Here is a 222,356-nt window from a genome sequence, read left to right on the forward strand (position 1 = left end):
CAATCAGCTTGACCGTGATCGACACGTTGTCGCCCGGCATCACCATTTCCTTGTCCTTCGGCAGTTCCACCGCACCCGTCACGTCCGTCGTGCGGAAGTAGAACTGCGGGCGGTAGTTGTTGAAGAACGGGGTGTGGCGGCCGCCTTCGTCCTTGCTCAGCACGTACACCTCGGCGGTGAAGTGCGTGTGCGGCTTGATCGAACCCGGCTTGCACAGCACTTGGCCGCGCTCGACGTCTTCGCGCTTGGTGCCGCGCAGCAGGATGCCGACGTTGTCGCCCGCCTGGCCCTGGTCCAGCAGCTTGCGGAACATTTCCACGCCGGTGCAGGTGGTCTTCTGCGTGGCCTTGATGCCGACGATCTCGATTTCCTCGCCGACCTTGACGATGCCGCGCTCGACGCGACCGGTCACCACGGTGCCGCGACCCGAGATCGAGAACACGTCCTCGACCGGCATCAGGAAGGCGCCGTCCACCGCGCGCTCGGGCGTCGGGATGTAGCTATCGAGCGCGTCGGCCAGCTTGAGGATGGCTTGCTCGCCCAGCGGGCCCTTGTCGCCTTCGATGGCGAGCTTGGCGCTGCCGTGGACGATGGGGGTGTCGTCACCCGGGAAGTCGTACTTGCTGAGCAGTTCGCGCACTTCCATCTCGACGAGCTCGAGCAGCTCGGCGTCGTCGACCATGTCGCACTTGTTCAGGAAGACGATGATGTAGGGCACGCCCACCTGGCGGGCCAGCAGGATGTGCTCACGGGTCTGGGGCATCGGGCCGTCCGCGGCCGAGCACACCAGGATGGCGCCGTCCATCTGGGCGGCACCCGTGATCATGTTCTTCACGTAGTCGGCGTGCCCGGGGCAGTCGACGTGCGCGTAGTGGCGGTTGGCGGTCTCGTACTCAACGTGCGCGGTGTTGATCGTGATGCCGCGCGCCTTTTCTTCCGGCGCCGCATCGATCTGGTCGTAGGCCTTGGCCTCGCCCCCGAACTTCTGCGCCAGGATGGTGGTGATCGCCGCCGTCAGCGTCGTCTTGCCATGGTCCACGTGACCAATGGTGCCCACGTTCACGTGCGGCTTGGTGCGCTCAAACTTGCCTTTTGCCATTTCAATCTCCGATAAAGAGCACTGCCAGTGCCCAGGGTTTTAGGTTTCCGCCTCACCGAACACCCTCTCGCCACTGGCTGCGGGAGGTCGGACGGGACGAAGACCGGGAAAAGTGGAGCGACCGGTGCGAGCCCGCACCGGCCCTGTCCTTCGCTTACTTGGCGCGCGCGGTGATGATCGCGTCGGCGACGTTCTTCGGCGCTTCGCTGTAGTGTTTGAACTCCATCGTGTAGGTCGCGCGACCTTGCGACATGGAGCGCAGCGTGGTCGAGTAGCCGAACATTTCCGACAGCGGAACCTCGGCCTTGATGACCTTGCCGCCACCGGGCATGTCGTCCATGCCCTGGACCATGCCGCGACGGGACGACAGGTCGCCCATCACGTTGCCGGCGTAGTCTTCCGGGGTCTCGACTTCCACGGCCATCATCGGCTCGAGGATGACGGGGCTGGCCTTGCGACAGGCTTCCTTGAAGCCCATCGAGGCGGCCATCTTGAACGCGTTTTCGTTCGAGTCCACGTCGTGGTACGAACCGAAGGTCAGGGTGACCTTCACGTCAACCACCGGGAAGCCGGCCAGCACGCCGTTCGGCAGGGTGTCGATGACGCCCTTCTCCACCGCGGGAATGAATTCGCGCGGCACGACGCCACCCTTGATCGCGTCGACGAAGGTGAAGCCCTTGCCCGGCTCCTGCGGCTCGACCGTGAACACCACGTGGCCGTACTGGCCCTTGCCGCCCGACTGGCGGACGAACTTGCCCTCGACGTCGGTCGCGGTCTTGCGGATGGTCTCGCGGTAGGCCACCTGCGGCTTGCCGACGTTGGCTTCCACGCCGAACTCGCGCTTCATGCGGTCGACGATGATTTCCAGGTGGAGCTCGCCCATGCCGGAAATGATGGTCTGGCCGGACTCTTCGTCGGTGCGCACGCGGAAGGACGGATCCTCGGCCGCCAGGCGCGACAGGGCGATGCCCATCTTTTCCTGGTCGGCCTTGGTCTTGGGCTCGACGGCCTGCGAGATGACCGGCTCCGGGAAGACCATCTTCTCCAGCGTGATGATGCTTTCCGGATCGCACAGGGTCTCGCCCGTGGTCACATCCTTCAGGCCCACGCAGGCGGCGATGTCGCCGGCCAGGATTTCCTTGATTTCCTCACGCTGGTTCGCGTGCATCTGCAGGATCCGGCCGATGCGCTCCTTCTTGCCCTTGATCGGGTTGTAGACGGTGGCGCCCGAAAGCAGCACGCCCGAGTACACGCGCACGAAGGTCAGCTGGCCGACGTAGGGGTCGGTCATCAGCTTGAAGGCCAGGGCAGCAAACTTCTCGCTGTCGTCGGCACGGCGCACGACCGGCTGCTCGTCCTCGTCGGTGCCCGGCACCGGCGGAATGTCGATCGGCGAGGGCATGAAGTCGATCACGCCGTCCAGCATGCGCTGCACGCCCTTGTTCTTGAAGGCGGTGCCGCAGAACATCGGCTGGATCTCGGCCGCGATGGTGCGGGTGCGGATGGCCGTCTTGATCTCGTCCTCGCTCAGGTCGCCCGTCTCGAGGTACTTGTTCATCAGCTCTTCGTTGGCCTCGGCCGCGGCCTCGACCATCTTCTCGCGCCATTCCTGGGCGACTTCGACCAGATCCGCCGGGATCTCTTCGTAGCTGAACTTCATGCCCTGCGAAGCCTCATCCCACAGGATGGCCTTCATCTTGAGCAGGTCGACGACACCCTTGAAGTTTTCCTCGGCGCCAATCGGAATGACGATGGGCACGGGGTTGGCCTTGAGGCGGGCCTTCATCTGGTCGACGACCTTGAAGAAGTTGGCGCCGGTGCGGTCCATCTTGTTGACGAAGGCCAGGCGCGGCACCTTGTACTTGTTGGCCTGACGCCAGACGGTTTCCGACTGCGGCTGCACGCCCCCCACGGCGCAGTACACCATGCAGGCGCCGTCGAGCACGCGCATCGAGCGCTCGACTTCGATGGTGAAGTCCACGTGCCCCGGGGTGTCGATGATGTTGATCCGGTGCTCGGGCAGGGACAGGTCCATGCCCTTCCAGAAGCAGGTCGTCGCCGCCGAGGTGATGGTGATGCCCCGCTCCTGCTCCTGCTCCATCCAGTCCATCGTCGCAGCGCCATCGTGCACTTCGCCGATCTTGTGGTTCACGCCGGTGTAGAACAGGATGCGCTCGGTCGTGGTGGTCTTGCCGGCATCGATGTGCGCAGAGATACCGATGTTGCGGTAGCGCTCGATGGGGGTTTTGCGGGACATGGTGGGCTCCAAATACGAAAGCCGCCCCGCCGATCCACAGGATCGGCCAGGGCAGCCGGGGACATCAGGGGGTCGGTCGGCTTAGAAGCGGAAGTGCGAGAAGGCCTTGTTGGCCTCGGCCATGCGGTGCACTTCGTCGCGCTTCTTCATCGCGCCGCCGCGGCCTTCCGAGGCCTCCAGCAGTTCGTTGGCCAGACGCTGGGCCATCGACTTCTCGCTGCGCTTGCGGGCCGAATCCTTGAGCCAGCGCATGGCCAGCGCGACGCGGCGGACGGGGCGAACTTCCACGGGAACCTGGTAGTTCGCACCGCCGACGCGGCGGGACTTCACTTCGACCATCGGCTTCACGTTGTTCAGCGCGGTCAGGAACACTTCGAGCGGATCACGCTGGGCCTTCTTCTCGACTTGCTCGAGGGCGCCGTAGATGATCCGTTCGGCCACGGCCTTCTTGCCGGACTCCATGACCACGTTCATGAACTTCGAGAGATCCACATTGCCGAACTTCGGATCGGGCAGGATCTCGCGCTTGGGGACTTCGCGACGACGAGGCATGACTCTTCCTTTATTGCTTCAGTCGGCCCGGACTTCCGGACCACGGACGCCCATCCGGGGCATCCACTTACTCGGCGGCGCGCAGCTTGCGCTCCAACCGACAACCCTGGGCGCGCAGCATGCGCACCCGCGATGACACCGCGTTGAACGCGGCGCCCGACCTGGATCAGGCCTTCTTCGGGCGCTTCGCGCCGTACTTCGAACGCGACTGCTTCCGGTCCTTGACGCCCTGCAGGTCGAGGGAACCACGGACGATGTGATAGCGCACACCCGGCAGGTCCTTGACCCGGCCACCACGAACCAGCACGACGCTGTGTTCCTGGAGGTTGTGGCCTTCGCCGCCGATGTAGGAGATCACCTCGAAGCCATTGGTCAGGCGCACCTTGGCGACCTTCCGCAGCGCCGAGTTCGGCTTCTTCGGGGTGGTGGTGTAGACGCGGGTGCAGACGCCACGACGTTGCGGGCAGGCCTGCATGGCCGGCGACTTGGATTTCGTGACTTCGGTCTCGCGACCGTGGCGCACGAGCTGGTTGATGGTCGGCATGGGGTAACTTGTTCCCGTGTGAAGTTACATGAACCTTCCCGACGGTCCCTGCGCGCGAAACGCGTGGCGGAGTCGAAGACTCCCGCCCCACACCCATCTCGCGGCTGAACGCGGCGCCTGCGGTCTTGGGCGGGTCCGGTCCCGCCCAACACGCAAGGCCTGTCAGCTCGACGCCCAGCAAAGAGCGAAGCAGAAACTGCCGAAAAGCTTTCCATTGTAGGCTGCGTCAAGCATTGCTGCAAGAAGCTCCTGGCACCGTGAACCCACCCCTCGACGATCCCCCGCCCTCGGACGCGTCAAAGGCCGGCGCTCCGGCGCCGCTGCGGGCCGTGATCGACACCCAACTGCTGCTGGATTGGCTGGTCTTTGACGAGCCTGCGTCCGCAGCCTGGGTCCAGGCCCTGAGCGCCAGCCGCCTGCGCTGGCTCGCCAGCCCCTGGATGCAGCAGGAATGTGAGCGCACGCTGCGGCGCAGCATGCTGCAGCGCTGGTCACCCGACCCGCAGCGGGTGGCGCAAGCCTGGTCCCGCTGGGCCGAGATGCTGCCCGAGCCCTCCCCCCAGCCACGCCTGCGTTGCCGGGATCCGGACGACCAGGCCTTCATCGACCTGGCCCTGGCCTGCCGCGCCGACGTGCTGCTCACGCGCGACCGCGACCTGCTGGTGCTGCGCAAGCGCGCCGCCGCCCTCGGCCTGTGGATCGGGCGGCCCGACCAGCACCCTACCCTGCAGCCCGGCACACCGCCATGAAAAAAGGCGGCCGAAGCCGCCTCAATCGTTCGGGACCGGCCCCTTGCGGGGCCGGTGTCCGGATCAGCTCGCGTCGTCGGCGCCCGGCAGCGGAGGCTGCTCCTCGGCACCGTCGAACTCGGCGCCGGCCAGGGCAGCCTGCTCCTCGGCTTCCTGCATCGCGATCGCGCGGCGCTCGCTCTCGTCCATCTCTTCCTTGACCTTGCGGGCCTGGTGGAAGGCGAGACCGGTGCCGGCGGGGATCAGTCGGCCGACGATCACGTTCTCCTTCAGGCCACGGAGCTCGTCGCGCTTGCCCATGATGGCTGCCTCGGTCAGCACCCGGGTGGTCTCCTGGAAGGAGGCCGCCGAGATGAAGGAGTCGGTCGACAGCGAAGCCTTGGTGATGCCCAGCAACACGTCGGCATGCGTGGCGATCAGCTTGCCCTCGGCCCGCAGGCGCTCGTTGGTGTTGAGCAGCTCCGAGCGCTCGACCTGTTCACCGGCGATGTAGGAGGAGTCGCCCGGGTTGACGATCTGCACGCGGCGCAGCATCTGGCGAACGATCACCTCGATGTGCTTGTCGTTGATCTTCACGCCCTGCAGACGGTAGACGTCCTGCACCTCGTCGACGATGTAGGTGGCCAGGGCCTCGATGCCGAGCAGTCGCAGGATGTCCTGCGGGTCCGCCGGGCCGTCGACGATGGACTCGCCCTTGTTCACCACCTGGCCTTCGTGCACCAGGATGTTCTTTTCCTTGGGCACCAGCTCCTCGAAGACGCGGCCTTCCGGATCGGTGATCTGCAGGCGCACCTTGCCCTTGGTCTCCTTGCCGAAAGAGACCGTGCCGGTCATCTCGGCCAGCGTGCCCTTGTCCTTGGGCGTGCGGGCCTCGAACAGCTCGGCCACCCGCGGCAGACCGCCGGTGATGTCGCGGGTCTTCTGGCCTTCGACCGGGATGCGGGCGAGCACCTCGCCCGGGGCGAGCTGCTGGCCGTCGCGGATCTGGATCAGCGAGCCGACTTGGAAGCCGATGGTCACCGAGTGGTCGGTGCCCGGGATCTTGACTTCCTTGCCGTCGGCATCGAGCAGCTTGACCTGCGGACGCACGACCTTGGCCGCGCCACGGCGCTTCGGGTCGATCACGACCAGGGTCGACAGGCCGGTCACCTCGTCCACCTGCTTGGCGACGGTCACGCCCTCCTCGACGTTCTCGAACTTCGCCAGACCGGCGAACTCCGTGATGATCGGGCGGGTCAGCGGGTCCCAGGTCGCGAGGATGGTGCCCGCCTTGATGGCCTGCTCCGCCTGGATGTTGAGCGTCGCGCCGTAGGGCACCTTGTGGCGCTCGCGCTCGCGGCCATGCGGGTCGCTGATCACGATCTCGCCGGAACGCGAGATGACGACCAGTTCGCCCTTGCCGTTGGCCACCGAACGCATGGTGGCGTTGAAGCTGATCAGGCCGTCGCTCTTGGCTTCGACACTGGAGGCCACCGCGGCGCGCGAGGCCGCGCCACCGATGTGGAAGGTCCGCATCGTCAGCTGGGTGCCGGGCTCGCCGATCGACTGCGCGGCAATCACGCCCACCGCTTCGCCGGTGTTGACCAGGCCACCGCGACCCAGGTCGCGGCCATAGCACTTGGCGCACAGGCCGTAGCGGGTGTCGCAGGTCAGCGGGGTGCGGACCTTGACCTCGTCGATGCCTTCCTTCTCCAGCAGGTCGAGGGTGTCCTCGTCCAGCATGTGGCCGGAGGGCACCAGCACGGCCTGGGTCTCGGGATGGATGACCTCATTGGCGGTCACACGGCCCAGGATGCGGTCGCGCAGCGATTCGATGACCTCGCCGCCTTCGACCAGCGCACGCATGTTGATGCCGTGGTCGGTGCCGCAGTCGTCTTCGGTCACGACCAGATCCTGCGTCACGTCCACCAGGCGGCGCGTGAGGTAGCCGGAGTTCGCGGTCTTCAGCGCCGTGTCCGCCAGGCCCTTTCGGGCGCCGTGGGTGGAGATGAAGTACTGCAGAACGTTCAGGCCTTCGCGGAAGTTCGCGGTGATCGGCGTCTCGATGATCGAGCCGTCCGGCTTGGCCATCAGGCCGCGCATGCCCGCGAGCTGGCGGATCTGGGCCGCGGAACCCCGCGCACCCGAGTCGGCCATCATGTAGATGGAGTTGAAGGACTCCTGGTCCACTTCCTTGCCGTGGCGGTCGACGACCTTCTGCTTGGCGAGCTGGGCCATCATGACCTTGCCCACTTCGTCACCGGTCTTGCCCCAGATGTCGACGACCTTGTTGTAGCGCTCGCCGGCGGTCACGAGACCCGAGACGTACTGCTGCTCGATCTCCTTGACTTCCTTCTCGGCGCGCTCGATCAGGCCCTGCTTCTCCTTGGGCACGAGCATGTCGTCGATGCCGATGGAGATGCCCGCGCGGGTGGCCAGACGGAAGCCGCTCTGCAGCAGCTTGTCGGCCAGCACCACGGTCTCCTTCAGGCCGCACTTGCGGAAGGAGGCATTGATCAGCTTGCTGATCTCCTTCTTCTTCAGCGCCTTGTTGATGTTCGCGAAGGGCAGGCCCTTGGGCAGGATCTCGCTGAGCAGCGCACGACCGACGGTGGTCTCGACCAGCTTGGTCTCCGGCTGGAAAACGCCGTCGGCGTCCTTGGTCCATTCCGTCAGACGCACATTGATCTTGGCGGTGATCTCGACCACGCCGTTGTCCAGCGCACGCTGCACCTCGTTGGTGTCGGCGAAGACCATGCCTTCGCCCTTGCCGTTGGTGCGCTCGCGGGTCGCGTAGTACAGACCCAGCACCACGTCCTGCGACGGCACGATCGACGGTTCACCGTTGGCCGGGAACAGCACATTGTTGGAGGCCAGCATCAGCGCGCGGGCTTCCATCTGCGCTTCGATCGACAGCGGCACGTGGACGGCCATCTGGTCGCCGTCGAAGTCGGCGTTGAAGGCCGCGCAGACCAGCGGATGCAGCTGGATCGCCTTGCCCTCGATGAGCACCGGCTCGAAGGCCTGGATGCCCAGGCGGTGCAGGGTCGGCGCCCGGTTCAGCATGACCGGGTGCTCCTTGATGACTTCTTCAAGGATGTCCCAGACCACCGGCGTGCCCGATTCCACTTCCTTCTTCGCCGCCTTGATGGTGGTGGCGATGCCCATGGCTTCGAGGCGCGAGAAGATGAAGGGCTTGAACAGCTCCAGCGCCATCAGCTTGGGCAGGCCGCACTGATGCAGCTTGAGCGTCGGGCCGACCACGATGACCGAACGGCCGGAGTAGTCGACGCGCTTGCCCAGCAGGTTCTGCCGGAAGCGGCCGCTCTTGCCCTTGATCATGTCGGCCAGCGACTTCAGCGCGCGCTTGTTCGCGCCCGTCATCGCCTTGCCGCGACGGCCGTTGTCGAGCAGCGAGTCCACGGCCTCCTGCAGCATGCGCTTCTCGTTGCGCACGATGATCTCCGGCGCCTTCAGCTCCAGCAGCCGCGCGAGGCGGTTGTTGCGGTTGATGACGCGGCGATAGAGGTCGTTCAGGTCCGAGGTCGCGAAGCGGCCGCCGTCCAGCGGCACCAGCGGACGCAGGTCCGGCGGCAGCACGGGCAGCACGTCCAGCACCATCCAGTTCGGCTTGATGCCGGACTTCTTGAAGGCCTCCATGACCTTCAGGCGCTTGCTGTTCTTCTTGACCTTCAGCTCGCTGCCGGTCATGTCGTTGCGGAGCTTGTCGATCTCGACGTCGAGATCCATCTCCTCCAGCAGCTTCTTGATGCCCTCGGCACCCATCTGCGCGACGAACTCGTCACCGAACTCGCGCTTCTTGGTGTCGTACTCGTCCTCCGACATGATCCCGAACTTCTTCAGCGGGGTCATGCCGGGGTCGGTCACCACATAGGCTTCGAAGTACAGCACGCGCTCGATGTCGCGCAGCGTCATGTCCAGCACCAGGCCGAGACGCGAGGGCAGCGACTTCAGGAACCAGATGTGGGCGCAGGGCGCGGCCAGGTCGATGTGACCCATGCGATCGCGGCGCACCTTGGTCTGGGTGACTTCGACGCCGCACTTCTCGCAGATCACGCCGCGGTGCTTCAGGCGCTTGTACTTGCCGCACAGGCACTCGTAGTCCTTGATCGGACCGAAGATCTTGGCGCAGAACAGGCCATCCCGCTCCGGCTTGAAGGTGCGGTAGTTGATCGTCTCGGGCTTCTTCACTTCACCGAAGGACCACGAGCGGATCTTCTCGGGCGAGGCCAGCCCGATCTTGATCGCGTCGAAGTGCTCGTCGGGCGTGAACTGCTTGAAGAGGTCCAGCAAACCTTTCATGGGGTGCTCCTTGTCCGTTCTCAGTTGCGCTCGAGCTCGATGTCGATACCGAGCGAACGGATTTCCTTGACCAGCACGTTGAACGACTCCGGCATGCCGGCGTCGATGGCGTGCTCGCCCTTGACGATGTTCTCGTAGACCTTGGTGCGGCCGTTCACGTCATCGGACTTCACGGTCAGCATCTCCTGCAGCACGTAGGACGCGCCGTAGGCTTCCAGGGCCCAGACTTCCATTTCACCGAAGCGCTGGCCACCGAACTGCGCCTTGCCGCCCAGCGGCTGCTGGGTGACGAGCGAGTACGGACCGGTCGAGCGGGCGTGCATCTTGTCGTCGACCAGGTGGTGCAGCTTCAGCACGTGCATGTAGCCGACGGTGACCGGACGCTCGAACTGCTCGCCGGTGCGGCCGTCGCACAGCCAGGCCTGGGTGCGGGTCGCGTTGAGGCCCTTCTTCTGCGCGATGTCCTCGGGGTAGGCGAGGTGGAGCATCGCGCGGATCTCCTCTTCGGCCGCGCCGTCGAAGACCGGGGTCGCGAAGGGCACGCCGTTCTTCAGGTTGCCCGCCATCTCGACAAGCTCGGCATCGCTGAGCTGGCCCAGGTCCTCGGTCTTGCCGCCACTCTGGTTGTAGAGCTCGTCGAAGAACTTGCGCAGCTCGGCCACCTTGGCCTCCTGCTGCAGCATGTCACCGATGCGCTGGCCCAGGCCCTTGGCGGCCCAGCCCAGATGCACTTCCAGCACCTGGCCGACGTTCATCCGCGAGGGCACGCCCAGCGGGTTCAGCACGATGTCGGCCGGGGTGCCGTCGGCCATGTAGGGCATGTCCTCGATCGGGGTGATCTTGGACACGACGCCCTTGTTGCCGTGGCGGCCGGCCATCTTGTCGCCGGGCTGCAGGCGGCGCTTGACGGCCAGGTAGACCTTGACCATCTTGAGCACGCCCGCGGGCAGCTCGTCGCCCTGGGTGAGCTTCTTGCGCTTTTCCTCGAAGGCCAGGTCGAAGCTGTGGCGGGTCTGCTCCAGCGCGTTCTTGATGCTTTCGAGCTGGTTGGCCACCTCGTCCTCGGCGGGACGGATGTCGAACCAGTGGTACTTCTCGACGCTCGACAGATAGTCCTTGCCCAGGGTCGTGCCCTTGGCCAGCTTCTGCGGGCCGCCGTTGGCCACCTTGCCGACCAGCAGCTTCTCGATCCGGTCGAAGGCGTCGGCCTCGACGATGCGCAGCTGGTCGTTCAGGTCCAGGCGGAAGCGCTTGAGCTCGTCGTCGATGATCTGCTGGGCACGCTTGTCGCGCTGGATGCCCTCGCGGGTGAAGACCTGCACGTCGATGACGGTGCCCGAGGTGCCCTGGTCGACGCGCAGCGAGGTGTCCTTCACGTCGCTGGCCTTCTCGCCGAAGATCGCGCGCAGCAGCTTCTCTTCCGGCGTCAGCGTGGTCTCGCCCTTGGGCGTGACCTTGCCGACCAGCACATCGCCCGGGCCGACCTCGGCGCCGATGAAGACGATGCCGGACTCGTCGAGCCGGCCGAGCTGGTTCTCCGACAGGTTCGGGATGTCGCGGGTGATTTCCTCGCTGCCCAGCTTGGTGTCGCGGGCCATCACCACCAGCTCCTCGATGTGGATCGAGGTGTAGCGGTCTTCGGCCACCACGCGTTCGGAGATCAGGATCGAGTCTTCGAAGTTGTAGCCGTTCCAGGGCATGAAGGCGACCAGCATGTTCTGGCCCAGGGCGAGTTCGCCCAGGTCCGTCGACGCGCCGTCGGCCACCACATCACCCGCCCCCACCTTGTCGCCGCGCTTGACGATCGGGCGCTGGTGGATGTTGGTGTTCTGGTTGGAGCGCTGGTACTTGATCAGGTTGTAGATGTCGACACCGACTTCACCGGCCACCGTTTCCGCGTCGTTCACGCGGATCACGATGCGGTTGGTGTCGACATAGTCGACCACGCCCCCGCGGCGGGCGGTGACGACGGTGCCGGAGTCGACCGCGGCGACGCGCTCGACCCCGGTGCCGACCACGGCCTTCTCGGGACGCAGCGTCGGCACGGCCTGACGCTGCATGTTGGCGCCCATCAGCGCGCGGTTCGCATCGTCGTGCTCCAGGAAGGGCACCAGGGAGGCGGCGACCGAGACGATCTGCGTCGGGGCCACGTCCATGTACTGGATGCGACCCGGCGAGGTCAGCACCGACTCGCCCTTCTCACGCGCCGAGACCAGCTCGTCGCTGAGGCGGCCCTGCGCGTCCAGCGTGGCATTCGCCTGGGCGATGATGTACTTGCCTTCCTCGATGGCCGACAGGTAGTCGATCTGGTCGGTCACCTGACCATCGACCACGCGACGGTAGGGCGTTTCCAGGAAGCCGTACTCGTTGAGCTGCGCATACAGGGCCAGCGAGTTGATCAGGCCGATGTTCGGGCCTTCCGGCGTCTCGATCGGGCAGACCCGGCCGTAGTGGGTCGGGTGCACGTCGCGGACTTCGAAGCCGGCGCGCTCGCGGGTCAGACCGCCCGGGCCCAGGGCCGAGACGCGACGCTTGTGCGTGATCTCCGACAGCGGGTTGGTCTGGTCCATGAACTGCGAGAGCTGGCTCGCCCCGAAGAACTCCTTGAGCGCCGCGCTGATCGGCTTGGAGTTGATCAGGTCGTGCGGCATCAGGGCCTCGGTCTCGGCCTGGCCCAGACGCTCCTTCACGGCCTTCTCGATGCGGGCCAGGCCGGAGCGGTACTGGTTCTCGGCCAGTTCGCCCACGCAGCGCACGCGGCGGTTGCCGAGGTGGTCGATGTCGTCGACCTCGCCCTTGCCGTTGCGCAGGTCGACCAGGATCTTGACGACCGCGAGGATGTCCTCGTTGCTCAGCGTCATCGGGCCGACCGACTCGTTGCGGCCGACGCGGGCGTTGAACTTCATGCGGCCCACGCGCGAGAGGTCGTAGGTCGCCGCGTCGTAGAAGAGGCGGTTGAACAGGGCCTGCACCGCGTCCTCGGTCGGCGGTTCGCCGGGACGCATCATGCGGTAGATGGCCACGCGGGCGGCCAGCTCGTCGGCGGTCTCGTCCGAGGCCAGGGTCTGCGAGATGTAGGCGCCCTGGTCCAGTTCATTGGTGAACAGGCACTGCAGGTCCTTGATGCCGGCGCTGCGCAGCTTCTTGAGCAGCGACTCGGTCAGCTCGTCGTTGGCCTTGGCCAGGATCTCGCCGGTGTCCGGGTCGACCATGTTCTTGGCCACCACGCGCCCCACCAGGAAGTCCTCGGGCACCGAGATGAAGGTGGTGCCGGAGGTTTCGAGCTGCTTCACGTGGCGCGCGGTGATGCGCTTGTCCTTCTCGACGACCACCGCACCCGACTTGTCGGTGATGTCGAAGCGCGCGACCTCGCCCTTCAGGCGCGCCGGCACGAACTCCATCTGCGCCCCCGCGTCCATCAGGCGGAAGTTGTCGAAGACGAAGAAGTTCGCCAGGATCTGCTCGGGGTTCAGGCCGATGGCCTTGAGCAGGATGGTGACCGGCATCTTGCGACGGCGGTCGACACGGAAGTAGAGGATGTCCTTCGGATCGAACTCGAAGTCCAGCCAGGAGCCGCGGTAGGGAATGATCCGCGCGCTGAACAGCAGCTTGCCCGAGCTGTGGGTCTTGCCCTTGTCGTGCTCGAAGAAGACGCCCGGCGAACGGTGCAGCTGCGAGACGATGACGCGCTCGGTGCCGTTGACGATGAAGGAGCCGTAGTCGGTCATCAGGGGCACCTCGCCCATGTAGACCTCTTGTTCCTTGATCTCCTTGACCACCTTGGACTGCGAGGTCGAGGCCTCCCGGTCATAGATGATCATCTGCAGCTTGGCGCGCACGGCGGCGGCGTAGGTCAGGCCGCGCTGCTGGCATTCCCGCGTGTCGAAGGCGGGCTTGGCCATGTTGAATTCGATGAACTTCATCTCCACGAACCCGTTGTGCGAAACGATCGGGAAGGCGGAAAGGAAGGCGGCTTGCAGGCCCTCGGGCTTGCGCTTCTGCGGCGGCACGTCCTTCTGAAGGAAGGCGACGTACGAATCCTTCTGCATCGAGAGCAGGTAGGGCACGCCGAGCACGTTCTCGCGCTTGCCGAAGCTCTTGCGGATGCGCTTGCGCTCGGTGTAGCTGTAGGGGGATGCTTGCGCCATGAATCACTCCGTGTCGAAGGGACACCGCCCGGCCCAGGCAGCACCCGTTCGGCGACTGGCGGCGCAGACTTTGCGTCTGCTGCTTGGTGGCAGGCCACTACCTGCCGCTGGCGGACAACCGGAGCCTTGCACCCCAGTCCGACCAAACCGGTTCTCTGCAGTCGGTTCAGAGAACACTTGCAAGGCCCGCCCCGCATGCGATGCGGACCTTGCAGCTGCTCTCCGGGGCCGGTGGATGCCGCTTGGCGTCCTCCGACCCTGGAAGCACAAAAGGCTGGGGGCCGAAACCGGCACCCAGCCCCCTGTGCGGGTCGAGATTACTTGATCTCGGCCTTGGCGCCGGCTTCCACCAGCTTCTTGACGGCGGCTTCGGCGTCGGCCTTGGCGATCGCTTCCTTGACGTTCTTGGGCGCGCCGTCGACCAGGTCCTTGGCTTCCTTGAGGCCCAGGCCGGTCAGTTCGCGCACGGCCTTGATGACCGAGACCTTGTTGGCGCCGGCTTCGAGCAGCACGACGTTGAACTCGGTCTTCTCTTCGGCGGCCGGGGCGGCGGCGCCACCGGCGGCACCGCCACCGGCGACGGCGACGGCCGCGGCGGACACGCCGAACTTCTCTTCAACGGCCTTGACCAGGTCGTTGAGTTCCAGGACGGTCATGGTGTCCAGGGCAGCCAGGAAGGCGTCTTTGTCGAAAGCCATTTGGGGTTCCTAAATCGGTTGTCGTACGGTCTTCGTACGGTTGAATCAGAAGAGACGATCTCAGGCAGCGGCCGCTTCGGCAGCAGGCGCTTCGGCGCCGCCACCTTGCTTCTTGGCCACCTCGGCCAGCACGCGGGCCAGGCCGGAGATCGGGGTCTGCAGCAGACCGAGCAGCTGGGCCAGCAGAACTTCCTTGCTGGGCACATTGGCCAGGGCCTTGACGCCTTCGACGTCCAGCACCTTGCCGCCAAAGGCACCGCCCTTGATGACCAGCTTGTCGTTCGTCTTGGCAAAGTCGGCGATGACTTTGGCTGCGGCGACGGCATCTTCGGAGAAGCCGTAGATCAGCGGGCCGACGAACTGGGCCTCGGCCACCTCAAAGGACGTACCGGCAACAGCGCGACGGGCCAGGGTGTTCTTCAGCACGTGAAGATAGACACCCTTTTCCCGCGCGGTCTTGCGCAGTGCGTCCAGATGAGCGACGGTGAGGCCACGGTACTCGGCCACGGCCAAGGTCTGTGCCTTGGCCGCCTGGGCCGACACTTCCTCGACAACGGCTGCTTTCTCGTTGCGATTGAGACTCAAGGTCCACTCCTTAAAACGTGGAAAGGTCCGGGACGAAGCCCGCACACCCTCCACACCGGGTTGCAGCGACCTTGCCGTTCAGGAACCCCGGGACCTCTTGCGACACCCCGAGACCAACCTTTGCGGCGGGACCGCCATCTGCGCTGGCTGCCCGGCCCGAGGGCCAGACGATTAAGCGGGACCGGAATCCCGCACCAGCGGTCTTGGATGGCCCGGCGGCTTGCGCCACCGGCCCACCAATCCTTGAGGCACCGCGCCAGACCCGCGCGGCACCGGATGTTTCAGCCGATCAGGCGCCCGCTTGGGCGTTGATCGAGGCGACGTCGACGCGCACGCCGACGCCCATGGTCGAGGACACGGCCACCTTGCGCAGGTAGACGCCCTTGCTCGACGCCGGCTTGGCCTTGTTCAGGGCTTCCAGCAGGGCCTGCAGATTGCCCTTGAGCTTGTCGCCGTCGAAGGAGCGGCGGCCGATCGTGCCGTGGATGATGCCGGCCTTGTCGACGCGGAACTGGACCTGGCCAGCCTTCGCGTTCTTGACGGCCGTGGCAACGTCCGGGGTCACGGTGCCGACCTTCGGGTTCGGCATCAGGCCGCGCGGGCCCAGGATCTGACCCAGGGTCCCGACGACGCGCATGGTGTCCGGCGAGGCGATGACCACGTCGAAGGGCATGTCGCCCGCCTTGACGCGCTCGGCCAGGTCTTCCATGCCGACGATGTCGGCGCCGGCAGCCTTGGCTTCCTCTGCCTTGGCGCCCTGGGCGAAGACGGCGACACGCTTGGTCTTGCCGGTGCCGTTGGGCATCACGACCGCGCCGCGGACGACCTGGTCGGACTTCTTCGCATCGACGCCGAGCTGCACCGAGACGTCGATCGACTCGTCGAACTTGGCGGTCGCGAAGGACTGCACCAGGGCCAGCGCCTCGTCGATCGGATACAGCTTCGTGGTCTCAACCTTGCCCTGCAGGGCCTTGGCTTTCTTGGTCAGCTTGGCCATGTCAGACGCCCTCCACCATGATGCCCATCGAACGGGCCGAGCCCGCGATCGTGCGAACCGCCGCATCCAGGTCGGCAGCGGTCAGGTCCGGCTGCTTGGTCTTGGCGATTTCCTCGACCTGCGCGCGGGTCAGCTTGGCGACCTTGTCCGTGTGCGGACGGGCCGAGCCACGCTCGATCTTGGCGGCCTTCTTCAGCAGCACGGTGGCCGGCGGCGTCTTGAGGACGAAAGTGAAGCTCTTGTCGGCGAAGGCGGTGATCACCACCGGCAACACCAGACCGGGCTCCATGCCCTGGGTCTTGGCGTTGAACGCCTTGCAGAACTCCATGATGTTCAGACCGCGCTGACCCAGCGCCGGACCGATCGGGGGCGACGGATTCGCCTTCCCTGCGGGGATTTGCAGCTTGATGAAGCCGACAATCTTCTTGGCCATGCTTGCTCCGATGACCCCGTCCGCGGCCTGCGGCGGGGCTTGAGTGCAAACGCCTGGGGCAGGGCCCCGGGCTCCTCGTGCCGGCGTCTCGTGCCGGCTGGGACGGGTGGCGTGACCTCATCTTGCGAAGGGCGCCCCGCCACCGGGGCTGTTCGTTCAGGCGCGGGCCGAAGGCCCGACGCCTCAAATCTTCTCGATCTGGTGGAAGTCCAGCTCGACCGGCGTGGCGCGACCGAAGATGGTGACCGACACGCGGATCTTGGACTTGTCGTAGTTGACTTCCTCGATCGCGCCGTTGAAGTCGGTGAAGGGACCTTCCTTGACGCGCACCACCTCGCCGACTTCCCACTCGACCTTGGGCCGCGGCTTCTCGATGCCTTCCTGCATCTGGTTGACGATCTTCATGACCTCGTCTTCCGAGATCGGCGTCGGACGGTTCTTGGCCCCGCCGACGAAGCCCGTCACCTTGGAGGTGTGCTTGACCAGGTGCCAGGAGTCGTCGTCCATCAGCATCTCGACCAGCACATAGCCCGGGAAGAAGCGGCGCTCGGTCACGGCCTTCTTGCCGTTCTTCATCTCGACGACTTCTTCGGTCGGGACGAGGATGCGGCCGAACTTGTCCTGCATGCCGGCGCGATCGATGCGCTCGCGCAGGTTGCGCTCCACGGCCTTCTCCATGCCGGAGTAGGCGTGCACGACATACCAACGCAGGGGGGCGGCGGCGGGGATCTGCGGGGTCTCGCTCATCGGGGGTCCTTCAGGATCGCGCGGGGTCGGGGGCGATCAGCGGCGCCAGCCGAGGATCAGGTCGTAGAAGACCCATTCCAGCGTCTTGTCGGTCAGCCACAGGAACAGCGCCATGACCACGACGAAGGCGAAGACGTAGAGCGTCATCTGCGTCGCCTCCTTGCGGCTCGGCCAGACGACCTTGCGCAGCTCGCGGGCAGCATCCCGGCCGAAGCCGACGAGGCGCTTGCCCGGCTCGGCCCGGAAGAACAGGGCGACGGCCCCGGCCAGCAGCAGCAGCAGCGCGATCACGCGCTGCCACAGGGGCTGGCTGGCCAGAAGGTAGAAGGCCGCGATGGCTGCCACGACCAGCACGCCGACCGCCGCCAGCTTGGCCTTGTCGGCGGCAGGCGTCACGGTTTCGACGGAGGGAGATGCACTCATGGTGTTCGCTTCGGCGGCACCCGACCGGAACAGTTCCGGACCCGGGCACCAGGCCGCTCATTCAGCAGCAAAGCCCGCCGGGCCGTGAGGCCTGTTGCGGGCTGCTGCGCGGAGCATCTTTCAGACGCGCTTCGTGGCGAAGACCTCGAAGCAGCCCTTGAAGACGCTGCGGTGGTTCGATCGGTTCGGCGTGGCAGGGGCAGAGGGTCTCGAACCCCCAACCTTCGGTTTTGGAGACCGACGCTCTGCCAATTGAGCTATGCCCCTACGCCTGAACCTGGCTTGTCTTACTCGATGATCTTGGCCACGACGCCGGCGCCGACGGTGCGGCCGCCTTCACGGATGGCGAAGCGCAGGCCTTCTTCCATCGCGATCGGGGCGATCAGCTTGACCGTGATCGACACGTTGTCGCCCGGCATCACCATTTCCTTGTCCTTCGGCAGTTCCACCGCACCCGTCACGTCCGTCGTGCGGAAGTAGAACTGCGGGCGGTAGTTGTTGAAGAACGGGGTGTGGCGGCCGCCTTCGTCCTTGCTCAGCACGTACACCTCGGCGGTGAAGTGCGTGTGCGGCTTGATCGAACCCGGCTTGCACAGCACTTGGCCGCGCTCGACGTCTTCGCGCTTGGTGCCGCGCAGCAGGATGCCGACGTTGTCGCCCGCCTGGCCCTGGTCCAGCAGCTTGCGGAACATTTCCACGCCGGTGCAGGTGGTCTTCTGCGTGGCCTTGATGCCGACGATCTCGATTTCCTCGCCGACCTTGACGATGCCGCGCTCGACGCGACCGGTCACCACGGTGCCGCGACCCGAGATCGAGAACACGTCCTCGACCGGCATCAGGAAGGCGCCGTCCACCGCGCGCTCGGGCGTCGGGATGTAGCTATCGAGCGCGTCGGCCAGCTTGAGGATGGCTTGCTCGCCCAGCGGGCCCTTGTCGCCTTCGATGGCGAGCTTGGCGCTGCCGTGGACGATGGGGGTGTCGTCACCCGGGAAGTCGTACTTGCTGAGCAGTTCGCGCACTTCCATCTCGACGAGCTCGAGCAGCTCGGCGTCGTCGACCATGTCGCACTTGTTCAGGAAGACGATGATGTAGGGCACGCCCACCTGGCGGGCCAGCAGGATGTGCTCACGGGTCTGGGGCATCGGGCCGTCCGCGGCCGAGCACACCAGGATGGCGCCGTCCATCTGGGCGGCACCCGTGATCATGTTCTTCACGTAGTCGGCGTGCCCGGGGCAGTCGACGTGCGCGTAGTGGCGGTTGGCGGTCTCGTACTCAACGTGCGCGGTGTTGATCGTGATGCCGCGCGCCTTTTCTTCCGGCGCCGCATCGATCTGGTCGTAGGCCTTGGCCTCGCCCCCGAACTTCTGCGCCAGGATGGTGGTGATCGCCGCCGTCAGCGTCGTCTTGCCATGGTCCACGTGACCAATGGTGCCCACGTTCACGTGCGGCTTGGTGCGCTCAAACTTGCCTTTTGCCATCGCGATCTCCTGACGAGCTGTGCTGACGCTGAGGGATGAAGGTGGTGCCCATGGCGCGGATCGAACGCGCGACCTCTCCCTTACCAAGGGAGTGCTCTACCACTGAGCCACATGGGCATCGACACAGGTCTGCGCTGACTCGCAACGCACATCGGTATCGACCTTGCAGACCTCGAAGCCTGGAGCGGGAGACGGGAATCGAACCCGCGCCATCAGCTTGGAAGGCTGAGGTTCTGCCATTGAACTACTCCCGCATCGCCGGAAGCGGTCCGGCAGGACCTGCCGGAAGTTCGCTTGGTGGAGGAGGCTGGATTCGAACCAGCGTAGGCGTAAGCCAACAGATTTACAGTCTGCCCCCTTTAGCCACTCGGGCACCCCTCCACGGCGAGCCCGCGACTATAGCACGGGGTTCTTGTTTTTCCGCAAGCTTTTCTCGCGACACCCGGGGAAGCGCTCAGGCGGCATCCGCCGGCAGGGTCCAGCCGCCGTCCAGGGGGCGCCCGCGGGCCTGGAGCCAGGCCTGGGCCAGGCCGAAGTGCCCGCAGCCCAGGAAAGGCCGCGGCGGACGGCGGGCCGACAGCGGCGAAGGATGGTTGGCCTCCAGCCGCAGGTGGGCCGGGCCGGCCTGGGCGATGCGCTCGCCCAGGCGCTGCGCGTGCGCACCCCAGAGCAGAAAGACCTTGGGCGCAGGATCGGCGGCGACCTGGTCGAGCAAGGCCGCGCTGAGCGCCTCCCAGCCCCGGCCGGCGTGGCTGGCGGGCTCGCCGTCGCGCACGGTCAGGGTGGTGTTGAGCAGCAGCACGCCGCGGCCGGCCCAGGCGAGCAGGCTGCCGCTGCGCGGCGGCGGCAGGCCGAGGTCCCGTGCACGCTCGGCCAGCAGATTGCGCAGGCTGGGCGGGTGCGGCCGACCAGGCGCGACGGAGAAGGCCAGGCCCTCGGCCTGACCAGGACCGTGGTAGGGGTCCTGGCCGAGGATGACGACGCGGACCGCTTCCGGCGCGGTCAGGCGCAGCGCGCGGAAGGGGTCGGGTGGATAGACCCGCGCACCGGCGACCCGCTCGGCCGCCAGGAAGGCCTCCAGCGCCTGCCCGGCCGGCGTGGCAAGAAAGGCGCGAACCGTCGGCTGCCAGCCCGGAGGCAAGTCCGCCACCTGTACCCCCAGGGCGGGCTGCGGATCGGACGGTGTGGCGGATGCCGGAACTGCGGCAGCCGGCCCAGGCTCGCCCCAGGGCAGGGGCTGCGTGGTGTCGTCCACCCGGCGTGGCGCGCGCGCGCTCACGGCCGAGCGGCTCAGGCCAGCAGCTCGGCCAGGGCGGCGCCCGGGTCGGGCGCGCGCATGAAGGCCTCGCCGATCAGGAAGGCATGGACCTGGGCCTCGCGCATGCGACGCATATCGGCCGGCGCCAGGATGCCGCTCTCGGTGACCAGCAGGCGATCGGCGGGCACGCGCGGCAGCAGGCCCAGGGTGGTGTCGAGCGTGACCTCGAAGGTCCGCAGGTTGCGGTTGTTGATGCCGACCAGCGGCGTCTTGAGACGCAGGGCCCGGTCCAGCTCTTCGCCGTCATGCACCTCGACCAGCACGTCCATGCCGAGCGCGTGGGCGCAGGCCTCCAGCTCGGCCATCTGGCCGTCACCCAGGCAGGCGGCGATCAGCAGGATGCAGTCGGCCCCCATCACGCGGGCCTCGTGCACCTGGTATTCGTCGACCATGAAGTCTTTGCGCAGCACCGGCAGGGCGCAGGCGGCGCGGGCTTCGCGCAGGTAGGCCTCGCTCCCCTGGAAGTAGCGCGCGTCGGTCAGCACGCTCAGGCAGGCGGCGCCGTGGCGGGCGTAGCTGACGGCGATCTCGGCCGGGTGGAAGGGCTCGCGCAGCACGCCCTTGCTGGGACTGGCCTTCTTGACCTCGGCGATCACGCCGGCGCGGCCGGCCGCGATCGGCGCCCGCAGGGCAGCCAGGAAGTCGCGCCGGTCGGCCCGGCGCTCGGCGCCCTCGGCGGCCTCGCGCAGCGAGGCCAGCGAACGGCGCTGGCGCCGCTCGGCCAGCTCCTCGTGCTTGGTGGCCACGATCTTCTGCAGGATGTCGCTCATCGGGAACTCGTCGGGCGCGGAAAAGACAGGGAAGCGCTCAGGCCGCCGGGGCCAGGCGCTGGGTGCAGGCGACGAAGTCGGCCAGTTTGCGGCGCGCCGCGCCGGAGGCCACGGCCTCGCGGGCGCGGGCCACGCCCTCGACCAGGTCGGCCGCCACGCCGGCGGCGTGCAGGGCCGCTCCGGCGTTGAGCAGCACGATGTCGCGCGGCGCGCCGGCCTCGTCGTCGAGCACGCGGCGGATCATGGCCACCGAGGCCTCGCGGTCCGGCACCTTCAGCACCGCGTCGTCGCAGGGCGTGAGGCCCAGCCCGGCGGGGTGGACGGTGTACTCGTGGATGACGCCGTCCTTCAGCTCGGCCACCAGGGTCTCGCCCGAGAGCGAGATCTCGTCCATGCCATTGCGGCCGTGCACGACCAGCACATGCTCCGAGCCCAGGCGCTGCAGCACGCGCGCCAGGATGCCGACCAGGTCCGGGTGAAAGACGCCCAGCAGCTGCCGGGTGGCGCCGGCCGGGTTGGTCAGCGGGCCGAGGATGTTGAAGAGCGTGCGCACGCCCAGCTCCTTGCGCACCGGGGCGGCGTGCTTCATGGCCGCATGGTGGTGGGGCGCGAACATGAAGCCGATGCCGGTCTCGGCGATGCAGTCGGCCACGCGGTCCGGCGGCAGCATGCGCGCGCCCAGGGCCTCCATCGCGTCGGCGCTGCCGCTGGTCGAGGACACGCTGCGCCCGCCGTGCTTGGCCACCCGCGCGCCGGCCGCGGCCGCCACGAAGACCGAGGCCGTCGAGATGTTGAAGGTGTGCGAACCATCACCCCCGGTGCCGACGATGTCGACCAGGTGGCGGCGGTCGGCCACCTCGACCTTCGTGGCGAATTCGCGCATCACCTGGGCGGCGGCGCTGATCTCGCCGACCGTCTCCTTCTTCACCCGCAGGCCGGCGATGAGCGCGGCCATCATCACCGGCGACATCTCGCCGCCCATGATGCGGCGCATCAGGTGCAGCATCTCGTCGTGGAAGATCTCGCGGTGCTCGATCACGCGCTGCAGCGCGGCGGTGTCGCTGATCGTCATGGCGGCAGCTCCTCGTTCGGCAGGGCCCGGGCTCAACGGCGGTCGAGCAGGAAGTTCTTCAGCATCGCGTGACCGTGCTCGGTCAGGATGGATTCGGGGTGGAACTGCACGCCCTCAATGGGCAGGGTGCGGTGGCGCACGCCCATGATCTCGCCGTCCTCGGTGGTGGCGCTGATCTCCAGCTCGGCCGGCAGCGTGGCCGGCGCGATGGCCAGCGAGTGGTAGCGGATCACGGTGAACTTCTCGGGCAGCTCGCTGAAGACGCCGCGCCGGTCGGTGTGGATGGTGCTGGTCTTGCCGTGCATCTGCACCCGGGCGCGGACGATGTCACCGCCCAGCGCGGCGCCGATGCTCTGGTGCCCGAGGCACACGCCCAGGATGGGCAGCTTGCCGGCGAAGTGCCGGATCGCCGGCACGCAGATGCCCGCCTCGTTCGGCGAGCACGGCCCCGGCGAAAGCACCAGGCGGTCGGGCCGCAGGGCTTCGATCTCGTCGAGCGTGATCTCGTCGTTGCGGTGCACCCGCACCTCCTCGCCCAGCTCGGCGAAGTACTGCACGAGGTTGTAGGTGAAGGAGTCGTAGTTGTCGATCATCAGCAGCATGGCGCGCCCCTTCCCTCAGAAACCCTGTTCCACCAGCTCGGCCGCGCGCAGCAGGGCGCGGGCCTTGGCCTCGGTCTCGGCCCATTCCAGCGCGGGCTGGGAATCGGCGACCACGCCGGCCGCGGCCTGCACGTAGAGCATGCCGTCCTGGACGATGCCGGTGCGGATGGCGATGGCCACGTCCATGTCGCCGGCGAAGCTGAGGTAGCCGCAGGCGCCGCCGTAGACCCCGCGCGGCACGGGCTCCAGGTCCTCGATGATCTCCATCGCGCGGATCTTGGGCGCGCCGCTGAGCGTGCCGGCCGGGAAGGTGGCGCGCAGCACGTCGAGGTTGCTCAGGCCGGGCTTGAGCAGGCCCTCGACGTTGCTGACGATGTGCATGACGTGCGAGTAGCGCTCGACCTCGAAGGCCTCGGTCACCTTCACGCTGCCGGTGCGGGCGATGCGGCCGATGTCGTTGCGCGCCAGGTCGATCAGCATCACATGCTCGGCGCGCTCCTTGGGGTCGGCGAGCAGCTCGGCCTCGGCGGCGGCGTCGGCCTCCGGCGTGGCGCCGCGCGGACGGGTGCCAGCCAGGGGGCGGATGGTGATCTTCTCGGCGGCCTCGCCCTCGGGCGTCTGCACCTGCTCATGCCGCACCAGGATCTCCGGCGAGGCGCCCACCACCTGGAAGCCGCCCAGGTCGTAGTAGTACATGTAGGGGCTGGGGTTGAGGGAGCGCAGCGCGCGGTAGAGCGAGAGCGGGCTGGCCGCGAAGGGCTTCTGCAGGCGCTGGCCGATGACGACCTGCATGCAGTCGCCGGCCGCGATGTAGTCCTTGCAGCGCTGCACGGCCGCCTCGTAGTCGGCGCGCTCGAAGTGGCGCTGCACGGGCTGCGGGTCCACCGGCACCACGGCCGGGGCGCGGGCCGGCTGGTCCAGGCGGGCGCGCAGTTCGGCCAGGCGGGCGCGGGCGCGGGCATGGGCGCCGGGCTGGCCCGGGTCGGCCCAGACGATGAGCGAGAGCCGGCCACTGAGGTTGTCGATGACGGCCACCTCCTCAGTCTGCAGCAGCAGGATGTCGGGCGTGCCCAGGCCGCCGGGCTTGCGGCCGGCATGGGCCAGGCGCTGCTCCATGTGGCGCACCGCGTCGTAGCCGAAGTAGCCGGCCAGGCCGCCGGCAAAACGCGGCAGCCCGGGCTGCGGGGCCAGCTTGAAGCGCTGCTGGTACGCAGCGATGGCGTCCAGCGGGTTGCCGGCCAGGGTCTCGACGACCTGGCCGTCGGTGACGACTTCCAGCCCGCCCTCGACCGAGCGCAGCAGGGTGCGGGCCGGCAGGCCGATGAAGGAGTAGCGGCCGAAGCGCTCGCCCCCGACCACCGACTCCAGCAGGAAGCTCAGCGGCTGGCCGGCGGCCAGCTTGAGGTAGAGGGTGAGCGGGGTTTCGAGGTCGGCGAAAGCCTGCTCGACCAGGGCCACGCGGTTGTGGCCCTCGGCGGCCAGGCGCTCGAAATCTTCAGGGGTCAGCGTGATCACGTCGGCGGGCCCTCCATGGCCCGGCCCGCGGCACAGGCTCGGCGGGCGCGGTGCCGCCTTGCGGCACCAGGGTTCTTCAGGGGCCACCCGTGCGCGCAGTGCGGCAGGGCAGCCGGTCCGTGCGGGCCCCGCTGGGGGCGCGCGGGCGTCCGGCGCGGGACGCTGCGGGACTCAGGCCCGCCAGGGCCAGGCTCCCCGGTCGTTCGACCCCTTGGTGAACTTGCGCGACATGAACATCAACCCAGTCTAGCAAAGCGTTCCGGGGCCAGCCCGATCCGGAACGCCCCATGAAAAAGGGCAGCCCGAAGGCTGCCCGATCGAGACCGGGATGCGCGCAGGCAGCCCGGCGGTCCCCACGAGGACTTACTGGCTGGCGGCCGACGCCGGCGCAGCCGGCACCTCAGCCGCCGAGGCAGCTGCGGGCGCGGACGCCGCATGGCTGTCGCCGTGGCTCTCGACGCCATGCTTCTCACCGCCCATGTCCACATCGGCACCGGACTTGACCAGCACGAACATCGCAACCGCAGCGAAGGCCACGAAGGCCACCAGAATCTTCCACATGAGAACACCTTTCGAAGGTTGAGAGAGAAACGCTTCCAGCACAACGGGCCGCATGCTGCGGCCCGCGGGGATGAGGGGCCGGGTCAGCCCCTCACGCTGGCAAAAAACCGCTCAGTCGTCCGCAAAGATGTCCACGTCCTTGGTCTCCTTGACGAACAGGAGGCCGACGACGAAGGTCACCGAGGCGATGATGATCGGGTACCACAGGCCGTAGTAGATGTTGCCGTTCTGGGCCACCATCGCGAAGGCGATCGTGGGCATCAGGCCACCGAACCAGCCGTTGCCGACGTGGTAGGGCAGGCTCATCGAGGTGTAGCGGATGCGGGTCGGGAACATCTCGACCAGGGCAGCGGCGATCGGGCCGTAGACCATGGTCACGTACAGCACCAGGATGAACAGGATACCGACGATCAGCGGCTTGTTGACCTTGGCCGGGTCGGCCTTGGCCGGATAGCCGGCTTCCTTCATGGTGGCGGCCAGGTCGGCCTTGAAGGCCTTGATCGCGGCCGCGCTGGCGTCATCGAACTTGTGGCCACCGGCGGTCAGGGTCGCGGTCGGCGGCAGAAGTTCCTTCTCGCCGATCTTGACCGAGGCGGCGGTGCCGGGCGCGGCTTCGACGATGTCGTAGCTGGCCGAGGCCTGCGCCAGGGCACGCTTGGCGATGTCGCAGCTGCTGGTGAAGTCCACTTCGCGGGCAATCGGGCTGCCCTGGAAGGAACAGGCCTTCGGATCCACCGTCACCACGATCTTGGCGCTGGCCTGGGCCGCGGCGAGATCCGGGTTGGCCGCCTTGGTCAGCGCGCCGAACAGCGGGAAGTAGGTCAGCGCGGCGAGCAGCAGGCCGGTCAGGATCACCGGCTTGCGGCCGACCTTGTCCGACAGGATGCCGAAGACCACGAAGAACGGCGTGCCGAGCAGCAGGGACAGGGCCACCAGGATGTTGGCGGTCGCCGGCTCGACCTTCAGCACGGTCTGCAGGAAGAACAGCGCGTAGAACTGACCCGAGTACCAGACCACGGCCTGGCCCGCGACCATGCCGACCAGGGCCAGGATCACGATCTTCAGGTTCTTCCACTGGCCGAAGGATTCGGTCAGCGGGGCCTTCGAGGTCTTGCCCTCTTCCTTCATCTTCTTGAAGGCGGGCGATTCGTTCATGGCCATCCGGATCCAGACCGAGATGGCCAGCAGCAGGATCGAGACCAGGAAGGGAACGCGCCAGCCCCAGTCGGCGAAGGCTTCCTCGCCGATGGCCGAGCGGGTGCCCAGGATCACCATCAGCGACAGGAACAGGCCCAGGGTCGCCGTGGTCTGGATCCAGGCGGTGTAGGCACCGCGCTGGCCGTGAGGCGCATGCTCGGCCACGTAGGTGGCGGCACCACCGTACTCACCGCCGAGGGCCAGGCCCTGCAGCATGCGCAGCACGATCAGGATGACCGGGGCGGCCACACCAATCGACGCGTAGTTGGGCAGCACGCCGACGATGAAGGTCGACAGGCCCATGATCAGGATGGTGACCAGGAAGGTGTACTTCCGGCCGATCAGGTCACCCAGGCGACCGAAGACCAGCGCACCGAAGGGGCGGACGATGAAGCCTGCCGCGAAGGCCAGCAGCGCGAAGATGAAGGCCGCGGACGGGTCCAGGCCGGAGAAGAACTGCTTCGCAATGATCGCCGCGAGCGAACCGTAGAGATAAAAGTCGTACCACTCGAACACCGTGCCGAGCGAGGAGGCAAAGATGACCTTCCTCTCCTCTGCCGTCATCGGACGCGGCGCGGCGCCCTTCGTTGCTGCCACCATGGCTTGTCTCCTGTGTAAACCACCCAGCGCCGCGGACTGCGACGTGTGGGGCCGGAGGATGGTGGGGGGCTCTGACCTCGCTCTGACGCGAATCCAACAGGAGCTGACAAAACCCGGCAGAAGACAGCAAAACCCCTGGGTTAACCCTCTGTTTCACGGGAGATCACGGGAAAACCCCCGAATCAACCGCCTCAAGCGCCCCCTGAACGGGGGGCGCATCGCGCCTCAGGCCGTGGGCCAGAGCTGATCGAAGTGGTCCAGCACGGCATCGGCTCCGGCCGCTTGGGCCGGCTCGCCGTGGTTGTAGCCGTGGGAAAGCAGAACGACCGGGCAGCCGGCGGCGCGGGCGGCGCGGACGTCGTTGCTGGAGTCGCCGACCATCAGGGCCTCCGCCGGCGCCACCCCCAGCGCCGCACAGCTCGCCTGCAGCGGCAGGGGATCGGGCTTCTTGCGCGGGTGGGTGTCACCGCCGCAGACCAGGGCAAAGGGCGCGCGCAGGCCGCAGTGCCGCAGCAGGGCCTCGGCGAACTCGGCCGGCTTGTTGGTCACGCAGGCCAGTTGCAGGCCGGCGGCCTGGGCGCGTCCCAGCGCGGCGGCCGCCCCGGGATAGATCCGCGCGCGGCGACCGTTCAGCCGCCGGTAGTGGCCCTGGTAGGCCGCCCAGGCCGGGGCCTCCAGGGCCGCGACGGCTTCGGCCGGGCCGGTCGCAGCCAAGACGCCGCGAATCAGGTGCTCGGAGCCCTGGCCGATCAGCGTCTCGACCGTGGCCGCCGGCACCGGCGCACGGCCGAGATCCGCCAGCATGGCGTCGAGCGCCGCCACGAAATCGCCGAGGGTGTCGACCAGGGTGCCGTCGAGATCGAAGAGGGCGGCCCGCAGGGGGCGGTCAAAGGGCGGAAGGGCGGGCATCAGGGCGGGGACGGGGGAGATGGGGGCGGACCGGGATCGGCCGCGGGAAGGGCAGGCCGCGCGGCGGCCTCGCGGGCGAGCAGCTGCCGCTTGCGCGCCAGCCCCCAGCGGTAGCCGGCCAGATCGCCATCCTGGCGCACGACGCGGTGGCAGGGGATGGCGACCGCCAGCGGGTTGGCGGCGCAGGCCGCTGCCACCGCGCGGGCCGCCCGCGGGAGGCCCAGGACCTGGGCCAGCGCGGTGTAGCTGATCGTCTGCCCCGGCGGGATGGCCTGCAGGGCGGCCCAGACCCGTTGCTGGAACAGGGTGCCGCGCAGGTCCAGCGGCAGCCCCAGGCCCTGGGCAGGTGCCTCGACCAGGCCGATGACGGCTGCCACATGCTCTTCGAAGTCCGGCTCGGCCCCGCGCAGCTCGGCCCGGGGAAAGCGGTCCTGCAGGCGCGTGAGCAGCACGGCGGGGTCGTCGTCGAGTTCGATCAGGCACAGGCCGCGCGCGGTGGCCGCCACCAGCACATGACCGAGGCTGCAGGGGCCGAGTGCGAAGCGGATGGTCTCGCCCGCCCCGCCGGCGCGCCAGCGGCGGGGCGCCATGCCGAGCCGGGCCGGGGCTTCGGCATAGAAGCGTCCGGCGCTGCCATAGCCCGCGGCATGCAGGGCCGCAGTCACCGTGGCCTCGCACGGAAGGGTGTCGGCAAGCCGCTGCGCGCGCCGCGCGCGGGCGTAGGCCGACGGGCTCAGCCCGGTCTGGGCGCGGAACACGCGCTGCAGGTGGAAGGGACTGCAGCCGGCCCGGGCGGCCAGTGCGGCCAGGCCGGGCGGCGGCTCGCCCTGTGCCAGCGCCTCGTCGATGGCGGCCAGGAGCGGGGCCAGCCGCTCGGCCAGCGGGGGCGACCGGGGACTCGGGGGATCGGGACGGTCGGACATGGGCCCACTGTGCCGGGCGGCGCCGCAGGCGTCGTCTCGCGGCTTGCGGTGGCGGGCCTCAGGCCAGGGCTTGGCGCATCGCGTCGATGACGGCGCGGTAGTCGGGCTGGCCGAAGATCGCGCTGCCGGCCACGAAGGTGTCGGCACCGGCCTCGGCGGCGGCGCGGATGTTGTCGACCTTGATGCCGCCGTCCACCTCCAGGCGGATCTCGCGGCCGCCCTGGCGCACGTGATCGTCGATCAGGCGGCGGATCTTCTCGAGCTTGCGCAGGCTGCTGGGGATGAAGCTCTGGCCGCCGAAGCCCGGGTTCACGCTCATCAGCAGGATCAGGTCGAGCTTGTCGCTGCCCTCGCCCAGCGTCCACTCCAGGACGTCGAGCGAGGCCGCCGGATTGAAGACCAGGCCGGCCTGGCAGCCCGCGGCCTTGATGACCTGCAGGCTGCGGTCCACATGGGTGCTGGCGTCGGGGTGGAAGCTGATCAGGTCGGCCCCGGCCGCCGCAAAGGCCTGGGCCAGGGCATCCACCGGCTGCACCATCAGGTGCACGTCGATGGGCACGCGGGCCCCGTCCCGGGTCACCGCATGCTTGCGCAGGGCCTGGCAAACCATCGGGCCGAAGGTGAGGTTCGGCACGTAATGGTTGTCCATCACGTCGAAGTGGATCCAGTCGGCCCCGGCGTCGATGACCGTGCGGGTTTCCTCGCCGAGCCGTGCGAAATCGGCGGACAGCAGGCTGGGGGCAATGCGGAAACGGGGAAGGCTCATGGGCGGGGACGCCTGCGGGCGGCTCGGGTGGGGTGAAGCAGCCGGGATTCTAGGGACGCTCCCTAGAATCGATGGATGACGTCCGCCCGCCTGGTCTGCTCGGTGCAGACCCGCTTCCTGCCCGAGCAATCGGACCCCGCGCAGTCGCGCTACGCCTATGCCTACACGGTGAGCATCGAGAACCGCGGCACGCTGGCCGCCCAGCTGATTGCACGGCACTGGCAGATCGAGGAAGGCGGCGAGCCGACCCAGGAGGTTCATGGCCTCGGGGTCGTCGGGCAGCAGCCCCTGCTCGGCCCCGGCGAATCGCACGAGTACACGAGCTGGGTGCAGATTGGCCACCCCCAGGGCCGCATGAAGGGCCGCTTCCTGTTCGTGTCGGTCGAGGCCGAGCCCTTCGAGGTGGAGGTGCCGGCTTTCGAGCTGGCCTTCGCCAACATGCTGCACTGAGCGGCATGCGCATGCCCTGGACCGCCTGGGCGGCACGCCAAGCGCGCCGCGCCGCCTGGGACCTGAGTGCGCTCCTGAACGCGGCCGACCCACGGGCCACGCAGGCCGAGCGTCACCTCTGGCTGGTGCGGCTGCTGGAATGGCTGAGGCACCGCAGCGCCACGCCGGCCGAGGACGGCACGGCCCCGGCCGAGGCCACCCCGACGCCCCTGCTGCGCCTGCGTCACCTGTTGAACGTGCTGGACCGCCACCCAGCCCACCGCGAACAGGTGCAGGCGCTGATCCAGGCCTGCTGGGCCGAGATCGACGGCCTGGGCCTGCTGGCCGATTTCGGCTTCGCTCGCCAGCGCAGCGTGCAGGGCGAACTCGGCGAGCGCCTGCAGCTGCGCCTGCTGCCTGGCACGCCGGACACGGCCGACCTGGCCGCGCTCTTTCCGCTGCTGTTCAGCGAGCCGGACGATGCGCACTGGGTCGAGGCCATGGACGACGCGCTGCTCGCGCGGGTCGAGCGCCTGCTCGGGGGAGCGCCCCTGGCGGGCGGCCCCCCACCCGCCAGCGCATGGCAAGGCATGGCGCTCGACGCCATCGTGATCCTCTCGCTGCAAGTGGCCGCCGCCGGCCTGCTGGGCCCGGTGCGCCAGCGCATGGATCCGCAGACCCTGGTCGACCGCCCCTTCGACGCCCTGCCCCGCAGCAGCGAGCGCCTGCGCGACGCCGTGCAGGCCGGCGACGCCCCAGCCGCGCTGCTGGAGGCCCAGTACCTGCGCGGCCTGCTGGACGCTGCCCGCCGCGCGGCCGGCAGCGTGCGTCAAGGCATCGAGGACCGCGGCATCTCGGTGGACCTGCTGTTCGAGATGGACCAGCTCGCCGCGCGCGCGCGGCGCATCGATGCGCTGCTGGCCACCGTGCTGGAACCCGCCGGCTCGGCCGGCCGGCGCCGCGCCTGGGCCCTGCTGCTGCACGGGCTGATCGAAGCGGCCGGCGAGCGGCGCAGCATCCGGGCGCTGTTCTCCCGGCAGTACTCGATGCTCGCCCGGCGCATCGCCGAGCGCAGCGCGGAAACCGGCGAGCACTACATCACCCGCGATCGCGCCGAATGGCTGGCCATGCTGCGCAAGGCCCTGGGCGGCGGCGCGGTGATCGCCGGCACCACCTTCGCGAAGTTCTGGATCGTCGCCCTGGGCCTCTCGGCCTTCTGGGGCGGCTTCTGGGCCGGCATGAACTACGCGATCAGCTTCGTCATCGTGCACCTCGCGCACTGGACGGTGGCCACCAAGCAGCCGGCCATGACCGCCCCGGCCCTGGCCGCCCGCATGGGCGAGCTCGGCAGGCCCGAGGGGGCGGAGCGCGTGGTCGACGAGGTCGCGCACCTGATCCGCTCGCAAGTGGCCGGCATCGTCGGCAACCTGGTCATGGTCGCGCCCCTGGTGCTGGCCGTGCAGCTGCTGGGCAGCTGGCTGGGCGGCCACCCCCTGGTGCCCGAGCACGAAGCGCAGTACGTGCTGAAGAGCCTGACCCTGCTCGGCCCCACCCTGGCCTATGCCGCCTTCACCGGCGTGCTGCTGTTCGCCTCCAGCCTGGTCGCCGGCTGGGCCGAGAACTGGTTCGTGCTGCACCGGCTCGACAGCGCCATCCGCTGGCACCCGCGCGCCCTGCGCTGGCTGGGTGCGGGCCGCGCCAGCCGCTGGGCCGCCTGGTGGCGGGCCAACATCTCGGGCCTGGCGGCCAATGTCTCGCTGGGCCTGATGCTGGGCCTGGTGCCGGCGCTGGCGCTGTTCTTCGGCCTGCCCCTCGAGGTGCGGCATGTGACGCTGTCGACCGGGCAGATCGCCGCCGCCCTGGGCAGCTTCGGCAGTGCCGCGCTGCAGCAGCCGGCCTTCTGGTGGTGCGTGGCCGCCATCCCGCTGACCGGCCTGCTGAATGTCGGGGTCAGCTTCGCCCTGGCCTTCCGGGTGGCGCTGCGTTCACGGGGCCTGCGCGTGCGCGAGCGCGCCTCGCTGTGGGCCGCACTGCGCGCGCGGCTGCGGCGGGCACCGATGAGCTTCCTGTGGCCGCCGCGCGAGAGCCCATCGGCCGGGCCCTGAGCCCCGGACCGCCGCCTGGACTCAGGCCGGCGGCGGCGCCGGCGGATCCTCGTCGGGGCCGGATCGTTCCCCGCCGCGCCGACCGGAGAACATCGTCCACCAGACGATCAGCACCAGCACCAGCAGCGCACCCAGCGCTTCGAGCAGCAAGAGCCCCATGAACCATTCACCTCCAGTCGTTGATGCGCCGCGGCCGGAACCGTTCGCGGCGCCGCGCAGTGTCGCCGGGGCCTGCCGCGCCCGCTGGGCCAGTGGCCTGCTCGCCCTGCTGCTGGCCGCCTGCGCGGCGGTGCCGCTGGAAGGCGATCTGCCGCCCCCCCCGCCACCAGCGCGCGAGCCGCCGCCCCCGCCGCCACCCCTGCCCGCGCCCCCGCCCCCGGCGCCACCCCACGGCGGGCCGGAGCAGATCGACCGCGAGCGCTCCACCTGGCGCGCGGCGAGCTGGGATGCGCTGCCGGGCTGGTCCCAGGACCGGCTGCACGAAGCCTGGCCCGCCCTGCTGGCAAGCTGCGAACGTCCGGCACGCGGCTGGGCCCTGGCCTGCCGCAGCGCACTGGCCGAGCCCCCCGTGCGCGGTCCGGCCGACGAAGCCCGGGTCCGGGCCTGGCTGCAGGGCTGGCTGCAGCCCTACCGGGTCGAGGCGCGGGGCGTGCCCACGGGCAGCGATCCCGGCCTCGGCCTCATCACGGGCTACTTCGAACCCTTGCTGCTCGGCCAGCGCAAGCCCAGCGCCACCCACACCGTGGCCCTGCACCAGCCGCCGGCCGGCCTGGGCCAGCGCAAGCCCTGGTACAGCCGCAGCGAGATCGCCCGCGTGCCGGCGGCCCGCGCAGCACTGGCCGGCCGCGAGATCGCGTGGCTTGCCGACCCGATGGACCTGCTGCTCGTCCAGATCCAGGGCTCCGGCCGCATCCAGCTGCTCGATCAGCTCGACCCGACGACCGGCCGGCCCCTGACCGTGCGCCTGGCCTACGCCGGCCACAACGACCACCCTTACGGCTCGATCGGCAAGTGGCTGGTCGAACGCGGGGCCTTCACGATGGAGCAGGCATCCTGGCCCGCGATCCGGGCCTGGGCCCGGGCCCATCCGCAGCGGATCCCGGAGCTGCTGGCCGCCAATCCCAGGGTGGTCTTCTTTCGCGAGGAGGCGCTGGCCGATCCCGAGCGCGGCCCGCTTGGGGCCCAGGGGGTGGCCTTGACCCCGGGGCGCTCGATCGCGGTTGACAAGGGCTCGGTGCCCTACGGCACACCGGTCTGGATCGCGACGACCGAACCGCAGGCTTGGCAGCCTGTGCCTCCCCCGCCGCGGCCGTTGGAGCGGCTGGTGGTGGCCCAGGACACTGGCAGCGCCATCGTCGGCGCGGTGCGGGCGGACTATTTCTGGGGCTGGGGCCCCGGCATCGAGGAGCAGGCCGGCCGCATGAAGCAGGCGCTGCGGATGTGGGCCCTGTGGCCGCGGGACCTGCCGCTGCCGCCCTGAGCCCGGCAGAAAGCTGAGGACGGGGACCCTCCCGGGCCCCCACGCCCGTCGCTCAGCGACGGGCGGTGGCGCTGCGACGCACCAGATGCAGGCCCATCACGGCCAGGCTCAGCACCAGCAGCGTCCCGGCATTCAGCTCGAGGGGCGCCTCGGCGGCCTCGACCGACTCGGCCGGTGCATTGAGCGCCGGACGGGCGATCGCTGCCTCGGAGCGGGGCGCACGCGCCGCAGCGGGCGCACCGACCTCGGCCGCTCCTGCGGCGAAGGGCAGACCGAGCAGCATCAGCGACAGCAAAGGAGCGGCAAGGCGGGGCATGGTGTGGGTCTCAGGTCATGCGAGAGGGCTTGTCTGCAATCACCCCATCCGGATGGGCTGGGGCAATCGCTTAAGGACTTACCCTTGATTGTGAGGGCTCATCCCTCCCCGCCCACCCGAAGCGACACCCCCTTTCGAGGGGAACCCCCTGTCCCGGTGTCGTGGGCGACCGACCGGTTGCCCCCCGCGCCCGGACCTCGCTTCAGATCGGCAGCTCGGTGAAATACCGGCCGCCGTGGAAGATCAGGGGCGTCGCCCCGGCCTGAACCGCACAGCGTTCGACCTCCCCCACGAAGATGACGTGGTCCCCCTCGCGGTACTGACTGCGGTTGAAGCACTCGAAGGTGGCGACGGCGCCCTCGATGAGGGGCACGCCGGCCGGGCTGTCGCGGTGGGGCACCCCATCGAATCGCTCGCGCAGGCCGCGGCTCGCGAAACGGTCGGCCAGATCCCGCTGCCCGGCAGCCAGGATGTGGATGGCGTAGTGCGACCCCGTGGCGAAGGCGGCCATCGAGCTGGCCTTGAGGGACAGGCTCCACAGCACCAGCGGCGGATCGAGCGACACCGAGTTGAAGGAGTTCGCGGTCAGTCCGATCGGCGAGCCGTCGGCGCTTCGGGCGGTCACGATGGTCACCCCGGTGGCGAAGCGGCCCAGCGCCTGCCGGAACTCGCGCGTGTCAAAACTGGGCGCCTGCGCGCGGCGTGGAGAAGTCATCCGGGGATTGTCGGCGGGCCCGCGCACCCCCGTGCCTTATGCGTTTTTGGATGGAGCTAAGGCGCAGATATTGGTTCGCGTTCGGACATGCGGCCTCAAGAATGCTCGGCCGGGGAGCTCTTGCTCCCGAGCCCTGCACTGCCGATGAACTTCCAACAACTGCGGGCCGTCCGCGAGACCGCCCGCTCGGGCTACAACCTGACCGAGGTCGCCCAGCTGCTGCACCTGTCGCAGCCCGGCATCAGCCGTCAGATCAGAGACCTGGAAGATGAGCTGGGCTTCGAGATCTTCGTGCGTGCCGGCAAGCGCCTGACCAAACTGACGCCGCCCGGCGAAGCCCTGCTGCCGGTGGTCGAGCGCCTGCTGCTCGAAGCCGAGAACCTGAAGCGGGTGGCCGAGGACTTCACGGCCGTGACCTCCGGCCGCCTGTCCATCGCCGCCACCCACTCGCAGGCCCGCTACGCCCTGCCGACGGTCGTGCGCGACTTCCGCAACCTCTACCCGCAGGTCACCCTGAACCTGCACCAGGGGTCTCCGAAACAGGTGGCGGAGATGCTGCTTTCGGGCGAGGCCGATGTCGGCGTCGCGACGGAGGCCCTGGCCCAGTACGACCAGCTCGTCGCCCTGCCCTGCTACCGCTGGACGCACAGCCTGATCGTGCCGCCCGACCATCCCCTGCTGGCCGGTGACGAGCCGGTCACGCTGCAGCGTCTGGCACGCTTTCCGATCATCACCTACGAGCCGGGCTACACCGGCCGAGCCCACATCGACGACGCCTTCCGCACCGCCGGCATGCAGCCCGACATCGTGCTGACCGCGATGGACGCCGACGTGATCAAGACCTACGTCGAACTGGGTCTGGGGGTCGGCATCGTCGCCTCCATCGCCTTTGACGAGGACCGCGACCGCACGCTGCGCGCAATCGATGCGCGCCACCTCTTCGAGGTCAACCTGACCCGCCTGGCCGTGCGTCGCGGCAGCTGGCTGCGTGGCTTCGTCTACGACTTCATCGAATCGTTCGCGCCCACGCTGACCCGAAGCCTGGTCGAACGCGCACTCGCCGGGGAAGTCATCGAGACCTGAGGCAGGGCCTCGCGCAAGCACGGAAACCTGGGGCGAAGCACGGCCCCACGGTCGCGATGGCAGACGGCGGAACACCCCGGCCCGGCCGGCGCTGATCGGGCGATCCATCGGCGGCCTCGGCCCGCAGACTCGGAGGCAGCGATCCCCGACCGCTGCGCGCGATCGGGCCCAGGGGCCGCCCCGCGGCGGCCCGCAACGTCGTGAGGCGCCGATGCACGCGAGCTTTGAATCGATCCACAACATCCACGAGACGGCCGTCATCGAGGCCGTCCAGGCATTGCGCAGCGAGTACCCCGCCGTCGAGGCCGAACTGCTGCCCGACGTGGCCTGCGTGGCCCTGAACCGGCTGCCGCCGCGCTACATCCGCCACAGCGTGGACCTGGCCTTCTACCAGGCCGAGCGCGAACGCGAGGAGCTCGCCGCGCTGCAGGCCCAGACCGTGCGCCAGGCTTTCGAGTTCGTGCAGGCTCGCCGCGCGATGCGGGCCCGCTGCTGAGCCGCTCGGGACATGCTCACGTGAGCCGGCCGGGCGGCTGCCCGCCTGGCAACTCAGCCGGCCACGGCCGCGGCGAAGCGCGTGATGCGCCGCGGCCGCAGATGCACCTCCGAGCCCGGGGCCAGGCCCAGGCTGTCACGCAGGGTCTGGTATTCGCTGCGCGGCAGCTCGACGTCGACATAGCCGGCCTCGTCCCGGCGCCGGAACTCCAGCCGGGTGTTCGGGCCGACCGTCAGCACCTGGCCGAGCACAACCGGCAGGCTGCCCTCCTCCGGCTGGGCCAGGATCTGCAGCTCGTGCGGACGCACGTAGCTGACTTCGCCGGCCGGCGCGCCGGGCCCGTGGCCGAGGCGGCCATGGAAGAGGTTCACGTCGCCCAGGAAGTTCAGCACGAAGGGCGAAGCCGGATGGTCGTAGACCTGGTCCGGGGTGCCCTCCTGCTCGATGCGGCCCTCGTTCATCACGACCACGCGGTCGGCCACTTCCATGGCCTCCTCCTGATCGTGGGTGACGAAGACGCTGGTGACATGCACTTCGTCGTGCAGGCGGCGCAGCCAGCGGCGCAGTTCCTTGCGCACCTTCGCGTCGAGGGCACCGAAGGGCTCGTCGAGCAGCAGCACCTTGGGTTCGACGGCCAGGGCACGGGCCAGCGCGATGCGCTGGCGCTGGCCGCCGGAGAGCTGGTGCGGGTAGCGGTCGGCGATCCAGTCAAGCTGCACCAGCTTCAGCAGCTCCGTCACCTTCTTGCGGATGGCCGCCTCGCTGGGCCGGGTGGCCTTGGGCCGCACGCGCAGGCCGAAAGCCACGTTCTCGAAGATGCTCATGTGGCCGAACAGCGCATAGTGCTGGAACACGAAGCCGACCTGCCGTTCGCGCACGTCGGTGTGCGTCGTGTCCTGGCCATGGAAGCGCACGCTGCCCGCGTCCGGCACCTCCAGGCCCGCGATGATGCGCAGCAGCGTGGTCTTGCCCGAGCCCGAGGGGCCGAGCAAGGCGACCAGCTCGCCGGAAGGGATGTCCAGGTTCAGGTCGTCGCAGACGACGGTCTTGCCAAAGGCCTTGCGCAACTGGCGGATCTCGATGCTCATCTCAGACTCCGTGAACGCCGGGCACACGGGCCGGGCGGGGGGATGCGGGGGTCGATGCCGGGGACGGTGCCGCCGCGAGGGGCTCCGGGGCCAGCGCGCCGGTGCCGCGCACCTCGGCCTTCACCCGCTGCTCGACCACGTACTTCAGCACCAGCGTGACCAGGGCCAGGCCGGCCAGCAGCGAAGCCACCGCGAAAGCGGCCGCGAACTGGTATTCGTTGTAGAGGATCTCGATGTGCAGCGGCATGGTGTTGGTCTCGCCGCGGATGTGCCCCGAGACCACGCTGACGGCACCGAACTCGCCCATCGCCCGGGCGTTGCACAGGATCACGCCGTAGAGCAGCGCCCACTTCACATTGGGCAGCGTCACGCGCCAGAAGATCTGCCAGCCGTTGGCTCCCAGCACGCGGGCGGCCTCCTCCTGCTCGATGCCCTGGGCCTGCATCAGCGGGATCAGCTCGCGGGCGATGAAGGGAAAGGTCACGAAGGTGGTGGCCAGCACGATGCCGGGGAGGGCAAAGATGACCTTCAGGTCATGGTCGCGCAGCCACTCGCCGAACCAGCCCTGCAGGCCGAAGATCAGCACATAGATCAGGCCGGAGATCACCGGACTCACGCTGAAGGGCAGGTCGATCAGGGTCAGCAGCAGGTTCTTGCCGCGGAAATCGAACTTGGCGATGCACCAGGCCGCCGCCACGCCGAAGACCAGGTTCAGCGGCACGCTGATCGCCGCGGCAATCAAGGTGAGCCGGATGGCCGACAGGGCGTCGGGCTCGGTGACCGCCGCCAGATAGACCTCGACGCCTTTCTTGAAGGCCTCGAAGAAGACGATGGCCAGCGGAACGAAGAGGAAGAAGGTGAGGAAGGCCAGGGCCGCGCCGATCAGGAGCCGACGCACCCAGGGGGGCTCGTGGGTGCTCTCCCGGAAGGGGGATGGGGTCAGGGTGGGGGCCGTCATGATGAGGGTGGGAAAGGTGGCCCTCCAGCGGGCAGCGCGGGTCCGGCTCGGCCGGGCTGCAGACGTCGTCCGCTGGAGAGGAAGCGGCCGGAGCCGCTCCGGGAGGGGCCGTCAGCGACCCTGGCGGGCGCGGGTCCAGGCCTGCAGGCCGTTGATGGCCAGCAGCAGCGTGAAGGCGGTGACCAGCATCACCACCGCGATGGCCGTGGCGCCGGCGTAGTCGTACTGCTCCAGCTTGGTGATGATCAGCAGGGGCGTGATCTCGCTGACCATCGGCATGTTGCCGGCGATGAAGATCACGCTGCCGTACTCCCCCAGGGCGCGGGCGAAGGCCAGCGCGAAGCCGGTGAGGAGGGCCGGCGACAGGATGGGGAAGATCACGTGGCGGAAGGTCTGCCAGCGGCTCGCACCCAGCGTGGCGGCCGCCTCCTCCAGCTCGCGGCTCAGGTCCTCCAGCACCGGCTGCAGTGTGCGCACGACGAAGGGCAGGCCGATGAAGGTCAGGGCCACGAACACCCCCAGCGGCGTGAAGCTGACCTTGAAAGGCAGCCACTGGCCGATCCAGCCGTTCTCGGCATACAGCGCCGTCAGCGCGATGCCGGCCACCGCGGTCGGCAGCGCGAAGGGCAGGTCCACCAGCGCATCGACGATGCGCTTGAGCGGGAACTCGTAGCGCACCAGCACCCAGGCCACGATCAGGCCGAAGAAGGCATTGAGCAGCGCCCCCGCCAGCGAAGCGCCGAAGGTCAGCTTGTAGGACGCCACCACCCGCGGCGAGCTGACCGTGTCCCAGAAGGCCGGCCAGGTCATGGTCGCGGTCTTCAGGAAGGCCGCGCTCAGCGGAATCAGCACGATGAAGCTCAGGTAGAGCACGGTGAAGCCCAGCGCCAGGTCGAAGCCCGGCAGCACGGTGTGACGCTTGAGCAGGGTGCGCGAGAAGATCATCCGGGACTCACTTCTGCTTGGCGCGCAGGATCACCTGGTCGTACAGGCCCCCGTCGTCGAAGTGGTCCTTCTGCGCCTTCTTCCAGCCGCCGAAGACCTCGTCGATCGTGAAGGTGCCCACCTTGGGGAAGGCCTTGGCGTACGCGGCCAGCACCTTCGGATCGCGCGGGCGCAGCGCATGCTTCGCGGCGATCGTCTGGCCCTCGGGCGACCACAGATGGCGCAGATAGGCCTCGGCCTGCTTGCGGGTGCCACGCTTGTCGACGACCTTGTCCACCACCGACACCGGGTTCTCGGCCAGCACGGTCCACCGCGGGTAGATCACGTCGAAGTCGTCGCCAAACTCGCGCTGGATCAGCGGCACTTCGCTCTCGAAGGTCACCAGCGCATCGCCGATCTTGCGCTGCGCGAAGGTCGTCGTCGCACCCCGTCCGCCGCCGTCGAGCACCGGCACATTGCGGAAGATGCGCTCGGCCAGGGCCTGCGCCGCCGCCGGCGACACGCCGTTCTTCAGCGCCGCACCCCAGGCGGCCAGGTAGGTGTAGCGGCCGTTGCCCGAGGTCTTGGGATTCGGAATGATCACCGAGACCCCGCTGCGGCCCAGGTCCGTCCAGTCCAGGATCTTCAGCGGATTGCCCTTGCGCACCAGGATCACCGAGACCGAGGTCGTCGGCGCACTGTTGTTCGGCAGGCGCTTGGCCCAGTCCGCCGGGATCAGGCCACCGCGGTCGTGCAGGATGTCGATGTCATTGGCCTGGTTCATCGTGATGACATCGGCCTCCAGGCCCTCGGCCACGCTGCGCGCCTGCTTGCTGCTGCCACCGTGCGACTGCTTGAGCGTCAGCACCTCGCCGCTCGTCTTCTGCCAGTGGGCGGCGAAGGCGGCGTTGTAGTCCTTGTAGAACTCGCGCGAGACGTCGTAGCTGACGTTGAGCAGGGAGACCTCCTCGGCAGCCTGGGCGGCGCCCGCCAGTGCGGCCACCACGCCGAGACTCAGTTGCAGCAGCGCACGACGCGGCCGGGACACGGGATGAAGTGACATGAGGAAAGGTCCGATGGAGGCGCAGAAACAGAACGGCCACGCATGCTAGGCAGCGTGGCCGTTCGGGACTACGAAGCAAAACGCGCTTGCTTATGCGCATACCGCATCAAAGATGCCCAGGGTCAGAAAATCCTCCTCAGTTGCAGCAGCGACTGCGTACGGGTCGCCTCGCCAGCGAGGCTGCGCCGGGCTTCCAGGTCCACCGTCCACTGCGGCCCGAGCTGGACGGACTGCAGCCAGCGCAGCACCGTGGTCGAGGGGGTGGCACCCGACAGTCCCTGGTGATGGGTCAGCGTGAGCAAGGTCTTGGTCCGGAACGCCCCCCGAATCACCATGCCCAGCTCCTGCTGGGGCCGGACCGTGACCCCGCCCCGCGCCAGCAGGTCGAGGCCCAGCAGGCCGTAGACATCCAGATCCCGATGCAGGCGCGCGCTCAGGCCGATGGCGCCGCCCAGCACGCCATGCAGCCGGGGCCGGGCGACGGCGGGATCCTCGTCGTCGAGCGCCATGTGGAAGCGGCCGGACAAGCCGCCGACCAGCGGGTCCCAAGGCAGCAGGGACTCCATCGCATACAGGCCCAGCCGTCGCAGCCGGGGCCCGCCCCGGCGGCCCAGAGGCTGCCTCAGGCCAAACTCCAGCAGGGCCAGGCTGGTCTCCACGGCGGCAGCGGGCTGCCAGTCGACCCGGCGATGGGAGATCGGCAGCAGGTCGAGGCGCAGGTCCCAGCCCTGCGGCCCGCCTTCGAGGCCCAGGCCGTACTGGGTGTCGCCCGGCGAGACCCGTGGATCCTTGGCCGGGGCCAGGTCGATGCGGTAATCCGCGTAGCGCGACTGCAGGACCTCCTGGCGCTGGGCGGCACGCCCTGACCACGCCCCGCGCGCAGCGGGTCGCTGCAGTGCGAGGGCTTCGGCATAGGCCTGCTGCAGCTTGAGCCCGAGGAAGCTGGCAGCGTCTGGAACCGCGTCTGCTGCGGGCGGCATGTCGCCCAGGACCTCACGCCGCGCCCGGGCAAGGTCTGCCGCAGGCAGGGCGTCGACCAGCTCCCGAATGCGCCAGCTGGGCGGCGCAAGGGTCTCGACCTCGTCGATCAGGCCCAGCGCATCCGCATGCTTGAGCACGTCCTTGGGCGTGGTCCACGGATCGCGCCGCTTCAGGAGGTCGGGACGGCTCAGGGCCAGCACATGCTTGAGCAGCGTGGCGCAGTTGTAGCCCTGGAAGAAGTAGGTCAGGCGGGTCTGCCGAAGCTCGTGCAGGTGGAGCAGCAGCAGCTCTCGTTCGGCCGGGGACAGCCGCAGGCTGTAGATCCACAGGCTGCGCTGCTCGCGGACGAGGTATTGCTGTTCAGCCTCGACATAGGGTGAAAGGGTGAAGTAGCCCGGCTTGCCGGTGACCAGGCTCTCATAGAGCAGCCTGGGCAGATTGAGGTCGTCGGCGTCCGTGAAGAAGGAGACCGCATGGCTCACGGACGCGCCGGCCGCCGTCTGCCCCTCCAGCTTGAGAAAGAGGTGGCCCATGATGCTCGCGGGCTGCCTCACGTTCTCTGCGGCGAAGACCAGGGCGATTCGGGTGGCCGGCGCACGCGCGAGGAACTCCTGGAGCTCGGCACACCGGATTCGCGAGCCGCCAGCATCCTCGTCCGGCACCTGCAACCACCGGGCGCGGGCCGGAAAGCGGCAGCGGGCCGCAGGATCGGCGGCAAGAAGATCAAGCGTGGCGCGCAACTCGCGCAGCGGGGTCCAGCCGGGACCGGCGGCCAGCAAGAAGCCCGGGTCCTGGATCTGCGGTTGGCCCGCCTGCAAGTGCAGCAGGGCATGCCACATCGGATCGGCCGCCCGCTTCGCTTCCTCGAGCGGCACAGCCTGCCGGACCGGGTCGGCCCAGGGCAAGCCGGGCCATGCGCAGGCCTGCAGGCCGAGCAGCGACAAAAAAGCGGCCCGCAGGCCGCTCGTGGCATGGGTCACCGGCTCACTGGGCGCAGGAGACGATGACGTTGTCCGCGTACTTCCACATCTTCTCGGTGCCGTAGTCGGTGCTCGAACCGAACACGCCACCGCTGAGGATGTTGATGAAGAACTTGGGGTCGACCGTGCCTTCCACCGCGGTGACCTTCGCGCAGCCCTCGGTCTCTGCCGTCACGATGCGGCTGCCCTTGGCACGCTTGAAGGGCACGGGGCCCGGGCCCTTGAACGGCACGCCGTCAATCGTGCCCTGGATGTCGCGGCCGTTGGAGGCCGAGACATTCACGAGCTGGGTTTCGTCGTTGAGGATGGATGCGCACCCGGTGGCGCCAACCGCCGCGGCGATCAGTGCGAGGCGGCCAATGGTCTTGATCATGAGGTTCCCTGAGATTCGTCTTGTCGATACGACCCCTCAGGAACAAGACCCCGCGGACGCCTATCGCATCCCGGATGCCCGGCACGGCCCGCAAGCGTGCTGCGCCCGTCCCTGAAGAGACGGGCGCGAATATCGGGAAACTCGCTGAGCTCGTGCTGACAGAACAGCCCGAATCGACGGGCGTGTTGCGCTTGAGCCTCCGCCCGCGCGGGGGAGGCTGCTTGCCTTACTTCTTCGTGTAAACCTGATCGAAAGTCCCGCCGTCCGAGAAGTGGGTCTTCTGCGCCTTGGCCCAGCCGCCGAAGACTTCGTCGATGGTGAACAGCTTCACCGACGGGAACTGCTTCGCATACTTGGCGGCGGCCTTCGGGTCGATCGGGCGGTAGTAGTTCTGACCGGCCAGGTCCTGGCCTTCCGGCGAGTACAGGTACTCCAGATAGGCCGTGGCGACTTCGCGGGTGCCCTTCTTGTCGACGACCTTGTCAACGACGGTGACCGGCGGCTCCGCCAGGATGGACAGGCTGGGCGCCACGATGTCGAACTTCTCCGGGCCGAGTTCCTTCAGCGCCAGCAGGGCCTCGTTCTCCCAGGCCAGCAGCACATCGCCGATGCCGCGTTCGACGAAGGTGGTGGTCGAGCCGCGCGCGCCGGTGTCGAGCACCGGCACGTTGGCGAGGATCTGGCCGACGAAGGCCTGGGCCTTCTTCTCGTCGCCGCCGAACTTCTTCAGCGCGAAGCCCCAGGCCGCCAGGTAGTTCCAGCGCGCGCCGCCGGAGGTCTTGGGGTTGGGGGTGATGACGGCCACGCCGGGCTTGACCAGGTCATCCCAGTCCTTGATGCCCTTGGGGTTGCCCTTGCGCACCAGGAAGACGATGGTCGAGGTGTAGGGTGCGCTGTTGTGCTTGAGGCGCTTCTGCCAGTCCGCCGGGATCAGCTTGGCCTTGTCGTGGAGTTCGTCGACGTCGTAGGCCAGGGCCAGGGTGACCACATCGGCCTCCAGCCCGTCGATGACCGAGCGCGCCTGCTTGCCCGAACCGCCGTGCGACTGCTTGATGGTGACGGTGTCGCCGGTCTTGGCCTGCCAGTGCTTGGCGAAGGCCTTGTTGAAGTCGACATAGAGCTCGCGCGTCGGGTCGTAGGACACGTTGAGCAGGGTGATCTCCTTGGCCGGGACGGCAGCAGCCGCCAGACCGAGGGCCAGCGCGGCCAGGCCGCTGCGGAGGGTGCGAGAGAAGGTCATGGGGAAGCTCGTGGCTTTCAGTTCGGATGACGCATGCTAGGAAGCCGGGCTTGTCCTAGAAACGAATCGTTCGACGCATGCTTATGCAGATCACGCATCAAGGCCGACCTCGATGCGCGGCTTCAGACGGCAAACGACCACTCGCCGATGTCGGCGCGCTCCAGGCGATGGCTGCGCTCCAGGCGCTGGGTCATCGCGGTGACCCAGCGCCGCGCGAGCGGCAGCGGGCCGAAGCCCGACTCGGCGTTGATGTGGCCGGCATCGCCCAGATTGACCAGCGGGCTGCCCCAGCGGCCGGCCCAGGTCTGTGCGCGGGCCAGGCTCATCCAGGGGTCGGTCTCGCTGGCGACGACCAGGCTGGGCACCGGCAGGGCCTGGCGCGGCAGCAGGGCGGTGACGCCGAACTTGTCGGGATCGGCCGGTGCCACCAGCAGCGCAGCGACGATGGGCGCCTCGGGCCGCAGCGCCAGGTAGCGGGTCAGGGCGAGGCAGCCGAAGCTGTGCGCGGCCACCAGCCAGTGCACGTCGCCCGCGGCGTCCAGGGTCTCGCCGATGCGGCGGGCCCAGCGCTCCAGGTCAGGCGTGAGCCAGTCGTCCTGGCGCACGCGCAGCGCACCGCGCTGCTGCCGTTCGAGCCAGGTCTGCCAGTGCGCGCTGCCGCTGTCCCGCAGGCCGGGGACGACGAGAAGCCGGGCGGCCGGCCGATGCTGCTTGCCGGACATGGGCAGGGCCTCAGAGGGCAGCGATCGACACCTCGGTCGACTTGACCAGGGCGATGACTTCGCGGCCGACGGCCAGATCCAGGTCGCGAACCGAGCGGGTGGTGATGACCGAGGTGACGATCAGGCCCTGGGGGGTCTCGACATCGATCTCGGAGACCACCGGGCCTTCGATGATCTCCTTGATGCGGCCACGGAACTGGTTGCGGACATTGATGGCGGTGATGCTCATGACAGAGGCCTCGGAGGGCATTCGAGAGAAAGAAGCTCCACTCTAGGCAGCGCCCCGTTCGACCCCAAGCGATGAATCCGCGGCGCCTCATGCGGCCGGCGCATGAGGCGCCGCCCCGCTCACCAGGCCCAGCTGTAGGCCAGGCCGACGATGTGCTCGCGCAGCTGGACGTCGGCCTCGCCGCCGCCGAAGGCCGGAGGGATGGACCCCTGCCCCTTCACCGTGTGGCGGAAGGCCTGGGTGTAGAAGGCGCTCCATTCGCCCCCGCCGGTTTTCAGGCTGGCGCCGAAGCTCAGATGGGTCTGGACGACCGCGGGGGCCAGAATGTTGAAGAAGGTCTCGCCGCGCGGCACCGGCTGGCGGGCGTGGCTGGCCCCGGCCCGCAGGGTCAGCTGCTCGTCGACACGGTGGGCCACGCCGAGCTTGACGATGGTCTGGTCACGCCAGCCGAAGCCGGGACCATCGGCCGAGCCCAGCGGCTGGCCGGCGAACAGCGAAGCCGCCGAGTTGCCGATGGCATGCACCTCGCTGTAGAGGATGCGCTGCACGTCGAGCGCCACGGTCCAGTCGGCGCGCGGCGTCCAGGCCAAGCCCAGGCCGTAGTTCTCCGGCACATCCAGGCGGCCGCTGTCGGAGAACAGGCCGCGGTACTTCTCGAAGCGGGTGCGGATCTTCGACGACCAGGTGGCCCCGAGCACCCAGCCCGGGGCCAGCTCGGCCTGCCAGCCCAGGCGCAGGCCGGCGCCCAGATCGGTGTCGGTGCCGCGATCGCTCAGGTGCTGGGGCGATTGGGAGAAGCTGCCGAAGAGGCCGAGGCCGGTGGCCTCGAAGCGCTGGTAGGCCACGTTCAGCCCCACAGCCACCGAGGCTCGCTCGCTGAGCCGCCAGGCCACGGTGGGGGTGATGAAAAGCTGCTCGAGGTTGACGCCTGCCGTGCCGAGCACCGGACCGCCGGGGGGCACGTCGTTCTGGAAGGGGTTGCGGCGGTACTCGCTGTTGAGCCCGCCATTGCCGAAGACGGCCAGGCCGAACTGCAGCTGCTCGCTGATCGGCCGCACCAGACCGAACTCCGGCACGAAGAAGGCCCGCTTGCCGCTGCCCTCGTAGTGGCCGTTGGCGGCAGGGTTTGCACTGCCGTCGATGCGGCTGGCGTACTTGGGCAGGAAGACGGTCAGGCCGAGGTCGGTCCGCGCGCCGAGCCGGGTGATGCCGGCCGGATTCACGACGAGGGCCAGCGCATCTTCCGGGAAGGCGATGCCGGCACCGGCCAGGGCCTGGTTGCGCGCGCCGTAGCCGTGCGCAAAGTAGCCGTTGGTGGCCTGGGCGGTGCCGGGCAGCAGGGCCAGGCCGAGCAGGGCGGGCAGGGCGGGCAGGAGGGGGCGAAGGGCAGAGGAGGTCACGTTCCGTCACAGAGGGTGGGCTTGGACGGGAATCTAGGCAGCCTCATCCGGCCTGGCGACGAAGCTCTTCGCCCATGCATATGCCGTCGCGCAGCGGCACGCGGGCTTGCCGGGCCGGCCGGCTTGTGCGTGCAGGCCCAGCCGGCGAAGCCGGGGCCGGTGCGGCGGGCCGAAAGGCGGCGGGCCCGCCATCCGACCGCATGCCGCGGTGGAGGACGGGCCCGTCGACCGTGCCGGCTCCGACCGGCGCGGGGGCGTGCTCAGGCCAGCGCGTCGGCCCAGATGCTCTGCGCCCAGTCCAGTGCGTAGCGCGCTTCCAGCGCGTTGCGCGCCGAGGACAGGCCGCCCGAGCCTTCCACCACGGTCAGCGTCTTCTTCTCGGCGTCGTAGCGGTGGACCGAGGCCACGTGCACCACCTCCTGGTCGGAGACGAAGCTGTAGCAGGTGTTGGCGATGATCGGTGTCTCGGCCAGCGGCTGGCCGGTCAGCTGGGCGATCACGGCATCGGCCACGACCTTGCCGTGGTTGTTGGCCTGGAAGCCCGACTTCGGCATGCCCGGCGCGGCCGCAATCGCATCGCCGATCACATGCACGCCAGGCGCGACGGTGGACTCGAAGCCCTGGAACTCCACCCCCACCCACTGCTTGTTGACCGAGATGAAGGGCGCGGCCACCTTGCCGGCCTGCTGCGGCGGAATGATGTTGAAGAGGTCGGCCTTGACGTCCTCGACCTGGGTCCGGGCGACCCGGCCGCGGGCATCGAACTCGACCACCTCGTGGTTCGGCCGGTACTCGATCAGGCCGGGGTAGAGCTCGTTCCAGGCCTTCAGGAAGAGGCCCTTCTTCGAGACGATGTCCGGGTTGCCGTCCAGCACCAGCAGCTTGGACTTGGGCTTGTGCTGCTTGAAGTACTGGGCCACCACGCTGGCGCGCTCGTAGGGGCCGGGCGGGCAGCGATAGGGTGCCTTGGGGATGCTGATCGCGAACACGCCGCCGTCGGGCAGGGCCTCGAGCTGCTTGCGCAGGGCCACCGTCTGCGGGCCGGCCTTCCAGGCATGCTGGACCTGACCGCTCTCGACGGCCGCGGCGAGGCCGGCCACCTTGTCGAACTGGAAGTCGATGCCGGGCGAGACGATCAGCCGGTCATAGGGCAGCGGCTCGCCACGGGCCAGCCGCACCTGGCGCTTGTCCAGGTCGATGGCGGTGGCTTCGTCGCGCACGACCTTCACGCCATGGCGGGCCAGGCCGCTGTAGGGCAGGGTCAGCTCGCCGATCTGCTTGTGGCCGGACAGCACCAGGTTGCTGATCGGGCAGGAGACGAAGAACTCGTTGCGCTCGACCAGGGTCACCTCGAGGCGGGGCTCCCATTTGCGGAGGTACTTGGCTGCGGTGGCGCCGCCAAAGCCGCCACCGATGACGACCACACGGCCGATCGGGGCCTGGCCGCCGAGGGATGCGCAGCCCCCCAGCGTGGAGGCGCCGAGGCCACCGAGGCTGGCGGCCAGGAAGGAACGTCGTTGCAGGCTCATGGGGTGATCCTTCCGGCTCAGGGTTGGGCAGGCAGGGCGGCGAAGAAGGCCGCCAGGCGCTTGAGCTGCTCGTCGCTGTAGCCCTTGGCATGCTGGTGCATCACCGTGGCCTGCGGGCGCTTGCCGCCCTTGAACTCCAGCAGGGCATTCAGCAGGGTCTCGGCCTCGCGACCGGCCAGCGGCGGGATGGCGCCGGAGCCGCGACCGTCGGTGCCGTGACAGGCCGCGCAACTGGCGGCCCAGAGGCGGGCGGCCCGGTCGGGCTGGGCCTGGGCAGAGGCACTGCCGGCGATGCCGGCCAGCAGGAGCGCCACGCCGAGGGCGTGAGCGGTGAAAGGAAAGCTCATGGCGCAGGGGCGGGATCGCCCGGTTCGTCAGGACGGCGCGAACCATAGCCAGCCCGCCCTGCCCGACCAAGCGATGTCCCGGCGCTTGCATATGCGCGGCCCGCATGAGGCCCGGACCCGGCCGCGCCGCGGGCCGGGCGCACTGTCAGCGCATCAGGGCTGGGCGAGCAGCCAGGCGCCGAGGCTGCCGACCTGGGACGCCAGGCGCAGCCGGGCGTCATGCCAGGCCAGCACCGCTTCGACCTGCTCGCGCCGCGCGCGGGCCGCATCCTGCTGGGCCGACAGCCACTCGAACAGCCCCCCCGCCCCGGCGTTGAAGCGGGCGGCCAGGCCGTCGGCGGCCTCGCGGGTGTCGCGCACCAGGCGGTCGACGGCCTCGATGCGCTGGTTCTGCGCGCGGGCCTCCTGCCAGCTGCGCCACAGGCTGCGCTCGACCTCGTCACGCAGTTCGTCGGCCGAGGCCTCGGCCCGCTGCACCTCGGCCGCGCCGGCCCGGCGGCGGGCGGGGCCGGCACCGCCTTCGAAGATCGGCACCGAGAGCTGGACGCTGGCCGAGCGCACGCGGTCGACGACGAAGAGGCTGCCGTTCGGTGGCTGCTGCGTGGTCTGCTGGGCGCTGACGCTGAGCACCGGCCAGTCCTCGGCCTGGGCGGCAGCCTGGCGTCCCCGGGCCGCCTCGGCCTCGGCCCGGGCGGCGATCACGCGGGGATGTTGCTGCAGGGCCTCGTCGATCAGGGCCTGGGCATCGGCGGGCAGGGCCTGGGCGCTGGGCAGGAGCTGCAGGGCCGGCACGGTCAGCGCCGTGGGGGCCGGCAGGCCCATGCGGCGGGCCAGCTCGCCACGCGCGGCCTGGGCGCCGGCCTCGGCGTCGAGGCGGCCGAGGGTCGCGCGGCTCAGTGCAGCCTGGGCCTGCATCAACTCGGCCTTGGCCGACACGCCGCCGGCCTGGCGGCCCTTCACGCGCTCGGCGGTGCGGCGCGCGATCTGCTCGACCTCGGTCGTGGCCAGGCGCAGGGCCTCGGCGGCCTGGGCCAGGTGGTAGGCCCGCAGGGCCTCGAGGAGCTCGCTGCGGACGACCGCATCCTGGCTGGCATTGGCCGAGGCCAGCAGCGCGCGGGCCTGCTGCTGGCGGCCGCTGCGGCGGCCCCCATCGAACAGCACCCAGTTCAGCCGCAAGCTCATGCCCTCGGTCTTGTTCGAGGTGCTGACGGCCGGCTCGCGGTAGCGCTGGCGGGTCTCGTCATAGATCGCGCCCGCCTGCACCGTGGGCCAGTAGCTGGCCTCGACCACCCCGAGCTCGGCCGCGCGCTGGCGGGCCAGGGCCCAGGCCCCGCGGGCCTTGGGCGACTGGCACAGGCTGCGGGCGACGGCCTCGTGCAGGCCCAGGGGCTGGCTGACCGGGCCGGTCGGGCAGCCCGCCTGATCGCGCGGCAGGGCCGCGGGCAGGGCCTGGGCCGCGCGGTGCAGGGCCTCGGGGCCCTCCGCGCTCGGGGGCTGGGCCTGGAGCGAGGCGCCCCCCAGCAGCAGGCCGGCAAGCAGACCGGGCGCCGACATCCGACGCAGGGTGAGGCGGCTCACGCGGGGCTGCCGGGCGGGGTTCCGGCTTCAAGGCGGCGCAGCAGTTCGGGCAGCTCGTCCGGCCCGGCGACGCGGACGATGCGACCGCCCTGCATGAGGGCCACGCGATCGGCGCTGGCGATGGTCTGCGGCCGGTGCGCAATGAGGATGCGGGTGAGCTGCAGGCGCGCGACGGCCTGGCTGACCCGCTGCTCGCTGGCCAGGTCGAGGTGGCTGGTGGCTTCGTCGAGCACGAGCAGGCGCGGTCGCTTGTAGAGCGCACGGGCCAGCAGCACGCGCTGCTGCTGGCCGCCGGACAGCACGGTGCCCATGTCCCCGACGAGGGTGTGATAGGCCATCGGCAGCGCGGCGATGTCGGCATGGATGTCGGCGGCGCGGGCGCAGGCTTCCATCCAGTCGCGGTCGGGCGCGGCATCGAAGAAGGTGATGTTGTCGGCGATGGAGCCGGCGAACAGGGTGTCGGCCTGGGTGACCGCGCCGGTCAGGGCCCGCATCGCATGCCGGCCCAGGCGCTCGCCGGGCAGGCCGTCGACGAGGATCTGGCCGGCCGCCGGCTCGCGCAGGCCGAGCAGCAGCGCCGCCAGCGTGCTCTTGCCCGAGCCGGACGCCCCGACGATGGCCAGCGAGCTGCCGGCCGGCACGTCCAGGTCCAGGCCGTCGAGCACCCAGGGCAGGCCGTCGCCGTAGCGGAAGCGCAGGCCCTCCAGCCGCAGCGCCGGCGGCTGGGCCGGGGCCGGGCCGGGCGCGACGGCCGGGCCCGGGTCCTGCGGCTTGGCCAGCGCGATGTCGGCCAGGCGCTCGCCATGCAGGCGCAGCATGCGCAGCTCGAAGAGGCGGTCGATCAGCACGCTGACCCGGTGCGCGAACTGGTCCTTGTAGGCCAGGAAGGCCAGCAGCGCGCCGGCGGTGAACACGCCGTCGAGCACCAGGCTCGCGCCGAAGGCGATCACCCCGACCCGCTCCAGGCCGAACAGCAGGCCATTGGCCAGGCGGTAGCCCAGCTCCAGCTTCTGGGTGCGCAGCTCGGCATTCATCTGCTCGACGACACGCGCCAGCCAGGTGTCGCGGCGCTGGGGCTCGCGGCCGAAGAGCTGGATCGCGCGGATCCCGCGGACGGTCTCGAGAAAGTGCGACTGCTGGCGCGCCGCGTGGACGATCTGCTCCTCGGTCGCCTCGCGCAGCGGCCGGTACCAGAGCAGGCGCATCACGCCGTAGACGGCCATCGTGCCGAGCGCGACAGCGGCCAGCACCGGGCTGTAGAGGAACATCATCACCAGCACCAGCACCGACATCAGGCCGTCGAGCAGGGCCTCGACGAAGGACGAGGTCAGCGTGCGCTGGATGGTGTCGGCCGCGCCGAAGCGCGAGACCACGTCGCCCAGATGCCGCACCTCGAAGAAGCCGGCCGGCAGCCTCAGCAGGTGGCTGAACAGATTGGCCCGCCACTGCAGGGCCAGGGTGGTCGAGAGCACCAGCAGCAGCCAGCTGCGCAGCAGGGTGATCAGCTGCTGCATCAGCACCAGGGCGGCGAAGCCGACGGCGATCAGCACCAGCAGGTCGAGGTCGGCGCTGACCAGCACATGGTCCATCGTCCACTGCAGCATCAGCGGCGAGAGCAGGCCGAAGAGCTCCAGCACCAGGGCCAGGCCGATGATCTGCAGACCAGCGGGCAGCCAGCCGCTGATGCGGCCGAGCAGCTGCGTGACCGGGATGCGGCGCTCGACCTTGGCCGGCTTGAAACCTGGGTTGGGCCAGGCCTCCAGCGCCACACCGGTGAAGGACTTGCCGACCTGGGCCCAGGGCACGTGGCGCTGGCCGAGGCTGGGGTCGTGGAGGGTGATGCCGCGGCGGTCGACCGCCGTCAGGACGACGAAGTGGTTGAAGTCCCAGTGCAGCACGGCGGGCATGCGCAGGTCCTTCATGTCCTCGACCTGGAGCTTGACCGCACGGGTCGCGAGCTGCAGCGCGCCCGCCTGGGCCATCAGGCCGGCCAGGGTGGCCCCGGCCAGCGAGACCTGGAAGTGCTGGCGCAGCGTGGCCAGGTCGATGCGCAGGCCGTGGTGGCCCGCCACCATGGCCAGGCAGGCCAGGCCGCACTCGGCCGCCTCGGCCTGCAGCAGCACCGGGGTGCGGCGCCGGCCACTGAACTGCAAGCGGTCCAGCCAGCGGGTGGGCGGCGCGGCAGCGGGCTGGGGGTTCGGGGAGGGAGACGTCATGTCGGAAAGGTCCGGATCGCCGGCACCGGGCCGCAGGCGCACAGGGGAAGGGGAAGACGGCTCACCAGCGGCTGGCCACGCCCAGCAGGGGTTCGAAGACCCACTCGATCAGGCGCCGCCTCTCGGCCCGCAGGTCCGCCTCCAGCAGCATGCCGGGCCGCAGTACGGCGGGCCCCCGCGGGCCTTCGAGCGCCTGGGCCGGCAGCTCGACCGTCACGCGGAAATAGGGCTCGGCCCCCTGCTGCAGCTGCGGATGCAGGCCCAGGCCGAGGCTGAGCAGCTCTTCGCCGAAGACCGGCGCGAGCGCGACCTCGCGCACCGTGCCCCGGTGGTGGCCGAATTTCTGGTGCGGGAAGGCCTGGTAGCGCAACAGCACCGTGTCACCGGGCTTGAGCGGGCCGGCCGCACGGCTGGGCGCGTAGAGCACCGCCTGCAGGGGATCCTCGGGCGGCACCAGGCGAAACAGGGTGCGGCCGCCGTCCACCGACTGGCCCGCCTCGGCCAGCACGGCCGCGACCACGGCATCGGCCGGTGCCACCAGCTGCAGCACGTGGCGACCCTCGGCCTCCTCGCGCTCCTGACCGGCGCGGGCCAGATCGCGCTCCAGCGCGGCGCGCTGCTTGCGCTGGCGCTCGGCCAGGAGGGCCTGCTCGTCGCGACGGCTGGCCAGCTCGCGGGCCAGCGCGGCGCGCTCGCGGGCCAGCGCGCCGGCGCGGGTGCGCTGGTCCAGCGCCTCGGCACGGCGCTGCTGCCATTCCTCGCGCGAGACATGGCCGGGCCCGACCAGGGCCTCGTAGCGGGCACTCGACTCCTCCGACAGCTCGACCCGGCGCTTCTGCAGGGCCAAGGCCTCGTCGAGGCGGGCCAGCTCGCTGCGCAGGCCAGCGACGCTGCGGGCGAGGGCCTCGCGCTCCTCGGACTCGGCGGTGTCGGCACGCTCCAGGTCCTGCCGGAGGGATTCCTCGCGGCGCTGCAGCAGTTCGCCCACGCCGGTCTCGACGCTGCGGCCCTCGGCCCGACGCTCGAAGCTCAGGGTGCCGAGCAGCTCGCCGCGGCGCACCGTCTGGCCCTCGCGCACGGCCAGGGTCTGCAGCAGTCCGGGCGCGGGAGCGGCCACGCGCATCACCCCACCACTCGGCAACAACTGGCCCGCCACCGCCACCCGGCGGGTGTACTGACCCCCGAGCAGCAGGGCCAGCACCAGCAGGCCGCACAGCAGGCCGAGCGCAACCCACCAGCGGGTCGCCGGCGGCTGGGCCAGCACGATCTCGCCCAGGCCCTGGCCGACGCGCGCGCGCAGGGCCTCTTCGCGATACATCGGGGCGTCAGCGCTCATGGAAGCCGATCTCGATCGGGAAGGAAAGCGCGGGATGCACGGGGCGGGCCTTGCGGGAGGGGTGGGGAAACCGGCGCGGAAATCGGAACGATCCAGAAATGCGAAACGCCCGAGACCGGGCGCTTCGCATCCGTCAACCCGCCCTTCGAGGAAGGGCGGGTTGCAGCCAGCGGGCTCAGCCCAGCTTCAGGCCGCCCAGCAGGCTGCCCAGCAGGCCGGTGACGATCGACAGCACCGGCGACAGCAGGCCGGTGACGGTGCCGACGAGGCCGCCGACGATGCTGGTGACCGGGGTCAGCAGCGAGCCGAGGTCGAGACCGCCGGCGACTTGTTCAACTTCTTGACGGTTCAGTTCTTGGATGGCCATTTGAATTCCTTGGATCGTGGTTTTGAAACTCGAAGGGGAAATATCAATACAAAGCCTTTTGATGACCCTGTACGCCCGGGCGATTCCTTTGCGACCTATTTCTCCGCTACGGTTTCACCGGGCAGGCACACTGTAGAGGTGCAACAGAGCATGACTTGTATGAAGTTGCTAAAAATGATGAGCAGCGGTTGCACAACTCACAGGCCCATGCCCCGCTGCCTGAGAGACCGACACGTCAGCGTGTAAGCCGCAACGGCCCTGCGCACCATCCCTCGGATCCGTCATCGGGTCGGCGGCCGCCATCGGGCGAGGAGCCGGTGGGCGCAGGGCGCGGAACCGGCTCCTGCCGGTCCTCAGCCGAGCTTGAGGCCGCCAAGCAGCGTCGCAAGCACGCCATTGAGCGTGGAGAGGACGGGGGCCACCAGCGGCGCCAGCACGCCGCGGATGGTGCCGAACACGCTGCCCAGCAAACCGGTGATGCCGGCCAAGGGCACCAGCAGCGAGCCGAGGTCGAGGCCGCCGGCGACTTGTTCGATTTCGTGGTGGTTCAGTTCCTGGATGGCCCTGGTGATTCCTTGGGTTGACATGGCAGTCGGAGGGCATTCAAAACAAGGCCCAATAGGGTCCTGCCAGCCAGTAAGAAAATGTCGCGAAGCTTTCTCACGCCTTCCTCGTGGCCGCCTCAATATAGGGGAACAACCCTCGGACTAGTTACGAGAGATTACGAAAGTTCGCCGATGCGGCATCAACGAATCAGCGGTTGTGAGTCTTGGCCACAAGATCCTTCCAGGCCCGCGCCCTGACGCGGCGCCCGGAAGGAGCCGCAGACCTGCGATCAGCTGCCGAGGCCGCCGAGCAGGCCACCCAGCAGCGGCAGACCCTTGAGCAGACCGGTCAGGCCGCCGAGCAGGCTGCCCACCAGGGCGAAAACGCCGCCCGGGGTCACGTCCAGCGCGCCATTGACGATCGGGTTGTTGCCGAGCGAAACCAGCAGGCCGCCCGCGACGTGTTCGGTTTCTTGGGCCGAGAGGGTTTGAATGGACATACGATCTCCTTGCTTGGATGAATGGGGTTTCCGGCGAACCGGATCCCGGGAGCGTGGTCGAGGCCTTGGAATTTCCGGCCTCTTTTGAATCACCACGACGTCATCCTAGGGAAGGGGCTTCGCGGGCCCAAGCAAAAACGCCTCATAAAGGGGCGCCGATTCTTCATGAATCCAGCCCCCCCGGCCCCGGGCCCCGGGCACGCCGGGAGCCCCGGGGGGAGGTCAAGACCGGGCGCGGGCCAGGCGCTCGACCACGGCCACCATGCGATCGACTTCCTCGCAGGTGTTGTAGAAGGCCAGCGAAGGCCGCACGGTGGTCTCCAGGCCGAAGCGGCGCAGGATGGGCTGCGCACAGTGGTGGCCGGTCCGGACGGCGATGCCCTCCTGGTTCAGGGCCTTGCCGACAGCCTCGGTCGTGTAGCCCTCGAGCACGAAGGACAGCACGCTGGCCTTGTCTGCGGCCGTGCCGATCAGGCGCACGCCGGGAATGGGCCGCATGCGGCCGGTCGCGTAGTCCAGCAGCGCATGCTCGTACTGGCCAATGGCCTCGATGCCGAGCCGCTCGACGTACTCGAGCGCCGCCCCCAGGCCCACTGCATCGGCGATGTTGCCGGTGCCGGCCTCGAACTTGTTCGGCGGTGGCTGAAAGACGGTGCGCTCGAAGGTGACGTCGGCGATCATGTTCCCGCCGCCCTGCCAGGGCGGCGTGTCCTCCAGGATCTCGCGCTTGCCGTAGACCACGCCGATGCCGGTCGGGCCGAAGATCTTGTGACCGCTGAACACGAAGAAGTCGGTGTCCAGCGCGCGCACATCGACCTTCATGTGGCTGATGGACTGCGCGCCGTCGACCAGGGTCCGCACGCCGGCGCGATGCGCGATCTCGACGATCTTCTGCACCGGCACCACCGTGCCCAGCGCATTGCTGACCTGGGTGACGGAGACCAGCTTGGTGCGGTCGTTCAGCAGCTTCTGGAACTCGTCGAGCAGGACCTGGCCGTCGTCGTCGACCGGGATCACGCGGATCCGCGCGCCCTTCTCGGCCGCCAGCTGCTGCCAGGGCACGATGTTCGCGTGGTGCTCCAGGTGGCTGACGATGATCTCGTCGCCCGCACCGATGTGCTTGGCCCCCCAGCTCTTGGCCACCAGGTTGATCGCCTCGGTGGTGCCGCGCACGAAGATGATCTCCTCCGTCGAGCCGGCGCCGATGAAGCGGCGCACGGTCTCGCGCGCTTCCTCGTAGGCGTCGGTCGCACGCGCCGCCAGCTCGTGCGCGGCGCGGTGGATGTTGGAGTTCTCGTGCGCGTAGAAGTGGGCGATGCGGTCGATCACCGCCTGCGGCTTCTGCGTCGTGGCCGCGTTGTCGAACCAGACCAGCGGCCGGCCGTTCACGCGCTCCTGCAGGATCGGGAAATCGCGCCGCACGGCATGCACATCGAAAGGCCGCGGCCCCGTGGAGGCCAGCGGGGGCACCGCCGCAGGACCGACGTCGAGAAAGTAGAAGCCGGGCGCCGCCTCCCCGCGCGCCGGCGGGCGGGGCGCAGGAATTCCGGTCGAGGTCGGCCCGGCGGCAGGTCGCGGATCGACCAGGGCATGCGTGAGCACATCGTGCCGGCTGGGCAGCGCAAGCCCTGCGGCTGGCGAAGGCGTCAAGGCCTGCGGCCGCTCGCCGCCGGACGGGCCGGCTTCGTTCAGGAAATAGAACGGCGAAGCCCCGGCTTCCGGGGTGCGGGGGGGCGACACGCCGAGGGTGGCCGGATCCAGCGCGGCGCCCGGCGCCTCGGGGTGGCGAGCAATCCCGCCCGGCAGCGAGCGGCCGGTGGGTGGCACGCCGAGCGCGTGCCCGCCGAGCCGGCCGTCATAGGCCGGAGCCGTGGTCAGGACCCCATCGGGCACGCCATTCGGCGCTTCCGCGTGCGGGGCGCGTGCAGGCAGCGAGGCCAGCGCCTGCGCGGGCACCGCGGGCGAGCTGGGCAGCAGACCGGCGCCGGGCGGCAGCGCACCGAAGGGCAGGGCCGAAGGCGTGGAGGGTCCACTCACCCCGGGGGGCAGCGTCAGGCCGGCCGGCTGCGGCTGGGTGGGCAACGCCACCCCGCCGGCCTGCGGCAGCCTGAGACCCGCAGGCGTGTCGGGCAGCTGGCCCGGCAGCGCCGCGAAGAACTGGTTGGCCAGCCGGGCCAGGACGCCGGAGTCCGGCAGGCCCGCCGGCGGCGTGGCATCCGGCGGCTCGAGAACATCAGCGGAGGACATGGACAGGCCTCACGCTCACTTGTAGGTGTCGGGATAGTCGTGGAACTTGCCGATCTCGACCTCGTCGAGCAGAGCCAGCGCATCGTGGGTCTGCACCGCCAGCGAGCAGTACAGCGAGACCAGGTAGGAGGCGATGGCGTTGCGGTTGATGCCCATGAAGCGCACCGACAGGCCCGGGCTCTGCTCGCCCGGCAGGCCGGGCTGGTAGAGGCCGACGACGCCCTGGCGCTTCTCGCCCACGCGCAGCAGCAGGAACTTGGTCTTGCCGTCGGCCACCGGCACCTTGTCGCTGGGGATCAGGGGAATGCCGCGCCAGGTCAGGAACTGGGCGCCGAACAGGCTCACGGTCGGCGGCGGCACGCCACGGCGGGTGCACTCGCGGCCGAAGGCGGCGATGCCCAGCGGGTGGGTCAGGAAGAAGGCCGGCTCCTTCCAGACCTTGGTCAGCAGCTCGTCGAGGTCGTCCGGCGTCGGCGCGCCGCTCAGCGGCGTGATGACCTGGTCCGGGTGGACGCTGGCCAGCAGGCCGTAGTCCGGGTTGTTGATCAGCTCGGCTTCCTGCTTTTCCTTGATCGTCTCGATCGTCAGGCGCAGCTGCTCCTTGATCTGGTCGTGCGGGCTGCTGTAGAGGTCGCTGACGCGGGTGTGGACGTCGAGGATGGTCGACACCGCGTTCAGGAAGTACTCGCGCGGCTGGTCCTCGTAGTCAACGAAGGTGGTCGGCAGCTCGGACTCGTCGCGCTTCGCGCAGCGCACCTGCACGTTCTCGGGGTCCTTGACCTGGTTGAGGCGGTAGATGCCCGCCTCGACCGGGATCCACTGCAGCAGGTGCGTCAGCCAGCGCGGGCTGATCGTCGCCAGGGTCGGCGTGGTCTTGGTGGCATTGGCAAGCTGGCGGGCGGCGTTATCACCCAGCGCGCGTTGAGTCGGCGTGTCGGCCATGGAGCAATCCCTCGTGGATGAGAAAAGCGCATATCGATATGCGCAGATGGTTCAGTGTCCGGGTGGGGTCCCGGTGGCATCAACCGGCTATCGCCACCAAATGCAGCGATGCCACGGCCAGGCTCATCCGGCGAGCTGCTCGCACTGGGCGATCAGCTCGGCCAGCGGCAGGTCCAGGGCCAGGGCGAGCTTGGCGGCGGTGGCCAGCGAGGGCATCACGGCACCCCGCTCGATCTCGCCCATGTAGGACCGGTTGAGCTCGGCCCGGTTGGCCAGCTGCTCCTGCGACCAGCCGCGGTCCTCGCGGCGGCGACGCACCGCCCGGCCGAAGCGGCTGCCGAGGGCTCGCTCGTCCTCAGAGCGAAGCGGCATGCCCATCGCGTCCATCCTCGCGGGTGTTGGCCTGGGAGATGCGGCTGCCCGGCGGCACGCTGCGCGTGAGCCAGACGTTGCCGCCGATGGTGGAGCCCTGGCCGATCCGGATCCGGCCCAGCAGGGTGGCGCCGGCATAGATCACCACGCCGTCCTCGACGATGGGATGGCGCGCGCCGCCCTTGAGGATCTGGCCGTCGGCATCGGTCTCGAAGCGCTTCGCGCCGAGCGTGACAGCCTGGTAGATGCGCACGTCGCGACCGATCTCCGCCGTCTCGCCGATCACCACCCCGGTGCCATGGTCGATGAAGAAACCGGCCCCAATGCGGGCGCCCGGATGCAGGTCGATGCCGGTGCGGCCATGTGCGATCTCGGCCACCAGCCGCGCCAGCAGCGGCACCCCCAGGCGGTAGAGCTGGTGGGCGATGCGGTGGTGGATGATGGCTTCCAGCCCGGGGTAGCAGAGCAGCACCTCGTCGACGCTGCGCGCCGCCGGATCGCCCTGGAAGGCCGCCAGCACATCACTGTCCAGCAGCTCGCGCATCGCGGGCAGGCCGGCACCGAAGTCGCGGACAAGGGCCAGCGCGCGCGCCTCGATCGCCGCCGCGTCGGCCGGACCGGATCGGGCCTGGTGGCGCAGCTCCAGGCGCACCTGCGCCAGCAGGCCATGCAGGGCCAGGTCCAGCGAATGGCCGACGTAGAAATCCTCGCCCTCCTGACGCAGGTCGGGCGGACCCAGGCGCAGGGGGAAGAGCGCCCCGCGCAGGCGGCCGACGATCGCGTCGAGCGCCTCGCGCGACGGCAGCTCCCGCGCCGCCGCCTCCGTCGGCCGGTTCTGGGACTGGCGCCAGCGTTCGCGCGCCCGGCGCAGGCCGGCCACGATGCTGGGCAGGTCGAGGGCCTCGGCCGCGTGGACGGGATGCTGCGAGGGGAGGGACGTCATGGGTTCAGTCCTGCACCCAGGGCAGGCCGTGGAAGCGCCAGCCATCGGCGCGGCCGCGGTGCTGCTCGGCATCCAGCTCGCCCTCGAAGCCCTCCAGCACATTGAAGACCCGCGCAAAACCCGCCTTGCCCGCGGCTTCGGCGGCCAGCACCGAGCGCTTGCCGCTGCGGCACAGCAGCAGCAGGGTTTCGTGCTTCGGCACCTTGCCCTCCAGCTCGCGGACGAAGCGCGGGTTGCGCGTCAGCGCGGTGCCGGTGGCCCAGGCCACATGCACGCTGCCGGGCACCTGGCCGACGAACTTGCGCTCCTCGGCCGTTCGCACGTCGACCAGCACGGCCTGACCGGCCTGGACCAGGGCCCAGGCCTCGGGCGGCGTCACGCCACCGGCATAGGCCAGGCCCTCGCGCAAGGCGGCCGCTTGGGCGCGTTCCAGAACGGCGGGCAGGGGGGTGTCGGCGAGCGCAGCGGACATGGCGAGATCTCGGAAAGCCTGGGGGCTTGATGGCGATAGCCGCCAGCTTAGGGAGCCCCCCGCCGGGCGGGAACCAAGCTTTTGGCGCTTGCTTATGCGTGCGGGTTGCAAAGCAGGCCGCCCGGCGCCCGGCGGGGAGCTGGCCTTCATCGCTCGACCACGTCCGGCTGCAGCGGGGCCAGCTTGGCCAGGATCACGTTCTGCACGCGGTAGGGCACGCCATTGCGGTTCAGGGCTTCGTACAGGTTCTCGGCCAGCGCATTGAACTGCGCATTGGTGATGCCCAGGCCGGCATGACTGCTCTTCATGTCGCGACCGCTGTAGCGCTCCGGGCCGCCCAGGGCCTGGCCGAACTGCTCGCGCAGCAGCTGCTTGAGACGCGGGATGTCGGTCTTCGCGAACTGGAAGTTGATGCGGCTGTCGGCCGCGACGATGCCGACGAAGTCATCGATCACCTTGGCGATGGCCGGCGCGCCGCCAAGCTGCTGGTAGAGCGTCGGGGCCGGGGCCGCGGGCTCGGCCCGGGCCGGGAGCAGCGCCGCGGCGCCGAGGGCGAACAGGCCGAGGGCCAGGCCGCGATGGAAGCGGTTCATGGAGTTCTCCTTGAAGGGACGGCAGGAAAGAGGACGACTCAGAAGCCGGCCGTGACGGACAGGTAGTAGCCGTCCTGGGTCTTGGGATTGATCGGGCTGCCGGGGGCGCCCGTGACCAGCGGACCGATGTTGAGATAGGCCAGCACCACGGACAGGTGCTTGTTCGGCGCCCAGCCGAGGAAGACGTCGAAGGCGTCCTTCTCGCGGTCGATCGACAGGTTGCGGGGCTTGCTGCGGTACTCGGCGCCGACCACCCAGTCGCGGGCCAGCAGGTAGGCGGCCGAGGCCTCGAGCTGCGGCTTGTAGCGATCCTCGCGGTCACCGCCGAAGCCAAGCACGCCGAACTGGTTGGCCTTGGTCAGGCGCACCGTGCCGTTGAGCAGCAGGCTCTGCGCGAGGAAGAGCTTGGTGGCCGACACGTAGTAGTCGGTGCCGCGGTTCTTCTTCGCCCCGAGATCGGTCGGCTTGGTCGTGCCCCCCAGGCCGCGGATGCCCTGGTGGTCCTTGAACTGCGCGCCGACGGCAATCTGCGGCAGCCAGCTGTCCTGGTCGTAGACGGCATCGCCGAGCACCTTCAGCTTCACGCCGAAGATGTTCTGGCGCACGGTCACGCCCTGGAGGGCGCCGCCTTCGGTCTCGACCTTGTGCTCGGCATAGGACAGCTCGAAGCGGTCGGCGATGCCCAGGGCCACCCCCGGGCTCTTGACCTGGTAGTCGCCCGAGTCGAAGAAGGTGTAGTGGATGTTGCCGCCGTAGCTGTTGCGGGTGCCGTAGCCGGTGATCAGGGCCCAGGGGGTGAGCCCGCCCCCGCCGGAGCCCTCGAAGGCACTGACCCCGCCGGTCAGCAGCAGCTTGCCCAGGTCAGGCCGGGGCAGGTCCTGCGACAAGGCACCGCCGGTCGCCAGGGTGGTGAGGGAAGCCGCCAGCAGCGGCCTCAGCGAACTCTTGAAACGCATCGTGGAACTCTCGAAGAGAAGGGAGACAAGCCCGGGGCTTGCCTGACGGGCCCGGCCGCCCGCAGGCAAGGCTGCGCCCAGCCCGGGCCTGGACGGCCCGGAACCAGTCGATCCGGGGAGGGAGGAAAGGGCCGGCGCGCGAGGGCGGCCGGCCGGGATCAGTGCGCCAGCGGCTGGCCCGCGGCAGTGGCCCGCGGCACCTCGACCAAGCGACCCGAACGCACGTCGTAGAGGTAGCCGTGGATCGGGATCTCGCGCGCGATCAGCGGGTGCTGGCGGATGCGGGTGACGTCGTCGAGCACCGCCTGCTCGGCGTCGGAAATGGTCAGCCAGCGGATGTAGCGGCCGGCAGACGAGCCGGCGCTGTGCCCCACGTCGTGCCAGCCCTCCGCATCGAGGACCGCGGTGTCGAGGCTCTTCTCCAGCAAGCCGGAGATGATCTCGTCGGTGAACAGCACCATGCCGCAGTCCGTGTGGTGGACGACGAAGTAGGCCTGCGTGCCCAGCAGCTTGTGCGAGATGACCAGGGAGCGGATCGCGTCGTCGCTCGCACGGCCGCCGGCATTGCGGATCACGTGCGCATCGCCCTCGGCCAGGCCGGCGTACTTGGCCGGATCCAGCCGGGCGTCCATGCAGGTCAGCACCGCGAAGCGGCGGGCCGGCGGCAAGGGCAGCGTGGACTTGTCGCCGAAGGTCTCGGCGTACTTCGCGTTGGCGGCAAGGACTTCGTTCAGCAGGGACACGGCAGGCTCCGGAGGCGGCAGGGCGGCACGGGGGCGGAGGAAGCGGGCGAGCTTCCGGCGGAGGAAGGACGGCATGGCGCGGGCGGGGCTCAGACCGCCGCCAGGGCCTGGTCCAGGTCGGCGCGCAGGTCCTCGACATGCTCGATGCCGACCGACAGGCGCACCGCGTCCTCGCTGACGCCGGCCCGGGCCAGTTCCTCGGGCGAGAGCTGGCGGTGCGTGGTCGAGGCCGGATGGGTGGCCAGCGACTTGGCGTCGCCGATGTTCACCAGGCGGGTGAAGAGCTGCAGCGCATCGAGGAAGCGCGCACCGCGTGCGCGGCCCTCGCCGGCCGGGCCCTTCAGTCCGAAGGTCAGCAGGCCCGAGGCCTTGCCGCCGAACTGCTTGCGGACCAGGGCATGGTCGGGGTGATCCTCCAGCCCGGCGTAGTTCACCCAGGCCACCTTCGGATGCTGGCTCAGATGCCGCGCCAGGGCCCCTGCGTTGTCGCTGATGCGGTCCAGGCGCAGGCCCAGGGTCTCGATGCCCTGCAGGATCAGGAAGGCATTGAAGGGCGAGATCGCCGCGCCGATGTTGCGCAGCGGCACGACCCGCGCCCGGCCGATGTAGGCCGCCGGGCCGAGGGCCTCGGTGTAGACCACGCCGTGGTAGCTGGGGTCCGGCTCGTTCAGTCGCTTGAAGCGGGCCTTGTGCTCGGCCCAGGGGAAGGTGCCCGCGTCGACGATCGCGCCGCCCAGGGCATTGCCGTGGCCGCCGAGGTACTTGGTCAGCGAGTGCACGACGATGTCGGCGCCGAAGGCGATCGGCCGGTGCAGGTAGGGCGTCGGCACGGTGTTGTCGACGATCAGCGGCAGGCCGTGGCGGTGGGCCACCTCGGCCACGCGGGCGATGTCGGTCACGTTGCCCTGCGGGTTGCCCAGCGACTCGACGAAGATGGCCTTGGTCTTCGCATCGATCAGGGCCTCGAAGCTTTCCGGCTGGCGGTGGTCGGCGAAGCGGGTCTGGATGCCGTACTGCGGCAGGGTGTGCGCGAACAGGTTCCAGGTGCCGCCGTAGAGCGCGGTGGAAGCGACGATGTTGTCGCCGGCCTCGGCGATCGTCAGGATGGCATAGGTCACGGCCGTCTGGCCCGAAGCCAGCGCCAGCGCGGCGATGCCGCCTTCGAGCGCGGCGACGCGCTGCTCCAGCACATCCTGGGTCGGATTCATGATCCGCGTGTAGATGTTGCCCGGCACCTTCAGGTCGAACAGATCGGCGCCGTGCTGCGCGCTGTCGAAGGCATAGGCCACCGTCTGGTGGATGGGCACCGCGACCGACTTGGTGACCGGATCGGGCGTGTAGCCGGCATGCACCGCGCGGGTGTCGAAGCGCCAGCTCGGATCGTTCTTGCTTTGGGCCATGGTGTGCTCTGAAGGGGTTGACGATGACGCTCAGCGTAGGCGTGCGCCCTGGCGTCGCGAACTGATGAATCGGCATGTCCTCATGGCGGCGCGGCTGTGCCGGGTGTCGATCGCCAGCGGGATGCTGATGCGGGGACAGGCCTGCTGATGCAGCAACGCCAGCGACATCGCGGCAGGCCGGCTTGGGGCGACGGCCGTCGCCTTGGCGTCGCCCAAAGACAACGGCGTCCCGGCCGCGAAGCCGGGACGCCGTCAGGGTCCGGAAGGGGAAGGGGCCGCGCCGGGCGCGGCAGCCGATCGGATGCGGCTCAGACCGCGAAGCGCCACGGCAGGCCGGCAGGCCCCAGCCGTTCCGGCGGGGGCGCGGTGTCCACCCTTGCCGGCTGGCCGAGCACGCGCTGCAGCACGGCCTCCTCGGTCGCCGCAAAGGCCGCGTGACCGCGCGAGCGCGGTCGCGGCAGCGCCAGGGCCTGGTCCAGGCCGAAGCGGCCGTCCTCGATCAGCAGCACGCGGTCGGCCAGGGCCACCGCTTCGGCGACGTCGTGGGTGACCAGCAGGGCCGTGAAGCCATGCTGCTTCCACAGGGATTCGATCAGGCGCTGCATCTCGATCCGGGTCAGGGCATCGAGCGCACCGAGCGGCTCGTCGAGCAGCAGAAGCTTGGGCCGGTGCACCAGGGCACGCGCCAGGGCCACGCGCTGGCGCTGGCCGCCGGAAAGGGCGGCCGGCCAGTCGTGGGCGCGGTCGGCCAGGCCTACCTGGGCCAGGGCCTCGCGCGCGCGCGGGTGGGCATCGGGTCCGTCCAGGCCCAGCAGCACATTGCCGATGACACGCTTCCACGGCAGCAGGCGCGCGTCCTGGAACATCACGCGGATGTCGGGCCCGGCCCCGCCCGCGAGCTGCACGTCGCCGCCATCGGGGCGGTCGAGGCCGGCGATCAGGCGCAGCAGCGTGCTCTTGCCGCAGCCGCTGCGGCCGACGATGGCGACGAACTCGCCGGGCTGGATGGTCAGGTCCAGGCCGTCGAGCACCGGGCGCTGGCTGAACTGCCGGCGCACCCCCGTGATCCGGATGCCCAGGCCGGGGGCCTCGGGCGGCAGGCCGCCCGCCGACGCCGCGACCGGGCCGGCCTGGGGCGTGCGTTCGACGAATCCGAGGGCTGCGCCCTCCAGTTCATTCAGGATCATGGCGTGAGCCTCAGGATGTCGCGCGGTAGCCGGGATGCCAGCGCAGCCACCAGCGCTCGAGGCCCTTGGCCAGCAGGTCGGCCAGCTTGCCGAGCAGCGCGTACAGCAGGATGCCGACCAGCACGACATCGGTCTGCAGGAACTCGCGTGCATTCATCGTCAGGTAGCCGAGCCCGAATGCGCGGACAGGGTCTCGGCGACGATCAGCAGCACCCACATCAGGCCGAGCGAGAAGCGCAGGCCGACCAGCACCGAGGCCACGGCACCCGGCAGGATCACGTGGCGGTAGAGCGCCCAGCCGCGCAGGCCGTAGCTTCGCGCCATCTCGATCAGGCCCGGATCGACCGAGCGGATGCCGTGGAAGGTGTTCAGGTAGACCGGGAAGAACACGCCGATCGCGACCAGGAAGATCTTGGCCGTTTCGTCGATGCCGAACCACAGGATGACGAGCGGGATCAGCGCCAGCGGCGGGATGTTGCGCAGCATCTGCAGCGTGGTGTCGAGCAGGTTCTCGGCCTGGCGTGAACTGCCGTTGAGCAAGCCCAGCAGCAGGCCCAGGCCGCCGCCCAGGGCCAGGCCGGTCAGCGCGCGCTGCGCGCTGATGGCCACATGCTCGGCCAGTTCACCCGAACGCAGCAGGGTCCAGAAGGCCTGGGCCACGGCCAGCGGCTCGGGCAGCACGCGGCTCGACAGCAGGCCGCTGCGCGAGGCCAGGGCCCAGCCCAGCAGGATGCCCAGGGGTACGAGCCAGGGCCGCAGCAGCTTGAAGGCCTCAGATCGCCAGACGTTGGGGGTCGACATGGAGGGGCACTCGCGGCAAGGCAAGCCGCTCGATCAGTTCGAGTCGGTTACCGAAGGGGTCTTCGACGTAGAGGCGGACCTGCGCATCGAGCGCCTGCCGGTCCACCGGCCAGCCGGCGGCCTGCAGGCGTGCGTGCAGCGCGTCGAGCGCATGGACCTGCAGGGCCAGATGGGCCTGCGGTGCGACCCCGGTGTAGGCGCCCTCGCACAGGTCCAGGCGCTGGCTGCCGAGGCGGTAGCGCAGCACGCCGGGCTGGTCCAGGCGCGGATCGCGCCACTCGACCAGGCCCAGCGCCTGCTCGTAGAAGGCGCGGGCCTGGCGGGCCCCGCCCAGCGGGATCGGCAGCTGGACATGGTCCAGCGCCTGGATCTCGGCCGCCATCGCTCAGCTGGCCGCGGCGCGCGGCACGTAGCTGTTGGCCACGATCTCGCCGAACGGCCCCGTCAGCACCTGGCCCGGCAGGGCCTGGGGCCGCTCCAGCGGCAGCAGCGGGAACAGCAGCTCGGCCACGCGATGCACCTCCTCCAGATGCGGATAGCCCGACAGGATGAAGTGCTCGATGCCCAGCGCCGCATATTCCTTCAGGCGCTCGGCGACCTGCTCGGCACTGCCGACCAGGGCGGTGCCGGCCCCCCCGCGCACCAGGCCGACCCCGGCCCAGAGGTTGGGGCTGATCTCCAGGCCCTCGCGCACGTCGGCCGGATTGAAGCGGCCGCCGTGCAGCTCGGCCATGCGGCGTTGGCCGACCGAATCCATGCTGGCGAACTTGGCCTGGGCCGCCGACACCGTGGCCGGGTCGAGGTGGCTGAGCAGCTCGGCAGCGGCCCGCCAGGCCTCGTCCTCGGTCTCGCGGACGATGACATGCAGGCGGACGCCGTAGCTCAGCGTGCGGCCCAGCGCCGCCGCGCGCGCCCGCACATCGGCCAGCTTGGCGGCCACCGCAGCCGGGGGCTCGCCCCAGCTCAGGTAGGTGTCGACCTCGGCCGCGGCCAGGGCATGGCCGGCCTCGGACGAACCGCCGAAGTAGATCGGCGGCCAGGGCCGCTGCAGCGGCGGATACAGCAGCTTGCCGGACCGCACGCCGAGGTGCTCGCCCTCGAAGTCCAGCGGCTCGCCGCGGTGGCTGCGTTCGAGCAGCTCGCGCCAGATCTGGATGAACTCGCGCGACTGGGCGTAGCGCGCGCCGTGGTCGAGGAACTGCCCGTCACCGGCCAGTTCCTCGGCATCGCCCCCGGTGACCAGGTTGACCAGCAGGCGCCCGCCGGACAGGCGATCCAGCGTGGCCGCCATGCGCGCCGACTGCGCCGGGGCCACCAGGCCCGGGCGCAGCGCGACCAGGAATTTCAGGCGGCGGGTCGCATCGATGAGGCTGGCCGCGAGCACCCAGGAGTCCTCGCAGGAGCGGCCGGTCGGCAGCAGCACGCCCTCGAAGCCCAGGCTGTCGGCGGCGATCGCGACCTGCTTGAAGTAATCGAAGGTGGCCGCCCGCGCGCCCTTGGACGTGCCGAGGTAGCGCGAGTCGCCGTGGGTCGGGATGAACCAGAGCAGCTTCATGGTGGGGACGGTGCCGGGCTCAGTGGCCGGCCAGCTTCAGCGGCTGCTTCGGCAGGGCGTCGACGATGCGGATGGGCTTGGGGATCAGCTTGAGCGCGTGGAAGCTGTCGGCGATCTTCTGCTGCTCGGCGGCCACCTCGGGGCTCACCGGCTTCACGCCCAGCGGGTAGTGCGACAGGCTGCGCTCGACGATGGCCGGATCCAGGCCTTGCAGCGGCGCGATGCGCGCAGCCGCCTCCTTCAGGTTGGCCTGCAGCCAGCGGCTCTGCACCTCGATGTCCTCGAACACGGCCTGCAGCACCTGCGGGTGCTTCTCGACGTAGCCGCGCTCGGCCAGGTAGTACTGGAAGTTGTGCGCGACGCCGCGGCCGTCGGTCAGCACGCGGGCCTGCACCTGCAGCTCGGCCGCGGCGAGGAAGGGGTCCCAGATCGCCCAGGCGTCGACCGCACCGCGCTCGAAGGCGGCCCGCGCATCGGCCGGGGCCAGGAACTGCGGCTGCACGTCGCTGTACTGCAGGCCGGCCTTCTCCAGCGCCTTGACCAGCAGGTAGTGGACGTTCGAGCCCTTGTTCAGCGCGATCTTCTTGCCCTTGAGCTCGGCGACGCTCTTGATCGGCGAATCCTTCGGCACGACGATGGCCTCGGCCTGCGGGGCCGGCGGCTCATGGCCCACGTACACAAAGTTCGCGCCGGCGGCCTGGGCCACGATGGGCGGCGCCTCGCCGACGAAACCCAGGTCGATCGAGCCGACGTTCAGGCCCTCCAGCAGCTGCGGGCCGGCCGGGAACTCGACCCAGCGCACGGCCACGCCGAGCGGCTGGAGCTTCTTCTCCAGCGAACCGCTGGCCTTCTGCAGCACCAGCAGGCTGGCGGACTTCTGGAAGCCGATGCGCAGCTCCTTGGGGGCCGTTTGCGCACGGGCCGGGGCGGGGCCGCCGAGGGCGGCCGCGGCCAGCGCAAAGGCCGCGGCCAGCGCGAAGACGCCGCGGCGGCGGAAGGACAGGGGCGCGTGGGAGTCGGACATGGGCATCGTGGGTCGTGGGAGGGGAAGGGCTCAGCGCAACGGGCTCAGCACGGGCGGGGTGCGGGCCGGGGCCCGCAGCGGCTGCAGGGCCTCGTCGAGGCGGACGAGCAGGGCCGGGTCCGGCAGGTAGCCGCCGGCCGCATGCGGCGGCAGCTGGGCTTCGGTCGCGTAGACGGTGTCGAGGATGTGGCGCACCCCGAGGGCGGCCAGCACCGGCCGCAGCGACCAGTCCAGCGCCAGCAGATGGGCCAGGCTGCCGCCGGTGGCCAGGGGCAGCACGGTCTTGCCGCGCAGGCCGTCCTGCGGCAGCAGGTCGAGGAAGACCTTCAGCAGGCCGCTGGCGGACGCCTTGTAGATGGGCGTGGCGATGACGAGCAGATCGGACTCGGCGACCACGCCCAGCGCACGGCGCAGCGGCGCGTCGTCGAGATCACCGGCCAGCAGGGCGGCGGGCGGCAGCTCGCGGATCGGCACGTTGTCGATGCGCAGGGCCCGCGATTCCAGACGGGTCAGCGCCAGCTGCAGGAGCCAGGCCGAGCGTGAACGATTCGAGGGGCTGCCGGACAGGCCGACGATGCGCAGGGGCGGCAGGGAGGAAGACATGGCGCCAGCTTAGGAGCCGGCCCCGCGGCCACCAAGCAAGGCTTTGGCGCTTGCTTATGCGGTTTGCGATGCAGGCTCTCGCACTGAGCCTGCATCAGCAGACGATCAGCGCTGCAGCCCCCAGCGACGCACGGTCAGGCGCTCGATGCTCGCGAAGACCAGGGTCTCGACCGCCAGGCCGATCAGGATCACGGTGGCCAGGCCCGCGAAGACCCGGTCGGTGTAGAGCTCGTTGCGGTTCTGGAAGATGAACCAGCCGAGGCCGCCCTGGCCGGAGGTGGTGCCGAAGACCAGCTCGGCCGCGATCAGCGTGCGCCAGGCGAAGGCCCAGCCGATCTTCAGGCCGGTCAGGAGGGCCGGCAGCGCGGCCGGCACCAGGATCTGCGCGACATAGCGCGGCCCGCGCAGGCCCATGTTGCGGCCGGCCATGCGCAGCGTCTCGGGCACCGACTCGAAGCCGCTCAGCATGTTCAGCGCGAGCGGCCACAGCACCGCGTGCACCAGCACGAAGAGCAGGCTCTTGCTGCCCAGGCCGAACCACAGCAGGGCCAGAGGCAGCAGCGCGATGGCGGGCAGCGGGTTGAACAGGCCGGTCAGGGTCGACAGGACCTCGCGCCCGAAGCGGGAGGACACGGCCAGGCCCGTCAGCGCGAAGGCGGCGACGATGCCCAGCAGGTAGCCCTGCAGCAGCACGGCCAGGGAATGCCCGCCGGCCTTGGCGAGCTCGCCGCGGGCCCAGGCCTCCGCGAAGGCGCGGGCGGTGGCCAGCAGGCTGGGGAAGAGCAGCTCGTTGTCGGCCCAGCGCGCGCCGCCTTCCCACAGCAGGCCCAGCACCAGCAGCACCAGGCCGCGCCGCAGCGGGCCCTGCGCGACCAGGCGCTGCAGCAGGCTGCGCGGCCGGGCCAGCGGGGCCTCGGTGAAGGGGGCCAGCACGTGCTCGCAGTCGGGTCGGCGCGGCGGCTGCAGGGCCGGGGCGCGCAGGCCGTGCGGGTCGAGCGGGATCACGCTCATTGCACCGCCTCCCGCCGCGGTGCCGCCGAGGGTGTCGGCGTGCCGCCCACGGCCTGCAGGGGCTCGAAGAGCAGACGGTGGATGCGGTCGACTGCGGCCTGGAAGGCCGCCTGGCCGCCGCTGTGCAGGCCGAAGTCCTGCGCATCGATCTCGGCCCGTACGCGACCGGGGTGCGGCGACAGCACGACGATTCGGGTGCCGACCATGAGCGCCTCGTCGATGGAATGGGTGACGAACAGCAGCGTGAAGCGCAGCCGGTCCCAGAGGCCGAGCAGTTCCTCCTGCATGCGGCGCCGGGTCAGGGCATCCAGCGCGGCGAAGGGCTCGTCCATCAGCAGGATCTTGGGCTCCATCGCCAGCGCGCGGGCCAGCGCGACGCGCTGCTTCATGCCGCCCGACAGGGTGTGCGGGTGCGCGTCGCCGAAGTCGGTCAGGCCCACCTGCTGCAGGGCATGCTCGACCCGCGCCGCGCGCGTGGCCGCATCCAGACGCCGGCCACGGGCCTGCACGGCCAGCGGGAAGGCGACGTTCTGGCGCACGGTCTTCCAGGGCGGCAGCTGGTCGAATTCCTGGAAGACGACATAGCGGTCCGGCCCCGGGCCGCGCACCGGCTGGCCGTCGAGCACGATCTCGCCTTCGCGCGGCGGCACGAAGCCGGCCACCGCCTTGAGCAGCGAGGACTTGCCGCAACCCGAGGCGCCGAGCAGCACCAGGCGCTCGCCACGGTGCACGTCGAAGCTGATGCGGTGGGTGGCGCGGACGATGCGCTCGGGCGTGGCGTAGTCCAGCGTGACGCCGCGCAGCGCCAGCAGGGGATCGGGCAGCGCCGCCGTCATCTCAGTTGCCGGCCGCGTTGTGGGCGTCGTCGAAGAAGTAGTCGGCGACGCCGGCCGGCTTGTTCTTGATCGCGCCGACGCGGTGCATGAAGTTCGCCAGCGTCAGCGTGTTCTGCGGCGTGAGCTTGAACTGGATCTGCGGGTCGCGCAGCAGCGAGAGCAGCAGCGCACGGTCGATCTTCGCGCCGCTGACGCGCTGGTAGGCGTCGGCGGCCAGCTCGGGCTGGCCCTGCACGAGACGCACGGCGTCCTGCAGCGCGGCGACGAAGGCCTGGTAGGTCTTCGGGTTCTCGCTGCGGAACTTGCGGGTCGCGTAGAGCACGGTGGCCGAGGACGGGCCCCCGAGCACGTCGTAGGAGTTCAGCACCACATGCACCTTGGGGTTGCCGGCCAGGGCCTGCTGCTGGAAGGGCGGGGTGCTGAAGTGGGCGTTGATCTCGGTGCCGCCGCTGATCAGGGCCGCCGTCGCGTCGGGATGCGGCACGGCCACCTGCAGCTTGTCCAGCCGGTTGTAGGCGGCGTCGCCCCAGCGCTGGGCCGAGGCCAGTTGCAGGATGCGCGACTGCACCGACACGCCGACCGCCGGCAGCGCGATGCGGTCGCCGTCGCCGAAGTCCTCGATCGTCCTGACCTTGGGATTGTGGCTCAGCAGGTAGTAGGGGAAGTTGCCGAGCGAGGCCACGCCCTTGACGTCCTGCCGGCCCTTGCTGCGGTCCCACAGCGTCAGCAGCGGGCCGACGCCGGCGCCGGCGATGTCGATCGAGCCGGCCAGCAGCGCGTCGTTGACGGCGGCGCCACCGGAGAGCTGCACCCACTCGACGTCGATCTCCACCCCCAGCTTGCGGCCCTGGGCTTCGATCAGCTTCTGATCCTGGGCCACGTTCAGCAGCAGGTAGACGATGCCGAACTGCTGCGCGATCCGCAGCTTGCCTTCGGCATGGGCCGGCGCGCTGGCGAGCAGGCTGCCCAGGCCGAGGCCGAGGGCGATCAGGGCCGCAGTGCCGCGGCGACGCAGGAAGGGACGCATGGGACGGTCTCGTTCAGGGGAAGGGGCGGGGCAGGCGCGACGCAGGCTCAGAAGGGCCGGTCGCCTTCGATCGTGGTGCGGTGCAGGCGGCGGCGCTGCTCCGGCGGACAGCCGGCGGCCAGGTGCATGACCGAGCGGTTGTCCCAGAACACCATGTCGCCCGGCTGCCAGCGGTGGCGGTAGACGAACTCGGGCCGCGTGCTGTGCGCGAACAGCTCGGCCAGCAGGGCGCGGCTCTCGTCCTCGGGCAGGCCGACGATGCGGGTGGTGAAGTGCTCGCTGACGAAGAGCGCGGCGCGGCCGGTCTCCGGGTGCGTGCGGACGACGGGCTGGCGCACCGGCGGCACGGCGGCCACCTGGGCCTCGCTCAGCTTCGGCCGCCAGGGGCTGCGGGCCCGCAGGGCCTCGTACTTGCACAGGTAGCTGTGCTCGGCCTGGCGACCCGCGACCGCACGCTTGAGCGCGACGGGCAGCGCGGCCCAGGCCAGGTGCTGGTTCGCGAACAGCGTGTCGCCGCCCTCGGCGGGGAGCTCCTGGGCGAGCAGCATCGAGCCGAGGCTGGGCCGCTCCTTGTAGGACAGGTCGGAATGCCAGTAGTGGCCGGCATCGCCCAGGCCGACCGGCTGGCCCTGCTCGACGATGTTGGAGACCACCAGGATCTCCGGATGCCCGGCCAGGCCGAACTGGTGCAGCACATGGATCTGCAGCGGGCCGAAGCGGCGGCTGAAGTCGATCTGCTGCTGCGGCGTCACCGCCTGCTGGCCGCGGAAGACGAGCACATGGTGGTCGAGATGCGCACGGTGCACGGCGCGGAAGGCGTGCTCGGGCAGCGGACGGTCCAGGCGCAGGCCGAGCACCTCGGCACCCAGCGGGGCCTCGAAGGCACGGAAGACCAGGGACGCGTCGACCCCGGTCGTCGGGGGCAGCGGTTCAGCAAGCGCGGACATCGGCACGGACCGCCCCGGCGGGGAGGCAGCTCAGAAAGGAGCGCGACTGTAGGAAGCCACCCCGCGGCGGGGGAAGCGGCGGCTGCGCATGCCGATCTGCGCGCGCCGCATAAGCCCCGCGCCGCCCGCAGCCGCCCGCAGCCGCCCGCAGCCGGCCTCAGGCGTCCTCGACGGTCTGCCACCGGCCGGGCCGCAGCGCGCCGTCGAGCAGGTCCGGCCAGTGGCCCATGCGCAGCGTCTTGGTGCGCAGATAGCCCTGGTTCCCGGGGTGGCTGCCGGCCCGCAGCGGCAGGCGCTCGACCACGGTGATGCCGGCCGCCTGCAGGCCCTGGACCTTGGCCGGGTTGTGGGTCAGCAGACGCACCCGCTGCACGCCCAGCGCACGCAGCAGGTCGGCGGCGGCCGCGTAGTCGCGTGCATCGTCGGGCAGGCCCAGGCGGCGGTTGGCCTCGACGGTGTCGGCGCCCTGGTCCTGCAGCGCGTAGGCGCGAACCTTGTCGACCAGGCCGATGCCGCGGCCTTCCTGCCGCAGGTAGAGGAGCACACCCGCCCCGGCCTCGGCCAAGTGCTGCAGCGCGCGGTGGAGCTGCGGACCGCAGTCGCACTTGAGGCTGCCGAAGGCATCGCCGCTGAGGCATTCGGAATGCAGGCGGACCAGCACCGGCGTGCCGGGGTCCAGCGCGCCCAGGCTGAGCGCCGCATGCTCGCGGCCGCGGGCATCGACGACGGCGTGCAGGCGGAAGCGGCCGGCCGCGGTCGGCAGGTCGCAGCTGGCGCCGCGAACGAAACCGGCTGGCCGGTCGGGCAGGGTGGGCGGGAAGGACAAGGCTGTCGGCATGGGACGGGACACGGGAGACCGGTGCGGCAGCGTGCGCAATCGCTGTGCCGGGCCGGGAGGCGGGCCCGGCAGCTCTTGCGCCCCCGCGAGGGCGGCGGCTGCTGCATCCGCAGCACGCCCTGCGCGCAGGCTGCTGCGCCGGCAGCGGCCGGATGCCGCTTCTATGCATATGCGCGATCGGCGCTTGGCCGCGGGCCGAGCGGCCCCGAGCATGCGGGAACTTGTCATGACCAGTTCCCTCCACCCCAGCCCCCCGAGCCGCCCTGCCCCGCTGCATGCGCGGCTGGGCCAGACGCTGCGCCACCGCATCCTGGACGGCCAGTACGCGCCGGCCTCGCGGCTGCCGTCGGAGCGCGAGCTGATCGCCGACTTCGGCCTGAGCCGCATCACCGTGCGCAAGGCGCTCGACGACCTGCAGCAGGAGGGCCTGATCACCACCGTGCACGGCAAGGGCCGCTTCGTCGCGGCACCGAAGGCCTTCCAGGACCTGCGCGAGCTGCGCGGCCTGGCCGAGGCCCTGGCCCCGCAGGGCCGCCAGCTGCGCAACCGCCTGCTCGGCGCATGGATCGGGCCGGCGCCGGAAGGCATCGCCCAGCGGCTGGGTCTGGCGCCGGGCGCAGCGGTCGGCACGATCCGCCGGCTGCGCATGCTCGACGGCCTGCCGCTGTCGGTCGAGACCAGCCACTTCCCGGCCGCGATCGCCGAGGCGCTGCTGCAGCAGGACCTGGCCGGCCGCGACGTGTTCCGGCTGCTCGAGGACGCGCTCGGCCTGGCGCTCGGCCAGGCCGAGCTGGCGATCGAGGCCACGGCCGCCGACGCCGAGCTCGCCGACGCCCTGGGGCTGGCCGCCGGGGCGCCGCTGCTGCGGATCGAGCGGCTCACGCACGACGCCCAGGGCCGGCCGATCGACTTCGAGCATCTCCACTACCGCAGCGACGGCTTCCAGATCCGGCTGCAGATTCCCAGGAAGGCCCACGCGGCATGAGCATCCCCTCCTCCCCCCCGAGCGAAGCGATCCACGATGTCATCGTGGTCGGCGGCGGCACGGCCGGCCCGATGGCCGCGATCAAGGCCAAGGCGCGCGACCCGCGGCTGCGCGTGCTGCTGCTCGACAAGGCACACGTCAAGCGCAGCGGCGCGATCTCGATGGGCATGGACGGCCTGAACAACGCCGTGCTGCCCGGCCATGCCACGCCCGAGCAGTACACCCGCGAGATCACCCTGGCCAACGAGGGCATCGTCGACCAGTCCACCGTCTACGCCTACGCGGCCCACAGCGCGGCCACGATCGAGCAGCTCGACCGCTGGGGCGTGAAGTTCGAGAAGGACGGCACCGGCGACTACGCCGTGAAGAAGGTCCACCACCTCGGCAGCTACGTGCTGCCGATGCCCGAGGGGCATGACGTGAAGGCGGTGCTCTACCGCCAGCTCAAGCGGGCGCGGGTCGAGATCGGCAACCGCCTGGTCGTCACGCGGGTACTGCTCGATGCGCGGGGCGAGGCCTGCGGCGTGATCGGCTTCGACTGCCGCACGGCCGAAGTCCAGGTGCTGCGCGCGAAGGCGGTGATCCTGTGCTGCGGCGCGGCCGGCCGCCTGGGCCTGCCGGCCTCCGGCTACCTGATGGGCACCTACGAGAACCCGACCAATGCCGGCGACGGCTACGCCATGGCCTTCCACGCGGGCGCGGCGCTGGCCAACCTGGAGTGCTACCAGATCAACCCGCTGATCAAGGACTACAACGGCCCGGCCTGCGCCTACGTCACCGGTCCGCTCGGCGGCTACACCGTCAATGCGCAGGGCCAGCGCTTCATCGAATGCGACTACTGGTCGGGCCAGATGATGCTGGAGTTCTGGCGCGAGCTGCAGGGCGGCCAGGGCCCGGTCTTCCTGAAGATGGACCATCTGGCCGAGGAGACCATCCAGACCATCGAGACCATCCTGCACAGCAACGAGCGGCCGAGCCGCGGCAGCTTCCACGCCGGCCGCGGCACCGACTACCGCCAGCGCATGGTGGAGATGCACATCTCCGAGATCGGCTTCTGCAGCGGCCACAGCGCCTCGGGCGTGGCCGTCAACACGCGGGCCGAGACCACGGTGCCCGGCCTCTATGCGGCCGGCGACCTGGCCGCCGTGCCGCACAACTACATGCTCGGCGCCTTCACCTACGGCTGGTTCGCCGGCGAGGCCGCGGCCGAGCGCGCCCTGGGCCGCGACCTGGCCGTGCCCGATGCCGGGCAGATCGCCCGCGAGCAGGCCCGCATCCTCGCGCCGCTCGCGCGCAGCGAGCGCGGCGGCGGCCTGCCGCCGCTGCAGGTCGAATACAAGCTGCGCCGCTTCGTCAACGACTACCTGCAGCCGCCCAAGGTCACGCGCAAGATGGAACTGGCGCTGGACCGCTTCGCCGAGATCGGCGAGGACCTTGAACGGCTGCATGCCCGCGACCCGCACGAGCTGATGCGCGCCGCCGAGGTGAGCGTCATCCACGACTGCGCGCAGATGGCCGCGCGTGCCTCGCTGTTCCGCACCGAGAGCCGCTGGGGCCTCTACCACCTGCGCGTCGACCACCCCGAGCGCAACGACGCCGACTGGTTCTGCCACACCCACCTGAGCCGTGGCGCGAACGGCGGCTTCGTCCACCGCAAGGTCGCGGTGGAGCCCTACCGCTTCCCCATCGAGGATGCCGAGCGCGACGCCTACGGCCGCCTGCGCATCCCCCAAGCTGCCGCGCCCGCGGCCCAGCCCGCATGAACTTCACCCCCCGCACCATCGACCAGCGCAGCGCCGCGCCCGTCACCATCGACGAAGGCCTGTGCATCGCCGACAAGGGCTGCCGCGTCTGCATCGACGTCTGCCCGATGGACCTGCTGGCCATCGACCCGGCGACGGGCAAGGCCTTCATGAAGTACGACGAGTGCTGGTACTGCATGCCCTGCGCGAAGGACTGCCCGACCGGCGCCGTCCAGGTCGCGATCCCCTACCTGCTGCGCTGAGCCGCCCCTGCCGAAGCCGAGCCCGCCATGTCCCTGCCCCCGGCCCTGGATCCCCGCCTGCACGATGCCGACCCGGTCGTGCGCAGCCTCGCGCTGCGCGAACTGGCCGAGGCGGAGGACGAGGCCCACCTGCCGCAGCTCTGCGCGGCCCTGCACGACCCCGCGCCTGCCGTGCGGCTGGAAGCCGCCCGCGGCCTGACCGCCTGGGAACGGGCCGAGACCGTGCAGGCCCTGATCGGCGCCCTCGACGACCCCGAAGCGGCCGTGCGCGAGGCGGCCGGCCGCAGCCTGGGCGAGTTGCAGGACCCGGCCAGCGCCGACTGGCTGTGGCCGGCCCTGGACCACTCGCAGGCCGCCGTGCGCGCCCAGCTGCTGCAGGCGCTGCGGCCACTGCGCTGCCCCGCGGCCCTGCCGGCGGCGCGCCGTCTGCTGGACGATGCCGCGCCGGCGGTGCGGGCCGCCGCCGTCGAACTGATCGCCTGGCTCAAGCCGCCCGAGGACCTGCCCCGCCTGGCCGGCCTGGCCGGCGCGGACCCGGCCCCCGCCGTGCGGCGGGCCGCGCTGGCGGCGCTGGCCTACGCACCGGCCGAAGCCCCCGGCGTGGACGCCGTGCTGGCGCGCAGCCTGCGGGAAGCGGCCGACTGGACCCTGCGCGAGGCCGCGGCCGCCACCCTGGTGCGGCTGCGTCGGCCGGCCCTTCGGCCCGCCCTGCAGGCGGCGCTGGACGACAGCCACTGGCAGGTGCGGCTGCTGGCCGCGCGCGCCCTGGGCCGCCTGGGCCGCGCCGCCGGACCGGCCCTGCCTGCCCTGGTCGCCCAGCTCGCGCAGCCGGTGCCGAACCTGCGCAAGGAGACGGTGATCGCTCTCGGCGAAGTCGGTGACCCCGCCGCCCGGCCGGCCCTGCTCGGCGTGGCCGACGACCCGGACCCGGACGTGCGCAAGCTCGCGCGGCTGGCGCTGACGACGCTCGACCGGGCCGCTCAGGCGGCCTCGGACACGCCGAAGTAGCGCGCCGCCAGCGCCTCGCGACCGCCGAGCGCGGCCACCGGGCCGCTGCGCTCGGCGCGGCCGCGATCGATGACGGTCACCCGGTGGGCGTGGCGCAGCACGGCCCCCGCGCCCTGTTCCGCCAGCAGCAGGCTCAGGCCCTGCGTGGTGTTCAGGTGGTGCAGCACGGCGACGATCTCGTCGACGACCCGGGCGGCCAGGCCCATCGACAGCTCATCGAGCAGCAGCAGCCGCGGCCGCGCCATCAGCGCACGGCCGATCGCGGCCATCTGCTGCTCGCCGCCCGAGCCCAGGCCCGCCGGACTGCGGCGGCGTTCCCGCAGCCGGGGAAAGAGGGTGTAGACCGCCTCCAGGTCCTGCGCCAGCTCCTCGGCCGAGGCGTCGCGGCCGAGGCCGCCGCAACGCAGGTTGTCCTCGAGGCTCAGGCGCGGGAAGAGCCGCCGGCCCTCCAGCACCGGCACCAGGCCGGCCCGCACGCGCCAGGCCGGCGGCTGGCCGTCCAGGACCTGGCCGTCGAAGTGCACACGGCCTGCGCTGATCGCCCCGCCCTCGGCCGGCAGCAGGCCGGCGATGGCCTTCAGCGCGGTGGACTTGCCGGCGCCGTTCGGGCCGAGCAGCACGTGGACCTCGCCGGGCTGCACGCACAGGCTCAGCGCCTGCAGGGCCTGCACGGCGCCGCCGTAGCGGACCGCCACGGCGTCCAGGGCCAGCCGTGGCGGCGGCGCCTCAGCTCCAGGCATGGAAGGGCGGCTTCACGCCGTTCAGCAGGTGGTTGCCGACGATGGCGTACTTCCAGCGCACCGGGTCGTGCAGGGTGTGGGTGCGGGCATTGCGCCAGTGGCGGTCGAGGTTGTAGCTGCCGGCGGTGGCCCGCGCACCGGCCAGCTCGAAGAGCTTGCTGCTGGTCTCCAGCGCGATCTCGGTGGAGAGCACCTTGGCCTCGGCCACGGCCAGCTGGGCGGCGGCCACGGTCTCGGCATCGGGCGCGGCGACGGCGCGATCGATCGCCAGGCCGGCCCGTTCGAGCAGGGCCTCGCTCGCATGCAGGCGGATCTGCAGGCCGCCGAGGGCATGGACGGTGTGCGGGTCCTGGCTGGCGTGGTCGAGCTGGCTGTCGATCCACGGCCGGCTGCGGGTGCGCACGAAGTCCACCGTGTCGGCCAGCGCATTGCGGGCGATGCCGACGTCGATGGCCGCCTGGATGATCTGGAAGATCGCGCCGTCGGCCGAGGGCGCGGCATAGCCCCGGTAGGCCGGGATCAGGTGGGTGCGCGGCACGCGGACCTGGTCGATCAGCACGGTGCCGCTCAGCGTGGTGCGCTGGCCGAAGGCGCTCCAGTCGTCGATCACCGTCAGGCCTGGCGCGTCGCGGCGGGCCACGGCATACCAGGCGCGACCCTCGGCATCGTTGGCGACGATCGGCACCCAGTGCGCGAGCAGGGCCCCGGTCGAATAGAACTTGCGGCCGCTGACGCGCACATGGTCGGGGCCGTCGTCGACGAAGCGCGTCTCGAACTCGGCCGCGCGCCGCGAGCCGGACTCGGAGAAGGCATTGCCGAGGCGGGCGCCGCCCAGCACCTCGGCGAAGAAGAGGGCCTGCTGGGCCGGGTCCGACACGGTGCGGATGGCCGCCACGATGCCGAGATGGTTCTGCGTGATCTGCGCAATCGAGGGGTCGGCCGCCGCGAGGATGGCGATCACCTCGGCGATCACGGCGTAGGACAGCTCGGGCCCGCCGTGCGCGCGCGGCACGTTCAGCGACCACAGGCCGCTCTGCGAGTAGACGTCGAGCTCCTCGACCGGCCAGCGGCGCTCGCGGTCGCGCTCGGCCGCACCGGGCGCGAAGCGGGCGGCCAGGGCCTGGGCGATCTGCAGGGCCTCGGCCGCGTCGCGGACGACATGGGCCGGCTCGGGACGGCGTGGCAGGGCCGGCACGCCGACCGGCGGCTCGGGGGCCAGGGCGGAGCGGACCGGGGCGGCAGCAGTGGAAGCAGGCAGGGCAGACATGGCAAGGGACAGGGTCGGACGGGACGGGAGGGGTCGGGACAAGGCGTGGCGTGGCGGTGCGGGCGGGCGCCGCTTCAGTCCTCGGCCCGGGTGCGCAGCGGCAGGCCCTTCTCGCGGGCGTAGGCCTCGGCCGAGCGCTCGATCAGCGGCCGCAGCAGCGCCCAGTCCGGCGCGATCCAGTCGGACACCGGCTGCCAGCGCTGGCCGTCCCACTGCTGGAAGGCGACGCGGCCCTCGCCCTCGTGATTGGCCCAGCTGAGCTTGATCGAATGGAAGAGGCCTTCGGCACCGAGCGCGGCGGTGCGCGCCGGGTCGATCTGGAGCTGCTCCAGGCCCCAGCGGAACTCATCGCCGGTGAGCGTGCGGCGGCCGTAGCGGGCCTGCGCGACGCGCAGCGCCTCCACATGCAGGATGCCGTTGAGCACGCCGAGGTTGTGATAGACGCTGCCCACCCGGCGCGGGTCCGACAGATTGCCCAGGCCCTGGTCGTAGAGCGTGCGCTGGATCTCGCGCAGCACCGGGAAGTGCGCGCCGGCGCGCACGGTGCTCAGCGCCACATAGCCCTTGGCCGCGGCCCCGGCGGGGATCACGTCCTCTTCGGAGTTGGACCACACATTGCCCACGATGCGCTCGACCGGGTAGCCGGTCTTCTGCGCGGTCTTCAGCGCCACCGGGTTCATCACGCCCCAGCCGCGCAGCACCACGTGGTCGGGCTGGGCGCGGCGGATCGCCAGCCACTGGGCCTGCTGCTCGTTGCCGGGATGCGGCACCTCGATCTGCTGCAGGCTGAAGCCGTACCGGCGTGCCAGCAGCTCGTAGATCGGCACGGTCTCCTTGCCATAGGGAGAGCCGTGGTAGAGCACGACGATCTTCTTGCCCTTGAGCTTGTCGTGGCCGCCGGCCCGCTGGGCCAGGTAGTTCACGATGCCCGAGGTCTCGCTGTAGGGGTTGAGCAGCAGCGGGAAGGCGTACTTGAAGACGCGGCCGTCGGTGGTGTCGGTGCGGCCGTGGTTCAGCGTGACCAGGGGCACGCGGTCGGCGCTCACGCGGTCGAGCATGGCGTAGGCGATGCCGACCGAGAGCGGGTTCCAGGCGGCGATGCCGGGACGCTGCTTCAGGCGTTCGTAGACCTCGATGCCGCGCTCGACCTCGTACTGGGTCTCGCCTTCCGCCCAGGTCAGTCGCACGCCGCCGACGCCGCCGTCGCGGCGGTTGACCAGGTTCAGGTAGTCGATGAAGCCGCCGAAGAAGCCGCTGCCGCCGGCCGCGTAGGGCCCGACGCGGTAGCTCTGCAGGGGGAAGAACTGTTCGGCCGCCGGCGCGAGCGCAGGGACGGCAAGGGCCAGCGCCAGCGTGGCGCGACGAAGCAGGGGCAGGAGGGCCATGACAGGGTCAGGAGGCAGGAGGAAGAGGAAGGGACCGCCGGGGCGATGACGCCCGCTCAGCGGGGCAGCGGCCGGCGGCGACGCGGCCCTCGCAGGCGCAGCGCGGCCAGGCCCTGCGGCTGGCGGATCAGCACGACGAGGATCAGCAGGCCCAGCAGGACGCGCAGGGCGATGTCGAGCCGGCCGGGATCGACGGCCTCGCCCAGCACGGCCGCGCCCAGGCGCGAGAGCAGCAGCGGCAGCAGCACGAAGAAGGCGGCCCCCAGGAAGGCGCCGCGCAGCGTGGCCAGGCCGCCGATCAGCACGATGAAGAGGATCTGCAGCGAGCGGTCCAGGTTGAAGCCGGCCGGCTCGACGATGCGCAGGTAGACCAGGGCCCACAGCACACCGGCCAGGCCGATCACGAAGGACGCGATCGCGAAGACCTGCAGCTTGCGCAGGCCGACGGGCACGCCGATCACGCGGGCGGCCAGTTCGTGGTCGCGCAGGGCGATCAGCTGGCGGCCGGCCGAGGTGTGCAGCAGCCGGGCCACGCCGCCGAGCAGCAGCAGCACCAGGCCGAGCGCGAACAGGTAGCGCGCCGCGGGCGTGTCCAGCGTCCAGGGGCCGAGCTGCAGCGGCGGCGCAGGCACGACGCCGGAGGGCTGGTCCAGGCTGAACACACCGTGGCGCGTCAGCGCCCAGGGCACCGCGAACTGCAAGGCGAGCGAGGCCACCAGCAGCTCCAGGCCGCGCAGGCGCAGGCTGGGCAGGCCGGCGAGCAGGCCCAGGGCGGCGGCCGCCAGGCCGGCCCCCAGCAACACCGCCGGCAGGGGCAGGCCCGGCCAGCGCAGCAGCAGGTTCAGGGCGGCATAGGCCCCGACCGCCATCAGCGCCGCGCTGCCCAGCGAGAGCTGGCCGGCATGGCCGCTGAGCAGGTTCAGGCCCAGGCCGGCCAGGGCCAGGGCCAGGCCCGGCAGCAGCAGGGCCTCGATCAGGTAAGGCGGGGCCAGCAGCGGCAGGGCCAGCAGCGTCAGCCCGCCCAGGCCGGCCAGCAGGCTGCCGGGCCGGTCCGCGGGAAGCAGGCGGGCGGCCATCAGACGCGCTCCACCCGGGTCGAGCCGAACAGGCCCTGCGGCCGCAGCAAGAGCACGCCCAGCGCCGCGGCGTAGGCGAACCAACCCTCCAGGCCGCTGCCCAGCACGGGCCCGAGGTAGACCTCGGCCAGCTTCTCCAGCGCGCCGACCAGCAGACCGCCGACGACCGCGCCGGCCAGCGAATCGAAGCCGCCGATCACCAGCACCGGCAAGGCCTTCAGCACGACGAGCGAGAGCGAGAACTGCACGCCGAGCCGCGCCCCCCACAGCAGGCCGGCCACCAGGGCGATCGCCCCGGCCACGGCCCAGACCAGGGCCGCCAGCCGCGGCAGGCGCAGGCCGATGGCCTCGGCGGCGTAGGGATCGTCGGCCACCGCGCGGAAGGCCAGCCCGAGACGGGTGGCGTGGAAGAGCAGCAGCAGGAGCAGCACCAGGCTGCCGGCGACCGCAGCGGCCACCAGGTCCAGGCGCGAAAGGAGCAGGCCGAAGGCCTCGATCGGCCGGTCCTCGACGCCGAGGTCGAGGGCATGGACCTCGGTGCCCCAGGCCAGCTGGGCGGCACCTTCGAGCACCCAGGCCACGCCCAGGGTGGCGAGGAAGAGGGTGAGCGGAGGCTGGTGCGCGAGCGGGCGCAGCACGAGACGCTCGATCGCCAGGCCCAGCGACAGCATCAGGACCAGGGTGAGCGCAAAGGCCAGCGCGGGCGAGAGGCCGCGCTCGACCAGCGAGACATAGCTCAGCGCCGCCAGCAGCACCTGCGCTCCCTGGGCGAAGTTCAGCACGCCCGAGGCCTTGTAGATCAGCACGAAGCCCAGGGCGACGAGCGCATACATCACGCCCGACAGCAGGCCGCCCAGCAGCACCTCGGCCAGGAAGAGGAGCTCGCCGTTCATGCCGGACCTCCGCCCAGGTAGGCGGCCACCACGGCGGGGTCCTGGCGCACAGCCTCGGGGGCCCCGCTGGCGATGACGCGGCCCCGGTCCAGCACCGTCAGGCGGTCGGCCAGGGCGAGCACCCAGGCCAGGTCATGCTCGATCAGCAGCACGCCGAAGCCCTCGCGGGCGCGGGCCTCGCGGATCAGCGCGGCCAGGGCCGGCTTCTCCTCGGCCGGCACGCCGGCCAGCGGCTCGTCCAGCAGCAGCAGGCGGGGCCGCGCGATCAGGGCGCGGGCCAGTTCGACGCGCTTCTTCAGGCCGTAGGGCAGGGTCGCCACCGGCCGGTCGGCCACCTCGGCCAGGCCCAGCTGCTGGATCAGCGCCTCGGTCAGCTGCCGGGCCTCGGCGGCCTCGCGGCGCGCGCGCGCCAGGCCGAGCCACTGCGCGAAGAGGCCGGCGCGCTCGGCCGCGACACGGCCCAGCGCGATGTTGGCGCGCAGGTCCAGGCCGGGAAAGAGCGCCAGGTTCTGGAAGCTGCGCGCGACACCGAGGCGCGCCAGGCGCGCGGTGGGCACCCGCCGGAAGCGCTGGCCGCCGAGCTGCACGCGGCCTGCGCTGGGGCGGTAGAGGCCGCTGATGATGTTCAGGAGCGAACTCTTGCCGGCGCCGTTGGGGCCGATCAGGGCGTGGATCTCGCCGGGCTGCACCGCCAGGTCCACCCCTTCAAGGACCTGCAGGCCGCCGAAGCGCAGGCCGATGCCCTGCAGGGCCAGCACCGGCTCGACCGCAGCACGGCGGGCGACGGCGTCGCTGCGCTCCCCGCGCGGCACCGCGGGGGACCAGGCCAGGGGCAGGCTCATCGAAAGAGCCTCAGGCCGGCTGGGCGATGCCGACGGCGGCGGTGGCCGCCTGGGCGGCCTCCAGCTCGCGGACCAGCGGCAGCACCTTGGCCCCGAAGTACTCGACCTCCTCGATGAAATGCAGGAAGCCGGTCAGCACGAGGTCGACGCCGACCGCCTTGAGCGCCAGGATGCGCTCGGCGATCTGGCGCGGCGTGCCGATCAGATTGGTGCGGAAGCCGTCGTTGTACTGGACCAGGTCCTCGAAGGTGGAGCGGGCCCAGTTGCCCTCGCCTTCGGGCGAGGCCTTGCCAGCCTGGGTGACCGCTTCGCCGAAGGCCTTCACGGCATCCACATGGGCATGCTTGAGGATGTCGGCCAGCACCGCCTGGGCCTCTTCCTCGGTGTCGCGGGCGATCACGAAGGCGTTCACGCCGATCCGCACGCGGTGGCCGTTGGCCTGGGCCTTGGCCTGGATGTCGTCGATCTGGCGCTTGAGCTCCTCCGGCGTGTTGCCGTTGGTGAAGTACCAGTCCGAGACGGTGGCCGCGTTGTCGCGGGCGGCCCGCGAGCTGCCCCCCTGGAAGATCTCCGGATGCGGCTGCTGCAGCGGCTTGGGGCTCAGGGTGTAGTCGGTGAAGCGGTAGAAGTCGCCGCGGAAGCTGAACTTGTCCTGGGTCCAGATGCCCTTGAGGGCCTGGATGAATTCGCGCGAGCGGCGGTAGCGCTCGTCATGCTCCAGCCAGTGCTCGCCGATCGCGGTGAACTCGCCCTTGAACCAGCCGCTGACGACGTTGATGCCGATGCGGCCGCCGGAGATGTGGTCGATGGTCGCGATCTGCTTGGCGACCACGGCGGGATGCCAGGGGCCGGGCAGCAGGGCCGCCAGCACCTTGAGCCGGGTCGTCGCATGCAGCAGGGCCTGGCTGAAGGACACCGATTCATGCTGGTATTCGGCGCCATAGCCGGCGGTGAATCGGATCTGGGTGAGCGCGTACTCGAAGCCCGCACGCTCGGCGGTCTGGGCCAGCTGCTGGTTGTAGGCCAGGCCCCAGTCGGTACGCTGCGGGAGGGTGCTGACGACCAGGCCGCCGCTGACATTGGGGACCCAGTAGGCGAACTTCAGCGCATCGCGCTGCGGGGCAAGGGGCTGAACCATCGGGGAGCTCCGGCAGGGAATTCGGGACCAATCGGGAAGGCGGGCCGGGCAGGCGCCGCCCGGGTTTCAGCGCAATGCGCATGCCGCGGGCCGGACTTTCGAGAAATCAAGCACTTGCGAAGGGCCGGCGGCCAGGACTGCCCGGTCGCGCCCGGCTGGCTGCGGATGCTTTGCTGCTGGGGCAGCAACCGTTCAGTCTCCGCAGGCCCTTGCGTGCTTTTCTTGGGCGGCCGTGAAAACCATCTGCGGAAGCCCTTGCGGCTTATGCCGAAAGGGTTCTCGTGCTGCTGCATCAGCAGATCCAGCACATCGCTGGGCCGGTCTCCAGCATGTTTTCGCGGGTTTTCCGGCCCAGACCGCCGAAAACCCCATGGCACGGCATCTGCGGATTCCCGAGCGATTGCCCGGGGTTTCGCCTGCAGCGGCGACCCCGATCGATTCCATGAGCTTCCTGCCCGGCCGGCCCCGGGTCGGGGCCCGTGACCCCGCCCTGCCCGACCGCGGCCTCCGGCCCGGTCCGACCGCCTGAAAGGACGATCCATGACCCATCCTGTTTCCGACCCCCGCCCCGCCGCGGCGGCGCCAGCCGCCGTCGGCGTGCCCGGCCCGGCGCTGCCGGCCGCCCCCGCCCACGTGATCCGCAGCGAGGCCGAGGCCCTCGACGTGGCCCGCCGCCTGGCCGCCGAGTTCGCCCGCGACGCCGCGCTGCGCGACCGCGAGCGCCGCCTGCCGCGTGCCGAGCTCGACGCCTTCTCGCAGAGCGGCCTGTGGGGCATCACCGTGCCCAAGGCCTACGGGGGCGCGGGCGTGTCCTACCGCACGCTGGGCGAGGTCATCCGCATCATCTCGGCGGTCGACCCCTCGCTGGGGCAGCTGCCGCAGAACCATCTGGTCATCGTCGAGCACATCGCGCTCGACGGCAGCGAGGCGCAGAAGCGCTTCTTCTTCGACCTGGTGCTGCGCGGGGTGCGCTTCGGCAATGCCTTCTCCGAACGCAGCAGCCGCACGGTGGCCGACTTCCAGACCCGCTTCGCCGCCGACGGCGAGGGCTATGTGGTCAACGGCACCAAGTTCTTCTCGACCGGTGCGCTGCTCGCGCACTGGGTGCCGATCGTCACCGTGAACGCCGAGGGCCTGCCGCATCTGGCCCTGGTGCCGCGGGATGCGGCCGGGCTGACGGTGGTCAACGACTGGTCGAGCTTCGGCCAGCGCACGACGGCCAGCGGCACGGTGCTGATCGACAACGTGCGCCTGCCGGCCGAGCACCTGGTGCCGATCTTCCAGGCCTTCGTGCGGCCGACGGTGGCGGGCCCGGTCTCGCAGTTCATCCAGGCCGCGGTGGATGCCGGGATCGCGCGCGGCACCATCGACGAGACCCTGCAGTACGTGCGCGAGCATGCGCGGCCCTGGATCGACGACAGCGGCTCGACCTCGGCCACGCAGGATGTCTACACGCTGCAGCAGGTCGGCGACCTCAAGCTGCGCCTGCACGCGGCCGAGGCCCTGCTGGATCGCAGCGCCGAGGCCATCCAGCAGGCCGCGGAGGCGGCGGACGAGGCCCGCGTGGCCGCCGCCTCGATCGCGGTGGCCGAGGCCAAGGTGCTGACCACGGAGATCGCGCTGCAGGCGGCCAACAAGCTCTTCGAGCTGGCCGGCACGCGCGCGACGCTCGAGGAATACAACCTCGACCGCCACTGGCGCAATGCCCGCACCCACACCCTGCACGACCCGGTGCGCTGGAAGTTCCGCCACATCGGCGAGTACTACCTGAACGGCAAGAACCCGCCGCGTCATCCCTGGCTGTGAGGCCGTCGCCCCCCGCGCACGATCCCGCGCCGGGGGCTGCAAGGGGTCGGCTGCGGCGCGGTTACAGCGCTTACGCCGACCCCGTGCATCGAATATCGATGGAGCGAACGGTCGATTCCCGGCTGACAGCCGCCTGATGAGAATCGCCCGCCCGCCGCCTGAATCCTCCCGTCCGCCCCGCGCCCCACCATGACCGCCCCCCTGGCCCCTCCCTCCGCCCCCGTGGCCGATGCGGGGACCCACCGTGCCCGCCCCCTGCAGATCGCCGACGCGCTGGCCCAGCAACTTGCGCTGACGGTGGTCGAGCGCGACCAGCGCGGCGGCACGCCCAAGGCCGAGCGCGATGCGCTGCGGGCCAGCGGCCTGCTGACCCTGAGCATCCCGGTGCGCCTGGGCGGCTGGGGCGCGAGCTGGAGCGAGACGCTGGAGGTGGTCCGCCACCTGGCGCGGGTCGACAGCTCGATCGCCCACGTCTTCGGCTTCCACCACTTGATGCTGGCCACCGTGCGCCTGTTCGGCCAGCCGGCCCAGTGGGAGCCCTGGCTCGCGCAGACCGCACGCCACGCCTGGTTCTGGGGCAATGCCCTGAATCCTCTGGACGAGCGGACCGTGGCCAGCGCCCGCGGCGACTGGCTGGAGTTCAGCGGCCAGAAGAGCTTCTGCTCCGGGGCGCTGGACTCGGAGATGCTGATCGTCTCGGCCCATGCCGCGGCCGACAGCCGCCTGCTGGTGGCCGCGCTGCCGACCGGCCGGCAGGGCATCCACCTGTCGCCGGACTGGAACAACATCGGCCAGCGCCAGACCGACAGCGGCAGCGTGACCTTCGAGAAGGTCCGGGTCGAGCCGCACGAGCTGCTGAGCGACCCCGGCCCGCTCTCGACGCCCTACGCCTGCCTGCGGCCGCTGCTCGCCCAGCTGGTGCTGAGCCACATCTACCTCGGCATCGCCGAGGGTGCGTTCGCGGACGCGCGCCACTACACGCTGAACGAGGCCCGCCCCTGGCATCTGGCCGGGGTGGAGCGGGCCGCCGACGATCCCTATGTGCTCGGCCAGTACGGCAGCTTCTGGGTCGGCCTGGAAGGCGCACGCCTGCTGGGCGAGCGTGCGGCCGAACGCTTCGACGCCGCCTGGGAGCGCGGCCCCACCCTCAGCGCGGCGGACCGTGCCACCTTGGCCGTGGCCGTGGCCACGGCCAAGGTGGCGGCCAGCGAAACCGGGCTGGAGCTGTGCGGGCGCATGTTCGAGGTGGCCGGGGCGCGGGCGACCCACGGCGGCCTGCGCCTGGACCGCCATTGGCGCAACCTGCGCACCCACACCCTGCACGATCCGGTGGCCTACAAGCTGCGGGAGCTGGGCGCCTGGGCGCTGCAGGACCATCCCCCCGTGCCGAGCTTCTATTCATGAGTCCAAGTCCCGCCACGCCCCTGGTGCTCGATCCCGTGCTGGAGCAGCGGCCGCCGCTGCTCGGCGGAGCGGCGCGCCGCCTGAGCCTGCCGCCGCGCCGCGCGGGTGCCCAGGTCTTCGCCGACCCGCAATCCATCGCCCTGCTCAAGCGCGTGCAGCGGGTCGCCCCGAGCGAGGCCAATGTGCTGGTGCTCGGCGAGACCGGCACCGGCAAGGAGTGGATCGCCCGCCATGTGCACGACCTCAGCCACCGCCGCCACGGCCCCTTCGTCGCGGTGAACTGCGGGGCCTTCTCGGAAAGCCTGGTCGAGAGCGAGCTCTTCGGGCATGAGAAGGGCGCCTTCACCGGCGCCTTCGGGGCCAAGGCCGGCTGGTTCGAGGCGGCCAACGGCGGCACCCTCTTCCTCGACGAGATCGGCGACCTGCCGCTGTCCATCCAGGTCAAGCTGCTGCGCGTGCTGCAGGAGCGCGAGGTGGTGCGGCTGGGTGCGCGCAAGAGCGTGCCGATCGACGTGCGCCTGATTGCCGCCACCCATGTGCGGCTGGAGGAAGCCGTGGCCGCCGGGCGCTTCCGCGAGGACTTGTTCTACCGCCTGCACGTGGTCCACCTCGCGCTGCCGACCCTGCGCGAGCGGCCGGGCGACATCCTGCCGCTGGCCCGCCACTTCATCGAAAGCTACCGCGAGCGCCTGGGCTACGAGGCGGTGCGCCTGGAGCCTGCGGCCGAGCGGCGCCTGCTGGAGCACCCCTGGCCCGGCAACATCCGCGAGCTGGAGAACGTGATCCACCACGCGCTGCTGATCGGCCGCGGCGGCACGCTGCGCGCCGAGGACCTGCAGCTCTCCGAGCTGCAGCTCAGCCGGCGGATGGCCCGGGACCCGGGCCCCGCGCAGGCCTCGATGCAGGGGCTGGAAGACGCGCTGCGACGGCTGTTCAACGAACCGCAGGAGCGGCTGTTCGAGCGCATCGAGGACAGCGTGATGAAGACCGCCTTCGAGTTCTGCCACCGCAACCAGGTGCAGGCGGCGCGGCTGCTGGGCATCAGCCGCAACATCCTGCGCGCCCGCCTGATCCGGGGGCGGGAGATCAGCGCGGCGAAGTGAGCCCGTCGCTCGCGGCCAGCCGCGCCTGCACGGCCGCCGGCAAGCCGGCGGGCACGGCGGCCGTCGGGCCGGCCGGATCGGCACGCAGCGCGTGCAGCAGCCGGTCCAGCGCGTCCGGCTGCGGCAGCACCGGGCCGAAGAAGCGCGGTCGGTCGCCCTGCAGCACGAGCAGGCTCGGGAAGGTCTCGATGTCGAGGTCGCCGAGGTGGTCGGCCTCGTCCTCGACGTCCAGCCAGTGGAAGCTCAGGCCGGGCGCGGACCGGCGGGCGGCAAAGCCGGGCTGGTAAGCCTCGCAGACGCGGCACCAGGCCGCGCAGAGACAGATGACGCGCCAGGCCGGCGCGGAGCCCTCGGGCCGCACGACGACCCGGCCTCAGAAGGGGATGTCGTCTTCCAGGTCGTCGAAGCTGCTGGCGGCCGGCTTGGGCGCGGGGGCCGGGCGCGGCGCGGGCGCGCGGGCGGCCGGGGCGCGGGCCGGGCGGTCCTCGTCGCCGCCGCCATAGCCACTGCCGCCGCCGCGGCTGTAGCCGCTCCCGCCGCCTTCGTCGCCGCCGCCTTCACGACCCCCGAGCAGCTGCATGGTCTCGCCGACGATCTCGGTGGTGTAGCGGTCGTTGCCGTCCTTGTCCTGCCACTTGCGGGTCTTGAGGCGGCCTTCGATGTAGACCGGGCGGCCCTTCTTCAGGTACTCACCGGCGATCTCGCCGAGCCGGTCGTAGAGCACGACCGAATGCCATTCGGTTTCCTCGACGCGCTCGCCGGACTGCTTGTCCTTCCAGTTGCGCGTGGTGGCGATGCGCAGGTTGGCCACGGCGGAACCGCTGGGCGTGTAGCGCACCTCGGGGTCGCGGCCGAGGTTGCCGAGGACGATGACTTTGTTGACGGAGGCCATGGCGCAGATCCAGCGAGCTTGAAAACGAAGCACCCGCGCAGTCGACAGGGACGGGGCGCGGGCGGATGCTTGATGATAAGTCGGGCCGGTCGGCCGCCGCCCCCCGCAGGGGCGGCCCGGGCGGGGCGGCGGGCCGGCACGGTCCGCAAGGGACACTCGGGCCTTTCCCGCGTCCGCTGCCCGCCGTGCCCTCCCCTGCCGCCTCCGCCCCCTCCCTCGCTGCACCTGCCCTGGCGGCCATCCTGCACGAGGTCTTCGGCTACCCGGCCTTCCGCGGGCCGCAGGCGGAGATCGTGGCCCATGCCGCGGCCGGCGGCGACGGCCTGGTGCTCATGCCCACCGGCGGCGGCAAGAGCCTGTGCTACCAGATCCCGGCCATCGCCCGGCACCGCGCGGGCCTGGGCGTGACGATCGTGGTGAGCCCGCTGATCGCGCTGATGCACGACCAGGTGGGCGCGCTGGACGAGGCCGGCGTGCCGGCCGCCTTCCTGAACTCCACCCTGGACGGCGCCGAGGCCGCACGCATCGAGCGGGCCATGCTGGCCGGCGAGCTGGTGCTGGTCTACGTGGCGCCGGAGCGCCTCTCGACGCCGCGCATGCAGGCCCAGCTCGACGCGATGGCCGCGGCCGGGCGCCTGTCGCTGTTCGCGATCGACGAGGCGCACTGCGTGAGCCAGTGGGGCCACGACTTCCGCGAGGACTACCTGGCCCTGTCGATGCTGGCCGAGCGCCATCCCGGCGTGCCGCGGCTGGCGCTCACCGCCACGGCCGACGCCCACACCCGGGCCGACATCCTGGAACGCCTGGCGCTGCAGGACGCCCGGGTCTTCCTGAGCAGCTTCGACCGGCCGAACATCGCCTACCGCGTGGTCGAGAAGGACGAGCCGCGCCGGCAGCTGCTGGCCTGGCTGCGCGCCGAGCACGAGGGCGAGGCCGGCATCGTCTACTGCCAGAGCCGCAAGAAGGTGGAGGACACCGCGGCCTGGCTCAGCGCCGAGGGCATCCCCGCCCTGCCCTACCACGCCGGCCTGGACGCCGGCCTGCGCCAGCGCCACCAGGACCGCTTCCTGCGCGAGGAGGGCCTGGTGATGGTGGCGACCGTGGCCTTCGGCATGGGCATCGACAAGCCGGACGTGCGCTTCGTCGCCCACCTGGACCTGCCCAAGAACATCGAAGCCTATTACCAGGAGACCGGCCGCGGCGGCCGCGACGGCGAGCCGGCCGAAGCCTGGATGGCCTACGGCCTGGCCGATGTGGTGCAGCAGCGCCGCATGATCGACGAAGGCCCGGCCGACGAGACCTTCAAGCGCCTGCAGCGCGACAAGCTGGACGCCCTGCTGGCCCTGGCCGAGGCCACCGACTGCCGCCGCGTGCGCCTGCTGCGCTATTTCGACGAAGGCAGCACGCCCTGCCAGCCCGGGCTGCAGCAGCTCTGCGACAACTGCCGCCAGCCGCCCGCCACCTGGGACGGCACGGAGGCCGCGCGCAAGCTGCTCAGCACCCTGCTGCGCATCCAGCAGCATGCGCGCGACACCGGCCGCGGCGCCCGCGCCTACGGCGCCGGGCATGTGATCGACATCCTGCGCGGCAAGCGCAGCGACAAGGTCGCCCAGACCGGCCACGAGCAGCTCAGCACCTGGGCCATCGGCGCCGACCTGGCCGAGACCCAGTGGCGCAGCGTGCTGCGCCAGCTCATCGCCCTGGGCCATGTCCTGGTCGAGGGCGAGTACCAGACCCTGGCCCCCAGCGAAAGCGCCCGCGCCGTGCTGCGCGGCGAGGTGGCCCTGCACCTGCGCCAGGCCGCCGAAGCCGTGCGCGGCCGGCCCAAGGCCGGCGGCGGCGGCGCCCGCCGCACCGCCCTGCCCCCTGTCGACCTGGACGCCGCCGGCCGCGAGCGCCTGGCGGCCCTGAAGGCCTGGCGCGGCGAGGTGGCCCGCGAGCACAACCTGCCGGCCTACATCGTCTTCAACGACGCCACCCTGCTCGACATGGCCCGCCGCGCGCCGGCCACCCTGGACGAGCTGGCCGAGGTGCACGGCGTCGGCGCCAAGAAGCTGGAAGCCTACGGCCGCGAGCTGATCCGCGTGCTGGACGCGGCGGCGGGCGGCTGAGGCCGCAGCCACCGCGGGGGCTCAGCGCGCCGGCAGCCAGAGCTCGAACACCCCGGCCGTGCCACCGGGCAGGGTCACGGTGCGCAGGGCCGGCCGGCCGAGGCCTCGGGCCAGGGCGGCCCGGACCGTTTCGGCCTGCTCGATGTCGCCCCCGCTGGGCAGGATCAGGGTGGGCTCGCGCCAGGCGATGCGTGCATCCAGCACCAGGGTCTGCACGCCGGGCAGCCAAAGGGACGGCCTCTCGGCCCCGGGGGCCGCTGCCGCGTCTGCGGCCAGGGCCAGCCGCAGGGCCTCGGCCTGCCGCCGGCCAGCCTCGTCGGCCACCTGCAGGTAGACCGTGGCCTCGGGCCCGCCCGGCAGCCGGGGGCTCGGGGCCACCGGCTGCGGCTGCGCGCGACCCTGGGCATAGGCGACATTCGGCTCGCCCGCCCAGCCCCTCAGCGGCGGGCGGGTGAAGGGCCAGTCCAGGGTGCGGCACAGGGCATGGCCGCCGCCGACCTGCAGGGTGTCGCGCCAGGCCTGGCGGCAGGCGGCGACCGCCGGGTCGACGGGCGCCGCGCACAGGGCGCGGATGCGGGCCTGCAGGCGCGCAGCCTCCGGTCGCGGCAGCTCGCCGGCGGTCGCCGCATCCCAAAGCTGTACGAAGCCCTGGGCCGCTTCGGCATCCAGCTGGCAGCTCGGGGCCGCATGCAGCAGCCGGTGGTTCTCGGCCAGCCGATCGAGCAGCTGCTGCTCGGCCGCCGTGGGCCCGGCGGGCCGGGCGGCCGGGGGCGGGGCCGACGGGGTGAGCCAGCCGATCAGGCCCGTCAGCAGGCCGGCTCCGAGCACGCCGCCCGCGGCCAGCCGGGCCGAGGCCCGCCAGGGCGACGGGCCACCCGGGGTCGCGGCTTCGGGGGCAGCCGGCACCGGCGGCACCGGGAAGGCGATCGGCGTGCTGGGCGGGGCCGGGCGCTCCAGGCGCCCGTCCAGCGGCGGGGGATCGGCCAGCGGCGGGACCGGTTGCGCCCAGCCCGGCACGGCAGCCAGCCAGTCCGGGCGAAGGGCCTGTGCGAGGTCCAGACCCAGGCGCTGGTAGGCCTCCCACTGGGCTTCGGCGAAGAACTGGTCGCCGGTGGTCTCCTGGGGGAAGCTGGGGTTCTCGCTGGCATAGCCGAGCAGGGCCAGGTCCAGGCCCGGATGCAGGGCCGGCTTCAGCACGAGCAGGGTGCCGACCTTCTTCGGTCCGGCCTGGCTGCTGCCGTAGACGATGCGGGCCATCAGCAGGCCGCGCTCGGTGCCGCGGTCGGCCAGCTCACGGGGTGACAGCAGCTCCAGCGCGCTGTCGGCCGGCAGCCCGGCGAGGGCACGACGGGCCTGGGCCCGGTCGTAGAAGGCGATGTCGGCATCGAAGTCGATGCGCGCCTTGCGGACCATGTTCTGCAGGTCCTCGTAGGCATAGCGTGGATCGGCCCCGGCATCGACCAGCACGATCACGTCGAGCTGCCGCTTCAGCAGCGGGTAGACGCCGGTGTTCTCGAAGTGGCCGCCGTCGCTCAGGTACCAGCGCAAGCCCGAGGGCCCGTGGAAGCTGGCGAGGGCCTCCTGCAGGAGAAGCCGCCACTTCGGGAAACGGCCCCCGGCACGGGGCGGGGTCCCGGCGGACACGGCCCCCGGCGGCGGGCGGCGCCACACCCCGAGCCGCGCCCCCAACAGGAAGAGCAGCAGGGCCCAACCGCGGCTGGTTAGCGCGCCGGCACCGGGCGCAGCGGCGGCCCCGGAGATGGCCACCCAGTGGCCGAGGGTGTCGGCCTCGGGGCAGAGGGTTTCGCCCTGCAGCTCGCGCAGCGGCCAGGCGATGGGGGGCTCGGCGCCCAGTTCGTGATGGAGCGCACTGACGCTGAACATCAGGCCCTTGCGGTCGGCATTCCAGCGCTTGTCGTCGACGGTCTGGTTCAGGCAGGTGTTGACGAGATGGATCGGCAGCCCGGGCGGGCGGCGGCCGCTGACCAGCCAGCCGTCGTCCCCGGCCAGCACCTGATCGACCGGCGCCACCTGCTCGCCCAGCAGCGAGCCCAGGCAGGTCGAGGCCGGGGTGTGCTGCGGCTGCGCGGCAGCGTCGGCTCCGGGCGCCTGCTGCGCCTCGGCCCAGGCGGTGTCGAAGCGCCGCGGGTTGCCGACCGCCAGGAAGGCCCGCACCAGGCGGTCGCGGTAGAAGGCGTGCAGGGAGATGGCGTTCGGCGTGTCCTCATGCCCTGCGGTGATGCCCACCCACAGCCAGGCGGTCGCGGCCACCGCCAGGCAGCGCAGCACCGCGGTCTCGTCCGCGTCCAGGCCCGGCCCGGACAGCCAGGGCAGCGCAGGCCCGGCCTCGATCCAGGCCTGCAGGGCCGTCATCCACAGCAGCAGCAGCAGGGCGCCGGCCAGCAGGCCGACGACGTTGAGCAGGCGGCGGCCGAAGGCCGGGCTGGCCGGGTCCTTGTCCTGGCGCTTGGCCAGCCAGGAGGCGGCCGTGCGCAGCACCAGCAACAGGCCTCCGGCGCCGGCGCCGCTCCACAACCAGTCGGGGTCGGCACGCAGGGCCTGCATCAGCTCCCAGGCGCCACGCTCCAGTGCGCCCAGGGCCAGCAGGACCAGCGCCGTGAGCGTGGCGCGGCTCATCCAGAGGGTCAGGCGGTCGCGCATCTGCGCAAGCTGCAGGGCCGGCACGCGGCCGGTGGCCCGGGCCGCTTGCGCAAGCAACCACTGCACGCGCGCCGAGGCGAGGGTCAGCACCAGCCCGAGGTAGGCGAAGGTGGCCAAGCCCAGGCGTTCGGCCAGCGCCGGCGTGGCACTGCTCCAGCCCCGCCAGGCGAAGAAGGCCGCGGCCAGGGTGAGGCCCAGCAGCGGCGCGAACAGCAGCAGCAGGGCGATGCCGGGCTGCCTGGGGCGCCCGGGGCGCAGCTGCCAGAAGCTGGCGTAGAGGCTGATGATCACCGGCAGCACCAGCAGCGCGGCCATCAGCCAGTAGGGCGAGCCCATGCCGGCCAAGGCTGGCGGATCGGCCCGGGGACTGGCATGGCGCAGCAGCACCATGGGCATCAGCAGCAGGCTGCCGGCGGCCAGGATGAGCGCGCCGACCTCCAGCTGGATGGCCACCCAGGCCCGCAGCACATGGGCGATGACCACGGCGAAATCGTGCGAGCCACCGGGGCTCAGGTAGCGGCCGTTGGCCCGCAGCCAGGCCATCAGCACCGAATCGCCGCGCTTGAGGGCCTGCTCGGCCTGGGGCCAGCCCAGCGCCTGGATCAACCGCATCAGCATCGCACCGATGTAGCCGCCGCCGGAGACGGTGGACAGGTAGTCGAAGCGCCGCAGCAGGCCCTGGCCGGCCAGGCCGCGCAGCACGCCCAGCGCGAAGGTCGCGCTGCGGATGCCGCCGCCGGACAGGGCCAGGCCGACGCGCGGCTGCCGCTGCAGCACGGCCGCCTGCGCAGCGTCTGCGCCCTCGGCCGCGCGCCGCTGCTCGAACAAGGTCAGGGCCTCGGGGTCGACGGCACAACGCCGCCGGCACAGGGCCTCGTCCTCCCGCCTGCGCCAGTCGTCTGCGGGCTGCACTGCGCCCGGGTCGATTGCATCCATCGCACGCCTCCCTTCGCCGCCATCGGCCGGGCCAATCTAGGCCGATGGCCCGCGGCCGGCGAGACGCCCGGATGGGCGAGCCGGCTCAGCGCTCGGCGGCGCCCTCGGCCTTGAGCTCGGCCAGCAAGCGGGGCATGTTGACCCGGGCATGGCGGGCATCGACGGGCTCGATCAGGCCTTCGCGGCGCAGGGCCGAGACGAGGCGGCTGGCGGTCTCCACCGTCATGTCCAGCATGGTGCCCATGGCCTGCCGGGTCGGCATCCAGACGCGGGCCCCCGCGTCGCCGAATTCGCTGAGCTTGAGCAGCAGCCGCAGCATGCGGTGGCGGGCCGGGCCGCTGCCGAGCTCGGTCAGCCACTCGTCGGCATCGTCGAGTGCGCGTTGCCAGCGCTTCATCAGGTCGCGGGTCAGGTCGGGGTGGTGCAGCTGCAGTTCGCCGATCAGCGCCTGCGGGATGCCGCAGAGCTCGACCTCGGTGCAGGCCACCGCGTCGGCCGCATAGCGCTGACCGAGCAGCACCTCCAGGCCGATCAGGTCGCTGGGGCCGGCGAGCCGCACGATGCGGCACTCGCCGCGGTCGCTGTGGCGCTCGAAGCGCAGCACGCCACGGCGCAGGGTGTAGAGCACGTGGCCGGCCTCGTGCGCCCCGTAGAGGCGCTCGCCCGGCTGCAGGCGGCGGTCGCTGATGCGGTGATGGATGCGGACGAGATCCGCCTCGCTCAGCACGCCGAACAGCGCGGTCTGCCGCACGCCGCAGTTCAGGCAGGCCTGGGCCTGGGCGCTGTAGGGCGCAGGCTCCGGACGCAGGGGGATGACGTTGGCGGCAGACGGCATGGGAGGACGGGCGGCGGCGGAAGGCCGCCGCTGGGCGGCAAGTGTCCGGCAAAGCCGGCCCCGTGGCGCGGCCCGGCCCGGGGCGGGCCGGATCAATCGGCCCGGCGCTCGCGCAGCTGGCGCAGCGCGAAGGCACTGGGCGGCGGCAAGCCGGGCGGGCCCCAGCGCGTGCGCAGGTGGGCGATCAGGGCCAGCAGCTCGGCATCGCTGAGGACCGGATCGAAGGGCGGCATGCCGAAGGGCTGCGGATGGCCGGCCGTCGCCGGGCCGAAGCCGCCCTCCAGCACGACCCGCAGCAGATTGGCCGGCGAGGCCTGGCCGATCATCCGGCTGCCCGCCAGCGGCGGCACGGCGGGCACACCCTCCGCGCCCAGCACGCCCTCGCCCTGCGCGCCATGGCAGGCCGCACAGTGCTGGGCGTAGAGGCGCGGGCCGGTGGCCAGCGCAGCCAGGGCCTCCTCGGACGGCCGCGGGGCGGCCTGGCCGGTCGCGGCGGGATCGGCCGCCGCCGCCAGCCGCCCGGGCGGATCGGCCGGCGGGCCCGCCACCGCAGCAGCGGCGGGCGGCGCCAGGCGCTGCAGGTAGAGCGCCATCGCGCGCAGGTCCGGGGCACTCAGGTGCTGGGTGCTGCCGAGCACGACCTGCGCCATCGGCCCCTGGGCCAGGCCGCGCGGCGCATGGCCGTCGCGCAGCAGCGCAACGATCTCGTCGAGCGGCCAGTCGCCGACCCCCGCCTCGGCGTTGTCGTGCAGCGAGGGCGCAAACCAGTCGCGGGCCGGCATCGGGCCGCCCCCGCGCCGGTCGGTCGGGCCCCCCAGGGCATTGCGCTCGACATGGCAGGCCTGGCAGTGGGCCGGGCCCCGCACCAGGTAGGCCCCGCGGGCCCATTCGGCGGCCAGGGCCTCGGTCCACGGCGGATCGCCGGGGCGCGGCGGGGGCGGGGCAGCCGGGGCCTCGGGCGGGCGGCGGTAGAGCGCGCGCCAGACCGCCAGCGCCAGCGGCTGGCGCAGCAGGGTCGGCAGGCTGCCGCCGGCCCGCGGCTGGACGACCGGCGCCTGGGCCTGCAGGTGGGCGTGCAGCGCCCGGACATCGGCCGGATCGAGCAGGGCGAAGGCGTCCGTCGGGCAGACCGGGTGAATCAGGCCGCCGTCGGGCCGGCGGCCATGGCGCAGCGCACGGCCGAGATCCTCGGCCGTCCAGCCGCCGAGGCCGGTGGCCGGATCGGGCGTCAGATTGGCCGCGGGAAGGCTGCCGAAGGGCGTGGCCACGGGCTTGCCGCCGGCCAGCGGCGGCCCGCCGGGCGCGGTGTGGCAGCCGGCGCAGTGGCCGACCCGGGCCAGGTAGGCCCCGCGGGCCTGCGGCTCGGCCGGCAGGCCGGCCGCGGCGGCGGCGGGCTGGGGCGGCGCAGCATCCAGCCAGGCCAGCGGACGCAGCTCCCAGCCGATGCGGGCCAGGACGAGCAGGGCCAGGCCGGCCAGCGCGAGGGCCAGGCCGCGACGCCAGCGACGCTCGCTCCCGCCCGCGCGCAGTCCGGCGAGATCCGGGGCGCTCATCGCAGGCCCCCGCTGGCCGCGACACGGGCCGTGCCGCACTCGCGCAGCGGCTGCGGCAGCGTCTGCGCGGCGGGCTTGGGATCGGCCGGCAGCGGCTGGGCCGCCAGCCAGGCGGCGACCGCCTCGACCTCGTCGGGCGCCAGCGCACGGGCCAGCTCGGCCATGCAGTCGGGCGCGCGGGCCTGGCGCTGGCCGGTGCGCCAGGCCCCGAGCTGGGCGTTCAGGTAGTCGCGCGACAGGCCGAGCAGGCCGGGCATGGCGGGCTGGGCGCCGGTCAGGCCTTCGCCGTGGCAGGCCACGCAGGCCGGCAGGCGGCGGGCCGGATCGCCGTGGCGGACCAGGGCCTCGCCGCGGGCCCGCTGGGCGGCGGAAGCGGTCGGCCGCTCGGGTGGCGGATAGGGCAGATCGAGCGCGGCGAAATGACCGGCCAGGGTGGCCAGGTAGTCGTCGGACAGCGGGGCCAGCAGGCGCGCCATCCCGGCATGCGGCCGGCGGCCGTCGCGGAAGTGGAGCAACTGCTGCAGCAGGTAGCCGGCCGGCTTGCCGGCGAGGCGCGGAAAGTAGCCGCCCGGCGTGGCCCGCCCGGCCGCGCCATGGCAGGCAGTGCAGGCCAGTGCGCGCTGGGCCAGGGTGTCGGGCAGGGTCGGCGGGGCGGCAGGCGGCGGGACGGCGGCGGCAGGCGCAGCCGCGAGCGTCAGCATGAACAGAAGGGCAGGCAGCATGGAGGGGCCCGGCGGACGGGCAGGCAACAGGGGCATCGAGGTCGGCCGGGTCGGGCGCCAACCGACCCAGCGGATGCAAGCCTAGGCCCTGTGCTGCGGCCTGAACAGCAGCAGTGCCGGCGCGAAAGACCGGATCAGCGGGCCGCGGCGGCCGCCATCTCGGCGATCCAGCCGCCCAGCGTGGCGAGGGCCGGGCCCTCGCGGGCCGCATCGCCGTGACCGGCGTTCAGCCGGATGCAGTGCCGGAAGCCGCGCCGGGCCGAGAAGATCGGCCCGGGCGCCAGGCTGATGCCGGCCGCCAGCGCGCGGCGGTGCAGGGCCAGCGCGTCCACGCCTTCGGGCATCTCGATCCACAGGAAGTAGCCGCCTGCCGGCCGGGTGGCGCGGCAGCCCGGGGGGAAGTGGCGCGCCACCGCCTCGGCCAAGGCGGCCTGCTGTGCGGCCAGACGGCGACGCAGCAGGCGCAGGTGCCGGTCATAGCCGCCCCCTTCGAGGTAGGCCGCGATCGCGAGCTGGGCCGGCATCGAGGCGCCCAGCGTGCTGCCGAGCCTGAGCCGCGAGACCGCCTGCCGCCAGCGTCCGGCCAGCGCCCAGCCGATGCGGTAGCCCGGCGCCAGGCATTTGGAGAAGGAGCCGCAGTGCAGCACCAGGCCGTCGGTGTCGAAGGCCTTGGCGGGCCGCGGCCGGCTCGGGCCGAAGTGCAGCTCGGCGTAGACGTCGTCTTCGATCAGGGGCAGCCGGTGGCGGCGCAGGGCCTCGACCAGCGCCTGCTTCTTCGCCTCGGGCATCAGGAAGCCCAGGGGGTTCTGGAAGCTGGTCATCAGCCAGCAGGCCGCCGGGCGGTGGCGCTGGATGGCCTGCTCCAGCGCGTCGAGCTCGATGCCCTCGCGCGGATGGGTCGGCACCTCGACGGCCTCCAGACCGAGGCGCTCCAGCGCATGCAGCGCGGCGTAGAAGGTCGGCGACTCGATCAGCACCTTGTCGCCCGGCCGGGTGACGGCGGCCAGGCAGAGGTTCAGCGCCTCCAGCGCGCCGTGGGTGATCAGCACGTCCTCGGGCGCGACGGCCAGGCCCTCGGCGCAGTAGCGGCGGGCGATCTGGCGGCGCAGCGCCGGGTCGCCGGGGCCGAGGTCGTCGATCGTCGTCCAAGGGTCGAGGCGCTGCAGCGCGCCGGCGGCCAGCCGGCCCAGGCGCGGCAGCGGAAAGAGCAGCGGACTGGGGAAGGCCGAGCCGAGCGGCACCACCTCGCGGGCCAGGGTGGCCTCCAGGATCTCGAAGACCTGGGCGCTGACATCCAGCGGCCCGGCCTGCGCCTGCGGCTGGGAGGGCCGCTCGGGCTCGGGCAGCGGGGGCGGGGCGGCCTCGGTGACGTAGTAGCCCGAGCGCTCGCGGGCCCGGACCAGGCCCTCGGCCTCCAGCCGGTAATAGGCCTGGAAGACGGTGGCCGGACTGCAGCGCTGGCTGGCACAGGCTGCGCGCACGGAGGGCAGGCGGTCGCCTGGACGCAGGGCGCCGCGGCGGATGGCCCCGGCGATCTCGGCGGCCAGGGCCTCGTAGCGGGGGATGCGGGCAGCCGGCTGCGCGGGGTCGGCAGATGGCGTGGACGGCGGAGGGGGCGGGGCGCGGCGGGCAGGCATCGGGGGCGGCGTCACCCCGGCTTCGGCCCGGATGCGCCCGGTGACTATGATCGCCGGTTGCCCGCGACTTCCCCGCGGGCCCTGCCCCACGCCCCACCGCATGTCCGCCCGCCCCGACCCGCTGTCCCCGATCGACCCTGACCGAGCGCAGCGCGCCGAGCCGGCCGGCCCCATGCTGCGCGTGCGCGGGGCCCGCACGCACAACCTGAAGAATCTGGATGTCGACATCCCCAAGCAGGCCCTGGTAGTGATCACCGGCCTGTCGGGCAGCGGCAAGTCCAGCCTGGCCTTCGACACGCTCTACGCGGAAGGCCAGCGGCGCTATGTGGAGAGCCTGTCGGCCTATGCGCGGCAGTTCCTGGCGCGCATGGACAAGCCGGAAGTCGACGTGATCGAAGGCCTGTCGCCCGCCATCGCGATCGAGCAGAAGGCCACCAGCCACAACCCGCGCTCGACCGTCGGCACGGTCACCGAGATCCACGACTACCTGCGCCTGCTCTACGCCCGGGCCGGCACGCCGCATTGCCCCGACCACGGCCTGCCGCTGCAGGCTCAGAGCGTGAGCCAGATGGTCGATGCCGTGCTGGCCCTGCCGGAGGACACCAAGCTGATGATCCTGGCTCCCGTCGCCCGCGATCGCAAGGGCGAGCATGCCGAGCTGCTGGCCGACATGCAGGCCCGCGGCTACGTGCGCTTCCGCGTCGGCAGCGGCGGCCAGCCCGGCGAGGTGCTGGAGGTGGCCGATCTGCCCAAGCTCAAGAAGGCCGAGAAGCACGACCTGGACGTGGTGGTCGACCGCCTGAAGGTGAGGCCCGACGCCGGCCAGCGCCTGGCCGAGAGCTTCGAGGCCGCGCTGCGCCTGGCCGAGGGCCGCGCGATCGCGCTGGAGATGGACAGCGGCCGAGAACACCTGTTCTCCAGCCGCTTCGCCTGCCCGGTCTGCAGCTTCAGCCTGTCGGAGCTGGAGCCGCGGCTGTTCAGCTTCAACTCGCCGGTCGGCGCCTGCCCCAGCTGCGACGGCCTGGGCGAAGTCATCGTCTTCGACCCGGCCCGGGTGGTGGCCTTCCCCAGCCTCAGCCTGGCCAGCGGCGCGGTCAAGGGCTGGGACCGCCGCAATCCCTACACCTTCTCCATGCTCGAAGCCGTGGCCCGCCATGCCGGCTTCGACCTCGACACGCCCTGGGAGGCGCTGAGCCCGGCCCATCAGCAGCTGCTGCTGCGCGGCTCGGGCGAGGAGGCGATCGCCTTCACCTACAGCGCCGAGGGCGCGAACGGCAAGACCCGCACGGTCAAGCGCAGCCATCCCTTCGAAGGCATCCTGCCCAGCCTGGAGCGGCGCTTCAAGGAGACCGACTCCCAGGCCGTGCGCGAGGACCTGGCGCGCTACCAGACCCACCAGGCCTGCCCGGACTGCGGCGGCACCCGCCTGCGCCGCGAGGCCCGCCACGTGAAGCTGGTCGATGCCGCCAGCGGCGCCGGCTGGCCCATCTACGCCATCGGCCGCGCGACGCTGCGCGAGGCCCTGGCCCTGTTCGAGGGCCTGCAGCTGGCGGGCGCCAAGGCCGAGATCGCCGACAAGGTGGTGCGCGAGATCGCCTCGCGCCTGCGCTTCCTCAACGACGTCGGCCTGAACTACCTGAGCCTGGACCGCAGCGCCGACACGCTCAGCGGCGGCGAAGCCCAGCGCATCCGCCTGGCCAGCCAGATCGGCAGCGGCCTGTCGGGCGTGATGTACGTGCTGGACGAGCCCAGCATCGGCCTGCACCAGCGCGACAACGACCGGCTGATCGCCACCCTCAAGCACCTGCGCGACCTGGGCAACAGCGTGCTGGTGGTCGAGCACGACGAGGACATGATCCGTGCCGCCGACCATGTGCTGGACCTGGGCCCCGGGGCCGGCGTGCATGGCGGCCGCCTGATGGCGCAGGGCACGCCGGCCGAGGTGGCCGCCCACCCGGATTCGCCGACCGGCGCCTACCTGTCACGGCGCCTGCGCATCGCGGTGCCCAAGCGCCGCCGCGTGGCCGCCGCCGACGGGGCGGTGATCCGCATCGTCGAGGCCCGCGGCCACAACCTGAAGGGCGTGACGGTCGACATTCCGGTCGGCCTCTTCACCTGTGTGACCGGCGTGTCGGGCTCGGGCAAGAGCACCCTGGTCAACGACACCCTGCATGCGGCGGTGGCGCAGAAGCTCTACGGCAGCCACACCCAGCCCGAGGCGCACACGGCCCTCGAGGGTCTGGAGCATTTCGACAAGGTCATCGCGGTCGATCAATCGCCCATCGGCCGCACGCCGCGCAGCAACCCGGCCACCTACACCGGCCTGTTCACGCCCATCCGCGAGCTCTTCGCCGAAGTGCCGACCGCCCGCGAGCGCGGCTACGGCGCCGGCCGCTTCAGCTTCAACGTGCCCGGCGGCCGCTGCGAGGCCTGCCAGGGCGACGGCGTGATCAAGGTGGAGATGCACTTCCTGCCGGATGTCTACGTGCCCTGCGACGTCTGCCATGGCCAGCGCTACAACCGCGAGACGCTCGAGGTGCTCTACAAGGGCAAGCACATCGCCGAGGTGCTGGGCCTGACCATCGAGGCCGCGCATGCCTTCTTCAGCGCGGTGCCCACGCTTCAGCGCAAGCTGCAGACCCTGCTCGACGTGGGCCTGGGCTACATCCGCCTGGGCCAGGCCGCGACCACCCTGTCCGGCGGCGAGGCCCAGCGGGTGAAGCTGGCGCAGGAGCTGAGCAAGCGCGACACCGGCCGCACGCTCTACATCCTCGACGAACCCACCACCGGCCTGCACTTCGCCGACATCCAGCTGCTGCTGAAGGTGCTGCACCAGCTGCGCGACGCCGGCAACACCATCGTCGTGATCGAGCACAACCTCGACGTGATCAAGACCGCCGACTGGCTGATCGACATGGGCCCCGAGGGGGGGGCCGGCGGCGGCACCGTGGTGGCCGTCGGCACCCCCGAGGCCATCGCCGCCTGCCCGTCCAGCCACACCGGTCGCTACCTCAAGCCGCTGCTGGACGAAGGCTGAGGCGGTACCGCCTTCGCTAGGCGGTCGGCGGCCCTGACCGGGCCGCGTGCACGATCGCACAAGCTGCCCGGAACGCAGGCCCTGACCACCGGGAGGGCACTCAAGCGCAGGGGACGGCTGCCGATGGAAGCGGCATGGCCGCCCTGCTCGCTTCCCCTCCCGCCCGAACAGCTCAAGCCGTCCTGCGGACCTTGCTGCCCCTGCTGGTCGGCGTGAGCCTGTGCGCAGGCGCTGAGGCAGGCAAGGGCGGCCTGCGCCCCTGCGCAGACGAAGGCGTGATCCAGGCCCAGTGGCTGGCCGCCCTGAATGCCGTGCGCGCCCAGGGCGCCCACTGCAGCGCAGGCGATCCGGCCATCGCCCAGGCGCCGGAGCTGCACTGGGCCCCGGAGCTGGCCGATGGCGCACGCTATCTCGCCGAGGACCTTGCCGCGCACGACCGCGTCGCGCACACCGACAGCGCGGATCGGGACTTCGAGGAACGCGTGCGTGCCACGGGCTACCCCTTCCGGGCCGCAGGCGAGAACGTCGCGGCGGGACAGGCGGATTTCAACCGCACCCTCAGGGCCTGGCTGGCCAGCCCCTCGCACTGCCGCACGATGATGCGCAGCCGCTACACCGAGGTCGGCCTGGCGTGCTTCGAGCGCAGCGGCTCAAGCTACGGCCGCTACTGGGTGGCCCACTTCGGCCAGCCCCAGGAAGATGTGCGCCGGGGAAGTCCGCTGCAAGAGGACACCGTCCACCCCTGAGCCGAAGGTAAGACCGACCTAGCTGGACTGCCTTCGCCGACGCAGAACGTGTTGGGCAGCAGCCAGACCCAACAGCCCCAAGCCCAGCAGAACGGCTCGGCCCGGCTCGGGAATGGGCGTGACCTGTGTGGGCGGGATCAGGATCGGGGTGTAGGGTATCCCGGGACCGCCACCGGTTGGCGGCGCGAACGACACCGGAGAGATCGGATTGGCTGCTGGTCCACCCAAGGGCTCGGCCGATGGATCGGTCGAGAGGACCTGCTGCGCGGCCGGCGCGCCCGGCAGGGCGGCTGGAGGGACTTCCACCTCGTTGGACAACACCTTCTCCGGCTGACGGGTGATACGGCTAACGTTGCGGCAGACGGTCGGCACGAGGATGCAGGCGTCGGCTTCGCAGTAGACAAGCCCGCGTTCAACCATCGCGTCGGTCCAGCGATCCCGGCTGACTGAACGGCAGACCTGGCCCTCGGCAAAGTGCATGTCGCGGATGTCGGGGGCATAAAGCCGCAGGCCGGCGATGGAGTCGCGGCGGATCTCGACCATGTCGTCGTAGTCATGCTCCGCCATACGCGCCTTGAGCCGGGCTCGAACATCCCCAGGCAGGTCGGTGTAGCGGTCCACAGCCGCAGGCACCCTGCCGGAATAAGGTCGGTGACCCGGGCGGTCCCAGCTGCAACGTTCCAGCGTGGCCGGCCTCGGCAGGGCCGGCGCCGACCTGACCGGCCCGGCGCGGCGCTTCGCGGCGTCGGTCGCCTCTGTCCTCGCACGGGCCTTGGCCATCGCCTTGGCTGGCGTGGCCGTTGAAGATTCACCCATCAGACGACCCGCATCATGGGCCATCGCAGCAGTGGCGAACGTCACAGCACCACACACCGACAGCAAGAGACGCCCAAGGGTGATGAGGCTGAGAGGCTGGATCGACTTGGCCATGAAATCGACAGGAGGACCACTTGCGTGGAAGCAAAACGCTCTGCCTTCCCTCGAAGGCCCGAAACTCCCTGCGCAGGCTTTGTAACAACCTGTCTGTAGCCTGTAGTTTAAGGCTTTGCACTGTTGCCAAACAGCCCCAGCGCACTAACCAACGTGGTCAAGCCGACAAATTCCATCCAGTTCATGCAGCAGCGCACACCCCGGCTGTTCGCCGTCGAGCCGTACAAAGCAGCAGGGGCGGCCAAGCCGCCCCTGTCTCGCCGAAATGCCGCTCAGTTCACTTGAGGTGACCACTGATCAGCTTGGTCATTTCGAACATCGACACCTGGGCCTGCTTGAAGATCTCCTTCAGCTTGGCATCCGCATTGATCATGCGCTTGTTGCTCGCGTCCTGGAGCTTGTGCTTCTTGATGTACTCCCAGACCTTCTTGGTCACCTCGGTCCGCGGCATCGGCTTGGCCCCGACGATGGCGGCCAGGGCCTCGCTCGGGGTCAGCGCCTTCATGAAGGCGGCGTTCGGCGTGCGCTTGACCGCCACCTTCTTCGCCGGCGCCTTCTTGGCAGCGGGCGCCTTCGCGACCGGTGCGGCCGCCTTCTTGGCCGGGGCAGCCTTCTTGGCCGGGGCGCGCTTGATCGCAGTCTTCTTCGCAGTTGCCATGGTTCGGTACTCCATCCAGTCGTGGCTCGATGTTCCGGCCCGGCGGACCTGCTGTGAGGCGGTCGTCTTCTCGGGGCGCGGTGCGGGGCGCATGGTACTGCGCGCCCCCCCAAAAAAGAAGCCGTTTCCCTAGGAGAAATCCGAGGGTCTGATATCAATCACGCGCGGCGCCAGCCCATGCCCCTGACATCACATCAGGCAATTGAATTGCTCACAATATGATTGCCTGCAGCAGGAAAAGCGATCCCACCGATGTCCAGCGCCCGCCTGTCCCGCCCGACCAGTCGCCTCGGCAACGCCCGCGGGCCCGCCCCGGGCGAGGCGGCGGCCAGCGAGCCGGACCCGCTGGCCCTGGCCTCGCAGCTCTGCTTCGCGCTCTACGCGAGTTCGCTGGCCATCCAGCGCCGCTACCGCGAGCCGCTTGCCGCGCTCGGCCTGACCTATCCGCAGTACCTGGTGATGCTGGTGCTGTGGGCCGAGGACGGCCTGAGCGTGTCGGCCGTCGGGGCGCGACTGATGCTGGATTCCGGCACGCTGACCCCGCTGCTCAAGCGCCTCGCGGCCCAGGGGCTGCTGGAGCGGCGCCGCGGCACCGAGGACGAGCGCCGCGTCGAACTGCACCTGACCCCCGCGGGCCGCGCGCTGCGGCGCCGCGCCTTGAACCTGCCGACCCAGATGGCTGCGGCCATCGGTTGCACACCCGAGGTCCTGGAACCCATGGTCGAGGAACTGCACGAGCTGCGCCGCGCCTTGCAGGACGATCTGTCGGGCCCCGGACCGGCTGGCTAAGCGCCCCTCGACCGATCGCCGCAGGCCCTCAAGCCCCCTTTCGCGCTTCCCCCCTAGGCAGCACCGCGCAGGCGCTGCCTCCCTTCCCACCCCCAGGAGATCCTCATGGCCCTCGAACAAGTGCTCTACACCGCCCATGCCCGTGCCACCGGGGGCCGCGACGGCCGCGCGACGTCTTCGGACAGCGTGCTCGACGTCGAGCTCTCGACGCCCAAGGCGCTCGGCGGCGCCGGCGGGGCCGGCACGAATCCGGAGCAGCTCTTCGCCGCCGGCTACTCGGCCTGCTTCCTCGGTGCGATGAAGTTCGTCGCGGGCCAGAAGAAGGTCGCGCTGCCGGCCGATGTGGCGGTCAGCGGCGCAGTCGGCATCGGTCCGATCCCGAACGGCTTTGGCATCCAGGTCGAGCTGAGCATCGAACTGCCCGGCATGGATCGCGCCGCGGCACAGGCCCTGATCGATGCGGCGCACATCGTCTGCCCCTACTCGAACGCGACCCGGGGCAATGTCGACGTGACGCTGAAGCTGGCCTGAGGCCCGGGGCTCGCGGCCCGCGGGTGGGCCGCACCGGACTCACAAGGCGCCGCTGCGCTCGTCGGCCAGCTCGCGCTGGCGGCGGGCCTGCAGCTCGCGCAGGCGTGCGTCGACCACCGACGCCTCGATGAAGTCGCCGCGCACGCCGCGCTGCTGGGCGGCCTTCAGGCGGTCGATGGCCCCTTGCAGATCGGCCTGGGCCGCACGGGCCTCGGCGGCCGCGCGGAGGCTGCGCATGCCCTCGCCGAGGCGTTCCCAGACGCGCCCGAGCAGGGCCCAGGCCGGCCCGTCCTCGGGGCGCTCGGCCACCCAGGTCTGCAGCCGGTCGGCCATCGGCCGGAGCGCCTCGGGAGCGGCCCCGGGCAGCAAGGCCTGCTCGCTCGCCGCGAACAGCCAGACCCGGCCTTCGGACGGGGCGAAGCGGGCCTCCACCCCGGCCCCGGCCGAACCGCGGGAGGCGGCCAGGGCCTGCGCCAGACGGGTGGCTGCGCCGGCGGGATCGCCCCGGGCGATCTGCAGCTCGATGTCCAGCAGGTCCACCGTGCGCTGCGCGGCGGCGTCGCCGGCAGCAAGACGTCGCGCCTCGGGCAGTGCGCGCTCGGCACGCCCCCAGTCGCGCAACCTCAGCGAGGCCAGCGCGCTGGCATAGGCCTGGGCCAGCCTTTCGGCCGGCGGCGCGGCGGTCTCGCGACTCAGGGTCGCGTCCAGGGCCTGCCAGCGTTGCAGGGACAGGGCGCGCGGATCCATCAGCACGCGGGCGCGCGCCTGCATCAAGGCGTGCAGCAGGCTGCGCGGCGGCGCGCGCCGGCCGGATAGGTCGAGCCCAAGGCGGGAACGTGCCTCGCCGATGCGCTCGGTGCTCAGCGGATGGGTGCGCAGATAGGGGAAGTTCTGGCTGTCGTTGAGCCGTGAGGCCTGGAGCAGCTTCTCGAACATCGAGGCCATGCCGGCCGGGTCGAAGCCGGCACCCGTCAGCACCCCGTAGCCGATGCGGTCGGCCTCGCGCTCCATGTCACGCGAGTAGTTCAGCTGCCCCTGCATCGCGACGGCCTGGCCCCCGGCGATCAGGGCGTTGGCCGCGTCGGCGCTGCGGCTGGCCGCCAGCACCCCCAGGATCAGCGAGGCCACCGCCAGGATGGACCGGCTCTGGCTGGAGGCAACGCTGCGCGCGATGTGGCGCTGGGTCACGTGGCTCATCTCGTGCGCCAGCACGGAGGCCAGCTCGTCGGACGAAGCCGTCACCGCGATCAGGCCGAGGTGGATGCCGACATAGCCTCCCGGCAGGGCAAAGGCATTGACCGAGGGGTCCTGGACGAGGAAGGTCCGCCAGGCAAAACGCTCGCCGAGCTCGGCCCCAACCTCGCCGCGGCGACTGGCGCTGTCGTAGAGCGGCTCCCAGAGTGCGCGGAGGTAGTCGTTGAGGACGGGGTCGTCGAGATACGCCGGATCCCGCCAGATGTCCCGCATGATGCGGTCGCCCAGGCGTCGCTCCGTGCCGACCGGAATCGACTCGGCCCCCCCATCCCCCAGGGAGGGCAGGGCAGGCCGCTCGGCAGGCCCCGGCACCGGACTGGCCAGGGCCGCCAGGATGGCCAGGGTGCCGCCCGGCGAGGCGCTGTGCACATGGCCGGCATGGTCGGCCGCTCCGCCCTGCAGGGGCCCAGGCAGCGGGATCGGTTCGGCGAAGGCGGGCCGCCCCTGGGCTGGCCGGCCGGCGCCGAGGCCCAGCATCAGCAGACCCAGCAGCGCACGGCGCCGGCGATCGACGGCCACCGAAGCGCGCGGCGGGAGGGGGAGAAGGTCATGCGCGGCCACGGCCTATCATGCCAGCGCCCCGGTTTCCCCCATGTTTCCCGACCGCATGTCCGTGAGCTCCTCCGAATCGTCCGCGCCCGCCTCGCCCCTGACCCATTTCGACGCGCAGGGGCAGGCCCACATGGTCGACGTGTCGGCCAAGCCCGCCACCCACCGCAGCGCGACGGCCGAGGGCTGGATCCGCATGCTGCCGGCCACGCTCGCGCTGATTGCCGGCGGCCAGGCCAAGAAGGGCGATGTGCTGGGCATCGCGCGCATTGCCGCCATCCAGGGTGCGAAGCGCACGGCCGAACTGATCCCGCTCTGCCACCCGCTGCCCCTGACCCGCGTGGCCGCGCAGTTCGAGCTGGATTCCGCCGGCTCGCGCGTGCGCTGCGAGGTGACGGCCGAGACCGTCGGCCCGACCGGCGTGGAGATGGAGGCCCTGACCGCCGTGCAGGTCGCCCTGCTGACGATCTATGACATGTGCAAGGCGGCCGACCGCGGCATGGTGATCGAGCAGGTGCGGCTGCTGGAGAAGCTCGGCGGCAAGTCGGGTCACTACCGCGCCGACTGAGGTCCCCGCCGCCCTCCGGGCCGGGGCCGCAAGGGCGCCTCAGCGCGCCAGGGCGCGCAGCTGCATCCAGTCCAGGTCAGCCGCCGTGTCGGCTGCGCAGGCCCAGTCGCCCAGGCGCTGGGGATCCGTCTCCGCATGGCGTCCGGGACGGCAGTCGGGCAGAGCCTGGAGCACTTCGGGGCGGCGGAACTCCCGCAGGCGCCGCACGACGGCCAGCGCCTCGGCCTCGTGGCCGCGGGCATGCAGCGCACGGGCGTACGCAAGCATCAGGCGGACATCGATCAGGTGGTCCAGCGGACGACCGAAGACGGCCAGGGGCACCTGCTCGGGCGCGAGGGTGGCAGCGGCATAGTCGGCGTGATGGCCGAACAGCACGCTGGCCTGGCCACGGACGATGCGCTCGTCGAGCGGCAAGCGGCTGTCCGCCGGCATGAAGACACGCTCCACGCGACGGTGATCCATGGCCGCCATCGCCGCGCCCAGCATCAGCAGCACACCGGCCAGGCGCTGCAGCCCCTGCAGCGCACGGGCCTGCGGGGGCGGGCTGGCCGAGACCGGGGGGGCTTGTCCGGCAGCCGCCCCGGCCCCCAGCCAAAGCCCCAGCGCCCAGGCGGCGGGCAGGAGGAAGTAGGCATACCAGAGCGGGTACTCCAACTGGCTGTGCAGGGCCAGCACCGCCAGCATCAGCAGGGCCGCCCGGCCCGGGTGGCAGGGGTCCGGGTCGGCGCCGTGCCAGGCCGCGCGCCGCTGCCAGATCCGGGCCAGCAGGGCCAGCAGCAGGAGCACGGTGGCGGGCAGGCCGATCTCCACCGCCAGCTGCAGCGGCAGGTTGTGGGTGTGGTCGAAGAAGGCCACCGGCCGGTCGGGGAAGGGGCTGAAGGTCCAGGCCAGGTTGAAGCGGCCCCAGCCCACGCCGGTCCAGGGGTGCTCGGCCAGCAGGTCCAGCGCATTGCGCCAGATGGCGAAGCGCGAGCTGCTGATGTCCCCCTCGAACTGGAAGCGGTCGGCCGCGACGAAGCCGGCATGGCGCGCACGGGCCCACATCGACAGGGCCGCAGCCAGTCCGGCATACAGCAGCGGCACCAGGCCCAGCAGCAGGCGCACGGGCCCGGGCAGACGGCGGTCCAGCACGGCCCAGAGCAGCAGCAGCGCCAGGCTGATCGCGCCGGTGCGCGAGGCACTGCCGGCCAGGGCAGCCAGCAGCGCGGCCAGCGTCAGCCCCAGCACGAGCACCAGGCGACGGCGCGCGCGCCGGGCATCGGGGCCGGAGGTGGCGTGCCAGGCTTCGGCCATCCACCAGACCGTCCAGACCATCGCGCAGATCAGCGCCGTGGCCAGATGGTTGGGCTGGCGCATGTTGCCGACGGCCCGGCCCGGCGTGGTGCCTGCGCTGACCAGACCGCCGAGGCCACCCTCGGGCGAGAGCATCTGCACCCCGGCCACCAGCACGCAACCCAGTCCGGCAACCGTCCAGGCCCGGGCCATGGGCCGGGCCAGCGCGCGGGCAGCATTCGGCGCCGCCGCGGCCTGACGGGCGGTGGCCCACAGCACCAGGGCCGCCGCCAGCAGAACCGCTGCTTGGGCCGGCTGCCGGGCCTGCCAGGCGATGGCAGCCAGCAGGCCCAGCAGGACGGTCAGCGTCACGCCCGGGCTGCTGCCGACCGGCGCCGGGCCCGCGGCACTCAGCAGCAGCCACAGCCCCCAGGCGGCCACGGCGGCGAGCTGATGGCTCAGCACCGCATCGGGCACGGTGGACAGGGGCAGCAGCAGCGGCAGGGCCAGCGCAAGCAAGGCCGCCACATGCATCAGCACCGGGGCAGCGGAGGGGGTCAGGGGATGGTCAGGCGCGTTCACGGGCGCGATCTTGCCTTGTCCCCGGCCCGGGCCCATCCGTCCGGCGGCGGCTCAGGGCCGGACCGCCCAGGCCCGGGGGGCAGCAACTCGCGCCAGTCGGCCGAGGCCGGCGGCGGCCCGCACAGCGCCGGACGCAGGGGATCGCCCTGCCCCGAAGCCTCGGCGGCCGCGACCTGCCGGGGCGGGGCGTCACAGCGACGGGCCAGGGCCGCGGCGGCCGGTCCGCCCAGCCGACGCAGACGAGCGGCCAGCAGGCGAGCCCGGTCGGCGCGCCCCTGCTCGGCCTCGGCCAGGGCCCAGGCCAGCAGCAGGCGACCGTCCAGCTGGCGGCGTGCCGCGCCGGCCTCGAAGGGCTGCAGGCTGCGCTGGCCGGCGGGCGCCAGCGTGGCCGCCAGGCGCTCGCCCCACTCGGGCGAGAGGCTTCCGGCACGCGCGGCAGCAAGACGCCGCTCCAGGGGACCGGCGGCCGGGTCGAAGAGCTGGATCGTCGGCTGCTGGGCGACGCCGCCCCAGACCGCCGACAGCATCAGCAGCAGACCGACCCCGCGCAGGCCGCCAAATCGTCCCGTCGCCCTGCCCGCCCCGTGCGACGGGCCCGCGGACGGCCCGGCCAAAGCCCAGCAGGCCGCGTGCAACCACAGCAGGTGACCCTGCCAGAGCGGGAACTCCGACAGACTGTGCAGGGCCGTGCTGAGGATCAGCAGGCCGGCCGCCGTCGGCGCCGCGGCAGAGGGCCCCGGCTGCGCAGGACCGGGCGGGAGGGCCCCGGCACGCAGGCCCCGCCAGGCGGCATGGACCAGCAACAGCAGGACCACGGCAGCCAGCGGCAGGCCCAGCTCCACCGCCAGATGCAGCGGCAGATTGTGGGCATGGGTGAAGGCGTGGCCACCGGCGGGCAGACCGGGGCTCAGGGTCCACGCGAAATTGAAGTTGTTCCAGCCGACGCCCCACAGGGGCTGGGCACGGACCAGGGCCCAGGCGTCCTGCCAGAGCGTCCAGCGGGGACTGCCGAGATCGGCCCGCACCCCCGCGGCCTGGCCGGGCTCGGCCACGGCCAGGCGCAACGCCCAGAACAAACACAGGGCCAGCGGCAGCAGGACCAGGTCCAGCCTGAGCCGGCGAGGCAGCCGCCCATCGAACAGGCCCCACAGCAGCAGCAGGCCGCTGGCCAGGAGGCCCGTGCGCGAGCCGCTGGCGGCCAGGCCGGCCATCAGCAGCAGGCCGGCGGGCAACAGCCCCCGAGGAGGCAGACGGCCCATCGAGCGCAGCGCGGCCAGGGCGATCACGCCCTGGACCATCAACAGGGCCAGCACATTGGACTGCCGGACCCAGCCCACCGCCCGCGCGCCCGCAGGAGGACCGGCCAGACCCAGCGCTTGCGGCGCCGTCAGCTCCAGCAGCGCGACCGCGGCGTTGAGCAAGGCCGCCCCGGCCCAGGCGCCGTAGAACACGGTGGCCGTGGCGGCCTCGTCCTGCGCGCGCGCAGCGCGCAGGCCCAGCAGCACGGCCACGGCCGCCAGCAGCGCCACGCTGTCGGCCAGGGCCAGACCGGGCAGGCCGCCGGTGGCGAACAGGCTGGTCCAGGCCATGCCGACCAGCAGCAGGGGCACGGCGACCAGGCTGCGCCATCCGGCCGGCCACGCGCCGGCCGGCCCGGACGCTGGACCGCAGGCCAGCACCAGCCCCCAGGCCAGCAGGCCCAGCAAGTCCTTGGCGAAACCGGTCTGCGGCAGCGGGGCATGGTTCAGCAGCAGCGGTCCGGCCACCGCCAGCGCGAGGGCCAGGCGCGCCGGCCCCGCGGCACGCCAAGCAAAAAGGGACCGCATGCGCGGTCCCCGGACGAGGCGATGGGCGCGGGTCACGGCAGGACAGGCTGCCGGGCCCGGCTCAGGCTCAGTTCTTCACATAGCCCTGGGTCAGGCAGGCCCCGCTGTAGGCCCAGGTCAGGCGCTCACCGGCAACAGTCGGCGTCAGCGTGCAGGTCTCGGTGGCCAGGATGCCCTTGGCGGCGTTCGGCGTGGCGACCAGCGCAGCCGTGGTGGCGGTGATGGCCACGTTGTTCACGATGCCCGACGTCGAGGTGAAGCCCGAGGGAATGCCGGCCTCGCCGAGCACATCGCAGCTGGCGAGCGCACCCTCGGTCTGGAAGCACTCGGTCACGCCCAGCTTGTAGGGCTCCATCGCGGCGATGACTTCGCTGTAGGCGGCGCGCTTGATGTAGTTCTGGTAGGCCGGCAGGGCGACGGCCGCCAGGATGCCGATGATCGCGACGACGATCATCAGCTCGATCAGCGTGAAGCCCTTCTGGGCACGACGGGCGAGGCGGCGGCGGGTGGTGGTCATGGCAGGACTCCGGTCAGGCGTTGAAGGCAGGGGGTGGGGCGGAAGGGGTAGGCCGGAGGGCGAACCGTCCACCGGTGCCAGGGATTCCGCAGACGCCGTGCCTGACAGGAAATGTCAGTTCGCAGCCGCCGGAACGTGGCCGATGCCACGAAGCCCCCGGGCGGACCGGGCGGCGCGGGGGCAGGCGGTCGGGCCGGGCTGACACAAAACGTCAGCCCGCCGACGCGCAAGGTCAGTAATCGGTCTCGGCCTGGGGGTCCTGCGCCTCCAGCTCGTAGCTGGCGGCCAGCATGGCCAGGCGACCGATCACGCCATACATGTAGAAGCGGTTCGGTGCGCTGGCACCCGGCTTCTCGCCCGGGCGTGGCAGGTGGTGGCTCTCGGCGAAGGCCAGGGGCACGAACTGCGCACCGGGGGCGTTCAGGTTCTCGTCGATGCCGCGGTCGGCATGCACGCGGTAGAAGCCGCCGACCACATAGCGGTCCATCATGTAGACGACCGGCTCGGCCACCGCGTCGTTCATGCGCTCGTAGGTCGGCACGCCCTCCTGGATGATGACCTCGTTGACCTCCTGGCCGTCCTTGATGACGCTCATCTTGTTCTTGGTGCGGCGGTTCAGGTCGGCCAGCTCCTTGGCGTCGCGCACGGTCATGATGCCCATGCCGTAGGTGCCGTTGTCGGCCTTGACGACGACAAAGGGCTTTTCCTGAATGCCGTACTCCTTGTACTTGCGACGCACCTTGCCGATGAGGGTGTCGACATGGGTCTGCAGGCAGTCCTGGCCCTCGCCGGACTGGAAGTCCACCTTGCCGCAGCGGCCGAACATCGGGTTGATCAGCCAGGGGTCCATCCCCAGCAGCTTGGCGAACTTCTTGGCGACTTCCTCGTAGGCGTCGAAGTGCTGGCTCTTGCGCCGCACGGCCCAGCCGGCATGCAGCGGCGGCAGCAGGTACTGCTCGTGCAGGTTCTCCAGCACGGCCGGGATGCCGGCCGAAAGGTCGTTGTTCAGCAGGATGGTGCAGGGGTCGAAGTCCTTGAGCCCCAGACGGCGCTTGCCGCGGATCAGCGGCTCGACGCTCAGCTCGCTGCCGTCGGGCAGGGGGAGCGTGGTCGGGGCGGTGACATTCGGATCCAGGGAACCCAGCCGCACGTTCAGGCCGGCCTGCGTGAAGATCTGCACCAGCCGCTGGACATTGGTCAGGTAGAAGCTGTTGCGGGTGTGGTTCTCGGGGACCAGCAGCAGGTTCTTGGCCTCGGGGCAGATCTTCTCGATCGCGGCCATCGCGGCCTGCACGGCCAGCGGCAGCATCTGCGGCGTGAGGTTGTTCCAGCCGCCGGGAAAAAGATTGGTGTCGACCGGGGCCAGCTTGAAGCCCGCATTGCGCACGTCCACCGAGGTGTAGAAGGGCGGCGTGTGTTCCATCCACTCCAGGCGGAACCAGCGCTCGATCGCCGGCATGGATTCCAGGATGCGCTGTTCGAGCTCGTTGATCGGGCCGTTGAGCGCGGTGATGAGGTGCGGAACCATGGTGGGCGGGCCCGGGAGGGCGTCAGAAGAAGGGGAAATTCTAGGCAGCGCCCGCAACGGCCCTGCGCCGGGCAAGGGCAGGCCGGCCGCGCCCCGGCCGGCTGGACCCTTCGAAGGTGTGGCAGCTGCCGCCAAAGACAAGGGGCTGCCCGAAGGCAGCCCCTTGCTGAGTCCTCGTGCGGCGGGATCCGGCCCGCGGGCGCGGATCCCCCGTCGCAGCGATTACTTGTTGTAGGCCGTCTCGCCGTGCGAGCTGATGTCGAGGCCTTCGCGCTCTTCCTCTTCGCTGACCCGCAGGCCGATGATCAGGTCGACCAGCTTGAAGGCGATGAAGGAGACGACACCCGACAGCACGATGGTGTAGAGCACGCCCTCGGCCTGGATCAGCACCTGGGCACCGATGCCCGGGTAGCCGCCGCAGGTGTTGGCCACGTAGTCGCAGATGCCGGTGCCGCCGAGGTCCGGCGAGGCGAAGACGCCGGTCAGCAGCGCGCCGACGATGCCACCCACGCCGTGGACGCCGAAGACGTCCAGTGAGTCGTCCGCACCGAGCAGCTTCTTCAGGCCGCTCACGCCCCACAGGCAGATCAGGCCGGAGATCAGGCCGAGGATCAGCGCACCGCCGACACCGACGAAGCCGCAGGCCGGGGTGATGGCCACCAGACCGGCCACCGCACCCGAGGCACCGCCCAGCATCGAGGCCTTGCCCTTGAGCAGCGCTTCACCGGCGATCCAGCTCAGCGTCGCCGCAGCGGTCGCGACCACAGTGTTGATGAAGGCCAGGGCCGAGATACCGTTGGCTTCCAGGTTGGAGCCGGCGTTGAAGCCGAACCAGCCCACCCACAGCAGAGAGGCACCGACCATGGTCAGGGTCAGGCTGTGCGGGGCCATGGCTTCCTTGCCGTAGCCGATGCGCTTGCCGACCACGTAGGCACCCACCAGACCGGCAACCGCCGCGTTGATGTGCACCACGGTGCCGCCCGCGAAGTCGAGGGCGCCCTTCTGCCACAGCGCGCCAGCGGCGGCCGTGACGGTCTCCAGGGTCTCGGCGCTGGTGATCGCATCCGGACCATCCCAGTACCAGACCATGTGCGCCATCGGCAGGTAGCTGAAGGTGAACCACAGCACCGAGAAGAGCAGCACGGCCGAGAACTTGATGCGTTCGGCGAAGGCGCCAATGATCAGCGCGGTCGTGATCGCGGCGAAGGTGCCCTGGAAGGCGACGAAGGTCAGCTCGGGGATGTAGACGCCCTTGCTGAAGGTCGCACCCAGCGACTCGGGCGTCACGCCGGCCAGCAGCACCTTCGAGAGGCTGCCGAAGTACGGCGTGCCCGCAGTGAAGGCGACCGAGTAGCCGTAGACGACCCACAGCACCGAGATCAGCGCGAAGATCACGAGGACCTGCATCAGCACCGACAGCATGTTCTTGCTGCGGACCAGGCCGCCGTAGAACAGGGCCAGACCGGGCAGGGTCATGAGGATGACGAGGACGGTGGCCATCGTCATGAAGGCGGTGTCGCCCTTGTCCGGCACGGGGGCCGGCGCGGCCGCTTCGGCCGAAGCGGCTTCGGCCACCGCTTCAACGACGGCCGAAGCCGCCTCGACGACCGCCGGGGCGGACGCCGGGTCCTGGGCATGGCCCACCCCGGCAAAGCCGAGGAGCGCCATGCCCAAGGCACACAGAGCAATCAATTTGCGCATGGTTGTCTTCTTCCTGGGTTCTGGGTCACGGGCGCTCAGAGCGCATCCTTGCCGGTCTCGCCGGTACGGATGCGCACGACCTGTTCGAGGGACGACACGAAGATCTTCCCGTCGCCGATCTTGCCCGTGCGGGCCGAGGTCTCGATCGCTTCGATCACGCGGTCGACGATGGCGTCGTCCACGGCCGCCTCGATCTTGACCTTCGGCAGAAAGTCCACGACGTACTCCGCACCGCGGTACAGCTCGGTGTGGCCCTTCTGGCGGCCGAAGCCCTTGACTTCGGTCACCGTGATGCCCTGCACGCCAATGGCGCTGAGGGCTTCACGCACTTCGTCGAGCTTGAAGGGCTTGACGACGGCGGTCACCATCTTCATGTCGGTCTCCTCAAGAAGGAAAGACTCAGAACGTCTTGGCCAGCGACAGGACCGCGGTGCTGCCGCTGATCTTGGTGCCGCCCACGCCGGCGTAGTCGCGGTTGGTGTCGATGTACGACAGGCCGGCGACGAAGCCGTTCGGGAAGCTGTAGGTCACGCCGAGCTTCCAGTCCACATAGCTGGAGGTGACGGTGCCGTCGATCTCGGTCAGCTTGGCGGCGCCCTTGAGCTTCTGGTAGCCGACGTGGGCGACCAGGCCGAAGCCCATGCCCAGGTCATGCGAACCCGACAGGTCCAGGTAGTAGGAGCCAGCGGCGTTCTTGGCGCCCGGGCCGGCGAGGTCCTCAACGCTGAAGAAGTCGCTGATCGGGTAGTAGACCTTGGCGCTCAGGGTGCCGTAGCTGGCCCCGGCGTAGAGCTCGAAGTTCTTGATCTTCGGGCGGCCGGTGCGGTCGCTGTTCGGGTAGTAGTAGTAGAGGCCGCCGAAGTCCAGGCTGATGTCACCAACTGCGGTCTTGTAGCCGCCGTAGAAGTCCATCTCAAGATTGGACCCGTTGAAGAACTCGCTGTCGATGTTCGAGTTCCAGTTGCCGACGTAGAAGCCCGAGCTGTGGGCGATGTCGAAGCCACCCTGGAAGGCCGGCTTCTTGTCGGTCTGCGAGATGCCGCGGAACCGGTAGTCCGAGAACAGGCCCGCGTTGCCGGTGATCGTCCAGTCGGACTTGGCTTCCTCGGCAGCGAAGGTGCCGAAGGACGCAGCGGCCAGGACGGCGGCAAGGGCGATGGCGTTCAGTTTCATGCGAGTGGGCTCCGTTGATTGGTTCGTAGGTTCAGCAGCGAACTGCTTTGTGGCTGTCTGCATGAGGCGTGCCAACGCCCTGTTGCTGCGCGACCCGGGCGTCGACTGGGACAGGAAGGCGTCGGCACGCCCCAAGGACGGGCTGAAACGCGCTGACGGCAAGCTGTCGCACCAATATCGTGCAATCTCGTCACCCGCGAGCGGGATCGTGGCCCACGGCCGGGCCACGCACCATGTCGACCATGCGCCTCGCCACCGTTCACAGCCGCGCCCTGGATGGGCTGCAGGCCCCGGAAGTCACGGTCGAGGTGCATCTGGCCAACGGCCTGCCGGCCTTCACCCTGGTCGGTCTGGCCGACACCGAGGTCAAGGAAGCCCGCGAACGGGTCCGCGCCGCGCTGCAGACCAGCGGCCTGAACTTCCCGGCCAACCAGCGCGTCACGGTCAACCTGGCCCCGGCCGACCTGCCGAAGGAAGGCGGCCGCTTCGACCTGCCGATCGCCCTGGGCGTGCTGGCCGCCAGCGGCCAGATCGATCCGGCCGCGCTGCAGGGCTGGGCCTGCGCGGGCGAGCTTTCGCTGGCCGGCGAACTGCGGCCGGTGCGCGGTGCCCTGGCCTTGGCCCTCGCCCTGCGCCGCGAGGGCAGCGCCCAGGGCCTGATCCTGCCGCGCCGCAGCGCCGAGGAAGCTGCCCGCGTGCCGGGACTGCGGGTCTGCGCGGCCGACCACCTGCTCGACGTGGTCCGTGCCTGCCTGCCCGGCGAGGCCGCACACGCCCTGCCTCGGGCCACCGCACCGGCGCGGGCCGAAACCGGTCCCGGCCCCGAGCTGCGCGATGTGAAGGGCCAGACCGCGGCGAAGCGCGCGCTGGAGATTGCCGCAGCCGGCGGCCACAGCCTGCTGCTGGTCGGCCCACCGGGCAGCGGCAAATCCATGCTGGCCCAGCGCCTGCCGGGCCTGCTGCCGCCGCTGGACGAGGCGGCAGCGCTGGAATCGGCGGCCGTGTTGAGCCTGGCCGGCCTGTTCGTGCCCGAACGCTTCGGTGAGCGCGTGCTGCGCGCACCGCACCACGGCGCCAGCGCGGCGGCCCTGGTGGGCGGGGGCGCCCCGCCGCGGCCGGGCGAAATCTCGCTGGCCCACGAGGGCCTGCTCTTTCTCGACGAGCTGCCGGAGTTCCCCCGCCCGGCGCTGGAGGCGCTGCGCGAGCCGCTGGAGACGGGCCGGATCGCGATCGCCCGGGCCCTGCGACGCGTGCAGTTCCCGGCGCGCTTCCAGCTGATCGCGGCCATGAATCCCTGCCCCTGCGGTCTGGCCGGCGACCGCCGCGGCCGGTGCCGCTGCACCCCCGAAACGGTCGCCCGCTACCAGGGCCGGCTCAGCGGGCCGCTGCTGGACCGGCTGGACCTTCAGGTCGAGGTACCGGCCCTGCCGCCCGAGACCCTGCTGGCCACCCCGGCTGGCGAATCGAGCGCGCAAGTGGCCGCACGGGTGGCCGCCGCCCAGGCCCGGCAGAAGGCGCGGCAGGGCCTGCTCAACAGCCGGCTGGAAGCCGGGGCGCTGGAAGCCGCCTGCGCGCGCCGGCCGGCCGCGGTGGATGCCCTGCTGCAGCAGGCGGGAAGCCGGCTCGGCTGGTCGGCCCGCAGCCACCACCGCGTGCTGCGGGTGGCGCTGACGGTGGCCGACCTGGACGGCCGCGAGATCCTGCAGGCCGGCGACGTCGCGGAGGCCATCCAGCTGCGCCGCGTGCTGGGCCCGGGCGGCTGAGGGCGCGCGGGCCGGGGCCCCGGCGACCGCTCAGCGGCCGCTCGAGCGCTGGCTCAGCGGCGGACCAGGCGGCCGTCGCGGATTTCCAGGACGTCGCCAACCGCCCAATCGGGCTCGCTGGCCTGCTCGAAGCTGCGACGCCCCCCCTCGGGCAGGCGCACCTCGGTGACCCAGACGGTCTTCTTCTTCAGGTGCTTCTCCAGCTCCCGGCCGGCGAAGCCCCCGGCCACGGCACCGCCGACGGTCGCCACCGACCGGCCGCTGCCCCCGCCGACCTGGTTGCCGAGCAGACCACCGACCACGGCACCGCCGATCGCGCCCAGCGCGCTGGGGTCGCCCTTGCGCTGTTCACTGCGCACCTCGATCACCCGCGCGCAGTCGCTGCACAGCGCGGGGGCTGCCGATGGCGTGGCATCGGCCGGCACGGCCGGCGCCGCGACCTCGGGCGCGGGGTGGACCGCCACAGGCTTGGGCGCCTCGGCCTGGGCCACCTTCACCGGCGCGGGGCGCGCCTGAGCCGCCTTCTCGACGGGCGCCGGCTTGCGCGCGGCGGGCGGTGGCGTGACCGGCGACGGTTCGACGGTCTCGACCATTGCGGGCTCGGCCGGCACGGCTTCGGCGACGACGGCCGGGGCCGGCGAGGCAAGCGGCGGATCGTCCGCCGCGATGACGGCGCGCAAGCCGAGGGCGGCCGCCACGATCAGGCCGCCGCCGACCAGGCCGGTCACGAAACTGCTGCGGTGCATGCGCGGCTGGGCCGCGTCGGGAAGGGGGATCGACATGGGTTCTCCTCGGTCGGGCGACGGGGCCGATCCGGGTGGATCGGCATGCCCTTCGCCGCAGGGCGGCCTGCCTGCGACCCGGAAAGCCTCGGTCGGTTCAAGCCGCCCCGGGATGCAACGCAGCCGCCGGCACGGCGGTGCACCGGCGGCGGCCGGGGTTCAGAGCAGCGGCGACAGCGCGCGGCGGGCCGCGTCCTCGTCGAGCGCATTGCGACGCGCCCAGTCGGCGAGCTGGTCCTCGCCGACCTTGCCGACATTGAAGTAGGCCGCTTCGGGATGGGCGATGTAGAAGCCGCTGACCGCCGAGGCCGGCGTCATGGCCAGGTGCTCGGTCAGGCCCATGCCGATGTCCTGCGCGGCCAGCAGCTCGAACATCGCCCGCTTGACGGTGTGGTCCGGGCAGGCCGGGTAGCCGGGCGCGGGGCGGATGCCCTGGTACTGCTCGGCGATCAGCGCCTCGTTGCTGAGCTGCTCCGCCGCGGCGTAGCCCCAGAACTCGGTGCGCACGCGCTGGTGCAGGCGCTCGGCGAAGGCTTCGGCCAGGCGGTCGGCGATGGCCTTGATCATGATCGCGCTGTAATCGTCATGGTCGGCCTCGAAGGCGCGGGCCTTCTCGTCGGCCCCGAAGATGCCGACGGCGAACATCCCCGCATAGTCCTTGGCCGCGCCGGCCGGCGCGACGAAGTCCGACAGGCAGCGGTTGGGCCGCGCGACGCCGTCGACCACCGGCCGCTCGCTCTGCATGCGCAGGCCATGCCAGACCAGCGCCGGCTTGCGGCGTGACTCGTCGGCGTAGAAGGCGATGTCATCGTCCTCCACCTGCTGGGCCGCGTACAGGCCGACCACGCCGTGGGCCTGCAGCCAGCGGCCGTCGATCGCGCGCTTGAGCATGCGCTTGCCGTCGCTGAAGACGCGCTGCGCCTCCGCGCCGACCACCTCGTCCTTGAGGATGGCCGGGAAGGGGCCGGCCAGGTCCCAGGTCTGGAAGAAGGGGCCCCAGTCGATGCAGGCGGCCAGCTCGTTCAGGTCGACATTGCGGAACACGCGGCGGCCCAGGAAGCTCGGCACCGTCGGCTGCCAGGCCGACCAGTCGATCGGCGTCTTGTTCGCGCGGGCCTGGGCCAGCGTGACCATCGGCGTGGCCTTCTTGTTGGCATGCTGCTCGCGGACCTTGTCGTAATCGCGGTTCAGCTCGGCGATGAAGGCCTTGGCGCGCTCGTCGCTCAGCAGTTCGGCGCAGACGCCGACGCTGCGCGAGGCATCGGGCACGTAGACGACCGGGCCGGTGTACTTGGGCGCGATCTTCACCGCGGTGTGCACGCGGCTGCAGGTCGCGCCGCCGATCAGCAGCGGCGTGCCGCGCGCGCGGAACCAGTCGTCGCGCTCCATCTCGGCGGCCACATGCTGCATCTCCTCCAGGCTGGGCGTGATCAGGCCGGACAGGCCGATGATGTCCGCGCCCTCCTCCTTCGCCTTCTTCAGGATGTCCTGGCAGGGGACCATGACCCCCATGTTCACGACCTCGAAGTTGTTGCACTGCAGGACCACCGTGACGATGTTCTTGCCGATGTCGTGCACATCGCCCTTGACGGTGGCGATGACGATCTTGCCCTTGGGCTTGGCCTCGCCGCCGGCATCGATCAGGGCCTTCTTCTCGGCCTCGATGTAGGGCAGCAGATGGGCCACCGCCTGCTTCATCACCCGCGCGCTCTTGACCACCTGGGGCAGGAACATCTTGCCCTGGCCGAACAGGTCGCCGACCACGTTCATGCCGGCCATCAGCGGACCTTCGATCACGTGCAGCGGCCGGCCGCCGCGGGCGGCGATCTGCTGCCAGACCGTCTCGGTGTCCTCGACGATGAACTCGTTGATGCCGTGCACCAGGGCATGGCTCAGGCGCTCCTCGATCGGCAGTGCGCGCCAGGCGTTGCGGGCGCTGTCGTCCTTGCCGGCGCTCTTCGCGCGGTCGGCGATCTCGATCAGGCGCTCGCCGGCATCCTTGCGCCGATTGAGCACCACATCCTCCACCCGCTCGCGCAGCTCGGCATCGAGGTCGTCGTACACGCCCACCATGCCGGCGTTGACGATGCCCATGTCCATGCCGGCCTGGATCGCGTGGTACAGGAAGACGGTGTGGATGGCCTCGCGCACCGGGTCGTTGCCGCGGAAGCTGAAGCTCACGTTGGACACGCCGCCGCTCACCTTGGCCCCGGGCAGGTTCTGCTTGATCCAGCGGGTGGCCTCGATGAAGTCGACGGCGTAGTTGTCGTGCTCCTCGATGCCGGTGGCGATGGCGAAGATGTTGGGGTCGAAGACGATGTCCTCGGGCGGGAAGCCCAGCTCCTCGACCAGGATCCGGTAGGCGCGCGCGCAGATCTCGGTCTTGCGGGCGTAGGTGTCGGCCTGGCCCTGCTCGTCGAAGGCCATGACCACGGTGGCCGCGCCGTAGCGCTTGATCAGGGTGGCCTGGCGCCGGAATTCGGCCTCGCCTTCCTTGAGGCTGATCGAGTTGACGATGCCCTTGCCCTGGATGCAGCGCAGGCCGGCTTCGATCACGCTCCACTTGGAGCTGTCGATCATGATCGGCACCTTGGCGATCTCGGGCTCGCCGGCGATCAGGTTCAGGAAGCGCACCATGGCGGCCTGGCTGTCCAGCATGGCCTCGTCCATGTTGATGTCGATGACCTGGGCGCCGTTCTCGACCTGCTGGCGGGCCACGGCCAGGGCGTCCTCGTAGCGGCCTTCCAGGATCATCCGGGCGAAGGCCTTGGAGCCGGTCACGTTGGTGCGCTCGCCGATGTTGACGAAGAGCGAACCGCGGTCGATGGCCACCGGCTCCAGGCCGGACAGGCGCATCGGGGGGACGGACGGGGTGGAGGCGTGGGGGGCAGTCATGGCGCGGCTTGGTCGTTCACAAGCGAGCGCCGTTGCCGGGGCCGGGGCCGCAAGACCCCCGCCTGCCCGAGCCTGGCGACCCTCCGGACGGGGCCGTCGCAACGCTCCTCGAGCCCTTCAAGTTTAGCGGCCGGCCACCCGCCGGCCGGCCGCGCTCAGGCGAAGAGCGGCAGGGTCTCGAAGCGCCCGCGCAACACCGCCCCCGCGTCAGCGCCGAGCCAGCCTTCGATCACGCTGGCGTAGACGCGCCGGAAGTCGGTGGTGTGGATCAGGTTGTCGCCCGCATCCAGGGCCGTGAGGCTGGGCGGCTGGCCGTGGTGGCCGCCGCGCACCCCGCGGCCGATCAGGTACATCTGGTTGGCCGTGCCGTGGTCGGTGCCCAGGCTGGTGTTCTCCGGCACGCGGCGGCCGAACTCGGAGAAGACCAGCAGCATCACCTCGTCGGCGCGGCCGATGCGCTCCAGGTCGCGCTGGAAGCCGGCGATCGCGTCGGCCGTGTAGGTCAGCAGGCGCTGGTGCAGCTCGGCCTGCTGCACATGGGTGTCGAAGGCGTTGTGGCGGTAGGCGGTGTAGTACAGCCGGGTCGGCAGGCCGGCGTCGATCATCGCGGCGATCTTCGGCAGGTCCAGCGGCACGATGCCGTAGTCCACCGGCGACTTGTAGCGGGCCCAGGCTTCGCGCACGCGCTGCGAGCTGTCGCGGGCCGAGACCGCCACCTCGCGCATGAAGCGCAGGGCGGGCGGGTCCTCGGGCGCCGGCGGCACGGCGGCGTCCAGCAGCGGCCGGGTCTCGTGCAGGCCCTTGCGGACGAAGCGCCGCGGGTCGTCGAAGCCCAGGGCCAGGTGGCGGCGCGCGCGCACGGCCAGGGACTGCACCTCGTCGACATTGACCAGGAAGCCCGGCGTGGCGGCCGGGTCCATGGCATCGGCCAGGCGTCCGACCCAGCCGCTGTCCTCGCCGGCATTCGGGGCGCCGGTGTGCCAGTAGGCCATCGAGGTGAAGTGCGAGAAGGACGGCTGCGCATAGCCGCAGCCATGCACGATGGCCATCTTGCCGTCCTTGTAGAGCCGCTCGAAGCCGGCCAGGCCGGGGTTGAAGCCGAAGTGGTCGTCGATGCGCCGCAGCTTCTCGGGACGGATGCCCAGGCGGGGCCGGTGGCGGTAGTAGGCGTCGTCGCCGTAGGGCACGAGGGTGTTGAGCCCGTCGTTGCCGCCGGACAGCTCCAGCACGACGAGGATGCGCGGCCGGCCCCCGGGGGCGGCCGGCGCGGCCGCCACGGCGCGCTGCAAGGCGCCGGGCAGGCTCATCGCCAGACCCGCTTGCAGGAGGGCGCGGCGCGGCAGGCCGCAGGGGGCGTGGGAAACAGGCTTCATGGCAGGGGCGGCGTCAGCCGAGCTGGTATTCGGGCAAGGCCAGGATCAGGTGCAGGGTCTGGCGCAGCGGCTGCTCCAGGTAGCTGCGGGCGGGGGCGAGGTCCTCGGTGCCGAGCTGGCCGCGCAGGAAGTCGATCAGGCCGGCCCGCGAGGCCGGCGACACCGGCCCCACGACGAAGCGGCGCAGCAGGGCGTCGACCGCCTCGGCCGCCGTGCGCGCACCGGCCGCCTGCACCAGGCCGGCCAGGTCCAGGCGGGCGGTGGTGCGCGGGATGGGCTTGACCCGCTCGATCGCCATCTGCCAGCCGCGGTAGCTGGCCAGGCGGGTGTTGAAGTCCTCGTCGCGGTCGGCCAGCTGCATGGACTGCGAGCCCAGCTCCTGCCCGTCCAGGCGGGTGGCCTCGCTGACGTTCTGGCCCAGGGCCAGCTTCTCGCCGACTTCCTGGATCTTGTATTCCTTGGTCGGGTAGCGGTCGGGCGGCAGGAAGGTGATCTCGGGGTTCAGCAGCTCGTAGGCGAAGTTCGCCCGCGCCATCAGCAGGCCCGGCGTGATCCAGGCCCGGCCCGGTGCCCAGCCCGCCACCGTCGGCGGGTAGAAGAGCTTCTGGCCCAGGACCTCGGTGACCTGGTTGAAATCCGGCACGCCGGGCATCTGGGTGAGGCCGGCCAGGCGGTAGGTGCCGACGACCAGCTCCACCGGCGGACGGATGCGGCTGGCCCGCGAGGGCGCGCTGTAGAAGTCGCGCGAGAGGAAGAGCGTCTCCAGGAAATCGGCCAGGTCGTAGCCGCTGTCGCGCAGGCGCTGGCCCAGCGCGCGGCGCAGGGCGGGCGAAGCCTCGTCGCGCACGAAATAGGCGTGCAGCTTGCCCGCCAGGTACTCGGCGCAGGCCGGCTGGGCCAGCAGGATGTCGATCACGTCCTCGCCGCCGAAGCGGCCCTCGCGTCCGAACAGGCGCTTGACGCCGTCGTCGTGCCGGGCCGGGTCGATCGCGAAGCGCAGGCCCTGCGCGTTCCAGCCGGTGAAGGCGCGCGCCGCCTCGCGGATGTCGGCCTCGCTGTAGTGGCCGACGCCGAGGGTGAACATCTCCATGATTTCGCGCGCGAAGTTCTCGTTCGGCGCGCCCTTCACGTTCACCCCGGCGTCCAGGTAGGCCAGCATGGCCGGGTCCTGGGCGATGCCGAGCATCAGCTCGCGGAAGCGGCCGTTGCCCTTCTCGCGCAGCAGCTGGTTCTGGCGCGCCATCTTGCGCACGTCACGCACCTTCTCCTCGCTGGTCGCGAAGTGGCCATGCCAGAACAGCGCCATCTTTTCCTGCAGCGGCCGTGGCGTGACCAGCATGCGGCCAGCCCACCAGTAGGCCAGGCGATGGGTTTCCAGGCGGCTGGCGCGCAGCCAGTAGAAGAAGGTGTCGGTGACCGGCTGCAGGCGGCGGCTGCCGGCTGGCTTGACGGCCACGCCCAGGGCCTGGCCCTCGCGCTTGGCGGCCTCGGTCGCGGCGGGACGCGAGGGCGGGAAGCGGTCCAGGTCGGGCTCGGGCAGCTCGGACGCGTCGAAGGGCTGGAAGTCCTCCGGCACCGTCTGCCAGCGCACCAGGCGGCGCACGGCCTCCTGCGGGCCCAGGCGGACGGTGGCCTCGATCTCCTCGGGCCGGCCGCCGAAGCCGGCCCGCTGCAGCAGGTGGGCGGCCGCGGCGGCATCCCACTGCGCCGCAGGGAGGGGCCGAAGGTCATCCAGACCTTCGGAGGATGGGGCCGCCTGGACCAGGCTGGCCAGCAGGCCGAGCAGCAGGGCAAGCCGTCGGGGCGCGAGGAGGGCAGGCATGGGGAACAGGCGCGGGGGCGACGTCAGGGAGAAGGCCTGCATGCTGGCAGGCTCCGGCGCGGGGAGGGGTCCAGAAAATCTGGATTCCCGGCCGGGCGGGCGCGGCGCAGGCAAGTTGCCCGTCGGCTTGCAGGGCCCGGCCTCCCGGGGTGCAATGGGGCCATGCGCTTGCACCCGCACCCCCTTGTGCCCGTCGACCACCCGCGGCGCCGGGCGCTGCAAGCCGCCGCCTCGGGCCTGCTGCTGGCCGGCTGCGCGGGACTGCCAGGCTCGCCGGGCCGACCGGCTTCCGGCCTGTCACCCGCCCTGGCGGCTCAGCAGCAGCGTCTGGCCGATGCCCTGGCGGGCACCCCGGTGCAGGTGCAGGCACGCGGTCCGGTGCTGCGCGTTCGCGTGCCTTTGCGCCATGCCCATGCCCCGGGCCAGACCGCGGTGAAGCCGCCGCTGCAGGCGGTGCTCGAACAGCTGGCGATCGGCTTCAAGCCGCATGCCGCGGTCAGCGAGGTGCTGGTGCGGGCACCGGCCGACGCCGGCTTGCGCGGGACCGCGGCCGCCAGCCAGGCGGCCGAGCGGGTCGAGCGGATCCGGGAGCAGCTGCTGCGACGCGGCATCGAGTCCGGCCGGGTGCGGGCCGCCGGAGCGGCCGAGGGCGAGGCCGTCGAACTGCTGCTGCGCGACCGGCCCTGAGGCTCCCGCCCCGGGGCCGGGCCGCGATCAGACGCCGTCACCCAGGCCGCTCAGCCAGCCGCTGCGCCGGGCACGCGGCTGGTAGGCGCTCACGCGCTTGGCGATCTCGGCGATGTGCTCCGGGGTCGTGCCGCAGCAGCCGCCGGCGATGTTCAGGAAGCCCGCCTGCGCAAAGCCCTCGACCATGCGGCCCGTGACCTCCGGCGTCTCGTCGAAGCCGGTGTCGCTCATGGGATTGGGCAGGCCAGCGTTCGGGTAGCAGGACAGGTAGACATCGGGCGCGGCCTTGTGCAGCTCCTCGATGTAGGGCCGCATCAGCGCGGCACCGAGCGCGCAGTTCAGGCCGATGGCGATGGGATGCGCATGACGCACCGAATGCCAGAAGGCGGTCACCGTCTGGCCGCTGAGGATGCGGCCCGAGGCATCGGTCACCGTGCCGCTGATGATGATGGGCAGGCGTTCGCCGGTGGCTTCGAAGAGCTCGTCGATGGCGAAGATCGCGGCCTTGGCGTTCAGCGTGTCGAAGATGGTCTCGACCAGGAAGACATCCGCCCCGCCTTCCAGCAGGGCCTCGCCCTGCTCGTAATAGGCCGCGCGCAGGGTCTCGAAGTCGACGTTGCGCGCGCCCGGGTCGTTCACGTCCGGGCTGATGCTGGCGGTCTTGGGCGTGGGGCCGAAGGCGCCGGCCACGAAACGCGGCTTGTCCGGCGTGCTGAACTTGTCGCAGGCGGCGCGGGCCAGGCGGGCGCCGGCCACGTTCATCTCGCGGGCGACCGAGGCCAGGTCGTAGTCCTCCTGGGCGACGGTGGTCGCGCCGAAGGTGTTGGTCTCGATCAGGTCCGCCCCGGCGGCCAGATAGCCCTCATGGATGGCCGAGATCACGTCGGGCCGGGTGAAGACCAGCAGCTCGTTGTTGCCCTTCAGGTCCTTGGGATGGTCCTTGAAGCGCTCGCCGCGGTAGTCGGCCTCGCCCAGCTTGTAGCGCTGGATCATGGTGCCCATCGCACCGTCCAGGATGACGATGCGCTTGGCCATCTGCTCGGCCAGCGCGGCCCCGCGGGTGTAGGGGCGACGTTCGATGGGAAGGGTGGTGGGCATGTCCATGCGGTGATTGTAGAAAGCCCGCCCGGGACAACCCTGACCGCTGCCCCTTCGCGAGGCCCTCAGTGCTGCACCAGGGGCTGGCTTGGCAGGTGGGTGTAGCCGTCGAGGTAGGCCTCGATGGCTTCCTCGTCGGGCTCCGAGGCGGCCAGGGCCAGCGCGCCTTCGCGGAAGCTCTCGGCCAGCGCGCCCTCCAGGAAGAGGTCGCGGCCGGCCGTCTTGTCCAGGATCTCGAAGCTGCCGCGCTGCAGGCTGGCCGGCAGCGGGCGGCCGTCGGCATCGCGCAGCGGCGTGCCGGCCGGCGCATCGAGCGAGAGCACCACATAGCGGTCGGATTGGTAGAGCACCTGCATGGAACCTCCTGAGGCACCGGGGCGGCGCCTTGTGGACACCGGGACCAGATGCGCCCGCCCACGCAGGATTCAAGCCCGCTCCGGCCGGACCGGCCCGCGGGCCGCCGCCGGTTCAGGGGGCGGTGGCCGGCGGCTCCTCGGCCGTCTTGCGGAGCAGGTCCAGCGGATCGCCACGGCCATCGCTCAGGCGGATGCGGATCGGCAGGTGGCCATGGGCCGGGTCCAGCCAGAGCTCGGCGCGGGTGTCGTGCTCGTCCTCGGGCTCGCGCAGCAGCTTGAGGGCGCGCACGGTCTCGCCGCCGACCAGGCGCAGGTTCTCCTCGCCGAGCACGCGCAGATGCCATTCGGCCAGGTCACCACGCGCACCGACCACGTGCAGCACGAACGCGGCTTCGGGCGGCTGCGTCCAGGCGGCGGCCAGCGCGGCGATCTGCACCATCACGCTGAGCCGGTCCTGGCTGCCCGGGGGCAGGGTGTGCACCGCCGAGGGGCCGGAGAAGCTGACCTGCAGCGGCTGGCCCGGTTCGCGCCGGAAGTTGGCCGCCTGTTCCGGGCGACGCAGGCGGCGGTCGGTGAAGCGCTGCGGCGCGAGGCCGGCGGCATCGAAGCCGCCGCGGCTGACCTGGGTCAGCACCGTGCCGATCAGCGGCAGCTCGCCGCGCAGTTCCAGCGTGTAGCCCTGGGGACCGGGCGCCCAGCGCAGGCTGCCCTCGCCGACCAGGCCGCCCCGGCTGAGCCGGTAGCGCCACTGGATGGCGGGCGGGATGCGGGTCGGCGGCAGCGCCTCGGCCGCCCCGCCGGCGGCCGGGGCGGCGGCCGCGGGCCGATCCCCCCCGCCGGCCTCGGCGGAGGCCGGCGCCGCCGGACGCGGGGCCGGCTTGGGCGCGACCGGCTTGGCCGCCGCCCGTGCCGGGGCGGACGCCGCACGGGCGGCCTCGACCGGGCAGGCCGCCGAGGGCGCCGGCTCCGATGCGGCCGCCACCGGGAGGAACGCCGGCCTTTCGGGCCGCGGCGGGGCCGGTGGCGCAGCGAGCGGCGGAGCCGGCGGGGCCGGGGTCTGCAGCGCCTGCACGGCCCGCGGGGCATCGGGGGGCGGCGGGGAAACCGCCGGCGGCTCGTCCTGCGCCGCGCAAGCGCGCAGCACCAGCAGGTGCAGGACCAGCACGGCCAGGGCCAGCAGCAGCAGGCGTTGGCTCAGGGGACGCGGGGGCATGGGCCAAGTATCCGCGCCGGCCGGCCCCGCAGACGCCCGCCCGCTGGGCACAATCCCGCGCACTCTTTCCCGTTCCCGGAGCGCCACGATGGCCAGCAACGCCCCCGACTTCAGCACCATGGTCCCCGGCTTCGACTTCCTGCAGACGATGATCAAGGGCGCCAGCTCGGCGCTGCCTGGCGTCGGCCAGTGGGTCGCGCCCACGCTCGATCCGCAGGAGCTGGAGAAGCGCATCGAGGAACTGCGCACCGTGCAGTTCTGGCTTGAACAGAACGCGCGGCTGATCGGCACCACCATCCAGGCGCTGGAGGTGCAGCGCATGACGCTGTCGACCCTGAAAACGATGAATGTGCAGGTGGCCGACCTGCGCGAGGCGCTGCGGATCAAGCCGATCCCGCCGACGGCGCCGGCCGCCGCGGCAACGCCGCCAGCCGCCGAGCCCGAGGCTGCGCCGGCCAGCGAAGCCGCGCCGAAGCTGATCGACCCGACCCAGTGGTGGTCGGCCCTGACCCAGCAGTTCACCGAGATCGCGACCCAGGCCGTCAAGGATGCGGCGGTCGACCCGGCCAAGCTGATGCAGCAGGGCCTGGACGCGGCGGGCCAGACGCTGCAGGCCGGCCTGGCACCGGCCCGCGAAGCGGTCGAGGCCGTTGCCCGCAGCGCCGGGGCGCGCCGCGCCAAGGCGGGCCCGAGCAGCGCCGAGGGCGGCAGCGACGACGCGCCCGCGGCCTCCGCCCGGCCCGCGCGCAAGCCCGCCGCCAAGCGGGCCGCACCCGCCGCCGGCGACAGCCCGACGCGCCGCCGGTGAAGGCCGCCCGGCACGCCACGGCACCGGTCTTCGCGGCCGCGCACGCCAGCCACCCGGACGCTTCGATGGCCCTGGGCCTGGCCCTGGCCCAGCTGGAGGCCCAGGCCCCTGCCGCACCGACCCTGGGCTGGTGCTACCTCGCCGAAGCCCATGCCGCGCAGGCCGAGGCGGTGCTGGCCGCGCTGGCCCGGCAATGGCCGGGCGTGGCCTGGGTGGGCGCCAGCGCGGCCGGCCTGTGCGCGGGCGGCGTGGAGTATTTCGACGAGCCGGCCCTGGTCCTGATGCTCTGCGACCTGCCGCGCGCGCACTTCCGCGTCTTTTCCGGCCGCCAGCCGCTGCCGCCGGCCGAGGTCTTCCCGGCCCATGTCGCGCAGGTGCATGCCGACCCGGCAACGCCGGACCTGGACGAGCTGATCAAGGAGCTGAGCCAGCGCATGGCCAGCGGCTACCTCTTCGGCGGCCTGGCCTCGGCACGCAGCCGGGCGCTGAGCTTCGCCGACGGGGTCTGCGCCGGGGGGCTTTCGGGGGTGGCTTTCGATGCCGAGATCGCGCTGGTCTCGCGCGTCAGCCAGGGTTGCCAGCCGCTCGGCCGGATCCACCGCATCGACGAGGCCGAGCGGCAGATCGTCTACCGCCTGGACGGCGAGCCGGCCCTCGACGTGCTGCTGCGCGAGCTGGGGCTGGACGAGAACCGCCCGCGCGAGATGCTCGGCCGCCTGCGCCAGACCCTGGTCGCGCTCGGGGACGACGGCGCCCGGAGCGCACGCCGCGGCGGCCTCTTCGGCCCCGATGAGCGGGTGCGCCACCTGGTCGGCCTGGACCCGGCGCGGCGTGCGATCGCCGTGGCCGAGGCCGTCGAGCCCGGCCAGACCCTGAGCTTCTGCCGCCGCGACGCCGACGCCGCGCGGCGCGACCTGCTGCGCCTGGGGGCCGAGATCCGCAGCACGCTGGAACCCGAGGAGCTGCCGCTCGACGGGTCGCCTGCCCCGGGTGGTCGCCGCATGGTCGCTGCGCTCTACGCCAGCTGCACCGGCCGTGGCGGCGCGCATTTCGGTGCGCCCTCGGCCGAAATGGAGCTGCTGCGGCATGCGCTGGGCGGGGAGGCCGAGGCCCTGCCGCTGGCCGGCTTCTTCGCGGCCGGGGAGATCGGTCACCACCACCTCTATGGCTACACCGGGGTGCTGACGGTGTTCACGGCGCCCGCCTGAGGCCGACGCACGGCCAAGGCTTCGCACGTAAGCTCGGGGCCCCGGCCGCCCGCCCTCCAGAGCGGCCGTCTTCCTTCCGCGAGCGATCCGCATGAATGCGCCCCTCTCCGCCGCGCGGCTGCAGGCCGATCCGGCCGCCCGGCCCGACCCGGAACGGCTCCCGCCCGGTCTGGACCGCGCCGGCCGCCAGGCCCAGCTGCTGGCCCAGCTGCAGCCCCTGCTGCCGGCCCACGCCCTGCTGTGGCAGGCCGAGGACACCACGCCCTACGAGTGCGACGGCCTGACGGCCTACCGCGAGCAACCGCTGGCCGTCGCCCTGCCCGAGACCGAGGACCAGGTCGCCGCCGTGCTGCGCGCCTGCCACCTGCTGGGCGTGCCGGTGGTCGCCCGCGGCGCCGGCACCGGCCTCTCGGGCGGCGCCATGCCGCACCGCCACGGCCTGGTGCTCTCGCTGGCCAAGTTCAACCGCATCCTCAAGGTGGATCCGCAGGCCCGCACGGCCGTCGTGCAGAGCGGCGTGCGCAACCTGGCCATCAGCGAGGCCGCGGCCCCCCACGGCCTGTACTACGCGCCCGACCCGAGCAGCCAGATCGCCTGCACCATCGGCGGCAACGTGGCCGAGAACTCGGGCGGCGTGCACTGCCTGAAGTACGGCCTGACCGTGCACAACGTGCTGAAGGTGCGCGGCTACACCGTCGAGGGCGAGCCCTTCACCCTGGGGGGCGAGGCGCTGGACGCCCCCGGCCTGGACCTGCTGGCCGCCTACGTCGGCAGCGAAGGCATGCTGGGCGTGACGGTGGAGGTGACCGTCAAGCTGGTGCCCAAGCCGCAGCTGGCGCGCTGCATCATGGCCGGCTTCCCGGACGTGCAGTCGGCCGGCGCGGCGGTGGCCGCGGTGATCGGCGCCGGCATCATCCCGGCCGGCCTGGAGATGATGGACAAGCCCATGACCGCCGCGGTCGAGGACTTCGTCCACGCCGGCTACGACCTGGACGCCGCCGCCATCCTGCTGTGCGAGAGCGACGGCACGCCCGAGGAGGTCGAGGAAGAGATCGGCCGCATGAGCGAGGTGCTGCGCGGCGCCGGCGCCACGCGCATCGAGGTCAGCCAGGACGAGGCCCAGCGCCTGCGCTTCTGGAGCGGCCGCAAGAACGCCTTCCCGGCCAGCGGGCGCATCAGCCCGGACTACATGTGCATGGACTCGACCATCCCGCGCAAGCGCCTGGCCGACATCCTCACCGCCATCGCCGCGATGGAGGACAAGCACGGCCTGCGCTGCCTGAACGTCTTCCACGCCGGCGACGGCAACCTGCACCCGCTCATCCTCTTCGACGCCAACGACCCCGAGCAGCTGCACCGCGCCGAGGCCTTCGGCGCCGACATCCTGGAGACCAGCGTCGCGATGGGCGGCACCGTCACCGGCGAGCACGGCGTGGGCATCGAGAAGCTCAACTCCATGTGCGTGCAGTTCAGCCCCGAGGAGCGCGCGCAGATGCTGGCCTTCAAGGCGGCCTTCGACCCGCTGGGCCTGCTCAACCCGGGCAAGCTCATCCCCAGCCACGCCCGCTGCGCCGAGTACGGAAAGATGCACGTCAAGCGCGGCCTGCTGCCCTTCCCCGAGCTGCCGCGCTTCTGACCCGTCGCGCCGCGGCCTGCGCCCCACCCTGCCCATGCTTCCCGAGTCCACCCCCGAACTGCAGGCGCTGATCGAGCGCATCCGCGCGGCCAGCGCCGCCGGCACGCCGCTGGCGATCACCGGCCACGGCAGCAAGGCCTTCCTGGGAGGGGTGCCCGAGGGCGAACCGCTCTCCACCCTGGCCCTGCAGGGCATCAGCAGCTACGAGCCGACCGAGCTGGTCGTCACCGCCCGTGCGGGCACGCCGCTGGCCGAGCTCGAAGCCACCCTGGCCGCGCAAGGCCAGTGCCTGCCCTTCGAGCCGCCACGGCTGCCCGGGGCCGATGGCCAGGCCGCCGGCACGGTGGGCGGCATGGTCGCGGCCGGTCTGGCCGGGCCGGCACGCGCCACGGCGGGCAGCGTGCGCGACTACGTGCTGGGCGCGACCGTGGTCAACGGGCGCGGCGAGCTGCTGAGCTTCGGCGGCCAGGTGATGAAGAACGTCGCCGGCTACGACCTGGCCCGGCTGCTGGCCGGCTCGATGGGCGAGCTGGGCCTGATCGCCGAGGTCTCGCTCAAGGTCCTGCCCGAGCCGCCGGCCAGCGCCACCCTGCACTTCAGCTGTGACGAGGCCACCGCCCTGGAACGCCTGAACCGCTGGGCCGGCCGGCCGCTGCCGCTGAGCGCCAGCGCCTGGTGGGCCGGCAGCCTGCTGCTGCGCCTCTCGGGCGCCCGGGCCGCGGTGGCGGCCGCCCAGGCGGCCCTGGCGGCCGAGGCGGGCGGCGAGCCGGTCGATCCGGCGCAGGCCGGACCCTTCTGGACCGGCCTGCGCGACCAGCGCGACGAGTACTTCGAGCAGGCCGACGCGGCCCTGCGCGCAGGTCGCGCCGCGCTGTGGCGGATGAGCCTGCCCTCGACCGCCGCGCCGGTCGCCGGCCTGCGCGGCGAGCAGCTGATCGAATGGGGGGGCGCGCAACGCTGGTGGCTGAGCGAGGCCCCAGCCGCCACGGTGCGGGCCGCAGCCACCCGGCTCGGCGGCCATGCGCAGCTCTGGCGCAGTGCCGATCCGGCGGTTCGCGCCGAGGCCGGCCGGGCCCCGCTCGGCCCGGTGCTCATGCGCCTGCACCGCCAGGTCAAGGCCGCCTTCGACCCGGCCGGCGTGCTCAGCCCGGGCCGGCTGATCACCGCCTGAGGCCGCAGGCGGGCCGAGCATGCTGGCCAGCGAGCGCCATCCCGACACCGACCGCCGCCTCGGCCTGCTGCTGGCCGCGGTGGCCGGTGCGGTGAATGCCGGCGGCTTCCTGGCCGTCGGCGTCTACACCTCGCACATGACCGGCATCGTCTCTTCGGTGGCCGACGAGCTGGTGCTGGGGCGCCTGGGCACGGTGGCCGCCGGCCTGGGGGCGCTGCTGGCCTTCACCGCGGGGGCGGCCTGCACGGCCTGGATGGTCGGCCACGCCCGGCTCGATCCGCGCCTGGCCACGGGCCTGCGCGGCCGGCGTTCGCCCTACCGCGGTCCGCTGCTGCTGCAGGCCGCGCTGATGCTGGTCTTCGGCCTGCTGGGTGCGCGGATCGACGGCCTGCATCCGCTGAGCGTGCCGCTGACGGTGCTGCTCCTGGCCTTCATGATGGGGCTGCAGAACGCCCTGGTCAGCAAGGTCTCGCAGTCGCAGATCCGCACCACCCACATGACGGGCGTGATCACCGACCTGGGCATCGAACTCGGCAAGCTGCTGGTCTGGCACCGCCGCGGCACGCCGGAACAGTCCAGGGTGCGCGCGAACCGCAGGCGCCTGCGGCTCCACGCCGGCCTGCTCGGCAGCTTCTTCGGCGGCGGCGTGCTCGGGGCCTGGGGCTTCGCGCGCTTCGGCTTCAGCGCCGTGCTGCCGCTGGCCCTGGGCCTGGCCTGGCTGGCGCTGGCCGCGCGTGCACCGGGCCCGCGCGAGGCGACGGCGTGAACGCACTGCGCGGCCTGGCCCTGCTGCTGCTGTTGCAGGCGGCCGGCGAGGCGCTGGTGCAGATCGCCCGCCTGGCCCTGCCCGGTCCGGTGCTGGGCCTGCTGCTGTTGCTGGCGGCGCTGCAGATCGAGGCGCTGCGGGCGCCGGTGGCCGCCATCGCGCAGCTGCTGCTGGGCCACCTCTCGCTGCTCTTCGTGCCGGTTGGCGTCGGGGTGATCACGCACCTGGAGCTGCTGGACCGCCATGGCCTGAAGCTGCTGGCGGTGATCCTGGTCTCGACCCTGCTCGGCCTGGCCGCCACCGCCGCGCTGCTGCGCGCCCTGCTGCCGGCGGCCGAGCGCGATGCCGAGCACGCCCTGCCCGCCGAGGGCGCCGCCGGCCCGCCGCCGCGCTGAGCCCGCCATGGCCGATTTCGTCCAGCTCTGGGTCTACCTGGCCTCGACGCCGCTGTTCGGCCTGACGGCGACGCTGCTGGCCTATGTGGCGGCGCAGGCGCTCTACGAGCGCAGCGGCCAGGCGCCGTGGGCGAACCCGGTGCTGCTGTCGGTGCTGCTGATCGGCAGCGTGCTGCTGGCCACCGGCACGCCCTACCCCGGCTACTTCTCGGGCGCGCAGTTCGTCCACGTGCTGCTCGGCCCGGCGGTGGTGGCCCTGGGCTGGCCGCTGTGGCTGCGCCGCGCCGAGCTGCGCCGCCGCGGCCCCGCCCTGCTGCTGGCCGCGCTGGGTGGCGGCACGGTGGCCGCGGGCAGTGCCGTGGCGATGGGGGCGGCGCTCGGCCTGCCGGGGGAGATCCTGGCCTCGCTCGCGCCCAAGTCGGTGACCGCGCCGGTGGCCATGGGCCTGGCCAGCAGCCTGGGCGGCATTCCGGCGGTGGCGGCGCTGATCGCCGTGGTCACCGGCATGGTCGGCGCGCTGCTGGCCACCCCGCTCTTCCAGGCCATGGGCCTGCGCGCGACCCCGGGCCAGCACGGCCGCTGGGCGGTGCGCGGCTTCGCGATCGGCACCGCTGCGCACGGCCTGGGCACGGCGCGCGCGCTGCAGGTCCACCCCGAGGCCGGCGCCTATGCCGGCGTCGCCCTCGGCGTACAGGTGCTGCTGGCCGCCCTGCTGATGCCGCTGCTGCTGCCCTGGGCGCTGCCCGCGCTGCAGCGCCTGTTCGGCCCCTGAGCCGGGCCAGCGCCCCGAATCTTCGACACTCGCCCCATGCAAACGAATCTCGCCCCGGCCCACCAGGGGACGGCCGACGGCCAGGCCGCCGAAGCCATCCTGCGCAAGTGCGTGCACTGCGGCTTCTGCACCGCCACCTGCCCGACCTACCAGCTGCTCGGCGACGAGCTGGACGGCCCGCGCGGCCGCATCTACCTGATCAAGCAGGTGCTGGAGGGCCAGACGCCGACCCGCAAGACCCAGCAGCACCTGGACCGCTGCCTGACCTGCCGCAACTGCGAGACCACCTGCCCGAGCGGCGTGAAGTACGGCGAGCTGGTCGAGATCGGCCGCCGCGTGGTCGATGCCCAGGTCGAGCGGCCGGCCGGCGAACGGGCCGCGCGCTGGGCGCTGAAGGAGGGCCTGACCTCGCCGCTCTTCGGCCCCGCGATGAAGCTGGGCCAGCTGCTGCGGCCGCTGGTGCCCGCCGCCCTCAAGGACAAGGTGCCGGCCGCCGCCGGCCCCCGCGCCCGGCAATGGCCGCAGCGCACCCATGCCCGCAAGGTGCTGATGCCCCTGGGCTGCGTGCAGCCGGCGATGGCGCCCAACATCGACAGCGCGACCGCCCGGGTGCTGGATGCCTGCGGCATCCAGGCCCTGGTCAGCAACGAGGGCGGCTGCTGCGGCGCCATCCGCGCCCACCTGGGCGACCAGGCCGGGGGCCTGGCCGATGTGCGCCGCAATGTGGACGCCTGGTGGCCGCTGATCGAGCGCGGCGAGGTCGAGGCCCTCGTCGTCAACGCCTCGGGCTGCGGCGCCATGGTCAAGGACTACGGCCACCTGCTGGCCGACGACCCGGCCTATGCCGAGCGCGCCGCCCGGGTCGCGGCGCTCACGCGCGACCCCTCCGAACTGCTGCCCGAGCTGGTGCCGGCCCTGCAACCCCTGCTGAATCCGGCGCGGCCGGCCGGCAGTCCGGCGCGCGGCCCGGCGCGGCCGCGCCTGGCCTACCACCCGCCCTGCACCCTGCAGCATGCGCAGAAGCTGCGCGGCGGCGTGGAGGCCGGCCTGCGCGCCCTGGGCTTCGAGGTCGAGGTCGCGCGCACCGAGAGCCATCTGTGCTGCGGCTCGGCCGGCACCTATTCCGTGCTGCAGCCCGAGCTGTCCAAGCAGCTGCGCGACCGCAAGCTCGACGCCCTGGCGCCGATCGCCCCGCAGGCCATCGTCTCGGCCAACATCGGCTGCATCCAGCACCTGCAGAGCGGCACCGCCACGCCGGTGCGGCACTGGATCGAGCTGGTCGACGAGGCCATCGCCGGCGCGCGCTGAGCGGCGCGCCTCAGCGCGCGGCCTCCAGCAGGCGCCGCAGCAGCGGATGGTGCTGGCCACGGCGCGAGTGGATGGCGTGGATCTCCTCGACCAGGCCCTCGCAGCGGCCCAGGCGGCGCAGCGCGCGGCCGAAGGGTGGGCTCAAGCCCTCGTCGCCCAGCTGAGCGACCGGGAACACGCCCAGGCCCTGCATGCCGAAGACGGCCATCAGCGCGCTGTCCTCGAACTCGCCGACCCGCCGGGGCCGCAGGCCCTGGGCCTCGAACCAGCGGTCCAGCCGCGCGCGCAGCGGCGAATGGCCGGTCGGCAGCAGCACCGGCAGTTGCTCCAGGCACTGCGGAAAGGCGGCGCGCTCGGCCGCCTTCACCAGGGCGGGCGGCCCGACCCAGTCGACGGGCGCCGCCCACAGGCGCTGGCTGCTCAGGCGCAGGCTGGGGTTGGCCGGGGCCGGCTGGCCCGCCAGCACCACGTCCAGCTGATGCAGGGCCAGCTCGCCGAGCAGGGCCTCGAACTCGCCTTCGTGGCACAGCAGGCGCAGGGCCGGCGTGTCCAGCCCCGGCGCCAGCAGCTGGTGGGCGGCGAGCTTGGACAGGCCGTCCGACAGGCCCACGGCAAAGCGCAGGGCCGGCGCGGTGGCCGCCGCGCGCACGGCCTGCGGCAGCTCCTGCCCGAGCTGGAAGATGGCCTCGGCGCGGGCGAAGGCCTCCTGGCCGGCCTCGCTCAGCACCAGGCCGCGGCCGGCTGGCTTGAACAGCGGATGGCCGAGGTCCTGCTCCAAGGCACGGACCTGGGCGCTGACGGTCTGCACCGCCACCCCCAGCCGCGCGGCGGCCCGGCTGAGGCCGCCTTCCTTGGCGACGACCCAGAAGTAGTGCAGGTGGCGGTAGTTCAGCATCGGGCCGCTCCATAGGCGAGGTTCGGGAAAAGCTGAAGAACCTTTCCGTTGGCGCTGATTTTTCATCATGCCGGCCGCGGCCATGATCCGCCCCGTCGCGCCGCGCCCCACCGCCCATCCCGGGCGGTCCCGGGCCGGCGAGCTTCCTGAACCCACCCCATGGACTTCCTGCTGCCCCTGCTCCAGGCCGACTTCCTCGGCAAACCCGCCTGGCTCTGGCTGAGCTTCCTCGGCATCGTCACCGCGCTGCTGGCCTTCGACCTCGGCGTGCTGCACCGCGACGAGCGCGAGATCGGCGTGCGCGAAAGCCTGATGCTCTCGGCCGGCTACATCAGCGCCGGCCTGCTGTTCGGTGCCTGGATGTGGGCCGAGCTGGGCGCCACTGCCGGGATGGACTACCTGACCGGCTTCCTGATCGAGAAGTCGCTGTCGATGGACAACGTCTTCGTGATCGCGCTGATCTTCGGCTTCTTCGCCATCCCGCGCGAGCACCAGCACCGCGTGCTGTTCTGGGGCATCCTGGGCGTGATCGTGCTGCGCGCGATCATGATCGGACTGGGGGCCACCCTGGTCAGCAGCTTCAGCTGGATCCTCTACGTCTTCGGTGCCTTCCTCGTGCTGACCGGCGTGAAGATGTGGCGCATGGCCGATGCCGAACCCGACATCGCCAACAACCCGCTGCTGGCCTTCCTGCGTCGCCACCTGCGGGTGACGGATGGCCTGCGCGGCCGGAATTTCCTGGTGACCGAGCCCGACCCCAGGACCGGCCGCCCGGTGCGCTGGGCCACGCCGCTGCTGCTGGCGCTGATCCTGGTCGAGGCGGTGGACCTGGTGTTCGCGGTGGACTCGGTGCCGGCGATCTTCTCGATCACCACCGACCCCTTCATCGTCTACACCAGCAACATCTTCGCGATCCTCGGCCTGCGCGCGCTGTACTTCGCGCTGGCCGCGATGATTCACCGCTTCCACTACCTCAAGTACGCCCTGGCGGCGGTGCTGGTCTTCATCGGCGGCAAGATCTTCCTGGTCGGCTTCATCGGCAAGGTGCCGGCACCGGTCTCGCTGGGCGTGACCTTCGGCCTGATCGCAGCCGGCGTCGCTTACTCGATGTGGAAGACCCGCGGCCAGCCGGCGTCGACCTGAGGCTGTGCTTCGCGCGCCCGCACCCGGGCTTTCCCGCGTGGTGCGGGGGCGTCAGATCGAGGGCGAAGGACGCCTTAGCCTGTCTTAAAGCTGACGAACCCCGGCGAAGCACCTCGCCTGGATCGATTGGGAGTTCTTCCTGGGTGCGGACCGGTCCGGTGCGTCGCAGCATCCTGGCCCCGTGTCCGCACGGGGCCGGCCGGCGCATCGCACGCCCGCCGGTCACGCCCCCGACCCGAAGGAGACCCCGCGTGCCGTCCACGATCCACCCGCTGCAACCGCAGCCCCTGCTGCTGGCCCTCCTGGCTGCCTTCAGCCTGCAGGCACCCACCCGGGCGGCCGATGCCCCCGCGAGCGGAAGCCTGCCGCCGGTCCGCGTGATCGGCGTGACGCCGCTGCCCGGCCTGAGCGTCAGCAAGGACGAGGTGGCCGCACCGGTGCAGACGCTGAGCACCCGCGAGCTCGACGCCAGCCACGCCCCCGACCTGAGCGCCGTGCTGGCGCGCCGGCTCGGCAGCGTCCACGTCAACGAGGTGCAGAACAACCCCTTCCAGCCCGACCTGAACTACCGCGGCTTCACGGCGTCCCCGCTGCTGGGCAACGCCCAGGGCCTGTCCGTCTACCTGGACGGCGTGCGGCTGAACCAGCCCTTCGGCGACGTGGTGAGCTGGGACCTGATTCCCAAGTCGGCGCTGCGCTCGGTCACCCTGATGCCGGGCTCCAACCCGGTCTTCGGCCTGAACACCCTGGGCGGCGCCCTGGCGGTGGAGACCAAGGACGGGCTGCGCAACCCCGGCACCACGGTGCAGGTGCTGGGCGGTTCGCACGGCCGGCGCGCCTTCGAGTTTGCGACCGGCGGCTCCCAGGACGACGGCCTGCACTGGTTCGTCAGCGGCAACCTGTTCCGCGAACGCGGCTGGCGGGATGACTCGCCGTCGGACGTGCGGCAGATCCTGGCCAAGGTCGGCAAGCGCAGCGGCGCGACCGATGTCGCGCTGACGGTGGCCGCCGCGGACACGGATCTCAACGGCAACGGGCTGCAGGAACAGCGCTTCCTCGACCGCGACTACAACAGCGTCTACACGAAGCCGGACAACACGCAGAACCGCTCCTTCTTCCTGAACTTCACGGGCAGCCACACGGTCAGCGACAAGCTCTCCTTCAGCGGCAACACCTACTACCGCCGCATCCGCACCTCGACCTTCAACGGCGACCTGAACGACGACTCGCTCGACCAGTCGCTCTACCAGCCGAACGCGACCGAGCGTGCGGCCCTGACGGCCGCGGGCTACACCGGCTTCCCGACCGCGGGGGAGAACGCAAGCAACACCCCCTTCCCCAAGTGGCGCTGCATCGCCCAGGCCCTGCTGAACGACGAACCGGCCGAGAAGTGCAACGGCGTGATCAACCGCACCCGCACCGACCAGGACAACATGGGCCTGGCCCTGCAGGCCAACCTCGAGGACACGCTGCTCGGACGCCCCAGCCGCCTGGCGGTGGGCGTGGCCTATGACCTGAGCCACGTCAAGTTCAAGCAGAGCTCGGAGCTGGGCTACCTGAACCCGGACCGCAGCGTGACCGGCGTCGGCGCCTTCGGCGACGGCGGCGTGACCGGCGGCGACGTCGACGGCGCACCCTACGACACCCGGGTCGACCTGCGCGGCCGCACCGAGACCTTCAGCGTTTACGCGAGCGACACGCTGACCCTGGCGCCCAAGACCTTCCTGACCCTGGCCGGCCGCTACAACCACACCGAGGTCCGCAACCGCGACGGCATCACGCCCGGCGGCGGCCCCGGCTCGCTGGATGGCAACCACAGCTTCAGCCGCTTCAACCCGGCCGTCGGCCTGACCTTCAGCCCGCTGGACGATGTCACGGCCTACCTGGGCGCCAACCAGGGCAGCCGCACGCCTTCGGCGATCGAGCTGGGCTGCGCCGACCCGGCCAACCCCTGCAAGCTGCCGAATGCCTTCGCAGGCGATCCGCCGCTCAAGCAGGTGGTGACCACCACGCTGGAGGCCGGCTTGCGGGGCCGCAGCGGGGCGCTGAGCTGGAACGCGGGCGTGTTCCGCTCCGACAACCGCGACGACCTGCTCTTCGTCGCCGACAACACCGCCGGCTTCGGCTACTTCAAGAACTTCGGCAAGACGCGCCGGCAGGGTGTCGAGCTGGGTGCCAGCTACGCGCTGAGCCGGGATCTGGTCGTCGGCGGCCAGTACACCTTCCTCGACGCGACCTTCCGCAGCCGCGAAACGGTCAACGGCAGCTCGAACAGCAGCAATGAGGAGGCGGAAGCCGGCTTCCCGGGCGTCGACGGCACGATCGAGGTCCGCTCCGGCGACCGCATCCCGATGCTGCCGCGCCAGATCGTCAAGCTCTTCGCCGACTTCCAGGCCACGCCGAGCTGGAGCGTCGGGGCCGACCTGCAGGCCATCGGCGGCAGCACGGCCCGCGGCAACGAGAACGGCGAGCATCGGCCGGACGGCACCTACTACCTCGGCTCGGGCAAGAACGGCGGCTACGCCGTGCTGAACCTGAACACCAGCTACCAGGCCACGAAGGGCGCGCAGTTCTTCGCGAACCTGAACAACGTGTTCGACCGCAAGTACAGCACCGCCGCCCAGCTGGGCCCGACCGGCTTCAACGCCGCCGGCAACTTCCAGGCACGGCCCTTCCCGGTCAATGCCAACGGCGACCGGCCGCTGCAGCACGCGACCTTCTACGCGCCGGGTGCACCGCGCAGCCTCTACGTCGGTCTGCGTTACACCTTCGACTGAGCGTGCTTCGCGTCGGGGGGCAGGCTGTCCCCCGGCCCGGCCAACGCCCTGCAGGCGACCTCCGGGTCGCCTTGTTCATGGGCGATCCGGGACCGCACGCGGCTCAGCCCTCGGCCCAGACGGCCGCCAGCGCAGCGGCCACGGCCTCGACGTTGCCGGCGTTCAGGCCGGCCGCGCACATGCGGCCGGAGCGCACCAGGTAGACGCCATGCTGCTCGCGCAGGCGGTCCACCTGGGCCGCGCTCAGGCCGGTGTAGCTGAACATGCCGCGCTGGGTGACGAGGCAGCTCACGTCGCGCGGCACGCCGGCCGCGGCCAGGCGGGCACTCACGCCCTCGAAGAGGCGCTGGCGCATGGCGGCGATGCGGGCACGCATGCCGTCCAGCTCGGCCGCCCAGCTTGCGCGCAGGCCGGCGTCGTCCAGCACGCGGGCGACCACGGCCGCGCCGTGGGTGGGCGGGCTGGAGTAGTTCTTGCGCACCGTGGCCTTGAGCTGGCCGAGCACGCGATCAGCCTCGGCCGCGTCGGCGCAGACCAGGCTCAGTCCGCCGCAGCGCTCGCCGTAGAGCGAGAAGCTCTTGGAGAAGCTGCTGGCCACGAAGAAGCGGATCGGCTGGCCGTCTGCACCCCGGTGCGCAGCCAGGGCGCGGATCGCATACGCGTCCTCGTCCAGGCCGGCACCGAAGCCCTGGTAGGCGATGTCGACGTAGGGGATGAGCCGGCGCGCGGCGATCACCGGGATCAGCGCATCCCACTGCGCCGGGCTCAGATCCACGCCGGTCGGGTTGTGGCAGCAGGCGTGCAGCAGCACGATGGACTGCGCGGGCAGGGCCTGGAAGGCGGCGAGCATGGCCTCGAAGTCCAGGCCGCCGTCGGCCGCGCGGTAATAGGGGTAGGTCTTCACTGGGAAGCCCGCGCCTTCGAACATGGCGCGGTGGTTGTCCCAGGTCGGGTCGCTGACCCAGACGGTGGCGTCGGGGAAGTAGCGCTTGAGGAAGTCCCCACCCACCTTCAGGCCGCCCGAGCCACCCAGGGTCTGCAAGGTGGCGACGCGGCGGGCAGCCAGGGCCTCGTGGCCCTCGCCCAGCAGCAGGCGCTGCACGGCCGCGCGGTAGGCGGGGTGGCCTTCCATGGGCTGGTAGGGCTTGGCGCCGTTCGCCGCCACGGCGGCGGCCTGGCGGGCCTCGGCCTCCTTGACGGCAGCCATCACCGGCAGGCGGCCTTCGTCGTCGAAGTAGATGCCGATGGAGAGGTTGATCTTGTGCGCGCGCGGATCGCGGCCGAAGTCCTCGTTCAGGCTGAGGATGGGGTCGCCCGGGTAGGGCTCGACGTGATCGAACATGGAAGGCTCCAGGGCGCGGGGCCGGTGGCCGGCGCGGGATGGCTGCGGAAGGGGGGTCGCCGGCTCAGGCCGCCGGCCGGGGCTCGGCCAGTGCGGCGTCCAGGTCGCGGCGGATCGCGGCCGGCGTGTCGGTCGGCGCATAGCGCTTGCGCACCCGGCCGTCGCGGCCGACCAGGAACTTGGTGAAGTTCCACTTGATGCCCTCGGTGCCGAGCAGGCCCGGCGCCGCACGCTTGAGGTGGACGAAGAGCGGATGCGCCCCCGGGCCGTTGACCTCGACCTTGGCCATCATCGGGAAGCTCACGCCGTAGTTCGTCTGGCAGAAGGCACCGATCTGCTCGGCCGTGCCCGGGTCCTGCCCGCCGAACTGGTTGCAGGGGAAGCCCAGCACGGTGAGGCCCTGCGGGCCCAGCTCGCGCCACAGCGTCTCCAGGCCGGCGAACTGCGGGGTGAAGCCGCAGGCGCTGGCGGTGTTGACGATGAGCAGCACGCGGCCGCGGTGGGCGGCCAGCGGCGCGGGGGCGCCATCGAGGGCAAGGGCCTCGAAGTCGAAGACCGAGGCAGAGGCGGCGTCAGAGGCCATGGCGGGCGGCACCGGAGGCGGGGAAGCCGCCGATGCTAGCCGCCCCGCCCGGCGGCCGTGGCGGGGCGGGCTCAGGCCGGGGCGGCCTGCGTGTCCAGGCAGGCCAGCGCGCGGCCGAGCTCGCCGACGAGCAGCTCGGCATCCAGCCCGGCCTCCTGGGCCAGGCGGCCGCAGGCGCGGGCCCAATCGGCCTCGGCGGCGAAGCCCTCGGCATCGAGGGTCGGCGGTCGCAGGGGATCGAGTGCGGGCGCCAGGTCGGTCGCGGCCAGCAGGGCCAGCAGGCGGCGCAGCGGTGGCGCCTCGTGTGCCCAGTCGGCCCGCAGCGGGGCGGCGGTGGCCTCGTCCTGGGCGCGTGCCAGCGCATGGGCCAGGGGGCGCTGGCGCACCGCCTCGGCCACCGGGGCGGCCAGGCCCCAGACCTGGCACAGCGCCCCGCCCAGCGCGGCATGGCTGACGCCGAAGCAGGCGATCTCGGCCGCGGCCCGCTGCAGGGGCTCGGCGGCCTGGGCCCGCAGCTCGGCGCTGCGCAGCGGGTCGTGGCGGTGCAGGGCGGCTGCGCCGACCTCGCCGAACAGGCCGGTGGTGTGGGCCTGCCAGGGGTCGATGCCCAGGGCCGCGGCACAGGCCCCCATCGCACGGCCACGGCGGCCGGCGCGGCTCCACAGGCTTTCGAGGAAGGGGCTGGGCGGGAAGGCCCCGCGCAGGCCGATGGCATAGGTGAGCGCACAGACCTCGCGGAAGCCGAGGTGCTGCAGCGCCTCGTTGACCGTGCCGACCCGCCGCAGCAGGCCGAAGTGGGCGCCATTGACGCTGCGCACGACGGCCGCCGCCAGGGCCATGTCGGCCTCGATCAGCGCGGCCACACGGGCCAGCGACACGCCCTCGTCATCGAGCAGCAGAGCAAGTTCGACCAGGCTGCGCGGACAGGCCGGCAGTTCGATGTCGAGGCGACGCAGGGCGGGGGCGATGGGCATCGTCGGGCCGGATCGGACGGAGCGGGGAATGGCTCCGCAGCACGGCCCGCCGGCGGGGAGCGGGCGGTTCGGCCAGGGAGGAGGGTCGATCGATGCTAGGTCGCAGCCGGCCGGCCCAGGCCGGCAGCAGCGGGGCTTTCACCCATCATTTCCTGGGCCGGGCCGGCGGGCCCAGAAACGACAAAGCCCGCCGGAGGGCGGGCTTTGCAACGACGCGGGCGGGGCCGCGTCGGGGCCGGACTCAGCGGGCCGAGACGTACATCGTGATCTCGAAGCCGAAACGCAGGTCGGTGGCTTGGGGGGCGGTCCACAGCATGGCAGGTCTCCTGGAGGTTGGGGCTGCGCCGGGCTCCGGGGCATCCGGCGTCAGCGCGTGAATCGAACTGTGCGCGCCGCCGGCCGATGGAACCAGCGGCCGGCCATGAATCCGGGCTCATGAAAATCATGAGCCGGACTCGGCCGCGGCCTGAAGCGCCGGCGCCGCGCCGACGACCAGCCGCGAACGCCCGGCCCGCTTGGCCTGGTAGAGCGCGTCATCGGCCGCCTGCAGCAGCCGGGCCGCCGCATCGGGGGACGCGACGGTGGGCTGGAGGGCCGCAAGCCCCAGGCTGAGCGTGACGATCCCGGCCGGGCTGGCCGCATGCGGCAGCGCCAGGGCTTCGACCTCGGCCAGCAGCCGCTCGGCCACGCGGGTGGCGCCGGCCGCATCGGTGGCGGGCAGCAGCAGCGCGAATTCCTCGCCGCCGTAGCGGGCGGCCAGATCGCCCTCGCGCTGGATGCTGGCGCGCAGGCTGCGCGCAACGGCCTGCAGGCAGCTGTCGCCGGCGGGGTGGCCGTAGTGGTCGTTGTAGCGCTTGAAGTGGTCCAGGTCGACGAGCACCAGGGCCAAGGGCTGGTGGCTGCGCAGGGCCCGGCGCAGCTCGCGGGCGAGGGCCCGGTCGAACTCGCGGCGACTGGCCAAGCCGGTCAGGGCATCGTGGGCCACCAGGGTCTTGAGCCGGTGGTTGCTGTGCGCGAGGGCCTGCATCGTGCGCGCCAGCGCGCTCTCGGCCTCCTTGCGGGCGCTGATGTTGTAGCGGATGGCGATGAACTGCTGCGGACGGCCGTCCGGCCCGAGGAAGGGCACGATGGTGGTGTCCATCCAGTAGCTGATGCCGTCGAAGGCCCGCATCATCATCTCGCCGCTCCAGACCCGGCCCGAGGCGATGGTGCGCCAGAGCTGGCGGTAGAAGGCGGGCGGGTGGTGGCCCGAGCGCAGCACGCGATGGTCCAGGCCGATCAGCTCGGCGCGCTCGGCGCGGGTGGAATGGCAGAAGCGGTCGTTGACGTCGACGATGCGACCGCCGACATCGGTGATCAGCACCTCGGCATGCGCGTCGAGCGCGAGCTTCATGTCGCGCAGCCGCCGGTTGGCCGCCTGCAGTTCGCCGCCGATCCGGGCCTGCATGGTGATGGCGCCCAGCAGGCGCTGCCCCAGCGCAAGCAGCAGCGCAACCAGCAGGAAGACGATGCTGCCGTGGATGAGCGCACTGCGGCGCCAGGGGGCCAGCACCTCCTGCGGATCCACCCCGGCAATCACCACCAGGTGATGCGCCGGCAGCGGCACGGCGTTGTAGAGGCGGTGCACGCCATCGACCGGCGAGCGCGCCTCGAAGCTGCGCCCCTCCACCGGCAGATCGGCCAGGCCGAAGCTGCGGGAATCCATGACCATGCCCAGCACGTCCGGCCGGAAGGGCTGGCGCAGCAGCAGGCGGCCGCCCTGCTCGACCAGGCCCACGGCAGCCCCGTCGCCCAGCCGGGCACTGTCGAACACCGCGCCCAGCGCGGCCAGGTCGAGGTCCGCGATGACGAGGCCGAGAAAGCGCCCGTCCGGGGCCGACAGGCGACGGCTCAGGGGCATCACCCAGCGGCCGCTGGCGGCGCTGCGGCGCGGCGGGCTCAGGCGGGTCGCGGTGGTCTGGCTGGCACGGTGAAAGCGGAAGGCCTCGTCGGCCCGCTGGGCCGCCGCCTCCGCCTGCCGGCCGCCGAGGGTGTGGACGACGGTCGCGCCGGCCGCATCGACCAGGCGCAGCTCCAGCACCTGGGGTGCGTCGACGCTGAGGCGCAGCGCCATGTCCATCAGGGTGGCGTCGTCGCGCCAGGGGACGGCCCCGCGCTCGGCCTCCTGCGCCAGCGCAGCGGTGATGCTGTCGGCCTGGCGCAGCAGCACGCCGACATGGCGCGACGCAAGCTCGGTCCCCAGCAGCAGCATGCGCTTGGCACGCTCCAGCTCGTGCTGGCGCGAGAGGCCCAGCACCAGCGCCGTCATCATCACCAGGATGAGGGCGACGCCGATCACGTAGCCACGCGCGGCGCGCAAGGGTGCCGCGCGACGGAGGCGCAGGAGCCCTGGGGAATCGGCGGGGGGCGACATCAGGGGCTGTGCGGCAGTCAGCCGCTCATTCAACCCTGGAGCCGCGCCCATCCATCGACTGAAGAAGCGGGCAATAGGCCGGCAGTTCGGCCCGTCACGGCATGAAAAAAGCCCGCCGAAGCGGGCTTTCTCCAGCAGGCGGGGACCGTCTGCGGCCGGTCCCTGCCCTGCACCGGCTCAGCGGGCCGAGACGTACATCGTGATCTCGAAGCCGAAGCGCAGGTCGGTGGCGCGGGGGGCGGTCCATTGCATGGTGAGTCTCCTGAAAGGGTGAGGGAGGTTCAAGGCGCCAGGTCCGGAACGGCCTCGGCGTGACATGCACTGTGCCGGGGACCGGCCCGCGGCATCAGGCCCCGCGGCATGAATCGGGGCTCCAGAAAATCATGGGCTGAGCGGACCACCGGGCCGGGGCCGGCTCAGGCCGCCTGCGCCGCCAGGCCGCGTGGCACCGCCCCCAGCAGGCGGCGGGTGTAGTCCTCGCGCGGCGCGGCCATGAGCTGCTCGACCGGCGCCTGCTCGACCACCGCGCCGTCCTTCATCACCAGCACCTCGTCGGCCATGAAGCGCACCACGGCCAGGTCGTGGCTGATGAAGAGGTAGGCCAGGCCCAGTTCGTCCTGCAGGTCCTTGAGCAGGTTCAGCACCTGGGCCTGCACGCTCACGTCGAGCGCGCTGACGGCCTCGTCGAGCACGAGCAGCTCGGGCTCCAGCGTCAGGCAGCGGGCGATGGCGATGCGCTGGCGCTGGCCGCCGGAGAACTCGTGCGGGTAGCGGCCCCAGGCGCTGTCGTCCAGGCCGACGCGGGCCAGCAGCGCGCGGGCGCGGGCCTCGCGGCCGGCCTCGTCGCCGTGCAGGCGGTGGATGCGCATGGGCTCCATCAACGTCTCGCCGATGGTGAAGCGCGGGTTCAGCGAGGCATAGGGGTTCTGGAAGACGATCTGGATGCGCCGCCGCATCGGCAGCCAGTCGGCCTTGGACAGGCTCAGCAGCTCCTGGCCGTGGAAACGCGCGCTGCCGCGGACCGGGCCGCCGCTGGCCTCGTGCAGGCGCAGCAGGGCCAGGCCGGTGGTCGTCTTGCCCGAGCCGGATTCACCGACGATGCCCAGGGTGTGGCCGCGCCGCAGGGTGAAGCTCACGCCCTTGACCGCCTCGAAGAGCTTGCGGCCGAAGACGCCCTGCGGCAGCCAGAAGCCCTTGTGCAGGTCCTGCACCTCCAGCACCACGGGCGCGGCCGGGTCCTTCGCGCGATGCGCGCGGGCGGCGGCGGCGGCCTCGCCGCGGGCCCTGGCGGCCTCGGCGGCGATGTGCTCGTCGATGACCATGAGCCGGGCCGGCGGGTCGATCAACGGCGGGCGGCAGGCCAGCAGGGCCTGGGTGTAGGGATCCTGCGGGGCGCGGAAGATCGGGCCGACGGGGCCCTGCTCGCGCACGGTGCCGTGGCGCATCACGACGACCTGGTCGGCGATCTCGCCGACCACGCCGAGGTCGTGGCTGATGAAGAGCATGCTCATCTGCCGCTCGGCCTTGAGCCGGGCGAGCAGCTCCAGGATCTGGCGCTGGATGGTCACGTCGAGCGCAGTGGTCGGCTCGTCGGCGATCAGCAGCTTGGGCTCGCAGGCAATCGCCATGGCGATCATCACCCGCTGCTGCTGGCCGCCGGAGAGTTCATGCGGGTGCGCCTCGACGCGGCGCTGCGGCTCGGGCAGGCCGACCTCGGCGAGCAGCTCGACCGCACGCCCCCGCGCCGCCCGGGCCGAGAGGCCCAGGTGCAGGCGCAGCACCTCGACGATCTGCGCGCCCACCGTCATCACCGGGTTCAGCGAGGACATCGGGTCCTGGAAGACGCAGGCGATGTCCTTGCCGCGCAGGGCACGCAGCGCGGCCGGCGGGGCCTGGAGCAGGTCGCGGCCCTCGAAGCGCACGCAGCCGCGGCGCTCGGCGTTGTCGGGCAGCAGGTTCAGCAGCGACATGGCGGTGACGCTCTTGCCCGAGCCGGATTCGCCGACCAGGGCCACCGTGCAGTGCGCCGGCACGTCGAAGGAGACGCCCTGGCCGCCGCGGCCGACGGCCTCGGTCCAGCGCGCGGTGTCACCGCGGCCGAGGCGGAAGCGGACCTGCAGGTCCTGGATCTGCAGCAGAGGGGGGAGGCTCATCACTCGGCTCCGCGGAGCTTGGGGTCCAGCGCGTCGCGCAGCGCATCGGTCATCAGCGAGAAGGCGGTGACAAAGACGGCCATGAAGGCCGTGGCCGCCGCAAGCTGCCACCAGAAGCCGAGCAGCAGCTCGCTCTGCGATTCCGACAGCATCGTGCCCCAGCTCACCTGGTCCACGCCCACGCCCAGGCCCAGGTAACTCAGGATGACCTCGGCCTTGATGAAGCCCACCACGTGCACGCTGAGCTGCACCAGCACGATGTGGCCGATGTTGGGCAGGATGTGGCGGAACATGCGCGCGCCGGCCGAGGCGCCGATGGCCTCGGCCGAGCGCACGTACTCGCGCACCGCATGCTTCATGAACTCGGCCCGCACGAGGCGGTAGATGCCGGTCCAGCCGGCCAGGCCCAGGATGAGCACCACCGAGCTGACGCCCCGGCCGACGATGGCCGCGAAGGCGAAGATCAGCAGGATGCCGGGGATGGCGGTGAAGACGTTGTAGACCCACTCCAGCGCATCGTCGACGCGGCCCCGGAAGAAGCCGCCGACGGCGCCCAGCACGGTGCCGATCAGGGTGGCCAGCAGCGCGGCGGACAGGCCGACGAAGATCGAGATCTCCGCGCCCTTGATGGCCTTGGCCAGCACGTCGCGGCCCAGGCGGTCGGCGCCGAAGGGCAGGGTCTCGGCCTTGACGGTGTCGGCGGTCTGGTAGGCCTTGGCGGCCTCGGCCCATTCGGCATAGCGCGGGGCCAGGGGGTCGATGTCGCTGAGGTCGACGTTGGGGCCCTCGGGCTGCGGGATACCGCTGGCCTCGGCCCGCACGGCCGGGCCCAGGACGGTGGGCGGCGCATTCGGCACGGCGCGCTCGGCCTGCCAGTCAGCCGCCACCAGGCCGAGCAGCGAGGCAGCGATCAGCAGCAGGAAGGCCAGCACCACCGCCAGGCAGACCAGGCCGACCCGGTCCTGCCGGAAGCGCCGCCAGCCGGCCGCCCACACGCCCTCGGAGCGGGAAGCGGCCGGGGCAGGGGAAGGGGACAAGGCGGCGCTCATTTCAGAACCACTCTCGGATCGACCCACTTGTAGAGCAGGTCGGTGAAGAGGTTGACCAGCATGGTGATGAAGGCGATGTAGATCGCGAAGGCCTGGATCACCGGGTAGTCGCTGCGGTTGACGGCCAGCAGCACCTCGCGGCCCAGGCCGGGGATGGAGAAGAAGGCCTCGATCAGGAAGCTGCCGACGAAGATGCCCGGCAGGCCCACCGCCACATTGGTGAGGATGGGGATCATGGCGTTGCGCATCACATGCCGGCCCATGATCTGCGGCTCGGCCAGGCCCTTGGCGCGGGCGGTGCGCACATAGTCCTGGCCGATCTCGTCGAGGAAGAAGCTGCGGTAGAGCCGCGTCTGCGGCGCCAGGCTGACGGCCACCGCCAGCAGCACCGGCAGCGGCGCGTACTGCAGCAGATTGGTCGCCAGGCTGTCGCTCCAGCCCTGCACCGGGAACCAGCCGAGCTTGAAGGCAAACAGGTACTGGCCGACGATCACATAGACCAGGAAGCTGATCGACAGGGCCACGGTGGTGACGATGAGCACCATGCGGTCGGTCAGCGAGCCGCGCAGGTAGGCAATGCCCAGCGCAAAGGGAATGGCCAGCAGCGTCTCCAGGATCAGGATGGGCACCATCACCGTCAGCGTGGCCGGCAGGCGGCTGCTGAAGAGCTCGGCCACGGGCTCGCCGGTCGCCCAGCTCTTGCCCCAGTCGAAGGTGGCGATCTGCTTGAGGTAAAGGCCGAACTGCACCCACCAGGGCTCGTTCAGGCCCAGCTGCTGGCGGATCGCATCGACCTGCTCGGCCGTGGCGTTCAGACCGCCGAGGATTTCGGCCGGGTCGCCGCCGAAGCCCTTGAAGAGCAGGAAGACCAGCAGCACGACGCCGAACAGGGTCGGCACCATCTGCCAGAGTCGCCGGATCAGGTAGGCGGCCATTGCAAGCGCAGGGGTCGGGAGGGAGGGGGCGCCGGCGCCGCGCAAGGCGCAGGCCGGCCGGGCAAACGCCGCGCGAGTCTAGGGCGCCGGCCCATGCCCCCGCAGCGCACTTGCCCGGGGGGCCTCCTAGACTGCGCACGGCCCGATCCGGCTGCCTTCCCTGCCTGCCCTGCCCGCCCCACTGACCATGATCCCGCTGCCCGCCCTGCGCCTGCTGCCGGCCGCGGCCCCTGCCCGGGGGGCGGGGGCCTTGCGGCCGGGAGCCGGAGGGGGCGCGATGGGATGGGCGGCGGCAGGCCTGGCCGCGCTGGCGCTTGCGGCGGGGTTGGCGGGGGCAGCCACGGTCGATACCCCTGCCCAGGCGGCCCAGGCCGCCGATCCCGCCGGCCCGCCGCGCGTGCTGCGCTATGCCTTCCCGGTGGCCGAGACCGGCTTCGACCCGGCCCAGGTGGCGGACCTCTACAGCAAGACGGTGGTCGCCAACATCTTCGAGGCGCCGCTGGCCTACGACCCCCTGGCGCGGCCGGCCCGCCTGGTGCCGCAGACGGCGGCGGCCATGCCCGAGGTCTCGGCCGGGCACACGCGCTTCCTCGTCACGCTCCAGCCAGGCACCTTCTTCGCCGACGATCCGGCCTTCGGCGGCCGGCCGCGCGAGCTGCTGGCTGCCGACTATGTCTACGCGATCAAGCGGCACTACGACCCGCGCTGGAAGAGCCCCAGCCTCTTCCTGTTCGAGAACGCCGGCCTGCTGGGCCTGGACGCGCTGCGCGCCGAGGCGCTGAAGCCCGGCGGGCGCTTCGACTACGACCGGCCGGTCGAGGGCCTGCGCGTGCTCGATCGCTACCGCTTCGAAATCCGCCTGGCGCGGCCGGCGCCGCGCTTCCTCTACACCCTGGCCGACCCTTCGGTCAGCGGTGCGGTCGCGCGCGAGGTGGTCGAGCGCCATGGCGACGCGGTCATGGCCCATCCGGTCGGCACCGGGCCCTTCCGGCTGAGCGACTGGCGGCGCAGCTCGCGCATCGTGCTGACACGCAACCCCGGCTTCCGCGAGCAGCGCTGGGACGCGCAGCCAGCCGCCGACGATGCCGAGGGCCAGGCCCTGGCCGCCCGCCTGCGCGGCCGCCGCCTGCCGCTGCTGGACCGGGTGGAGATCAGCATCATCGAGGAGGCCCAGCCGCGCTGGCTGGCCTTCCTGAACGGCGAGCTCGACCTGCTGGAACGGCTGCCGCCCGAATTCGTGCCGCTGGCCCTGGCCGGCGAGCGCTTGGCCCCGCACCTGGCGCGGCAGGGCATCGGCCTGCAGCGCGCGCCGGCCGTGGACACCACCTTCGTCTACTTCAACATGGACGATCCGGTGGTCGGTGGCCTGGCCCCTGCGCAGGTGGCGCTGCGCCGCGCGATCGGCCTGGCCTACGACAGTGCGGCCGAGATCGCCCTGGTGCGCCAGGGCCAGGCCCAGCCGGCCCAGGGCCTGCTGCCGCCCGGCGTCAGCGGCCATGAGCCGGCCCTGCGCAGCGAGATGAGCCGCCACGACCCGGCCCGCGCGCAGGCCCTGCTCGACCTCTATGGCTGGCGCGACCGCGACGGCGACGGCTGGCGCGATCGGCCCGACGGCCGGCCGCTGCTGCTGCAGTTCGCGAGCCAGCCGGACAAGACCTCGCGCCTGATCCGCGAGCTGTGGAAGAAGCGGCTCGATGCCGTCGGCCTGCGGGTGGACTTCCGCATCGCGCAGTGGCCGGAGAACCTCAAGGCCTCGCGCGCCGGCAAGCTGATGATGTGGGGCGTGGCCTGGGGCGCGGCCACGCCGGATGGCGCCTACTTCCTGGACCTGCTCTACGGCCCGAATGCCGGCGAAGCCAATATGGCGCGCTTTCGCCTGCCGGCCTTCGATGCGCTGCAGGCCCGCATCGCCGTGCTGCCCGACGGCCCCGAACGCGCGGCCCTGATGCACGAGGCCCAGCGCCTGGCCGTGGCCTACCTGCCCTACAAGGCCAGCAGCCACCGCATCAACACGGCGCTGACACGGCCGGGGCTGATCGGCTACCGTCCACACCCGTTCGCCAGCGATTTCTGGCGCCATGTCGACCGCGAGCCGGACATCCCGCGATGAGCCCTGTCCTTCCCCCCGAGCCGATCCCCGTCCCCCAAGCCGCCGACCCGGGCCGGCGTGCCCTGCTGGGCCAGGCCGGCCAGGCCCTGGCGGCCCTGGCCCTGCCGGCCGGCGGCCTGGGCCTGTCGATGACGGGCTCCGCCTCGGCCCAGGCCCGGGCCGCCACCGAGAAGCTGCTGCGCCTGGCCTTCAATGCCGGGGAGACGGGCTTCGACCCGGTGCAGGTCTCGGACCTGTACTCGCACACCGTCTGCGCGCATGTGTTCGAAAGCCTCTACGGCTACGACCACCTGGCCCGGCCCTTCAAGGTCAAGCCGCGGACGGCCGAGGGCATGCCGGTGGCCGAGGACGACTTCAGGACCTGGACGGTACGCATCCGCCCCGGCATCTTCTTCGCCGAGGACGCCGCCTTCGGCGGCAAGCGCCGCGAGCTGACCGCGGCCGACTACGCCTACAGCTTCAAGCGCTACTTCGATCCGCGCTGGAAGAGCCCCGGCTATGCGAGCCTGAAGGAAGAGGGCGTGCTCGGCCTGGACGCGCTGCGCGAGCGCGCCCTGAAGGACAAGACGCCCTTCGACTACGACGCGCCGGTCGAGGGCCTGCGCGTGCTCGACCGCCATGTGCTGCAGTTCCGGCTGGCCGAGTCGCGGCCGCGCTTCCTCTACACCCTGGGCTTCTTCCCCGGCATGGCGCGCGAAGTGGTCGAGCGCTACGGCGAGGAGCTGAGCGCGCACCCGGTCGGCACCGGGCCCTTCGTGCTGGGGCGCTGGCGGCGCAGCTCGCTGATCGAGCTCAAGCGCAACCCGGGCTTCCGCGAGATGGTCTACGAGGCCGAGCCGAATGCCGACGACGCCGAGGGCCAGGCCATCCTGGCGGCGCTCAAGGGCAAGCGCCTGCCCATCGTCGACCGGGTCGAGATCAGCATCATCGAGGAGACCCAGCCGCGCTGGCTGGCCTTCCTGAACGGGCAGCTCGACCTGTCGGCCGTGCCCGGCGAGTTCATCGCCCAGGCCGTGCCCAACGGCGTGCTGGCGCCCAACCTGGCCAAGCGCGGCATGCGCATGCAGCGCAACATCGGTTCGGACGTGACGATGACCATGTTCAACATGGAGCATCCGCTGATCGGCGGCCTGGCGCCGGAGAAGGTCGCGCTGCGCCGCGCGATCGGCCTGGGCATCGACCTCAAGCGCGAGATCCAGATCGTGCGCCGCGGCCAGGCCGTGCCGGCCCAGGCCGGGCTGGCGCCCAACACCTACGGCTACGAGCAGCACCTCAAGACCGAGAACAGCGATTTCGACCCGGCCCGCGCGCAGGCCCTGCTCGACCTCTACGGCTACCGCCGCGGCAGCGACGGCTGGCGCCGCCAGCCCAATGGCCAGGCCCTGACGCTGGAGGTGGCCACCCAGAGCGACGCGATCTCGCGCCAGTTCGACGAGCTGTGGAAGAAGAACATGGACGCGCTGGGCCTGAAGACGGCCTTCCGCATCGGCCAGTGGCCCGAGCAGCTCAAGGCCGCGCGGGCCGGCAACCTGATGATCTGGGGCCTGGGCTCCAGCGCCAGCTCGCCCGACGGGCAGGACGCGCTGGAACGCGGCTTCGGCCCCGGCGCCGGCGGCAGCAACCTGGCGCGCTTCAAGCTGGACGCCTTCGACGAGGTCTTCCGCAAGATGGGTGCCCTGCCCGACGGCCCCGAGCGCCTGGCCCTGTTCCGCGAGGCCAACCGCCTGCTGCTGGCCTACATGCCCTACAAGTTCAATGTGCACCGCATCGCGACCGACCTCAGCCAGCCCTGGCTGACCGGCTACAAGCGGCCGACCTTCTGGCTGGACCAGTGGCAGCACCTGGACGTGGACATGGCGCGCCGCGGGGCGGCTGGCTGAGCCGACGGCAGGGAGCCGCCGGCCGCCTCCCTACAATCCGGCGTTTTTCCAGGTTTCGGAAGGTTTCCCATGTCGATGCACGACCGTGACGGCAAGATTTGGATGGACGGCCAGATGGTCGAGTGGCGCGACGCCAAGGTCCACGTCCTCACCCACACCTTGCACTACGGCTGCGGCGCCTTCGAGGGCGTGCGCGCCTACGACACGGTGAACGGCCCGGCGATCTTCCGCCTGCGCGAGCACACCGAGCGCCTGTTCAACAGCGCCAAGATCCTGCGCATGAAGGTGCCTTTCTCGATCGAGCAGGTCGAGCAGGCCCAGCTCGACGTGGTCAAGGCCAATGGCCTGAAGAGCGGCTACATCCGCCCGCTGGTCTGGCTGGGCTCGGAGAAGCTGGGCGTGAACCCGCGCGGCGCGCAGGTGCACCTGATGGTGGCAGCCTGGCACTGGGGCGCCTACCTGGGCGAGGAAGGCCTCAAGCGCGGCATCCGCGTCAAGACCAGCAGCTACACCCGCCACCACGTCAACATCACGATGACGCAGGCCAAGGCGGTGAGCAACTACACCAATTCCATCCTGGCCAACCTCGAGGCCACCGAGGACGGCTACGACGAGGCCCTGCTGCTCGACAGCGCCGGCTTCGTCAGCGAAGGCGCGGGCGAGAACCTCTTCGTGGTGAAGAACGGCGTGATCTACACGCCCGACCTGTCGGCCGGTGCCCTCAACGGCATCACCCGCAACACCATCTTCCACATCGCCAAGGACCTGGGCCTGGAGATCGTGCAGAAGCGCATCACGCGCGACGAGGTCTACATCGCCGACGAGGCCTTCTTCACCGGCACCGCCGCCGAAGTCACGCCGATCCGCGAGCTCGACCGCCTCGAGATCGGCATCGGCTCGCGCGGCCCCATCACCGAGAAGATCCAGTCGGCCTTCTTCGACATCGTGAACGGCCGCAACCCCAAGTACGCCGAGTGGCTGAGCCCGGTCTGAGCCCGGCCGCTTCCCTTCCCCTCCCCCCGTTCGAGACGCCCCGATGAGCACCGCCACCTCCACCGACCCGAAGGCCGTCGTCGAAGTCGGCGCGGCCGACCTGCACGGCCCCGGCGTCGTCTTCTGCCCGAACCCGAAGATGCCGCTGTGGAGCAACCATCCGCGCGTCTACCTGGACGTGGCCTCGACCGGCGAAGCGCGCTGCGCCTACTGCGGCACGGTCTACCGGTTGAAGGCCGGCGAGACGCTGCACGGCCACCACTGAGCGCGACGGCCACGCGATGGCGAGCACCGGCCAGCTGCTGAGCGTCAACGTCGCGGGCGCCGCACCGCTGCTGGCCGGCGGCCGCAGCGTGCTCAGCGGCATCCGCAAGCGCCCGATGGCGGACCGCGTGGCGGTTCAGCCCCTGGGCCTGGCGGGCGACGAGCAGGCCGATCTGTCCGTGCACGGCGGCCTGTCCAAGGCCGTCTACGCCTACCCGGCCGAGCACTACCCGCTGTGGCAGACGATGCGTGCCCAAGCCGGCGCCGCCGCTTGGGGCGAGGCCCTGCCGCACGGCGCCATGGGCGAGAATCTGACGATCACCGGCCTGCTGGAGGCCGAGGCCTGCATCGGCGACCTGCTGCGTTTCCCCGACTGCACGCTGGCGGTGAGCGAACCACGCCAGCCCTGCTTCAAGTTCGAGGCGGTGATGGGCTTCAAGCAGGCCGCCAAGATGATGGTGCAGTCCGGCACTTGCGGCTTCTACCTGGCCGTGCGCGAGCCCGGCACGATCGCCGCGGGCGAGAGCTTCGAGATCGTCCCCGGCCCGCGCCAGGTGACGATCCGCGAGCTCTTCCTCGCCGTGCGGATCAAGCACCGATGAGCCCGCTGCCGCGCCGCGCGGCCGCCCTGCTGCCGGGCCTCGCCCTGCTGCTCGGCCTGGCCGAGGCCGCCCAGGCCGGCCAGCTGCCGGCCCTGGCCGCCGACTGGCCGCGGGCCGATTGGCTGCTGCTCGGCGAGGAGCATGACGCCCTGGCGCATCAGCAGCTGTCGGCCGAGGTGGTCGATCGCCTGGCGGCGCAGGGCCGGCTGGCCGCGCTGGCGCTGGAGATGGTCGAAGCCGGCCGCAGCAGCTCCGGCCTGCCGCGCGAGGCGGACGAAGCCCGCGTGCGCGAAGCGCTGGCCTGGAACGATAAGGGCTGGCCCTGGACCCACTACGGCCGCATCGTGATGGCCGCCGTGCGCGCCGGCGTGCCGGTGCATGGCGCCAACCTGCCGCGCAGCCGCATGCGCGAGGCCATGGGCGATGCCACGCTCGACGGCCGGGTGCCCGAGGGCCTGCGCGCCCGGCTGCAGGACGATGTGCGCGCCCACCACTGCGACCTGCTGCCCTCCGCCCAGCTGCCGGGCATGACGCGCATCCAGATCGCCCGCGACCTGGCCATGGCCGACACCCTGGTCCGGCTGCGCGAGCCCGGCAAGGTCGTGCTGCTGGTGGCCGGCAACTACCACGTCGACCAGCGCCTCGGCGTGCCACTGCACCTGCCGCGCGACGGCCGGACGGAATCGGTCCGCATGGCGGCCGGCCAGCCGGCCGACGCCCTCCCCCCCGAAGGCTACGACCGGCTGTGGCCGACCCCGGCCCTCGACCGGCCGGCCGATCCCTGCGCCGAGCTGCGCGCCCCGCGCGGCTGAGGCCCGCCGCTTTCCGCCGGACCGCCCCGGTCCACCAGCGGGCGGCCCCCGCCCCCGCCTGCTTCCCTTTTTCTGGATCTCCACCATGCTGGCCTACCGACACGCCTTCCACGCCGGCAACCATGCCGATGTGCTGAAGCACCTGGTGCTCGTCCAGGTGCTCCAGTACATGAACCAGAAGCCGCGGCCCTACACCCTGATCGACACCCACGCCGGGGCCGGCGCCTACTCGCTGGGCAGTGCCGAGGCGCGCAAGAAGGGCGAGGCCGAACTCGGCATCCACCGCGTGCTGGCGCACAAGGCGCGGCACAAGCCGCCCGAGGCGGTCGAGCGCTACCTGGAGCTGCTGCAGGCCTTCAACCCCGGCGGCGGCCTGGGGCGCTACCCCGGCTCGCCGGAGATCGCGCGCATGCTGCTGCGCGAGGACGATCCGCTGATGCTCTATGAGCTGCATCCGACCGATGTCGAATCCCTGGCCCGCCACCAGATCGACCGCCGCCTGACCCGGGTGCACCGGGCCGACGGCTTCGCCGCGCCACGCGCCCACCTGCCGCCGCCCTCGCGCCGCGCGGTGCTGGTGATGGACCCGTCCTACGAGACCCGCGGTGATTACCCCAAGGTGCTGGCCGCCGTGCGCGAGACGCTGCAGCGCTTCCCGGAAACGGTGATCCTGGTCTGGTACCCGCAGGTGCAGCGGGTCGAGGCGGCCGAGCTGCCGCGGCGGCTGAAATCCGCCATCGAGGCCCTGGGCAAGGCCGGCGCGGGCGGCAAGCCCCTGGGCTGGCTGCATGCCCGGCTGACCGTGCAGGCGCCGGATGCCCAGGGCTTCGGCCTGGCCGGCAGCGGCGTCTTCCTGGTCAACCCGCCCTGGACCCTGCACGAGGCCCTGAAGACCAGCCTGCCCTGGCTGGCCGCCGCCCTGGCACAGACCGACACGCCGAGCTATGTCCTGGATCACCGGGCGGTCTGAGGCGGCTTCTGGGTCGCAACAAGGTGCTTTTTGACACATCCTGGGCGCTTTTGCCCCTGGGATCGGGGATGGTGCGAGGACGCGTGTGAAAGAAGAATGAGGGTGTCAGGCTACCTATGCCTTCATTTCTTCTCTCGCGGGGCACCTATGCTCAAACTTACGCCTCTGATTAGGCAATTGCTTGCGGGCTCAATCCTGCTGAGCTCAATGGGGCTTGCTCAGTCTGCAGTGGAGATCAGCAATGCTGCATCGGGTGGATATGGCATTGACCTTGATGCTTCGCTCAAAGGCGTTGTATTGAGCGAAACGTTGACCCTGAGCGTTGGAACGGGTGGCCCGCTCGGTGCATACAACGGTGCTGGGACCAGTCCCTACTCGGGTTCAACTGCACACAACGCGGTGACGCTGGTCGGATCGGCCACTGCATCGGGCTTGATCGCCCCGACCATCGCGTCGGTCATCAATTCGATCCTGCCTCTGAACGTATCACTTGGGGTCCCCGGCTTGACCACTTTCGTGGGCGGTGGCAATTTCCTCAGCCCGTCGCCCTTCCCGGGCTACCAGACGGTGTCGGGTTACGGCGCGATCGAGAACCTGAGCGTGAACGTGCTCGGTCTTCTCTCGCTGAATTTAGGCGTTCTGGAGTCAGAAGCCACAGTCGCCGTGAACACGACTTCGGCAACCTCACTCGGCAGCCTAACCGGCTTGGCTGATGCGAACATTGCGGGTCTGTCGCTGTCAGTGCTCGGGGTCAGCGTACCCATCAGCCTGAGCTTGGCGCCGAACACCACCCTAGCGCTTGGCCCGCTGAACCTGTCTCTGGGTGCCGGCCTCGCGGCCATTGATCTGGACGCGTATGTCAAGCTTGTACTCAACGAACAGCTGTTCTTCATTGACGACGACACCAGTGTTCTGACCAGCGGCTGTGCTGCTGCGACCTTTAGCTGCGGTGTCGCCACGAACGCCCTCCACCTCTCCGTCGATGTTGACGGCCTCGTTACGGCATTGGGCCTCACGGCGGCGGGAATAACTGGAGACATTGAGCTGATCATGGGGCACTCGTACGCCTACGCTAAGGCGGTGACGATTTCGGCACCTGTACCCGAGCCCTCGACCTACGCGTTGATGCTAGGCGGCATGGCTGTATTGATGGCGCTGTCCCGTAGGCGCAAGGTCAACGCTCGAACTTGAGTCAGTAGTGCAAGGGTGCGTTCGCGGCTGTTGATTCGCTCGCATTCCTATCGATTGATGAAAGCCCGCTGCAGCGGGCTTTTTTCTTGATGTTCGTTCGACCCCAGGAACTTGTTCGCTTGGCTCCCGTTCGCCAGTTCGCCATGCTGGGCCAGCGCCGTTTCGGGCCCTTCTTCTGGACCCAGTTCACCGGGGCGGCGAACGACAACCTGTTCAAGTTCGCCCTGACTGTGCTGCTGACCTACCGGCTGCAGCTCGACTGGCTGCCGCCGGCGATGGTCGGGCTGGTGATCGGGGCGCTCTTCATCCTGCCCTTCGTGCTGTTCTCGGCGACCAGCGGGCAGCTGGCCGACAAGTACGAGAAGGCTGCGCTGATGCGGCGGGTCAAGGATCTGGAGCTGCTGATCATGGCGCTGGCCGCCTGGGGCCTGCTGGCCCCGCAGCTCCCGCTGCTGCTGGCCTGCATCTTCCTGATGGGCCTGCATTCCACGCTGTTCGGCCCGGTCAAGTTCGCCTACCTGCCGCAGCACCTGAGTCCGCAGGAGCTGACCGGCGGCAATGGCATGGTCGAGATGGGCACCTTCGTCGCCATCCTGCTCGGCAACCTGGCCGGCGGCCTGCTGATCGACGGGCCGCAGGGGCCGTTGGCGGTGGCCGGGGCCTGCCTGGGCGTGGCGGCCCTGGGGCGCTGGAGCGCGCAGCGCGTGCCCCCGTCCCCCGCACCGGAACCCGGCCTGCGGATCCGCTGGAATCCGCTGACCGAAACCTGGCGCAATCTGCAGCAGGCGCGCAGCGACAAGGTGGTGTTCCGCTCGCTGCTCGGCATCTCCTGGATGTGGTTCTACGGTGCGGTGTTCCTGAGCCAGTTCCCCGCCTTCGCGAAGACGGTGCTGGGCGGTGACGCGGGCGTGGCCTCGCTGCTGCTGGTCGTGTTCTCGGTCGGCGTCGGCCTGGGCGCCCTGCTCTGCGAGCGCCTGAGCCGGCATCAGGTGGAGATTGGCCTGGTGCCGCTGGGGGCGGTCGGCATGAGCGCCTTCGGCATCGACCTCTACCTGGCCACCCGCGGGCTGAGCCCCGGCCCCCTGCAGGACCTGGCCGGCTTCCTGGCCCGGCCCGGCAGCGGGCGGGTGCTGGCCGACCTGGCCCTGCTGGCTGCGGCCGCCGGGCTCTACAGCGTGCCGATGTATGCCCTGATCCAGCTGCGTTCGCCACCCAGCCACCGCGCACGGATCATCGCGGCCAACAACATCCTGAACGCGCTGTTCATGATCGCCAGCAGCCTGCTCGGCGGCGCGCTGCTGGCGGCGGGGGCGAGCCTGCCGGAGGTCTTTCTCGCGACCGCGCTGCTGAATGCGCTGGTGGCCGGAGCGGTCTTCGTCTGGGTGCCGGACTACTTGCTGCGCCTGGCCGTGCTGGGGGCCGCGCGGGGGCTGCAGCGCCTGCAGGTCGACGGTGCGGAGCAGCTGCCCGCCACCGGCCCGGCCCTGCTGCGGGCCCCGGCGCTCGGCCCGCTGGGGCCGCTGCTGCTGCAGGCCCTGGGGCCGCGGCCGGTGCGCTGCCTGGTGGATGCGCGCTGGCTCGCGCGACCGCTGCTGGGTCGCCTGCTGCGCCAGGCCGGCGCCCTGGGCGGCACGGTGGTCGAGGGCCGGCTGCAGCTGGACGATGCACTGCAGGCCCGGGCGGCCCGGCTGCTGGCCGAGGGCGAGCTGCTGGCGGTGTTCGGGGCGGACGAGGCCGCCGACACCCTGCAGCGCGCGCACCAGGGCGCGCTGACATCGATGCGCCTGCTGCGGGAGACCCGGACCACCGACCGCGCCACGGGCTTGCGGCTGGGGGCGGTGCTCCGGCTGCGCCTCGAAATCCGCACGTCATCCGATCCGCGGGTCGGGCTGGCAGACTGAAGCCGACGCGTCCGACCCCCCTGCCCCCTGCCCATGGCCCTGCCCCTCTCGCCCGAAGCCCGCGCCCGCATCCTGCCCTTCGCGGCCTTCATGCTCGTGCTGGCCCTGCGCGGCCAGCTGCCCGAGGAGGGCCTGGTGGCCGGCCTGCCGGTGGCCACCGTCAGCGGCCTGCTCTACGGGGTTCAGGCCGGCCTGGCCGCGCTGCTGCTGGCCTGGGCCTGGCGCCACTACAGCGAGCTGCGCGGCCCGGCCGCCCGCATGGCGGCGCGGGACTGGGGCCTGGCCGTGGGGGTGGGCCTGGCGGTCTTCGGCCTCTGGATCGGCCTGGACGAACCCTGGATGCGACTCGGCGAGCCCAGCGCCGGCTTCCGCGCCCGCGATGCGGCCGGCGAGCTGCAATGGGGCCTGATCGCGCTGCGCTGGGCCGGCGCGGCCCTGGTGGTGCCACTGATGGAGGAACTGTTCTGGCGCGGCTACCTGATGCGCTGGATCGAGCGCGCCGACTTCCTGCAGGTCGAGGCGCGCACGGTCGGCGCGCGGGCCGTGCTGCTGTCGACCGGCGTCTTCACCCTGGCCCACACCGAATGGCTGGCCGCCGTGCTGGCCGGCCTTGCCTACGCACTGCTCTACCGCCAGACGGGCAAGCTGTGGACGGCCGTGGCCGCCCATGCGGTGACCAATGGCGTGCTCGGCCTCTGGGTGATCCGGCAGGGCGCCTGGCAGTACTGGTGAGCCGCGGCGGGCCTCAGTGCCCGTCGAAGCTGACGAGGGTGTGCAGCGCCAGGCCCTCGGCACGCAGCCGCGTGCTGCCGCCCAGCTCGGGCAGGTCGACGATGGCCGCGCCCTCGATGACCGTGGCGCCCAGGCGCTCCAGCAGCTTCTTGCCGGCGAGCATGGTGCCGCCGGTGGCGATCAGGTCGTCGACCAGCACGACGCGGTCGCCGGGCTTGACGGCATCGGTGTGCAGCTCGACGGTGGCCTCGCCGTATTCGAGCGCATAGGACTCCTCGACCGTGTCGAAGGGCAGCTTGCCCTTCTTGCGGATGGGCACGAAGCCGATGTTGAGCTCGTAGGCCAGCACCGCGCCGAGGATGAAGCCGCGCGCGTCGATGCCGGCGATCGCGTCCGGCCGCGCATCGAAGTAGCGGTGCACGAACTGGTCGATCAGCACGCGGAAGACGCGCGGGTTCTGCAGCAGCGGCGTGATGTCGCGGAACTGCACGCCCGGCTCGGGCCAGTCGGGCACGGTGCGGAGGGTCTGGCGGATCAGGTCGCGGTCGTCCATGGCGGGCTCGGGTGGGGCGGGGCCGCGCGGCGGGCGGCGGGAAACAGGGGGCGGCAGGCTCAGGCCTTGGAGAGCTTCTCCTCGGCCAGGGCCAAAGCCTCGGGCCGGCCCGACAGCACCAGGGTGTCGCCGCCGCCGAATTGCAGATCTTCCTGCGGCCGCAGCACCGCACCGCCCTGGCGGCGGAGGGAGACGATGGAGACACCCAGCACGGCCAGGCCGGCCGCCTCCAGCGGCTGGCCGGCCAGGCGGCTGGCCAGCGGCAGGCTGACGGTGGCCAGGCGGACCTGGCCCTGATCCTCGCTGCCCTCGTCGTCGGCGCCATGGAACCAGCCGCGCAGCAGGCCGTAGCGCGCCTCGCGCTGGGCCTGCACCAGGCGCAGCACGCGGCGCACCGGCACGCCGACCAGGGCGAGCACCTGCGAGGCCATCATCAGCGAGCCTTCGATGGCCTCGGGCACGACCTCGGTCGCGCCGGCAGCACGCAGCTTCTCCAGATCGGTGTCGTCGATGGTGCGAACGACCACGGGCACGCGCGGCGCATGCTCGCGCACGAGCTGCAGGATGCGCAGGGCCGAGGCGCTGTCGTGGTAGCTCACGACCACGGCCGTGGCGCGCGCAAGGCCGGCCGCCATCAGGCTCTGGAGCCGGGCGGCGTCGCCGAAGACCACGCTCTGGCCGGCCGCCGCGGCCTGGCGGACGCGGTCGGGGTCGAGGTCCAGCGCCATGTAGGGAATGGACTCGCTGTCGAGCATGCGCGCCAGGTTCTGGCCGCTGCGGCCGTAGCCGCAGATGATCACGTGGGCCTCGGTACGGATCGAGCGCTTGGCGATGGTGGTGAGCTGCACCGACTGCATCAGCCAGTCGCTGGCGGCCAGCTTCATCACGATGCGGTCGCTGCGCTGGACGATCAGCGGCGTGGCCAGCATGGACAAGACCATGGCCGCGAGCACCGGGCTTTCCAGCCGGGCCGGCATCAGGCCGGCCTGGGCCGCCAGGGCCAGCAGCACGAAGCCGAACTCGCCGGCCTGGGCCAGGTAGAGGCCGGTGCGCAGCGCGGTGCCGGGCGCCGCGCCGAAGGCCCGGGCCAGCAGGGTGACCAGGCCGAACTTGAAGAGCACCGGCAGCGTGGTCAGCAGGGCGACGATGGCCCAGTGCTCGGCCACCACCCGCCAGTCCAGCTTCATGCCGATGGTGATGAAGAAGAGGCCGAGCAGCACGTCGTGGAAGGGCCGGATGTCGGTCTCGACCTGGTGCTTGTATTCGGTCTCGGCGATCAGCATGCCGGCGACGAAGGCGCCCAGGGCCAGCGACAGGCCGGCATGCTCGGTCAGCCAGGCCAGGCCCAGGGTGACGAGCAGCAGGTTGAGGACGAACAGCTCCTCGCTGCGACGGCGGGCGACCATCGTCAGCCACCAGCGCATCACGCGCGGGCCGCCGACCAGCAGCAGACCCAGCAGCACGGCGGCCTTCAGGCCGGCCAGGCCCAGGGCGCGGACGAGGTCGTCGGCGCCCTCGGGGCCCAGCTCGCCCAGGGCCGGGATCAGCACCAGCAGCGGCACCACGGCCAGGTCCTGGAAGAGCAGCACGCCCATCACCCGCTTGCCGTGCTCGCTTTCCAGCTCAAGGCGCTCGGCCATCAGCTTGACGAGGATGGCGGTGGAGCTCATGGCCAGCGCCGCCCCCAGGGCCAGGGCATGCGACCAACCCAGGGTCCAGACCCGGCCCAGCGCGTGGGTCCAAATCCAGGCCAGGCCGGCATTGAGCAGCAGGGTGCCCAGCATGGTCAGGCCGACCTGCGACAGACCCAGGCCGAAGACCAGGGTGCGCATCGCCCGCAGCTTGGGCCGGTTGAACTCCAGCCCGATCACGAACATGAGGAAGACGACGCCGAACTCCGCCAGGTAGCGGATGCCGGCCGAATCCTTGGCCAGGGCCAGCGCATTCGGCCCGATCAGCACGCCCACCGCCAGGTAGCCCAGCATCGGCGGCAGCTTCAGCAGGCGGCAGGCCACCACGCCGAGCACGGCGGCCACCAGGTACAGCAGGGTCAGGTCGAGGGTGGAGGCCATGCAGCTCAGCAGGTCCGCGCAGCCGGCGCGGCGGGGGGCGGAGGGGCCGCGCGCTCGGCGGCCGGCGGCGGCAGCTCGCAAGAAGGGCGCCACCTAGAATGAGGCGATGCTACCGAACGATGATGCCCGCTCCGCACGCGCCGGAGATCGCGCCGCCGATGACGAGCGCGCTGTCCAGGCCGGCATGCGCGCGCTGGGCATCGAGGCCCAGGCCCTGCTGAGGCTGCAGGCTGGGCTCGGGGCACCGCCACAGGCCGGGGCTTTCGCGGCCGCCGTGGCCACCGTGCTGGCCTGCCACGGCCGGGTGGTGGTGATGGGCATGGGCAAGAGCGGCCATGTCGGCCGCAAGATCGCCGCGACCCTGGCCTCCACCGGCACGCCCGCCCTGTTCGTGCACCCGGCCGAGGCCAGCCATGGCGACCTGGGCATGGTGACGGCAGCCGATGTGGTGATTGCGATCAGCAACTCCGGCGAAAGCGACGAGCTGAACGTGATCCTGCCGGTGCTCAAGCGCCAGGGCGTGCCGCTGATCGCCATGAGCGGCCGGTCGGACTCGACGCTGGCCCGGCATGCCCGCATCGCCCTGTCGACCGCGGTCGAGCAGGAAGCCTGTCCGCTGAACCTGGCGCCGACGGCCAGCACCACCGCACAGATCGCCCTGGGCGACGCCCTGGCCGTCGCGCTGCTGGAGGCGCGCGGCTTCCGCGAGGAGGACTTCGCCCGCTCGCACCCCGGCGGCGCGCTGGGCCGCAAGCTGCTGCTGCATGTGCGCGACCTGATGCGGGCGGGCGAGGCCGTGCCGCGCGTCGCGCCGGACACGCCCTTCACCACCATGCTGCGCGAGATGAGCGCCAAGGGCCTGGGTTTCACCGCGGTGGTCGATGCGAGCGGCCAGCCGCTGGGCGTCTTCACCGACGGCGACCTGCGCCGCCTGATCGAGAGGGGCGGCGACTGGCGCGGCCACTGCGCCGAGCAGCTGATGCATGCCACGCCGCGGCGCATCCGCGACGACGCGCTGGCCGTCGAGGCGGCCGAGCTGATGGAGGCCCACCGCATCACCAGCCTGCTGGTCGTCGATGCCGGCGGCCTGCTGGTCGGTGCGATCAACACCAACGACCTGATGCGCGCCAAGGTCATCTGAGCCGCGGCGCCCACCCTGAGCTGTCCATGCCCACCGCGCCCCGCCCGCTCCGCCCCACCCTGCGCTTCGCGCCCGAACTGCTGCTGGCCGCCCAGGGCCCGACCGGCCGCCTGCGCGCGGCGATCTTCGACGTCGATGGCGTGCTGACCGACGGCAGCGTCTGGATCTCGGCCGAAGGCGAGACGATCAAGCCCTTTTCCGTCCTCGACGGCCACGGCCTGAAGCTGCTGGCGCGCGGCGGCATCGAACCGCTGATCGTGACGGGCCGCGACTCCGCCGCCGTCCGGCGCCGGGTGGCCGACCTCGGCCTGCAGCACGCCGTCTATGGCGCCGGCGACAAGCTGGCCGCCGCCGGGGCCCTGCTCGACCGCCTCGGCCTGGACTGGTCCGAGGTCGCCGCCATCGGCGACGACTGGCCCGACCTGCCGCTGCTGCTGCGGGCGGGCTTTGCCGCCTGCCCGCCCGGCGCCCATGCCGAGGTGCGTGCGGCCGTGCACCACATCACCACAGCCGAGGGCGGCCGGGGCGCAGGGCGCGAGTTCTGCGACCTGCTGCTGATGGCCGCCGGCCGCTACGCCGAGCTGCTTCAGGGCCATCTGACCACCCTGGACGGGACCCGGCCATGAAGCCGCCGCCGCGCAGCGGCGAGCCCGCTCCGGCCGACAGCGGCCTGGCCGACGAGGCCCCCTTCGCCGAACTGCGCCCGCTGGCCCCGCTGCGGCGCCGCGATGCGCGGGCTCCCGCAGCCGTCGGCCCCTGGCCGCTGCGGCTCTACGTGCGCGCCTGGGATGCCATGCTGGGCTCGCTGCCGGTGCTGCTGCTGGCCGTGCTCGCCGGACTGAGCTGGTGGCTGGTCCGGAGCACGCCCGAGCCCGAGGCCGACGCACCGGAACGCGCGCTGCGCCACGTGCCCGACTACACGATGCAGCACTTCGCGATGAGCGCCTACGGGGCCGATGGCCGACTGCAGCACCGCCTGGCCGGCGAGGCCTTGCGCCACTACCCGGACACCCAGACCCTGGAGATCGACGCGATCCGGATGGTCGGCTTCGACACCGGGGGCCAGCTGCTGCGCGGCCGGGCCGAACGCGGCTGGAGCCGGGAGGACGGCAGCGAATTGCGACTGAACGGCAAGGTGATCATCCAGCGTGAGCGCTTACTATCTTCAAACGCGCCTGCTGACGACCTGGGTGCAGGACGGCTCGAGTTTCTCGGCGAGCGCCTGGATGTCTTCCCCGAACGCAAGACCCTGCACAGCAGCCTGCCCGTGACCCTGCGCGACCGCCGCAGCGAGGTGCACGGCGGCAGCCTGGACTACGACCATGTGCAGCGGGTTGCGGTGCTTGCCGGGGGCGTGCGTGGCCGCTTCCTGCCGCCGGAGGACGCCAGCCGGCTCGCGCCGCTGGCGACGGATGCCGCCCCCCCGGCTTCGGCGGCATCCGCAGCCTTGCCATGAGCGACAGCCGACCGCTGGTCTGCATCACCGGCGCCTCGAGCGGCATCGGTCAGGCCCTGGCCCGGCGCTTCCATGCCGCCGGCTGGCGGCTGGCCCTGGTCGCGCGCCGGGCCGAAGCCCTCGAGACCTGGTGTCGCGCGGAGGGCTGGGCCCCGGCCGACTGGGCCGTGTTCGCCGCCGACGTGCGGCAGGAAGCCAGCATGATCGCCGCCGGCGAAGCCTGCCTGGCGCAGCTCGGCCTGCCGGATGTGGTGATCGCGAACGCTGGGATCAGCATCGGGGTGGACACGGCCATCGCGGCCGACCTGGCCGTCTTCCGTGCCACGCTGGAGACCAATCTGCTGGGCATGGCCGCCACCTTCCAACCCTTCCTCGGGCCGATGCGCGCACGCGGCCAGGGCTGTCTTGTCGGCATCGCCAGCGTGGCGGCGATCCGCGGCCTGCCCGGTCACGGCGCCTACTGCGCCAGCAAGGCCGGCGTGGTCGCCTACCTGGAAAGCCTGCGGGGCGAATGTCGCGGCCAGGGGCTGCAGGTGGTGACCCTGGTGCCGGGCTATGTGGCCACGCCGCTGACGGCGCGCAACCCCTACGGCATGCCCTTCCTGATGTCGGCCGAGGCCTTCGCAGGACAGGCCTTCCGGGCCATCGTCCGGGGCGACAGCTACCGGGTCATTCCCCGGCCGATGGGCGTGGTGGCCAAGCTGCTGCGCCTGTTGCCGAATCCGCTGTTCGACCGTCTGCTGGCGGGCCGCGGCCGCAAGCCACGCCAGACCGACTGAAGCGAACCGGGCGGCGACCGCGCAGACCGAAGGCGAGACGCCCATGAAAAACGGCGGCCGAGGCCGCCGTTGTCATGCGTCACGGGGCCGGGCGCTTGCCGCGCCGAACCCCGGCATCGGTGGATCAGTAACCGCCGCCACCGCCGTAGCCGCCGCGGCCACCGCCACCGTAGCCACCGCGACCGCCGCCACCTTCACCGCGGCCGCCGCCGCCGTAGCCGCCACCACCGCCGTAGCCGCCGCGGCCACCGCCGCCGCCTTCGCCCCGGCCGCCGCCGCCATAACCACCACCACCGCCGCCGCCGTAACCGCCGCCACCACCCCCACCGTAGCCGCCGCCACCGCCGCCTTCACGCGGGCCGCGGTTGAAACCGCCACCGCCGTAGGGGCCACGGAAGCCGCTGGGGCGCTCTTCACGGGGACGGGCCTCATTGACCACCAGCGGGCGACCCGACAGGGGCTGGCCGTTCATGCCTTGCACGGCCGACTGAGCTTCGGCATCGCTGCCCATCTCGACGAAACCGAAACCCTTGGAGCGACCGGTGTCGCGATCCATCATGACCTTGGCGGAGGTCACCGAACCGAACTGCGAGAACGCCTCGTGGAGTTCCTCGTCACGCACCGAGTAGGCCAGGTTGCCTACGTAAAGCTTGTTGCCCATGGAGAGCGCCTTTCAACCAACTTCAAACAATCATCTCGGTACCAGCCGGTACCCCTCGAGCCTGTGATGGAGCTATGACCTGTCGAGACCGCCACGCCGTTGTGAGAGGGGAGAAGAGAGGGCGCCCAATCCAAGCCGTCACATTATTGGAGCAAGGACGCGCTTTGGGCGAGCGATCTGCGCATGAAAGGCACACAAAGTGTTGTTTCGCGGGTGAGAAAAGCGATTCCCGGGCCGAGGTCGCGCATCTTCAGGGCTTTCCCTGGCCTTGAAAGGGGCTGGGAACTTGTCCCGGATGGGGCCGGTCTTGGGGCTGCGGCGCTTGTGGGGGCCGAGCCGGGCTCCTACGCTGGATCGGTGCGGGGCTTCAGGCTCCGGCACACCGGAGCGTCCCCCGAGGACGCCGTGCCTTCCACACCACCCGAGGAGACCTCCATGCTCAAGACGACGCTCGCCCTGCTGATGTCGATGGCTTTCGCCACCGGCGTCATGGCCCAGGCCAAGGAGACCGGCCGTGACTGGACCAAGATCGACACGAACAAGGATGGCTACATCTCGCCCGAAGAGATGGCCGCCTGGCTGAAAGCCAATCCCGGCCCGGCCAAGTGAATGCAGGCCTGATGCAATCAGGCCACGGCTGCCGCTGGCTCAGGGTTTGACCGGGTCGGCGGCTCCCATCGTCGCTCCTACATTCCCGTCACTCGCTGCGGAGGCATCCGCAAAGCGGGGGGATCGAGGAGACATGAAGGGCTGCGCCCAGCAGCCCGGTGATGACGGCCCAGACCGCACACCCCCAGACCGCTGCCAAGACGGCGGCTGACGAAAAGCACCGGAACCCCCGGTGCTTTTTTGTTTGCGGATGCCCGCGCCGGGACCTGGACGACACTCGGCCGCCCCCTGCTTCGCCCTGGTCTGCATGCTCGATGCCCTGATCCTGATGGCTGCCGCCCTGGCTGCCGGTTTCGTCGATGCCATCGTCGGCGGGGGCGGCCTGGTGCTGGTGCCGGCCCTGTTCAGCGTGTTTCCGCAGGCTGCGCCGGCGACGCTCTTCGGCACGAACAAGGGGGCGGCCATCTGGGGCACGGCCTGGGCCACCGCGCAGTACGCACGCCGGGTCACCTTGCCCTGGGGCACGCTGCTGCCGGCGGCCGCAGCCACCCTGCTCGGAAGCCTGGCGGGGGCATGGTGCGTGACCCAGCTCGACGGCGCCTGGCTGCGGAAGGCCCTGCCCCTGCTGCTGCTCGGCCTGCTGGCCTACACCCTGGCACGCAAGGATCTCGGCCGCGAGCACCGCCCACGCTGGCAGGGGCGGCGCGAGGCGGGGGTCGCCAGCCTGATCGGCGTGGCGATCGGCTTCTACGACGGCTTCTTCGGCCCGGGCACCGGCAGCTTCTTCGTCTTCCTGCTGGTTCGGCTGCTGGGCTACGACTTTCTGAATGCCTCTGCCTCGGCCAAGCTGCTGAACTGCGCGGCGAATGCCTCGGCGCTCACCCTGTTCGCCGCGACCGGCCACGTCTGGTGGGGCTGGGCGCTGCTGATGGCGGCCGCGAATGTGGCCGGCAGCCTGCTCGGCACGCGATTGGCCCTGCGGCACGGCGCAGGCTTCGTCCGCGGCATGTTCCTGGTGGTGGTGGGCGGCCTGATCCTGAAGACCGGCTGGGACGCCTGGCTGCGCTGAGCCCGTGGGGTCGGGAGACTTTCCCTGCGCGCCCGCTGGCTGATCCGGAGATCGTTCGACAGCCTACGCACCCAGAATCCGCGCGATGTCGCCGCGTCCTGTCCCTGCCCTTCGGCCGACGGCCCGCTGGCCCCGCCGTGGCAGGGCCGGACTGACGGGGCTGCTGCTGGCTGCCCTGGCGGGTGAGGCTGCGGCCGGGCTGGCCCTGACCCCCTGCCGCATCCCCGGCGTGTCGACCGAGGTGCAGTGCGGCCAGCTGCTCCGGCCGCTCGATCCGCAGCGGCCTCAGGGGCCTTCGATCACCGTGCAGCTGGCGGTGCTGCCGGCCACGGCGCGTCGCAAGCGCGCCGATCCGGTCGTCTTCTTCGCAGGGGGACCGGGCCAGAGCGCGATAGGCGCAGCGCCGCAGGTGCAGGGCCTGATGGCGCGGCTGAACACCCGTCGCGACCTGATCTTCATCGACGCACGGGGCACCGGCCGCTCGTCCCCGCTGCGCTGCCCGGACGATCCGCCTGGCCGGCCCGCACCGCCGCTGAGCACTCGCTTCGATCCAGCCGCGCAGCTGGCGCGGCTGCGGGCCTGCCTGGCCGGGTGGTCGGCGCTGCCGCATGGCGACCCGCGCTTCTTCGCCACGGCCTCGGCGACTGCGGACGTGGAGGCCGTGCGCGCCGCGCTGGGGCTGAGCCAGCTGAACCTGGTCGGCGTGTCCTACGGCAGCCGAGCCGCCCTGGATTACCTGCAGCGCCACCCGGAGCATGTTCGCCGTGTCGTGCTGGACGGGGTAGCGCCGCCTGATCTGGGGCTGCCCTACAGCCAGGCCGACGACGTCGAGGCCGCCCTGGACGCCAGCCTGCGCGCCTGCGAACAGGACGGGGCCTGCGCGCGCCGCCTTCCGGCGCTGCGCGCGCAGACCCGTGCCCTGCTGGCCGCACCGCCCCGGGCCAGGGCGGTGCGCGATCCGCTGGACGGCCGCAGCCAGGCCTGGTCACCCACGCCCGAGGCCCTGCGCAGCCTGCTGCGCGCGACGCTCTACACCCCGCTGAGCGCAGCCGGCCTGCCCCAGGCCCTGTCCGATGCGGCAGCCGGCCGCTACGAAGGCCTGCTCGGCCTGGCCTCGATGCACGGTGCGGCGCTCAGCCATCGCTTCGGCGGCCTAGCCGAAGGGCCGCACTTTGCAGTCCTGTGCTCCGAGGATTTCCTGCTGGGCCGGGCCTCCGAGGCGGCCGAGCCCTATCGCAGCCTCTGTCCGGACTGGCCCCGGGCGCCGGTCCTGCCCGAGCCGCTGCGCCCCAGCGCCGTGCCGGTGCTGATGCTCAGCGGCGGGATCGATCCGGTGACACCGCCCCGCCATGCGGCACGGGCCGCCGAGGCCCTGGGCGACAAGGTGCGGCATCTGGTGGCCCCGCAGCACGGCCATGGGGTGCTGGGCACGGGTTGCGCGCGGCCCCTGCTGCAGCGCTTCCTCGAGGCCGAGGACGAGGCGGAGGCCCTCGGGCCGGCGCTGAAGCAGGCCACGCACTGCCTGGCCGCCATGCCACGGCCACCGGTCTACCTGCCGCCCGAGCTGGAGACCCGCCCTTGATCGAGGTGGAATCGCTGGCCAAGCACTACCCTGGCGGTCCCGGCCGGGGCGGATTCGGCGGCTGGCTGCGGCGGCGCAGGAGCGCAAGCGTCGGCGTGCGCGACGTCAGCTTCCGCGCCGAGGACGGTCGCATCACCGGCTTGCTCGGCCCGAATGGCGCCGGCAAGACCACGACGATGCGGATGATGGCGGGCCTGATCCAGCCGGACGCCGGACGGGTGCGGATCGACGGGCTGGACAGCACGCGCGACGCGGGGGTCGCCCGGGGCCGGCTGGGGGTGCTCGGCGACCCGCGCGGGCTCTACCCCCGGCTCAGTGCGCGGGAGAACATCGCCTACTACGCGGCCTTGCAGGGCCTGGGACCCGACGCCACCGCCCGGCGCATCGAGGAGCTCGACGAGGCCCTGGCCCTGGGCCCCTTGCTCGATCGCCGCACCGAGGGCTTCAGCCAGGGCGAACGGATGAAGACGGCCCTGGCGCGCGCGCTGATCCACGATCCGCCCAATCTGCTGCTGGACGAACCCAGCAATGGCCTGGACGTGATGGCCACCCGCGCGCTGCGCGCCACATTGCGCCATCTGGCCAGCCCGGCCGGCGGCGGCAAGTGCATCGTGCTCTCCAGCCACGTGATGAGCGAAGTCGCCCAGCTCTGCGACGAGATCGTCATCGTCGCCCGGGGACGCACCGTGGCACGCGGCAGCGTGGCGACGCTGTGCGCGGCGGCCGGCGAAGCCGACTTCGAGGAGGCCTTCGTTCGCCTGGCCTTCGGCGATGTGCAGCAGGACGGCATGCCCGGCCCGACCCGCCCGCTTTGATGTGAGCGCACACCCTCCTGCAACATGCCGTCCCGCCGTTCCTCAGCCCCTGCCCCCTCTGCCCGCCTGCGCGGCGCCTGGGCGGTCTTCCGCAAGGAGTGGTTCGATGCGCTGCGCGACCGGCGCACCCTGATGACCGTGCTGCTCAGCGCGGTGCTGATGGGGCCGCTGGCGCTCTTCGCCCTGTCGAGCATGGTGGCTTCGCTGGAAAGCGCGGGCGAGCGGCGCGAGGTGCTGGTGCTCGGCCTGGCCCATGCGCCGGGCCTGGCCAAGCACCTGGCGCGGCAGGGCCTGGTGGCGGTGGCGGCACCGGCCGATGCCGAGCAGCGGCTGCGCGATCAGACCCTGGGCGAGCCGGTGCTCCTCATTCCCGAGGGGGCCGAAGCCCTGAGCCAGCAAGGCGGCCGGCCGGTCTTCACCGTGCTGTTCGACGGCAGCCAGCGCGGCAGCCATGCCGCCGCCGGGCGGATCGGTCGGCTGGTGGAGGGCTACACACGCGAGCGCGCGACCCTGGCCCTGGCGCTGCGGGGCCTGAGCCCCGCCCTGCTGGCCCCGGCCGAGATCGAGGAACACGATGTCTCCAGCGCCGGCAGCCGGGCCGGCCCGGTGACGGGCATCCTGCCCTTCTTCGTGATCATGGCGGTGCTGTATGGCGCGCTCGGCGCGGCGCTGGACACCACCGCCGGCGAACGCGAGCGCGGCTCGCTCGAGGCCCTGCTGGCCACGCCGGCCTCGCCCCTGGCCCTGGTGCTGGGCAAGTGGGGCGCGGTCGCGGCCGTGGCCATGCTGATCGCGCTGCTGTCGGTGCTGAGCTTCCTGCCGGCCCAGGCCCTGATCCGCAGCGACAGCCTGCGCGCTCTCTTCCAGTTCGGCGAGCGCGAGGCCGTCCTGCTGCTGATGCTTCTGCTGCCGCTGGCGGCCAGCCTGTCGGCCCTGATGATGGCCGTGGCCATCGGCTGCAAGACGGTCAAGGAGGCCCAGGCCAGCAATGCGGTGCTCATCCTGGCGGTGTCGCTGCTGCCGCTGGCTTCGCTGTTCAACGAAGGCAGCGAGGCCCGCTGGCAGCTCGCCGTGCCCGCGCTGGCCCAGCATGTCCTGATGAACCGGGTGCTGCGCGGCGAGGCGCTGGGCCCCCTGGAACTGCTGCTGCCGCTGGCCGTTTCGGCCGGCTTGACCCTGGCCGCCCTGGCCTGGCTGGCAGCGCGTCTGCGCCGGGCGGCGGTGCAGTGACGCGGCGGTCCTGCCGGGCCGCAGCGCGGCTTATCGCGGCGATCAAGCCGCCCGATTGGCTTGCGGCGGGGCGGCTCCCTACCATGCTCAACAAGAATCATTCTTGATGAGATCGGAGTCCTCCCCATGGCCAAATCCGCAAGCTTCGGCGTCATGCACCTCGGCATCGCCTTCGGCGTGAGCTACGCACTCACCGGCAGTTTCACCGTGGCCGGCGCCATCACCCTGGTCGAGCCGCTCGTCAACACCGTCGCCCACTACTTCTTCGACAAGGCCTGGGACAGCCCGCGGGCGCAGGCCTGGCGAGCGCAGCGAGCGGGGCGTCGGGCCGCCGGCCCGTCGCAGGTCGAAGCACAGGTCGCGCTCGGGGCCTGAACCGGTGTGGAGGAAGCGGAGCCCTGCCGTCCGGGCGGGCCGCGGACCCCGTCAAGGGCCCGCTCCGCGCCCTCCAGCCGATTCGCCGGGTGCCCCAGCCCTCAGCTGGGCGGCGCGCCCGGCCGGGTGACCCCTTCCAGCCAGGCCAGCCAGCTCAAGGCCTGCTCACGGCTGCTGCCACACATCTCCACCGAAGGCTGCAGCGAGGCGCAGACCGCCGGCCGCTCCGGGCGGCCGAACAGCCGGCAGGCACCCGCCGGATCGAGCTGGGTGCAGGGCACGCCGGCCGGCTTGCCCTGGGGCATGCCGGGCGCCTCCGCGCTGGCCGGGATCGGGCCGGCGATCGAGGGGGCGATGCAGCAAGCGGCGCAATGGGGACGGCAATCCATCGGGCCAGTGTGGCATGCAGGCCGCGTGCAGCGGGCCGGCGGGCACGACGCCGGCAGCGCGGGGTGACGCCCTCCGCGGGACTGCCTAAAATTGCGGCATCAAGCGCCCCGGCCCCCGCCGCGGCGCTTTTCTTGTTGCCCATGGAGTCGCCGCAATGCGCACCCCTTCCCTCTTCGACGTGATCGTGATCGGCGGTGGCCATGCCGGCACCGAGGCCGCGCTGGCCGCCGCACGCATGGGTGCGGCCACCCTGCTGCTGAGCCACAACATCGAGACCCTGGGGCAGATGAGCTGCAACCCCTCGATCGGCGGGATCGGCAAGGGCCATCTGGTCAAGGAGGTCGACGCGCTGGGCGGGGCGATGGCCGCGGCCACCGACGAGGCCGGCATCCACTTCCGCATCCTCAACGGCTCCAAGGGCCCGGCCGTGCGCGCCACCCGGGCCCAGGCCGACCGCATCCGCTACAAGGCCGCGATCCGCCACCGGCTGGAGAACCAGCCGAACCTGTGGCTCTTCCAGCAGGCGGTCGATGACCTGCTGGTGGAAAGCGACGGCCGGCAGGAGCGCGTGGTCGGCGCCGTCACCGCCATCGGCCTGGCCTTCCGCGCCAAGACCGTGGTGCTGACGGCCGGCACCTTCCTCGACGGCCGCATCCACGTGGGCCTGGAGAACCACCAGGGTGGCCGGGCCGGCGATGCCCCGGCCCTCAGCCTGGCCGCCCGCCTGCGCGAGCTGCAACTGCCGCGCGGCCGGCTGAAGACCGGCACACCGCCGCGGCTGGACGGTCGGACCATCGACTACCGCCGCCTGACCGCCCAGCCCGGCGACGGCGTGCCGGGCCCCGACGGCACACCCGCCACCACGCCGATGCCGGTGTTCAGCTTCCTGGGCCGGGCCGAGCAGCACCCGCGGCAGATTCCCTGCTGGATCACGCACACCACGGCCGAGACGCACGCCATCATCCGCAGCGGCTTCGACCGCAGCCCCATGTTCACCGGCGTCATCGAGGGCGTGGGCCCACGCTACTGCCCTTCGATCGAGGACAAGGTCAACCGCTTCGCCGACAAAGACAGCCACCAGATCTTCCTGGAGCCCGAGGGCCTGGACACCCACGAGGTCTACCCCAACGGCATCTCGACCTCCCTGCCCTACGACATCCAACTGGCCGCGGTGCATTCCATCCCGGGCCTGGAGGACGCGCACATCCTGCGGCCCGGCTACGCCATCGAGTACGACTACTTCGACCCGCGCAGCCTGAAGCCCAGCTTCGAAACGCAGCAGATCGCCGGGCTGTTCTTTGCCGGCCAGATCAATGGCACCACCGGCTACGAGGAAGCCGCGGCCCAGGGCCTGTACGCCGGGGCCAATGCTGCGCTGCAGGCCCGAGGCCAAGCGCCGCTGACACTGGGGCGCGAGCAGGCCTACCTCGGCGTGCTGGTCGACGACTTGATCACCCAGGGCGTGACCGAGCCCTACCGCATGTTCACCAGCCGCGCCGAGTTCCGCCTGCAGCTGCGCGAGGACAACGCCGACGCCCGGCTGACCGAGCTGGGCTGGCAGCTCGGCCTGGTGGACGAGGCGCGCTGGACAGCCTACGCCCGCAAGCGCGACGCGGTTTCACGTGAAACCGAACGCCTGAAGCGCAGCTGGGTGCACCCGGGCGTGCTCCCCGCTGCCGAGGCCGAGCGCCTGCTCGGCAAGGCCTTGGAGCACGAACACAGCCTGCTGGACCTGCTGCGCCGGCCCGGCATCGACTTCGACAAGGTGGCCGAAATCGAGCGCAGCGCACGGGCCCAGACGATCGTCCCCACCCCGGCGGCGGCGCCCGCCCCGGAGGTTTCACGTGAAACCCTGCGCGCCGAACTGGGCGCCGCCCTGGCCGACGCAGTGATCGAACAGGTCGAGATCGCCGTGAAGTACGCCGGCTACATCGACAAGCAGAACGCCGAGGTCGAGCGTGCCGCCCACTACGAGCACCTGCCCCTGCCGGTCGACCTGGACTACGCCCGCGTCACCGCCCTCAGCCACGAGGTGCGGCAGAAGCTGAACCGCCACCGCCCGGCCACCCTGGGCCAGGCCGCGCGCCTCGCGGGCGTCACGCCGGCCGCCATCTCGCTGTTGCTGGTGCACCTGAAGAAGGGCCGCTTCGCTGGCTTCGGACGCATCGAGACCCCCCTGACCCCTGCATGAACGCCCCTGATCTGCACCCGCTGGCCTCCGCGCTCGATGCGGGTCTGCATGCCCTTCACCTCGACGACCTGAGCCCCGGGCAACGCCGGCAGCTGCTCCAGCACCTGGACCTGATCGCCCGCTGGACCCGGGTCTACAACCTGACCGCCGTGCGCGAGCCGGCCGCGATGCTGGGCCAGCATCTGCTCGACAGCCTCGCCGCCGTGCCGGCGCTGCGCCGGCACGCCGCGGGCAAGCCCCTGCGGCTGCTGGATGTCGGCAGCGGTGCCGGCCTGCCCGGCCTCAGCTTCGCGATCGCCTGCCCCACGCTGCAGGTCAGCTGCATCGACACCGTGGGCAAGAAGGCCAGCTTCATCCGCCAGGTCGCGGCCGAGCTGGGCCTGCGACAGGCTGAAGCCTTGCACGGCCGGGTGGAAGGCCTGCCCGCTCGACCCTGGGACCTGGTGACGGCCCGCGCCTTCGCCGCCCTGCCCGACCTGGTCGATGGGACGCGCCACCTGCTGGCCCAGGACGGCTGCTGGATGGCGCTGAAGGGCAAGCGGCCCGACGAGGAGATCGCAGCGCTGCCCGCCGACATCGACGTGTTTCACGTGGAACCGCTTCAGGTGCCCGGCCTGGCCGCCGAACGCTGCCTCGTCTGGATGCGACGCCGCTGATGCCGCGGCGCGGGGCCGCTTCTTGCCTTGACCCTGCCACGAGCGCACGCGGACAATCCGCCGCTTTCGCGATCTGCTGCAATGCAGCAGTCCCCTCCCCTGACCGCGCCCCGCCCATGCCCCGCATCTTCTGCATCGCCAACCAGAAAGGCGGCGTCGGCAAGACGACGACGACCGTGAATCTGGCGGCCGGCCTGGCCCAGATCGGCCAGCGTGCGCTGGTGATCGATCTGGATCCCCAGGGCAATGCCACGATGGGCTCGGGCGTCGACAAGCGCGCCCTGACCCTGAGCGTCTACGACGTGCTGCTGGAGTCGGCCGGCATCGCCGAGGCCCGTCAGCGCAGCCCCCAGGGCGGCTACGACGTGCTGGGGGCGAACCGGGAACTGGCCGGCGCCGAAGTGGAGCTGGTGGGCCAGCCTCACCGCGAACAACGGCTGAAGCGCGCCCTCGAAGCCGTGGCCGCCGACTACGACTTCGTGCTGATCGACTGCCCACCCAGCCTGAGCCTTTTGACGCTCAACGGCCTGTGCAGCGCGCATGGCGTGATCGTGCCGATGCAGTGCGAGTACTTCGCGCTTGAGGGTCTGTCGGACCTGGTCAACACCATCAAGCAGGTGCACGCCAATCTGAACCGCGAGCTGCAGATCATCGGCCTGCTGCGGGTGATGTTCGATCCGCGGATCACGCTCCAGCAGCAGGTCAGTGAGCAGCTTCAGGCGCATTTCGGCGACAAGGTCTTCAACACCGTCATCCCCCGCAATGTGCGGCTGGCCGAAGCGCCAAGCTATGGCTTGCCGGGCGTGGTCTTCGACCCGGCCTCGCGCGGCGCGCAGGCATTCGTGAGCTTCGCGCGCGAAATGGTCGCCCGCATCGAAACCATGCGCTGAGCGTGACCGGACCGATGCCTGCCCACCCCCTTGCCCTCCCCATCCTCAGCCTGCCCGGCTGGGGCGGCTCCGGCCCCGGCCACTGGCAGAGCCGCTGGGAAGCCCTGCACGGCGACCAGCGCGTCGAGCAGGCGGACTGGCGGCAGCCGCTGCGGGGCGACTGGATGATGCGCCTCGAGGAGACGCTGCTCAGCCGGTCCCGCGAGGAGCTGCCGGTGCTCTTGGTCGCCCACAGCCTGGGCTGTCATCTGGTCGCGGCCTGGGCCAGTCACAGCCGGAACACGGGCCGGGTGGCAGGCGCCTTCCTGGTCGCGCCGCCCGACCTGGAGCGCGACCCACTCCCGCCGCAGCTGCACAGCTGGCGCCCGGTCCAGCGCCTGCGCCTGCCCTTCCCCGCCCTGCTGGTGGCCAGCAGCAACGACGAGGTCTACTGCGCGCTGCCCCAGGCCCTGGCCCTGGCCGAGGACTGGGGCGCCGAGGTCCGGGAGGCCGGCGCGCTCGGCCATGTCAATGCCGACTCCGGCCTCGGCGACTGGCCTCAGGGCCGCGCCTGGCTGAACGCCTGGGCGGCTCGCCTGCCCGCTAGCCGCTGAACCCCCTTTCCCACGCCGCATCATGGTCACCAAGAAACCCAAAGGCCTCGGCCTCGGCCTCGAAGCCCTGCTCGGCCCCAAGGTCAGCGAATCCCCCGTGGCCTCCGACGCCTCGGCTCCGTCGACCCTGAAGCTCGACCAGCTGCGCGCGGGCAAGTACCAGCCGCGCACGCGGATGGACGAGGGCGCGCTTTACGAGCTGGCGGAAAGCATCAAGGCCCAAGGCATCATGCAACCCATTCTGGTGCGCCCGCTCTCGGGCGAGAGCCAGAACGGCTGGCCGGCCTACGAGATCATTGCCGGCGAACGCCGCTCCCGGGCCGCGAAGCTGGCCGGCCTGGACGAGGTGCCGGTGCTGGTCAAGGTCGTGCCGGACGAGGCCGCCGCAGCCATGGCGCTGATCGAGAACATCCAGCGCGAGGACCTGAACCCGCTGGAAGAAGCCCAGGGTTTGCGGCGCCTCACGCAGGAGTTTGGACTCACTCACGAAGCCGCGGCGCAGGCTGTGGGGCGCTCGCGCAGCGCAGCCTCCAACCTGCTGCGGCTGCTGAACCTGGCCGAGCCGGTGCAGGGCCTGCTGATGGCGGGCGACCTGGACATGGGGCATGCACGTGCCCTGCTGGCCCTGGACAAAGCGCAGCAGATCACCCACGCGCACGAGATCGTCGCCCGCAAGCTGAGCGTGCGCGAGGCCGAGAAGCTGGTGGCCCGCAGCGGCAGCCCGGCCCGGCAGAAGACCCTGCTGCGGGCCGCGGCCACCCCCCCCAAATCACGCGATGTGGCGCGGCTCGAAGAGGAACTCGCCGATGCACTGGCGGCCCCGGTGCAAATCCGGCTGAAGGGCCGCGGCACGGCCAGCCGCGGCGAGATCACCCTGCCCTTCGGCTCGCTCGATGAGCTTGACCATCTGATCGACCGCCTGCGCGCCCTGCGCCAGGCCTGAGGTCCGCCGATCGGGCGCCACCGTCGGGCGCTCGACATCGGCTGGACGGCCCCGGGAGGGGCACCGTTCTTGCAGAAGTCCGGACCTGCGCCGGCCCGCGTCGCTCGCACAAACCCTGTTCAGCCAGGGAACAGCGAGGCATCAGGGACTCTCATAAGCCCATACCTGCCTCGCTGAGCTGCGACGCTAAAGTCAAGCGCAAGCAATGCGTGATCGTGATGTGTGGTGCGTGACCCCAGGGGTCATGCCGCCTCGGGGTCCGACCCCGGCACGGCGTGGCCTTCGTGCAGCTTCTCCGGAGGACGACGATGGACGTGATCAGCAACTTTGCCGCGCGCTACGAGCGGAGTCGCGAGGAGGAGCTCTCCCTCGAGGACTACCTGGCCGAGTGCAAGCGCAAGCCCGTGGCCTACGCCACCGCCGCCGAGCGCATGCTGATGGCCATCGGCGAACCCGAGGTGATCGACACCCGCAACGATCCTCGGCTCTCGCGCCTGTTCGCGAACAAGGTCATCAAGCGCTATCCCGCCTTCGCCGAGTTCTACGGCATGGAGGATGCGATCGAACAGGTCGTCAGCTACTTCCGCCACGCGGCCCAGGGCCTGGAGGAGAAGAAGCAGATCCTCTACCTGCTGGGCCCGGTGGGCGGCGGCAAGTCCTCCATCGCCGAGCGGCTCAAGCAGCTGATGGAGCAAGTGCCCTTCTACGCGATCAAGGGCTCGCCGGTGAACGAGTCGCCTCTCGGTCTCTTCGATCCGGCCGAGGACGGGCCCATCCTCGAGAAGGAATATGGCATCCCGCGCCGCTACCTGAACCGCGTGCTCAGCCCCTGGGCGGTCAAGCGGCTCGACGAATACGGTGGCGACATCCGCCGCTTCAAGGTCGTCAAGCGCTATCCCAGCGTGCTCAAGCAGGTCGGCATCGCCAAGACCGAGCCGGGTGACGAGAACAACCAGGACATCAGCTCGCTCGTCGGCAAGGTCGACATCCGCAAGCTCGAAAGCTATGCCCAGGACGACCCCGACGCCTACAGCTACAGCGGCGGCCTGTGCCTGAGCAACCAGGGTCTGCTGGAGTTCGTCGAGATGTTCAAGGCGCCGATCAAGGTGCTGCATCCGCTGCTGACCGCCACGCAGGAGGGCAACTACAAGGGCACCGAAGGCTTCGGGGCCATCCCCTTCGACGGCGTCGTGCTCGCGCACAGCAACGAGAGCGAGTGGAAGGCCTTCCGCAACAACAAGAACAACGAGGCCTTCCTCGACCGCATCTACATCGTCAAGGTGCCCTACTGCCTGCGCGTGAGCGACGAGGTGAAGATCTACGAGAAGCTGCTGCGCGGCTCCTCGCTGGCCGCAGCCACCTGCGCGCCGGGCACGCTGAAGATGATGAGCCAGTTCGCCATCCTCACGCGGCTCAAGGAGCCCGAGAACTCCTCGCTCTTCAGCAAGATGCTGGTCTATGACGGCGAGAACCTGAAGGACACCGATCCGCGCGCCAAGAGCTACCAGGAGTACCGCGACTACGCCGGCGTCGACGAGGGCATGAGCGGCATCTCCACGCGCTTCGCCTACAAGATCCTCAGCAAGGTCTTCAACTTCGACAGCACCGAAGTCGCCGCCAACCCGGTGCATCTGATGTACGTGCTCGAACAGCAGATCGAGCGCGAGCAGTTCCCGGCCGAGCTGGAGCAGAAGTACCTGGCCTTCATCAAGGAACACCTTTCGGTGCGCTATGCCGAGTTCATCGGCAAGGAGATCCAGACGGCCTACCTCGAAAGCTATTCCGAGTACGGCCAGAACATCTTCGACCGCTACGTGACCTATGCCGACTACTGGATCCAGGATCAGGAGTACCGCGACACCGACACCGGCGAGGTCTTCGACCGCGCCAGCCTGAACGCCGAGCTGGAGAAGATCGAGAAGCCGGCGGGCATCGCCAACCCCAAGGACTTCCGCAACGAGATCGTCAACTTCGTGCTGCGGGCCCGTGCGAACAACGCCGGCAAGAACCCGAACTGGACCAGCTACGAGAAGCTGCGCACGGTGATCGAGAAGAAGATGTTCTCGAACACCGAGGAGCTGCTGCCGGTCATCAGCTTCAACGCCAAGGCCAGCGCCGACGAATCGAAGAAGCACGAGGACTTCGTCAACCGCATGGTGCAGAAGGGCTACACGCCCAAGCAGGTCCGCCTGCTCTGCGAGTGGTACCTGCGCGTGCGCAAGAGCAGCTGAAGGCCAGCATGCTTTTCAGGCGACATCCAGCAGGCGCGACGGGTCCGGCGCAGCCGGCCCGTTCGGGCCGCCCCCCAGGGGGAGAGCGCCGCTGGCGCGACGGGGGGGAGTCATGAGCTTGATCATCGACCGGCGGCTGGCGGGCAAGAACAAGTCCATCGGCAACCGCGAGCGCTTCCTGCGGCGCCACAAGCAACAGATCCGCGAGGCCGTGCGCAAGGCCGTCAGCGGCCGCGGCATCCGCGACATCGAGCGCGGCGAGGACATCACCCTACCCAAGCGCGATGTGTCCGAGCCCGTCTTCCGCCATGGCCACGGCGGCAGCCGCGAGATGGTGCACCCCGGGAATCGCGAGTACGTGACAGGCGACCAGATCGAGCGCCCGAAGGGAGGCGGCGGCGGGAGCGGTGGCGGCAGCGGCCAGGCCAGCGACTCCGGGGAGGGCGAGGACGACTTCGTCTTCCACCTGAACAAGGAAGAGTTCATGCAGGTCTTCTTCGAGGACCTGGCCCTGCCCAACCTCGTCAAGACCGCGCTGGCCGAGGTGCCGGAATGGAAGAGCCAGCGCGCCGGCTTCTCCAGCGACGGCACGCCGAACAACCTGCACGTGGTGCGCTCGATGCGCGGCGCGCTGGGGCGTCGCATCGCGCTGGGCGGCGAGCCACGCCGCGAGCTGCGCGAGCTTGAGGCTCAGCGCATGAGCCTGATGCTCGAAGGCCCAGGCAGTGCCGGCGCAGCCCTGCATGCGCATGCCCTGCGGGATCTCGAAAGCCGCATCGAGGCGTTGCGCGCCCGCATCGGTCGCATCCCCTACCTCGACCCCATCGACCTGCGCTACCGCAGCCGCGTGCGCGTGCCGGTGCCGACGACGCGGGCGGTGATGTTCTGCCTGATGGACGTCAGCGGATCGATGGACGAGCAGCGCAAGGACCTGGCCAAGCGCTTCTTCATCCTGCTCTACCTCTTTCTGACCCGGCACTACGAGAAGATCGAACTGGTCTTCATCCGCCACCACACCCAGGCGCAGGAGGTCGACGAACACGGCTTCTTCCATGCCACCGAAACCGGCGGCACCGTGGTCAGCAGCGCCCTGGTGCTGGCCGACGAGATCGCCCGCAGCCGCTACCCCAGCAGCGAGTGGAACCTCTACATCGCCCAGGCCAGCGATGGCGACAACTGGCACCACGACAGCAGCCGCTGCCGCCAGCTCGTCGAGGAGAAGCTGCTGCCCCTGGTGCGCTACTACGCCTACCTGCAGGTGGCCGAGGCCGAGCAGAACCTGTGGGACGAATACACGCAGATCGCCGCCGCGCACAAGCACTTCGCGATGCGCAAGGTGCTGAGCCCGGGTGAGATCTACCCCGTCTTCCGCGAGCTGTTCAAGAAGGAAGGCAGCCCGACCTGAGGGAAGGGCTCGTGCCGCCGAGGAACCCACGATGCGCCAGCCCCACCCGCCCCTGTCGAGCCTGGACAGCCCTCGCCGCACGCCGCTTCGGATGGCCGCCGCCGACCTCGGCCCATTGCAGCGCGCCGAGCCCCTGCCCGTGGCCAGCGACTGGACCTTCGAGCTGATCGAGCAGTACCACGCGGCCATCCGCGCGGCGGCCGCACGCTACGGCCTGGACACCTACCCGAACCAGCTGGAGATCATCACCGCCGAGCAGATGATGGACGCCTACGCCAGCGTGGGCATGCCGGTGAACTACCGGCACTGGAGCTACGGAAAGGAGTTCATCGCCACCGAGAAAAGCTACAAGCGCGGCCACATGGGCCTGGCCTACGAGATCGTCATCAACAGCAACCCCTGCATCAGCTACCTGATGGAGGAGAACACGCTGGCCATGCAGGCCCTGGTGATCGCGCATGCGGCCTACGGCCACAACAGCTTCTTCAAGGGCAACTACCTGTTCCGGATGTGGACGGACGCCTCGTCGATCATCGACTACCTCGTCTACGCGAAGAACTACATCGCCGACTGCGAGCAGCGCCACGGCATCGAGGCGGTGGAGGACACGCTCGATTCCTGCCACGCGCTGATGAACCATGGCGTCGACCGCTACCGGCGCCCGAGCAAGCTCAGCCTGGCGGAGGAACGTGCGCGCCGCGAGGACCGCGAGGCCTACGCCCAGCGCCAGATCAACGATCTCTGGCGCACGCTGCCGCGCAAGGCCCAGGCGCCCGACGAGGTCGCCGAGAGCAGCCGCTTCCCTGCGGAACCGCAGGAGAACCTGCTCTATTTCATCGAGAAGAACGCGCCGCTGCTGGAGCCCTGGCAACGCGAAGTGGTGCGCATCGTGCGCAAGGTGGCGCAGTACTTCTACCCGCAGCGCCAGACCCAGGTGATGAACGAAGGCTGGGCCACCTTCTGGCACCACCGCCTGCTCAACACCCTGTACGACCAGGGCCTGCTGGGCGACGGCATGATGATCGAGTGGATGAAGTCGCACACCAACGTGATCTTCCAGCCGCCGGTCGACCACCCCGGCTACAGCGGGCTCAACCCGTATGCGCTGGGTTTCGCGATGTACACCGACCTCCAGCGCATCTGCGAACAGCCCACCGACGAGGACCGCCACTGGTTTCCCGACATCGCCGGCCGCGACTGGCTGCTGACGCTCGACGAGGCCATGCGCAACTTCAAGGACGAGAGCTTCATCGGCCAGTACCTCAGCCCGAAGGTGATGCGCGACTTCCGCCTCTTCGCGATCCGCGACGAGGAGAAGGCGCCGACGCTGGAGATCAGCGCCATCCACGACGAAGCCGGCTACCGCCGCCTGCGCGAGGCGCTGTCGCGGCAGTACGACCTGGGCAGCCGCGAGCCCAACATCCAGGTCTGGAACGTGAACCTGCGCGGCGACCGCTCGCTGTTGCTGCGCCACACCCAGCACAACAACCGGCCGATGGGCGACAGCGCGCCCGAGGTGCTCAAGCACGTCGCGCGGCTCTGGGGCTTCGACGTGCACCTGGAGAGCGTGAACGGCCAGGGCCAGACCACGCAGCGCTGGTCGGCCCCCGGGCCGCGGCACTGAGCCCGGCCGCGGCCGCTCAGCCTGCGGCCGCGAAGATCTTGCCGGGGTTGAAGAGCCCCCGCGGATCCAGCGCCTGCTTGATCGCGCGCATCAGGGCCACCGACTCCGGCCCGATCTCATCGAGCAGGAAGCCCTGCTTGTGCAGGCCGATGCCGTGCTCGCCGGTGCAGCTGCCTTCGGCCGCCAGCGCGCGGGCCACCAGGCGCGCGTTCAGTGCCTCGGCGGTGTCGCGCTCGGCCGCGGAGGCCGGGTCGATCAGGTAGCCCAGGTGGAAGTTGCCGTCGCCGACATGGCCGACGATGAAGTAGGGCAGGCCGCTGGCCTCCACGTCCGCAATCGCGGCCTCGATGCAGGCGGCCAGGCGCGAGACCGGCACGCAGCTGTCGGTGGTGATCGCGCGGCAGCCCGGCCGGCTCTGGAGGGCGGCGTGATAGGCCCGGTGGCGGGCCGTCCACAGCCGGCGACGGGCCTCGGGCGTGCTGGCCCAGTCGAAGTCGCTGCCGCCGTGCTCGGCGGCCAAGGCCTGCACGGTCTCGGCCTGCTCGCGCACGCCGGCCGGGCTGCCGTGGAACTCCATCAGCAGCATCGGCGCCTCGCGCAGGTTCAGGCCGTCGTGGCGCTTGACCGCGCGGATGGCATGCGGATCGAGCAGCTCGCAGCGCGCGATCGGCAGGCCCATCTGGATGAGTGCGATGGCCGTCCGCACCGCCGCGTCGACACTGGGAAAGTGCGCGACCGCCGCGCTCACCGCCTCGGGCAGGGGATGCAGCTTCAGCGTGATCTCGGTGATCACGCCCAGCGTGCCCTCGCTGCCGACGAAGAGCCGGGTCAAGTCGTAGCCGGCCGAGGACTTGCGCGCCCGCGTGCCCGTGCGCACCGCGCGGCTGCCCTGCGCGGCATCGGCCACCACCACGCGCAGACCCAGCACGTTCTCGCGCATGGTGCCGTAGCGGACGGCATTGGTGCCGCTGGCCCGGGTGGCGCACATGCCGCCGATCGTCGCGTTCGCGCCGGGGTCGATGGGGAAGAAGAGGCCGGCATGGCGCAGCGCCTCGTTGAGCTGCTCGCGGCTCACACCCGGCTGGACGGTGGCCGTCAGGTCCTCGGGGTCAATCCGCAGGATGCGGTTCATGCCGTTCAGGTCCAGGCTCAGCCCGCCCTGCACGGCCAGCAGATGGCCTTCGAGCGAGGAGCCCGCACCGAAGGGGATCAGCGGCAGGCCATGGTGCTGGGCCAGGGCGACGGCAGCCAGCACATCGGCCTCGTCGGCGCAGAACAGCACGGCCTGGGGCGGCTGCGGGTCGAAGGGCGATTCATCACGACCATGCTGCAGGCAGACCGCAGTGGCGGTGGAGAGGCGCTCGCCGAAGCGCTCGCGCAGCGCCGCGAGCGTCAAGGCGGACAGGGGCGGCAGATCGGCGGTATCGGGCATCGGAACAGCTCTCCGGCAAGGCCCGGATGATGCGGCCCGCCCGCCGGGCCGGCCATCGGCAGGCACCCGGGCCGGCGCTTGGCCCTGCGGCTGCCGGCGGCGGGCCGAGCAGGGACACTCCGTGCATGGGACACCGACTCACACAGATCGCCACACGCACGGGCGACGACGGCTCCACCGGCCTGGCCGACGGGCGCCGCGTCGCCAAGGACCACCTGCGCATCCACGCCCTCGGCGATGTCGACGAACTCAACTCCGCCCTGGGCCTGCTGTTGAGCGAGCCCCTGCCCGGGCGGGTCCAGCAGCAACTCGTCGAGGTGCAGCACCAGCTCTTCAACCTCGGCGGCGAGCTGGCCATCCCCGGCTCCAGCCTGCTGCAGGCCGACGCGGTGATCGCGCTGGACCTGGCCCTGGCCGAGCACAACGCCAGCCTGCCGCCGCTGAAGGAGTTCATCCTGCCCGGCGGCTGCCGCGCCGCGGCGCTGGCCCATGTCGCCCGCACGGTGGCGCGCCGGGCCGAGCGCTCGGTCGTCGCCCTGGCCCACATGGAGGTGCTCAACGATGCGCCGCGGCAGTACCTGAACCGCTTGTCGGACCTGCTCTTCGTGCTGGCCCGGGTGCTGAACCGCCAGGGTGCGGGCGCGCCGGGGCGGGACGTCTACTGGCAGAGCCAGCGCCTGGCGGCCGAGGCCGGTGGCGGGGCCGACAGCGACGGCGGCGGAGACGGGGGCGACTGAGGTCCGGCCCGGCGCCCCGGCGCGATCAGCGGTAGTGACCGTGGCGCTCCAGGATCTCGATCTTGTAGCCGTCCGGGTCCTGGATGAAGCAGAAGCGCGCCAGCAACTGCTCGCCGTCCTTGAACTCCTTGACCGGCGTGGGCGCATGGCCGAGGGCGCTGATCCGTGCGTGCTCGGCCGCGACGTCGTCCACCACCACCGCCACATGGCCATAGCCCGTGCCGTGGGTGTAGGGCTCGCTGCGACCCTTGTTGAGCGTGAGCTCAAGCTCGAAGTCGGCGGCCTCGTTGCGCAGGTAGACCAGGCTGAAGTCCGGGAAGTCCAGCGTGTGGGCGGGCTTCAGGCCCAGCACCTCGGCATAGAAGCGCTGCGAGCGCTCCAGGTCGAGCACGCGGATCATGGTGTGGATGAACTTGGGGGCAGTCATCGGGGGCTCCGGGGCAGCAAGGGAAAGGGCCGCTCGCGCGGCCCTTCCGGTGATCGCGCTCAGCGCGCGCGGCGGGCCTTCACGGCCTCGGCCAGCGTGGCCAGCACGGCAGCCGAATCGTCCCAGCCCAGGCAGGCGTCGGTGATGCTGCAGCCGTAGGCCAGCTCGGCCGGATCGTCCTTGCCCGGGGTGAACTTCTGGTTGCCCGGGTTCAGGTGGCTCTCGACCATGACGCCAAAGATCTGGCGGCTGCCGCCGGCCATCTGGGCGGCGATGTCGCGTGCGACCTCGATCTGCTTCTGGTGCTGCTTGCTGCTGTTGGCATGCGAGCAATCGACCATCAGCGAGGCCGGCAGCTTGGCTGCGGCCAGGTCGGCGCAGGCGGCGGCCACATGCTCGGCGCTGTAGTTCGGCGCCTTGCCGCCGCGCAGGATCACGTGGCAGTCCGGATTGCCCTTGGTCTCGACGATGGCGACCTGGCCGTTCTTGTGCACCGACAGGAAGTGGTGCGGGCGCGAGGCCGACTGGATCGCATCGGTGGCGATGCGGATGTTGCCGTCGGTGCCGTTCTTGAAGCCGATGGGCGCGCTGATGCCGCTGGCCAGCTCGCGGTGGACCTGGCTTTCGGTCGTGCGCGCGCCGATCGCGCCCCAGGCGATCAGGTCGCCGATGTACTGCGGGCTGATCACGTCCAGGAACTCGCTGCCGGCCGGCAGGCCCAGGCGGCCGATCTCCAGCAGCAGCTGGCGGGCCATGCGCAGGCCCTCGTCGATGCGGTAGCTCTCGTCGAGGTAGGGGTCGTTGATCAGGCCCTTCCAGCCGACCGTGGTGCGCGGCTTCTCGAAGTACACGCGCATCACCACCTCCAGCTCGCCGGCGTACTGATCGCGCAGCGGCTTCAGGCGGCGGGCGTAGTCCAGCGCGGCGGCGGGGTCGTGGATCGAGCAGGGGCCGATGATGACCAGCAGGCGATCGTCCTGGCCCTGCAGGATCTGGCGGATGTTCGCGCGGGTCTGCGCGACCAGGTTCTCCACCGGCGTGCCGCGCACCGGGAAGAAACGGATCAGGTGCTCGGGCGGGGGCAGGGGCACAACATTGGCGATGCGCTCGTCATCGGTCTGGCTGGTCTTGTCCACGGGCGGGGTCCAGCCCTCGGGCGCGTGGGTGTTGATGGCGTTCATCGGACGGGTCCTCGTCGGGTCAGGTCGGGCAGGAATCGGGTCGGGGCTACAAGGCGCGCATGAAAAAAGACCGCCGGGGCGTGGGCCCCGGCGGTCTTGAGGATTCGGTCGCGCTGTCGTCGCTTACAGGCTGGCCTCTCCTCCGCCGGGGCGGTGCGAGATCCCAAAGTAGCCAAAAAAGTAGAGCGTCGACATGGCTGGGATGCTAGCACGCAGGCTGGCGGACCCGGCTCGGGGCAAGTGCTAGCGCGGCGGTCGAGCGGCTCAATCGCTGCGACTCAGGCGGTGCCGCCCACCGTCAGCCCGTCGATGCGCAAGGTCGGCTGGCCGACGCCCACCGGCACGCTCTGACCTTCCTTGCCACAGGTGCCGACCCCCTCGTCCAGCGAGAGATCGTTGCCGATCAGGCTGACGCGGGTCAGCGCATCCGGGCCATTGCCGATCAGGGTCGCGCCCTTGACCGGGTAAAGGATCTTGCCGTTCTCGACCCACCAGGCCTCGCTGGCCGAGAACACGAACTTACCGCTGGTGATGTCGACCGAGCCGCCGCCGAAGTTGCTGGCATAGAGCCCGCGCTTGAGGCTGCCGATGATCTCCTCGGGCGACCTGTCGCCAGCCAGCATGTAGGTGTTGGTCATGCGCGGCATGGGCAGGTGGGCGTAGCTCTCGCGCCGGCCGTTGCCGGTGGGCGCCACGCCCATCAGGCGGGCATTCATCGCATCCTGGATGTAGCCCTTGAGGATGCCGTCTTCGATCAGCACATTGCGCTGGCTGGCGCAGCCCTCGTCGTCCACATTGAGGCTGCCGCGGCGGTCGGGCAGGGTGCCGTCGTCGAGCACGGTCACGCCCTTGGCCGCGACGCGCTCGCCGACGCGGCCGGCGAAGGCGCTGGAGCCCTTGCGGTTGAAGTCGCCTTCCAGGCCGTGGCCGATGGCCTCGTGCAGCAGGATGCCGGGCCAGCCGGGGCCGAGCACCACGCTCATCGAACCGGCCGGCGCCGGGCGGCTCTCCAGATTGGTCAGCGCGGTCTGCACCGCGCGCTCGACATAGCCGCTCAGCACCGCCTCGTCGAAATGCGTCAGGCTGAAGCGGCCGCCGCCGCCGCTGCTGCCCTGCTCGCGGCGGCCGGCCTGCTCGGCGATCACCGTCAGCGAAAGCCGCACCAGGGGCCGCACATCGGCCGCACGCGTGCCGTCGGCCCGGGCAATCAAGACCACGTCGTACTCGGCGGCCACGCTGGCCATCACCTGCACGATGCGCGGATCGCGGGCGCGGGCCATGCGCTCGACTTTCTCGAGCAGGGCCACCTTCTGCGCCGAGTCGAGCGTGCCGATGGGATCCATGGGCGCATAGAGCACGCGGCTCTTGGCCACCTTGCCGGCACGGGCCAACTTGACCTTGCGGCTCTGGCCGGCCGCGGCGATGGTGCGCACGGTGCGGGCGGCATCCTGCAGCGCGGCTTCGGAGATCTCGTCGCTGTAGGCGAAGGCCGTCTTCTCGCCCGCCACGGCGCGCACGCCGACGCCCTGGTCGATGCCGAAGCTGCCGCTTTTGACGATGCCCTCCTCCAGGCTCCAGCCCTCGCTGCGCGTGTGCTGGAAATAGAGGTCGGCGTCGTCGATGCGGTGCTCGCCGATGGTCGCCAGGGCCCGGGCCAGCGCCCCCTCGTCCAGGCCGAAGGGTTCGAGCAAGAGGGACTGGGCGATGCCCAGGCGTTCGAGGGTGGGGTGGCGGGCGCTCATGCGATCGATTCTAGGCAGGCGCCTGCCGCTTCCCGGCCGGCCCGCCCGATGGCCGCAATCGGCACGGGCCGGGGCGCGCCTCAGGGCGCGGGACGGAAGCGGAAGTTGTCCATGGCGAGGTGGTTCCAGTCCTTGCCATTGCTGCCGAAGGCGATCGCCACCATGTCCACCGGGCCCGTGTAGGGCGGCTTGAAGAGTGTCGGCGTGGCCGTGAAGCGCATGCGGTCCTTGCTGCTGTTCACGCCGCTGTAGACCGTCTGGCCCTTGTAGTAGAGGACGAACCAGAAGAAGCCGGCCGCATCGACGCCCCGGCGGCTCCAGTAGTCGGCGCCGTCGAAGTAGAACGCCTTGCCGTCGAAGCGACGGGCGAACAGGCTGGTGCCGGAGGCCGAGGTGTAGACGCTCGGCTTGTCGGCGGTCTTGATCGCGTACCAGCTCGCGCCCCACTGGAAGCCCTGGTAGGGCGTCGGGACCTGGATGTTGGCCTGCAGGTCGTTGAAGGTGATCGTCTCGGCCCGGGCGGCGGGGACGGCCAGCGCGGCGAGCAGCGGCAGCACGGTCAGCAGGGAGGAACGGCGGATGGCGGTCATGGGGTGGCCCTCGGGCGGTTGGTGCCCTCACCACGCAGGCTGCGGGCCCGGCCCGGTTCCCCGAAGAATCAAGGACTTGGCATGCAGCCCGGGCGGGGATCCGGCCCCGTCGGGTCAAATCCCCCACAAAGGTCTGGGGCATTTACCCCAGGCCGCCCCCGCTCAGCCTGGGCTGCGACGGGCCAGTGCCGCCGCGTACAGGGCCTTGCGCGGCAGGCCATGGGCTTCGGCACTGAGGGCGGCGGCCTGTTTCAGCGGCAGCTCGCGCAGCAGCAGGTCCAGCAGGCGCAGGGCCTCGGCCGGCAGGGCCTCGGCGGCAGCCTCCGCCGCCGGCTCGGCATGCAGCACCAGCACGAACTCGCCGCGCTGGCGGTTCGGGTCGGCAGCCAGCCAGGCCGGCAGCTCGGCCAGCGGCCCGGTCACCAGGGTCTCGAACTGCTTGCTCAGCTCGCGGGCCAGGGTCAGGCGGCGGGTCGGCAGGGCGGCGGCCAGCGCGGCCACCAGGGCCTCGATGCGGTGCGGCGCCTCGAAGAACACCTGGGCCTCCTCGGTCGCGGCGGCCAGGGCCTGGATCTCGCGCTCGCGGGCCTGAGCCTTGGGCGAAAGAAAGCCAAGGAAGCGGAAGCCGCGGGCCTGCGTGTCGCCGGCGGCGCTGAGGACCGTCAGCACCGCGCTGGGGCCGGGCAAGGGCATGACCCGCAGGCCGGCGGCCTGCACGGCCGCGACCAGGCGCGCGCCCGGGTCGCTGACGGCCGGCGTGCCGGCATCGCTGGCGTAGGCGATGCGCTCGCCCGCCCGCAGGCGCTGCACGATCTGTGCGGCCGCCTGGGCTTCGTTGTGCTCGTGCACGGCGATCAGCGGCCGCTCCAGGCCCAGGTGGTGCAGCAAGCCAGCGGTCACGCGGGTGTCTTCGCAGGCCACGGCATCGACACGGCCAAGCAGGTGGATCGCGCGCAGGCTCAGGTCGGCCAGGTTGCCGATCGGCGTGGCGACTACGTAGAGGGTGGCCGGCGGATACTGCTGGGCACCGGCCGCCTCGGCGGCGGCCTGCTGGATCAGGAGAGGGTTCACGCAGGCGGCACCGGCCGGAGGGAGGGGAGAAGGCGATGAGCACACCCGTCAAGAGGCCCTCGCGCCAGCAGCTCGGCGCCGCGGCGGAGGACCGCGCGCTGGCCCATCTGCAGGCCGCCGGCCTGCGGCTGCTGGCGCGGAATTATCGAGTCGCCGCCGGCCCGCGGGCGCGCGGCGGCGAGATCGACCTGATCCTGCGCGCGCGCGACGGCACGGTTGTCTTCGTCGAGGTCCGCCATCGCGCCGACGCCCGCCATGGCGGCGCCGCCGCCAGCATCGGCGCGACCAAGCAGGCACGGCTGATCTTCGCGGCACGCCACTGGCTGCAGCGCCAGGCCGGCGCGCTGCCGCCCTGTCGCTTTGATGTGGTCGCCATCGACGGCGAAGCCCTGCAGTGGCTGCAAGCAGCCTTCGACGCCTCCTGACACGGCCGGGGCGCCGGCCGGCCTTGGCATGCGAACAAGTGAGCGCACGCCTACAGCCTCAGGCCGCAAGAACCCGACGCGCGGGCGGGAACCGGGGCGTCATGGGCCGGCTCGTATGATCCCGTCATGCTTGAACAAAGAATCCAGCGTCAGTTCTTCGACAGTGCCGACCTGAAATACCAGGCGGCCGAAGCCCTGTCGCGCCCGATCGCCGACGCGGCCCAGGCCCTGCTGGGCAGCCTGACGGGCGGCGGCAAGGTCCTGGTCTGCGGCAACGGCGGCTCGGCCGCCGACGCGCAGCACTTCGCGGCCGAGTTCGTCGGCCGCTTCGAGCGCGAACGCCCCGGCCTGGCCGCGATCGCGCTGACCACCGACAGCTCCATCCTCACCGCGATCGCGAACGACTATGCCTACGAGCAGGTCTACGCGAAGCAGGTGCAGGCCCTGGGCCAGCCCGGCGACGTGCTGATCGCGATCAGCACCAGCGGCAACTCCGCCAATGTGCTGGCCGCCGTGCGGGCCGCGCACGAGCGCGAGCTGACGGTGATCGCGCTGACCGGCCGCGGGGGTGGCGCACTCGCCACCGCGCTGGCCGACACCGATGTCCACATCTGCGTGCCCCACGAACGCACCGCGCGCATCCAGGAGGTCCATCTGCTGACCTTGCACTGCCTCTGCGACGCGGTCGACCATCAACTGCTAGGCGAACAGGATCCCGCATGAACCCCCGTCTCCGATCGCTCCTCCTCTCCACCCTCGGCGCGGCCAGCCTGGCGGCCAGCCTCTCGGCCTGCGTGCCGCTGATGGTCGGCGGTGCGGTGGGCACCGCACTGGTCGCCACCGACCGCCGCACCTCCGGCGCGCAGCTGGAGGACCAGGGCATCGAGCTCAAGGGCGGTCAGCGCCTGCGCGAGATCCTGGGCGAGCGCGGCCACGTCAACCTGACCAGCTTCAACCGCACGGTGCTGATCACGGGCGAGGTGCCGACGGCCGAGGACAAGGCCGCGGTCGAGCGTGCGGTCGGCCAGCTCGACAACGTCAAGGGCGTGGTGAACGACCTCGGCATCGGGCCGGTCAGCTCGATCGGCGCGCGCTCCAACGACGGGCTGATCACCACCAAGGTCAAGGGCCGCTTCGTCGAATCCCAGGACCTGCTGTCGAACGCCGTCAAGGTCGTGACCGAACGCAGCGTCGTCTACCTGATGGGCCGCGTGACCGAGCGCGAGGCCAAGCGCGCGACCGACCTGGCCCGCGGCACCACCGGCGTGCAGAAGGTCGTGACCGTGTTCGACCTGATCAGCGAGGACGAGCTGGCCCGCATCAGCGCCCCCGCCCCGAGTTCCGCCGCCACGCCGAGCAAGCCCTGAGCCTGAGCGCGGCGGGCCACCCGCCCCCACCCCCCAGGGCCCGCCTCGGCGGGCCCTGCGCGTTTCAGCGCAGGCGCTGGATCAGGCTGGAGGTGTCCCAGCGGCCCCCGCCCTGGGCCTGCACATCGCCGTAGAACTGGTCGACCAGGGCCGTGACCGGCAGGCGCACGCCCTGGCGGCGGGCCTCGTCCAGCACCAGGCCCAGGTCCTTGCGCATCCAGTCGACGGCGAAGCCGAAATCGAAGCGGCCCTCGACCATGGTCGGGCCGCGCTGGTCCATCTGCCAGCTCTGCGCCGCGCCCTTGCCGATGACGCCGAGCACGGCCTTCATGTCCAGGCCGGCCTTCTCGCCGAAGGCAATCGCCTCGGCCAGGCCCTGCACCAGGCCGGCGATGGCGATCTGGTTGACCATCTTGGCGAGCTGGCCCGAGCCGGCCGGGCCGAGCAGGGTGACGGCCTTGGCGAAGGCCATGGCGACCGGCTGGATGCGCGCGAAGACCTCGGGCGCGCCCCCGCACATCACCGTCAGCGCGCCATTGAGCGCGCCGAGGTTGCCACCCGAGACCGGCGCATCGACGAAGCCCAGGCCGCGCGCCGTGGCCGCGGCGTCCAGCTCGCGGGCGATGTCGGCCGAGGCCGTGGTGTGGTCGACGAAGACCGCGCCCGGCGCCATGCCGTGGAAGGCGCCGTGCGCGCCGAGCGTGACCTCGCGCAGGTCCGCGTCGTTGCCGACGCAGGCGAAGACGATGTCGGCGCCAGCCGCCGCCTCGCGCGGCGTGGCCGCGCTCGCACCGCCGTAGGCGGCCACCCATTCGGCGGCCTTGGCCGCGGTGCGGTTGTAGACCGTGACCGCATGGCCCGCACGGGCCAGGTGGCCGGCCATGGGATGGCCCATCACGCCCAGGCCGAGGAAGGCGACCCGGCGGGCGGGGGTGGCGTCGTAGGTCTTGGCGGCGGCGGGCGGGAAGCTCATGGTCGATCGTCAGGCGAGAGGCGGGGCCTCGGACCTTACATGATCGTCAGATGCTCGGTGCCTGCGGCCAGGTCGGGATTGCGCGCCTGCCCGCTGTGCAGCTTGATCTGCAGCCGCAGGTCGTTGAGCGAGTCGGCATGGCGCAGCGCATCCTCGTAGCTGATCTGCTGCGCCTCGTGCAGGTCGAACAGGGCCTGGTCGAAGGTCTGCATGCCGGCCTCGCGCGAACGCTTCATCAGCTCCTTCAGCGCGGCCACCTCGCCCTTGAAGATCAGGTCGGCCGCGAGGGGCGTGTTCAGCAGGATCTCCACCGCCGCGGCGCGGCCCCCGCCGGCCCGCGGCAGCAGGCGCTGCGAGACCATGGCGCGCAGATTCAGCGACAGGTCCATCAGCAGTTGCGCATGGCGCTCCTGGGGGAAGAAGTTCAGCACCCGGTCCAGGGCCTGGTTGGCGCTGTTGGCATGCAGGGTGGCCATGCAGAGGTGGCCGGTCTCGGCGAAGGCGATCGCATGGTCCATGGTCTCGCGGTCGCGGATCTCGCCCATCAGGATCACGTCGGGTGCCTGGCGCAGGGTGTTCTTCAGCGCAGCCTCCCAGCTGTCGGTGTCGAGCCCGACCTCGCGCTGGGTGACGATGCAGTTCTTGTGCGGATGCACGAACTCGATCGGGTCCTCCACCGTCACGATGTGACCGTGGCTGTGGGTGTTGCGATGGTCGACCATGGCGGCCAGCGTCGTGCTCTTGCCCGAGCCGGTCGCGCCGACCACGATCACCAGGCCGCGCTTGCTGAGCGTGATGTCCTTGAGCACCGGCGGCAGGCCCAGGCCGTCAAGCGTCGGCAGCGTGCTGGGGATGGTGCGCAGCACCAGGCCCACCTGGCCCTGCTGCAGGAAGGCATTCGCGCGGAAGCGGCCGATGTCCTTGGGCGCAATCGCGAAGTTGCACTCCTTGGTCTTCTCGAACTCGGCGGCCTGGCGGTCGTTCATCACGGCGCGGGCCAGGGCCAGGGTGTGCTGGCCGCTCAGGGGCTGGGCCGAGACCTTGGTCATCACGCCGTCGATCTTCATCGCGGGCGGGAAATCGGCGGTCAGGAACAGGTCCGAACCCTTGCGCGCGAGCAGCAGGCGCAGCAGGTCGGCGATGAAGCGGGCGGCGGCATCACGCTCCATCGTGCAACTCCCTCGGGCAGGCGGTGCGGCGGCTCACAGCGGGAAGCTCTCGGGCGACTTGGCCTTGCTGCGCGCCTCGGGCAGGCCGATCTGCTTGCGCCGCACCAGGTCGGCCAGGGCCTGGTCGAGCGTGACCATGCCCTGGCCGGCGCCGGTCTGCATGGCGCTGTACATCTGCGCGATCTTGTTCTCGCGGATCAGGTTCCGGATCGCCGGCGTGCCGAGCATGATCTCGTGCGCCGCCACGCGGCCCTGGCCGTCGAGCGTCTTGCACAGGGTCTGCGAGATCACCGCGACCAGCGATTCCGACAGCATGGCGCGCACCATGTCCTTCTCCGCCGCCGGGAAGACATCGACGATGCGGTCCACCGTCTTGGCGGCGCTGCTGGTGTGCAGGGTGCCGAAGACGAGGTGGCCGGTCTCGGCCGCGGTCAGGGCCAGGCGGATGGTCTCCAGGTCGCGCATCTCGCCGACCAGGATGGCATCCGGGTCCTCGCGCAGCGCCGAGCGCAGTGCGTTCGCGAAGCTCTGCGTGTGCGCGCCCACCTCGCGCTGGTTGACCAGGCACTGCTTGCTCTCGTGCACGAACTCGATCGGGTCCTCCACCGTCAGGATGTGGCCGTGCTCCTGCTCGTTCAGGTGGTTGACCATGGCCGCCAGCGTCGTGCTCTTGCCCGAACCGGTCGGGCCGGTCACCAGCACCAGGCCGCGCGGCTTCAGGGCCAGCTCGCCGAAGATGCGCGGCGCGCCCAGCTGCTCCAGCGTCAGCAGCGTGCTGGGGATGGTGCGCAGCACCGCGCCCGGGCCGCGCTGCTGGTTGTAGGCATTCACGCGGAAGCGCGCCAGGCCCTGCAGCTCGAAGGAGAAGTCGATCTCCAGCCGCTCCTCGAAGACCTTGCGCTGGGCATCGTTCATGATGTCGTAGACCATCGCATGGACGGCCTTCGCATCCAGCGCGTCCATGCTGATCCGGCGCACGTCCCCGTGCACGCGGATCATCGGCGGCAGCCCCGCCGACAGGTGCAGGTCCGAAGCCTTGTTCCTGACCGCGAAGGCCAGCAGTTGGGTGATGTCCATGGTCCATGGGCCCGGCTGCTTGGCGCCGACCCCTGTCGACCCCTTCTTCCCAGGCACCGTACCGTGATCGACCGCAAGCGACAAGAACTGAAGGCGCGCATCGCCGCCGCCTGCCGGCAGGCCGGCCGGCCCGAGGACAGCGTCACGCTGCTGGCCGTCAGCAAGACCCAGCCCGCCGAGGCCGTGGCCGCCGCGCTCGCCGCCGGCCAGCAGGCCTTCGGCGAGAACTATGTGCAGGAGGCGCTCGACAAGATCGACGCGCTGATCGCCGACCGCGAGCGCCTGCAATGGCATCTGATCGGCCCGCTGCAGAGCAACAAGACCCGCGTCGTGGCCGAGACCTTCGACTGGGTCCACAGCATCGACCGGCTGAAGATCGCCGAGCGCCTGTCGGCCCAGCGCCCGGTCGGCCTGCCGCCGCTCGACGTCTGCCTGCAGGTCAATGTCAGCGGCGAGGCCAGCAAGAGCGGGGTCGAACCTGCCGCGCTGCCGGCCCTGGCCCATGCCGTGGCCGCCCTGCCGCGACTGCGGCTGCGCGGCCTGATGAGCATCCCCGAGCCGGTCGAGGGCCTGGCCGCGCAGCGCCTGCCGCATGCGCGGCTGCGCGCGCTCTTCGAGCAGCTGCGTGCCGAGGGCCTGCCGCTGGACACCCTGTCCATGGGCATGAGTGCGGACCTGGAAGCCGCCGTGCTCGAGGGCGCGACGATGGTGCGCCTCGGCACCGCCCTGTTCGGCGCGCGCGCGCCGCGGGCGGGCGCCCAGGCCGCCGGCTGAGGCCCGGGCGCCCGCCGCCGCCACCGGTTCCCGCGGGACGCCCCGGGCCCCTCCGGCTCTCGCGCCGGCACCCCGCCCCCCGCAGGTCACCGCGCACGCCGATTGCTGGAACGCCGGGGCGCCACAGCGCATCCATGTGCTCATCCGCCCGGCCTGCCGACCGGGCCTGCGACCTGGAGGGACCGCCCATGCCCGCCCTGCCCCCGGACCGCCTGCCCCACCCGCAGCGCGACGCAGCGACCGCACGCGAGGCGCTGGTGGCCCGGCTGGGCCCGCTGCCCGACCGCGAAGCCTTGCGCGCCCGCGCCCGCGGCTGGATCGAAACCCTGCGCGCCGCGCCGCCCGCGCCCTGGGCGGTCGAGACCCTGCTGCGCGAATTCCCGCTCAGCCGACCCGAGGGCCAGGCCCTGATGCGCCTGGCCGAGGCCCTGCTGCGCGTGCCCGACGCCGCCACCGCCCTGGCGCTGACGGCCGACCAGCTCGGCCACGCGGACTTCGCCGCACCCGCCGGCCACGCCGCCCCGGCCCTGGCCCGTCTGGGCGCCCAGGCCCTGCAGCTGGCGCAGGCCCTGCTGCCCGATGGCGAACCGGCTGGCGCGCCGCTCTGGCGCCGGCTCGGCGGGGCGGGCGTGGTGGCCGCCGCCCTGCGCGGCGTGCAGCTGCTCGGCCGGCAGTTCGTGCTCGGCCGCACGCTGGACGAGGCCCTGGTCGAAGCCGCCCGGCTGCGTCGCAGCCAGCCGCCCGGCGCGCCCCCCCTGCGCTTCAGCTTCGACATGCTCGGCGAGGGCGCGCGCGGCGAGGCCGACGCCCAGCACCACGCCCAGGCCTACCAGGCCGCCGCCCGGCGCCTGGCCGAGGGCACGACCCGGGGGCCGGGCGGCGCAGCCGGGCGCGACAGCCTGTCGGTCAAGCTCAGCGCCCTGCATCCGCGCTTCGAGGCCCTGCAGGGCACGCGGGTGGTGGGCGAACTGGTCGACCGCCTGCGGCCGCTGCTGGACACGGTCGCCACAGCCGGCCTGGGCCTGACGATCGACGCCGAGGAAAGCGAGCGGCTCGAAGGGCAGCTCGGCGTGCTCGAAGGCCTGATCGACCACGCCGCCCGCCGCCATCCCGGCTGGGACGGCCTCGGCCTGGCCGTGCAGGCCTACCAGACCCGCGTGCTGGCCACGGTGGACACCCTCGCCGAACTGGCCTGCCGGGCGCCCGTGCCGGGCGGGCTGGCGCTGAACGTGCGCCTCGTCAAGGGCGCCTACTGGGATGCCGAGATCGGCCGCGCCCAGGCCCTGGGCCTGGCGGAATTCCCGGTCTGGGCGCGCAAGGCCGACACCGACCTGGCCTACCTGGCCGCGGCCCGGGCGCTGATCGGCCATGCACCGCGGCTGCGGCCGCAGTTCGCCACCCACAACGCGCTGAGCCTGGCCGCCGTCGCCGCCCTGGCCGCAGACGCCGGCCTGGCCCCGGCGGAGCTGGAGCTGCAGCGCCTGCACGGCATGGGCGAAGCCCTACACCGTCTGCGCCAGGCCGAGCCGGATGCGCCGCCGCTGCGGGTCTACGCCCCGGTGGGCGGCCACCGCGAGCTGCTGGCCTACCTGGTGCGGCGCCTGCTGGAGAACGGCGCGAACGCCGCCTTCGTGCACCAGCTGGGCGACCCGGCCGTGCCGCTGGACGTGCTGCTGCGCCTGCCCGACGACATCGCCCCGGCCGAGGACCCCCAGCCCCCGCCCGTCCGCGGGCCGGCGCTGCTGCAGGACCTCGGCCCCACGCCTCGCCGCAACGCGCGCGGGCTGGACCTGGCCGTGGCGGCCGAGTTCGCACCGCTGCTCGCCCGCTTCGAGCAGGCCCATGCGCCACAGGCCGACGGCCGCCCCACCCTGCCCCCCGCCCCGGCCGACACCCCCTGGGCCGCAGCCGACACCGCGCTGGCCACGCTGCACGCCGCCCAGCCCGCCTGGGATGCCGTGCCGGTGGCGCGCCGCGCCGCGGTGCTCGACGCCCTGGCCGACGCGCTGGAAGCCGACCCCGCCCCCTGGTGCGCCCTGCTGGTGGCCGAGGCCCGCAAGACCTGGCCCGACGCCCTGGCCGAGTGGCGCGAGACCATCGACTTCGCCCGCCACTACGCCGTCAGCGCGCGCCAGCTCTTCGCCCCCCGGGCCCTGCCGGTCCCCAGCGGCGAGCAGAACACCCTGCGCCTGCACGGCCGTGGCGTCTGGCTATGCATCAGCCCCTGGAACTTCCCGCTGGCGATCTTCGCCGGCCAGCTGCTGGCCGCGCTGGTGGCCGGGAACACGGTGGCTGCCAAGCCGGCCGAGGCCACGCCGCGGATCGCCCAGGCCCTGGTCGACACCCTGCACCGCGTGCTGCGCGCGCAGGGCCTGCCGACGGCGGTCGTCCACCTGCTGCCCGGCCCCGGCCCCCGCCTGGGCGCGGCGCTGGCGGCCGATGCGCGGGTCGCCGGCGTGGCCTTCACCGGCTCCACCGCCACGGCCAAGGCCCTGCAGCGCACGCTGGCCGCCAGGCCGGGGCCCATCGTCCCGCTGATCGCCGAGACCGGCGGGGTCAACGCCATGATCGTGGACTCCACCGCCCTGCCCGAGCAGGTGATCGACGCCGTGCTGCACAGCAGCTTCCGCTCGGCCGGGCAACGCTGCTCGGCCCTGCGGCTGCTCTGCCTGCAGGCCGAGACGGCCGAGCCGCTGCTCGCGCAGCTGGAGGACGCGATGCGCAGCCTGCGCCTGGGCGCACCCGAGGATCCGGCCACCGACGTCGGCCCGGTGATCGATGCCCGCGCCGCCGCCCGCCTGGCCGAACAGGCGGCGCGGCTGGATGCCCTGGGCCCCTGCCGGCTGCGCCTGCCGCGGCCCGCGGGCAGCCCGCCGGAGCTCGTCGCGCCCGGCCTGTGGGCGCTGCGGCGGGTGGCCGATCTGCAGGAGGAAATCTTCGGCCCGCTGCTGGCGGTGACGCGCTGGGGCCCGGGCACCGAGGCGCCCGACCTGGACGCCCTGCTCGACCAGATCCAGGCCCTGGGCTGGGGCCTGACCCTGGGCCTGCAGAGCCGCATCGACGGCCGGGCAGCCCACCTCGCGCAGCGCCTGCGCATCGGCAACGTCTACGTGAACCGGCCGATGACCGGCGCCGTCGTCGGCATGCAGCCCTTCGGCGGCGAAGGCCTGAGCGGCACCGGGCCCAAGGCCGGCGGGCCCTACACCCTGCTGCGCTATGCGAGCGAACGGGTGCTGACGGTCAACCGCGCCGCCGCCGGCGGCGACCTGGGCCTGCTGGCCGGCGGCTGGGCGCGGCACACTGCCGGCCATGCCCCACCTGATCCTTGAATCGACGCTGGCGCCGGAGGCGCTGGACCCGCGCGCCCTGCTGCAGGCCCTGCAGCGCCAGCTGCTGTCCAGCGGCGTCTTCGACGGCCCCGACATCAAGGGCCGGGTGCTGCCGCTGGGCCCGCATCAGGTCGGCGACGGCCAGGGCCCGCAGGCCTTCGTGCATGTCACGCTGAAGCTGCTGGCCGGGCGGCCACCCGCGGTCCGGCAGGCGCTGGCGCAGGGCCTGCTCGATACCTTGTCCGCGCAGCCCGGCCTGGCCGGGCGCGGCGTGCAGCTTTCCGTCGAGCTGCTGGAGCTGGACCCGACGGTCTACGCGAAGCGGGCCGCGTCCTGAGCCAAGGGAGGGGGCGGCCCGGGCGCCGGCCGCCGCTCAGGCCGGCGGGCCGATCTGCAGGCTGAGCGTGGCCAGGCCCTCGATGCCGGCCTCGACCCGGTCGCCCGGCTGCAGGGGGCCGACGCCGGCCGGCGTGCCGGTGAAGATCAGGTCGCCCGGCGCCAGCCGCACCAGGCGCGAGAGGTGGGCGATCACCTCCGGCACCGACCAGATCATCTGCGCGAGGTCGCCGCTCTGGCGCCGCTGGCCGTTCACGTCCAGCCAGATCGCGCCCGCCTCCGGAGGCGGCCGCCCGGCCAGCGGCCGCAGCGGCGTGCAGGGCGCGGAGGCGTCGAAGCCCTTGGCCATGTCCCAGGGCCGGCCGCTGCGCTTGGCCTGCTCCTGCAGGTCGCGGCGGGTCAGGTCCAGGCCCAGGGCGTGGCCCCAGACGCAGTCGCGGGCGCGGGCCTCGTCCAGATCGGCCCCGCCGGCCCCGAGGGCGACGACCAGCTCGACCTCGTGATGCAGCTGCGCGGTCTGCGGCGGAAAGGGCAGGCTGCCTTCGGCCGGCACGACGGCGTCGGCCGGCTTGCTGAAGAAGAAGGGCGGCTCGCGGTCGGGGTCGCTGCCCATCTCGCGGGCATGGTCCGCATAGTTGCGGCCGACGCAGAAGACGCGGCGGATCGGGAAGCGCTGCACGCTGCCGGCGATCGCCAGGCTGGGCGTGGCGGGGGGGACGAAGGCGAAATCGACCATGGGCGCGCTCCGAGGGGCAGGGAAAACCGGGCTGCGGCTCATGCTAGCGCGGCGCCCGGCCGGCCAGGGCGCGCGGCTTGCCTAGACTCGCTGTCTTCGACCTTCCGTGCCCGAGCTGCGCCATGTCCTCTTCCTCCTTCCCGACCATCGCCTTCATCGGCGGCGGCAACATGGCCAGCGCGCTGATCGGCGGCCTGCGCCGCCAGGGGCACCCGGCCGAGGCCCTGGTCGTCGTCGAGCCGCATGCGCCCCAGCGCGAGCGCCTGGCCGCGGAGCACGGCCTGCAGGCCCTGGCCGCACCCAGCCCGGCGCTGGCGGCAGCGCAAACCGTGGTCTGGGCGGTCAAGCCCCAGGTCTTTGCCGAGGCCGCCGCGCCCTGCCGCGCGCTGGTGGCCAGCGCGCTGCAGCTCAGCGTGATGGCCGGCATCCGCAGCGAGACCCTGGTCGCCGCCACCGGCAGCGAGCGCGTGGTGCGGGCGATGCCGAACACGCCGGCGCTGATCGGCCAGGGCATGGCCGGGCTGTATGCGCGGCCGGCCGTCAGCGCAGCGGAACGCGCCGCCATCGACGCCCTGCTCGCACCCACCGGGCAGACGCTGTGGGTCGCGCAGGAAGCGCAGCTCGATGCGGTCACGGCCCTCAGCGGCTCGGGCCCGGCCTATGTCTTCCTGGTGCTGGAGGCGCTGATCGCCGGCGGCGAGGCGGTCGGCCTCAGCCCCGCGCAAGCCCGCGCCCTGGCCCTGCAGACCCTGGCCGGCGCGACCGCGCTGGCCGCGCAGTCGGATGAAGCGCCGGCCGTGCTGCGCGAGCGCGTCACCTCCAAGGGCGGCACCACCTTCGCCGCGCTGGAGGTGATGCGGGCCGGCGGCCTGGCCGAAACCATCGTCCGCGCCGTGCAGGCTGCTGCCGCACGGGCCGAGGAACTCGGCCGGCCGGCCGCCTGAGGGCCGGGCCCCATGTGCCAACTGCTGGGCATGAGCGGCCGCCGGCCGACCGACATCCAGTTCAGCTTCACCGGCTTCGCAACGCGTGCCGAGGAGCACAGGGACGGCTTCGGCGTCGCCTTTTTCGAAGGGCGTGGCCTGCGCTGCTTTGTCGACACGCGCAGCGCGGCGGACTCGCCGGTGGCCGCCCTGGTGCGGCAGTACCCGATCAAGAGCCGGGCCGTGCTCGCCCACATCCGCAAGGCCACCCAGGGCCGGGTGGCGGTGGAGAACACCCACCCCTTCGTGCGCGAGCTCTGGGGGCGCCACTGGGCCTTCGCGCACAACGGCAACCTGGTCGACTTCCAGCCCAAGCTGCATGCGGCCTTCCGGCCGGTCGGCGAGACCGACAGCGAGCGGGCCTTCTGCTGGCTGATGCAGGAGCTGGCCAAGTCCCACGCGAGCCTGCCGACCGTGCCAGCACTGACCGAGACCCTGCGCGAGCTGGCCCCGCAGATCGCCCGCCACGGCAGCTTCAACTTCCTGCTGAGCCAGGGCGACGCACTGTGGGCCCATGCCAGCACCCAGCTGCACTGGGTGGTGCGGCAGCCGCCCTTCGGCGCCGCACGGCTGCAGGACGCCGACCTGACCGTGGACTTCGCGCAGCTGACGACGGCCGAGGACCGCGTCGCCCTGGTGGCCACCCAGCCGCTGACCTGCGACGAAGCCTGGACCCCCTTCCGACCCGGGGAGCTGCGGGCCTTCGTCGACGGCGCCCCGCAAGCGCAAGACGACCTTCGCTGACCGGAATCGACCGCCGCCGACCGAGCTTGCAGCAGCCGGACGGTCATGCTGTCGCAAGGCCCGTGTGGACCATGCGCACCATGCTTGAGCGCCTTGTCTACGAATCCCGGGCCACCGGGGACTTCGGTACGCTGCACCTCTTCCATCTGCTGACCCATTCCCAGGGACGCAATGAACGGCTGCAGATCACCGGCCACCTGCTGTATCTGAACGGGCGCTTCACCCAGTGCATCGAGGGCCCCGGCGACCGGGTCGAGACCCTGTGGCAGGCCCTGCAGCGCGACCCGCGGCACGATCAGATCGAACTGCTGATGCGGCGGCCCGTCACCGAGCGGGTGTTCTCGGAATGGAGCATGGCCTTCTCGACGCATGCGTCCTACTACGTGCATGGCATGCGCGGCTTCTTCCCCCTGGACGACGAAGAACGCTCGCCGCTGATCGCGCTTTGCAGCGCCTGAGGCGGGCCCAAGCATCGCCTGAGGCCGGCAAGGCGTAAGGTGGGGGCGGGGGCTGCGACCATCTGGGATCGGCGCCTGACCCGTGCGCCTTGCCAACCGGAGCACCCGATGCCTTCATGGACCCATCCTGGCCCCTTCCTTCTCCTGCTGGCCTGCGGCCTGGGCCTGGCTCCGGCCGCGAAGGCCCTGGAGCTGGCCGGGCGCAAGACCCTGTCGGCCGTCACGGCCGAGGGCGCCACGGTGACGCTGGGCGCGGTGGTGTTCACCCCGGCGGCCGACGGCGCGGTGCGCTTCAAGGTCGAGATGCAGCACGAGGCGCTGAGCGATCACTTTCTCTCGATGCGCGAGTTCAAGTGCCTGCCGGGCCCCAAGGAAATCAGTTGCTACGTGCCCTACCCCTACCGGCACCCGGAGCAGGTGCGCCCGGGCCAGCTGGCCTGGCTGGAGCACAGTCTGCTGTTCTTCTTCAAGACCCCGACCGATTTCGGGGCCAAGCTGTGGAACGGGCTGTACTTCGTGTTCACGGACACCGGCCCGGCCCTGGTCGGCGTGCCCCAGGCGGTGGACCTCAACCTGATCGGCGCACCGCCGGCCGACCTGTCGCGGCCGCCCTACGGCCCGGACAAGCGCCACGCGATCCCTGCGGACGCCCGCTGGATCCGCACGCTGCGGATCGAGTAGCGCGCCTACAGCCTCGGATGGCCGAGGCTGGGCGATGATCCAGCCCCTGCATCCTGGGTGCCAAACCATGCCCGAGCACACTTTGCTGATCCCCGATCTGAACTGCGACCACTGCGTGCGCTCCGTCACTGCCGCCCTGCGCGCTTTGGACCCGCAGGCACAAGTTCAGGTCAAGCTCAGCCAGCGGCTGGTACAGGTGATCACGGAGGCCACGCCGGCCGCGGTGGCCCTCGCCCTCACCGCCGAAGGCTATCCCCCGCAAGTCGAGAAGGACTGAGGCGGTAGTGGACCTTCACCGTACCACCTCCTCGTCGCCCTCGAACTGCCTCAAGGCTCGGCTGGCGCTTTGGCTGGACCTGATCCGCTGGAACCGCCCGGCCGGCTGGCTGCTGCTGCTGTGGCCGACCCTGGCCGCCTTGTGGCTGGCGGCCGGCGGCTGGCCGGGCGTGCATCTGCTGGCGGTGTTCGTCGCGGGCACGGTGCTGATGCGCAGCGCCGGATGCTGCGTGAACGACGTCGCCGACCGTGAGTTCGACCGGCATGTGAAGCGCACCGCCCAGCGGCCCGTGACGAGCGGCAGGGTGTCCGTGAGGGAAGCCCTGGCCGTCGGCGCCAGCCTGGCCCTGCTGGCCTTTGCGCTGGTGCTGAGCACCACGCCGGCCGCGGTGGCCTGGTCCTTCGTCGCACTGGCCGTGACGGTGGCCTACCCCTTCGCCAAGCGCTTCGTCGCGATGCCGCAGGCCGTGCTGGGCGTGGCCTTCAGCCTGGGCATGCCGATGGCGTTCGCGGCGGTGCATGGCGGCAGTCCGGACGCGGGCCCCTGGTGGTCGCTGATGCCGGCCTGGGCCTGGGCGCTGTGGGTCGGCAACCTGGCCTGGGTGCTGGCCTACGACACCGAATACGCGATGGTCGACCGTGACGACGACCTGAAGATCGGCATCCGCACCTCGGCCCTCACCCTGGGCCGGGCCGACGTGGCGGCCGTCATGGGCTTCTATGGCCTCTTTCTCGCGCTGTGGGGCGGCGTCGGCTGGCGGCTGGGCCTGGGTCCGGCCTATGCCGCGGGCTGGCTGGGCGCGGCACTTCAAGTGCTCTGGCACCACCGCCTGATCCGCGGCCGCAGCCGCGAGGGCTGCTTTGCGGCCTTCCGCGCGAACCATTGGGTGGGCGCCAGCCTGTTCGCAGGCCTCGCGCTGGATCTGGCGCTGCATCCGGCCTGAGACCTCGTCGACCGGCCTCAGAGCCGCACCGTGCGGCCCAGGTAGAGGATGGGCCCGGTCGGCTTGCCGACCGGGGATCCCGCCTCGGGCTCCAGCGTCAGCTCGAAGAGCTGACGCGCGCCGAGGGTGGGCATGCGCTCGACCGGCAGCTCGACGACCTGGCCGGGCCGCACCAGGCCCAGCGAGGTGGGTCCGGCCGCGCCCTCCGCCTTGGTCCAGAACTGCAGGGCCTTGCCTTCCGGCACCGATTCGGGCGGCACGATCGGCACCAGGCGCAGGCGCCCTCCGGCGGTGGCCTCGACGACCCAGCCGTTGCGCTTGTCGTCCGGAGCCTCCAGCACGGCCAGGTAGCGCGGCGCGACGCTGGCTCGCTCGGCCAGCGCAAGCTGCTCGGTCAGCATCACACCCATCAGCAGCGCGGCCGCGGTGGCCAGCGCGCTCACGCCCTGCCAGATCCGCAGACGGCGCCAGCGCGGGTCGTTGGCGGCCTCGGCCCCCGGCAGCGCGGGCCGTGCCGGCAGACGGGCTTCGATGCGTGCCCACAGGCCCGGCGCCGGACTCGCCGTGCCGACCTGGTGGGCCAGCGGGAGCAGCCGGTCCTGCCAGTAAGCCCGTTCGGCCTGCAGGCCGGCATCCGTGGTCAGCGCAGCCTCGAAGGCCAGGCGCTCCTCGGCGGACAGGGTGCCGAGCACGTACTCGCCGGCCGAGGCCGTGCGCTCGTCCCGATCGGTGAGGTTCATGACAGGCACTCCTTCAGCGAAACCAGACCGCGGCGGATCCAGCTTTTGACCGTCCCCACCGGCGTGGCCAGCTGCTGGGCGATCTGTTCATGGGTGTGCCCCTCCACGAAGGCGCGGAGGATGCACTCGCGGCGCCGCTCCTCCAGACGGGCCAGGCAGCGCTCCAGCGCACGCAGCTCGCCGGGCAGGCGCTCGGGGGGCGTGTCGTGCAGGATGGGCAGCGCATCGGCCAGGCCCTCGACGGCGTCGCCGACGCTGACCTCGCGCCCGGCCCGGCGCTGCACGTCCAGCGCACGGTGGCGGACCACGGTGTAGATCCAGCCGCGGGCCGAGCCCAGCGTGCGTTGGTAGCTGCCGGCACGCTGCCAGATCTGCAGGAAGGCATCCTGCAGCACGTCGTGCGCGGTGTCGCGGTCGCGCACGATGCGCAGCGCCACGCCGAGCAGCCAGCGCGATTCGCGCTCATAGATCTGACGCAGCGCGAAACGCTCACCACGGGCGCAGGCCTCCAGGGCAGCGGCGTGGTCGAAGTCGTCCGGTGGGGCGGTGGCCGTCATGGGGGCGTCCGGAATCGGAGGGAGGGCGGGAGGTGGGCGACGCAGGATGGCGCACGCCGGCCCAAGGGCGGACTACGTCGCAGGGCGAGGGCCGGATGCAGGGCCGGGTGGTCTCACAGCAGCACGCAGGCCAGGGGGTCGTGACCGTCGGCTTCGCCGCTGTGGCTGTGGCCACGCGCGCTGCATACAACCCGGGTGCGGCCGGCGGGGCCATGGTCCACCGTGTAGTCGTGCCGGCAGTGCAGGTGGCCATGGATCCACAGCTGGGCAGCCGGCAGCAGCCCATCGTCGGCATTGCAGAAGCTGGCGGTGGCGGGCTGCGCGCCGTAGCGCGGGTCGGCGCTTTTCAGGCTGGGCCCGAAGTGCGTCATCACCACCGTGCTGTGCCAGTGGCCGGGATCGGCCGGATCGGCGGGCGGCCTCTGGCGCAGGGCGGCCGCCAGCCAGGCGCGGCTGTCGAGCGCTTCCTCGCGCACGGCCGCCGCGTCGAAGGGCAGGCCGTTGCGCGTGCTGCGCATCACATCGACGAAGTAGCGCGCGGCGCGCAAGGCCTTGTCCCGGCGGGAGGGGCCGAAGAGGTCGAAGTCGCACCAGCGCGTGCAGGCCAGCAGGCGGTGACGGCGGCCGTCGGCGCCCTGCAGCAGCACGGCCTCCTTCTCCAGCAGCCGGATGCCCAGGCCTTGCAGGTGCGCGCGCAGGGCGGGCCAGGCCTCGTTCCATTCGCGGCGATCGAACTCGTGGTTGCCGGCGATGGCGTAGATGGGCACCGGCCAGCCGGCGAACAGGCGGTAGCCCTCCCAGCGGGCGTCGATGTCGCCGGCCAGCAGCAGGGCCTCCGCGCCCGGTGCGGGCACGGGCGTGAAGCTCTCGGTCTCCAGGTGCAGGTCGGACAGGATCTGCAGGCGCATGGCGCAGCAGCCCCTCAGCCGGCGGCGGCCGGGCTCAGCGGCCGTGGCACTGCTTGTACTTGCGGCCGCTGCCGCAGGGGCAGGGGTCGTTGCGGCCCACCTTGGGCTCGCTGCGGCGCACGGTGTCGACCTTCAGGCGTTCGCCCCGCGCGATGTCGGCAAGGGCCACCACGTTGTCGATCAAGTCCTCGATGGCCGCGTCCAGGCTCTTCAGGGGATGCTCGGCGTTGAGCGCCTTCACGACCTCCAGCAGATCGCCCTCGGGCTCCGGCAGGTGGCGGTGGATGCAGTCCAGCAGGTCCGGCAGGTCCTCGTGGCTCAGCTCCTCCAGCATCGGGAAGTGGTTCAGCGCATGCTCGAAGCCCACCGCCCACGGCGCCAGCGCCGGGCCGATGGCGGCAACGCCCTTCAGCGGCTTGCCATCCTCGCCCTCGGGCTCCATCACCAGGGGGTCGAAGAAGGCGTCCTCGCGCAGCTGCCGTTCCAGCGCGTCGTGGTGACGCAGGATCAGCGCGACCAGGCGCTCGTGCTTGGCCGCATGCCAGCCGGGCGCCTCAGGGCCCAGGGGCTCCTGGGTGCTCGGATCGGCCGGGGCACCGTCCTCGCCCGGGTCACCGAAGCGCCAGTCGAAGATGGGCGGCAGCCAGGCCTCGGGCGGCAGCAGCACGGGCTGGGCCAGCACACCGCAGAGGTAGCCGTCGAGCATGACGACATCCAGCGCCTCGCGCGGCGCCGGGATGGCGGCCAGCAGGTCGTCCAGCTCGCGGATCTCGGCATCGTCGAGCGGGGTTTCGGGGCGCAGATCCGGCGCGGCGGGCGGGGGGGTCTTGGGGGCGGACATCGGGGCATTGTCGGCCAGCCGCCCGGCTTAGCATCGCCCCACCATGCCTGCCCTGCCCGAACTTGCCCGCCGCATCGCGCTTGCCCCCTGGTGGGCGCTGGAACTGCTCAGCTCGGCCAAGTCCTTCGCCGACAACCCGCTGCTCGGCTCGGCCCGGCTGAACCGCCTCGGCCTGCACCGCGTCCGGCTGCGGGCGGCGCATGCGCTGAGCGCGCGGCGCCGTGCCGGCCTGGCCGCCGCGCTGGCGCCCGCGGAGCGCGAAGCCTTCGCACGCGACGGCTACCTCGTCCGCCACGACCTGCTGCCTGCGGCCGATTTCGCTGCCCTGCGCGAGTCCCTGCTGGCCCGGCCCGCACCGGCGCGCGAGATGCTGCAGGGCGACACCCTGACCCGCCGCATCGCCCTGGACCCGGCCTTCCGCCGCGCCGTGCCGGCGCTGCAGGGCCTGATCGAGCACCCGCTGTTCCGGGCCGCCACCCGCCACGTGGCTGCCTACGACCGCGAGCCCTGGCTCTATCTGCAGACCATCCTGAGCCATGTGCGCGCGGCGGCCCCCGATCCGCAAACCCATCTGCACGCCGACACCTTCCACCCGACCATGAAGGCCTGGTTCTTCCTCGGCGAGGTCGCGGCCGACGAAGGGCCCTTCACCTATGTGCCCGGCTCGCACCGCCTGACGCCCGAACGTCTGGCCTGGGAGAGTCGTCGCGCCGAGTCCGCCGCCCGCGAACCCTGCCGGATGAGCGCGCGCGGCTCGCTGCGCATCGAAGCCGACGAACTGCCGGCCCTGGGCCTGCCGCCGCCGCGTGCCCTGGCCGTGCCCGCGAACACCCTGGTGGTGGCCGACACCTTCGGCTTCCATGCGCGCGGGCCCAGCCTGCGGCCCGGCCTGCGCATCGAAGTCTGGGCCTACGACCGCCGCAACCCCTTCTGGCCGGCCAGCACCGACGCCCCCTTGGCCTGGCTGGGCCTGCTGCCACGCCGCGCACCGCTCTACTGGGCGGCCCTCGACGCGCGGGAGCGCCTGGGCGGCGGCCGCAACCCCTGGCGCGACGCCGGGCTCAAGCGGGCCGGCGATCCGGCAGCTTGAGCGATGCCGGCGTCTCAGGCTCATCCCATGAGCCTTGGCAGTTTCACTTGCCGATGCAGAAGCGGCCGAAGATCTCGCCGAGCAGCTCGTCGGCCGTGGTGTGGCCGGTGATGGCACCCAGCGCATCGTGGGCGGCGCGCAGCTCCTCAGCCAGCAATTCCAGCGGCGCGTCGGACACGTCGAGCAGCGAGCGCGCCGCGGCCAGGTGCCCGGCCGTGGCGGCCAGCGCATCGAGGTGGCGCGCACGGGCGATGAAACTGCCCTCCCCGGCCGGCTGGGCGCCGGCCGCCTGCAGCAGGCGCTGGCGCAGGATCTCCAGGCCGGCCCCGCTGCGGGCCGACAGGCTGAGCGGGCCCTCGGGCGGCAGCGCGTCGAGCAGGTCGGCCTTGTTCCAGACCTCCAGCACCGTGCGGGCGCCGGCCTCGGCCAGGCCGGCGGCAATGCGCGCGTCGGCCGCGTCGTAGTCGGGCTGACCGCGGCGGCCCAGATCGCGCAGGAAGACGACCGCATCGGCTTCGGCGATGGCCGTCCAGCTTCGGGCGATGCCCAGGCGCTCGACCTCGTCGGCCGTGTCCTCGTCACTGCGCAGGCCGGCGGTGTCGGTGATGTGCAGCGGCACGCCGCCGATCTGCAGCGATTCGGAAATGCTGTCGCGCGTGGTGCCGGGAATGGGCGTGACGATGGCCCGTTCGGCCCCGGCCAGTGCATTCAGCAGCGAGCTCTTGCCGACGTTCGGCTGGCCGGCCAGCACCACGCGCAGGCCGTCACGCAGCAGCACGCCCTGCCGCGCGCGCGCGCGCAGCGCGGCCAGCTCGGCCTCCAGCACGGCCAGACGCGGCCGGGCGCGGGCCTGTTCGAGGAAGTCGATGTCCTCGTCCGGAAAGTCGAGCGTGGCCTCGACCAGGGCGCGCAGCTCGACCAGGCGATCGCGCAGCGAAGCAATGCCCTGCGAGAAGACGCCGGCCAGCGCGCGGCTGGCGCTGCGGGCTGCGGCCTCGGTGCTGGCGTCGATCAGGTCGGCCACGGCCTCGGCCTGGGCCAGGTCCAGCTTGCCGTTCAGCCAGGCACGGCGGGTGAATTCGCCCGGATCGGCCAGGCGCAGCCGCGGCAGGGCGCCGGGGCCGTCGGCGGAGGCTGCCGCGGCCTCCAGGCAGCGCGCCAGCAGCAGCTCCAGCAGCACCGGACCGCCGTGGGCCTGGAGCTCCAGAACATGCTCGCCCGTGGCGCTGTGCGGGGCGGGGAAGTGCAGGGCCAGGCCCTGGTCGAGGCACTGCCCCGCCGCGTCGCGGAAGGGCAGGTAGTGCGCATGGCGCGGCTGCAGCACCTGGCCGAAGAGGACCTCGATCAGCCCGTCCAGCGGCTGCGGCGAGGAGATGCGGACGATGCCGATGGCACCGCGCCCGGGCGCGGTGGCCAGGGCCAGGATGGGATCGTCCAGGGCAGCCAGGGGATTCATGCGCGGATTCTGCGGGGCTGGAAACAGCGACGCCCCGGGGCCGGGGGGCCGCGGGGCGTCGCTGGGCTGCGTGCAGGGTCAGTTCACGCCGACCTTGCGGTTGATCACCCATTGCTGCGCGATCGAGAGCAGGTTGTTGGTGATCCAGTAGAGCACCAGGCCGGCCGGGAAGAAGAAGAACATCACCGAGAAGATGAGCGGCATGATCCACATCATCTTGGCCTGCATGGGATCCGGCGGGGTCGGGTTCAGCCAGGTCTGCAGCAGGGTGGAGGCGGTCATCACCACCGGCAGGATGTAGTACGGGTCCTTGATCGACAGGTCGCTGATCCAGCCGATCCAGGGCGCGCCGCGCATCTCGACGCTCGACAGCAGCACCCAGTACAGCGCGATGAAGACGGGAATCTGGATCAGGATGGGCAGGCAGCCGCCGAGCGGGTTGACCTTCTCCTCCCGGTACAGCTTCATCATCTCCTGCTGCATCTCCTGCGGCTTGTCCTTCAGGCGTTCGCGCATCGCCATCACCCGCGGGCTGATGGCCTTCATCTTGGCCATCGAGCGGTAGGCGCTGGCATTGAGCCAGTAGAAGGCGGCCTTCAGCAGCACGACGAGCGCGACGATGGCCCAGCCCCAGTTGCCGATCAGGCCATGCAGCTTGTCGAGCAGCCAGAACAGCGGCTTGGCCAGGATGGTGACCCAGCCATAGTCCTTCACCAGTTCCAGGCCGGGGGCCAGGGCGGCGAGCTTGTTCTCCTCCTGCGGGCCGACGAAGAGCTGGCTGTCAAAACGCAGGCTGGCCCCGGGGGCCACTTCGCCCAGGGGGAAGATCTGACCGACCGCATAGAGGTTGGTGTCGACCTTCTTCGTGTAGAACTCGCGCGGCATCGCGTCCTGGTGCAGCCAGGCGCTGGCGAAGTAGTGCTGGACCATCGCGATCCAGCCGTCGCCGGCCGTCTTCGCGTGCTCTGCCTTGCCCTTCTCGATGTCCTCGAAGTGGACCTTCTTGAACTTGTCCTGCTCGGTGTAGACGGCCGGGCCGGTGAAGGTCTGGTAGAAGCTCGATTCGCCGGGCGGCGGATTGCCATCGCGGACCAGCTGCTGGTAGAGCTGCGGGCGCAGCGGCGCGGCGCCCTCGTTCTGCAGCTCATGGCGCACGGCCACGACATAGCTGCCGCGGGTGAAGCGCAGCGTCTTGCGCAGCTTCAGGCCACTGGCCGAATCGGCGGTGAAGACCAGCTCCAGCGCCTCGGCCCCCTCGGCCAGCTCGGTCGGGCCGGCTTGCAGCTGGAAAGTGCTGAGGTGGGTGGGCAGATCCGGCGCCCCGACCAGACCGGTCTGCGCCAGGTAGACACGCTCGGCCGAACGATCGAGCAGCACGATGTTCTGACCGGCCTTCTGCGCGTCATGGAAGCCGCGCAGCTCGACCCGGACGATGTCCGCGCCGCGATGGTCCACCGTGACCTTCAGCGTGTCCGTCGTGACGGTGACCGTGGGCGTGACGTCCGCGGCAGCCGAAGCGGCGGCCGGCGGGGCCACGGCCGCGACACCGCCCAGGGCGCTGGGCGCAGGGAGGGTGGCGGCGGAACTGCCCGGGGCGGAGGGCTTGACCGGGGCGGCGGCCTGCTGCGTCGGGGTCGGCATGCCGAAGAGGGTGGGCTGGCCGGTGTGGCGGTTCCACGCGTCCCACAGCAGGACCAGCGACATCAGGAAGACCACCCACAGGATGGTGCGGCGCATATCGGTCATGGCGTGATTTCAGACGATGAAGATGACGGGGCAGGGTCAGGACGCCGACCCAGCAGCCAGCCGCGCGCAGCTTGTCGCGGCACCGGATCGCAGCCCCCGGCGCAGCCGGGATGGCAGCGCAGCAGACGGCCGGCGGTCAGCAGGCTGCCGTGGAAGGCGCCGTGACGCTCGATGGCCTCCAGGCCATAGACCGAGCAGCTCGGGGTGAAGCGACATGCGCTGCCGATCCAGGGGCTGAGCAGCAGGCGGTAGGCCTTCAGCAGGCCCCGCAGCGCGCGGGCTGCCCAGGAGAGCGTGGAAGCGCTCACCGCTTGCGTCCTGCGGCGGCCTCGCCGAACAGGGCCTGGATCTCGGCGCGCACGACTTCGCGCAGCGCCTGCGAAGCCGCGCTGGGGTAGCTGGAACGCTCGTAGCCCGTGCGCAGCCGCAGCACCCAGTCCCCGGGCGGAAGCTGGGCGGCGGCCGCCGCAAAACAGACCTTCGCCTGACGGCGGATGAGGTTGCGCGTCACCGCACGGCGTGCCTGCTTCTTGGGCAGGATCAGGCCGATGCGATGACTTTCGTCCACAGGCCCCGGACGCTGCAGGCCCGGGCCTGTTGACAAGTCACCCGCGATGCGTGTCGCGGCAGGCTGGTGATGGAGCACGAAATGCGCACTCCGCGCACGGGGTCGCGTCGCGAGGACCGCCTGGAAGGCGGGGGCCCCGCTCAGGCTGGCATGACGGGATCGCAGGTCGGGCGACCCGGGATCGCCGGACGACACGTCCGTGCGAGCCGCCGGATCAGACGGCCAGGCGCTTGCGGCCCTTGGCGCGACGGGCCTTGATGACCTGACGGCCGCCGCGGGTCTTCATGCGGACGAGGAAGCCGTGGGTGCGGGCACGACGGGTCTTGGAGGGCTGGTAGGTACGCTTCATGATGGTCCTCGGGCGCCGGCAGGTCGCAAACCCGGGCGCATCGTTCGACAGGGAACAGGAATGTGGACCGGCCCGGGCCGGCAGGCCACGCGTCGCCGCGACGGCCTGCCGGCCGAGTCCGGCCGGATCTTCCCCGCAAGGCAGAAGCCCGAAACCAGGCCCCCGCATCACGCGGAAAACCTGCAATTACAACACAGGCGCGGGTCTTCGTGGAACGAGGCCCGGGAACAGGCCGCGGCAGAGGCACGCCAGGGAGCGTCTGTCAACCCACAACTTGTTCTCCGAAGGCTGTGGATAAGTCATGTCCTAAGCGGGCCGGACGTCTAGAATCCGGCCGCTCCAAGGCCCCTTGTCCACAAGCGATCCGATGGGTGAAACCACCTCGCGCAACCCCCTGTGGCAACTTGGCTGCGAGCGACTCGCGGCCGAATTGCCCGAGCAGCAGTTCAACACCTGGATCCGCCCGCTGCCGCCGGCGGAGCTGAGCGACGACGCCGAAGGCGGCCTCGTCGTCACGCTGAAGGTGCCGAATCGCTTCAAGATGGACTGGATCCGCAGCCAGTACGGCGCGCGCATCGAGGCCTTGCTGGCCGAACTGAGCGGCCAGAGCGTGCGGGTCGAGCTCCAGCTTGCCGCCCGGGAGCCCCAGGCGATCCGGGTGGCCTCGCCCCTGCCCGTCCAGGCCAGCCTGCCGATCGCCGACGGCGGTCCCGCAGTGCGCGCCAGCGACACCCCGGCCCTGGCCACGCATCGTCTGAACGCCTCGCTGACCTTCGAGAACCTGGTGCCGGGCCGTGCGAACCAGATGGCACGCACGGCGGCGCTGCACGTGGCCGGCGCACCGGGGGTCATGTACAACCCGCTGTTCATCTACGGGGGTGTGGGCCTCGGCAAGACCCACCTGATCCATGCGGTGGGCAACGCGCTGCTGCGCGACAAGCCCGATGCCCGCATCCTCTACCTGCATGCCGAGCAGTTCATCTCGGATGTGGTGAAGAACTACCAGCGCAAGACCTTCGACGAGCTCAAGGCCAAGTACCACTCGCTGGACCTGCTGCTGATCGACGACGTGCAGTTCTTCGCCGGCAAGGAGCGGACGCAGGAGGAGTTCTTCAACGCCTTCGAGGCCCTGCTGGCCAAGCGGGCGCACATCATCATGACCAGCGACACCTACCCCAAGGGGCTGGCCGACATCGATGAGCGCCTGACCAGCCGCTTCGACGCGGGCCTGACGGTGGCCATCGAACCGCCCGAGCTGGAGATGCGGGTCGCGATCCTGCTGAAGAAATCGGAATCCGAAGGCGCGCCCATGCCCGAGGACGTGGCCTTCTTCGTGGCCAAGAACGTGCGGGCGAATGTGCGCGAACTCGAAGGCGCGCTGCGCAAGGTGCTGGCCTATGCGCGCTTCAGCCACAAGGACATCAACATCGGCCTGGCGCGCGAGGCGCTGAAGGACCTGCTGTCGATCCAGAACCGGCAGATCTCGGTCGAGAACATCCAGAAGACGGTGGCCGACTTCTACAAGATCAAGGTCGCCGACATGTACAGCAAGAAGCGGCCGGCCTCGATCGCGCGGCCGCGCCAGATCGCCATGTACCTGGCCAAGGAGCTGACGCAGAAGAGCCTGCCCGAGATCGGGGAGCTCTTCGGCGGCCGCGACCACACCACCGTACTGCACGCCGTGCGCAAGATCGGCGGGGAGCGGCAAAAGAACAGCGAGCTCAACCAGCAGCTGCATGTGCTGGAGCAGACGCTCAAGGGCTGAGGCCCGCGCAGCACGCGCCTGAGTCATCCGCCAGGCGTCCTGGGACAGGACGCCGGCGCCTTCTAACCCTGTTGAAAACCGGCGTCAAAGCACAAAGCTGTGGACAGTTCGCGAACAACTTCAGGCTTATCCACAGGCCAAAGCCGCCTGGCCGACTTGTTCATCGCCGCGGCACATCGGCTGCTGCCGGCATCCACAGACCTTCGCGGACGCTAAACCCGCGCCGAAACGGGCGAAAATCGCCTTGTCCACAGGCCGAAGGCGCCTCTACGACCACGACCATCTTGAGGAATCCATGATTGTGTTGAAAGCACCGCAGGACAAGCTGCTCGCCACTCTGCAAACCGTGGCCGGCATCGTCGAAAGGCGACACACGCTGCCCGTGCTCGCCAACGTCCTGCTGCGCAAGCACAATGGCCAGATCGAACTGACCACCAGCGACCTCGAGATCCAGATCCGCACCCGAGCCAGCTTCGACGGCGATGCGGAAGACACCGCCACCACCGTCGGGGCCAAGAAGCTCATCGACATCCTTCGCTCCCTGCCCAGCGACCAGACGGTCAGCCTCAAGGCCGAGCAGAACAAGCTGGTCCTCAGCGGCGGCAAGAGCCGCTTCAGCCTGCAGACCCTGCCACCCGAGGACTTCCCCCTGGTTCAGGAAGCCGCCGACTTCGGTCCCGCCTTCGCGGTGCCGCAGAAGGTGCTCAAGGACCTGATCGCCCAGGTCCACTTCGCGATGGCGGTGCATGACATCCGCTACTACCTCAACGGCATCCTCTTCGTTGCCGAAGGTCAGTCGCTGACCCTGGTGGCCACGGATGGCCACCGCCTGGCCCTGGCCCGCGCCACGCTGGAAACCGACTGCCCGAAGCAGGAAGTCATCCTTCCCCGCAAGACCGTGCTCGAACTGCAGCGCCTGCTCAAGGACGACGAGAACCCGATCGAGATGCGCTTTGCCGGCAATCAGGCGCGCTTCGATTTCAGCGGCCTGGAGTTCGTCACCAAGCTGGTCGAAGGCAAGTTCCCCGACTACCAGCGCGTGATCCCCAAGGGCCATCGCAACCTCATCACCCTGGGCCGTGCACCCCTGCTCGCTGCCCTGCAGCGCGCGGCCATCCTGACCAGCGAGAAGTTCAAGGGCGTGCGCCTGAACCTCGAACCTGGCCTGCTTCGCATTGCGTCCAGCAATGCCGAGCAGGAAGAAGCGAAGGAAGAACTCGAGATCGACTACGGCGGCGACACCCTCGAGATCGGCTTCAACGTCGGCTACCTGATGGACGTGCTGGCCAACATGGACCAGGAGATGGTGACCCTGGCCTTGCAGGACGCGAACAGCTCGGTGCTGATCACCGTCCCGGGGGGAGAGGACTTCAAGTACGTCGTGATGCCGATGCGCATCTGAGCCCCGGAGGCCCGCGCCCTGGCGGAGCGGGTCCTGCGGTGTGAAGCGGGCCGGGTGCCCGCTTGTGTTTTTCTTGGGCGGCTCCTCCGCGTGTCGTCCGGCAGTGAATCCCCATGAGCGATCTTCCCGAACAAGCCCCCGACCTTCCGCCCACCGCCGCGCCGCAGCCGCTGAGCGGCGAAGGGGCGAGCGCTGCCTACGGCTCGGACTCGATCCAGATCCTCGAGGGCCTGGAGGCCGTGCGCAAGCGGCCGGGCATGTACATCGGCGACACCTCCGACGGCACCGGCCTGCACCACCTCGTCTTCGAAGTGGTCGACAACTCCATCGACGAAGCGCTGGCCGGCCACTGCGACGACATCACCGTCACCATCCACAGCGACAACAGCATCAGCGTCATCGACAACGGCCGCGGCATCCCCACCGGCGTGAAGATGGACGACAAGCACGAGCCCAAGCGCAGTGCCGCCGAAATCGCGCTGACCGAGCTGCACGCCGGCGGCAAGTTCAACCAGAACAGCTACAAGGTCTCGGGCGGCCTGCACGGCGTGGGCGTGAGCTGCGTGAACGCGCTGAGCAAGTGGCTGCGCCTGACCGTGCGCCGCGAAGGCAAGGTGCATCACCTGGAGTTCCGCCAGGGCGTGCCGCAGGACCGTCTGCTGGAGCAGCGCGAGGGCTTCGAGGTCAGCCCCATGCGCGTCATCGGTGACACCGACAAGCGCGGCACCGAAGTGCACTTCCTGCCCGACGAAACCATCTTCACGAACGTCGAGTTCCACTACGACATCCTGGCCAAGCGCTTGCGCGAGCTCAGCTTCCTGAACAACGGCGTCAAGATCCGCCTGGTCGACGAGCGGAACAACAAGGAAGACAACTTCGCCTACGCCGGCGGCGTCAAGGGCTTCGTCGAGTTCATCAACCAGGGCAAGCGCACCCTGCACCCGAACATCTTCCATGCCGTGGGCGAGAAGCTCAGCGAGCAGGGCACGACCATCGGCGTGGAAGTCTCCATGCAGTGGAACGACGGCTACAACGAATCCGTCCTCTGCTTCACCAACAACATCCCCCAGCGCGACGGCGGCACCCACCTGACCGGCCTGCGCGCGGCGATGACCCGCGTCATCAACAAGTACATCGAAGACAACGAGCTGGCCAAGAAGGCCAAGGTCGAGGTGGGTGGCGATGACATGCGCGAAGGCCTGGCCTGCGTCGTCAGCGTGAAGGTGCCCGAGCCCAAGTTCAGCAGCCAGACCAAGGACAAGCTGGTCAGCTCCGAAGTGCGCGCGCCGGTCGAGGACATCGTCGGCCGCCTGCTCAACGACTGGCTGCTCGAGAACCCCAGCGACGCCAAGATCGTCTGCGGCAAGATCATCGAAGCCGCTCGCGCCCGCGACGCGGCCCGCAAAGCCCGCGAAATGACGCGCCGCAAGGGCGTGCTCGACGGCCTGGGCCTGCCCGGCAAACTGGCCGACTGCCAGGAGAAGGACCCCGCGCTCTGCGAGATCTACATCGTCGAGGGTGACTCCGCCGGCGGCTCGGCCAAGCAGGGCCGCGACCGGAAGTTCCAGGCCATCCTGCCCCTGCGCGGCAAGATCCTCAACGTCGAGAAAGCCCGCTACGAGAAGCTGCTGACCAGCAACGAAATCCTCACGCTGATCACCGCCCTGGGCACCGGCATCGGCAAGGGCATGGGCGGGGACGACTTCAACCCCGACAAGCTCCGCTACCACCGCATCATCATCATGACCGACGCGGACGTGGACGGCGCCCACATCCGCACCCTGCTGCTCACCTTCCTGTTCCGGCAGATGCCCGAGCTGGTCGAGCGCGGCCACATCTACATCGCCCAGCCCCCGCTCTACAAGGTCAAGCACGGCAAGGCCGAGCAATACCTGAAGGACGGCCACGAGCTCGACAGCTACCTGATGAAGGTCGCCCTCGAAGGCGCCGTCGTCGAGCCCGGCGAAGGCCGCCCGCCCCTCAGCGGCGCCGTGCTGGAAGAACTGGCCCGCCAGTACGTGCTGGCCACCAACGTCATCGACCGCCTGTCCAACTGGATGGACGTCGAGGCCCTGCGCGCCCTGGCCGAAGGCCTGGTGCTGAATCTGGACACGCCCGAAGCCGCGGCGGAAAGCGCTACTGCCCTGGCCGCCGCCCTGCACGACGCGCAAGTCAGCGCCGAAGTCGATGCCCGCACCGACAAACCCTACCTGCGCATCAGCCGCCGCCATCACGGCAATGTGAAGAGCAGCCTCATCACCGCCGACTTCGTGCACGGCGCCGACTACGAAGCGCTCAGCCAGGCCGGCCTCACCTTCAAGGGCCTGCTCAGCGCCGAAGCCGTCGTCAAGCGCGGCGAAGGCGAAAAGCAGAAGAGCGCCAAGGCCGCCGACTTCCGCGCCGCCATGGCCTGGCTCATGCAGCAAGCCGAGAACGGCGTCGCCCGCCAACGCTACAAGGGCCTGGGCGAAATGAACCCCGAGCAGCTCTGGGAAACCACCATGGACCCGAACGTGCGCCGCCTGCTGCGCGTGCAGATCGAGGATGCGATCGAGGCTGATCGCGTTTTCACCATGCTCATGGGCGATGAGGTGGAGCCGCGGCGGGATTTCATCGAAAGTAATGCCTTGAGGGCGGCGAATATCGATGTGTGAGACACGGCCTGCGGGATGCAGGCGGGATGAAGCAAAACGCCGCGGCCTGTGCCGCGGCGTTTTGCTTTGGGGGGGTGATCGTCGGGAGGCGCATGCACCCGGGCCTGAGGGTGTGCCGCTGCCGTACTACCGTTGGGCCGCCTAACGCGCCATTGCAAGCCCTCGCAAGAAGGGGTTGTGTGGTCTCTATGCCTGGGAAGCGGGTCACGGTAGGCTCCAGGCGTCTTGAACAGTCGGCGTCATGTGGCAAGTGCTGCCGTGATGCCTAAAGTACGTTAGCCTTTATGAACCCTCGAAGCCGTTGGGATCATTTATTGGCCCTTGACGAGGAACTGCTCAAGGGGGGAGCCATCCTTTCGGAATGGTGTTCATTCATAGTTCGTGAGTCG

At 71.3% G+C, this 222,356-nt stretch carries 204 protein-coding genes, 4 tRNA genes, 1 pseudogene and 1 riboswitch (1 of these 210 only partly in view); of the genes and pseudogenes, 77 read left to right on the forward strand and 132 right to left on the reverse strand.

Annotated features, from left to right (window positions below; translation table 11 throughout):
* From tuf (H4F90_RS12455) to rpsL, 4 genes are all read right to left on the reverse strand, one after another.
* Positions 1 to 1,099, reverse strand: a 1,099-nt coding sequence (tuf, locus tag H4F90_RS12455) for an elongation factor Tu (protein WP_182665092.1), incomplete at its 3' end; no start/stop codon positions are given.
* 154 nt (positions 1,100 to 1,253) lie between these two features.
* Positions 1,254 to 3,356 carry an elongation factor G gene (gene fusA / locus H4F90_RS12460; RefSeq protein ID WP_182665094.1) on the reverse strand — a complete coding sequence of 701 codons (2,103 nt, stop codon included), beginning with the start codon at positions 3,354 to 3,356 and terminating at the stop codon, positions 1,254 to 1,256.
* Positions 3,357 to 3,437: 81 nt separating this feature from the next.
* Positions 3,438 to 3,908 (reverse strand): 30S ribosomal protein S7, encoded by a 471-nt coding sequence (rpsG, locus tag H4F90_RS12465; RefSeq protein ID WP_182665096.1) that lies wholly within the window; start codon positions 3,906 to 3,908, stop codon positions 3,438 to 3,440.
* 166 nt (positions 3,909 to 4,074) lie between these two features.
* Positions 4,075 to 4,452, reverse strand: coding sequence for a 30S ribosomal protein S12 (rpsL, locus tag H4F90_RS12470; RefSeq protein WP_182665098.1), 378 nt, complete (start codon positions 4,450 to 4,452; stop codon positions 4,075 to 4,077).
* A gap of 257 nt (positions 4,453 to 4,709) precedes the next feature.
* Here rpsL and H4F90_RS12475 point away from each other — a divergent pair, with 257 nt between their 5' ends.
* The gene (locus H4F90_RS12475; RefSeq protein ID WP_328700924.1) at positions 4,710 to 5,201 is read left to right on the forward strand and encodes a putative toxin-antitoxin system toxin component, PIN family; all 492 of its coding nucleotides are present in this window, start codon (positions 4,710 to 4,712) and stop codon (positions 5,199 to 5,201) included.
* Between the two features lie 63 nt (positions 5,202 to 5,264).
* Here H4F90_RS12475 and rpoC read toward each other — a convergent pair whose 3' ends face one another.
* The 23 genes from rpoC to rpe all read right to left on the reverse strand — a co-directional run bounded on the left by rpoC (position 5,265) and on the right by rpe (position 29,245).
* Complete coding sequence (gene rpoC, locus H4F90_RS12480; RefSeq protein ID WP_182665100.1) at positions 5,265 to 9,503, reverse strand: DNA-directed RNA polymerase subunit beta'; 4,239 nt, start codon at positions 9,501 to 9,503, stop codon at positions 5,265 to 5,267.
* A 20-nt stretch (positions 9,504 to 9,523) separates the two neighbouring features.
* Positions 9,524 to 13,651 carry a DNA-directed RNA polymerase subunit beta gene (rpoB, locus tag H4F90_RS12485; protein ID WP_182665102.1) on the reverse strand — a complete coding sequence of 1,376 codons (4,128 nt, stop codon included), beginning with the start codon at positions 13,649 to 13,651 and terminating at the stop codon, positions 9,524 to 9,526.
* A gap of 317 nt (positions 13,652 to 13,968) precedes the next feature.
* Complete coding sequence (rplL, locus tag H4F90_RS12490) at positions 13,969 to 14,349, reverse strand: 50S ribosomal protein L7/L12 (protein ID WP_182665104.1); 381 nt, start codon at positions 14,347 to 14,349, stop codon at positions 13,969 to 13,971.
* 60 nt (positions 14,350 to 14,409) lie between these two features.
* Complete coding sequence (rplJ, locus tag H4F90_RS12495) at positions 14,410 to 14,934, reverse strand: 50S ribosomal protein L10 (protein WP_182665106.1); 525 nt, start codon at positions 14,932 to 14,934, stop codon at positions 14,410 to 14,412.
* A gap of 289 nt (positions 14,935 to 15,223) precedes the next feature.
* Positions 15,224 to 15,931, reverse strand: a complete 708-nt coding sequence (rplA, locus tag H4F90_RS12500; protein WP_182665108.1) for a 50S ribosomal protein L1 — start codon at positions 15,929 to 15,931, stop codon at positions 15,224 to 15,226.
* Position 15,932: 1 nt separating this feature from the next.
* Positions 15,933 to 16,364 carry a 50S ribosomal protein L11 gene (gene rplK / locus H4F90_RS12505; RefSeq protein ID WP_182665110.1) on the reverse strand — a complete coding sequence of 144 codons (432 nt, stop codon included), beginning with the start codon at positions 16,362 to 16,364 and terminating at the stop codon, positions 15,933 to 15,935.
* Between the two features lie 183 nt (positions 16,365 to 16,547).
* Positions 16,548 to 17,111: a transcription termination/antitermination protein NusG gene (nusG, locus tag H4F90_RS12510; RefSeq protein ID WP_182665112.1), complete on the reverse strand. Its 564-nt coding sequence runs from the start codon at positions 17,109 to 17,111 to the stop codon at positions 16,548 to 16,550.
* Between the two features lie 36 nt (positions 17,112 to 17,147).
* Positions 17,148 to 17,534 (reverse strand): preprotein translocase subunit SecE, encoded by a 387-nt coding sequence (secE, locus tag H4F90_RS12515; protein ID WP_182665114.1) that lies wholly within the window; start codon positions 17,532 to 17,534, stop codon positions 17,148 to 17,150.
* 191 nt (positions 17,535 to 17,725) lie between these two features.
* Positions 17,726 to 17,801: transfer RNA gene (locus tag H4F90_RS12520), tRNA-Trp, on the reverse strand.
* A 20-nt stretch (positions 17,802 to 17,821) separates the two neighbouring features.
* Complete coding sequence (gene tuf, locus H4F90_RS12525; RefSeq protein WP_182665115.1) at positions 17,822 to 19,012, reverse strand: elongation factor Tu; 1,191 nt, start codon at positions 19,010 to 19,012, stop codon at positions 17,822 to 17,824.
* A gap of 42 nt (positions 19,013 to 19,054) precedes the next feature.
* Positions 19,055 to 19,129 (reverse strand) — tRNA-Thr (locus H4F90_RS12530).
* A 63-nt stretch (positions 19,130 to 19,192) separates the two neighbouring features.
* A tRNA-Gly gene (locus H4F90_RS12535) sits at positions 19,193 to 19,266 on the reverse strand.
* 41 nt (positions 19,267 to 19,307) lie between these two features.
* Positions 19,308 to 19,393 (reverse strand) — tRNA-Tyr (locus tag H4F90_RS12540).
* 73 nt (positions 19,394 to 19,466) lie between these two features.
* A complete protein-coding gene (locus H4F90_RS12545; RefSeq protein ID WP_182665468.1) occupies positions 19,467 to 20,174 on the reverse strand; it encodes a uracil-DNA glycosylase in 708 nt (235 codons plus the stop codon).
* Positions 20,175 to 20,302: 128 nt separating this feature from the next.
* Entirely contained in the window at positions 20,303 to 21,100 is a 798-nt protein-coding gene (trpC, locus tag H4F90_RS12550) for an indole-3-glycerol phosphate synthase TrpC (RefSeq protein WP_182665118.1), read from the reverse strand.
* Between the two features lie 37 nt (positions 21,101 to 21,137).
* Complete coding sequence (gene trpD / locus H4F90_RS12555) at positions 21,138 to 22,172, reverse strand: anthranilate phosphoribosyltransferase (RefSeq protein ID WP_182665120.1); 1,035 nt, start codon at positions 22,170 to 22,172, stop codon at positions 21,138 to 21,140.
* A gap of 32 nt (positions 22,173 to 22,204) precedes the next feature.
* Entirely contained in the window at positions 22,205 to 22,774 is a 570-nt protein-coding gene (locus H4F90_RS12560) for an anthranilate synthase component II (RefSeq protein WP_182665122.1), read from the reverse strand.
* A gap of 15 nt (positions 22,775 to 22,789) precedes the next feature.
* Positions 22,790 to 24,289: an anthranilate synthase component I gene (gene trpE, locus H4F90_RS12565; RefSeq protein ID WP_407926188.1), complete on the reverse strand. Its 1,500-nt coding sequence runs from the start codon at positions 24,287 to 24,289 to the stop codon at positions 22,790 to 22,792.
* 363 nt (positions 24,290 to 24,652) lie between these two features.
* Positions 24,653 to 24,850, reverse strand: coding sequence for a hypothetical protein (locus H4F90_RS12570; protein WP_182665124.1), 198 nt, complete (start codon positions 24,848 to 24,850; stop codon positions 24,653 to 24,655).
* 111 nt (positions 24,851 to 24,961) lie between these two features.
* A complete protein-coding gene (locus H4F90_RS12575) occupies positions 24,962 to 26,647 on the reverse strand; it encodes an MFS transporter (RefSeq protein WP_220486161.1) in 1,686 nt (561 codons plus the stop codon).
* 225 nt (positions 26,648 to 26,872) lie between these two features.
* Positions 26,873 to 27,556: a phosphoglycolate phosphatase gene (gene gph, locus H4F90_RS12580; RefSeq protein ID WP_182665126.1), complete on the reverse strand. Its 684-nt coding sequence runs from the start codon at positions 27,554 to 27,556 to the stop codon at positions 26,873 to 26,875.
* On the reverse strand, positions 27,556 to 28,479 hold the full coding sequence (locus H4F90_RS12585; RefSeq protein ID WP_182665128.1) for a methylated-DNA--[protein]-cysteine S-methyltransferase: 924 nt from the start codon (positions 28,477 to 28,479) through the stop codon (positions 27,556 to 27,558). The genes gph and H4F90_RS12585 overlap by 1 nt, the downstream gene beginning before the upstream one ends.
* A 58-nt stretch (positions 28,480 to 28,537) precedes the next feature.
* Positions 28,538 to 29,245, reverse strand: coding sequence for a ribulose-phosphate 3-epimerase (gene rpe, locus H4F90_RS12590; RefSeq protein WP_182665130.1), 708 nt, complete (start codon positions 29,243 to 29,245; stop codon positions 28,538 to 28,540).
* Positions 29,246 to 29,320: 75 nt separating this feature from the next.
* On the opposite strand from rpe, the gene apaG reads away from it, so the two are divergent.
* Positions 29,321 to 29,695, forward strand: coding sequence for a Co2+/Mg2+ efflux protein ApaG (apaG, locus tag H4F90_RS12595; protein WP_182665132.1), 375 nt, complete (start codon positions 29,321 to 29,323; stop codon positions 29,693 to 29,695).
* An 11-nt stretch (positions 29,696 to 29,706) separates the two neighbouring features.
* Positions 29,707 to 31,779, forward strand: coding sequence for a site-specific recombinase (locus tag H4F90_RS12600; protein ID WP_182665133.1), 2,073 nt, complete (start codon positions 29,707 to 29,709; stop codon positions 31,777 to 31,779).
* 21 nt (positions 31,780 to 31,800) lie between these two features.
* On the opposite strand, the gene H4F90_RS12605 is transcribed toward H4F90_RS12600, so the two are convergent.
* Positions 31,801 to 31,938: a hypothetical protein gene (locus H4F90_RS12605; RefSeq protein ID WP_182665135.1), complete on the reverse strand. Its 138-nt coding sequence runs from the start codon at positions 31,936 to 31,938 to the stop codon at positions 31,801 to 31,803.
* Between H4F90_RS12605 and mltA the strand changes: the two genes are divergently transcribed.
* Positions 31,937 to 33,259: a murein transglycosylase A gene (mltA, locus tag H4F90_RS12610; protein WP_220486162.1), complete on the forward strand. Its 1,323-nt coding sequence runs from the start codon at positions 31,937 to 31,939 to the stop codon at positions 33,257 to 33,259. The two genes, H4F90_RS12605 and mltA, sit on opposite strands and share 2 nt — an antisense overlap.
* Positions 33,260 to 33,311: 52 nt before the next feature.
* Here the strand turns inward: mltA and H4F90_RS12615 are convergent, their stop codons facing one another.
* Both H4F90_RS12615 and H4F90_RS12620 read right to left on the reverse strand, forming a co-directional pair.
* Positions 33,312 to 33,575: a hypothetical protein gene (locus H4F90_RS12615; RefSeq protein ID WP_182665136.1), complete on the reverse strand. Its 264-nt coding sequence runs from the start codon at positions 33,573 to 33,575 to the stop codon at positions 33,312 to 33,314.
* Positions 33,576 to 33,777: 202 nt separating this feature from the next.
* Positions 33,778 to 34,290 carry a flavin reductase family protein gene (locus H4F90_RS12620; RefSeq protein WP_182665138.1) on the reverse strand — a complete coding sequence of 171 codons (513 nt, stop codon included), beginning with the start codon at positions 34,288 to 34,290 and terminating at the stop codon, positions 33,778 to 33,780.
* A 144-nt stretch (positions 34,291 to 34,434) separates the two neighbouring features.
* Between H4F90_RS12620 and H4F90_RS12625 the strand changes: the two genes are divergently transcribed.
* Positions 34,435 to 35,373, forward strand: a complete 939-nt coding sequence (locus H4F90_RS12625) for a CysB family HTH-type transcriptional regulator (RefSeq protein ID WP_182665140.1) — start codon at positions 34,435 to 34,437, stop codon at positions 35,371 to 35,373.
* 211 nt (positions 35,374 to 35,584) lie between these two features.
* Positions 35,585 to 35,869, forward strand: a complete 285-nt coding sequence (locus H4F90_RS12630; RefSeq protein WP_182665142.1) for a late competence development ComFB family protein — start codon at positions 35,585 to 35,587, stop codon at positions 35,867 to 35,869.
* A gap of 53 nt (positions 35,870 to 35,922) precedes the next feature.
* Here the strand turns inward: H4F90_RS12630 and H4F90_RS12635 are convergent, their stop codons facing one another.
* From H4F90_RS12635 to ribA, 38 genes and pseudogenes are all read right to left on the reverse strand, one after another.
* A complete protein-coding gene (locus H4F90_RS12635) occupies positions 35,923 to 36,957 on the reverse strand; it encodes a sulfate/molybdate ABC transporter ATP-binding protein (RefSeq protein ID WP_182665144.1) in 1,035 nt (344 codons plus the stop codon).
* A 1-nt stretch (position 36,958) separates the two neighbouring features.
* Complete coding sequence (gene cysW / locus H4F90_RS12640) at positions 36,959 to 37,915, reverse strand: sulfate ABC transporter permease subunit CysW (protein ID WP_182665147.1); 957 nt, start codon at positions 37,913 to 37,915, stop codon at positions 36,959 to 36,961.
* A gap of 111 nt (positions 37,916 to 38,026) precedes the next feature.
* The gene (cysT, locus tag H4F90_RS12645) at positions 38,027 to 38,860 is read right to left on the reverse strand and encodes a sulfate ABC transporter permease subunit CysT (protein ID WP_182665149.1); all 834 of its coding nucleotides are present in this window, start codon (positions 38,858 to 38,860) and stop codon (positions 38,027 to 38,029) included.
* A 7-nt stretch (positions 38,861 to 38,867) separates the two neighbouring features.
* Positions 38,868 to 39,902 carry a sulfate ABC transporter substrate-binding protein gene (locus H4F90_RS12650; RefSeq protein WP_182665152.1) on the reverse strand — a complete coding sequence of 345 codons (1,035 nt, stop codon included), beginning with the start codon at positions 39,900 to 39,902 and terminating at the stop codon, positions 38,868 to 38,870.
* 122 nt (positions 39,903 to 40,024) lie between these two features.
* A complete protein-coding gene (locus H4F90_RS12655; protein ID WP_182665154.1) occupies positions 40,025 to 41,863 on the reverse strand; it encodes a lipoprotein N-acyltransferase Lnb domain-containing protein in 1,839 nt (612 codons plus the stop codon).
* Positions 41,864 to 41,867: 4 nt separating this feature from the next.
* On the reverse strand, positions 41,868 to 42,236 hold the full coding sequence (locus tag H4F90_RS12660; protein ID WP_182665156.1) for an adenosine deaminase: 369 nt from the start codon (positions 42,234 to 42,236) through the stop codon (positions 41,868 to 41,870).
* A 226-nt stretch (positions 42,237 to 42,462) separates the two neighbouring features.
* Positions 42,463 to 43,476, reverse strand: coding sequence for a sulfate ABC transporter substrate-binding protein (locus tag H4F90_RS12665; RefSeq protein ID WP_182665158.1), 1,014 nt, complete (start codon positions 43,474 to 43,476; stop codon positions 42,463 to 42,465).
* A 122-nt stretch (positions 43,477 to 43,598) separates the two neighbouring features.
* The gene (locus tag H4F90_RS12670) at positions 43,599 to 44,198 is read right to left on the reverse strand and encodes an RBBP9/YdeN family alpha/beta hydrolase (protein ID WP_182665160.1); all 600 of its coding nucleotides are present in this window, start codon (positions 44,196 to 44,198) and stop codon (positions 43,599 to 43,601) included.
* 10 nt (positions 44,199 to 44,208) lie between these two features.
* Positions 44,209 to 44,427: a TOBE domain-containing protein gene (locus H4F90_RS12675; RefSeq protein ID WP_182665162.1), complete on the reverse strand. Its 219-nt coding sequence runs from the start codon at positions 44,425 to 44,427 to the stop codon at positions 44,209 to 44,211.
* 119 nt (positions 44,428 to 44,546) lie between these two features.
* Positions 44,547 to 45,827, reverse strand: a complete 1,281-nt coding sequence (locus tag H4F90_RS12680; protein ID WP_182665164.1) for an OmpP1/FadL family transporter — start codon at positions 45,825 to 45,827, stop codon at positions 44,547 to 44,549.
* 260 nt (positions 45,828 to 46,087) lie between these two features.
* Positions 46,088 to 47,350: an FCSD flavin-binding domain-containing protein gene (locus tag H4F90_RS12685; protein ID WP_220486172.1), complete on the reverse strand. Its 1,263-nt coding sequence runs from the start codon at positions 47,348 to 47,350 to the stop codon at positions 46,088 to 46,090.
* Between the two features lie 23 nt (positions 47,351 to 47,373).
* Positions 47,374 to 47,703, reverse strand: a complete 330-nt coding sequence (locus H4F90_RS12690) for a c-type cytochrome (RefSeq protein WP_182665168.1) — start codon at positions 47,701 to 47,703, stop codon at positions 47,374 to 47,376.
* 153 nt (positions 47,704 to 47,856) lie between these two features.
* Positions 47,857 to 49,281, reverse strand: a complete 1,425-nt coding sequence (locus H4F90_RS12695; protein ID WP_182665170.1) for a TolC family protein — start codon at positions 49,279 to 49,281, stop codon at positions 47,857 to 47,859.
* The gene (locus H4F90_RS12700; protein ID WP_182665171.1) at positions 49,278 to 51,497 is read right to left on the reverse strand and encodes a peptidase domain-containing ABC transporter; all 2,220 of its coding nucleotides are present in this window, start codon (positions 51,495 to 51,497) and stop codon (positions 49,278 to 49,280) included. Before H4F90_RS12700 ends, H4F90_RS12695 begins: the two co-directional genes overlap by 4 nt.
* Positions 51,498 to 51,558: 61 nt before the next feature.
* On the reverse strand, positions 51,559 to 52,833 hold the full coding sequence (locus H4F90_RS12705) for an HlyD family secretion protein (RefSeq protein WP_182665173.1): 1,275 nt from the start codon (positions 52,831 to 52,833) through the stop codon (positions 51,559 to 51,561).
* Positions 52,834 to 53,008: 175 nt separating this feature from the next.
* Positions 53,009 to 53,200 carry a hypothetical protein gene (locus tag H4F90_RS12710; protein ID WP_182665174.1) on the reverse strand — a complete coding sequence of 64 codons (192 nt, stop codon included), beginning with the start codon at positions 53,198 to 53,200 and terminating at the stop codon, positions 53,009 to 53,011.
* Positions 53,201 to 53,553: 353 nt separating this feature from the next.
* Positions 53,554 to 53,787: a hypothetical protein gene (locus H4F90_RS12715; protein ID WP_182665176.1), complete on the reverse strand. Its 234-nt coding sequence runs from the start codon at positions 53,785 to 53,787 to the stop codon at positions 53,554 to 53,556.
* Between the two features lie 248 nt (positions 53,788 to 54,035).
* Positions 54,036 to 54,245 carry a hypothetical protein gene (locus H4F90_RS12720; RefSeq protein ID WP_182665178.1) on the reverse strand — a complete coding sequence of 70 codons (210 nt, stop codon included), beginning with the start codon at positions 54,243 to 54,245 and terminating at the stop codon, positions 54,036 to 54,038.
* Positions 54,246 to 54,467: 222 nt separating this feature from the next.
* Positions 54,468 to 56,492, reverse strand: coding sequence for a family 2A encapsulin nanocompartment cargo protein cysteine desulfurase (locus H4F90_RS12725; protein WP_182665180.1), 2,025 nt, complete (start codon positions 56,490 to 56,492; stop codon positions 54,468 to 54,470).
* 15 nt (positions 56,493 to 56,507) lie between these two features.
* Positions 56,508 to 57,434 carry a family 2A encapsulin nanocompartment shell protein gene (locus H4F90_RS12730; RefSeq protein ID WP_182665182.1) on the reverse strand — a complete coding sequence of 309 codons (927 nt, stop codon included), beginning with the start codon at positions 57,432 to 57,434 and terminating at the stop codon, positions 56,508 to 56,510.
* A 123-nt stretch (positions 57,435 to 57,557) separates the two neighbouring features.
* Positions 57,558 to 57,806 (reverse strand): helix-turn-helix domain-containing protein, encoded by a 249-nt coding sequence (locus H4F90_RS12735; protein WP_220486164.1) that lies wholly within the window; start codon positions 57,804 to 57,806, stop codon positions 57,558 to 57,560.
* On the reverse strand, positions 57,790 to 58,749 hold the full coding sequence (epsC, locus tag H4F90_RS12740) for a serine O-acetyltransferase EpsC (RefSeq protein ID WP_220486165.1): 960 nt from the start codon (positions 58,747 to 58,749) through the stop codon (positions 57,790 to 57,792). Before epsC ends, H4F90_RS12735 begins: the two co-directional genes overlap by 17 nt.
* Before the next feature lie 4 nt (positions 58,750 to 58,753).
* Positions 58,754 to 59,221, reverse strand: coding sequence for a rhodanese-like domain-containing protein (locus H4F90_RS12745; RefSeq protein ID WP_182665188.1), 468 nt, complete (start codon positions 59,219 to 59,221; stop codon positions 58,754 to 58,756).
* A 146-nt stretch (positions 59,222 to 59,367) separates the two neighbouring features.
* Positions 59,368 to 59,814 (reverse strand): group I truncated hemoglobin, encoded by a 447-nt coding sequence (locus H4F90_RS12750; protein WP_182665190.1) that lies wholly within the window; start codon positions 59,812 to 59,814, stop codon positions 59,368 to 59,370.
* A gap of 38 nt (positions 59,815 to 59,852) precedes the next feature.
* Complete coding sequence (locus tag H4F90_RS12755) at positions 59,853 to 60,770, reverse strand: DUF3034 family protein (protein ID WP_182665192.1); 918 nt, start codon at positions 60,768 to 60,770, stop codon at positions 59,853 to 59,855.
* 158 nt (positions 60,771 to 60,928) lie between these two features.
* Positions 60,929 to 61,513, reverse strand: coding sequence for a beta-class carbonic anhydrase (locus tag H4F90_RS12760; protein WP_328700928.1), 585 nt, complete (start codon positions 61,511 to 61,513; stop codon positions 60,929 to 60,931).
* An 89-nt stretch (positions 61,514 to 61,602) separates the two neighbouring features.
* A complete protein-coding gene (locus H4F90_RS12765) occupies positions 61,603 to 62,913 on the reverse strand; it encodes an O-acetylhomoserine aminocarboxypropyltransferase/cysteine synthase family protein (protein ID WP_182665196.1) in 1,311 nt (436 codons plus the stop codon).
* A 308-nt stretch (positions 62,914 to 63,221) separates the two neighbouring features.
* The gene (locus H4F90_RS12770) at positions 63,222 to 64,100 is read right to left on the reverse strand and encodes an ATP-binding cassette domain-containing protein (protein WP_182665198.1); all 879 of its coding nucleotides are present in this window, start codon (positions 64,098 to 64,100) and stop codon (positions 63,222 to 63,224) included.
* 10 nt (positions 64,101 to 64,110) lie between these two features.
* Positions 64,111 to 64,901: pseudogene (ssuC, locus tag H4F90_RS12775) on the reverse strand (aliphatic sulfonate ABC transporter permease SsuC).
* Complete coding sequence (locus H4F90_RS12780) at positions 64,873 to 65,283, reverse strand: VOC family protein (RefSeq protein ID WP_182665200.1); 411 nt, start codon at positions 65,281 to 65,283, stop codon at positions 64,873 to 64,875. Before H4F90_RS12780 ends, ssuC begins: the two are co-directional and overlap by 29 nt.
* 3 nt (positions 65,284 to 65,286) lie before the next feature.
* Positions 65,287 to 66,456, reverse strand: coding sequence for an FMNH2-dependent alkanesulfonate monooxygenase (gene ssuD / locus H4F90_RS12785; protein WP_182665202.1), 1,170 nt, complete (start codon positions 66,454 to 66,456; stop codon positions 65,287 to 65,289).
* Between the two features lie 19 nt (positions 66,457 to 66,475).
* Positions 66,476 to 67,480 carry a sulfonate ABC transporter substrate-binding protein gene (locus tag H4F90_RS12790; RefSeq protein WP_235972190.1) on the reverse strand — a complete coding sequence of 335 codons (1,005 nt, stop codon included), beginning with the start codon at positions 67,478 to 67,480 and terminating at the stop codon, positions 66,476 to 66,478.
* 30 nt (positions 67,481 to 67,510) lie between these two features.
* Complete coding sequence (ssuE, locus tag H4F90_RS12795) at positions 67,511 to 68,083, reverse strand: NADPH-dependent FMN reductase (protein ID WP_182665206.1); 573 nt, start codon at positions 68,081 to 68,083, stop codon at positions 67,511 to 67,513.
* Positions 68,084 to 68,188: 105 nt separating this feature from the next.
* The gene (locus tag H4F90_RS12800; RefSeq protein ID WP_182665209.1) at positions 68,189 to 69,094 is read right to left on the reverse strand and encodes an ABC transporter permease; all 906 of its coding nucleotides are present in this window, start codon (positions 69,092 to 69,094) and stop codon (positions 68,189 to 68,191) included.
* The gene (locus H4F90_RS12805; protein WP_182665211.1) at positions 69,091 to 69,930 is read right to left on the reverse strand and encodes an ABC transporter ATP-binding protein; all 840 of its coding nucleotides are present in this window, start codon (positions 69,928 to 69,930) and stop codon (positions 69,091 to 69,093) included. Before H4F90_RS12805 ends, H4F90_RS12800 begins: the two co-directional genes overlap by 4 nt.
* Position 69,931: 1 nt before the next feature.
* A complete protein-coding gene (locus H4F90_RS12810) occupies positions 69,932 to 70,957 on the reverse strand; it encodes an ABC transporter substrate-binding protein (RefSeq protein ID WP_182665213.1) in 1,026 nt (341 codons plus the stop codon).
* A 47-nt stretch (positions 70,958 to 71,004) separates the two neighbouring features.
* Complete coding sequence (locus H4F90_RS12815) at positions 71,005 to 71,904, reverse strand: TauD/TfdA dioxygenase family protein (protein ID WP_182665215.1); 900 nt, start codon at positions 71,902 to 71,904, stop codon at positions 71,005 to 71,007.
* A 157-nt stretch (positions 71,905 to 72,061) separates the two neighbouring features.
* Positions 72,062 to 72,742 (reverse strand): GTP cyclohydrolase II, encoded by a 681-nt coding sequence (ribA, locus tag H4F90_RS12820; protein WP_220486166.1) that lies wholly within the window; start codon positions 72,740 to 72,742, stop codon positions 72,062 to 72,064.
* Between the two features lie 226 nt (positions 72,743 to 72,968).
* Between ribA and H4F90_RS12825 the strand changes: the two genes are divergently transcribed.
* From H4F90_RS12825 to H4F90_RS12840, 4 genes are read left to right on the forward strand one after another with little or no spacing between them, the layout of a single operon-like run.
* The gene (locus tag H4F90_RS12825) at positions 72,969 to 73,727 is read left to right on the forward strand and encodes a GntR family transcriptional regulator (RefSeq protein ID WP_182665218.1); all 759 of its coding nucleotides are present in this window, start codon (positions 72,969 to 72,971) and stop codon (positions 73,725 to 73,727) included.
* Positions 73,724 to 75,490 carry a fumarate reductase/succinate dehydrogenase flavoprotein subunit gene (locus tag H4F90_RS12830; protein WP_182665220.1) on the forward strand — a complete coding sequence of 589 codons (1,767 nt, stop codon included), beginning with the start codon at positions 73,724 to 73,726 and terminating at the stop codon, positions 75,488 to 75,490. Before H4F90_RS12825 ends, H4F90_RS12830 begins: the two co-directional genes overlap by 4 nt.
* Positions 75,487 to 75,732, forward strand: coding sequence for a 4Fe-4S dicluster domain-containing protein (locus tag H4F90_RS12835; protein WP_182665222.1), 246 nt, complete (start codon positions 75,487 to 75,489; stop codon positions 75,730 to 75,732). The genes H4F90_RS12830 and H4F90_RS12835 overlap by 4 nt, the downstream gene beginning before the upstream one ends.
* A gap of 27 nt (positions 75,733 to 75,759) precedes the next feature.
* Positions 75,760 to 76,740, forward strand: coding sequence for a HEAT repeat domain-containing protein (locus H4F90_RS12840; protein WP_182665224.1), 981 nt, complete (start codon positions 75,760 to 75,762; stop codon positions 76,738 to 76,740).
* Here H4F90_RS12840 and H4F90_RS12845 read toward each other — a convergent pair.
* The 7 genes from H4F90_RS12845 to sfnG all read right to left on the reverse strand — a co-directional run bounded on the left by H4F90_RS12845 (position 76,713) and on the right by sfnG (position 84,081).
* Positions 76,713 to 77,480, reverse strand: coding sequence for an ABC transporter ATP-binding protein (locus tag H4F90_RS12845; RefSeq protein ID WP_182665226.1), 768 nt, complete (start codon positions 77,478 to 77,480; stop codon positions 76,713 to 76,715). The genes H4F90_RS12840 and H4F90_RS12845 overlap by 28 nt on opposite strands.
* Positions 77,467 to 78,747: an SfnB family sulfur acquisition oxidoreductase gene (locus H4F90_RS12850; protein ID WP_182665228.1), complete on the reverse strand. Its 1,281-nt coding sequence runs from the start codon at positions 78,745 to 78,747 to the stop codon at positions 77,467 to 77,469. Before H4F90_RS12850 ends, H4F90_RS12845 begins: the two co-directional genes overlap by 14 nt.
* A gap of 74 nt (positions 78,748 to 78,821) precedes the next feature.
* Entirely contained in the window at positions 78,822 to 80,132 is a 1,311-nt protein-coding gene (locus tag H4F90_RS12855; RefSeq protein ID WP_182665230.1) for an ABC transporter substrate-binding protein, read from the reverse strand.
* A gap of 56 nt (positions 80,133 to 80,188) precedes the next feature.
* The gene (locus H4F90_RS12860; protein ID WP_182665232.1) at positions 80,189 to 81,208 is read right to left on the reverse strand and encodes a branched-chain amino acid ABC transporter permease; all 1,020 of its coding nucleotides are present in this window, start codon (positions 81,206 to 81,208) and stop codon (positions 80,189 to 80,191) included.
* The gene (locus H4F90_RS12865; RefSeq protein ID WP_182665234.1) at positions 81,208 to 82,101 is read right to left on the reverse strand and encodes a branched-chain amino acid ABC transporter permease; all 894 of its coding nucleotides are present in this window, start codon (positions 82,099 to 82,101) and stop codon (positions 81,208 to 81,210) included. Before H4F90_RS12865 ends, H4F90_RS12860 begins: the two co-directional genes overlap by 1 nt.
* Positions 82,098 to 82,943, reverse strand: a complete 846-nt coding sequence (locus H4F90_RS12870) for an ABC transporter ATP-binding protein (protein WP_182665236.1) — start codon at positions 82,941 to 82,943, stop codon at positions 82,098 to 82,100. The genes H4F90_RS12865 and H4F90_RS12870 overlap by 4 nt, the downstream gene beginning before the upstream one ends.
* A gap of 10 nt (positions 82,944 to 82,953) precedes the next feature.
* Positions 82,954 to 84,081 carry a dimethylsulfone monooxygenase SfnG gene (gene sfnG, locus H4F90_RS12875; RefSeq protein WP_182665238.1) on the reverse strand — a complete coding sequence of 376 codons (1,128 nt, stop codon included), beginning with the start codon at positions 84,079 to 84,081 and terminating at the stop codon, positions 82,954 to 82,956.
* A gap of 540 nt (positions 84,082 to 84,621) precedes the next feature.
* On the opposite strand from sfnG, the gene H4F90_RS12880 reads away from it, so the two are divergent.
* The 3 genes from H4F90_RS12880 to H4F90_RS12890 all read left to right on the forward strand — a co-directional run bounded on the left by H4F90_RS12880 (position 84,622) and on the right by H4F90_RS12890 (position 88,394).
* The gene (locus H4F90_RS12880) at positions 84,622 to 85,887 is read left to right on the forward strand and encodes an SfnB family sulfur acquisition oxidoreductase (RefSeq protein ID WP_182665240.1); all 1,266 of its coding nucleotides are present in this window, start codon (positions 84,622 to 84,624) and stop codon (positions 85,885 to 85,887) included.
* 189 nt (positions 85,888 to 86,076) lie between these two features.
* On the forward strand, positions 86,077 to 87,291 hold the full coding sequence (locus H4F90_RS12885; protein ID WP_182665242.1) for an acyl-CoA dehydrogenase family protein: 1,215 nt from the start codon (positions 86,077 to 86,079) through the stop codon (positions 87,289 to 87,291).
* Positions 87,288 to 88,394, forward strand: a complete 1,107-nt coding sequence (locus H4F90_RS12890; protein WP_182665244.1) for a sigma-54 interaction domain-containing protein — start codon at positions 87,288 to 87,290, stop codon at positions 88,392 to 88,394. Before H4F90_RS12885 ends, H4F90_RS12890 begins: the two co-directional genes overlap by 4 nt.
* On the opposite strand, the gene H4F90_RS12895 is transcribed toward H4F90_RS12890, so the two are convergent.
* Positions 88,378 to 88,755, reverse strand: coding sequence for a cytochrome P450 family protein (locus H4F90_RS12895; protein ID WP_182665246.1), 378 nt, complete (start codon positions 88,753 to 88,755; stop codon positions 88,378 to 88,380). The two genes, H4F90_RS12890 and H4F90_RS12895, sit on opposite strands and share 17 nt — an antisense overlap.
* 12 nt (positions 88,756 to 88,767) lie before the next feature.
* Complete coding sequence (gene ssb, locus H4F90_RS12900; RefSeq protein ID WP_182665248.1) at positions 88,768 to 89,286, reverse strand: single-stranded DNA-binding protein; 519 nt, start codon at positions 89,284 to 89,286, stop codon at positions 88,768 to 88,770.
* A 176-nt stretch (positions 89,287 to 89,462) separates the two neighbouring features.
* Between ssb and recQ the strand changes: the two genes are divergently transcribed.
* On the forward strand, positions 89,463 to 91,397 hold the full coding sequence (recQ, locus tag H4F90_RS12905; protein WP_235972200.1) for a DNA helicase RecQ: 1,935 nt from the start codon (positions 89,463 to 89,465) through the stop codon (positions 91,395 to 91,397).
* A 21-nt stretch (positions 91,398 to 91,418) separates the two neighbouring features.
* Here the strand turns inward: recQ and H4F90_RS15670 are convergent, their stop codons facing one another.
* From H4F90_RS15670 to H4F90_RS12930, 5 genes are all read right to left on the reverse strand, one after another.
* The gene (locus H4F90_RS15670; RefSeq protein ID WP_235972191.1) at positions 91,419 to 94,994 is read right to left on the reverse strand and encodes a patatin-like phospholipase family protein; all 3,576 of its coding nucleotides are present in this window, start codon (positions 94,992 to 94,994) and stop codon (positions 91,419 to 91,421) included.
* 85 nt (positions 94,995 to 95,079) lie between these two features.
* The gene (locus tag H4F90_RS12915) at positions 95,080 to 95,829 is read right to left on the reverse strand and encodes a Crp/Fnr family transcriptional regulator (protein WP_182665252.1); all 750 of its coding nucleotides are present in this window, start codon (positions 95,827 to 95,829) and stop codon (positions 95,080 to 95,082) included.
* A gap of 92 nt (positions 95,830 to 95,921) precedes the next feature.
* Positions 95,922 to 97,382 carry a c-type cytochrome gene (locus H4F90_RS12920; protein ID WP_182665254.1) on the reverse strand — a complete coding sequence of 487 codons (1,461 nt, stop codon included), beginning with the start codon at positions 97,380 to 97,382 and terminating at the stop codon, positions 95,922 to 95,924.
* Positions 97,379 to 98,104: a c-type cytochrome gene (locus H4F90_RS12925; RefSeq protein ID WP_235972192.1), complete on the reverse strand. Its 726-nt coding sequence runs from the start codon at positions 98,102 to 98,104 to the stop codon at positions 97,379 to 97,381. The genes H4F90_RS12920 and H4F90_RS12925 overlap by 4 nt, the downstream gene beginning before the upstream one ends.
* 134 nt (positions 98,105 to 98,238) lie before the next feature.
* On the reverse strand, positions 98,239 to 99,669 hold the full coding sequence (locus H4F90_RS12930; protein WP_182665476.1) for an aminotransferase-like domain-containing protein: 1,431 nt from the start codon (positions 99,667 to 99,669) through the stop codon (positions 98,239 to 98,241).
* Between the two features lie 244 nt (positions 99,670 to 99,913).
* Here H4F90_RS12930 and uvrA point away from each other — a divergent pair, with 244 nt between their 5' ends.
* Positions 99,914 to 102,778 (forward strand): excinuclease ABC subunit UvrA, encoded by a 2,865-nt coding sequence (uvrA, locus tag H4F90_RS12935; RefSeq protein WP_182665478.1) that lies wholly within the window; start codon positions 99,914 to 99,916, stop codon positions 102,776 to 102,778.
* Positions 102,779 to 102,912: 134 nt separating this feature from the next.
* Entirely contained in the window at positions 102,913 to 103,524 is a 612-nt protein-coding gene (locus H4F90_RS12940; RefSeq protein WP_182665258.1) for a CAP domain-containing protein, read from the forward strand.
* An 18-nt stretch (positions 103,525 to 103,542) separates the two neighbouring features.
* On the opposite strand, the gene H4F90_RS12945 is transcribed toward H4F90_RS12940, so the two are convergent.
* Together H4F90_RS12945 and H4F90_RS12950 are read right to left on the reverse strand one after the other, a co-directional pair.
* Positions 103,543 to 104,454 carry an MHFG family PEP-CTERM protein gene (locus H4F90_RS12945; protein WP_182665260.1) on the reverse strand — a complete coding sequence of 304 codons (912 nt, stop codon included), beginning with the start codon at positions 104,452 to 104,454 and terminating at the stop codon, positions 103,543 to 103,545.
* 277 nt (positions 104,455 to 104,731) lie between these two features.
* Positions 104,732 to 105,112: an SWIB/MDM2 domain-containing protein gene (locus H4F90_RS12950; protein ID WP_182665262.1), complete on the reverse strand. Its 381-nt coding sequence runs from the start codon at positions 105,110 to 105,112 to the stop codon at positions 104,732 to 104,734.
* Between the two features lie 252 nt (positions 105,113 to 105,364).
* Between H4F90_RS12950 and H4F90_RS12955 the strand changes: the two genes are divergently transcribed.
* Both H4F90_RS12955 and H4F90_RS12960 read left to right on the forward strand, forming a co-directional pair.
* Positions 105,365 to 105,901, forward strand: coding sequence for a MarR family winged helix-turn-helix transcriptional regulator (locus H4F90_RS12955; protein ID WP_182665264.1), 537 nt, complete (start codon positions 105,365 to 105,367; stop codon positions 105,899 to 105,901).
* Positions 105,902 to 106,006: 105 nt separating this feature from the next.
* Entirely contained in the window at positions 106,007 to 106,432 is a 426-nt protein-coding gene (locus H4F90_RS12960; RefSeq protein ID WP_182665266.1) for an organic hydroperoxide resistance protein, read from the forward strand.
* A 39-nt stretch (positions 106,433 to 106,471) separates the two neighbouring features.
* Here the strand turns inward: H4F90_RS12960 and H4F90_RS12965 are convergent, their stop codons facing one another.
* The gene (locus H4F90_RS12965) at positions 106,472 to 108,205 is read right to left on the reverse strand and encodes a M48 family metalloprotease (protein ID WP_182665268.1); all 1,734 of its coding nucleotides are present in this window, start codon (positions 108,203 to 108,205) and stop codon (positions 106,472 to 106,474) included.
* An 88-nt stretch (positions 108,206 to 108,293) separates the two neighbouring features.
* Here H4F90_RS12965 and moaC point away from each other — a divergent pair, with 88 nt between their 5' ends.
* Entirely contained in the window at positions 108,294 to 108,803 is a 510-nt protein-coding gene (gene moaC, locus H4F90_RS12970) for a cyclic pyranopterin monophosphate synthase MoaC (RefSeq protein WP_182665480.1), read from the forward strand.
* Positions 108,804 to 108,842: 39 nt separating this feature from the next.
* On the opposite strand, the gene H4F90_RS12975 is transcribed toward moaC, so the two are convergent.
* The 7 genes from H4F90_RS12975 to H4F90_RS13005 all read right to left on the reverse strand — a co-directional run bounded on the left by H4F90_RS12975 (position 108,843) and on the right by H4F90_RS13005 (position 117,402).
* A complete protein-coding gene (locus H4F90_RS12975; protein WP_182665271.1) occupies positions 108,843 to 110,657 on the reverse strand; it encodes an O-antigen ligase family protein in 1,815 nt (604 codons plus the stop codon).
* The gene (locus tag H4F90_RS12980) at positions 110,654 to 112,483 is read right to left on the reverse strand and encodes an O-antigen ligase family protein (RefSeq protein ID WP_182665273.1); all 1,830 of its coding nucleotides are present in this window, start codon (positions 112,481 to 112,483) and stop codon (positions 110,654 to 110,656) included. Before H4F90_RS12980 ends, H4F90_RS12975 begins: the two co-directional genes overlap by 4 nt.
* A 67-nt stretch (positions 112,484 to 112,550) precedes the next feature.
* On the reverse strand, positions 112,551 to 113,000 hold the full coding sequence (locus H4F90_RS15675) for a pilin (protein WP_182665274.1): 450 nt from the start codon (positions 112,998 to 113,000) through the stop codon (positions 112,551 to 112,553).
* A 232-nt stretch (positions 113,001 to 113,232) separates the two neighbouring features.
* The gene (gene gshA, locus H4F90_RS12990; protein WP_182665276.1) at positions 113,233 to 114,528 is read right to left on the reverse strand and encodes a glutamate--cysteine ligase; all 1,296 of its coding nucleotides are present in this window, start codon (positions 114,526 to 114,528) and stop codon (positions 113,233 to 113,235) included.
* Positions 114,529 to 114,750: 222 nt separating this feature from the next.
* On the reverse strand, positions 114,751 to 116,229 hold the full coding sequence (locus H4F90_RS12995; RefSeq protein WP_182665278.1) for an ammonium transporter: 1,479 nt from the start codon (positions 116,227 to 116,229) through the stop codon (positions 114,751 to 114,753).
* 35 nt (positions 116,230 to 116,264) lie between these two features.
* A complete protein-coding gene (locus tag H4F90_RS13000; RefSeq protein ID WP_182665280.1) occupies positions 116,265 to 116,603 on the reverse strand; it encodes a P-II family nitrogen regulator in 339 nt (112 codons plus the stop codon).
* A gap of 25 nt (positions 116,604 to 116,628) precedes the next feature.
* Entirely contained in the window at positions 116,629 to 117,402 is a 774-nt protein-coding gene (locus tag H4F90_RS13005; RefSeq protein ID WP_182665282.1) for a TorF family putative porin, read from the reverse strand.
* Between the two features lie 242 nt (positions 117,403 to 117,644).
* On the opposite strand from H4F90_RS13005, the gene H4F90_RS13010 reads away from it, so the two are divergent.
* Positions 117,645 to 119,165, forward strand: coding sequence for a YifB family Mg chelatase-like AAA ATPase (locus H4F90_RS13010; protein WP_182665284.1), 1,521 nt, complete (start codon positions 117,645 to 117,647; stop codon positions 119,163 to 119,165).
* Between the two features lie 53 nt (positions 119,166 to 119,218).
* Here H4F90_RS13010 and H4F90_RS13015 read toward each other — a convergent pair whose 3' ends face one another.
* The 4 genes from H4F90_RS13015 to H4F90_RS13030 form a co-directional block, all read right to left on the reverse strand.
* Entirely contained in the window at positions 119,219 to 119,947 is a 729-nt protein-coding gene (locus H4F90_RS13015) for a glycine zipper 2TM domain-containing protein (RefSeq protein ID WP_182665286.1), read from the reverse strand.
* 159 nt (positions 119,948 to 120,106) lie between these two features.
* Complete coding sequence (gene metH, locus H4F90_RS13020; protein WP_182665288.1) at positions 120,107 to 122,842, reverse strand: methionine synthase; 2,736 nt, start codon at positions 122,840 to 122,842, stop codon at positions 120,107 to 120,109.
* 17 nt (positions 122,843 to 122,859) lie between these two features.
* Positions 122,860 to 122,958, reverse strand: a riboswitch (S-adenosyl-L-homocysteine riboswitch).
* Positions 122,959 to 122,997: 39 nt separating this feature from the next.
* Positions 122,998 to 124,215, reverse strand: coding sequence for a DUF1501 domain-containing protein (locus tag H4F90_RS13025; RefSeq protein WP_182665290.1), 1,218 nt, complete (start codon positions 124,213 to 124,215; stop codon positions 122,998 to 123,000).
* Between the two features lie 13 nt (positions 124,216 to 124,228).
* A complete protein-coding gene (locus H4F90_RS13030) occupies positions 124,229 to 126,037 on the reverse strand; it encodes a DUF1800 domain-containing protein (RefSeq protein WP_182665291.1) in 1,809 nt (602 codons plus the stop codon).
* A 186-nt stretch (positions 126,038 to 126,223) separates the two neighbouring features.
* Between H4F90_RS13030 and H4F90_RS13035 the strand changes: the two genes are divergently transcribed.
* A complete protein-coding gene (locus tag H4F90_RS13035) occupies positions 126,224 to 126,724 on the forward strand; it encodes a hypothetical protein (protein WP_182665293.1) in 501 nt (166 codons plus the stop codon).
* Between the two features lie 27 nt (positions 126,725 to 126,751).
* Here the strand turns inward: H4F90_RS13035 and H4F90_RS13040 are convergent, their stop codons facing one another.
* The 3 genes from H4F90_RS13040 to H4F90_RS13050 form a co-directional block, all read right to left on the reverse strand.
* Complete coding sequence (locus H4F90_RS13040) at positions 126,752 to 127,822, reverse strand: homocysteine S-methyltransferase family protein (protein ID WP_182665482.1); 1,071 nt, start codon at positions 127,820 to 127,822, stop codon at positions 126,752 to 126,754.
* Positions 127,823 to 127,887: 65 nt separating this feature from the next.
* Positions 127,888 to 128,178 carry a BTH_I0359 family protein gene (locus H4F90_RS13045; RefSeq protein WP_182665295.1) on the reverse strand — a complete coding sequence of 97 codons (291 nt, stop codon included), beginning with the start codon at positions 128,176 to 128,178 and terminating at the stop codon, positions 127,888 to 127,890.
* 112 nt (positions 128,179 to 128,290) lie between these two features.
* Positions 128,291 to 129,391 (reverse strand): DUF3108 domain-containing protein, encoded by a 1,101-nt coding sequence (locus H4F90_RS13050; RefSeq protein ID WP_182665297.1) that lies wholly within the window; start codon positions 129,389 to 129,391, stop codon positions 128,291 to 128,293.
* Positions 129,392 to 129,479: 88 nt separating this feature from the next.
* Between H4F90_RS13050 and H4F90_RS13055 the strand changes: the two genes are divergently transcribed.
* The 8 genes from H4F90_RS13055 to glcF all read left to right on the forward strand — a co-directional run bounded on the left by H4F90_RS13055 (position 129,480) and on the right by glcF (position 137,455).
* Complete coding sequence (locus H4F90_RS13055) at positions 129,480 to 130,199, forward strand: PhaM family polyhydroxyalkanoate granule multifunctional regulatory protein (protein ID WP_182665298.1); 720 nt, start codon at positions 129,480 to 129,482, stop codon at positions 130,197 to 130,199.
* Positions 130,196 to 131,407: an FIST signal transduction protein gene (locus tag H4F90_RS13060; protein ID WP_328700930.1), complete on the forward strand. Its 1,212-nt coding sequence runs from the start codon at positions 130,196 to 130,198 to the stop codon at positions 131,405 to 131,407. The genes H4F90_RS13055 and H4F90_RS13060 overlap by 4 nt, the downstream gene beginning before the upstream one ends.
* Positions 131,408 to 131,498: 91 nt before the next feature.
* Positions 131,499 to 133,043 (forward strand): FAD-linked oxidase C-terminal domain-containing protein, encoded by a 1,545-nt coding sequence (locus H4F90_RS13065; RefSeq protein WP_182665300.1) that lies wholly within the window; start codon positions 131,499 to 131,501, stop codon positions 133,041 to 133,043.
* A 34-nt stretch (positions 133,044 to 133,077) separates the two neighbouring features.
* On the forward strand, positions 133,078 to 134,214 hold the full coding sequence (glcE, locus tag H4F90_RS13070; RefSeq protein WP_182665302.1) for a glycolate oxidase subunit GlcE: 1,137 nt from the start codon (positions 133,078 to 133,080) through the stop codon (positions 134,212 to 134,214).
* A gap of 19 nt (positions 134,215 to 134,233) precedes the next feature.
* Positions 134,234 to 134,980 (forward strand): YoaK family protein, encoded by a 747-nt coding sequence (locus H4F90_RS13075; protein ID WP_182665304.1) that lies wholly within the window; start codon positions 134,234 to 134,236, stop codon positions 134,978 to 134,980.
* The gene (locus H4F90_RS13080; protein WP_182665306.1) at positions 134,977 to 135,375 is read left to right on the forward strand and encodes a CidA/LrgA family protein; all 399 of its coding nucleotides are present in this window, start codon (positions 134,977 to 134,979) and stop codon (positions 135,373 to 135,375) included. Before H4F90_RS13075 ends, H4F90_RS13080 begins: the two co-directional genes overlap by 4 nt.
* A 7-nt stretch (positions 135,376 to 135,382) precedes the next feature.
* Complete coding sequence (locus H4F90_RS13085; protein ID WP_182665308.1) at positions 135,383 to 136,147, forward strand: LrgB family protein; 765 nt, start codon at positions 135,383 to 135,385, stop codon at positions 136,145 to 136,147.
* Positions 136,148 to 136,183: 36 nt separating this feature from the next.
* Positions 136,184 to 137,455, forward strand: coding sequence for a glycolate oxidase subunit GlcF (glcF, locus tag H4F90_RS13090; protein ID WP_182665311.1), 1,272 nt, complete (start codon positions 136,184 to 136,186; stop codon positions 137,453 to 137,455).
* A 10-nt stretch (positions 137,456 to 137,465) separates the two neighbouring features.
* On the opposite strand, the gene H4F90_RS13095 is transcribed toward glcF, so the two are convergent.
* Positions 137,466 to 138,350, reverse strand: coding sequence for a LysR family transcriptional regulator (locus H4F90_RS13095; protein ID WP_182665313.1), 885 nt, complete (start codon positions 138,348 to 138,350; stop codon positions 137,466 to 137,468).
* 159 nt (positions 138,351 to 138,509) lie between these two features.
* Between H4F90_RS13095 and H4F90_RS13100 the strand changes: the two genes are divergently transcribed.
* Positions 138,510 to 139,493, forward strand: coding sequence for a TerC family protein (locus H4F90_RS13100; RefSeq protein WP_182665314.1), 984 nt, complete (start codon positions 138,510 to 138,512; stop codon positions 139,491 to 139,493).
* 251 nt (positions 139,494 to 139,744) lie between these two features.
* Complete coding sequence (locus H4F90_RS13105; protein WP_328700933.1) at positions 139,745 to 142,270, forward strand: TonB-dependent receptor; 2,526 nt, start codon at positions 139,745 to 139,747, stop codon at positions 142,268 to 142,270.
* A gap of 103 nt (positions 142,271 to 142,373) precedes the next feature.
* Here H4F90_RS13105 and H4F90_RS13110 read toward each other — a convergent pair whose 3' ends face one another.
* From H4F90_RS13110 to H4F90_RS13150, 9 genes are all read right to left on the reverse strand, one after another.
* A complete protein-coding gene (locus H4F90_RS13110) occupies positions 142,374 to 143,612 on the reverse strand; it encodes an amino acid aminotransferase (protein WP_182665316.1) in 1,239 nt (412 codons plus the stop codon).
* Positions 143,613 to 143,676: 64 nt separating this feature from the next.
* On the reverse strand, positions 143,677 to 144,195 hold the full coding sequence (locus H4F90_RS13115; protein WP_182665318.1) for a glutathione peroxidase: 519 nt from the start codon (positions 144,193 to 144,195) through the stop codon (positions 143,677 to 143,679).
* Between the two features lie 71 nt (positions 144,196 to 144,266).
* Positions 144,267 to 145,169, reverse strand: coding sequence for an HDOD domain-containing protein (locus tag H4F90_RS13120; protein WP_182665319.1), 903 nt, complete (start codon positions 145,167 to 145,169; stop codon positions 144,267 to 144,269).
* A 241-nt stretch (positions 145,170 to 145,410) separates the two neighbouring features.
* Entirely contained in the window at positions 145,411 to 145,485 is a 75-nt protein-coding gene (gene pqqA, locus H4F90_RS13125; protein ID WP_182665489.1) for a pyrroloquinoline quinone precursor peptide PqqA, read from the reverse strand.
* A 126-nt stretch (positions 145,486 to 145,611) separates the two neighbouring features.
* A complete protein-coding gene (locus H4F90_RS13130) occupies positions 145,612 to 147,528 on the reverse strand; it encodes a diguanylate cyclase domain-containing protein (RefSeq protein ID WP_182665321.1) in 1,917 nt (638 codons plus the stop codon).
* Positions 147,529 to 147,759: 231 nt separating this feature from the next.
* A complete protein-coding gene (pqqA, locus tag H4F90_RS13135) occupies positions 147,760 to 147,834 on the reverse strand; it encodes a pyrroloquinoline quinone precursor peptide PqqA (protein ID WP_182663041.1) in 75 nt (24 codons plus the stop codon).
* Positions 147,835 to 147,998: 164 nt separating this feature from the next.
* On the reverse strand, positions 147,999 to 149,735 hold the full coding sequence (locus H4F90_RS13140) for an ABC transporter ATP-binding protein (protein ID WP_182665323.1): 1,737 nt from the start codon (positions 149,733 to 149,735) through the stop codon (positions 147,999 to 148,001).
* Positions 149,735 to 150,784 (reverse strand): ABC transporter permease, encoded by a 1,050-nt coding sequence (locus H4F90_RS13145; RefSeq protein WP_182665325.1) that lies wholly within the window; start codon positions 150,782 to 150,784, stop codon positions 149,735 to 149,737. The genes H4F90_RS13140 and H4F90_RS13145 overlap by 1 nt, the downstream gene beginning before the upstream one ends.
* Entirely contained in the window at positions 150,781 to 151,719 is a 939-nt protein-coding gene (locus tag H4F90_RS13150) for an ABC transporter permease (RefSeq protein WP_182665327.1), read from the reverse strand. Before H4F90_RS13150 ends, H4F90_RS13145 begins: the two co-directional genes overlap by 4 nt.
* 187 nt (positions 151,720 to 151,906) lie before the next feature.
* On the opposite strand from H4F90_RS13150, the gene H4F90_RS13155 reads away from it, so the two are divergent.
* The 10 genes from H4F90_RS13155 to H4F90_RS13200 all read left to right on the forward strand — a co-directional run bounded on the left by H4F90_RS13155 (position 151,907) and on the right by H4F90_RS13200 (position 163,174).
* Positions 151,907 to 153,829 (forward strand): ABC transporter substrate-binding protein, encoded by a 1,923-nt coding sequence (locus tag H4F90_RS13155; RefSeq protein ID WP_235972193.1) that lies wholly within the window; start codon positions 151,907 to 151,909, stop codon positions 153,827 to 153,829.
* Positions 153,826 to 155,709 carry an ABC transporter substrate-binding protein gene (locus H4F90_RS13160; RefSeq protein WP_235972194.1) on the forward strand — a complete coding sequence of 628 codons (1,884 nt, stop codon included), beginning with the start codon at positions 153,826 to 153,828 and terminating at the stop codon, positions 155,707 to 155,709. Before H4F90_RS13155 ends, H4F90_RS13160 begins: the two co-directional genes overlap by 4 nt.
* Before the next feature lie 69 nt (positions 155,710 to 155,778).
* On the forward strand, positions 155,779 to 156,702 hold the full coding sequence (locus tag H4F90_RS13165) for a branched-chain amino acid transaminase (RefSeq protein ID WP_182665329.1): 924 nt from the start codon (positions 155,779 to 155,781) through the stop codon (positions 156,700 to 156,702).
* Between the two features lie 43 nt (positions 156,703 to 156,745).
* The gene (locus H4F90_RS13170; protein WP_182665331.1) at positions 156,746 to 156,967 is read left to right on the forward strand and encodes a zinc-finger domain-containing protein; all 222 of its coding nucleotides are present in this window, start codon (positions 156,746 to 156,748) and stop codon (positions 156,965 to 156,967) included.
* 16 nt (positions 156,968 to 156,983) lie between these two features.
* Positions 156,984 to 157,568, forward strand: a complete 585-nt coding sequence (locus H4F90_RS13175) for an MOSC domain-containing protein (protein WP_182665333.1) — start codon at positions 156,984 to 156,986, stop codon at positions 157,566 to 157,568.
* Positions 157,565 to 158,380 carry a ChaN family lipoprotein gene (locus H4F90_RS13180; protein ID WP_182665334.1) on the forward strand — a complete coding sequence of 272 codons (816 nt, stop codon included), beginning with the start codon at positions 157,565 to 157,567 and terminating at the stop codon, positions 158,378 to 158,380. The genes H4F90_RS13175 and H4F90_RS13180 overlap by 4 nt, the downstream gene beginning before the upstream one ends.
* An 85-nt stretch (positions 158,381 to 158,465) precedes the next feature.
* Positions 158,466 to 159,350, forward strand: a complete 885-nt coding sequence (locus tag H4F90_RS13185) for a 23S rRNA (adenine(2030)-N(6))-methyltransferase RlmJ (RefSeq protein WP_182665337.1) — start codon at positions 158,466 to 158,468, stop codon at positions 159,348 to 159,350.
* Positions 159,351 to 159,578: 228 nt separating this feature from the next.
* Positions 159,579 to 160,541, forward strand: coding sequence for a PEP-CTERM sorting domain-containing protein (locus tag H4F90_RS15815; RefSeq protein ID WP_220486168.1), 963 nt, complete (start codon positions 159,579 to 159,581; stop codon positions 160,539 to 160,541).
* A gap of 143 nt (positions 160,542 to 160,684) precedes the next feature.
* Entirely contained in the window at positions 160,685 to 162,442 is a 1,758-nt protein-coding gene (locus tag H4F90_RS13195) for an MFS transporter (RefSeq protein ID WP_235972207.1), read from the forward strand.
* Between the two features lie 33 nt (positions 162,443 to 162,475).
* Positions 162,476 to 163,174: a CAAX prenyl protease-related protein gene (locus tag H4F90_RS13200; RefSeq protein WP_182665342.1), complete on the forward strand. Its 699-nt coding sequence runs from the start codon at positions 162,476 to 162,478 to the stop codon at positions 163,172 to 163,174.
* A 13-nt stretch (positions 163,175 to 163,187) separates the two neighbouring features.
* Here H4F90_RS13200 and H4F90_RS13205 read toward each other — a convergent pair whose 3' ends face one another.
* Both H4F90_RS13205 and H4F90_RS13210 read right to left on the reverse strand, forming a co-directional pair.
* Positions 163,188 to 163,727: an adenine phosphoribosyltransferase gene (locus tag H4F90_RS13205; protein WP_182665344.1), complete on the reverse strand. Its 540-nt coding sequence runs from the start codon at positions 163,725 to 163,727 to the stop codon at positions 163,188 to 163,190.
* A 59-nt stretch (positions 163,728 to 163,786) separates the two neighbouring features.
* Complete coding sequence (locus H4F90_RS13210; RefSeq protein ID WP_182665346.1) at positions 163,787 to 165,799, reverse strand: cation:proton antiporter domain-containing protein; 2,013 nt, start codon at positions 165,797 to 165,799, stop codon at positions 163,787 to 163,789.
* A 106-nt stretch (positions 165,800 to 165,905) separates the two neighbouring features.
* On the opposite strand from H4F90_RS13210, the gene H4F90_RS13215 reads away from it, so the two are divergent.
* Genes H4F90_RS13215 through H4F90_RS13230 form a run of 4 tightly spaced genes read left to right on the forward strand, consistent with a single transcriptional unit; the run spans position 165,906 to position 169,175 of the window.
* Positions 165,906 to 166,940 (forward strand): KpsF/GutQ family sugar-phosphate isomerase, encoded by a 1,035-nt coding sequence (locus H4F90_RS13215; protein WP_328700935.1) that lies wholly within the window; start codon positions 165,906 to 165,908, stop codon positions 166,938 to 166,940.
* Positions 166,941 to 166,966: 26 nt separating this feature from the next.
* Positions 166,967 to 167,566: a KdsC family phosphatase gene (locus tag H4F90_RS13220; protein ID WP_182665349.1), complete on the forward strand. Its 600-nt coding sequence runs from the start codon at positions 166,967 to 166,969 to the stop codon at positions 167,564 to 167,566.
* The gene (gene lptC, locus H4F90_RS13225) at positions 167,563 to 168,396 is read left to right on the forward strand and encodes an LPS export ABC transporter periplasmic protein LptC (protein WP_182665351.1); all 834 of its coding nucleotides are present in this window, start codon (positions 167,563 to 167,565) and stop codon (positions 168,394 to 168,396) included. Before H4F90_RS13220 ends, lptC begins: the two co-directional genes overlap by 4 nt.
* On the forward strand, positions 168,393 to 169,175 hold the full coding sequence (locus tag H4F90_RS13230; RefSeq protein WP_182665353.1) for an SDR family oxidoreductase: 783 nt from the start codon (positions 168,393 to 168,395) through the stop codon (positions 169,173 to 169,175). Before lptC ends, H4F90_RS13230 begins: the two co-directional genes overlap by 4 nt.
* Before the next feature lie 124 nt (positions 169,176 to 169,299).
* Here the strand turns inward: H4F90_RS13230 and H4F90_RS13235 are convergent, their stop codons facing one another.
* Complete coding sequence (locus tag H4F90_RS13235; protein ID WP_182665355.1) at positions 169,300 to 169,836, reverse strand: RNA recognition motif domain-containing protein; 537 nt, start codon at positions 169,834 to 169,836, stop codon at positions 169,300 to 169,302.
* 435 nt (positions 169,837 to 170,271) lie between these two features.
* On the opposite strand from H4F90_RS13235, the gene H4F90_RS13240 reads away from it, so the two are divergent.
* The 6 genes from H4F90_RS13240 to H4F90_RS13265 all read left to right on the forward strand — a co-directional run bounded on the left by H4F90_RS13240 (position 170,272) and on the right by H4F90_RS13265 (position 175,516).
* On the forward strand, positions 170,272 to 170,445 hold the full coding sequence (locus H4F90_RS13240; protein ID WP_182665357.1) for a hypothetical protein: 174 nt from the start codon (positions 170,272 to 170,274) through the stop codon (positions 170,443 to 170,445).
* A 307-nt stretch (positions 170,446 to 170,752) separates the two neighbouring features.
* Positions 170,753 to 171,514 carry a sulfite exporter TauE/SafE family protein gene (locus tag H4F90_RS13245; RefSeq protein WP_182665359.1) on the forward strand — a complete coding sequence of 254 codons (762 nt, stop codon included), beginning with the start codon at positions 170,753 to 170,755 and terminating at the stop codon, positions 171,512 to 171,514.
* Between the two features lie 85 nt (positions 171,515 to 171,599).
* Positions 171,600 to 173,096 (forward strand): alpha/beta fold hydrolase, encoded by a 1,497-nt coding sequence (locus H4F90_RS13250; RefSeq protein ID WP_182665361.1) that lies wholly within the window; start codon positions 171,600 to 171,602, stop codon positions 173,094 to 173,096.
* Between the two features lie 5 nt (positions 173,097 to 173,101).
* Positions 173,102 to 173,911 carry an ABC transporter ATP-binding protein gene (locus H4F90_RS13255; protein ID WP_328700938.1) on the forward strand — a complete coding sequence of 270 codons (810 nt, stop codon included), beginning with the start codon at positions 173,102 to 173,104 and terminating at the stop codon, positions 173,909 to 173,911.
* A gap of 24 nt (positions 173,912 to 173,935) precedes the next feature.
* Positions 173,936 to 175,141 carry an ABC transporter permease gene (locus tag H4F90_RS13260; RefSeq protein ID WP_182665363.1) on the forward strand — a complete coding sequence of 402 codons (1,206 nt, stop codon included), beginning with the start codon at positions 173,936 to 173,938 and terminating at the stop codon, positions 175,139 to 175,141.
* A 126-nt stretch (positions 175,142 to 175,267) separates the two neighbouring features.
* Entirely contained in the window at positions 175,268 to 175,516 is a 249-nt protein-coding gene (locus H4F90_RS13265) for a DUF2061 domain-containing protein (RefSeq protein WP_182665365.1), read from the forward strand.
* 101 nt (positions 175,517 to 175,617) lie between these two features.
* Here the strand turns inward: H4F90_RS13265 and H4F90_RS13270 are convergent, their stop codons facing one another.
* Positions 175,618 to 175,905: a YkgJ family cysteine cluster protein gene (locus tag H4F90_RS13270; protein WP_182665367.1), complete on the reverse strand. Its 288-nt coding sequence runs from the start codon at positions 175,903 to 175,905 to the stop codon at positions 175,618 to 175,620.
* Between the two features lie 155 nt (positions 175,906 to 176,060).
* Between H4F90_RS13270 and mnmG the strand changes: the two genes are divergently transcribed.
* The 8 genes from mnmG (at position 176,061) to H4F90_RS13310 (ending at position 186,439) form a co-directional block, all read left to right on the forward strand.
* The gene (mnmG, locus tag H4F90_RS13275) at positions 176,061 to 178,097 is read left to right on the forward strand and encodes a tRNA uridine-5-carboxymethylaminomethyl(34) synthesis enzyme MnmG (RefSeq protein ID WP_182665369.1); all 2,037 of its coding nucleotides are present in this window, start codon (positions 176,061 to 176,063) and stop codon (positions 178,095 to 178,097) included.
* Positions 178,094 to 178,753 carry a 16S rRNA (guanine(527)-N(7))-methyltransferase RsmG gene (gene rsmG, locus H4F90_RS13280; RefSeq protein WP_182665371.1) on the forward strand — a complete coding sequence of 220 codons (660 nt, stop codon included), beginning with the start codon at positions 178,094 to 178,096 and terminating at the stop codon, positions 178,751 to 178,753. The genes mnmG and rsmG overlap by 4 nt, the downstream gene beginning before the upstream one ends.
* A 116-nt stretch (positions 178,754 to 178,869) precedes the next feature.
* Positions 178,870 to 179,643: a ParA family protein gene (locus H4F90_RS13285; protein WP_182665373.1), complete on the forward strand. Its 774-nt coding sequence runs from the start codon at positions 178,870 to 178,872 to the stop codon at positions 179,641 to 179,643.
* Positions 179,644 to 179,657: 14 nt separating this feature from the next.
* Entirely contained in the window at positions 179,658 to 180,236 is a 579-nt protein-coding gene (locus tag H4F90_RS13290; RefSeq protein WP_182665375.1) for an RBBP9/YdeN family alpha/beta hydrolase, read from the forward strand.
* Between the two features lie 22 nt (positions 180,237 to 180,258).
* Positions 180,259 to 181,179, forward strand: a complete 921-nt coding sequence (locus H4F90_RS13295) for a ParB/RepB/Spo0J family partition protein (RefSeq protein WP_182665377.1) — start codon at positions 180,259 to 180,261, stop codon at positions 181,177 to 181,179.
* 308 nt (positions 181,180 to 181,487) lie between these two features.
* Positions 181,488 to 183,410: a PrkA family serine protein kinase gene (locus H4F90_RS13300; protein WP_182665379.1), complete on the forward strand. Its 1,923-nt coding sequence runs from the start codon at positions 181,488 to 181,490 to the stop codon at positions 183,408 to 183,410.
* A gap of 112 nt (positions 183,411 to 183,522) precedes the next feature.
* Positions 183,523 to 184,815, forward strand: a complete 1,293-nt coding sequence (locus H4F90_RS13305; protein ID WP_182665381.1) for a YeaH/YhbH family protein — start codon at positions 183,523 to 183,525, stop codon at positions 184,813 to 184,815.
* Between the two features lie 31 nt (positions 184,816 to 184,846).
* Positions 184,847 to 186,439, forward strand: coding sequence for a SpoVR family protein (locus H4F90_RS13310; protein WP_182665383.1), 1,593 nt, complete (start codon positions 184,847 to 184,849; stop codon positions 186,437 to 186,439).
* Positions 186,440 to 186,455: 16 nt separating this feature from the next.
* Here H4F90_RS13310 and H4F90_RS13315 read toward each other — a convergent pair whose 3' ends face one another.
* Complete coding sequence (locus H4F90_RS13315; protein ID WP_182665385.1) at positions 186,456 to 187,871, reverse strand: FAD-binding oxidoreductase; 1,416 nt, start codon at positions 187,869 to 187,871, stop codon at positions 186,456 to 186,458.
* 125 nt (positions 187,872 to 187,996) lie between these two features.
* Here H4F90_RS13315 and H4F90_RS13320 point away from each other — a divergent pair, with 125 nt between their 5' ends.
* The gene (locus H4F90_RS13320) at positions 187,997 to 188,608 is read left to right on the forward strand and encodes a cob(I)yrinic acid a,c-diamide adenosyltransferase (RefSeq protein WP_182665387.1); all 612 of its coding nucleotides are present in this window, start codon (positions 187,997 to 187,999) and stop codon (positions 188,606 to 188,608) included.
* Positions 188,609 to 188,633: 25 nt separating this feature from the next.
* Here H4F90_RS13320 and H4F90_RS13325 read toward each other — a convergent pair whose 3' ends face one another.
* The 5 genes from H4F90_RS13325 to rsmI form a co-directional block, all read right to left on the reverse strand.
* Entirely contained in the window at positions 188,634 to 189,035 is a 402-nt protein-coding gene (locus tag H4F90_RS13325; protein WP_182665389.1) for a VOC family protein, read from the reverse strand.
* A gap of 59 nt (positions 189,036 to 189,094) precedes the next feature.
* Positions 189,095 to 190,216 (reverse strand): 3-deoxy-7-phosphoheptulonate synthase, encoded by a 1,122-nt coding sequence (locus H4F90_RS13330; protein WP_182665391.1) that lies wholly within the window; start codon positions 190,214 to 190,216, stop codon positions 189,095 to 189,097.
* 278 nt (positions 190,217 to 190,494) lie between these two features.
* Positions 190,495 to 191,958 carry a metalloprotease TldD gene (tldD, locus tag H4F90_RS13335; RefSeq protein WP_182665393.1) on the reverse strand — a complete coding sequence of 488 codons (1,464 nt, stop codon included), beginning with the start codon at positions 191,956 to 191,958 and terminating at the stop codon, positions 190,495 to 190,497.
* Positions 191,959 to 192,038: 80 nt separating this feature from the next.
* Positions 192,039 to 192,548: a PEP-CTERM sorting domain-containing protein gene (locus tag H4F90_RS13340; RefSeq protein WP_182665395.1), complete on the reverse strand. Its 510-nt coding sequence runs from the start codon at positions 192,546 to 192,548 to the stop codon at positions 192,039 to 192,041.
* 162 nt (positions 192,549 to 192,710) lie between these two features.
* Entirely contained in the window at positions 192,711 to 193,619 is a 909-nt protein-coding gene (gene rsmI / locus H4F90_RS13345; RefSeq protein ID WP_407926191.1) for a 16S rRNA (cytidine(1402)-2'-O)-methyltransferase, read from the reverse strand.
* Positions 193,620 to 193,654: 35 nt separating this feature from the next.
* On the opposite strand from rsmI, the gene H4F90_RS13350 reads away from it, so the two are divergent.
* From H4F90_RS13350 to H4F90_RS13360, 3 genes are all read left to right on the forward strand, one after another.
* A complete protein-coding gene (locus tag H4F90_RS13350) occupies positions 193,655 to 194,044 on the forward strand; it encodes a YraN family protein (RefSeq protein WP_182665397.1) in 390 nt (129 codons plus the stop codon).
* Between the two features lie 126 nt (positions 194,045 to 194,170).
* Positions 194,171 to 194,767: a phosphoheptose isomerase gene (locus tag H4F90_RS13355; RefSeq protein WP_182665400.1), complete on the forward strand. Its 597-nt coding sequence runs from the start codon at positions 194,171 to 194,173 to the stop codon at positions 194,765 to 194,767.
* Positions 194,764 to 195,411, forward strand: a complete 648-nt coding sequence (locus tag H4F90_RS13360; RefSeq protein WP_182665402.1) for a BON domain-containing protein — start codon at positions 194,764 to 194,766, stop codon at positions 195,409 to 195,411. The genes H4F90_RS13355 and H4F90_RS13360 overlap by 4 nt, the downstream gene beginning before the upstream one ends.
* A gap of 64 nt (positions 195,412 to 195,475) precedes the next feature.
* Here the strand turns inward: H4F90_RS13360 and H4F90_RS13365 are convergent, their stop codons facing one another.
* From H4F90_RS13365 to H4F90_RS13375, 3 genes are read right to left on the reverse strand one after another with little or no spacing between them, the layout of a single operon-like run.
* Positions 195,476 to 196,384 carry an NAD(P)-dependent oxidoreductase gene (locus H4F90_RS13365; RefSeq protein WP_182665404.1) on the reverse strand — a complete coding sequence of 303 codons (909 nt, stop codon included), beginning with the start codon at positions 196,382 to 196,384 and terminating at the stop codon, positions 195,476 to 195,478.
* Positions 196,385 to 196,419: 35 nt separating this feature from the next.
* Entirely contained in the window at positions 196,420 to 197,553 is a 1,134-nt protein-coding gene (locus H4F90_RS13370) for a PilT/PilU family type 4a pilus ATPase (RefSeq protein WP_182665406.1), read from the reverse strand.
* A gap of 33 nt (positions 197,554 to 197,586) precedes the next feature.
* Complete coding sequence (locus H4F90_RS13375) at positions 197,587 to 198,630, reverse strand: type IV pilus twitching motility protein PilT (RefSeq protein WP_182665408.1); 1,044 nt, start codon at positions 198,628 to 198,630, stop codon at positions 197,587 to 197,589.
* Positions 198,631 to 198,693: 63 nt separating this feature from the next.
* On the opposite strand from H4F90_RS13375, the gene H4F90_RS13380 reads away from it, so the two are divergent.
* From H4F90_RS13380 to H4F90_RS13390, 3 genes are all read left to right on the forward strand, one after another.
* Entirely contained in the window at positions 198,694 to 199,404 is a 711-nt protein-coding gene (locus H4F90_RS13380; RefSeq protein ID WP_182665410.1) for a YggS family pyridoxal phosphate-dependent enzyme, read from the forward strand.
* A 188-nt stretch (positions 199,405 to 199,592) separates the two neighbouring features.
* A complete protein-coding gene (gene putA / locus H4F90_RS13385; RefSeq protein ID WP_182665412.1) occupies positions 199,593 to 202,733 on the forward strand; it encodes a bifunctional proline dehydrogenase/L-glutamate gamma-semialdehyde dehydrogenase PutA in 3,141 nt (1,046 codons plus the stop codon).
* On the forward strand, positions 202,714 to 203,070 hold the full coding sequence (locus tag H4F90_RS13390; protein WP_182665414.1) for a 5-carboxymethyl-2-hydroxymuconate Delta-isomerase: 357 nt from the start codon (positions 202,714 to 202,716) through the stop codon (positions 203,068 to 203,070). Before putA ends, H4F90_RS13390 begins: the two co-directional genes overlap by 20 nt.
* Before the next feature lie 36 nt (positions 203,071 to 203,106).
* Here H4F90_RS13390 and H4F90_RS13395 read toward each other — a convergent pair whose 3' ends face one another.
* The gene (locus H4F90_RS13395; protein WP_182665417.1) at positions 203,107 to 203,805 is read right to left on the reverse strand and encodes a fumarylacetoacetate hydrolase family protein; all 699 of its coding nucleotides are present in this window, start codon (positions 203,803 to 203,805) and stop codon (positions 203,107 to 203,109) included.
* Between the two features lie 122 nt (positions 203,806 to 203,927).
* Here H4F90_RS13395 and proC point away from each other — a divergent pair, with 122 nt between their 5' ends.
* The 6 genes from proC (at position 203,928) to ubiA (ending at position 207,891) form a co-directional block, all read left to right on the forward strand.
* The gene (gene proC / locus H4F90_RS13400; protein WP_182665419.1) at positions 203,928 to 204,749 is read left to right on the forward strand and encodes a pyrroline-5-carboxylate reductase; all 822 of its coding nucleotides are present in this window, start codon (positions 203,928 to 203,930) and stop codon (positions 204,747 to 204,749) included.
* Positions 204,750 to 204,761: 12 nt separating this feature from the next.
* Positions 204,762 to 205,532 (forward strand): class II glutamine amidotransferase, encoded by a 771-nt coding sequence (locus H4F90_RS13405; RefSeq protein WP_182665421.1) that lies wholly within the window; start codon positions 204,762 to 204,764, stop codon positions 205,530 to 205,532.
* Between the two features lie 80 nt (positions 205,533 to 205,612).
* Positions 205,613 to 205,990, forward strand: a complete 378-nt coding sequence (locus tag H4F90_RS13410; RefSeq protein WP_182665423.1) for a BLUF domain-containing protein — start codon at positions 205,613 to 205,615, stop codon at positions 205,988 to 205,990.
* 108 nt (positions 205,991 to 206,098) lie between these two features.
* Positions 206,099 to 206,671, forward strand: a complete 573-nt coding sequence (locus H4F90_RS13415; protein WP_182665425.1) for a hypothetical protein — start codon at positions 206,099 to 206,101, stop codon at positions 206,669 to 206,671.
* A 34-nt stretch (positions 206,672 to 206,705) separates the two neighbouring features.
* The gene (locus H4F90_RS13420; protein ID WP_220486169.1) at positions 206,706 to 206,948 is read left to right on the forward strand and encodes a heavy-metal-associated domain-containing protein; all 243 of its coding nucleotides are present in this window, start codon (positions 206,706 to 206,708) and stop codon (positions 206,946 to 206,948) included.
* A gap of 7 nt (positions 206,949 to 206,955) precedes the next feature.
* Positions 206,956 to 207,891: a 4-hydroxybenzoate octaprenyltransferase gene (gene ubiA / locus H4F90_RS13425; protein ID WP_182665427.1), complete on the forward strand. Its 936-nt coding sequence runs from the start codon at positions 206,956 to 206,958 to the stop codon at positions 207,889 to 207,891.
* 17 nt (positions 207,892 to 207,908) lie between these two features.
* Here the strand turns inward: ubiA and H4F90_RS13430 are convergent, their stop codons facing one another.
* From H4F90_RS13430 to H4F90_RS13445, 4 genes are all read right to left on the reverse strand, one after another.
* Entirely contained in the window at positions 207,909 to 208,631 is a 723-nt protein-coding gene (locus tag H4F90_RS13430) for an anti-sigma factor (protein ID WP_182665429.1), read from the reverse strand.
* Positions 208,628 to 209,188, reverse strand: a complete 561-nt coding sequence (locus H4F90_RS13435) for a sigma-70 family RNA polymerase sigma factor (RefSeq protein ID WP_182665431.1) — start codon at positions 209,186 to 209,188, stop codon at positions 208,628 to 208,630. Before H4F90_RS13435 ends, H4F90_RS13430 begins: the two co-directional genes overlap by 4 nt.
* Positions 209,189 to 209,301: 113 nt before the next feature.
* Positions 209,302 to 210,096 (reverse strand): metallophosphoesterase, encoded by a 795-nt coding sequence (locus tag H4F90_RS13440; protein WP_182665433.1) that lies wholly within the window; start codon positions 210,094 to 210,096, stop codon positions 209,302 to 209,304.
* Between the two features lie 34 nt (positions 210,097 to 210,130).
* On the reverse strand, positions 210,131 to 210,937 hold the full coding sequence (locus tag H4F90_RS13445) for a UPF0149 family protein (protein WP_182665435.1): 807 nt from the start codon (positions 210,935 to 210,937) through the stop codon (positions 210,131 to 210,133).
* 43 nt (positions 210,938 to 210,980) lie between these two features.
* Here H4F90_RS13445 and H4F90_RS13450 point away from each other — a divergent pair, with 43 nt between their 5' ends.
* Positions 210,981 to 212,027 carry a phytanoyl-CoA dioxygenase family protein gene (locus H4F90_RS13450; protein WP_182665438.1) on the forward strand — a complete coding sequence of 349 codons (1,047 nt, stop codon included), beginning with the start codon at positions 210,981 to 210,983 and terminating at the stop codon, positions 212,025 to 212,027.
* Between the two features lie 43 nt (positions 212,028 to 212,070).
* Here H4F90_RS13450 and mnmE read toward each other — a convergent pair whose 3' ends face one another.
* The 5 genes from mnmE to rpmH form a co-directional block, all read right to left on the reverse strand.
* On the reverse strand, positions 212,071 to 213,483 hold the full coding sequence (mnmE, locus tag H4F90_RS13455) for a tRNA uridine-5-carboxymethylaminomethyl(34) synthesis GTPase MnmE (RefSeq protein WP_182665440.1): 1,413 nt from the start codon (positions 213,481 to 213,483) through the stop codon (positions 212,071 to 212,073).
* Positions 213,484 to 213,561: 78 nt separating this feature from the next.
* A complete protein-coding gene (gene yidC, locus H4F90_RS13460) occupies positions 213,562 to 215,229 on the reverse strand; it encodes a membrane protein insertase YidC (RefSeq protein ID WP_182665442.1) in 1,668 nt (555 codons plus the stop codon).
* Positions 215,226 to 215,537 (reverse strand): membrane protein insertion efficiency factor YidD, encoded by a 312-nt coding sequence (gene yidD / locus H4F90_RS13465; protein ID WP_182665444.1) that lies wholly within the window; start codon positions 215,535 to 215,537, stop codon positions 215,226 to 215,228. Before yidD ends, yidC begins: the two co-directional genes overlap by 4 nt.
* Complete coding sequence (gene rnpA, locus H4F90_RS13470; RefSeq protein WP_182665446.1) at positions 215,534 to 215,992, reverse strand: ribonuclease P protein component; 459 nt, start codon at positions 215,990 to 215,992, stop codon at positions 215,534 to 215,536. The genes yidD and rnpA overlap by 4 nt, the downstream gene beginning before the upstream one ends.
* 19 nt (positions 215,993 to 216,011) lie before the next feature.
* Positions 216,012 to 216,146 carry a 50S ribosomal protein L34 gene (rpmH, locus tag H4F90_RS13475; RefSeq protein WP_182665448.1) on the reverse strand — a complete coding sequence of 45 codons (135 nt, stop codon included), beginning with the start codon at positions 216,144 to 216,146 and terminating at the stop codon, positions 216,012 to 216,014.
* 367 nt (positions 216,147 to 216,513) lie between these two features.
* Between rpmH and dnaA the strand changes: the two genes are divergently transcribed.
* The 4 genes from dnaA to H4F90_RS13495 all read left to right on the forward strand — a co-directional run.
* Positions 216,514 to 217,911, forward strand: coding sequence for a chromosomal replication initiator protein DnaA (gene dnaA, locus H4F90_RS13480; protein ID WP_182665451.1), 1,398 nt, complete (start codon positions 216,514 to 216,516; stop codon positions 217,909 to 217,911).
* A gap of 295 nt (positions 217,912 to 218,206) precedes the next feature.
* Positions 218,207 to 219,313, forward strand: a complete 1,107-nt coding sequence (dnaN, locus tag H4F90_RS13485; RefSeq protein ID WP_182665453.1) for a DNA polymerase III subunit beta — start codon at positions 218,207 to 218,209, stop codon at positions 219,311 to 219,313.
* A 113-nt stretch (positions 219,314 to 219,426) separates the two neighbouring features.
* Entirely contained in the window at positions 219,427 to 221,967 is a 2,541-nt protein-coding gene (gene gyrB / locus H4F90_RS13490; RefSeq protein ID WP_182665455.1) for a DNA topoisomerase (ATP-hydrolyzing) subunit B, read from the forward strand.
* A 284-nt stretch (positions 221,968 to 222,251) separates the two neighbouring features.
* A protein-coding gene (locus H4F90_RS13495; protein WP_182665457.1) for a hypothetical protein crosses the window boundary here: on the forward strand, positions 222,252 to 222,356 show its 5' portion. It continues 324 nt past the right edge of the window; only the first 105 of its 429 coding nucleotides appear in the window; it begins with the start codon at positions 222,252 to 222,254; its stop codon lies beyond the right edge, outside the window.

The organism is Aquariibacter albus, assembly GCF_014145335.1.
Taxonomy (GTDB): domain Bacteria; phylum Pseudomonadota; class Gammaproteobacteria; order Burkholderiales; family Burkholderiaceae_C; genus Aquariibacter; species Aquariibacter albus.

What these genes read in the sequence shown, in the direction of transcription:
- fusA (WP_182665094.1), bottom strand. Translation starts at nt 3,356, where the DNA reads ATGTCCCGCAAAACCCCCATCGAGCGCTACCGCAACATCGGTATCTCT.
- rpsG (WP_182665096.1), bottom strand. Translation starts at nt 3,908, where the DNA reads ATGCCTCGTCGTCGCGAAGTCCCCAAGCGCGAGATCCTGCCCGATCCG.
- rpsL (WP_182665098.1), bottom strand. Translation starts at nt 4,452, where the DNA reads ATGCCGACCATCAACCAGCTCGTGCGCCACGGTCGCGAGACCGAAGTC.
- rpoC (WP_182665100.1), bottom strand. Translation starts at nt 9,503, where the DNA reads ATGAAAGGTTTGCTGGACCTCTTCAAGCAGTTCACGCCCGACGAGCAC.
- rpoB (WP_182665102.1), bottom strand. Translation starts at nt 13,651, where the DNA reads ATGGCGCAAGCATCCCCCTACAGCTACACCGAGCGCAAGCGCATCCGC.
- rplL (WP_182665104.1), bottom strand. Translation starts at nt 14,349, where the DNA reads ATGGCTTTCGACAAAGACGCCTTCCTGGCTGCCCTGGACACCATGACC.
- rplA (WP_182665108.1), bottom strand. Translation starts at nt 15,931, where the DNA reads ATGGCCAAGCTGACCAAGAAAGCCAAGGCCCTGCAGGGCAAGGTTGAG.
- rplK (WP_182665110.1), bottom strand. Translation starts at nt 16,364, where the DNA reads ATGGCCAAGAAGATTGTCGGCTTCATCAAGCTGCAAATCCCCGCAGGG.
- nusG (WP_182665112.1), bottom strand. Translation starts at nt 17,111, where the DNA reads ATGAGCGAGACCCCGCAGATCCCCGCCGCCGCCCCCCTGCGTTGGTAT.
- secE (WP_182665114.1), bottom strand. Translation starts at nt 17,534, where the DNA reads ATGAGTGCATCTCCCTCCGTCGAAACCGTGACGCCTGCCGCCGACAAG.
- tuf (WP_182665115.1), bottom strand. Translation starts at nt 19,012, where the DNA reads ATGGCAAAAGGCAAGTTTGAGCGCACCAAGCCGCACGTGAACGTGGGC.
- trpC (WP_182665118.1), bottom strand. Translation starts at nt 21,100, where the DNA reads ATGAGCGACATCCTGCAGAAGATCGTGGCCACCAAGCACGAGGAGCTG.
- trpD (WP_182665120.1), bottom strand. Translation starts at nt 22,172, where the DNA reads ATGACGATCAGCGACACCGCCGCGCTGCAGCGCGTGATCGAGCACCGC.
- H4F90_RS12560 (WP_182665122.1), bottom strand. Translation starts at nt 22,774, where the DNA reads ATGCTGCTGATGATCGACAACTACGACTCCTTCACCTACAACCTCGTG.
- H4F90_RS12570 (WP_182665124.1), bottom strand. Translation starts at nt 24,850, where the DNA reads ATGTGGAAGATTCTGGTGGCCTTCGTGGCCTTCGCTGCGGTTGCGATG.
- H4F90_RS12575 (WP_220486161.1), bottom strand. Translation starts at nt 26,647, where the DNA reads ATGGTGGCAGCAACGAAGGGCGCCGCGCCGCGTCCGATGACGGCAGAG.
- gph (WP_182665126.1), bottom strand. Translation starts at nt 27,556, where the DNA reads ATGCCCGCCCTTCCGCCCTTTGACCGCCCCCTGCGGGCCGCCCTCTTC.
- H4F90_RS12585 (WP_182665128.1), bottom strand. Translation starts at nt 28,479, where the DNA reads ATGTCCGACCGTCCCGATCCCCCGAGTCCCCGGTCGCCCCCGCTGGCC.
- rpe (WP_182665130.1), bottom strand. Translation starts at nt 29,245, where the DNA reads ATGAGCCTTCCCCGTTTCCGCATTGCCCCCAGCCTGCTGTCCGCCGAT.
- apaG (WP_182665132.1), top strand. Translation starts at nt 29,321, where the DNA reads ATGACGTCCGCCCGCCTGGTCTGCTCGGTGCAGACCCGCTTCCTGCCC.
- H4F90_RS12600 (WP_182665133.1), top strand. Translation starts at nt 29,707, where the DNA reads ATGCCCTGGACCGCCTGGGCGGCACGCCAAGCGCGCCGCGCCGCCTGG.
- mltA (WP_220486162.1), top strand. Translation starts at nt 31,937, where the DNA reads ATGAACCATTCACCTCCAGTCGTTGATGCGCCGCGGCCGGAACCGTTC.
- H4F90_RS12605 (WP_182665135.1), bottom strand. Translation starts at nt 31,938, where the DNA reads ATGGGGCTCTTGCTGCTCGAAGCGCTGGGTGCGCTGCTGGTGCTGGTG.
- H4F90_RS12615 (WP_182665136.1), bottom strand. Translation starts at nt 33,575, where the DNA reads ATGCCCCGCCTTGCCGCTCCTTTGCTGTCGCTGATGCTGCTCGGTCTG.
- H4F90_RS12620 (WP_182665138.1), bottom strand. Translation starts at nt 34,290, where the DNA reads ATGACTTCTCCACGCCGCGCGCAGGCGCCCAGTTTTGACACGCGCGAG.
- H4F90_RS12625 (WP_182665140.1), top strand. Translation starts at nt 34,435, where the DNA reads ATGAACTTCCAACAACTGCGGGCCGTCCGCGAGACCGCCCGCTCGGGC.
- H4F90_RS12630 (WP_182665142.1), top strand. Translation starts at nt 35,585, where the DNA reads ATGCACGCGAGCTTTGAATCGATCCACAACATCCACGAGACGGCCGTC.
- H4F90_RS12635 (WP_182665144.1), bottom strand. Translation starts at nt 36,957, where the DNA reads ATGAGCATCGAGATCCGCCAGTTGCGCAAGGCCTTTGGCAAGACCGTC.
- cysW (WP_182665147.1), bottom strand. Translation starts at nt 37,915, where the DNA reads ATGACGGCCCCCACCCTGACCCCATCCCCCTTCCGGGAGAGCACCCAC.
- cysT (WP_182665149.1), bottom strand. Translation starts at nt 38,860, where the DNA reads ATGATCTTCTCGCGCACCCTGCTCAAGCGTCACACCGTGCTGCCGGGC.
- H4F90_RS12650 (WP_182665152.1), bottom strand. Translation starts at nt 39,902, where the DNA reads ATGTCACTTCATCCCGTGTCCCGGCCGCGTCGTGCGCTGCTGCAACTG.
- H4F90_RS12660 (WP_182665156.1), bottom strand. Translation starts at nt 42,236, where the DNA reads ATGATCAAGACCATTGGCCGCCTCGCACTGATCGCCGCGGCGGTTGGC.
- H4F90_RS12665 (WP_182665158.1), bottom strand. Translation starts at nt 43,476, where the DNA reads ATGACCTTCTCTCGCACCCTCCGCAGCGGCCTGGCCGCGCTGGCCCTC.
- H4F90_RS12670 (WP_182665160.1), bottom strand. Translation starts at nt 44,198, where the DNA reads ATGTCCGGCAAGCAGCATCGGCCGGCCGCCCGGCTTCTCGTCGTCCCC.
- H4F90_RS12675 (WP_182665162.1), bottom strand. Translation starts at nt 44,427, where the DNA reads ATGAGCATCACCGCCATCAATGTCCGCAACCAGTTCCGTGGCCGCATC.
- H4F90_RS12690 (WP_182665168.1), bottom strand. Translation starts at nt 47,703, where the DNA reads ATGAGCTTTCCTTTCACCGCTCACGCCCTCGGCGTGGCGCTCCTGCTG.
- H4F90_RS12700 (WP_182665171.1), bottom strand. Translation starts at nt 51,497, where the DNA reads ATGACGTCTCCCTCCCCGAACCCCCAGCCCGCTGCCGCGCCGCCCACC.
- H4F90_RS12705 (WP_182665173.1), bottom strand. Translation starts at nt 52,833, where the DNA reads ATGAGCGCTGACGCCCCGATGTATCGCGAAGAGGCCCTGCGCGCGCGC.
- H4F90_RS12710 (WP_182665174.1), bottom strand. Translation starts at nt 53,200, where the DNA reads ATGGCCATCCAAGAACTGAACCGTCAAGAAGTTGAACAAGTCGCCGGC.
- H4F90_RS12715 (WP_182665176.1), bottom strand. Translation starts at nt 53,787, where the DNA reads ATGTCAACCCAAGGAATCACCAGGGCCATCCAGGAACTGAACCACCAC.
- H4F90_RS12720 (WP_182665178.1), bottom strand. Translation starts at nt 54,245, where the DNA reads ATGTCCATTCAAACCCTCTCGGCCCAAGAAACCGAACACGTCGCGGGC.
- H4F90_RS12725 (WP_182665180.1), bottom strand. Translation starts at nt 56,492, where the DNA reads ATGTCCTCCGCTGATGTTCTCGAGCCGCCGGATGCCACGCCGCCGGCG.
- H4F90_RS12730 (WP_182665182.1), bottom strand. Translation starts at nt 57,434, where the DNA reads ATGGCCGACACGCCGACTCAACGCGCGCTGGGTGATAACGCCGCCCGC.
- H4F90_RS12735 (WP_220486164.1), bottom strand. Translation starts at nt 57,806, where the DNA reads ATGCCGCTTCGCTCTGAGGACGAGCGAGCCCTCGGCAGCCGCTTCGGC.
- epsC (WP_220486165.1), bottom strand. Translation starts at nt 58,749, where the DNA reads ATGACGTCCCTCCCCTCGCAGCATCCCGTCCACGCGGCCGAGGCCCTC.
- H4F90_RS12745 (WP_182665188.1), bottom strand. Translation starts at nt 59,221, where the DNA reads ATGTCCGCTGCGCTCGCCGACACCCCCCTGCCCGCCGTTCTGGAACGC.
- H4F90_RS12750 (WP_182665190.1), bottom strand. Translation starts at nt 59,814, where the DNA reads ATGAACCGCTTCCATCGCGGCCTGGCCCTCGGCCTGTTCGCCCTCGGC.
- H4F90_RS12755 (WP_182665192.1), bottom strand. Translation starts at nt 60,770, where the DNA reads ATGCGTTTCAAGAGTTCGCTGAGGCCGCTGCTGGCGGCTTCCCTCACC.
- H4F90_RS12765 (WP_182665196.1), bottom strand. Translation starts at nt 62,913, where the DNA reads ATGGCCCAAAGCAAGAACGATCCGAGCTGGCGCTTCGACACCCGCGCG.
- H4F90_RS12770 (WP_182665198.1), bottom strand. Translation starts at nt 64,100, where the DNA reads ATGATCCTGAATGAACTGGAGGGCGCAGCCCTCGGATTCGTCGAACGC.
- H4F90_RS12780 (WP_182665200.1), bottom strand. Translation starts at nt 65,283, where the DNA reads ATGGCGGCCGAGATCCAGGCGCTGGACCATGTCCAGCTGCCGATCCCG.
- ssuD (WP_182665202.1), bottom strand. Translation starts at nt 66,456, where the DNA reads ATGAAGCTGCTCTGGTTCATCCCGACCCACGGCGACTCGCGCTACCTC.
- H4F90_RS12790 (WP_235972190.1), bottom strand. Translation starts at nt 67,480, where the DNA reads ATGTCCGACTCCCACGCGCCCCTGTCCTTCCGCCGCCGCGGCGTCTTC.
- ssuE (WP_182665206.1), bottom strand. Translation starts at nt 68,083, where the DNA reads ATGTCTTCCTCCCTGCCGCCCCTGCGCATCGTCGGCCTGTCCGGCAGC.
- H4F90_RS12800 (WP_182665209.1), bottom strand. Translation starts at nt 69,094, where the DNA reads ATGAGCGTGATCCCGCTCGACCCGCACGGCCTGCGCGCCCCGGCCCTG.
- H4F90_RS12805 (WP_182665211.1), bottom strand. Translation starts at nt 69,930, where the DNA reads ATGACGGCGGCGCTGCCCGATCCCCTGCTGGCGCTGCGCGGCGTCACG.
- H4F90_RS12810 (WP_182665213.1), bottom strand. Translation starts at nt 70,957, where the DNA reads ATGCGTCCCTTCCTGCGTCGCCGCGGCACTGCGGCCCTGATCGCCCTC.
- H4F90_RS12815 (WP_182665215.1), bottom strand. Translation starts at nt 71,904, where the DNA reads ATGTCCGCGCTTGCTGAACCGCTGCCCCCGACGACCGGGGTCGACGCG.
- ribA (WP_220486166.1), bottom strand. Translation starts at nt 72,742, where the DNA reads ATGCCGACAGCCTTGTCCTTCCCGCCCACCCTGCCCGACCGGCCAGCC.
- H4F90_RS12825 (WP_182665218.1), top strand. Translation starts at nt 72,969, where the DNA reads ATGACCAGTTCCCTCCACCCCAGCCCCCCGAGCCGCCCTGCCCCGCTG.
- H4F90_RS12830 (WP_182665220.1), top strand. Translation starts at nt 73,724, where the DNA reads ATGAGCATCCCCTCCTCCCCCCCGAGCGAAGCGATCCACGATGTCATC.
- H4F90_RS12835 (WP_182665222.1), top strand. Translation starts at nt 75,487, where the DNA reads ATGAACTTCACCCCCCGCACCATCGACCAGCGCAGCGCCGCGCCCGTC.
- H4F90_RS12840 (WP_182665224.1), top strand. Translation starts at nt 75,760, where the DNA reads ATGTCCCTGCCCCCGGCCCTGGATCCCCGCCTGCACGATGCCGACCCG.
- H4F90_RS12845 (WP_182665226.1), bottom strand. Translation starts at nt 77,480, where the DNA reads ATGCCTGGAGCTGAGGCGCCGCCGCCACGGCTGGCCCTGGACGCCGTG.
- H4F90_RS12850 (WP_182665228.1), bottom strand. Translation starts at nt 78,747, where the DNA reads ATGTCTGCCCTGCCTGCTTCCACTGCTGCCGCCCCGGTCCGCTCCGCC.
- H4F90_RS12855 (WP_182665230.1), bottom strand. Translation starts at nt 80,132, where the DNA reads ATGGCCCTCCTGCCCCTGCTTCGTCGCGCCACGCTGGCGCTGGCCCTT.
- H4F90_RS12860 (WP_182665232.1), bottom strand. Translation starts at nt 81,208, where the DNA reads ATGGCCGCCCGCCTGCTTCCCGCGGACCGGCCCGGCAGCCTGCTGGCC.
- H4F90_RS12865 (WP_182665234.1), bottom strand. Translation starts at nt 82,101, where the DNA reads ATGAACGGCGAGCTCCTCTTCCTGGCCGAGGTGCTGCTGGGCGGCCTG.
- H4F90_RS12870 (WP_182665236.1), bottom strand. Translation starts at nt 82,943, where the DNA reads ATGAGCCTGCCCCTGGCCTGGTCCCCCGCGGTGCCGCGCGGGGAGCGC.
- sfnG (WP_182665238.1), bottom strand. Translation starts at nt 84,081, where the DNA reads ATGGTTCAGCCCCTTGCCCCGCAGCGCGATGCGCTGAAGTTCGCCTAC.
- H4F90_RS12880 (WP_182665240.1), top strand. Translation starts at nt 84,622, where the DNA reads ATGACCCATCCTGTTTCCGACCCCCGCCCCGCCGCGGCGGCGCCAGCC.
- H4F90_RS12885 (WP_182665242.1), top strand. Translation starts at nt 86,077, where the DNA reads ATGACCGCCCCCCTGGCCCCTCCCTCCGCCCCCGTGGCCGATGCGGGG.
- H4F90_RS12890 (WP_182665244.1), top strand. Translation starts at nt 87,288, where the DNA reads ATGAGTCCAAGTCCCGCCACGCCCCTGGTGCTCGATCCCGTGCTGGAG.
- ssb (WP_182665248.1), bottom strand. Translation starts at nt 89,286, where the DNA reads ATGGCCTCCGTCAACAAAGTCATCGTCCTCGGCAACCTCGGCCGCGAC.
- H4F90_RS15670 (WP_235972191.1), bottom strand. Translation starts at nt 94,994, where the DNA reads ATGGATGCAATCGACCCGGGCGCAGTGCAGCCCGCAGACGACTGGCGC.
- H4F90_RS12915 (WP_182665252.1), bottom strand. Translation starts at nt 95,829, where the DNA reads ATGCCGTCTGCCGCCAACGTCATCCCCCTGCGTCCGGAGCCTGCGCCC.
- H4F90_RS12920 (WP_182665254.1), bottom strand. Translation starts at nt 97,382, where the DNA reads ATGAGCGCCCCGGATCTCGCCGGACTGCGCGCGGGCGGGAGCGAGCGT.
- H4F90_RS12925 (WP_235972192.1), bottom strand. Translation starts at nt 98,104, where the DNA reads ATGCTGCCTGCCCTTCTGTTCATGCTGACGCTCGCGGCTGCGCCTGCC.
- uvrA (WP_182665478.1), top strand. Translation starts at nt 99,914, where the DNA reads ATGCTGCGCGTGCGCGGGGCCCGCACGCACAACCTGAAGAATCTGGAT.
- H4F90_RS12940 (WP_182665258.1), top strand. Translation starts at nt 102,913, where the DNA reads ATGGCCGCCCTGCTCGCTTCCCCTCCCGCCCGAACAGCTCAAGCCGTC.
- H4F90_RS12945 (WP_182665260.1), bottom strand. Translation starts at nt 104,454, where the DNA reads ATGGCCAAGTCGATCCAGCCTCTCAGCCTCATCACCCTTGGGCGTCTC.
- H4F90_RS12950 (WP_182665262.1), bottom strand. Translation starts at nt 105,112, where the DNA reads ATGGCAACTGCGAAGAAGACTGCGATCAAGCGCGCCCCGGCCAAGAAG.
- H4F90_RS12955 (WP_182665264.1), top strand. Translation starts at nt 105,365, where the DNA reads ATGTCCAGCGCCCGCCTGTCCCGCCCGACCAGTCGCCTCGGCAACGCC.
- H4F90_RS12960 (WP_182665266.1), top strand. Translation starts at nt 106,007, where the DNA reads ATGGCCCTCGAACAAGTGCTCTACACCGCCCATGCCCGTGCCACCGGG.
- moaC (WP_182665480.1), top strand. Translation starts at nt 108,294, where the DNA reads ATGTCCGTGAGCTCCTCCGAATCGTCCGCGCCCGCCTCGCCCCTGACC.
- H4F90_RS12980 (WP_182665273.1), bottom strand. Translation starts at nt 112,483, where the DNA reads ATGCGGTCCCTTTTTGCTTGGCGTGCCGCGGGGCCGGCGCGCCTGGCC.
- H4F90_RS15675 (WP_182665274.1), bottom strand. Translation starts at nt 113,000, where the DNA reads ATGACCACCACCCGCCGCCGCCTCGCCCGTCGTGCCCAGAAGGGCTTC.
- gshA (WP_182665276.1), bottom strand. Translation starts at nt 114,528, where the DNA reads ATGGTTCCGCACCTCATCACCGCGCTCAACGGCCCGATCAACGAGCTC.
- H4F90_RS12995 (WP_182665278.1), bottom strand. Translation starts at nt 116,229, where the DNA reads ATGCGCAAATTGATTGCTCTGTGTGCCTTGGGCATGGCGCTCCTCGGC.
- H4F90_RS13000 (WP_182665280.1), bottom strand. Translation starts at nt 116,603, where the DNA reads ATGAAGATGGTGACCGCCGTCGTCAAGCCCTTCAAGCTCGACGAAGTG.
- H4F90_RS13005 (WP_182665282.1), bottom strand. Translation starts at nt 117,402, where the DNA reads ATGAAACTGAACGCCATCGCCCTTGCCGCCGTCCTGGCCGCTGCGTCC.
- H4F90_RS13010 (WP_182665284.1), top strand. Translation starts at nt 117,645, where the DNA reads ATGCGCCTCGCCACCGTTCACAGCCGCGCCCTGGATGGGCTGCAGGCC.
- H4F90_RS13015 (WP_182665286.1), bottom strand. Translation starts at nt 119,947, where the DNA reads ATGTCGATCCCCCTTCCCGACGCGGCCCAGCCGCGCATGCACCGCAGC.
- metH (WP_182665288.1), bottom strand. Translation starts at nt 122,842, where the DNA reads ATGACTGCCCCCCACGCCTCCACCCCGTCCGTCCCCCCGATGCGCCTG.
- H4F90_RS13025 (WP_182665290.1), bottom strand. Translation starts at nt 124,215, where the DNA reads ATGAAGCCTGTTTCCCACGCCCCCTGCGGCCTGCCGCGCCGCGCCCTC.
- H4F90_RS13030 (WP_182665291.1), bottom strand. Translation starts at nt 126,037, where the DNA reads ATGCCTGCCCTCCTCGCGCCCCGACGGCTTGCCCTGCTGCTCGGCCTG.
- H4F90_RS13040 (WP_182665482.1), bottom strand. Translation starts at nt 127,822, where the DNA reads ATGCCCACCACCCTTCCCATCGAACGTCGCCCCTACACCCGCGGGGCC.
- H4F90_RS13045 (WP_182665295.1), bottom strand. Translation starts at nt 128,178, where the DNA reads ATGCAGGTGCTCTACCAATCCGACCGCTATGTGGTGCTCTCGCTCGAT.
- H4F90_RS13050 (WP_182665297.1), bottom strand. Translation starts at nt 129,391, where the DNA reads ATGCCCCCGCGTCCCCTGAGCCAACGCCTGCTGCTGCTGGCCCTGGCC.
- H4F90_RS13055 (WP_182665298.1), top strand. Translation starts at nt 129,480, where the DNA reads ATGGCCAGCAACGCCCCCGACTTCAGCACCATGGTCCCCGGCTTCGAC.
- H4F90_RS13065 (WP_182665300.1), top strand. Translation starts at nt 131,499, where the DNA reads ATGAATGCGCCCCTCTCCGCCGCGCGGCTGCAGGCCGATCCGGCCGCC.
- glcE (WP_182665302.1), top strand. Translation starts at nt 133,078, where the DNA reads ATGCTTCCCGAGTCCACCCCCGAACTGCAGGCGCTGATCGAGCGCATC.
- H4F90_RS13075 (WP_182665304.1), top strand. Translation starts at nt 134,234, where the DNA reads ATGCTGGCCAGCGAGCGCCATCCCGACACCGACCGCCGCCTCGGCCTG.
- H4F90_RS13085 (WP_182665308.1), top strand. Translation starts at nt 135,383, where the DNA reads ATGGCCGATTTCGTCCAGCTCTGGGTCTACCTGGCCTCGACGCCGCTG.
- glcF (WP_182665311.1), top strand. Translation starts at nt 136,184, where the DNA reads ATGCAAACGAATCTCGCCCCGGCCCACCAGGGGACGGCCGACGGCCAG.
- H4F90_RS13095 (WP_182665313.1), bottom strand. Translation starts at nt 138,350, where the DNA reads ATGCTGAACTACCGCCACCTGCACTACTTCTGGGTCGTCGCCAAGGAA.
- H4F90_RS13100 (WP_182665314.1), top strand. Translation starts at nt 138,510, where the DNA reads ATGGACTTCCTGCTGCCCCTGCTCCAGGCCGACTTCCTCGGCAAACCC.
- H4F90_RS13110 (WP_182665316.1), bottom strand. Translation starts at nt 143,612, where the DNA reads ATGTTCGATCACGTCGAGCCCTACCCGGGCGACCCCATCCTCAGCCTG.
- H4F90_RS13115 (WP_182665318.1), bottom strand. Translation starts at nt 144,195, where the DNA reads ATGGCCTCTGACGCCGCCTCTGCCTCGGTCTTCGACTTCGAGGCCCTT.
- H4F90_RS13120 (WP_182665319.1), bottom strand. Translation starts at nt 145,169, where the DNA reads ATGCCCATCGCCCCCGCCCTGCGTCGCCTCGACATCGAACTGCCGGCC.
- H4F90_RS13140 (WP_182665323.1), bottom strand. Translation starts at nt 149,735, where the DNA reads ATGAGCCTCCCCCCTCTGCTGCAGATCCAGGACCTGCAGGTCCGCTTC.
- H4F90_RS13145 (WP_182665325.1), bottom strand. Translation starts at nt 150,784, where the DNA reads ATGAGCGCCGCCTTGTCCCCTTCCCCTGCCCCGGCCGCTTCCCGCTCC.
- H4F90_RS13150 (WP_182665327.1), bottom strand. Translation starts at nt 151,719, where the DNA reads ATGGCCGCCTACCTGATCCGGCGACTCTGGCAGATGGTGCCGACCCTG.
- H4F90_RS13155 (WP_235972193.1), top strand. Translation starts at nt 151,907, where the DNA reads ATGATCCCGCTGCCCGCCCTGCGCCTGCTGCCGGCCGCGGCCCCTGCC.
- H4F90_RS13160 (WP_235972194.1), top strand. Translation starts at nt 153,826, where the DNA reads ATGAGCCCTGTCCTTCCCCCCGAGCCGATCCCCGTCCCCCAAGCCGCC.
- H4F90_RS13165 (WP_182665329.1), top strand. Translation starts at nt 155,779, where the DNA reads ATGTCGATGCACGACCGTGACGGCAAGATTTGGATGGACGGCCAGATG.
- H4F90_RS13170 (WP_182665331.1), top strand. Translation starts at nt 156,746, where the DNA reads ATGAGCACCGCCACCTCCACCGACCCGAAGGCCGTCGTCGAAGTCGGC.
- H4F90_RS13175 (WP_182665333.1), top strand. Translation starts at nt 156,984, where the DNA reads ATGGCGAGCACCGGCCAGCTGCTGAGCGTCAACGTCGCGGGCGCCGCA.
- H4F90_RS13180 (WP_182665334.1), top strand. Translation starts at nt 157,565, where the DNA reads ATGAGCCCGCTGCCGCGCCGCGCGGCCGCCCTGCTGCCGGGCCTCGCC.
- H4F90_RS13185 (WP_182665337.1), top strand. Translation starts at nt 158,466, where the DNA reads ATGCTGGCCTACCGACACGCCTTCCACGCCGGCAACCATGCCGATGTG.
- H4F90_RS13195 (WP_235972207.1), top strand. Translation starts at nt 160,685, where the DNA reads ATGCTGGGCCAGCGCCGTTTCGGGCCCTTCTTCTGGACCCAGTTCACC.
- H4F90_RS13200 (WP_182665342.1), top strand. Translation starts at nt 162,476, where the DNA reads ATGGCCCTGCCCCTCTCGCCCGAAGCCCGCGCCCGCATCCTGCCCTTC.
- H4F90_RS13205 (WP_182665344.1), bottom strand. Translation starts at nt 163,727, where the DNA reads ATGGACGACCGCGACCTGATCCGCCAGACCCTCCGCACCGTGCCCGAC.
- H4F90_RS13210 (WP_182665346.1), bottom strand. Translation starts at nt 165,799, where the DNA reads ATGGCCTCCACCCTCGACCTGACCCTGCTGTACCTGGTGGCCGCCGTG.
- H4F90_RS13215 (WP_328700935.1), top strand. Translation starts at nt 165,906, where the DNA reads ATGCTACCGAACGATGATGCCCGCTCCGCACGCGCCGGAGATCGCGCC.
- H4F90_RS13220 (WP_182665349.1), top strand. Translation starts at nt 166,967, where the DNA reads ATGCCCACCGCGCCCCGCCCGCTCCGCCCCACCCTGCGCTTCGCGCCC.
- lptC (WP_182665351.1), top strand. Translation starts at nt 167,563, where the DNA reads ATGAAGCCGCCGCCGCGCAGCGGCGAGCCCGCTCCGGCCGACAGCGGC.
- H4F90_RS13230 (WP_182665353.1), top strand. Translation starts at nt 168,393, where the DNA reads ATGAGCGACAGCCGACCGCTGGTCTGCATCACCGGCGCCTCGAGCGGC.
- H4F90_RS13235 (WP_182665355.1), bottom strand. Translation starts at nt 169,836, where the DNA reads ATGGGCAACAAGCTTTACGTAGGCAACCTGGCCTACTCGGTGCGTGAC.
- H4F90_RS13240 (WP_182665357.1), top strand. Translation starts at nt 170,272, where the DNA reads ATGCTCAAGACGACGCTCGCCCTGCTGATGTCGATGGCTTTCGCCACC.
- H4F90_RS13245 (WP_182665359.1), top strand. Translation starts at nt 170,753, where the DNA reads ATGCTCGATGCCCTGATCCTGATGGCTGCCGCCCTGGCTGCCGGTTTC.
- H4F90_RS13250 (WP_182665361.1), top strand. Translation starts at nt 171,600, where the DNA reads ATGTCGCCGCGTCCTGTCCCTGCCCTTCGGCCGACGGCCCGCTGGCCC.
- H4F90_RS13260 (WP_182665363.1), top strand. Translation starts at nt 173,936, where the DNA reads ATGCCGTCCCGCCGTTCCTCAGCCCCTGCCCCCTCTGCCCGCCTGCGC.
- H4F90_RS13265 (WP_182665365.1), top strand. Translation starts at nt 175,268, where the DNA reads ATGGCCAAATCCGCAAGCTTCGGCGTCATGCACCTCGGCATCGCCTTC.
- H4F90_RS13270 (WP_182665367.1), bottom strand. Translation starts at nt 175,905, where the DNA reads ATGGATTGCCGTCCCCATTGCGCCGCTTGCTGCATCGCCCCCTCGATC.
- mnmG (WP_182665369.1), top strand. Translation starts at nt 176,061, where the DNA reads ATGCGCACCCCTTCCCTCTTCGACGTGATCGTGATCGGCGGTGGCCAT.
- rsmG (WP_182665371.1), top strand. Translation starts at nt 178,094, where the DNA reads ATGAACGCCCCTGATCTGCACCCGCTGGCCTCCGCGCTCGATGCGGGT.
- H4F90_RS13285 (WP_182665373.1), top strand. Translation starts at nt 178,870, where the DNA reads ATGCCCCGCATCTTCTGCATCGCCAACCAGAAAGGCGGCGTCGGCAAG.
- H4F90_RS13290 (WP_182665375.1), top strand. Translation starts at nt 179,658, where the DNA reads ATGCCTGCCCACCCCCTTGCCCTCCCCATCCTCAGCCTGCCCGGCTGG.
- H4F90_RS13295 (WP_182665377.1), top strand. Translation starts at nt 180,259, where the DNA reads ATGGTCACCAAGAAACCCAAAGGCCTCGGCCTCGGCCTCGAAGCCCTG.
- H4F90_RS13300 (WP_182665379.1), top strand. Translation starts at nt 181,488, where the DNA reads ATGGACGTGATCAGCAACTTTGCCGCGCGCTACGAGCGGAGTCGCGAG.
- H4F90_RS13305 (WP_182665381.1), top strand. Translation starts at nt 183,523, where the DNA reads ATGAGCTTGATCATCGACCGGCGGCTGGCGGGCAAGAACAAGTCCATC.
- H4F90_RS13310 (WP_182665383.1), top strand. Translation starts at nt 184,847, where the DNA reads ATGCGCCAGCCCCACCCGCCCCTGTCGAGCCTGGACAGCCCTCGCCGC.
- H4F90_RS13315 (WP_182665385.1), bottom strand. Translation starts at nt 187,871, where the DNA reads ATGCCCGATACCGCCGATCTGCCGCCCCTGTCCGCCTTGACGCTCGCG.
- H4F90_RS13320 (WP_182665387.1), top strand. Translation starts at nt 187,997, where the DNA reads ATGGGACACCGACTCACACAGATCGCCACACGCACGGGCGACGACGGC.
- H4F90_RS13325 (WP_182665389.1), bottom strand. Translation starts at nt 189,035, where the DNA reads ATGACTGCCCCCAAGTTCATCCACACCATGATCCGCGTGCTCGACCTG.
- H4F90_RS13330 (WP_182665391.1), bottom strand. Translation starts at nt 190,216, where the DNA reads ATGAACGCCATCAACACCCACGCGCCCGAGGGCTGGACCCCGCCCGTG.
- tldD (WP_182665393.1), bottom strand. Translation starts at nt 191,958, where the DNA reads ATGAGCGCCCGCCACCCCACCCTCGAACGCCTGGGCATCGCCCAGTCC.
- H4F90_RS13340 (WP_182665395.1), bottom strand. Translation starts at nt 192,548, where the DNA reads ATGACCGCCATCCGCCGTTCCTCCCTGCTGACCGTGCTGCCGCTGCTC.
- H4F90_RS13350 (WP_182665397.1), top strand. Translation starts at nt 193,655, where the DNA reads ATGAGCACACCCGTCAAGAGGCCCTCGCGCCAGCAGCTCGGCGCCGCG.
- H4F90_RS13355 (WP_182665400.1), top strand. Translation starts at nt 194,171, where the DNA reads ATGCTTGAACAAAGAATCCAGCGTCAGTTCTTCGACAGTGCCGACCTG.
- H4F90_RS13360 (WP_182665402.1), top strand. Translation starts at nt 194,764, where the DNA reads ATGAACCCCCGTCTCCGATCGCTCCTCCTCTCCACCCTCGGCGCGGCC.
- H4F90_RS13365 (WP_182665404.1), bottom strand. Translation starts at nt 196,384, where the DNA reads ATGAGCTTCCCGCCCGCCGCCGCCAAGACCTACGACGCCACCCCCGCC.
- H4F90_RS13370 (WP_182665406.1), bottom strand. Translation starts at nt 197,553, where the DNA reads ATGGAGCGTGATGCCGCCGCCCGCTTCATCGCCGACCTGCTGCGCCTG.
- H4F90_RS13375 (WP_182665408.1), bottom strand. Translation starts at nt 198,630, where the DNA reads ATGGACATCACCCAACTGCTGGCCTTCGCGGTCAGGAACAAGGCTTCG.
- putA (WP_182665412.1), top strand. Translation starts at nt 199,593, where the DNA reads ATGCCCGCCCTGCCCCCGGACCGCCTGCCCCACCCGCAGCGCGACGCA.
- H4F90_RS13390 (WP_182665414.1), top strand. Translation starts at nt 202,714, where the DNA reads ATGCCCCACCTGATCCTTGAATCGACGCTGGCGCCGGAGGCGCTGGAC.
- H4F90_RS13395 (WP_182665417.1), bottom strand. Translation starts at nt 203,805, where the DNA reads ATGGTCGATTTCGCCTTCGTCCCCCCCGCCACGCCCAGCCTGGCGATC.
- proC (WP_182665419.1), top strand. Translation starts at nt 203,928, where the DNA reads ATGTCCTCTTCCTCCTTCCCGACCATCGCCTTCATCGGCGGCGGCAAC.
- H4F90_RS13405 (WP_182665421.1), top strand. Translation starts at nt 204,762, where the DNA reads ATGTGCCAACTGCTGGGCATGAGCGGCCGCCGGCCGACCGACATCCAG.
- H4F90_RS13410 (WP_182665423.1), top strand. Translation starts at nt 205,613, where the DNA reads ATGCTTGAGCGCCTTGTCTACGAATCCCGGGCCACCGGGGACTTCGGT.
- H4F90_RS13415 (WP_182665425.1), top strand. Translation starts at nt 206,099, where the DNA reads ATGCCTTCATGGACCCATCCTGGCCCCTTCCTTCTCCTGCTGGCCTGC.
- H4F90_RS13420 (WP_220486169.1), top strand. Translation starts at nt 206,706, where the DNA reads ATGATCCAGCCCCTGCATCCTGGGTGCCAAACCATGCCCGAGCACACT.
- H4F90_RS13430 (WP_182665429.1), bottom strand. Translation starts at nt 208,631, where the DNA reads ATGAACCTCACCGATCGGGACGAGCGCACGGCCTCGGCCGGCGAGTAC.
- H4F90_RS13435 (WP_182665431.1), bottom strand. Translation starts at nt 209,188, where the DNA reads ATGACGGCCACCGCCCCACCGGACGACTTCGACCACGCCGCTGCCCTG.
- H4F90_RS13440 (WP_182665433.1), bottom strand. Translation starts at nt 210,096, where the DNA reads ATGCGCCTGCAGATCCTGTCCGACCTGCACCTGGAGACCGAGAGCTTC.
- H4F90_RS13445 (WP_182665435.1), bottom strand. Translation starts at nt 210,937, where the DNA reads ATGTCCGCCCCCAAGACCCCCCCGCCCGCCGCGCCGGATCTGCGCCCC.
- H4F90_RS13450 (WP_182665438.1), top strand. Translation starts at nt 210,981, where the DNA reads ATGCCTGCCCTGCCCGAACTTGCCCGCCGCATCGCGCTTGCCCCCTGG.
- mnmE (WP_182665440.1), bottom strand. Translation starts at nt 213,483, where the DNA reads ATGAATCCCCTGGCTGCCCTGGACGATCCCATCCTGGCCCTGGCCACC.
- yidC (WP_182665442.1), bottom strand. Translation starts at nt 215,229, where the DNA reads ATGACCGATATGCGCCGCACCATCCTGTGGGTGGTCTTCCTGATGTCG.
- rpmH (WP_182665448.1), bottom strand. Translation starts at nt 216,146, where the DNA reads ATGAAGCGTACCTACCAGCCCTCCAAGACCCGTCGTGCCCGCACCCAC.
- dnaA (WP_182665451.1), top strand. Translation starts at nt 216,514, where the DNA reads ATGGGTGAAACCACCTCGCGCAACCCCCTGTGGCAACTTGGCTGCGAG.
- dnaN (WP_182665453.1), top strand. Translation starts at nt 218,207, where the DNA reads ATGATTGTGTTGAAAGCACCGCAGGACAAGCTGCTCGCCACTCTGCAA.
- gyrB (WP_182665455.1), top strand. Translation starts at nt 219,427, where the DNA reads ATGAGCGATCTTCCCGAACAAGCCCCCGACCTTCCGCCCACCGCCGCG.